This window comes from Aeribacillus sp. FSL K6-1305, from assembly GCF_038050115.1.
Classification (GTDB): domain Bacteria; phylum Bacillota; class Bacilli; order Bacillales; family Aeribacillaceae; genus Aeribacillus; species Aeribacillus composti.
This window is the reverse complement of the sequence record NZ_JBBOQV010000001.1, coordinates 57672-288357: the sequence shown is the minus strand read 5'-3', so window position 1 is coordinate 288357 and position 230686 is coordinate 57672. Positions and strand designations below refer to the sequence as shown.

204 protein-coding genes, 12 pseudogenes and 4 riboswitches (2 of these 220 only partly in view) are annotated in these 230686 nt (G+C 39.6%); of the genes and pseudogenes, 61 read left to right on the top strand and 155 right to left on the bottom strand.

All coding sequences use genetic code 11. The annotated features are described in order from the left end of the window. The 10 genes from urtA to NST97_RS01250 all read right to left on the bottom strand — a co-directional run. Window positions 1-768: the 5' portion of an urea ABC transporter substrate-binding protein gene (gene urtA / locus NST97_RS01295; RefSeq protein WP_063386856.1), read on the bottom strand. Its footprint begins 480 nt before the window's first position; only the first 768 of its 1248 coding nucleotides appear in the window; its start codon is at window positions 766-768; its stop codon lies beyond the left edge, outside the window. 336 nt (window positions 769-1104) lie between these two features. Continuing rightward, window positions 1105-1902: an energy-coupling factor transporter transmembrane component T family protein gene (locus tag NST97_RS01290; protein ID WP_063386855.1), complete on the bottom strand. Its 798-nt coding sequence runs from the start codon at window positions 1900-1902 to the stop codon at window positions 1105-1107. Between the two features lie 11 nt (window positions 1903-1913). Beyond that, a complete protein-coding gene (locus tag NST97_RS01285) occupies window positions 1914-3371 on the bottom strand; it encodes an ABC transporter ATP-binding protein (RefSeq protein ID WP_341342815.1) in 1458 nt (485 codons plus the stop codon). Between the two features lie 11 nt (window positions 3372-3382). Further along, window positions 3383-3958 (bottom strand): ECF transporter S component, encoded by a 576-nt coding sequence (locus tag NST97_RS01280; RefSeq protein WP_063386853.1) that lies wholly within the window; start codon window positions 3956-3958, stop codon window positions 3383-3385. Between the two features lie 15 nt (window positions 3959-3973). Beyond that, window positions 3974-4654 (bottom strand): thiaminase II, encoded by a 681-nt coding sequence (gene tenA / locus NST97_RS01275; RefSeq protein WP_339199642.1) that lies wholly within the window; start codon window positions 4652-4654, stop codon window positions 3974-3976. 17 nt (window positions 4655-4671) lie between these two features. Then, window positions 4672-5349 carry a thiaminase II gene (tenA, locus tag NST97_RS01270; RefSeq protein WP_063386916.1) on the bottom strand — a complete coding sequence of 226 codons (678 nt, stop codon included), beginning with the start codon at window positions 5347-5349 and terminating at the stop codon, window positions 4672-4674. Between the two features lie 32 nt (window positions 5350-5381). Then, complete coding sequence (locus tag NST97_RS01265) at window positions 5382-6647, bottom strand: acetylornithine deacetylase (RefSeq protein WP_341342814.1); 1266 nt, start codon at window positions 6645-6647, stop codon at window positions 5382-5384. A 124-nt stretch (window positions 6648-6771) separates the two neighbouring features. After that, a riboswitch (TPP riboswitch) is annotated at window positions 6772-6872 on the bottom strand. A gap of 65 nt (window positions 6873-6937) precedes the next feature. After that, window positions 6938-7606, bottom strand: coding sequence for a hypothetical protein (locus NST97_RS01260; protein WP_063386850.1), 669 nt, complete (start codon window positions 7604-7606; stop codon window positions 6938-6940). 229 nt (window positions 7607-7835) lie between these two features. Continuing rightward, window positions 7836-8291, bottom strand: coding sequence for a TlpA family protein disulfide reductase (locus NST97_RS01255; protein WP_063386849.1), 456 nt, complete (start codon window positions 8289-8291; stop codon window positions 7836-7838). Window positions 8292-8383: 92 nt separating this feature from the next. Then, window positions 8384-8932 carry a peroxiredoxin gene (locus NST97_RS01250; RefSeq protein ID WP_340881259.1) on the bottom strand — a complete coding sequence of 183 codons (549 nt, stop codon included), beginning with the start codon at window positions 8930-8932 and terminating at the stop codon, window positions 8384-8386. Window positions 8933-9282: 350 nt separating this feature from the next. On the opposite strand from NST97_RS01250, the gene NST97_RS01245 reads away from it, so the two are divergent. Both NST97_RS01245 and NST97_RS01240 read left to right on the top strand, forming a co-directional pair. Beyond that, the gene (locus NST97_RS01245; RefSeq protein ID WP_341342813.1) at window positions 9283-10155 is read left to right on the top strand and encodes a mechanosensitive ion channel family protein; all 873 of its coding nucleotides are present in this window, start codon (window positions 9283-9285) and stop codon (window positions 10153-10155) included. Between the two features lie 108 nt (window positions 10156-10263). Continuing rightward, window positions 10264-12057, top strand: a complete 1794-nt coding sequence (locus NST97_RS01240; RefSeq protein ID WP_341342812.1) for an IS1182 family transposase — start codon at window positions 10264-10266, stop codon at window positions 12055-12057. A 51-nt stretch (window positions 12058-12108) separates the two neighbouring features. On the opposite strand, the gene NST97_RS01235 is transcribed toward NST97_RS01240, so the two are convergent. The 12 genes from NST97_RS01235 to NST97_RS01180 all read right to left on the bottom strand — a co-directional run bounded on the left by NST97_RS01235 (window position 12109) and on the right by NST97_RS01180 (window position 24884). After that, window positions 12109-13236, bottom strand: a complete 1128-nt coding sequence (locus NST97_RS01235; protein WP_341342811.1) for an N-acetyldiaminopimelate deacetylase — start codon at window positions 13234-13236, stop codon at window positions 12109-12111. 49 nt (window positions 13237-13285) lie between these two features. Further along, window positions 13286-13996, bottom strand: coding sequence for a 2,3,4,5-tetrahydropyridine-2,6-dicarboxylate N-acetyltransferase (gene dapD, locus NST97_RS01230; RefSeq protein WP_063386845.1), 711 nt, complete (start codon window positions 13994-13996; stop codon window positions 13286-13288). A gap of 74 nt (window positions 13997-14070) precedes the next feature. After that, window positions 14071-14943, bottom strand: coding sequence for a LysR family transcriptional regulator (locus NST97_RS01225; RefSeq protein ID WP_063386844.1), 873 nt, complete (start codon window positions 14941-14943; stop codon window positions 14071-14073). 90 nt (window positions 14944-15033) lie between these two features. Beyond that, window positions 15034-16539, bottom strand: a complete 1506-nt coding sequence (locus NST97_RS01220) for an MDR family MFS transporter (RefSeq protein WP_339199633.1) — start codon at window positions 16537-16539, stop codon at window positions 15034-15036. 182 nt (window positions 16540-16721) lie between these two features. Further along, the gene (cbpB, locus tag NST97_RS01215) at window positions 16722-17177 is read right to left on the bottom strand and encodes a cyclic-di-AMP-binding protein CbpB (protein WP_063386842.1); all 456 of its coding nucleotides are present in this window, start codon (window positions 17175-17177) and stop codon (window positions 16722-16724) included. 218 nt (window positions 17178-17395) lie between these two features. Then, a complete protein-coding gene (gene abbA, locus NST97_RS01210; protein ID WP_066247994.1) occupies window positions 17396-17587 on the bottom strand; it encodes an antirepressor AbbA in 192 nt (63 codons plus the stop codon). A 1011-nt stretch (window positions 17588-18598) separates the two neighbouring features. Then, window positions 18599-19615, bottom strand: coding sequence for a FecCD family ABC transporter permease (locus NST97_RS01205; RefSeq protein ID WP_445206623.1), 1017 nt, complete (start codon window positions 19613-19615; stop codon window positions 18599-18601). Continuing rightward, entirely contained in the window at window positions 19612-20616 is a 1005-nt protein-coding gene (locus tag NST97_RS01200) for a FecCD family ABC transporter permease (RefSeq protein ID WP_063389317.1), read from the bottom strand. Before NST97_RS01200 ends, NST97_RS01205 begins: the two co-directional genes overlap by 4 nt. Before the next feature lie 83 nt (window positions 20617-20699). Further along, a complete protein-coding gene (locus NST97_RS01195; RefSeq protein ID WP_066247990.1) occupies window positions 20700-21617 on the bottom strand; it encodes an iron-hydroxamate ABC transporter substrate-binding protein in 918 nt (305 codons plus the stop codon). Beyond that, entirely contained in the window at window positions 21568-22413 is an 846-nt protein-coding gene (locus tag NST97_RS01190) for an ABC transporter ATP-binding protein (RefSeq protein WP_066247988.1), read from the bottom strand. The genes NST97_RS01195 and NST97_RS01190 overlap by 50 nt, the downstream gene beginning before the upstream one ends. A 966-nt stretch (window positions 22414-23379) precedes the next feature. Continuing rightward, window positions 23380-23619, bottom strand: coding sequence for a hypothetical protein (locus NST97_RS01185; protein ID WP_094245557.1), 240 nt, complete (start codon window positions 23617-23619; stop codon window positions 23380-23382). Window positions 23620-23666: 47 nt separating this feature from the next. Next, window positions 23667-24884: an EAL domain-containing protein gene (locus NST97_RS01180; protein WP_094245556.1), complete on the bottom strand. Its 1218-nt coding sequence runs from the start codon at window positions 24882-24884 to the stop codon at window positions 23667-23669. A gap of 1261 nt (window positions 24885-26145) precedes the next feature. Between NST97_RS01180 and NST97_RS01175 the strand changes: the two genes are divergently transcribed. Both NST97_RS01175 and NST97_RS01170 read left to right on the top strand, forming a co-directional pair. Further along, window positions 26146-27003 carry a metallophosphoesterase gene (locus NST97_RS01175; protein WP_094245553.1) on the top strand — a complete coding sequence of 286 codons (858 nt, stop codon included), beginning with the start codon at window positions 26146-26148 and terminating at the stop codon, window positions 27001-27003. Between the two features lie 128 nt (window positions 27004-27131). After that, entirely contained in the window at window positions 27132-28403 is a 1272-nt protein-coding gene (locus tag NST97_RS01170) for an MFS transporter (protein WP_311067157.1), read from the top strand. Window positions 28404-28906: 503 nt separating this feature from the next. Here the strand turns inward: NST97_RS01170 and NST97_RS01165 are convergent. Further along, complete coding sequence (locus tag NST97_RS01165; protein ID WP_063389325.1) at window positions 28907-29221, bottom strand: ArsR/SmtB family transcription factor; 315 nt, start codon at window positions 29219-29221, stop codon at window positions 28907-28909. Window positions 29222-29361: 140 nt separating this feature from the next. Between NST97_RS01165 and NST97_RS01160 the strand changes: the two genes are divergently transcribed. Continuing rightward, a complete protein-coding gene (locus NST97_RS01160; RefSeq protein WP_341342810.1) occupies window positions 29362-29838 on the top strand; it encodes a YkyB family protein in 477 nt (158 codons plus the stop codon). 14 nt (window positions 29839-29852) lie between these two features. On the opposite strand, the gene NST97_RS01155 is transcribed toward NST97_RS01160, so the two are convergent. Next, a complete protein-coding gene (locus tag NST97_RS01155; protein WP_341342809.1) occupies window positions 29853-30794 on the bottom strand; it encodes a chemotaxis protein in 942 nt (313 codons plus the stop codon). Window positions 30795-31136: 342 nt separating this feature from the next. Here NST97_RS01155 and NST97_RS01150 point away from each other — a divergent pair, with 342 nt between their 5' ends. Then, the gene (locus NST97_RS01150) at window positions 31137-31508 is read left to right on the top strand and encodes a hypothetical protein (protein ID WP_063389454.1); all 372 of its coding nucleotides are present in this window, start codon (window positions 31137-31139) and stop codon (window positions 31506-31508) included. Window positions 31509-31626: 118 nt separating this feature from the next. Here NST97_RS01150 and NST97_RS01145 read toward each other — a convergent pair whose 3' ends face one another. After that, window positions 31627-32181: a TIGR00725 family protein gene (locus NST97_RS01145; protein WP_144598128.1), complete on the bottom strand. Its 555-nt coding sequence runs from the start codon at window positions 32179-32181 to the stop codon at window positions 31627-31629. A gap of 350 nt (window positions 32182-32531) precedes the next feature. Next, window positions 32532-33500: a magnesium/cobalt transporter CorA gene (gene corA / locus NST97_RS01140; RefSeq protein WP_198318521.1), complete on the bottom strand. Its 969-nt coding sequence runs from the start codon at window positions 33498-33500 to the stop codon at window positions 32532-32534. A 109-nt stretch (window positions 33501-33609) separates the two neighbouring features. On the opposite strand from corA, the gene NST97_RS01135 reads away from it, so the two are divergent. Continuing rightward, window positions 33610-34764 (top strand): aminotransferase A, encoded by a 1155-nt coding sequence (locus tag NST97_RS01135; RefSeq protein WP_341342808.1) that lies wholly within the window; start codon window positions 33610-33612, stop codon window positions 34762-34764. Window positions 34765-34779: 15 nt separating this feature from the next. On the opposite strand, the gene NST97_RS01130 is transcribed toward NST97_RS01135, so the two are convergent. After that, entirely contained in the window at window positions 34780-36564 is a 1785-nt protein-coding gene (locus NST97_RS01130; RefSeq protein WP_340733514.1) for a PAS domain S-box protein, read from the bottom strand. A gap of 566 nt (window positions 36565-37130) precedes the next feature. Next, the gene (locus NST97_RS01125; RefSeq protein ID WP_063389332.1) at window positions 37131-39206 is read right to left on the bottom strand and encodes a peptidoglycan D,D-transpeptidase FtsI family protein; all 2076 of its coding nucleotides are present in this window, start codon (window positions 39204-39206) and stop codon (window positions 37131-37133) included. Window positions 39207-39569: 363 nt separating this feature from the next. On the opposite strand from NST97_RS01125, the gene NST97_RS01120 reads away from it, so the two are divergent. Next, a complete protein-coding gene (locus NST97_RS01120) occupies window positions 39570-40355 on the top strand; it encodes a CAP domain-containing protein (protein ID WP_066247968.1) in 786 nt (261 codons plus the stop codon). A gap of 135 nt (window positions 40356-40490) precedes the next feature. Here the strand turns inward: NST97_RS01120 and NST97_RS01115 are convergent, their stop codons facing one another. The 13 genes from NST97_RS01115 to NST97_RS01055 all read right to left on the bottom strand — a co-directional run bounded on the left by NST97_RS01115 (window position 40491) and on the right by NST97_RS01055 (window position 54608). Next, a complete protein-coding gene (locus NST97_RS01115; protein ID WP_063389334.1) occupies window positions 40491-41360 on the bottom strand; it encodes an NAD(P)-dependent oxidoreductase in 870 nt (289 codons plus the stop codon). A gap of 96 nt (window positions 41361-41456) precedes the next feature. Next, window positions 41457-42242, bottom strand: a complete 786-nt coding sequence (locus tag NST97_RS01110; RefSeq protein ID WP_063389335.1) for an SDR family oxidoreductase — start codon at window positions 42240-42242, stop codon at window positions 41457-41459. 429 nt (window positions 42243-42671) lie between these two features. Continuing rightward, a complete protein-coding gene (locus tag NST97_RS01105; protein ID WP_339199615.1) occupies window positions 42672-44654 on the bottom strand; it encodes a methyl-accepting chemotaxis protein in 1983 nt (660 codons plus the stop codon). A gap of 639 nt (window positions 44655-45293) precedes the next feature. Beyond that, window positions 45294-47009 carry a phosphoenolpyruvate--protein phosphotransferase gene (ptsP, locus tag NST97_RS01100; protein ID WP_066247962.1) on the bottom strand — a complete coding sequence of 572 codons (1716 nt, stop codon included), beginning with the start codon at window positions 47007-47009 and terminating at the stop codon, window positions 45294-45296. Then, window positions 47009-47275, bottom strand: a complete 267-nt coding sequence (locus tag NST97_RS01095; protein WP_063389338.1) for a phosphocarrier protein HPr — start codon at window positions 47273-47275, stop codon at window positions 47009-47011. The genes ptsP and NST97_RS01095 overlap by 1 nt, the downstream gene beginning before the upstream one ends. Window positions 47276-47402: 127 nt before the next feature. Continuing rightward, window positions 47403-49472, bottom strand: coding sequence for a glucose-specific PTS transporter subunit IIBC (gene ptsG / locus NST97_RS01090; protein WP_339199612.1), 2070 nt, complete (start codon window positions 49470-49472; stop codon window positions 47403-47405). Between the two features lie 171 nt (window positions 49473-49643). Beyond that, the gene (gene glcT, locus NST97_RS01085) at window positions 49644-50483 is read right to left on the bottom strand and encodes a glucose PTS transporter transcription antiterminator GlcT (protein ID WP_063389340.1); all 840 of its coding nucleotides are present in this window, start codon (window positions 50481-50483) and stop codon (window positions 49644-49646) included. A gap of 216 nt (window positions 50484-50699) precedes the next feature. Then, the gene (locus tag NST97_RS01080; RefSeq protein ID WP_063389341.1) at window positions 50700-51575 is read right to left on the bottom strand and encodes a cation diffusion facilitator family transporter; all 876 of its coding nucleotides are present in this window, start codon (window positions 51573-51575) and stop codon (window positions 50700-50702) included. Window positions 51576-51826: 251 nt separating this feature from the next. Further along, window positions 51827-51973 (bottom strand): YvrJ family protein, encoded by a 147-nt coding sequence (locus NST97_RS01075; RefSeq protein WP_063389342.1) that lies wholly within the window; start codon window positions 51971-51973, stop codon window positions 51827-51829. Window positions 51974-52039: 66 nt separating this feature from the next. Continuing rightward, window positions 52040-52258, bottom strand: coding sequence for a DUF2922 domain-containing protein (locus NST97_RS01070; RefSeq protein WP_063389343.1), 219 nt, complete (start codon window positions 52256-52258; stop codon window positions 52040-52042). Between the two features lie 19 nt (window positions 52259-52277). Further along, window positions 52278-52496, bottom strand: a complete 219-nt coding sequence (locus NST97_RS01065) for a DUF1659 domain-containing protein (RefSeq protein WP_341342807.1) — start codon at window positions 52494-52496, stop codon at window positions 52278-52280. Between the two features lie 360 nt (window positions 52497-52856). After that, entirely contained in the window at window positions 52857-53816 is a 960-nt protein-coding gene (gene pfkA / locus NST97_RS01060; protein ID WP_327863580.1) for a 6-phosphofructokinase, read from the bottom strand. Between the two features lie 96 nt (window positions 53817-53912). Then, window positions 53913-54608 carry a thermonuclease family protein gene (locus NST97_RS01055; RefSeq protein ID WP_063389346.1) on the bottom strand — a complete coding sequence of 232 codons (696 nt, stop codon included), beginning with the start codon at window positions 54606-54608 and terminating at the stop codon, window positions 53913-53915. A 208-nt stretch (window positions 54609-54816) separates the two neighbouring features. Between NST97_RS01055 and NST97_RS01050 the strand changes: the two genes are divergently transcribed. Continuing rightward, window positions 54817-55038 (top strand): hypothetical protein, encoded by a 222-nt coding sequence (locus NST97_RS01050; RefSeq protein WP_082829436.1) that lies wholly within the window; start codon window positions 54817-54819, stop codon window positions 55036-55038. A 27-nt stretch (window positions 55039-55065) separates the two neighbouring features. On the opposite strand, the gene NST97_RS01045 is transcribed toward NST97_RS01050, so the two are convergent. The 6 genes from NST97_RS01045 to NST97_RS01020 all read right to left on the bottom strand — a co-directional run bounded on the left by NST97_RS01045 (window position 55066) and on the right by NST97_RS01020 (window position 63090). After that, window positions 55066-56964 carry a heavy metal translocating P-type ATPase gene (locus NST97_RS01045; RefSeq protein ID WP_340882488.1) on the bottom strand — a complete coding sequence of 633 codons (1899 nt, stop codon included), beginning with the start codon at window positions 56962-56964 and terminating at the stop codon, window positions 55066-55068. 313 nt (window positions 56965-57277) lie between these two features. Further along, entirely contained in the window at window positions 57278-57826 is a 549-nt protein-coding gene (locus NST97_RS01040; protein WP_339195041.1) for a TlpA disulfide reductase family protein, read from the bottom strand. A gap of 119 nt (window positions 57827-57945) precedes the next feature. Next, the gene (locus tag NST97_RS01035; RefSeq protein WP_340881240.1) at window positions 57946-59271 is read right to left on the bottom strand and encodes an oligosaccharide flippase family protein; all 1326 of its coding nucleotides are present in this window, start codon (window positions 59269-59271) and stop codon (window positions 57946-57948) included. 146 nt (window positions 59272-59417) lie between these two features. Beyond that, entirely contained in the window at window positions 59418-60485 is a 1068-nt protein-coding gene (locus NST97_RS01030; RefSeq protein ID WP_066247951.1) for a Ger(x)C family spore germination protein, read from the bottom strand. A 2-nt stretch (window positions 60486-60487) separates the two neighbouring features. After that, on the bottom strand, window positions 60488-61582 hold the full coding sequence (locus NST97_RS01025) for a GerAB/ArcD/ProY family transporter (protein WP_066247950.1): 1095 nt from the start codon (window positions 61580-61582) through the stop codon (window positions 60488-60490). A 23-nt stretch (window positions 61583-61605) separates the two neighbouring features. Continuing rightward, a complete protein-coding gene (locus tag NST97_RS01020) occupies window positions 61606-63090 on the bottom strand; it encodes a spore germination protein (RefSeq protein WP_445684572.1) in 1485 nt (494 codons plus the stop codon). Window positions 63091-63353: 263 nt separating this feature from the next. On the opposite strand from NST97_RS01020, the gene NST97_RS01015 reads away from it, so the two are divergent. After that, entirely contained in the window at window positions 63354-63863 is a 510-nt protein-coding gene (locus NST97_RS01015) for a sigma-70 family RNA polymerase sigma factor (protein ID WP_066247948.1), read from the top strand. A gap of 693 nt (window positions 63864-64556) precedes the next feature. On the opposite strand, the gene NST97_RS01010 is transcribed toward NST97_RS01015, so the two are convergent. Then, on the bottom strand, window positions 64557-66335 hold the full coding sequence (locus NST97_RS01010) for an IS1182 family transposase (protein ID WP_341342806.1): 1779 nt from the start codon (window positions 66333-66335) through the stop codon (window positions 64557-64559). A 107-nt stretch (window positions 66336-66442) separates the two neighbouring features. Continuing rightward, a complete protein-coding gene (locus NST97_RS01005; RefSeq protein ID WP_445684571.1) occupies window positions 66443-66658 on the bottom strand; it encodes a hypothetical protein in 216 nt (71 codons plus the stop codon). Window positions 66659-66802: 144 nt separating this feature from the next. Here NST97_RS01005 and NST97_RS01000 point away from each other — a divergent pair, with 144 nt between their 5' ends. Beyond that, window positions 66803-66982 (top strand): YkvS family protein, encoded by a 180-nt coding sequence (locus NST97_RS01000; protein WP_063389354.1) that lies wholly within the window; start codon window positions 66803-66805, stop codon window positions 66980-66982. Window positions 66983-67112: 130 nt separating this feature from the next. Here NST97_RS01000 and queF read toward each other — a convergent pair. From queF to NST97_RS00965, 7 genes and pseudogenes are all read right to left on the bottom strand, one after another. Further along, window positions 67113-67442: pseudogene (gene queF / locus NST97_RS00995) on the bottom strand (preQ(1) synthase); the annotation flags it as partial. 371 nt (window positions 67443-67813) lie between these two features. After that, window positions 67814-67987: a hypothetical protein gene (locus tag NST97_RS00990; RefSeq protein ID WP_375338788.1), complete on the bottom strand. Its 174-nt coding sequence runs from the start codon at window positions 67985-67987 to the stop codon at window positions 67814-67816. Between the two features lie 24 nt (window positions 67988-68011). After that, complete coding sequence (queE, locus tag NST97_RS00985; RefSeq protein WP_341342805.1) at window positions 68012-68740, bottom strand: 7-carboxy-7-deazaguanine synthase QueE; 729 nt, start codon at window positions 68738-68740, stop codon at window positions 68012-68014. Beyond that, complete coding sequence (gene queD / locus NST97_RS00980) at window positions 68740-69177, bottom strand: 6-carboxytetrahydropterin synthase QueD (protein ID WP_063389356.1); 438 nt, start codon at window positions 69175-69177, stop codon at window positions 68740-68742. The genes queE and queD overlap by 1 nt, the downstream gene beginning before the upstream one ends. Then, window positions 69177-69875 (bottom strand): annotated as a pseudogene (gene queC / locus NST97_RS00975) (7-cyano-7-deazaguanine synthase QueC); the annotation flags it as partial. The pseudogene queC and the gene queD, both read right to left, overlap by 1 nt. 146 nt (window positions 69876-70021) lie before the next feature. Next, a riboswitch (PreQ1 riboswitch) is annotated at window positions 70022-70065 on the bottom strand. A gap of 373 nt (window positions 70066-70438) precedes the next feature. After that, entirely contained in the window at window positions 70439-71176 is a 738-nt protein-coding gene (locus NST97_RS00970; RefSeq protein ID WP_063389358.1) for a metallophosphoesterase family protein, read from the bottom strand. Window positions 71177-71208: 32 nt separating this feature from the next. Continuing rightward, window positions 71209-72243 carry a YkvI family membrane protein gene (locus NST97_RS00965; protein ID WP_066247941.1) on the bottom strand — a complete coding sequence of 345 codons (1035 nt, stop codon included), beginning with the start codon at window positions 72241-72243 and terminating at the stop codon, window positions 71209-71211. 243 nt (window positions 72244-72486) lie between these two features. On the opposite strand from NST97_RS00965, the gene NST97_RS00960 reads away from it, so the two are divergent. The 3 genes from NST97_RS00960 (at window position 72487) to motB (ending at window position 76337) form a co-directional block, all read left to right on the top strand. Then, complete coding sequence (locus NST97_RS00960; RefSeq protein ID WP_341342804.1) at window positions 72487-74607, top strand: ATP-dependent Clp protease ATP-binding subunit; 2121 nt, start codon at window positions 72487-72489, stop codon at window positions 74605-74607. 163 nt (window positions 74608-74770) lie between these two features. Further along, a complete protein-coding gene (gene motA, locus NST97_RS00955; RefSeq protein ID WP_063389457.1) occupies window positions 74771-75565 on the top strand; it encodes a flagellar motor stator protein MotA in 795 nt (264 codons plus the stop codon). Further along, complete coding sequence (motB, locus tag NST97_RS00950) at window positions 75558-76337, top strand: flagellar motor protein MotB (protein WP_063389361.1); 780 nt, start codon at window positions 75558-75560, stop codon at window positions 76335-76337. Before motA ends, motB begins: the two co-directional genes overlap by 8 nt. A 13-nt stretch (window positions 76338-76350) precedes the next feature. Here motB and NST97_RS00945 read toward each other — a convergent pair whose 3' ends face one another. After that, window positions 76351-76797, bottom strand: coding sequence for a MarR family winged helix-turn-helix transcriptional regulator (locus tag NST97_RS00945; protein WP_063389362.1), 447 nt, complete (start codon window positions 76795-76797; stop codon window positions 76351-76353). 174 nt (window positions 76798-76971) lie between these two features. On the opposite strand from NST97_RS00945, the gene NST97_RS00940 reads away from it, so the two are divergent. After that, window positions 76972-78459 (top strand): ATP-binding protein, encoded by a 1488-nt coding sequence (locus tag NST97_RS00940; RefSeq protein WP_339211288.1) that lies wholly within the window; start codon window positions 76972-76974, stop codon window positions 78457-78459. Between the two features lie 205 nt (window positions 78460-78664). On the opposite strand, the gene NST97_RS00935 is transcribed toward NST97_RS00940, so the two are convergent. Continuing rightward, window positions 78665-79117, bottom strand: a complete 453-nt coding sequence (locus NST97_RS00935; protein ID WP_339199589.1) for a hypothetical protein — start codon at window positions 79115-79117, stop codon at window positions 78665-78667. Window positions 79118-79205: 88 nt separating this feature from the next. Here NST97_RS00935 and NST97_RS00930 point away from each other — a divergent pair, with 88 nt between their 5' ends. Beyond that, complete coding sequence (locus NST97_RS00930; protein WP_063389365.1) at window positions 79206-79937, top strand: ZIP family metal transporter; 732 nt, start codon at window positions 79206-79208, stop codon at window positions 79935-79937. Between the two features lie 22 nt (window positions 79938-79959). Here NST97_RS00930 and NST97_RS00925 read toward each other — a convergent pair whose 3' ends face one another. Further along, window positions 79960-80208, bottom strand: coding sequence for an aspartyl-phosphate phosphatase Spo0E family protein (locus NST97_RS00925; protein ID WP_063389366.1), 249 nt, complete (start codon window positions 80206-80208; stop codon window positions 79960-79962). A 418-nt stretch (window positions 80209-80626) separates the two neighbouring features. Beyond that, window positions 80627-80941 carry a YbjQ family protein gene (locus tag NST97_RS00920; protein ID WP_094245531.1) on the bottom strand — a complete coding sequence of 105 codons (315 nt, stop codon included), beginning with the start codon at window positions 80939-80941 and terminating at the stop codon, window positions 80627-80629. Window positions 80942-81120: 179 nt separating this feature from the next. Here NST97_RS00920 and NST97_RS00915 point away from each other — a divergent pair, with 179 nt between their 5' ends. Beyond that, complete coding sequence (locus tag NST97_RS00915) at window positions 81121-81747, top strand: 5-bromo-4-chloroindolyl phosphate hydrolysis family protein (RefSeq protein WP_063389368.1); 627 nt, start codon at window positions 81121-81123, stop codon at window positions 81745-81747. 5 nt (window positions 81748-81752) lie between these two features. Then, window positions 81753-82913 carry a toxic anion resistance protein gene (locus tag NST97_RS00910; protein WP_242009330.1) on the top strand — a complete coding sequence of 387 codons (1161 nt, stop codon included), beginning with the start codon at window positions 81753-81755 and terminating at the stop codon, window positions 82911-82913. 181 nt (window positions 82914-83094) lie between these two features. Here the strand turns inward: NST97_RS00910 and NST97_RS00905 are convergent, their stop codons facing one another. Both NST97_RS00905 and NST97_RS00900 read right to left on the bottom strand, forming a co-directional pair. Beyond that, on the bottom strand, window positions 83095-83589 hold the full coding sequence (locus NST97_RS00905; RefSeq protein WP_063389369.1) for a methylated-DNA--[protein]-cysteine S-methyltransferase: 495 nt from the start codon (window positions 83587-83589) through the stop codon (window positions 83095-83097). 1 nt (window position 83590) lies between these two features. Further along, window positions 83591-85747: a PAS domain S-box protein gene (locus tag NST97_RS00900; RefSeq protein WP_339199578.1), complete on the bottom strand. Its 2157-nt coding sequence runs from the start codon at window positions 85745-85747 to the stop codon at window positions 83591-83593. A gap of 174 nt (window positions 85748-85921) precedes the next feature. Between NST97_RS00900 and NST97_RS00895 the strand changes: the two genes are divergently transcribed. Then, window positions 85922-86923: an acyltransferase family protein gene (locus tag NST97_RS00895; RefSeq protein WP_066247926.1), complete on the top strand. Its 1002-nt coding sequence runs from the start codon at window positions 85922-85924 to the stop codon at window positions 86921-86923. A gap of 284 nt (window positions 86924-87207) precedes the next feature. Here NST97_RS00895 and NST97_RS00890 read toward each other — a convergent pair whose 3' ends face one another. From NST97_RS00890 to NST97_RS00875, 5 genes and pseudogenes are all read right to left on the bottom strand, one after another. Then, the gene (locus NST97_RS00890) at window positions 87208-87927 is read right to left on the bottom strand and encodes a LutC/YkgG family protein (RefSeq protein WP_341342803.1); all 720 of its coding nucleotides are present in this window, start codon (window positions 87925-87927) and stop codon (window positions 87208-87210) included. Continuing rightward, on the bottom strand, window positions 87924-89357 hold the full coding sequence (locus tag NST97_RS00885) for a LutB/LldF family L-lactate oxidation iron-sulfur protein (protein ID WP_063389373.1): 1434 nt from the start codon (window positions 89355-89357) through the stop codon (window positions 87924-87926). Before NST97_RS00885 ends, NST97_RS00890 begins: the two co-directional genes overlap by 4 nt. A gap of 18 nt (window positions 89358-89375) precedes the next feature. After that, window positions 89376-90095 carry a (Fe-S)-binding protein gene (locus NST97_RS00880; RefSeq protein WP_063389374.1) on the bottom strand — a complete coding sequence of 240 codons (720 nt, stop codon included), beginning with the start codon at window positions 90093-90095 and terminating at the stop codon, window positions 89376-89378. A gap of 141 nt (window positions 90096-90236) precedes the next feature. Then, window positions 90237-90673, bottom strand: a pseudogene (locus NST97_RS19155) (IS1634 family transposase); the annotation flags it as partial. Window positions 90674-91027: 354 nt separating this feature from the next. Next, entirely contained in the window at window positions 91028-92257 is a 1230-nt protein-coding gene (locus NST97_RS00875; RefSeq protein WP_341342802.1) for an IS110 family transposase, read from the bottom strand. 432 nt (window positions 92258-92689) lie between these two features. Between NST97_RS00875 and NST97_RS00870 the strand changes: the two genes are divergently transcribed. Continuing rightward, entirely contained in the window at window positions 92690-92926 is a 237-nt protein-coding gene (locus NST97_RS00870; protein WP_144598530.1) for a hypothetical protein, read from the top strand. 414 nt (window positions 92927-93340) lie between these two features. Here NST97_RS00870 and NST97_RS00865 read toward each other — a convergent pair. Both NST97_RS00865 and NST97_RS00860 read right to left on the bottom strand, forming a co-directional pair. After that, window positions 93341-93673: pseudogene (locus tag NST97_RS00865) on the bottom strand (IS701 family transposase); the annotation flags it as partial. Between the two features lie 109 nt (window positions 93674-93782). After that, window positions 93783-94529 carry a FadR/GntR family transcriptional regulator gene (locus tag NST97_RS00860; protein ID WP_063389375.1) on the bottom strand — a complete coding sequence of 249 codons (747 nt, stop codon included), beginning with the start codon at window positions 94527-94529 and terminating at the stop codon, window positions 93783-93785. 491 nt (window positions 94530-95020) lie between these two features. Between NST97_RS00860 and NST97_RS00855 the strand changes: the two genes are divergently transcribed. Beyond that, window positions 95021-96790 (top strand): B12-binding domain-containing radical SAM protein, encoded by a 1770-nt coding sequence (locus NST97_RS00855; RefSeq protein WP_311067137.1) that lies wholly within the window; start codon window positions 95021-95023, stop codon window positions 96788-96790. Here NST97_RS00855 and NST97_RS00850 read toward each other — a convergent pair. The 4 genes from NST97_RS00850 to NST97_RS00835 all read right to left on the bottom strand — a co-directional run bounded on the left by NST97_RS00850 (window position 96787) and on the right by NST97_RS00835 (window position 100861). After that, on the bottom strand, window positions 96787-96930 hold the full coding sequence (locus tag NST97_RS00850; protein WP_339199568.1) for a hypothetical protein: 144 nt from the start codon (window positions 96928-96930) through the stop codon (window positions 96787-96789). The two genes, NST97_RS00855 and NST97_RS00850, sit on opposite strands and share 4 nt — an antisense overlap. Beyond that, window positions 96920-97075, bottom strand: a complete 156-nt coding sequence (locus NST97_RS00845; RefSeq protein WP_094245525.1) for a hypothetical protein — start codon at window positions 97073-97075, stop codon at window positions 96920-96922. The genes NST97_RS00850 and NST97_RS00845 overlap by 11 nt, the downstream gene beginning before the upstream one ends. Window positions 97076-97471: 396 nt before the next feature. Further along, entirely contained in the window at window positions 97472-99463 is a 1992-nt protein-coding gene (locus NST97_RS00840; protein WP_445206700.1) for a penicillin-binding transpeptidase domain-containing protein, read from the bottom strand. Window positions 99464-99505: 42 nt separating this feature from the next. Next, window positions 99506-100861 carry a TrkH family potassium uptake protein gene (locus NST97_RS00835; RefSeq protein WP_063389377.1) on the bottom strand — a complete coding sequence of 452 codons (1356 nt, stop codon included), beginning with the start codon at window positions 100859-100861 and terminating at the stop codon, window positions 99506-99508. 234 nt (window positions 100862-101095) lie between these two features. Here NST97_RS00835 and NST97_RS00830 point away from each other — a divergent pair, with 234 nt between their 5' ends. Beyond that, a complete protein-coding gene (locus NST97_RS00830; RefSeq protein WP_339195010.1) occupies window positions 101096-101794 on the top strand; it encodes a DUF1836 domain-containing protein in 699 nt (232 codons plus the stop codon). Window positions 101795-101839: 45 nt separating this feature from the next. Here the strand turns inward: NST97_RS00830 and NST97_RS00825 are convergent, their stop codons facing one another. After that, window positions 101840-102064 carry a hypothetical protein gene (locus NST97_RS00825; protein WP_063389379.1) on the bottom strand — a complete coding sequence of 75 codons (225 nt, stop codon included), beginning with the start codon at window positions 102062-102064 and terminating at the stop codon, window positions 101840-101842. Between the two features lie 88 nt (window positions 102065-102152). Between NST97_RS00825 and NST97_RS00820 the strand changes: the two are divergent. Next, window positions 102153-102653 (top strand): annotated as a pseudogene (locus NST97_RS00820) (IS1595 family transposase); the annotation flags it as partial. Here the strand turns inward: NST97_RS00820 and NST97_RS00815 are convergent. From NST97_RS00815 to NST97_RS00800, 4 genes are all read right to left on the bottom strand, one after another. After that, window positions 102645-102860: a DUF6366 family protein gene (locus NST97_RS00815; protein ID WP_339211279.1), complete on the bottom strand. Its 216-nt coding sequence runs from the start codon at window positions 102858-102860 to the stop codon at window positions 102645-102647. The pseudogene NST97_RS00820 and the gene NST97_RS00815 overlap by 9 nt on opposite strands. Before the next feature lie 337 nt (window positions 102861-103197). Further along, entirely contained in the window at window positions 103198-104088 is an 891-nt protein-coding gene (locus tag NST97_RS00810; RefSeq protein WP_339211277.1) for a glycine betaine ABC transporter substrate-binding protein, read from the bottom strand. A 50-nt stretch (window positions 104089-104138) separates the two neighbouring features. Continuing rightward, window positions 104139-104999, bottom strand: coding sequence for an ABC transporter permease (locus tag NST97_RS00805; RefSeq protein WP_339211276.1), 861 nt, complete (start codon window positions 104997-104999; stop codon window positions 104139-104141). After that, window positions 104989-106191, bottom strand: a complete 1203-nt coding sequence (locus NST97_RS00800) for a quaternary amine ABC transporter ATP-binding protein (protein WP_339211275.1) — start codon at window positions 106189-106191, stop codon at window positions 104989-104991. The genes NST97_RS00805 and NST97_RS00800 overlap by 11 nt, the downstream gene beginning before the upstream one ends. 373 nt (window positions 106192-106564) lie before the next feature. Here NST97_RS00800 and NST97_RS00795 point away from each other — a divergent pair, with 373 nt between their 5' ends. From NST97_RS00795 to ku, 3 genes are all read left to right on the top strand, one after another. Then, the gene (locus tag NST97_RS00795) at window positions 106565-106759 is read left to right on the top strand and encodes an alpha/beta-type small acid-soluble spore protein (protein ID WP_063389383.1); all 195 of its coding nucleotides are present in this window, start codon (window positions 106565-106567) and stop codon (window positions 106757-106759) included. 175 nt (window positions 106760-106934) lie between these two features. Further along, window positions 106935-107102 (top strand): twin-arginine translocase TatA/TatE family subunit, encoded by a 168-nt coding sequence (locus NST97_RS00790; protein ID WP_063389384.1) that lies wholly within the window; start codon window positions 106935-106937, stop codon window positions 107100-107102. A gap of 165 nt (window positions 107103-107267) precedes the next feature. Continuing rightward, on the top strand, window positions 107268-108110 hold the full coding sequence (gene ku / locus NST97_RS00785; RefSeq protein ID WP_063389385.1) for a non-homologous end joining protein Ku: 843 nt from the start codon (window positions 107268-107270) through the stop codon (window positions 108108-108110). On the opposite strand, the gene NST97_RS00780 is transcribed toward ku, so the two are convergent. Further along, complete coding sequence (locus NST97_RS00780; RefSeq protein ID WP_063389386.1) at window positions 108107-108634, bottom strand: D-glycero-alpha-D-manno-heptose-1,7-bisphosphate 7-phosphatase; 528 nt, start codon at window positions 108632-108634, stop codon at window positions 108107-108109. The genes ku and NST97_RS00780 overlap by 4 nt on opposite strands. 33 nt (window positions 108635-108667) lie before the next feature. On the opposite strand from NST97_RS00780, the gene NST97_RS00775 reads away from it, so the two are divergent. Together NST97_RS00775 and NST97_RS00770 are read left to right on the top strand one after the other, a co-directional pair. After that, window positions 108668-110467: a DNA ligase D gene (locus NST97_RS00775; RefSeq protein WP_339199550.1), complete on the top strand. Its 1800-nt coding sequence runs from the start codon at window positions 108668-108670 to the stop codon at window positions 110465-110467. A gap of 75 nt (window positions 110468-110542) precedes the next feature. After that, window positions 110543-110641 (top strand): YjcZ family sporulation protein, encoded by a 99-nt coding sequence (locus NST97_RS00770; protein WP_063389388.1) that lies wholly within the window; start codon window positions 110543-110545, stop codon window positions 110639-110641. Between the two features lie 133 nt (window positions 110642-110774). Here NST97_RS00770 and NST97_RS00765 read toward each other — a convergent pair whose 3' ends face one another. The 4 genes from NST97_RS00765 to NST97_RS00750 all read right to left on the bottom strand — a co-directional run bounded on the left by NST97_RS00765 (window position 110775) and on the right by NST97_RS00750 (window position 116696). Continuing rightward, complete coding sequence (locus tag NST97_RS00765) at window positions 110775-112427, bottom strand: EAL domain-containing protein (RefSeq protein ID WP_341342801.1); 1653 nt, start codon at window positions 112425-112427, stop codon at window positions 110775-110777. A gap of 94 nt (window positions 112428-112521) precedes the next feature. Next, entirely contained in the window at window positions 112522-112983 is a 462-nt protein-coding gene (locus tag NST97_RS00760; RefSeq protein ID WP_063389390.1) for a MarR family winged helix-turn-helix transcriptional regulator, read from the bottom strand. Between the two features lie 210 nt (window positions 112984-113193). Continuing rightward, window positions 113194-114921, bottom strand: coding sequence for a methyl-accepting chemotaxis protein (locus NST97_RS00755; RefSeq protein WP_339199546.1), 1728 nt, complete (start codon window positions 114919-114921; stop codon window positions 113194-113196). A 419-nt stretch (window positions 114922-115340) separates the two neighbouring features. Further along, a complete protein-coding gene (locus tag NST97_RS00750) occupies window positions 115341-116696 on the bottom strand; it encodes an aspartate kinase (RefSeq protein ID WP_339199543.1) in 1356 nt (451 codons plus the stop codon). A 771-nt stretch (window positions 116697-117467) separates the two neighbouring features. Here NST97_RS00750 and NST97_RS00745 point away from each other — a divergent pair. The 3 genes from NST97_RS00745 to NST97_RS00735 all read left to right on the top strand — a co-directional run bounded on the left by NST97_RS00745 (window position 117468) and on the right by NST97_RS00735 (window position 122323). Next, the gene (locus NST97_RS00745; protein WP_311067132.1) at window positions 117468-117836 is read left to right on the top strand and encodes a DUF2294 domain-containing protein; all 369 of its coding nucleotides are present in this window, start codon (window positions 117468-117470) and stop codon (window positions 117834-117836) included. A gap of 349 nt (window positions 117837-118185) precedes the next feature. After that, window positions 118186-119685 carry an NADH dehydrogenase subunit 5 gene (locus NST97_RS00740; RefSeq protein ID WP_339199980.1) on the top strand — a complete coding sequence of 500 codons (1500 nt, stop codon included), beginning with the start codon at window positions 118186-118188 and terminating at the stop codon, window positions 119683-119685. Continuing rightward, a complete protein-coding gene (locus NST97_RS00735) occupies window positions 119678-122323 on the top strand; it encodes a DUF2309 domain-containing protein (protein WP_341342800.1) in 2646 nt (881 codons plus the stop codon). The genes NST97_RS00740 and NST97_RS00735 overlap by 8 nt, the downstream gene beginning before the upstream one ends. 594 nt (window positions 122324-122917) lie before the next feature. Here the strand turns inward: NST97_RS00735 and NST97_RS00730 are convergent. The 14 genes from NST97_RS00730 to NST97_RS00665 form a co-directional block, all read right to left on the bottom strand. Further along, entirely contained in the window at window positions 122918-124213 is a 1296-nt protein-coding gene (locus NST97_RS00730; RefSeq protein WP_311067126.1) for a hemolysin family protein, read from the bottom strand. Window positions 124214-124299: 86 nt separating this feature from the next. After that, window positions 124300-124701, bottom strand: a complete 402-nt coding sequence (locus tag NST97_RS00725) for a MerR family transcriptional regulator (RefSeq protein ID WP_340734413.1) — start codon at window positions 124699-124701, stop codon at window positions 124300-124302. A gap of 287 nt (window positions 124702-124988) precedes the next feature. After that, complete coding sequence (locus NST97_RS00720) at window positions 124989-125708, bottom strand: AIR synthase related protein (RefSeq protein ID WP_063389397.1); 720 nt, start codon at window positions 125706-125708, stop codon at window positions 124989-124991. Beyond that, entirely contained in the window at window positions 125674-126183 is a 510-nt protein-coding gene (locus NST97_RS00715; protein WP_311067124.1) for an ECF transporter S component, read from the bottom strand. The genes NST97_RS00720 and NST97_RS00715 overlap by 35 nt, the downstream gene beginning before the upstream one ends. A gap of 73 nt (window positions 126184-126256) precedes the next feature. Continuing rightward, a complete protein-coding gene (locus NST97_RS00710) occupies window positions 126257-126691 on the bottom strand; it encodes a bifunctional adenosylcobinamide kinase/adenosylcobinamide-phosphate guanylyltransferase (RefSeq protein ID WP_311067123.1) in 435 nt (144 codons plus the stop codon). Continuing rightward, the gene (locus NST97_RS00705; RefSeq protein ID WP_339194974.1) at window positions 126643-127266 is read right to left on the bottom strand and encodes a histidine phosphatase family protein; all 624 of its coding nucleotides are present in this window, start codon (window positions 127264-127266) and stop codon (window positions 126643-126645) included. Before NST97_RS00705 ends, NST97_RS00710 begins: the two co-directional genes overlap by 49 nt. Then, on the bottom strand, window positions 127224-128021 hold the full coding sequence (cobS, locus tag NST97_RS00700; RefSeq protein ID WP_341342799.1) for an adenosylcobinamide-GDP ribazoletransferase: 798 nt from the start codon (window positions 128019-128021) through the stop codon (window positions 127224-127226). Before cobS ends, NST97_RS00705 begins: the two co-directional genes overlap by 43 nt. 1 nt (window position 128022) lies before the next feature. Next, the gene (locus NST97_RS00695) at window positions 128023-129525 is read right to left on the bottom strand and encodes a cobyric acid synthase (RefSeq protein ID WP_341342798.1); all 1503 of its coding nucleotides are present in this window, start codon (window positions 129523-129525) and stop codon (window positions 128023-128025) included. Beyond that, a complete protein-coding gene (locus NST97_RS00690) occupies window positions 129522-130091 on the bottom strand; it encodes a bifunctional adenosylcobinamide kinase/adenosylcobinamide-phosphate guanylyltransferase (protein ID WP_339199528.1) in 570 nt (189 codons plus the stop codon). Before NST97_RS00690 ends, NST97_RS00695 begins: the two co-directional genes overlap by 4 nt. Continuing rightward, entirely contained in the window at window positions 130085-131164 is a 1080-nt protein-coding gene (gene cobD, locus NST97_RS00685; RefSeq protein ID WP_339199526.1) for a threonine-phosphate decarboxylase CobD, read from the bottom strand. The genes NST97_RS00690 and cobD overlap by 7 nt, the downstream gene beginning before the upstream one ends. Next, window positions 131124-132107, bottom strand: a complete 984-nt coding sequence (gene cbiB, locus NST97_RS00680) for an adenosylcobinamide-phosphate synthase CbiB (protein WP_339199523.1) — start codon at window positions 132105-132107, stop codon at window positions 131124-131126. The genes cobD and cbiB overlap by 41 nt, the downstream gene beginning before the upstream one ends. Then, window positions 132104-133567 carry an adenosylcobinamide amidohydrolase gene (locus NST97_RS00675; protein WP_063389405.1) on the bottom strand — a complete coding sequence of 488 codons (1464 nt, stop codon included), beginning with the start codon at window positions 133565-133567 and terminating at the stop codon, window positions 132104-132106. Before NST97_RS00675 ends, cbiB begins: the two co-directional genes overlap by 4 nt. A gap of 1 nt (window position 133568) precedes the next feature. Next, window positions 133569-134630: a FecCD family ABC transporter permease gene (locus tag NST97_RS00670; protein WP_339194959.1), complete on the bottom strand. Its 1062-nt coding sequence runs from the start codon at window positions 134628-134630 to the stop codon at window positions 133569-133571. Next, window positions 134593-135567 (bottom strand): ABC transporter substrate-binding protein, encoded by a 975-nt coding sequence (locus tag NST97_RS00665; protein WP_339195713.1) that lies wholly within the window; start codon window positions 135565-135567, stop codon window positions 134593-134595. The genes NST97_RS00670 and NST97_RS00665 overlap by 38 nt, the downstream gene beginning before the upstream one ends. 104 nt (window positions 135568-135671) lie before the next feature. Then, a riboswitch (cobalamin riboswitch) is annotated at window positions 135672-135852 on the bottom strand. A gap of 205 nt (window positions 135853-136057) precedes the next feature. On the opposite strand from NST97_RS00665, the gene NST97_RS00660 reads away from it, so the two are divergent. After that, window positions 136058-137503 (top strand): N-acetylmuramoyl-L-alanine amidase, encoded by a 1446-nt coding sequence (locus NST97_RS00660; RefSeq protein WP_339199520.1) that lies wholly within the window; start codon window positions 136058-136060, stop codon window positions 137501-137503. Between the two features lie 82 nt (window positions 137504-137585). Here NST97_RS00660 and NST97_RS00655 read toward each other — a convergent pair whose 3' ends face one another. Continuing rightward, the gene (locus tag NST97_RS00655; protein ID WP_339199517.1) at window positions 137586-137744 is read right to left on the bottom strand and encodes a DUF1540 domain-containing protein; all 159 of its coding nucleotides are present in this window, start codon (window positions 137742-137744) and stop codon (window positions 137586-137588) included. 344 nt (window positions 137745-138088) lie between these two features. Continuing rightward, window positions 138089-138469, bottom strand: a pseudogene (locus NST97_RS00650) (cell wall hydrolase); the annotation flags it as partial. Between the two features lie 166 nt (window positions 138470-138635). Between NST97_RS00650 and NST97_RS00645 the strand changes: the two are divergent. Continuing rightward, a complete protein-coding gene (locus tag NST97_RS00645; protein ID WP_339199515.1) occupies window positions 138636-139265 on the top strand; it encodes a transposase family protein in 630 nt (209 codons plus the stop codon). Window positions 139266-139357: 92 nt separating this feature from the next. On the opposite strand, the pseudogene NST97_RS00640 reads toward NST97_RS00645, so the two are convergent. Then, window positions 139358-139920: pseudogene (locus NST97_RS00640) on the bottom strand (FAD-dependent oxidoreductase). Window positions 139921-140152: 232 nt separating this feature from the next. Between NST97_RS00640 and splB the strand changes: the two are divergent. Both splB and NST97_RS00630 read left to right on the top strand, forming a co-directional pair. Beyond that, a complete protein-coding gene (gene splB / locus NST97_RS00635; protein ID WP_339199512.1) occupies window positions 140153-141169 on the top strand; it encodes a spore photoproduct lyase in 1017 nt (338 codons plus the stop codon). 135 nt (window positions 141170-141304) lie between these two features. Then, window positions 141305-141667 carry a DUF4183 domain-containing protein gene (locus tag NST97_RS00630; protein ID WP_339199510.1) on the top strand — a complete coding sequence of 121 codons (363 nt, stop codon included), beginning with the start codon at window positions 141305-141307 and terminating at the stop codon, window positions 141665-141667. A 75-nt stretch (window positions 141668-141742) separates the two neighbouring features. Here the strand turns inward: NST97_RS00630 and NST97_RS00625 are convergent, their stop codons facing one another. Next, window positions 141743-142126 carry a DUF4183 domain-containing protein gene (locus NST97_RS00625; RefSeq protein WP_311067116.1) on the bottom strand — a complete coding sequence of 128 codons (384 nt, stop codon included), beginning with the start codon at window positions 142124-142126 and terminating at the stop codon, window positions 141743-141745. 367 nt (window positions 142127-142493) lie between these two features. On the opposite strand from NST97_RS00625, the gene NST97_RS00620 reads away from it, so the two are divergent. Then, window positions 142494-143675: an IS701 family transposase gene (locus NST97_RS00620; RefSeq protein WP_339192808.1), complete on the top strand. Its 1182-nt coding sequence runs from the start codon at window positions 142494-142496 to the stop codon at window positions 143673-143675. 703 nt (window positions 143676-144378) lie between these two features. On the opposite strand, the gene NST97_RS00615 is transcribed toward NST97_RS00620, so the two are convergent. Together NST97_RS00615 and NST97_RS00610 are read right to left on the bottom strand one after the other, a co-directional pair. After that, window positions 144379-144960, bottom strand: coding sequence for a cell wall hydrolase (locus NST97_RS00615; RefSeq protein ID WP_063389409.1), 582 nt, complete (start codon window positions 144958-144960; stop codon window positions 144379-144381). Between the two features lie 304 nt (window positions 144961-145264). Then, window positions 145265-145828 (bottom strand): FAD-dependent oxidoreductase, encoded by a 564-nt coding sequence (locus NST97_RS00610; RefSeq protein WP_341342797.1) that lies wholly within the window; start codon window positions 145826-145828, stop codon window positions 145265-145267. Window positions 145829-146814: 986 nt separating this feature from the next. Here NST97_RS00610 and NST97_RS00605 point away from each other — a divergent pair. Further along, window positions 146815-148206 carry a polysaccharide deacetylase family protein gene (locus NST97_RS00605; protein WP_094245495.1) on the top strand — a complete coding sequence of 464 codons (1392 nt, stop codon included), beginning with the start codon at window positions 146815-146817 and terminating at the stop codon, window positions 148204-148206. 704 nt (window positions 148207-148910) lie between these two features. Here the strand turns inward: NST97_RS00605 and NST97_RS00600 are convergent. Then, a complete protein-coding gene (locus NST97_RS00600) occupies window positions 148911-149327 on the bottom strand; it encodes a universal stress protein (protein WP_341342796.1) in 417 nt (138 codons plus the stop codon). A gap of 277 nt (window positions 149328-149604) precedes the next feature. Here NST97_RS00600 and NST97_RS00595 point away from each other — a divergent pair, with 277 nt between their 5' ends. Next, on the top strand, window positions 149605-150882 hold the full coding sequence (locus NST97_RS00595) for an IS110 family transposase (protein WP_341342795.1): 1278 nt from the start codon (window positions 149605-149607) through the stop codon (window positions 150880-150882). 383 nt (window positions 150883-151265) lie between these two features. Next, window positions 151266-151823, top strand: coding sequence for a DUF420 domain-containing protein (locus NST97_RS00590; protein WP_341342794.1), 558 nt, complete (start codon window positions 151266-151268; stop codon window positions 151821-151823). A gap of 700 nt (window positions 151824-152523) precedes the next feature. Here the strand turns inward: NST97_RS00590 and NST97_RS00585 are convergent. From NST97_RS00585 to dat, 3 genes are all read right to left on the bottom strand, one after another. Next, the gene (locus NST97_RS00585) at window positions 152524-153348 is read right to left on the bottom strand and encodes an alpha/beta hydrolase (RefSeq protein WP_341342793.1); all 825 of its coding nucleotides are present in this window, start codon (window positions 153346-153348) and stop codon (window positions 152524-152526) included. 110 nt (window positions 153349-153458) lie between these two features. Continuing rightward, window positions 153459-154385, bottom strand: coding sequence for a dipeptidase (locus NST97_RS00580; RefSeq protein ID WP_066251054.1), 927 nt, complete (start codon window positions 154383-154385; stop codon window positions 153459-153461). Window positions 154386-154463: 78 nt separating this feature from the next. Then, the gene (gene dat / locus NST97_RS00575) at window positions 154464-155303 is read right to left on the bottom strand and encodes a D-amino-acid transaminase (protein ID WP_341342792.1); all 840 of its coding nucleotides are present in this window, start codon (window positions 155301-155303) and stop codon (window positions 154464-154466) included. Window positions 155304-155450: 147 nt separating this feature from the next. On the opposite strand from dat, the gene NST97_RS00570 reads away from it, so the two are divergent. Next, window positions 155451-155771, top strand: coding sequence for a DUF4395 domain-containing protein (locus NST97_RS00570; RefSeq protein ID WP_341342791.1), 321 nt, complete (start codon window positions 155451-155453; stop codon window positions 155769-155771). Window positions 155772-155827: 56 nt separating this feature from the next. On the opposite strand, the gene NST97_RS00565 is transcribed toward NST97_RS00570, so the two are convergent. The 5 genes from NST97_RS00565 to NST97_RS00545 all read right to left on the bottom strand — a co-directional run bounded on the left by NST97_RS00565 (window position 155828) and on the right by NST97_RS00545 (window position 161045). Beyond that, window positions 155828-157009, bottom strand: a complete 1182-nt coding sequence (locus NST97_RS00565) for an IS701 family transposase (protein WP_341342790.1) — start codon at window positions 157007-157009, stop codon at window positions 155828-155830. Between the two features lie 291 nt (window positions 157010-157300). Continuing rightward, window positions 157301-157807, bottom strand: a complete 507-nt coding sequence (locus tag NST97_RS00560) for an RNA polymerase sigma factor (RefSeq protein WP_339199485.1) — start codon at window positions 157805-157807, stop codon at window positions 157301-157303. A gap of 17 nt (window positions 157808-157824) precedes the next feature. Continuing rightward, window positions 157825-159789: a DUF6449 domain-containing protein gene (locus NST97_RS00555; protein ID WP_341342789.1), complete on the bottom strand. Its 1965-nt coding sequence runs from the start codon at window positions 159787-159789 to the stop codon at window positions 157825-157827. Continuing rightward, window positions 159764-160663 carry an ABC transporter ATP-binding protein gene (locus NST97_RS00550; RefSeq protein ID WP_341342788.1) on the bottom strand — a complete coding sequence of 300 codons (900 nt, stop codon included), beginning with the start codon at window positions 160661-160663 and terminating at the stop codon, window positions 159764-159766. Before NST97_RS00550 ends, NST97_RS00555 begins: the two co-directional genes overlap by 26 nt. Beyond that, window positions 160656-161045, bottom strand: a complete 390-nt coding sequence (locus NST97_RS00545; protein ID WP_063389422.1) for a GntR family transcriptional regulator — start codon at window positions 161043-161045, stop codon at window positions 160656-160658. Before NST97_RS00545 ends, NST97_RS00550 begins: the two co-directional genes overlap by 8 nt. Before the next feature lie 803 nt (window positions 161046-161848). Here NST97_RS00545 and NST97_RS00540 point away from each other — a divergent pair. Beyond that, window positions 161849-162064: pseudogene (locus tag NST97_RS00540) on the top strand (hypothetical protein); the annotation flags it as partial. Window positions 162065-162514: 450 nt separating this feature from the next. On the opposite strand, the gene NST97_RS00535 reads toward NST97_RS00540, so the two are convergent. The 19 genes from NST97_RS00535 to NST97_RS00450 all read right to left on the bottom strand — a co-directional run bounded on the left by NST97_RS00535 (window position 162515) and on the right by NST97_RS00450 (window position 182880). After that, window positions 162515-164293 carry an adenine deaminase C-terminal domain-containing protein gene (locus NST97_RS00535; RefSeq protein ID WP_341342787.1) on the bottom strand — a complete coding sequence of 593 codons (1779 nt, stop codon included), beginning with the start codon at window positions 164291-164293 and terminating at the stop codon, window positions 162515-162517. Between the two features lie 143 nt (window positions 164294-164436). After that, entirely contained in the window at window positions 164437-166005 is a 1569-nt protein-coding gene (locus NST97_RS00530) for a long-chain-fatty-acid--CoA ligase (RefSeq protein ID WP_339211263.1), read from the bottom strand. A gap of 35 nt (window positions 166006-166040) precedes the next feature. After that, window positions 166041-166490, bottom strand: a complete 450-nt coding sequence (locus NST97_RS00525; RefSeq protein ID WP_063389426.1) for an acyl-CoA thioesterase — start codon at window positions 166488-166490, stop codon at window positions 166041-166043. A gap of 33 nt (window positions 166491-166523) precedes the next feature. Continuing rightward, window positions 166524-168107 carry a benzoate-CoA ligase family protein gene (locus tag NST97_RS00520; RefSeq protein ID WP_341342786.1) on the bottom strand — a complete coding sequence of 528 codons (1584 nt, stop codon included), beginning with the start codon at window positions 168105-168107 and terminating at the stop codon, window positions 166524-166526. Between the two features lie 109 nt (window positions 168108-168216). Beyond that, window positions 168217-169017 carry an enoyl-CoA hydratase/isomerase family protein gene (locus NST97_RS00515; protein ID WP_340881201.1) on the bottom strand — a complete coding sequence of 267 codons (801 nt, stop codon included), beginning with the start codon at window positions 169015-169017 and terminating at the stop codon, window positions 168217-168219. Between the two features lie 17 nt (window positions 169018-169034). Continuing rightward, window positions 169035-169820, bottom strand: coding sequence for an enoyl-CoA hydratase-related protein (locus NST97_RS00510; protein WP_066251031.1), 786 nt, complete (start codon window positions 169818-169820; stop codon window positions 169035-169037). Window positions 169821-169829: 9 nt separating this feature from the next. Next, window positions 169830-170474, bottom strand: coding sequence for a Phenylacetic acid catabolic protein (locus tag NST97_RS00505; protein ID WP_375338787.1), 645 nt, complete (start codon window positions 170472-170474; stop codon window positions 169830-169832). After that, window positions 170471-170701 carry a hypothetical protein gene (locus tag NST97_RS00500; RefSeq protein WP_063388948.1) on the bottom strand — a complete coding sequence of 77 codons (231 nt, stop codon included), beginning with the start codon at window positions 170699-170701 and terminating at the stop codon, window positions 170471-170473. Before NST97_RS00500 ends, NST97_RS00505 begins: the two co-directional genes overlap by 4 nt. Beyond that, a complete protein-coding gene (locus tag NST97_RS00495) occupies window positions 170698-171024 on the bottom strand; it encodes a metal-sulfur cluster assembly factor (protein WP_066251029.1) in 327 nt (108 codons plus the stop codon). Before NST97_RS00495 ends, NST97_RS00500 begins: the two co-directional genes overlap by 4 nt. Beyond that, window positions 171024-171959 (bottom strand): Phenylacetic acid catabolic protein, encoded by a 936-nt coding sequence (locus tag NST97_RS00490; RefSeq protein WP_066251026.1) that lies wholly within the window; start codon window positions 171957-171959, stop codon window positions 171024-171026. The genes NST97_RS00495 and NST97_RS00490 overlap by 1 nt, the downstream gene beginning before the upstream one ends. A 209-nt stretch (window positions 171960-172168) precedes the next feature. After that, window positions 172169-173143: an MBL fold metallo-hydrolase gene (locus NST97_RS00485; protein WP_341342785.1), complete on the bottom strand. Its 975-nt coding sequence runs from the start codon at window positions 173141-173143 to the stop codon at window positions 172169-172171. Window positions 173144-173165: 22 nt separating this feature from the next. Next, window positions 173166-174041: a PaaX family transcriptional regulator gene (locus tag NST97_RS00480; protein ID WP_066251023.1), complete on the bottom strand. Its 876-nt coding sequence runs from the start codon at window positions 174039-174041 to the stop codon at window positions 173166-173168. Window positions 174042-174305: 264 nt separating this feature from the next. Next, window positions 174306-175106, bottom strand: a complete 801-nt coding sequence (locus NST97_RS00475) for an enoyl-CoA hydratase/isomerase family protein (protein ID WP_341342784.1) — start codon at window positions 175104-175106, stop codon at window positions 174306-174308. Window positions 175107-175228: 122 nt separating this feature from the next. Beyond that, the gene (locus tag NST97_RS00470; RefSeq protein WP_117017466.1) at window positions 175229-176704 is read right to left on the bottom strand and encodes an aldehyde dehydrogenase family protein; all 1476 of its coding nucleotides are present in this window, start codon (window positions 176702-176704) and stop codon (window positions 175229-175231) included. A gap of 15 nt (window positions 176705-176719) precedes the next feature. Next, window positions 176720-177919: a thiolase family protein gene (locus NST97_RS00465; protein ID WP_063389429.1), complete on the bottom strand. Its 1200-nt coding sequence runs from the start codon at window positions 177917-177919 to the stop codon at window positions 176720-176722. 85 nt (window positions 177920-178004) lie between these two features. After that, a complete protein-coding gene (locus NST97_RS00460; RefSeq protein WP_066251107.1) occupies window positions 178005-178730 on the bottom strand; it encodes a 3-hydroxyacyl-CoA dehydrogenase family protein in 726 nt (241 codons plus the stop codon). Beyond that, entirely contained in the window at window positions 178720-179577 is an 858-nt protein-coding gene (locus tag NST97_RS00455) for a 3-hydroxyacyl-CoA dehydrogenase NAD-binding domain-containing protein (protein ID WP_130156789.1), read from the bottom strand. Before NST97_RS00455 ends, NST97_RS00460 begins: the two co-directional genes overlap by 11 nt. Window positions 179578-179582: 5 nt before the next feature. Then, window positions 179583-179747: a PaaD-like zinc ribbon domain-containing protein gene (locus NST97_RS19150; protein ID WP_420534690.1), complete on the bottom strand. Its 165-nt coding sequence runs from the start codon at window positions 179745-179747 to the stop codon at window positions 179583-179585. A gap of 1840 nt (window positions 179748-181587) precedes the next feature. Further along, window positions 181588-182880, bottom strand: a complete 1293-nt coding sequence (locus tag NST97_RS00450; protein ID WP_063389432.1) for a homocysteine synthase — start codon at window positions 182878-182880, stop codon at window positions 181588-181590. Between the two features lie 601 nt (window positions 182881-183481). Here NST97_RS00450 and NST97_RS00445 point away from each other — a divergent pair. After that, window positions 183482-184246 carry an IclR family transcriptional regulator gene (locus NST97_RS00445; protein WP_340881198.1) on the top strand — a complete coding sequence of 255 codons (765 nt, stop codon included), beginning with the start codon at window positions 183482-183484 and terminating at the stop codon, window positions 184244-184246. Window positions 184247-185463: 1217 nt separating this feature from the next. On the opposite strand, the gene NST97_RS00440 is transcribed toward NST97_RS00445, so the two are convergent. Together NST97_RS00440 and NST97_RS00435 are read right to left on the bottom strand one after the other, a co-directional pair. Then, window positions 185464-186162, bottom strand: coding sequence for a helix-turn-helix domain-containing protein (locus NST97_RS00440; RefSeq protein WP_311067105.1), 699 nt, complete (start codon window positions 186160-186162; stop codon window positions 185464-185466). A 269-nt stretch (window positions 186163-186431) separates the two neighbouring features. Continuing rightward, entirely contained in the window at window positions 186432-186593 is a 162-nt protein-coding gene (locus NST97_RS00435; RefSeq protein ID WP_161939838.1) for a hypothetical protein, read from the bottom strand. A 630-nt stretch (window positions 186594-187223) separates the two neighbouring features. On the opposite strand from NST97_RS00435, the gene NST97_RS00430 reads away from it, so the two are divergent. The 7 genes and pseudogenes from NST97_RS00430 to NST97_RS00400 all read left to right on the top strand — a co-directional run bounded on the left by NST97_RS00430 (window position 187224) and on the right by NST97_RS00400 (window position 193467). Continuing rightward, on the top strand, window positions 187224-187685 hold the full coding sequence (locus NST97_RS00430; RefSeq protein WP_340882485.1) for an ABC transporter ATP-binding protein: 462 nt from the start codon (window positions 187224-187226) through the stop codon (window positions 187683-187685). Next, window positions 187675-187917 (top strand): hypothetical protein, encoded by a 243-nt coding sequence (locus NST97_RS00425; protein ID WP_311067102.1) that lies wholly within the window; start codon window positions 187675-187677, stop codon window positions 187915-187917. Before NST97_RS00430 ends, NST97_RS00425 begins: the two co-directional genes overlap by 11 nt. Beyond that, window positions 187895-188787: pseudogene (locus NST97_RS00420) on the top strand (IS256 family transposase); the annotation flags it as partial. The gene NST97_RS00425 and the pseudogene NST97_RS00420, both read left to right, overlap by 23 nt. A gap of 444 nt (window positions 188788-189231) precedes the next feature. Beyond that, the gene (locus NST97_RS00415; RefSeq protein WP_341342783.1) at window positions 189232-190188 is read left to right on the top strand and encodes a S8 family peptidase; all 957 of its coding nucleotides are present in this window, start codon (window positions 189232-189234) and stop codon (window positions 190186-190188) included. Further along, window positions 190169-191074 carry an SAR2788 family putative toxin gene (locus tag NST97_RS00410; RefSeq protein WP_340881193.1) on the top strand — a complete coding sequence of 302 codons (906 nt, stop codon included), beginning with the start codon at window positions 190169-190171 and terminating at the stop codon, window positions 191072-191074. Before NST97_RS00415 ends, NST97_RS00410 begins: the two co-directional genes overlap by 20 nt. Beyond that, a complete protein-coding gene (locus tag NST97_RS00405) occupies window positions 191050-191541 on the top strand; it encodes a DUF7878 domain-containing protein (protein ID WP_094245458.1) in 492 nt (163 codons plus the stop codon). Before NST97_RS00410 ends, NST97_RS00405 begins: the two co-directional genes overlap by 25 nt. A gap of 141 nt (window positions 191542-191682) precedes the next feature. Beyond that, window positions 191683-193467: an IS1182 family transposase gene (locus NST97_RS00400; RefSeq protein ID WP_340881191.1), complete on the top strand. Its 1785-nt coding sequence runs from the start codon at window positions 191683-191685 to the stop codon at window positions 193465-193467. Window positions 193468-193475: 8 nt separating this feature from the next. Here NST97_RS00400 and NST97_RS00395 read toward each other — a convergent pair whose 3' ends face one another. Then, window positions 193476-193622 carry a hypothetical protein gene (locus tag NST97_RS00395; protein WP_157727926.1) on the bottom strand — a complete coding sequence of 49 codons (147 nt, stop codon included), beginning with the start codon at window positions 193620-193622 and terminating at the stop codon, window positions 193476-193478. Between the two features lie 102 nt (window positions 193623-193724). Here NST97_RS00395 and NST97_RS00390 point away from each other — a divergent pair. Further along, window positions 193725-194084, top strand: a pseudogene (locus tag NST97_RS00390) (ATP-binding cassette domain-containing protein); the annotation flags it as partial. Window positions 194085-194181: 97 nt separating this feature from the next. Next, window positions 194182-195291, top strand: a complete 1110-nt coding sequence (locus NST97_RS00385; RefSeq protein ID WP_144596560.1) for an IS4 family transposase — start codon at window positions 194182-194184, stop codon at window positions 195289-195291. Between the two features lie 808 nt (window positions 195292-196099). Here NST97_RS00385 and NST97_RS00380 read toward each other — a convergent pair. From NST97_RS00380 to NST97_RS00365, 4 genes are all read right to left on the bottom strand, one after another. After that, the gene (locus tag NST97_RS00380) at window positions 196100-197689 is read right to left on the bottom strand and encodes a class I adenylate-forming enzyme family protein (RefSeq protein ID WP_339199407.1); all 1590 of its coding nucleotides are present in this window, start codon (window positions 197687-197689) and stop codon (window positions 196100-196102) included. Window positions 197690-197791: 102 nt separating this feature from the next. Next, window positions 197792-198193 (bottom strand): acyl-CoA thioesterase, encoded by a 402-nt coding sequence (locus tag NST97_RS00375; RefSeq protein WP_063386378.1) that lies wholly within the window; start codon window positions 198191-198193, stop codon window positions 197792-197794. A gap of 11 nt (window positions 198194-198204) precedes the next feature. Further along, entirely contained in the window at window positions 198205-199053 is an 849-nt protein-coding gene (locus NST97_RS00370) for a fumarylacetoacetate hydrolase family protein (protein ID WP_063386379.1), read from the bottom strand. A gap of 46 nt (window positions 199054-199099) precedes the next feature. Further along, a complete protein-coding gene (locus NST97_RS00365) occupies window positions 199100-200215 on the bottom strand; it encodes a cupin domain-containing protein (protein WP_066251654.1) in 1116 nt (371 codons plus the stop codon). 1100 nt (window positions 200216-201315) lie between these two features. Between NST97_RS00365 and NST97_RS00360 the strand changes: the two genes are divergently transcribed. Continuing rightward, a complete protein-coding gene (locus tag NST97_RS00360; RefSeq protein ID WP_341342782.1) occupies window positions 201316-202536 on the top strand; it encodes an MFS transporter in 1221 nt (406 codons plus the stop codon). A 130-nt stretch (window positions 202537-202666) separates the two neighbouring features. On the opposite strand, the gene NST97_RS00355 is transcribed toward NST97_RS00360, so the two are convergent. The 10 genes from NST97_RS00355 to NST97_RS00310 form a co-directional block, all read right to left on the bottom strand. Continuing rightward, window positions 202667-203161 (bottom strand): hypothetical protein, encoded by a 495-nt coding sequence (locus NST97_RS00355; RefSeq protein ID WP_327848182.1) that lies wholly within the window; start codon window positions 203159-203161, stop codon window positions 202667-202669. Window positions 203162-203924: 763 nt separating this feature from the next. Further along, window positions 203925-204740: a metallophosphoesterase gene (locus NST97_RS00350; RefSeq protein ID WP_339211241.1), complete on the bottom strand. Its 816-nt coding sequence runs from the start codon at window positions 204738-204740 to the stop codon at window positions 203925-203927. A 400-nt stretch (window positions 204741-205140) separates the two neighbouring features. Continuing rightward, window positions 205141-207015 (bottom strand): molecular chaperone HtpG, encoded by a 1875-nt coding sequence (htpG, locus tag NST97_RS00345; protein ID WP_327848181.1) that lies wholly within the window; start codon window positions 207013-207015, stop codon window positions 205141-205143. A gap of 304 nt (window positions 207016-207319) precedes the next feature. Next, window positions 207320-207790: a DUF1641 domain-containing protein gene (locus NST97_RS00340; RefSeq protein ID WP_144597503.1), complete on the bottom strand. Its 471-nt coding sequence runs from the start codon at window positions 207788-207790 to the stop codon at window positions 207320-207322. Further along, window positions 207783-210728 (bottom strand): formate dehydrogenase subunit alpha, encoded by a 2946-nt coding sequence (gene fdhF / locus NST97_RS00335; protein WP_144597505.1) that lies wholly within the window; start codon window positions 210726-210728, stop codon window positions 207783-207785. Before fdhF ends, NST97_RS00340 begins: the two co-directional genes overlap by 8 nt. 12 nt (window positions 210729-210740) lie before the next feature. After that, the gene (gene fdhD, locus NST97_RS00330) at window positions 210741-211529 is read right to left on the bottom strand and encodes a formate dehydrogenase accessory sulfurtransferase FdhD (protein WP_341342781.1); all 789 of its coding nucleotides are present in this window, start codon (window positions 211527-211529) and stop codon (window positions 210741-210743) included. A 402-nt stretch (window positions 211530-211931) separates the two neighbouring features. Beyond that, the gene (locus NST97_RS00325) at window positions 211932-212720 is read right to left on the bottom strand and encodes an ABC transporter permease (RefSeq protein ID WP_339212379.1); all 789 of its coding nucleotides are present in this window, start codon (window positions 212718-212720) and stop codon (window positions 211932-211934) included. Between the two features lies 1 nt (window position 212721). Further along, a complete protein-coding gene (locus NST97_RS00320; protein WP_094245449.1) occupies window positions 212722-213498 on the bottom strand; it encodes an ABC transporter permease in 777 nt (258 codons plus the stop codon). Then, on the bottom strand, window positions 213488-214468 hold the full coding sequence (locus NST97_RS00315) for an ABC transporter ATP-binding protein (protein ID WP_341342780.1): 981 nt from the start codon (window positions 214466-214468) through the stop codon (window positions 213488-213490). The genes NST97_RS00320 and NST97_RS00315 overlap by 11 nt, the downstream gene beginning before the upstream one ends. 51 nt (window positions 214469-214519) lie before the next feature. Beyond that, window positions 214520-214822 (bottom strand): DUF3219 family protein, encoded by a 303-nt coding sequence (locus tag NST97_RS00310; protein WP_063386396.1) that lies wholly within the window; start codon window positions 214820-214822, stop codon window positions 214520-214522. A gap of 152 nt (window positions 214823-214974) precedes the next feature. On the opposite strand from NST97_RS00310, the gene NST97_RS00305 reads away from it, so the two are divergent. From NST97_RS00305 to cydS, 4 genes are all read left to right on the top strand, one after another. Beyond that, entirely contained in the window at window positions 214975-215169 is a 195-nt protein-coding gene (locus NST97_RS00305) for a hypothetical protein (protein WP_063386397.1), read from the top strand. 370 nt (window positions 215170-215539) lie between these two features. Then, on the top strand, window positions 215540-216880 hold the full coding sequence (locus NST97_RS00300) for a cytochrome ubiquinol oxidase subunit I (RefSeq protein ID WP_341342779.1): 1341 nt from the start codon (window positions 215540-215542) through the stop codon (window positions 216878-216880). Continuing rightward, window positions 216877-217896, top strand: coding sequence for a cytochrome d ubiquinol oxidase subunit II (locus NST97_RS00295; protein WP_063386398.1), 1020 nt, complete (start codon window positions 216877-216879; stop codon window positions 217894-217896). Before NST97_RS00300 ends, NST97_RS00295 begins: the two co-directional genes overlap by 4 nt. 13 nt (window positions 217897-217909) lie before the next feature. Continuing rightward, window positions 217910-218017: a cytochrome bd oxidase small subunit CydS gene (gene cydS, locus NST97_RS19145; RefSeq protein WP_375338786.1), complete on the top strand. Its 108-nt coding sequence runs from the start codon at window positions 217910-217912 to the stop codon at window positions 218015-218017. A 64-nt stretch (window positions 218018-218081) separates the two neighbouring features. Here cydS and cydC read toward each other — a convergent pair whose 3' ends face one another. Both cydC and cydD read right to left on the bottom strand, forming a co-directional pair. Then, entirely contained in the window at window positions 218082-219803 is a 1722-nt protein-coding gene (gene cydC, locus NST97_RS00290; protein WP_341342778.1) for a thiol reductant ABC exporter subunit CydC, read from the bottom strand. Beyond that, window positions 219800-221533, bottom strand: coding sequence for a thiol reductant ABC exporter subunit CydD (cydD, locus tag NST97_RS00285; RefSeq protein WP_063386400.1), 1734 nt, complete (start codon window positions 221531-221533; stop codon window positions 219800-219802). Before cydD ends, cydC begins: the two co-directional genes overlap by 4 nt. Before the next feature lie 349 nt (window positions 221534-221882). On the opposite strand from cydD, the gene NST97_RS00280 reads away from it, so the two are divergent. Both NST97_RS00280 and NST97_RS00275 read left to right on the top strand, forming a co-directional pair. Further along, complete coding sequence (locus NST97_RS00280) at window positions 221883-222317, top strand: hypothetical protein (protein ID WP_063386401.1); 435 nt, start codon at window positions 221883-221885, stop codon at window positions 222315-222317. Beyond that, window positions 222305-222598 carry a YxcD family protein gene (locus NST97_RS00275; protein ID WP_063386402.1) on the top strand — a complete coding sequence of 98 codons (294 nt, stop codon included), beginning with the start codon at window positions 222305-222307 and terminating at the stop codon, window positions 222596-222598. The genes NST97_RS00280 and NST97_RS00275 overlap by 13 nt, the downstream gene beginning before the upstream one ends. Before the next feature lie 132 nt (window positions 222599-222730). On the opposite strand, the gene NST97_RS00270 is transcribed toward NST97_RS00275, so the two are convergent. The 4 genes from NST97_RS00270 to NST97_RS00255 all read right to left on the bottom strand — a co-directional run bounded on the left by NST97_RS00270 (window position 222731) and on the right by NST97_RS00255 (window position 226598). Beyond that, the gene (locus NST97_RS00270) at window positions 222731-223495 is read right to left on the bottom strand and encodes a hypothetical protein (protein ID WP_341342777.1); all 765 of its coding nucleotides are present in this window, start codon (window positions 223493-223495) and stop codon (window positions 222731-222733) included. Between the two features lie 244 nt (window positions 223496-223739). Then, complete coding sequence (locus NST97_RS00265; RefSeq protein WP_130156735.1) at window positions 223740-225317, bottom strand: type I restriction-modification system subunit M; 1578 nt, start codon at window positions 225315-225317, stop codon at window positions 223740-223742. Between the two features lie 616 nt (window positions 225318-225933). After that, window positions 225934-226242 carry a hypothetical protein gene (locus NST97_RS00260; RefSeq protein WP_063386406.1) on the bottom strand — a complete coding sequence of 103 codons (309 nt, stop codon included), beginning with the start codon at window positions 226240-226242 and terminating at the stop codon, window positions 225934-225936. A 218-nt stretch (window positions 226243-226460) separates the two neighbouring features. Further along, entirely contained in the window at window positions 226461-226598 is a 138-nt protein-coding gene (locus NST97_RS00255; protein ID WP_311067083.1) for a hypothetical protein, read from the bottom strand. A 177-nt stretch (window positions 226599-226775) separates the two neighbouring features. Between NST97_RS00255 and NST97_RS00250 the strand changes: the two are divergent. Continuing rightward, window positions 226776-227900: pseudogene (locus tag NST97_RS00250) on the top strand (IS4 family transposase). 559 nt (window positions 227901-228459) lie between these two features. After that, window positions 228460-228548, bottom strand: a riboswitch (cyclic di-GMP riboswitch). Window positions 228549-229397: 849 nt separating this feature from the next. Further along, window positions 229398-229514 (top strand): annotated as a pseudogene (locus NST97_RS00245) (ATP-binding cassette domain-containing protein); the annotation flags it as partial. 85 nt (window positions 229515-229599) lie between these two features. On the opposite strand, the gene NST97_RS00240 reads toward NST97_RS00245, so the two are convergent. Continuing rightward, window positions 229600-229794, bottom strand: a complete 195-nt coding sequence (locus tag NST97_RS00240) for a hypothetical protein (protein WP_063386410.1) — start codon at window positions 229792-229794, stop codon at window positions 229600-229602. A 547-nt stretch (window positions 229795-230341) separates the two neighbouring features. Here NST97_RS00240 and NST97_RS00235 point away from each other — a divergent pair. Further along, on the top strand, window positions 230342-230686 hold the beginning of the coding sequence (locus NST97_RS00235; RefSeq protein ID WP_063386411.1) for an LLM class flavin-dependent oxidoreductase. 699 nt of this gene lie beyond the right edge of the window; the window shows 345 of its 1044 coding nt (coding positions 1-345); its start codon is at window positions 230342-230344; its stop codon lies beyond the right edge, outside the window.

The window sequence follows — 230686 nt, the reverse complement described above, 5'->3', positions numbered from 1 at the left end:
GATTCCGGCATCCTTCAATTGTTTGAAAAAGGCGACATTGCTGTCTCCATTTAATGTATTAAAGACTACGTCAGGTTTCACTTTTTTCATTTTATTGATGACCGTGCTGTAATCAGTATGTCCTAAAGGTGTATATTCTTCGACAACTACCTCTCCGCCTTCAGCTTTTAATTGTGCTTTAATAATACTGTTTGCCGTGCGCGGAAACACATAATCCGAGCCAATTAAAAAAAACTTCTTCCCTTTATTGTTTAACAGCCAGCTGACAGCAGGCACAATTTGTTGATTGGTGGTCGCCCCCGTATAAAAAATGTTCGGAGAAGATTCCATTCCTTCATATTGAACGGGGTACCAAAGCAAGCCTTTATTTTGTTCGACTACCGGCAGCATGGCCTTTCTGCTTGCGGAAGTCCAGCCGCCAAAAATCGTCGCTACCTTATCCTGTTGCAGTAATTTCTTTGCTTTCTCAGCAAAAGTCGGCCAGTCAGATGCGCCGTCTTCAATAACCGGTTCAATTTTCTTCCCTAAAAGCCCGCCTGAGTTGTTAATTTCTTCAATCGCCATTAATTCTGCGTCCTTTAAAGAAACTTCACTGATCGCCATCGTGCCGCTTAATGAATGGAGAATACCGACTTTCACAACATCCGTTTCATTTTGTTCGCTATTCTGTCCATCGCTTGATTCCTTTTCCTCTAAAGCAGAAGACATGGCACATCCACTTGCGAAAATTACAGAGAAAATCGTTAGAAATAAAAAAATTTTTTTCATTATTGTCCCCCTTTTTAACACTTTATGTAATTTTATATAACAAAAATACCGATTCTCTTTCCTTCATACAACAAGTACGGAAAAAATGTTAACATGATTTTTCAAAAAAAATACCTCTAGGTGTTTCCCCTAGAGGCTCTTTTTCATCAAACAAACTCATTCACTTTTTACTTCAAAATGGTTTACTTCTTGTTCCTTTTCAGAAAAAATTGTTTGACACTGTCCATCGTTTCGTAAGTTGGGACAATCACTTTACTTGGATGCTTTCGGGACTATTCAATCATTTAAATCTACCATGCACCGATTATGAAAAAGCATTTTGCAGCCGGCTGCCATTTATTCAATATACCTTACATCTGTAACCGGGAAAAACGGAAGCATCTTAGCTGCATAGTAGCTTAACAAAATAGCGATTATAAAATAAAGGACAAAGCAAAGATCGTATTTGGAAAACCCGATTTCGTAGTAAAACGTTCTTTTTGTGTCATTCGAAAATCTTTTCGCCTCCATCGCTACAGCAATTCTGTGCGCTCTGCGAATGCTTTGCGATAGCAGCGGAATCGAGTATGCTTTCAATTTATGAAAAAAATTCGCTAAGCCTTTTCTTTGCTCGACACCTCTTACAATCATCGCTTGCCGTATTGTTTGAAACTCTTCGATCATAATAGGGATTAAACGAATGCCTGCCATAAAGCTGTAAGCATATTTAGGCTTCAACTTTAATTGCTGCATTAACGAATAAAATAAAAAAACCGGTCTTGTCGTTAACGAAAACATTAACCCAAGCAGAGCGAAGATAAGGGCACGAAATCCTAAATGAAGACCGCGATAAAAGCTTTCTTCTGTAATATGGATCAGCCCCCATTCCCACCATGTTGTCTCACCTTTTCCAAAAAAAATCATGGAGGTAGCAGTCGACACAAAAATAAGCACGAATGGAATCAGCAATAAAAGTATGCGCTTCATCGGATGACCGGTAAAAAAAGCAAATAAAAGAAAGGCGGAAACTGTGTAGTTGATTAAAAAATTAATGTTGTGAATAAACAGAACACTAATAAATAAAACGATCAGAAACAATAGCTTTAAGCTCGGGTTGATTTTATGCAGCCATGTTTCTTTTATGTCAAAATCCATTGTAGATCCCCCTATATCTGAACATACATCTGCTCATCCTCACAAGAATGAATTTCATCCTCTACGAGCTTCCCGTCTTCGATCCGCCAAACTCTTGTCGCCATATGCTTTGCTATTTGTTCATCATGTGTCACCATCAAAATGGTAGACCCTTGTTTGCGATAATGTTCTAAAAGCTCCAAGAGCTGAAATGTATTGGATGAGTCTTGCCCAAAAGTCGGTTCATCTAAAAGCATGATCGGCTGTTTTTTAATGATTGAAGCGGCAACACTCAATCTTCTTTTTTGTCCCATTGAAAGCTGATAAGGGTGTTGATGGCGGTGCTTCTGTAAATGAAATAATTCGAGCATTTCTTCTACTTTTGTTCGAATTTCTTCTTCTTTCATCCGTTCAATCCTCAACGAATAAGCAATTTCATCGTAAACTGAATTGGTGACAAATTGAAATTCCGGATTTTGAAAAACGAACGACAGCATGTTGGAAAGCTTTTTTATTTTCTTTGCTTCTTTTTCTAACAGCAAATAAGTGCCGGTCGTTTGTATAAACTGCATCAATGAATGTAACAAAGTGCTCTTTCCGGCGCCGTTTTTCCCCACTATCGCAATCCATTCACCTGCATGAACCTTTCCATATGGTACATCGATTTTGACTTCCTTCTTTCGATATCCTTTAAATTGCTCAAGCTCAATCACGACCTGTTCTTTTAAAGGGGTTTTTTTGTAATACCCCTGCTTATCACGAAGATAATCCTCCCATACACCGGGATACCAAATGCCGTCTTCGCGAATTTCTTTCCGATACCGAGAAAAAATTTGTTCTTTCGGACCGTCTGCGACGATTTGTCCTTTTTGATTAAATAAAAGTATGCGGTCGACAAAGTCAAGAACATGATCAATTTTATGTTCAACGATGATAACTGTTTTATCTTGAGCTGCTTGTTTCATCGTGTCCCATACCGCTTTTGTCCCTTCCGGATCCAGCATTGCAGTCGGCTCGTCCAAAAATAACACGTCTGGATGCAATGCTAAAACAGTGGCGATCGCCAGCCGTTGCTTCATGCCGCCTGATAATGATTGAATGCTGATATGAAGATCATCAAAATGAAGGCCGACCATTTCCAGGTAAACTCGCATTTTTTCATGCATTTGTTCTCTTTTCACTTGCAAATTTTCCAAAACAAAAGCCATTTCTTCATCTACATACGGCATGCAAAATTGCGTGTCAGGATCTTGAAACACATATCCCCAAGATGACGGAGTCAAGATTTTTTCTGCTTTCATCGGAACTTCAATAGATTTTGGAATTAAACCGCTTAGCACTTGCAAAAACGTCGATTTCCCACAGCCGGAAGGACCAAGAAGCAAGACTTTTTCTCCCTTATAGAAAGAAGAGGATACATCCTTAAAAAGCAAGGATTCCTCTCCAGGATATTTTAATCGTAAATTTTTCACTTCGCATACTAGATCCATGTTTGCCACCTCTAGTTCAGTGCGTCATAATCTTCATGCGACGCAGGTCTTACTAAATTAGTCACTCCTGTTGCTTCCAAAGATTTCACTAGATAATAGGCAAACGCGCCGGCAATAATGATTGAGCCAATCAATCGAGCTCCAATGAATAATAGCAAGTTCCAAAATACTAAGTCATCTATATAGCCTTTATAAAGATCCATAATTAGCGAACCAGCTGCTGAAGCGGCTGCAGCCAGCATGACAACACCGATATTAAACTTTTTATATCGAAAAATCGCAAAAATGATCTCTGCAAATAGTCCTTGGACGATTCCGTAAAGAAGAACCTCTATGCCGAATTCAGAGCCGGTTATAAATTCTGCAGATGCCGCTGCTGTTTCCGCTATCAGCGCTACTCCAGGCTTGCGAATAATAAGAAAGGCGACCGTCGCAGCAATAAACCACATACCGTATATGAGCTGGTCGACATGCAGCCCGATCGGCTTGACCGCATAGTAAAGCGGTCCCCATAGTTTATAAACAATTCCAAAAACGATCGAAATAACAATTGTTACTAGAATGTCTGTCAGTTTTAATCCTTTCATTATGATCAAACTCCTTTATTGACTGATTTTGGGTTCCACTTCCCATTTTTCTAAACGGTAAGCCATTTCCCAAAACGCTAATTCATATTGACTGCTGATGATAAAATGCTCTTCCATTCTTTTTAGATCGGCTTCTATCGTTTGTTGTGCGATTTCATCCAGCCTGTCAATTTGTTCTTCGACAAGCTGCTTAAACCAATCGCCCCCATAAGCCGCAATCCATTGGTGATAAATCGGTTCTTTTGGCTTCGCATCTTTTAATTTTTCGCCAATTTCGTAATATAGCCAATAGCACGGAAGTATTGCAGCAATAATATCGCCTAAGTGACCGTTGATCGCCGCTCGATATAAATGGGAAGTATAGGCGTACGCCGTTGGGGCCGGCTTAAAATTCGCCTTCTCCTCCTCTGTGATTCCCAGCTGTTTGGCAAATGTTTCATGAAGAGATAATTCCGCTTCAAATGTTCCTTGTGCATGCTGAGCCATTCGCGATGTCGTATATAAATCGTTTGCTTTTGCCGCTCCATACGATTGCACTTTTGCAAAATGGCTTAAATAATACGAATCTTGTAAAACGTAATAACGAAAACATTCAAGTGGCAAACTCCCTTCGGCAATACCTTTTACAAATGGATGATCGAAGCTGGCCTGCCATATCGGATCTGCTTTTGTTCGAATTTTTTCAGTAAATTTCATGTTCATTCTCTCCTATATTAAGAATTGATTTCGATTGGCCACATTTCTTTTCGTTCAGACATTTCCCAAAACATATATTCGTATTTGCTCGTTGTGACAAAAATATCTTCCAGCCATTTCAATTCTTCTTCCCGTTTTCCTTCTGCAAGCTCATTCATTAAATCTTTCAGCCATTTTGCCAATTCACCGAATTCTGTTGATGCGTACATTTTTACCCACTCGCCGTAAAACTCATGTTCACTGGCACCAGGAATCTCATGTAAGCGTGTGCCGATTTCATAATAGCTCCATGTACATGGAAGGACTGCGGCAACCAGTTCTGCCAATGATCCTCGCTGCGACACATTTAACATATAGCTCGTATATGCAACGGTTGTAGCAGCAGGCTGAACTTGTTCTAATTTTTCCTTCTCTATTCCTATTCTTTCAGCGTATTGACGATGCAAATCCATTTCCACTTTTAACGTCGAATGTAGAAGATCAGCAAAAACTGTCATTGTTTGAAGATTGTGAGCCTTTAAGCTTCCAAGGGCAAACAGGCGGCAGTATTCGATTAAATAAAGATAATCCTGCTCCATAAAAAAGCGAAATTTGTCGATATCCAGCGTCCCATTGCCGATTCCTTGAACAAACGGATGATGGTAACTCGCTTCCCAAATCGGTTTTGCAGTTTTATACAATCGGTCTGTAAACATTTGAATTACCCCTTTCGCAGCTTTTGTAATTGTCATCGTTTTTTCTGATACCAATCAAATAAAAACACGATCAGCGATTTTGTAAATGTTTTTAATTGGGGGATGGACAGCTTTTCATTCACCGAGTGTGCATCTTCAAGCGTGCCCGGTCCATATAAAACGACGGGAATTCCCGCTTCACTCAGCCAGCCGCCGTCTGTCACAGTAGGGGACATCGTCAGCTTTGCTTCCTCATTAAATGCCAGTTTATGTGCTTTTTGTAATGTTTTCACTCCGAGTGAATGTTCGTCATATGAAAAAGCTGGGAAAATTTCTCCTCGATCTTCAATCATCGATGTGCCGCCCCATTTAAATTTCGGAGGATATTTCCGAAGCCATGGATCAGCCATTGCAACATGATGGATATGTTCTTCAATTTCCCGGATCACCTCTACATAATGCTCTTCCGGGTAATAGTGAACGGTAATCCAAAGGGAACATTTATCGGCCACAAAAGCGGCGTGCCTTCCACCTTCAATCACTGCAGGATTAATTGTGGCAGAACCAGGCGGAAAGCCTTTGCTCGTTTTCATCACTGCCCAATGCTGTTCAAGCTCTCGCAGTCCTTCAATAATTTTCATCATTTTTTCAATCGCGCTTGCCCCAAAAAGCTTCCCGCCGGCATGAATCATTTGTCTTCTCGTGCCATCGTGAAATGTCTCGGGGCTTTCAATCGTAATCCAGCCCGTGATCACCCCGCCTTGCCCTTGTATTTCACAGTTGCTTGAATCGACAACGATGGCAAAATCAGCTCGATATCCCCGGTCGCAGCACGATTTTGTTCCTGCTTCGCCTACTTCTTCTCCGACGACGGACTGAAAAATGATATCCCCTCCCGGCTCAATGCCGTTTTCTTGCAGCAGCTTTAATGCAAACAGACTGGCAGCCATTCCCCCTTTCATATCCGCTACACCGCGTCCGTATATGTAATCCCCTTTAACCGTTGCCTCAAAAGGAGGCGTTAGCCATTCTTCTCCCTCTTCGATTGAAGCGACATCAATATGCCCGTTAATAATTAAACTGTGGTAATTTTCTGGATCTTTTCCTTTTTTCGTTCCTACTACGACTGGATCTTGTTCATATAAATCCCATTGATCAATGGAAAAGCCGATGTCTTCCAAATATGAGGCGACATACTTTTGAGCCTCTTTTGCATTTCTTGCCGGAGGGCTCGGCGTTTCAAACGATACGAGTGTTTTTAGAAGATTCAGAAGTTCTTCTTCCCTTTCATCAATTTGCTGAAATAGCGTTTGTAACACGTTGTCTACCCTTTCTTAACATTTTGTTTTGAAAAATGGTTTGCCAATCAGCCTTGTAATGCAAAAAGCCCGTTCCCAATATAAGGGAACGGGCAAGTATATACAAAACCCATAGACAGGTTTCGATATTACTGCACCACTTCCCTACGCTAGTATGATCTAGATCAGGTTCAAAGGGTCAAGGCACACGCCTTTCTCAGCCGTCCGGCTCCCCTAGTGGTATGTTAATATTATGAAATTTTCATTTAATTTCATTAAATCATAAAATATAGAAAAATACAAGCTAACGGTTAATTGATCCTTTTTGCTGTCTTTAATAATTCACGATAACCAATTCGAGTAAATTGCAAATGTTGATCAATATAATTAGCCTTTTTCAAATGCTCGATGGATTGTTCGGAAAAACTGCCGCTAATTTCCTGAAACCTTTGATTAATTTCCACTAACGAATGATTTAATATAAAATCCGCATCAAGCAGCAGGACAATCCGCTCGATCTCAGGATCTCTTTTTAAAATCAAGTTGGCAATCCGGCCTTTCATGAATGCCAGCTCTTGTTGAAGCTTTGAAGCTTCATCCTCTTTTTCTCTAATTTTGGCTCGGTACTTTTGTTTTTCTTCCTCTTCGATACCGGCTTTTGTTAATAGCTCCTCCAACAATTGCGTTTTATCAAGCTCCAGTTTATTTAATTGCTGTTCTTTTCGCGCCATTTCTGTTTCATCAGGCAGCTTTTCGGTTTGAATAGGCTCTTTTCGTTCTTCTTTCATCTTTATCATATAGTCTATTTTCCGATAGACAAGGAAGGCGAGAACAACTAAACATCCATTTAATAGCAGAGATATAAAACGCACGACGACGTCGTTAAACGCAAGCAAATAAAATAGGAAAAGGATAACGATGACAGCCAAAAGCACCTTTAATAGATTCATAATGGAAAAAGTTTGTGATTGTTTTGCCATCCACCTATGCTCCTTTTTGTTCAAACTAGCATCATTTATTATAGCATGTTGTGATTTGGAATGTGAATCATTTCTTTAGGATTGAGAGCTGGAAAAAGGATGTCAGATGAATGGAAAATGGAGATGCTTATCTTTTGAAAGCTTCGAAGCAATAAAAACAAGTCCTTTCAAAGCCGGAAAGGTATTTCTAAAATGAAAAACCACCTGCAATGTTTTGCAGATGGTTGAATCATTCAGCGTTTTCTGTTTCCGCTAACACCCGATTAACACGTTTTTCCAGCATTTTCATTCCGCTTCCTCCTGCTTGGAAGTGGCGAAGAATGCCGTTTTTGTCAAAAACATAATATGCAGGTACATATTGATTTTCAAAAGCATCGGTTAATTTATGTTCGTTGTCAACAAAGATCGGTTGCGTAATCCCGTGTTCTTCCGCTACTTTTTTAATATCATCAATATCTAAATCCTTTTCGGAGCGAGGCATATGAACAGCTACTACGTTCAGTTTATCTTTATATTGATCGCGGAACTCATTTACTTTCGGCATTGCTTCTTTACACAAATGGCAGCTGATTGACCAAAAATGGATTAATGTTGGTTTTTCACCGATTAATTGCTCTTTCGTTACTTCGCCATTCAGCCAAGTTGTTGCTCCGACTAATTCAGGCATTGGCTCACGTAATTTCATTTCCGCTTCCTCCTTGAAGAATGAATATCAAAAAAATAATCGTTTGAAAAAAGGCCTAACGTACTGCTAGGCCCTTTGAATGAAAAGCTTCATTATACTTTAAGCGTTTCTTGACCAGGCTTCCAGTTTGCTGGGCAAAGTCCGCCAGTTTGAAGCGCTTGAAGTACACGCAATGTTTCATCAACATCGCGGCCAATGTTGTTATGGAATACTGTTTGATATTGAAGTTCGCCTTCTGGATTGATGATGAACAATCCGCGAAGAGCAACTCCTTCTTCTTCGATTAAAACGCCGTAGTCTCTTGATACTTGATGATTTGTATCTGCTGCAAGCGGATATTTAATATCGCCTAAACCGTTCTCTTCGCGAGGAGTTTTAATCCAAGCTAAGTGTGTGTGAATTGTGTCAGTTGATACGCCAATCACTTCTGCATCAAGATCTTCAAATTCTTCATAACGGTCAGAAATAGCTGTGATTTCAGTTGGACAAACGAAAGTGAAGTCCATTGGATAAAAGAAAAGAACTGTCCATTTTCCTTGTTTCATGATTCCTTCCAAGCTTACTTTACCAAACTCTTTGTTTGGCAAAACGGCATCCATTTCAAAACGTGGAGCTTGTTTACCAACCAAACGCTCTGCCATTATGTAACCCTCCATTTTAAAATTTTATTTTAAAGGAAACTTTTTGATCGTTTCCTTCAAAAACAAATGAGAATGAATTGAGTATTTTCTCAATATCCTTCCTCCGATTACTATTATATATAACAACAAAATTTTAGTCAATTTTAAATAATAATTAATTTAAATAATCTGTTTTACATTTTCATTGCGACGAAGAGAACAATAATACTATTTCCAATTTTCGCCGCTATCATTAAAAAAATGTAACAATCATTGAAAATTCCTTTTTCTATGTTAAACTTTCAACTGTACATTCAGTTTAACATGATCCCGTCAAATAACCAAATGATTGGCTCGAAAAGAAAGGGGAAATGGTTTTGAACTTTTTTGAATCTATTGATTGGGCTGATCTGGCTTTAAAATCAGGAGAAGTTTTGGCCAAGCTTATTGGAATTTACATTGCATATATTATCGTCAAATCAATCGGCAATAAAATTATTCACAAAATGTTTGAGGGGCTTGAGAATCGGAAGGAAATTTCCACCACGCGGGCTAAAACGCTGCAAACATTAGTTTTGAATTTCTTTCATTATGCCCTGTTTTTCATTTTTATTGTTACCGTTTTTCAAGTGTTTGGCTACAATGTCACAGCGCTTTTAGCCGGGGCTGGGGTTGTTGGTCTTGCGATCGGCTTTGGAGCTCAAGGGCTCGTCAGCGATGTTGTGACAGGATTTTTCCTTCTCCTAGAAAAACAACTTGATGTTGGAGATTATGTCACTACAGGCAATTATTCAGGCATTGTGGAAGCTGTCGGTTTACGAACGACGCAAATCCGAGGCTTTGACGGCACATTGCATTATGTTCCAAACAGGCAGATTGTCGGCCTTTCCAATCATTCTAGAGGAAATATGCAAGCCCTCGTTGATATCAGCATATCGTATAATGAAGACTTAAATCGGGTCATGTCCATTCTTCAAGAAGCTTGCGACCAATTTGCAAAAGAAACTGAAGAGGTTGTGGAGGGTCCGGACGTTTTAGGCGTGCAAAATTTCGGCACGTCTGATGTGATCATCCGCATCATCGCCAAAACGAAAAACATGGAGCAGTGGGCTGTTGAAAGAAAGCTCCGGAAACGGCTGAAAGAAGTGCTTGATGAAAACGGCATCGAAATTCCGTTCCCTCATCAAGTGATGATTCATAAGAACGAGCAGCAAAAGGAAGGGGCTGTCCGAAAAGTCGATTGAATCGACCTTGGGCTCAGCCCTTTTTTCTGTTTTTAGGGTACAAAAAAATCGTCCTTTTTTATAGAATGAAATTGACCAAAAAACATTCTACAGAAAGGACGATTTCTTATGAATAATCAAATGACTATTCAAGAAAATTATAACACGCAATTAGAAATGACTCTAGAGGGTATTCAAAAAATAGAGGTTCAAAAGAATAAGAAACGCAAAAAACTAGTTTTCCAACCTTATTGCAATCGTCAAGTCATGAGCATTTTAGATATCGAAATGTATATTCCTGAAAATCATGTCGCCCGTTTAGTGGATGAAATGGTGGAATCGATTCCGGATGAAGTGTTGTATACTCATTATGTTGGTGGGGGTCGTGCACCCTATCACCCTAAAATGTTATTGAAAGTGATTTTATATGCGTACACTCAAAATGTTTATTCAAGTCGGAAAATAGCGCAAATGGTGAAAGAAAATCTTCCGATGATGTGGTTGGCGGGATTGCAAACCCCTGACCATCGCACAATAAATGATTTTCGTAGTGTTCGTATGTCAAACATGATGGATTCTGTATTTGAACAATTTGTCCTTCAACTAGTAGAACAAGGACTTATCGACCTCGACCATATTTTTGTGGATGGTACGAAAATAGAAGCGAATGCCAACAAATATACGTTTGTATGGCGAAAATCCGTAGAAAAATATGATCAGAAACTACGAGCCAAAATTCAATCGTTTCTACAAGAAGCGCACCAAATCGCCTTGGAGGAATTAAAAGAAGAACAATTAGAAGAAGAATTAGAAAAATCATCGGCACAACTTTCTGAGAGAATAGAAGCTTTGGAAAAAGATTATAAACAGGAAGAAGACAAAGAAAGAAAAAAAGAACTTCGCTCTAAAAAATCCCAACTCACCAAACAACTGAAAACGATTCAAACGGATTATCTTCCACGATTACGAAAATACAAAGTACAAAAACAGATTCTAGGTGAACGAAATAGCTACTCGAAAACCGACCATGAGGCCACTTTTATGCGAATGAAAGAGGACCATATGAAAAACGGCCAACTCAAGGCGGGTTATAATGTTCAACTCGCCACACAACATCAATTTATCGTGGGATTTGAAATTTATCAAAATCCAGGAGATACTCGCTGTTTCCAACCATTTATGGAAAAGTTATTGGAATCGATGCCGAAGGAAAAGAAACTCAAGTATGTCATTGCCGATGCAGGATATGCGAGTGAAGAAAACTATTTATATGCGATTGGCGAAGAAAAAGAACCTCGTTTTGAATTATTAGCCCCATACCAAACCTATTTGAAGGAACAAAGTAAAAAGTTTAAAAAGGATTTATCAAAAGTACAAAACTGGAAATACATCGAAGAAGACGATTGCTTTATCTGTCCGAACAATCGGAAAGTCGTATTCAAGTATTATCAAAAAAGAAAAAATGCATCTGGATACATACAAGATTTGAAAGTGTACGAGTGTGAAGATTGTACGGATTGCCCGTTGAAGAATGGGTGTACGAAAGCCAAAGGAAATCGTCGAGTATATTGGAACACGATTTATGAAGAAATGAAAGCGAAAGCCAAAGCAGCTCTTGGTGACGAACAAAAGGCAGCTCTTTATGCGAAGCGTAAAGTGGATGTCGAAAGTGTGTTCGGTAACATCAAGGGCAATTTGCGTTTCACTCGATTTCTGTTACGGGGGCTTCATAAAGTCCGAACAGAATTCGGGATTGTGGCAATGGCCCACAACATACTGAAATGGGCCGCAAATTCCCAAACCAATTTCAAAAATAAGGAAACAGAGCGAATGGAAAAACTCATTGTTTTCTCCATTCGCTCTGTTTTTATGGACTTTTTAGACAAGCCCTTCCTTTTTAATTATGACTTCGTGTTTGTATAGAACGTATTTCTAATTTTTTTCTCTTGCTTTATGCAGGAGGCTATGAATCTTCTATTTATTGCCTTTCCATTCAAAATATTGACAAATAAGATCGACCGCTTTAAAGATTGCTTGTTCATTTGGTGAAAGCTTCGCATGATGAAGGCCGTAAGGAGAATCAACTCCAAGCCAAAACATAAATCCCGGAATTTTCGCCAGCATATAGCCGAAATCTTCCCCAGTCATCGCTTCTTTGCATACGTGGAGTTGAATTTCTGTTTCATTCTGGACAAACTCCATAAATTCTTTTGATAACGCTTCATCATTCCACACTTGATAATACATCGAACCCCAGTCAATTTCTGCTTTGCATTGGTAGCCGATTTCTATACCTTTGACCATGTCTTCAATCCGCTTTTTCACTTTTTCCATCGATTCGACAGAAAATGTGCGAATCGTTCCTTCCAATCTGGCATAATCCGCAATTATATTTTGTATCGTGCCGCTTGCAATTTTTCCAATGGTAATTACAGCACTATCCAAAGGATCTATATTGCGGCTAACGATGGATTGCAGCTGGGTGACAAGTGCGCAAGCAGCGACGACCATATCATGTGTCGTGTGCGGAAAAGCGGCATGGCCTCCCTTCCCGGTTAAATCGATAAACAACTCGGACGTATTGGCAAAAAGTAGTCCAGGCTTCATTCCGATAGTTCCAACCGGAAGCTCCGGAGCAATGTGAAGCGCAGTGATCATATCCGGCATCCATTGTTGCATAATCTCGCTGTTTAGCATCGGCTCTGCACCGCCAGGCCCTTCTTCTGCCGGCTGAAAGATGAATAGCAGATCATCTTGAATCGGATGATAGGCGAAATGAGTTAAAACCCCCAAAGCGATCGTCATATGAAAGTCGTGACCGCAAGCATGCATCAAGCCTGGATGTTCTGATTGAAATGAAAGCCCCGTTTTTTCTTCAATCGGCAATCCGTCAATATCTGTCCGGTAGGCTATCATTTTTCGAGGATTTGTTCCATGGACCTTCACGAAAATACCTGTTCTCCATGTTTTCACTTCAAGCCTTTCGTTCGACAGCGAATGAATATAATCTAATAAATATTTTTGTGTTTTATGTTCTTGAAATCCGAGTTCAGGTATTTTATGCAAATCACGGCGAATGGCAATAAGCGCATCCTTATTCATATGAGTCCCCTCCTAAAGGATAAGCGTGGACGCTGTCCACGCTTCGAATTTAGAGCTGCCGCAATTCTTGCTTAATTTCAATTTTCGCTTTCGTTTTTTCGTCAATATCTTTAATTTTTTTCGCAGGAACACCTGCAACAACTGTGTACGGTTCAACATCTTCCACTACAACAGCACCAGCTGCAACAACCGCGCCTTTTCCTACCCTTACACCTTCTAAAATGACGGCGTTTGCTCCGATCAAAACATCATCTTCGATTACGACAGGTTTTGCAGAAGGCGGCTCAATTACACCAGCTAAAACCGCTCCGGCACCAATGTGGCAGTTTTTACCAACCGTTGCACGACCGCCCAATGTTGCATTCATGTCAATCATCGTTCCTTCACCAATGACGGCGCCGATATTGATCACTGCCCCCATCATGATGACCGCATTATCTCCGATTTCCACTTGATCACGGATGATTGCACCTGGTTCAATTCTCGCTTTTACGCCTTTTAAATCAAGAAGCGGGATCGCTGAGTTCCGGCGGTCATTTTCAACAACATAGTCTTCAATTTTATCTTTGTTTTCTGCTAGTGCTTGTTCAATTTCAGACCATTCTCCAAAGATGATGCCTGTGTTTCCAGTAATAAATGTTTTGGACTGTTCTCCAAAGTTGATTCCTTCTAATTGACCTTTTACATAAACTTTTACAGGAGTCGTTTTTTTACTGTTTTGTATAAATGAAATAATTTCGTTTGCATCCATCATTTTCATCGTAATACTCCTCTCTGTTTTTCTGTACCCCCATTACTGTATCAAAGAAAAGAATCAATTGACAAGCAAATTTATCATTCATTAATAAATTGATGGACGATTTCCATAAACGCCTGCACTTGTTTAAGCTTTAACGATGATTCATGCCCGATCAACCAAGTATCCCTTTTAATCGGCTTTCCTTCATGATCAATGAGCGGCAGTCGAAAGATCGAACCATCCTTTTCATCAATGCTGACAGAAGGCAAAATCGCAAAGCCGATACCATGATACGCCATTTGCTTGCACGTCTCGATCTGATCAACGACAATTGTCCTTTTTGGCGGGTTTTTAAATTGCCTGTGCCACCATTCTTGTATTTCTTGATAGTATGTAGAATCACTTTTAAATTGAATAAAAGGCCGCTCTGTGTGTACTAAATCATCGATGCTTTGAATTTCTGTGTCAACTAAATACAAAGTATCTTCCAGCAAATGCTGTTTAAACCCTTTCCAATCAGGGTTTCCGCGTATGATTCCGATATGAATATCATCTTCATATAAACATTTTAATATTTCGCTTGACCACCCGGTTATAAGTGAAATTTCCGCCTGAGGGTATTTTTGTACATATTTTTTCAAAACTTTTGGAAGCCAGTGCTGGCCGATTATGGATGCCACTGCAAGCTTTAACGTCCCGTACACTTCTCCTTCCAAAACAGAGATTTCCTCTCTTACCTTCTCTTCCTTTTCAATCATTTCTTTTGCAAACTGGACAACTTTTTCTCCTGCCGGTGTAAGAGTCAATCCCTTTTGTGAGCGCAAAAAAATTTTAAATCCCCATGCTTTTTCGATCGACTGAAGACGCTGCGACAAAGCAGGCTGGGAAACAAAAAGTCGGTCAGCCGCTTTTCTCATATTTTTTTCTTCAGACAAAGTCACAAGGATTTGCAATTCCGAAATTTGCATCGCTAAACCCTTTCCTTAGTGGATTCAATAGTTCAAAAACATTATAAAATATTTTTGCTTTTCCGTCATAACAAGTTTAGCAAAAAACATTCATTTTAATTCTCTCTTCGGAAGAAAGAAAATAAAAAGAACGCTCAAAATTGCTAATAAAAAGACGACGAAATAAACATGGTGAAGAGCAATGCTCAAACCAGACTCAAGAACCTCTTTTATAGGACCGGAAAGATCTGATTCTGGATTCAATAGGTTGTTGGCCGAATCAATGTTTAAGTTTTTTCCAGCACTATGCTCCTCCAAATATGTTTGCAGCTTGCTGTTTAAAATCCCGCCGAGCAAAGCGGCGCCGACGGTGTTGCCGAGATTTCGCATAAACATATTGGTGGCGGTGGCAATTCCGCGTTCTTTCCAATCAACTGCCGATTGAATCGATACAATGAACGAGGTCGATGTCAGCCCCATTCCGACGCCGAGTAAAAAAGAGCCGATCATAGCATGAACAGGTCCGTCATCTGCTGAAAGCATAACAAAGACAAGACTGCCGGCCAATAAAAAAATGCCTCCTAAAATTGATGTGGCACGAAAGCCGGCTTTTAAATAAATCCTCCCCGCTACTGTTGAAGCAATCGGCCATCCGATTGACATCGTTGTCAGCGTGAATCCAGCCACCATTGCCGATTTTCCCATAACACCTTGCACAAATGTCGGCAAAAAGGTGGAAATGCCCATAAGCATCATCCCGGTCGTCAAGGACGTTACATTCGCAAGCAAAATGGAGCGATTTTTCCAAAGCGAAAGCGGCATCATCGGATCATCGGCCCGATTTTCCTGAAAAATAAACAATATAAAGAAGCAGCATGCAACAGCTAATAACGCCGCAACCTCCCAGGAAGTCCAAGACCAGCGGACTCCTCCTTCGACAAGGACGACCATCAACAAGCTGATCGCAATAAGCATGAACATGGCGCCTGCATAATCAATGCTCGACTTTTTCTTATCAATGCGTTCATTCAAAAACAGACCGATTCCTGCCATTGATAAAATGCCTAAAGGAACATTCACCCAAAATACAAACTTCCAGCTTATGTACTCAACGAACAAGCCACCTAAAACGGGACCGATTATTGCAGAAATTCCCCATACACTGGACAAATATCCTTGTATTTTGGCTCTTTCTTCTACTGTATAAATATCGCCGACAATTGTTGTGGCGACTGGCATCACAGCTCCGGCTCCAATCCCTTGTATAAAACGGTATATAATTAAAGTTTCCATCGAATCGGCGAGACCGCAAAGCACAGAGCCAATTAAAAAAATAATGATGCCAAAAGCAAAAATCGGTTTTCTTCCAAACAAATCCGCCAATTTACCATATATTAAAATCGTTACGGAATTCATTAATAAATAGGAAGAAAAAATCCAGCTATATTTTGAAAAACCGCCAATTTCTGCGACAATGGCAGGCATTGCTGTGGAAACGATCGTTGCCTCAACTGCAGCCATAAACATCGCCAGCATGACGGCAGCTAAAACGAACGGACGCTTTGTTTCTTTATGGTCTAGTTTCCCCCTATCTTTTTCAATAAGCGCCTCTTTCATCACGATCACCTCATTTGAAAATCACTTTCAATCGTTTGTAAGCATGAATTCATTTTGCCATAGCATTCGCATTCGTTCAATTGCTTTCCAAAAAAACAATATCTATATTTTCATTATTTGAAGGTTGGATGGATTCGAAACTATTGAGCCAATATGAAATAAAAACGCCGGCAAGGGCGTTTTTATTTGGGAAACCTGGAATTTAATATCATTAGTTGTTTATGGAGCTTTTTTAAGATGACCCTTCTTGTAAAAATCCCCTCTAAAACACCGTCCTCATTCGTTATACATACAAACGTATGATTAATAACGAGCTTCAGCGCCTTCATCCAATCATCCGATACATTCAATCTGGAAACATCTTTGTTCATTACTTCTTCTACTTTCATATTTTGCAAACGCTCAAATTCGATTCGTTCCAATCCTAAAATTGAATCCATGATCAAATTCGTCGTAATCAGCCCGTGCAAGCGATATTGAGCATCCAAAACCGGAACAGCTGTATAGCCTGTTTTCGTCAACACTAATAATGCATGCTCTAAGTTATTTCCCATTTGGACATGAGCCACTTTGTCTGCAGGTATCATCAAATCTTTAATCGAAATATTTGTAAATTCTTCAGAAAAAACTTTTGTCATTCGTTTCTTCCTCTCACTTTGACATTTCATTTTAATCATAACATATGATCTGGAAAATGTGTTCCATTTACCAAAAAGAAACTTCCTATTTTATGATATCATTATGTAAGCGTTTTATCACGCGATAAACTTACATTTCTGCGAAAAGCGATGCTCTTGCAAAGAGCATCGTTCAGATGCCTCTCATACTCAAAAACTGGTCCTCACAAGGATACAGGTTACGTATGCGAACGGATTTTGTCATAAAGCTCCACTAATTTTTTGTATGTACATAAATCAAACTCTTTTTTTCCGCATTCAATATCATTGATTTCGCTCACAACCAATTCAATCGCAAAATGGTTGCGAAACAAAATTGCGACAAGCAATTGCTTTTCTTCTAGAGACAATACCGGTTGAACAGCTCGCATCGTTATTCATCCTCCAGTGCCTTCATTTTAAAAAACATCCTAACCATAACATATAATGAGCAGCTTTAAAATTATGTCGAAATTTGCTTACATCATGAAAAATAATATTCCTTTTTTCGCAGCTTTCAATTACAAGAAGCTGGAAATCGAATCAGAAGCCCGAAGCTGGAGCATGTGCAGATTGTTTTTTGTTTAATTAACCAAGTCGATTAAATGACATCACCGTTCGAACCGCTGCATTCAGTTCCTCTGGCTCCGGCAATTGTGTTTATTTACACTGATTCTAAATGATAGATACGTTTCTTCGCCAATAAAGGTTGGAACTGATGCGAGGGCTTCTCCCCTTTGAAACCGTATGCTCTCTCTGTTATATGAAAAGATTTGATTGAAATGAAATAGGAAACATGGACCCATTGCTCAATAAATCGCATGAACTTAAGAGTATCTTTGAGGCGGAAGCGAACAATGAAGCCAGCCAAACTTTCTCAAAAATAGTTGAGCTAGAGCAAAAGATCATGTAGAGCTGTATTTCCGTTCATTCTCTACGTCAGACAGCTCGAATTAGGACAAAGAGTTGAAAGATGCTAATCAATGCGTCATTAGGTGGGAAAAATGTTCAATTTCCAATCATCACAGTTGAAGCTCTTGGAGACAAAAATACTCATTATGAAAGGCTGCACATAAAACGAAGAAGAAAAAGAAGCTGTCATTACCTTCAGTAAAATGTTCGATCAACTGCCAAACTTCTTGAATTCTGCTAAAAAATGAGCATTTAAAGAGAGTCTATGAGGCAAACTTTTTCACACTGACAAAGGCAGGAACGGCGGAGGGAGATTTCAGCCCTCCTGCCGCCCAATTTTTATTAAATAAGGCATCAATTTGTCTTACTTCCAGCCAGATGTATTACGAGTATCATGTAAGCAAATAGATGCCCTCTAGCTAAAAAAGGATGAACAGCCAGCCGACACATAGGAGTAATGGAAGATTTCTAAATTACTATCAGTGCCTCGATCATGATGATTTTTTCAATAAAATATAGATAAAGTAGGGCGCCCCGATTAAAGCTGTCATAATGCCCGCTGGGATGCCGTCCGGAAGTGCGATGTTTCGCCCGATTGTATCGGCTAGTAGTAGAAGCCATCCTCCCAACAAAATCGCAATCGGAAGATAAAGTTGATTGCGGGGACCAATCAGTGACCGTGCTAAATGGGGTGCCAAAAGACCGATAAACGCTACACCTCCCGTAACAGAAACCGCAGCTGCGGCAAGCCCGACAGCAGCCAATAGAAGCGTAATTCGCTCCCTTTCAATCTTCAAGCCAACCCCGACAGCAGAAGGATCGTTTAAACTTAATAAATTTAATTGTTGAGCTCTGGAAGCAATAAACGAAATCAAAATGACAATCCAAGGTAAAATTGCCAAAATAAACGGCCAATCTGCCCCCCAAACGTTCCCTGCCAGCCATTTGGCGATAAAATCAACTTTTTGCCGTTCTGCAGAAGAAATAATGACGATCATGGTTCCTGATAAAGCCATGGCGAAGCCGACACCGATAAGGACTAATCGAACGGGGTTTAAACCGGCATTTCGATCATAAGAAAAAACGTAAATAGCACCTGCCGTTAAAAGAGCGCCGATAAAGGCTGCGACTGGCAGTAAATACACAAATGAGCCGACATCAATTGGAAAAAATAAAAAGAACACTGCAATAGCTACTCCTGCTCCGGCATTAATCCCAATGATCCCCGGCTCAGCCAAATCGTTTCTTGTAATATCTTGAAAGATCGCCCCGGAAACCGCCAAAGCCATTCCTGCCAATAAGGTCACAATGATCCGCGGCAAGCGGACGGAAAATAAAACGAACTCCTCTTTAAACGTCCCGTGGCCGAGAATAGTTGGAAGCAAGCGATTCATCGAGACGGAGGAGGTGCCTAATCCCATTCCGATGATGGCCGTTGCAGCAATTAAAAGAATCAGAACAAGTATGATCAGCCGCTGCTTTTTTACAATTGCCGGATGTATGATCATGTGATAGCTTTCCCCCTTTTTTGCACAATGAACAGGAAGAAAGGCAAACCTAAAAAGGAAACAATGGCCGCCACTGGTGTTTCGTAAGGAGCATTAATCGTTCTGGCAAGCGTATCAGCGATTAATAAAAAGCAGGCGCCGAATATCGCAGACATTGGGAGAATATAACGATAATCGGCCCCTACGACCGAACGGACGATATGCGGAACCATTAAACCGATAAATGCCATATTCCCAACAAGGGCTACAGATGCACCAGTAAGCAATATAATGATGATAAACAGCACCATTTTTATTTGTGCCGTTTTTTGTCCTAACCCGACTGCCACTTCTTCATTTAAACTTACAATGGTCAGCTGCCTTGAGAAAAAAAGAGAAATGGTGATCCCAACGAGAGCAATCGGTATGAGGATCTTGAGCTGTTTCCATGTTGCACCGACAAGTCCTCCAGCTGTCCACATCGAAACATTTTTGTAAATATTAAAATATAAGCTGATTCCTTCCGCGACGGCAAAAAGAAAAGCAGACACAGCAGCCCCCGCTAAAACGATTTGAAAAGGAGAAATCCTTCCTTTTTTTACCGCACCGATTCCAAAAACTAAAAAGGCGCCAGCTGCTGCTCCAATAAAGCACGCAATGGTCATACTAAAGTAATTTGCGTTTGGAAAAAGGGCAATTGTCAAAGCGAGTGCAGCATTTGCTCCGGCTGTCAGCCCTAATAATCCTGGATCTGCTAATGGATTGCGAGTCAATCCTTGCATGATTGCTCCTGCTACTGATAAAGAAGCGCCGACAAAAATAGCACCGACTTCGCGCGGAAGACGAATTTCCCGAATCATATCAATCGTCTTACCAGCCGCATTTGTCGTTAGCGCCAGCCAAACATCTTTTACACTAGTGTCTGCCGCTCCAAACACCATCGCTAAAAAAAACGAACCAATCAGCAAAATGACTGCGAATATGAATTTAAAGAAAAATGAAGCGGAATCGTTTTTTAGCATACATCTCATCTCTTCTATTTTTCTATTTTATAGATGGAAAGAAGAGAAATTCATGCCTGCTGAATTTCTCTTCTTCTAATTACTTATTTTTTTCCAAGAAATTTTTCTCGAAAGAATTCAAGCTGATATTCCAATGTCAGTCGATCATTGAAATAAAATTCATTAGCATTTACTTCAAACACGCGATTGTTTTTGACAGCCGGTATGTTTTTATAAGTATCTGTTTCTTGGAAAGAGTTATCAGCATCCGAATACTTACTGACGATCAAATAATCCCCTGCAAAATCCGGAAGCACTTCAGTCGATAAAGCATAATAACCTTGTTTTAAAGCTTTCTCTTCCACTTTTTTAGGCATTTTTAGCTTCATGGCTTGGTATAAAATTTCTGTTCCTCTTCCCCAGTTGTTCCCAAACACATATAATTGCTTATCAAAACTTTCAATGACTGAAACAGTTGCATCTTCCCCAATTTTCGCGCGAATTTCTTCTCCTGTTTCTTCAGCTCTTTTTTTGAAATCCTCGACCCACTCTCTTGCTTCTTTTTCCTTATTTAAAAGCTTGCCGATTTCTATATGCTGTGTTAAATAATCGACTTTTCCATAAGTAAACGTAACAGTAGGCGCTATCTTTTTCAGTTTATCTACATTTTTAATCGTCGATAATCCGATGATTAAATCCGGATTTAGTTCAATGATTTTTTCTAAATCTTCATCAGATACTTCTGCAACATCTTTCAATTTGTCTTTCCAGCGCGGATTCATTTTTGACCATGAATCAACACCAACGAGATTTACTCCTAAAGACATCACATCTCCGGCAAATGACGAGAGAACAACGACTCTTTTAGGATTAGCCGGGACTTCAACAGGACCGTTTTCCGATTGATATGTAATCGTTTCAGGTTTTTCTTCTTTCTTTTCAGCACTGTCTTCCTTTTTATTACCACAAGCGCTAACTATGAGAACCAACAAGAACAGAATTGGAATAAGACGTTTTTTCATGTTTTTCTTCTCCTTTTATTAGATTGTACGTGATGCATATTGGTTTATCTGTTCGGGGATCCCGTCCTATTACAGCATCAATTTGAAATACTTCTTTCAGCACGTTGCAGTCGATTACTTCGTCACTCGTCCCGGCTTTGATAATTTGTCCGTCTTTCAACGCTATAATATAATCGGCAAAACGAGCTGCTTGATTGATATCATGAAGCACCATGACGATTGTCCGCCCCTGCTCTTTGTTTAACTGCTGTAGAAGCTCTAGTACTTCAAGCTGATGCGCCATATCTAAATAAGTGGTCGGTTCATCCAAAAAGATGATGTCCGTTTCTTGAGCAAGCGCCATCGCTATCCAGACACGCTGTCTTTGACCGCCTGACAGCGCATTGACTGGCTGGTGTTTAAAATCGGCCGTTTTCGTAACTTCTAAAGCCCAGTTTATGACCTCAAGATCTTTTTTTGTTAATCTGCCGAAGCCTTTTTGATATGGGTAGCGGCCGTAAGATACAAGCTCTCCAACGGTAAGGCCGGCTGGACTTTCTGGTGATTGAGGAAGTATGGCCATTTTTTTCGCCAGTTCTTTCGTATCCTGCTTTAAAATACTCTCGCCATCAAGAATAATTCGACCGGATTGGTGCGGAATAATCCGAGTTATCGCTTTCAACAAAGTGGATTTTCCACAGCCGTTGGAACCGATTATCGTTGTAATTTTTTTATCTGGAATTTCAATTTTCATATCTTTCACAATCAGTCGATTGCCATAGGAAATTTGTAAACGATCTGTGTATAGGCGGATCATGGAAAACCTCCAATTTATTCCAAATTGATAATGATTATCATTTTCTTATACAAATATAATATAATACCACCCTTTCTCCTTGTCAATTATCATTTTTTTAAGAGAATCGAGTAGGAGGGAGCGATTAACTCCCGTCCTCTCACACCACCGTACGTACGGTTCCGTATACGGCGGTTCAATTAAGATAATTGACGCAAGTCTTTATAACTTCCGTGAATAGCTGTTCTCTTTATGCCAGTGGTCACTCCACCCTCCAAGAGATCTCCCACGGGATTCACCGCTTCCTCCCTCAAGTGAGGTACTACGTTTTCTGTGTTCATCATGACTCACTGAATGCCAAGGGCTATTCTCTCTTAATTGTTCGGTCCTTCTTAGTTGTTCTAGACCAACTAATACTATGACCTCTGCTGACTTCTGACGGTTCAGCTATCTATCACTAGATAGGTTACCAAGGTTACTTGGCGTGCCAGCCAGACCTCCCCGGGTAAGAGTGTAATCTTTCCTTCCATCCATCTGCTTCATTTACTCTGTATCACCTTCGGCAGAAAGGGCTTTGTTTTGTCTTGCAAACTCACCCAGTGATACCTAGCCTCATATGAAGTTCGTGTTCCTCAGACCGGAAGTTTGCCGCTCGCTTCCTTCAGATTCCGCGTCACCACGGACACCCTTGCGTTAAGCTAACTGCTACTTCTGCCTTCGCAGCTCGGGACTTTCACCCTATAGATTACACCCATGCCGGGCGCACAAGAAGAAACCCGGCCTCCAAAGCCGGGTTTCTCGTCCGAATGTGTAACAAAGGGGGAGCGGGGGTTTAGCCGCGATGTTTCACTTCAAGACGTCTGTGAACTACTTCGTCTTACATTTATAATGATAATGATTATCAATATCGATGTCAACACTTTTTATAAAAAAATTTTTCAAAACAAAATTTCCTTTAATAGAAAAAACCATAACGCGAAGTTATGGCTACCAAGTAGTTGAAAAGCTAATATAAAAAATATAAAAAAGCGCGAATGCAATCAGCACGATATAAGCAATAAAAATCGGATTTCGAATATACGGGCGCTTTTCAACTTTTTCGCTTACTTCTGTATCATACTCACTTTGCCTTTTTTCCATCTGGCTGCCCACTTGTAACGTATAAAACAGGCCAACAAGCAAAACTAACAAAAAAACACCGCCGAAGATCAAATTCGTAAATTGCATAAAAACCCCCCTTTTTCTCTATTATTTGAGAAAAAAGGGGGGTTTATTCAAAGGAGACCGTCTTGTTCATATAAATAAGAATATGGAATATCGATAAACAAATAATGATCGTCATCAAGCGGATAGGAAAACGTGCGGATCGTCTCCCCTGTTTCGATATCACTATACAAATCACTTAAAAACCCTTTTTTGTTGACGCGCATGCGAATAATATTTTCTAAAAAGTACGGGCGCCAGCTCCAATTTTTCATATAATATTCTTTTTGAAAAATCCATCGGTCTTCTTTTCGGAAAATATTTCCTGACTTTTGAAACCCGTTTTCATCACAAATATAAATACGAAAGCTCATGTCGCCAAGCTCTTCTGCTAAATGGGTAATTAATTCGTCAAATTGGCTGACAGCTTTTTTATATTTGTTCACTAGTTGTGACACCCGCTGATGAAACTGGTCGGAATATGAATAAAGTGTTTCAAGCTTTTTCTTTTCAAATTGAATGAAATGGTTGAATTCCTGCTGCAGTCTTTCTTTTAGAACACATCGATCAATAAATTCTCTTTCCGGATAATGAAGATAATATCCTTGATAATATCTTCCGCCATTTTTCCACGCATATTGCAATTGAAAGTTTGCCTCGATGTCTTCATATAAAAGCGTCGCACCGATTTTGCGCGCAAGTAGTGAAATCGAAAATAAAACATCGAAATACGATTGGCTGGGTGAAGCTAATTTTAATGGCTGCAAATCGATTTTCAAAATATCAGGAGATAATAACCCAATGCGGTCCAAATTGCTCGATTCTTTCCCAATATTGTCAATCGCAATTTTGATTCCGTAAGTCCGGTAATAAGTGAGCAAATGATGGAGCTGTTCGATATCTCCTAAATAATTGTGTTCCGTAATTTCCAGAACAATCCGGTTTAAATCAAGTCCTTTCTCTTTTTCTTCCAGCAGCAAATTTAAAAAGCTTTCGCCGTGATCGATCATAAGCAGATTTGGATCCCTGTTTATAAAAATGAGAAGATCATCATCCAGTTCTTTCATTTCCTCCAATGCTTTTTTGACGACTGTATCATCTACTTCCATTCGGTATTCTTCAGGGATCGAATCATCATGGAAAAAAAAGCCTAAGCTTTTGTATTCCCCTTCCATATGAATTCTGCCTAAAATTTCGTAGCCAATCACCTTTTGTTCATCTGCGCTAAAAATCGCCTGATAATAAGGCACAATTTTTTCGGTATTGGTTATGACATCTAGTGGATCCATGGGCATCTCCCCGCTTCTTGTACTCTCATATGATACATGATTATAGCATTATTTGGTACATTAGAAAATGATGAAGAACCGTTTTTGCGCATTTGCTACATTCCCATTTTTACATAATTGGAATGAGGCCCATCCTGGATGCAACGGTTGGCCTCTCAATTGATTTTATGTTTTGCGCCCGCTTCCACAATCAACAAAGTAGTTTGTTTTTTCAATGACCATACAAGCAGAAAACCGAGCAATAAAAGAACAGAGAGCAGAAACATTCCGTTTGCAAATGAAAAATAGCCGAAAATCATCGGACCGAAGGAAAACAAAGTAATTTGAGTGTTCTGGCTAAAATACCGATAGAGATATACAGGAATGAACGAAAAACAATTAACGGCATTAATCTCAACAATTTACAATCTGTTTGAACGAGTTTCATCAAGGCTTCAGCACTGCTGCTCCGATCTACGACTTTGCAAATGAAGTGATTGCTTCCATAAGTATGACGGGTCCAGATAAAAATATTCATCAAAATGACTTTTTTCTACACGGAGAAAATCGTCTAAGCAGAAAATATATTCAAAAGGATGGAGTTTTTCTCTTGCTGATTCGAATAGGGGATTTTGAGGTGTCCTCTAAAATTATTTGAATTAGTTATTCAACATAAACGAATTTACTTTTTCTTTTTATCAATTTCAAAACTAGACTGTTGATTTTTATTGGTTTTAAATAAATCAGTATCATTCATTTCATTAAAAATCATTGACGCATTATTATTTTCCATATCTTTTCATTCAATAGGTTTTATGAAGATATTTGTCATTACTAATACCTTCTCTTTGCAAATTTTTCATTCTATTTTTTGCTCTATCTTTCAAATTTCTGTTATTAATTTTTGCTTTATTAATAAATCTTCTTGCATCATTTCCTCTTACAATAGGTTTTTCCCTTAAAGTGACACCATTTTAATCCTCCTTCCTTAATAGCAATTTTACTAGAAATTTAAATCATTACATAGCTGCCCTTTATGTTTTATGAAAATTACACCATTCATTTCTCAATTCCTAAAGACTTTCTCGCTCCTGCAGAAGAGTTAAACCTTTTTCATCATATTTTCCAAATGATTGTTTTAATGTCGTCCATAGATGATAACAAAAAAGTTAATCAGAAAAAACGTGCATGTGAAGATTTGTCAAAAAACATTAAACAAGATGTTGAAAGTTTTATGTTATAATTTTTTCGATCGCTATAAAAACTGAAATGGTTGGTAAGAATGAATAAGTTGACAAGAAGACAATTTTTAAAGCATTTTTTCTGGACGGCTGCGTGCAGTTTATTCGCGAGCAGCGGTTTATACATCTACTCAAGATATATTGAACCGGGAAGACTAGAAATAAAAAAAATAAATGTTTCTCATCCAAAAATACCAAAAGGTTTTGATGGTTTGAAAATTGTTCAATTCAGCGACACACATCTAAATAACGACTTTACAATTGCAAATCTGGAACGGATCGTCAATCAAATCAATCGTCTAAACCCGGATATAATTGTTTTTACTGGTGATTTAATCGATGAGCCGAACAGTTATCCCGCTGTGCATCAGATTGCCCCGATTTTAAAACGCCTCCGTGCCGACTTCGGAAAATTTGCAATTTATGGAAATCATGATCACGGCGGATACGGCACTGATGTTTATCGCAATATATTACAAAATGCAGAGTTTCATTTACTGCAAAATGAAAAAAAAGAGATACAGCTGATTGACGGAAGCAAATTGATTGTCGCCGGCCTTGATGATGTCATGCTTGGAAGACCTGATTTTCATCAAACAATGGGCAATATTGACAAAAACTATTTTACTATTCTTTTAGCCCATGAACCTGATACAGTGCTTCAAGCAAAAAATTACAATGTTGATCTCCAATTATCTGGACACAGCCATGGAGGACAAGTAAAAATCCCTTTTATAGGTCCGCTTTACACGCCTCCTTATGCAAAATCCTTTTCGGAGGGCTTTTATACTGTTGATCATACGAAGCTTTATGTCAATCGCGGGTTGGGCACAACTAGACTGCCCTTTCGTTTTTTGGCAGTTCCAGAAATCACCTTGTTTACATTATATTCCAAATAATCCTCTCTTTTAACCGGCTTAAAAGTACTTGGCTTTCATTTCTCTAACCAAAATATGAAAAAAAGATGTTCATATTGAATTAGGTAAATTATAATAGCTACTGTAAGTGTCAGTTAAGGGGAATCGCAATGGATATTTTTAAAAACCGCAATTTTGTCAAATTGTTTTTTGCAGCGCTTGCTTCACAAATGGGTTCAACAGTTGGCAATATGGCGTTTGCTTTTTATTTGTTGGAGCATTTTAGCAGCAAACCTTATTACGCAACTATTGCTGAGCTGATGTATTCTTTGCCGACTGTATTTGTTTTTGTCATTGTCGGTGTAGTAGCAGACCGCTTCGATCGAAAAAAGGTGGCAGAGAACTGCGACTGGATTCGTGCAATTATGACTGCATGTTTGTTTTTCGCCTTATTTACAAATTCGATTCCGCTCATTTTTTTCATCTTGTTTTTGCGGAGTGCTGTCACGAAATTTTTTTATCCAGCCGAATCTAGTTTAGTACAAGCTATTTTGCGAAAAGATCAATATGCGCAAGCTTCAGGTTTGAATCAAGTACTTTTCAGCATTTTTTTAGTGTTTGGTGTCGGATTAGGGGCATTGGCTTATCGAACAGTTGGAATTCATGGGGCCGTATTAGTTGATTTAATAAGCTTCGTTCTTTCTGCCTTGCTCATTCGCTCGTGTAAAATCCCTAAATCAGCAAGGCTACCAAACGGTCGAGTGTCATGGAAAGGTTTACATATATCATCCGCTGTTTCCGACTTTTTGGAAGGTATTCGGTACATTTTACATAATCGGCTTTTATCGCTCATTATTTTTGGTTTTTTCATTTTCGGCTTTGTTCAAGGAAGTTTTGCCGTTCTTCCGTTATTTACAATGAAATATGAGCTGGCACCGAATTCTTATGAAATGTATTCATCCTTATTTGCCATTTTTCTCGGTGCGGGTCTTTTAGTCGGCAGCACAGTTTCAACATTTTTTGCTAAAAAAATAAAACCGTTTCCAATGTTTGTTACACCGATATTTTTGACAAGCATTTTTGTTTTTCTCCTTGGTTTTGTGGATGAAGTAGAATTTTACTTGTCGATTATTTTTTTGATCGGCATGTGCATCGGTCCTGTGAACGTAGCAATTGGCGGTTGGATTCCGAATATCGTTCATCCAAAGCTAATGGGACGTGTCAGCGGATGGATCGACCCGTTAATGATGTTTGCGCAGTCTGCTACGCTTTTATGTATTGCACTATTGTTTCCAAACATCATTCGAAACATCGATTTACTTTATTACGGTATGGCTCTTATCATTCTTTTCGTCTTTTTCTTTTATATGATCTTGATGCCGAAATATTTAAACGAAAAACGGCATCGGCTAGGTAAAAACACAATCAAATCGGTTTTATAACAAAAATGTGTTTGACAGTCAGACTTATACTCCCAATCATGTGGATCATAGTGGATGAGAATTCACCCTACAACCGCATTGATTGGGAGTTTTTTTGTGATATTCGTTTGAAGGAAAGGGATAATAATAAACTTTACCGAAAAAATTCATCATTAGTTTTGCTTCTACCCTCAAGAAAACTTCTACTAAACGTATAACAAGCAAAAAAGGGAGTGTCTAATAAGTCGTTTTTACGGCTTATTGACGCCCCCATGAATGTTTTAGAAACGTTGATATATCGGTGTTTATGATTTTTTGTTTTCAATGGCGATTTGACTTTCTGGACACCCCCTCCCTATCATGCTCCGAAAGAAATTCGAATCTTTTACAGAATGTGAAATAAATAAATAAATGAATGAAATCAGCCCCGCTGCCAATAAATTATAAAAGATGGCCCCGGCTCCATACCGAGATCATCTCTTAACCGTTTGTCCCCTGATCAAACTGTCCACTCGATGCCCATTTTAATTATGCCGAGCATGGTCAATGGTTTGCTCTAATATTTTTTTTACATGCTCATCATCATGTGAATAGTAAACGGTCGTTCCTTCCCTTCTAAATTTGACTAAACGCAAATTTTTGAGAAACCTCAATTGATGGGACACGGTTGATTGCAAAAGCTCAAGCTCGGCAGCTATTTCATTCACAGAACATTCTTGTTTTTCCGCAAGTAAATGTAAAATCCGAATTCTAGTCGGATCCGATAACGCTTTAAACGTTTGCGACACGATAAAAAGCGTTTCTTCGTCTATATCTAGAAATTCCTCTTTTCCGCTCATGACCCACCCTGCTTTCTAAAATATTTCATAATAACTATTATAGGCATAATTAATAGACTGTAAAAACTGGTTGCATTTTCTATTCATGAAAGTATAATGTAAATAAAGATTACGGAAAATAATGAAAAAGGAGAGACATCATGGACGATATCAGTCATTATAAGCTACGGGATGAGACGCCGGAAAATATAGCACGAGCCATCTATGTTGTCAATCGGCATGCAAAAACAGCACCAAATCCTAAATATTTATATTATTTAAAAAAGAAGGCGCTGCAAAAACTGATCGATGAAGGAAAAGCAACAAAGAAAGGACTGCATTATTCAAAAAATCCAAAATTAAGCAAACAGCAGTCAGATGTTCTGGTGTCGGCAGGAAATTATTATTTTCATATGCCTCCTACAAAAGAAGACTTCCAAAACCTTCCTCACTTAGGTTCCTTAAATAATTCATACCGAAATCCGAAAACAAATCTATCATTGTCAAAGGCAAAAAATTTATTGGAGTATTATATCGGTATGGATAAAGCGAATCGACCGCTTTCTTCTCCCAAACGGTTCCATCGTCATACATATCAAAAACCGGTGTTTAAACGATTAGGCGAACGATATGATTGAGTAAAAAGAGAGGCTTATTCAGCCTCGTCTTTTAATTCATCATCTTCTTCATTTTTAAATAACAATTCATCGATTCGCTCAATCAAGTGATGAACCTCAGGTTTGCTAATTTGGGCATTTGCACCTACCTGTTGTCCTTTATGTTTTAAATCATTCGTAATCAATGAGGAAAAAATCACAACCGGAATATGATCCAGCTCTGGATTTTCCTTAATTCGCTTCGTCAAATGCAATCCGTCAAGCTGCGGCATTTCGATGTCCGTAATGACTAAATCAACACGCTCCTTAACCGGTTCGCCTTCATTTACAATATTCTCTAAATAGTCCAGTGCATCCTTGCCGTTTTCAAAAAACTCAATCTGTTGAAATCCCGCCTCCGTCAATGTGTCGTTCAACAATCTGCGCAACAGCGGGGAATCCTCGGCAACGACAATTTTTTTATCAGATCTGTCCCTCTTTTCCAGTTTTTTCGCTTTTTCCTGCTGGATTCCGGACTCAGGATTAATTTCAACAACGATTTTTTCAAAATCAAGCATTAAAATCATTTCGTCTCCCATTTTGACAACGCCGGTAATTTGAGTTTCCAATCCTTGATACATTTCAGAAGGCTTTTCAATTTGCGACCAAGACACACGATGAATTTGGGTTACTTGATGGACGCGAAACACAACTTTTTGTTTGTTAAATTCCGTTACAATCAGCTTATCTTTTTCGCTGGGCTCACAATTCGGATCGCCGATCGCCTTCGGTACGTTAACTACCGGGAGCACTTCTCCTCTTAATTCAATAATTCCTTCAACGTATGGATGGACGTGAGGCACGCTCGTTACAGGAAGAGGCTGAATGATTTCTTTTACTTTCATCACATTTATACCGAATTTATTCGAGCCGACGAGAAACTCTACAAATTCCAACTCGTTCGTACCGCTTTCAAGCAAAATTCCCTTTTCGTTCATATCTTTCTTCCTTCCGTCTAATATTTGCGAACGTTTCTTTTTCACTTTTTTATATCGGTTTTATTCTTTGTTCATTTAATACTTCTTTCGCTACAAATCGGTGGGAAATAAGTCTGAACAGCGTTACTCACAAAAATGTAAATGATACATTTCATTTCGACAAAGACGACTTGATTTCCTTTTTTTATAAAAAACTTTTATGTAGGTCAAACACCTTAAAAGTGAAATTGCATATGTTATGGTGAACAAACGAAAAGTGAAAGGAGCATTTACGTGTATCCATTCTATCGACAAATCCTCCCGGGAGTTCAACAGCCAGAATTTTTTCCGGGATTTCCAGGGATGGGTGGAGGATTTCCTTCGTTTCCTCCTACGGGGACTGGTCCCGGTTTCCCTCCATTCGGCCCTCCTGGAATCGGCGGGAGTCCGAGTGACGGTTTTGGACAGCAGCAAGGACCGCCTTCAGGACCGCCTCCAAGTTTTATTCCTCAAGAATCACCCGGAGTCGGAACATTTGCAGTTGATCCCGGAGGCATTAGAAGATGTTTACATCGCTTTACATTTATCCGATTAACAAACGGCAGAAGCTTCTGGTATTTCCCTGTGTTTGTAGGACAAAGGTCCATTGCCGGGTGGCGCTGGAGACCTCGTCAAAATCGATGGGAATATTTCGGCATTGATTTAAACAGAATCTCTTCCTTCTCTTGTTTTTAAGGAATTGACACTCGGGGCTGTCTAATAAGTCGTTTTTGGCTTATGGGACTCCCCTTTACTATTTTAGAAACGTTGATATATTGTTTTCAACCGATTGGACTTTTTAAACATCCGCATGCTAGTCACCTATTAAACCGGTATTTTTATCGGGATCAACAGGGTTGTAAATGGATTGAAAAGCAAGATCTACAGCTGATTTAGCCGTTTTAGCGAACTGAATTTCGACTGTTCTCCGCTCATCTAAATAACAGCCTTCAAAGGCGATTTGCTTCACGGTGTTCGACCATCCTCCTGAATTTTCAACGATGATGACACGTTTTTTGTTCATATATGCGGCAGACAATTCTCCAAGCGTTCCATTTCCTCCTCCAATCATAATGATGGCATCTGCGGAATGAACAAGCAAAACGCTTCTGTAATCAAAACCTAATCCAGTATTAATCGGAATATCAATAAATTCGTTTGCTGCCAGTTTGTCGTCTCCAGCCAAAATACCTACGACAAGGCCGTTTGCTTGTTTGGCCCCTCGTGAAACTGCCTCCATCACTCCGCTTCCGCCGCCTGTCAAAAGAACAGCTCCTCTTTTAGCAATTTCTGAACCGATTTCTTCAGCCAGGAGGCGGACATGTTCCGGAATCAAGCCGGATTGACCAATTACTGCAATTCTCTCCATCATAAGCCTCCATTTCAAATTTTTTGCTGTTTTATATTATAGAACGAAGCTTGTGAACAGCTTGTATTGCTGTCACTGTTTAGCCTTTTATAAAAAGAGTTCCTTTTGATTGTTTACCTTACAAAAGAATTTGAGGGGGCGCATACTGAATTTTTCTTACTCTCGCCTTTGTTTTCCTTTTTAGCTTCTATGTATGCTTGTCAAGTCTTTCAAAGACGCTGTATCGATAAATTGAAAGAGCAATTTTCCGCCTTTCATTGTTAAATTTTGCACTCTTCAAGTTTCTTTTTTATAATGTGCAAAAACTTACCCATCCTATTTTTTACGAAGCAGTCCGCATTTTTTGACCGCTACAATTTTGGACCTTTATGAAACCGGAACCAACCCATTTTATAAAAAATATAAAGCATTCCTGTTCCGATGAGAGCCATGACTCCTAATACAATATAATAGCCATACTTCATTTTCAGCTCGGGCATATATTCAAAATTCATTCCATAAATTCCTGCGATAAACGTAAGAGGCATAAAAATAGACGAAATAACCGTCAATGTCATCATAATCGTATTCATCCGATTTGAGTTGTAAGATAAATAGCTGTCCCTTATATCAGCCGCAAGCTCCCGATTTGCCTCCGTCATCTCGACAAGCTTGAGTAAATGGTCATAAACATCATAAAAATACAAATCTTCCTCCTTCATTTCGTTCAGCCTGTTGGACGAGATGATCCGGTACATCAAATCCCGCATCGGAATGATTGTTCTTCTTATTTTTGATAATTGAGACCTGATGGAAAAAAGCTCTTTCATTAACTCATTGATCGATTTGTTTTTATTGTTTTCCTCAATTTGATTTAATAAATCTTCCAAATGGTACACGGGCGGAAAAAAATCATCAACGAGCTTATCAGTCAATTGATGCATGATTTTCATAGGCCCTTTTTTTAAAGAATCGTCTTTTTTGATTCTCAGCCAAATGTTGTTTAGATCTCGAATGGCATTTTTGTGAAATGTGACGATTCCTTTTTCGTTTACAAATAAGTCAAGCTCTTCCGGTTCAAGCGTCTGTTGATGAATTCCGTGCAACACAACAAACATATAAGAGTCATAAAAATCTATTTTCGGCCGTTCAACATTTTCGACACAATCCTCAATGGACAAAGGATGAAAATGAAAAAATTTCCCTAGCAATCTAATTTCATCTTCCGTCGCCTTGTAAAAATCGACCCAGTACCAAAGAACTTCCTTTTTTCGAATCTCTTTTAATGCCACATCATATTTAGCTTCCAAATCAGTTGTAATGACTAATGTTCGTATCATAGACATCACACTTTCTAAATTTTTTTGGACATAAATTTAGTTTACCAATAAAAGCTTGGGACAAACATGATAAAATATAAGACGACACTTATTAAAGCAGGTGATTTGTATGGAACATTTGATTAACCAAAATGTAAAAAACATTGCGATTTCCGGCATTCGAGCTTTTTTTAACATCGTTTCCAACTATGACGATGTCGTTTCGCTAACGATTGGCCAGCCTGACTTCCCAACGCCTTCTCATATAAAAGAAGCGGCAAAACAGGCAATTGATGACAACTATACAACGTATACGCATAATGCAGGATTGATCGATGTAAGAGAAGCAGCATGCCAATTTGTACATAAAAAATATCATCTCTCCTATGATCCTGGTTCGGAAGTGATTGTTACAATCGGGGCCAGCCAGGCGATTGATATAGCGCTTCGAACGATTTTGGAGCCCGGGACGGAGGTAATGCTGCCAGGTCCTGTTTATCCGGGGTATGAGCCAATTATTCAATTGTGCGGAGCAATACCCGTTTATGTTGATACGACAAAAAACAAATTTAAATTAACTGCGGATTTGATTAAACAAAATGTAACAGAAAAAACCCGATGCATAATTTTGCCTTACCCGTCCAATCCGACAGGCGTTACATTCACTGCAGAGGAGCTGATAGAGATTGCCGATGCCGTTCGCGGGAAGGATATTTTTATTTTAGCGGATGAAATTTACAGTGAATTAACGTATGACGCACTTCATACCTCGATCGCTTCTTTTTTGCGGGAGCAAACGATCGTCGTCAATGGACTGTCCAAATCGCATAGCATGACTGGATGGCGGATCGGATTTCTTTTTGCGCCGAAAGATATCACAAAACATATGTTAAAAGTGCATCAATATAATGTTTCATGCGCTTCGTCGATCTCTCAAAAAGCTGCTTACAACGCTTTAACGGAAGGGTTTCATGATGGTCAAATAATGAAAAAAGAATATGAAAAACGATTGGAGTACGTATACGGTCGTCTCGTTGCAATGGGATTTGAGGTTGTTAAACCAAGCGGAGCCTTTTATTTGTTTCCTTCGATTCAATCATTTGGACAAAGCTCTTTTGATTTTGCTTTGGAGCTGGTTGAGAAGGCTGGTGTAGCGGTCGTCCCGGGGAGCGCTTTTTCCAAATTTGGAGAAGGGTTTATCCGCATCTCTTACGCTTACTCGACAAAAGAGCTGGAAAAAGCTTTGGACAGGCTTGAGCATTTTGTGCAACTGAAAAGAAAATAGAAAAACAGTGCGCTTTTAAAGCACTGTTTTTTGTTTTGGCAACTTAATTGTGAAAACGGTGCCTTTTTCGCTGCTCGACACATCGATCGTGCCTTTATGATTTTCAACAATTTTATATGTGATCATTAATCCTAGACCTGTTCCTTTTTCTTTTGTCGTTAAAAAAGGCTCCCCTAATCTTTCTAGCAGCTCTTTCGGTATCCCCTCTCCTTCATCTTTTATTTCAATCACAATGGAAAAATTTTCCGATTTAGTAGAAATTGTCACTGTTCCTCCATTTGGCATTGCTTCAATTGCATTCTTAATGAGATTAATAAAAACTTGCTTCAATTGGTTTTTATCGCAAACAACTTCTTGATTCTCATCAGAAAATTTTTTCTCAATCACAATATTTCTTAATATTGCTTCCGTTTCCAGCAGTGTAACAACTTCGAGTAAAATCGTTTTGACATTTGCTTTTTCAAAAACCGTTTCTTGCGGTTTCGCAAGCATCAGCAATTCACTCAAAATCATTTCAATTCGATTCAGCTCTGAAAAAATGATTTCAAAATATTGATTATCTTTTTCGATTTCACCATGCATCAGCTGTAAAAAACCTTTTATTGCTGTTAACGGATTGCGTATTTCGTGGGCGATACCTGCTGCCAGCTGCCCTGCAACAGAAAGCTTTTCAGAGCGAATCATCAATTCTTCCGCATGTTTATGTTCAGACAAATCTCGTAAAATGATTTGAACCGCCGGTTCGCCAAAATATGTTGTCGGAATGCAAACCATTTCGGTATGGACAATTTTTTTCGAATATGTATACCAGCTTTGCTTGGTCACGATTGTTTCCGTTCTTCCGTTCGTTATGTCATCTAATTGATCTTTGACATGCTGATGATATTCCGGGTGTAAAAAATGATAGATGCTTTTGCCCAATACGTCCGGATAATCTTGCGCACCGAAAAGCTTGATCCCCGACTCATTCATAAAAACCCATTTATCATTATGAATCACTGCAATTGTATCGATGGAATTTTGAATCAGCCTTTGATACTTTTCACTGCTTTGCTGCAAAATGCTTTGGTATATTTTTTTGGATGAAATATCGGTAATGACAAGCAGTTCTGCTTGTTCGCCTTTATATGATATAAGCACGCTCTTCAACTCAACATAGATCTTGTTCCCGTCCAAAGATGTCCAAATTTGTTCTAAAATTCCGCTATCAATTCCTTTGTGAAGATTTTCAATCGTTTCATGGACAGATTCGTGAAACATTTTGTCAATAAATTGGAAAACCATTTTTCCAACAATATCTTCACTGCTAGTCGCCACAAGCAGCTTAACAGCAGCCGTATTAGCATATTGAACTTTCCCTTTTTTTGAAATTATGAGCGGGCACGGAAGCTCGTGCACAAAATCAAGAGCACCGTCAGCACGTATCGGATTTACTTCTTTGGGAACTTCATCTATCTTGTCATCCGCCGAAGTGACAGCAAACTTTAAGACAAATTCTCTTTGATCCTTGTTCAAATGATTGTATATAACATCAACTGACGTTTTCATCCAAATATAGGATCCATTTTTCTGCAAAAAACGGAAGGAACAAGCATCTCCATGATATAAAAAGCTTTCAAATATATTTATATCTTCTACATGCAAGTATTCTGAAAGATTGGAACCGATTAGTTCTTTTTGTTTATATCCGAGCACTTTCAAACAATTTGAGGAGATGTATTCAAAATAGCCTTCATTAGAAATAACCGAATAAATGATTTCTGTTTGATTGTGCACACCCTTTTGTATTTGTTGACTCATCCCTGGCCCCCCTATTACTACCCTTTCCAGAAAGAAAAAGTCTATCTTGTTCATTGACCTGCTACTTTTTGTCCACCTAAAATTTTAATATAGTTTTACAAATTAAACATCTAAAAATGTGTCAATCTTACTATTTAAAATGTTTTTTCGACTTTTTCCACTGCATTTCCTTCCCTATAAAAAATATGTATGTATCAACATTTTAAAAAATACTGGCCAAAAAAGGGCTAGTTTTTTTTGTCTTATGCGGATTTTTCGGTTATTTTGCGGACTTTGCGCTTTCTTTGGATTTAACAACGCACCGGAGGTATGCAAGAGGTGGTATGAGCTTTACCGATTTTGCGGCCATGCGCGGTTTTTGCGCTTCCTTCTGGTTTCACACCATTCGGAGATATGCAGATAGGACAAAAGTTTGCGGTTTTTGCGGCATGTGCGAATTTCGAACAATTTATCGAAAAATCTTTATGCGAATGCGGCATCGTTCAATTTATATGAATGGTTTTCGATAACTAATAGAAAAGCCATCGCTCGTTAAAAAGCGACGGCCCTTCTATATAATTTATTTTTTATTGCTCGTCATCATTTGATTTTGCATTGGAATTTCCGGCGTATTCTTTCTGTAAATCGATGTATGCTTTTACAATATCTCTCGCTATACGTTTATTCACATCTTCGCTTCCGGTTCTTTTTGTCCAAGGGACGACAACACTGAAAGCAACCTGCGGATCTTTGGCAGGATAATAGCCGATAAATGTTAAATTATAAACGTCTGTCCCCCAGTATTGGCGCTTCGTACCATAATAAGTCGTTTCCGCTGTTCCGGTTTTGCCCGCAACATTTAATCCATGTAACTGAGCGTAAGCTGTTCCGCGTCGAGTATTCGTCACTAGATAAAAGCCTTGTTGGACGCGTTGAATATCCTCTTCCGTATTGTTTATTCGGTTTAACACTTTTACCGGCATTTCTTGAGCAATCGGTCCGAGTCCATCGTCAGTCGGTTCAAGAATTTCTGTTACAAGCCGCGGCTTAACACGGTATCCGCCATTTGCAATCGTTGAAACATATTGGGCCATTTGCAGCGGTGTGTACGTATCAAACTGACCAATGGCAAGGTCAAGCAATTTCCCTCTGTCAATTCCAGGATCAGATTGCTGCCCTGCAGACTCCTGCGGGAGATCAATCCCTGTCGGAACCCCTAAACCAAATTGGGCATAGTAATTCCGCATCTTTTGAAAATCTTCATCTTTAGCTGGAAAACTTCTTCCCGGATAATATTGTATACCAGCAATTTTCATAGCGATATGGAACATATAAACGTTTGAACTTCTTTGCAACGCTGTTAGGTCAGATACAGCCCCCATATTTTGATAAGAAGATTTTTCCGGAGTCCCTTTTAAACGAATTGGTGCGTCATAAAAGACGGTTCCGTGTCTCAGACCAAATTGATATCCTGCTAAAACTGTCGCACCTTTAACGGTAGAACCCATTTCATATTGCGTCCCAAATGCACCGTAATCAAAGTTCAACATCTCTCCTGAATCGTACATTCGTCCGACCATCGCCAAAACGTCTCCTTTATACGGATCCATCATGACAACGAAAGCGCGGTCAACTAAATAATTTCCACGTCCTCTTGCTGCTTTGATCTGCTGATCAACAATTTTTTCAATTCTTTTTTGCAGTTCGATATCGATGGAAAGTTTTAAATCGAATCCTCTTCTGCCGTCATCAATTTCCTTTTGGGAAATCGTATTTCCATCTTTATCAGATATATATTGAACTTTTGCTTTTCTTGGGTTTAGATAATCCTCATATTGCTGCTCCAAATAGCTTTTTCCAACTCGTTCATTTCGGGCATAGCCTCGAGCTACAAAAAATGATTTATTGTCTTCTGGTATCCCTTCTTTTGGAGATGAGATTTTCCCTAAAATCGTTTTAAATACGTCATCATAAGGGTACACCCTTTCCCAATCTGTGATGACATCGACACCCGGAAGATTTTCCAGCTGTTCCGCAACCCTTGAAACTTCTTCTTGGCTTAAGTTCGTTGCGACAATCTGCGGCTCATACGCATATCCGGATGAAAATTTCGTATATAGAGCGGCAAGCTCCAATTCTTTTGGATCCTTCTCGATTTTTTTAATTTCTTCTTCCGGAACCCGTTCAACCTGAAGTGGATATGTTTCCTTAGGTTCTAATTTTTTCTCTTTTTCCGTCAATAAGTTTTCTGCCTTTTTTGGATTTTTGGCTATCCAATAATCCCGCAAATCTCTTTCTCTTAGAAAAGATGTGTCGAGATCAATCAGCTGTGCTAATTTTTTTGCTGTTTCCAGCTTGTCTTTCGTTTTGGTCGTCTTCTCCACCGTATAGGTCACAGCAGGAACATTTTTGTTGTCTACAACGATTCTCCCGTTTCGGTCAAACATTTTTCCTCTTGGTGCAGGATATTGCGCAACATTCACTTCTGTCCGGCTGACTTCTTTCGCATATTCTTCACCCTGAACAATTTGAACGATGCCAAGGCGGACGACAAGTGCGGCAAATAAAAGAAAAACGATAAAAAAGAAAAAATTGATACGAAAAATTCTCGCTTTCCTTTGCCGTTTTGTCTCAGAAGGAGTTGTTTCCGCTTCTTTTTTCACGAAGGAATCTTCCTTTCTTTTCTAATATAAATCATGTTTCAGTTATAAATCATGTTTCAGTCGACTCATGAACTTGTAAATATATTGTAACATACATTACAAAGTTTTGTTTTCTATACAGATTGTCAACCCCTAATTCTTATCAATTTATAGACATTTTGCTTAATTTTGTCACTTCTTGAAGGAAGTATATCATATATTCCCTCGGTTGGAACCCTATAATTTCAACAATTACATGATAATGTTTATAAACTTAAAATCTATTATTTGTCAATGGAAGGAATAGACAAAAATATGACAAAAAACGCATGTTATGATAGTTTCGTAAATTACATGAACAAATTTCAAGGAGGTAGAAAACGCATGAAGAAATCTATTATTGCTTCTATTGCAGCAGCTGCCGCCATTTTCACTGCAGGCGCCGGCACAAATGCCAATGCAGCTGAAATTCAAAACCAACCAGTTCAAATCAAAAGCTACGTACAAACTTTCGGACCTTATCATATAAACGAAGATCAATTGAAACAGCTCATTCAATCAGCTGATTCAAAAGAATTGCAAAATCTATTAAACAACTGTTTACAAAATCCAAGCATAGAAGCAAATAATGCTATAAAAGAAGCAATTAAAAGAAACACAAACCAGCCTGCGAACAAGCAAGCTGTGAAAAAACCAGCCCAAACTACTCAAAAAACAACTCAGCCAGCACCATCTGCCAATGACAAAGCAACCAACAACCAAACACCAAAACAATCACAAACCGCTTCATCCGTAAATGCATTTGAGAAAAAAGTAGTTGAACTAACAAATGCTGAGCGGCAAAAACAAGGTTTAAAGCCTCTTGTTTTAGATGAAGCTTTAAGCAAGGTAGCTCGTGAAAAATCTTTAGATATGCAAAGAAACAAATATTTTTCCCACACAAGCCCGACTTACGGTTCTCCGTTTGACATGATGAAAAAGTTCGGCATTTCCTTCAGAACAGCAGGGGAAAATATTGCAATGGGGCAACGTACTCCTGAAGAAGTTGTTAATGCTTGGATGAACAGCTCTGGCCACAGACAAAACATTTTAAATCCTAACTTTACTCATATCGGCGTTGGTTACGTAGAAAATGGAAATTACTGGACACAAATGTTTATTGGAAAATAATAGATCGGACAGTTCACTCATTTCAACTGTTCAAAAAGTGTGGGGGATATGCCCCACACTTTTTTTGAAAATTAATTGCTGAGAAAAAGAAGAAGCTGACTAAAATTGTGTGACTTAAAAGAATGATGTGCGTTTTTATTTTTTCCACAGCTTATATAATGCATGTATTCCGCTATTTTCTTCTCCCATTTCAGCCAGTTTTTCATACAAGCTTCTCGCAAGCTCAAGCCCTGGTACGTCTAATTCCATTCTTCTTGCTTCCTCTAAAGCAATGTCCATATCTTTTATAAAGTGCTTGACATAAAATCCAGGCTCAAATTGATTCGAAAGCATTCTCGGTGCATAGTTCGACAAAGACCAGCTTCCAGCAGCTCCGGAGGAAATGCTTTTCAACACCTTATCTGGATCCAGCCCCGCCCGAACAGCGTAGGCAAGCGATTCACAAACACTAATGATGCCGGCAGCAATCGCAATTTGGTTGCACATTTTTGTATGCTGCCCCGCACCGGCTTTTCCTTGATAAACAATATTTTTTCCCATTTTCTCAAAAATTTCAAAACATTCATCGAACGTCTCTTGATCTCCTCCGACCATAATCGATAGCGTTCCATTTTTTGCGCCGACATCTCCTCCTGAAACAGGCGCATCTAAAAAGGAAATGCCTTTTTCCTTTGATTTTTCGTATATTTTTTCGGCAAGCGATGGTTTTGTCGTTGTCATGTCAATACATATAGCTCCTGGATAGGCATTGGCTAAAATTCCATTTTCACTAAAATAAACTTCTTCAACATCTTTCGGGAAACCAACCATCGTGATAATAACATTCGCATCTTTTGCGAGATCTTTGATCGATTCTTTCCAAACAGCACCTTGATTGATCAAATCTTCGGCCTTTTCTTTCGTCCGGGTATAAACCGTAAGCGGATAACCCGCTTCAAGCAAATGACGTGCCATGCTTTTTCCCATTACTCCAAGCCCAATAAAACCGATTGTTTTTTTTGACATATTGTTCACCCTTTCCCCATTTCAGTGTATACGGCTTAGTAATGAAACTGTTCTGCTATGAAACGCTTGCATTTTCAGCTTTCAGTGCACACCCGATTAAATGGACTTTACTAAACCGCCGTCAATCAAAAAGGTTTGTCCAGTCATATATGTATTCAAGTCAGACAGAAGAAACAGCACATAGTTCGCAAATTCATTCGGTTCTCCGTAGCGGTTGAGAGGAATCGCTTCCAAATATTTGTTCTTGATCTCTTCTTTCGGAATACCGAGCTTCGCTGCATTCCATTCTTCCAATTGATCAATCCGTTCTGTTGCAATTCTGCCGGGTGACGCCGTGTTAATTAAAATATCGTACTTTGCAAATTCTGTTGCTAACGTTTTCGTCAGCCCCACAATTCCTAAGCGAAACGTGTTGGATAAAATTAAACCCGGGATCGGCTCCTTCACGGAAGAAGAAGCAATATTTACGATTTTCCCTCCTCTTTGTTTCATATGCGGAAGAATCTCGCGAATGGTACGGATATAGCTGAGCAAGTTTAATTCAAAAGCATTTTGCCAATCTTCATCAGTCATTTGCTCAAATCCTCCTGCAGGGGGACCGCCAGCGTTGTTAACGAGTAAATCAATTTTGCCAAACTCTTTTATTGTCTGATTAACTAGCCTGCTAATTTCCTCTTTTGAAGTAATGTCTGTTTTAATAAAGGCTGCTTTTCCTTTTCCAAGCGCATTTAATTGATTTGCCACGTCTATTAGCTTTTCTTCATTTCGGCTTGTGATCATCACGTCGGCTCCTTCTTCCACAAGCCTTGTTGCAATCGCTTTACCTAATCCTTGACTTGATGCCAAAACAAGTGCTGTTTTACCTTTGAAACCGAAATCCATTGACATTCCATCCTTTCACCTTTTCTTTCATCTTATCATGATCTTATCAAAATGTGGGAAACTTTCGTTTTACTCCCATTCTGAATTTATTAACGACATAGAGCTTCTTTTGTTTGCTCAACACTGTCAAAGGCGGCCTGCGAAGGTGCGTTTAAGCTTGTCCTCTTTCACGCAGTAGTATGTCCAAAATTCAAATTTCAAAGGGAGCTTTAAACCCATGCTTTTTCTTGACATCAACTGTTATGGTTTTCTTACCTGCCTGCTCATCTAGGTGAATTGCATTCAAATCAAAAATAAAGAAAGGGCTGTCCAGAGAAATCCCTTTGAAAACAAAAAATCATAAACACCGATATATCAACGTTTCTAAAACATTAATGGGGGCGTCAATAAGCCGTAAAAACGACTTATTAGACACCCCCTGCATATTTTTTATAACTTAAAGCGTTCTACTAAGCCTTTTAAGCGGTTGCTTTCTTCGCTTAACGATTCCGCTTTTTCCGCAACCATTGAGAATGCTTTGACCTGCTCGTTCGTTGTTGCACTGACTTCTTCCGCAGAGGCAGCTAGCTGCTGGGTTACTGCAGAAATATTTTCAATCGATTCGACGACTGTTTCTTTTTGCTCATTCATCCGATCGATCGCATTTAATGTTGATTTAATGGCATTAAGCAAATCTTCCATTTTAATTGCAATTTCATGAAACGCATTGCCTGTCACTTGAACAGCTTTGTTTTGTTCTTCATGAATTTTTTTCGAACGACTCATTGCATCGTAGGCATTTTTCGTTTCAATTTGGATTCCTTCAATCATATTTTTAATGTTTTCTGTCGCTTTTGCCGATTGTTCAGCAAGGTTTCTTACTTCCTCAGCGACAACGGCAAATCCTTTACCTGATTCACCTGCTCTTGCTGCTTCAATACTTGCATTTAAAGCGAGCAAGTTCGTCTGATCTGAAATTTTGGAAATGGTCGACACGATATCAGAAATTTTTTCAACTCGATCTACAAGATTTTGTAGTACGGATTGGACCATCTCAGATTCTTTGTCAGCCTCATTTGATTTTATTTGAAGCTCATTTAGCTTTTCTAAACCATTATAGCTGGCATTTTGTGATTCGTAAGATAAATTTTCGACATTTTTTACATCATTGTTTACTTGTTGAATACAATCTTCTAATTGTTTGATTTGTCCGTTTATAATTTCCGTACTGTTTGCCTGCTCACCTGAGCCTTTTGCAATTTCCTCAATTGCAACGGAAATTTCCTCACTTGACGCAGTAGCTTCTTCCGAAACCACGTTTAATGTTTGAGCAGATTGCTGCAGCTCCTTCACGGATCCGTCCAGATCGAGGAGAATTTGTCGGATGTTATCGGTCATCTTCGTAAAGCTATTAGCCAATTTCCCGATTTCATCTTTATTTTTCACTGTTAATGTTCCGGATAAATCCCCTTCAGCCATTTTGTCGGCGTTTTTAGCCAAAAGCAAAATCGGCTTTGAAATGCTTCTCGAAACAAAACTAGTGATGAAAAATGCCACAATCAATGCAGCAATAATAATGGAAACGTTAATGCTCCGGATTGTGCGGGCTGTTTGCTCCAGATTTGCATCCGAATAGACTACACCGATTTTCCAATTTAGTTCCGTGATCGTTTCAAAAATAATGGTTGAATCTTTTCCATTTTCTTTTATAGAAGCTATACCACGTTTTTGGTTTTTAATCGCTGCCATAAGACCGTTGTTTTTATATAAATTTTTTCCGGTCATTTTCGGATGAGCGATGGCATCTCCATTTCTATCAAGCAGGAATGTATACCCTCCAAAGCCAGCTTCCACTTGCTTAACAAATTCATTAAACGTTGTTAAATTAATATCAATTCCAATAACGCCAAGCAACACCCCATCCTTTGTAATGGCCTTTGAGGCGGTAACAACATATTCTCCTTTTTCCCCATCACGATAAGGCTCTGACCACGAAACAAAGTTTGGACTTGTTACAGCGCTTTTATACCAAGGTCGTGAATTGATTATCAAATCTTCCTTTAAGTTTAACTCAGGTTCTGCAGCAACAAGAGTCTTAGTGTTGGCTACATAGACAGACCGGACCAATTGATTAGCGCTTAAAAATGATTGAAACGTTTCCTTTACGGACTGTAAAGATTGATCGTCATTTTTTTCAAGCAACTGTGCGATTTCCGGTTCATTGCTGAAAAGCAGCAAAATTCTTTCATATTCCTGCATCTGTAAAAGCAGGTTCTTTTTCGCTTGCTTAACAATCGATTGCCCCGTATGAAACGCATCTGATTTAATGTTCTTTTGAACAAAATAATCAGACGTGAAAAAAACAACCAAAAGTGAAAAAATTAACAATATGGTGATGAGCGCTGTCAATTTCCACTGAAGCTTTTTAAACATTTGTTCCATCTCCTACATAAATCTTTATTTAATAAAAATAATTAAGAAAACTTATACGTTTTCTAATGTATATATCGGCAATCTGATTTATCTTTTTACAAAATGAAACTAATTATCTTTTTCATATTTCCAATTGGCTTTGTTTTTGGGAGCGATCTTGCATAAAAAAAAGCATAGGCTGCATGTGTTTCTTCTAAAAAAAGATACCGCCGTAGCGGTGCCGGCTGTGAAAAAGAAAAAAAGTTTTAGCAAATTGGAGGAAAGTAACAAGAAGAGATTCGGATATCGAGGGCTTCAAATTTTTGCATTTGCAAACTTATCCTAATTTATATCGTGATACCCCGTCGTTTTAGTTGCTCAAACTGCAAAAAGCTTTTTATGAACTGCAGCTGCTGTGTTTTGCTTTCTATCGTTTGCATCAAATTAGCTATACGCTCGCTGCAAATCATTTTTATATTTTGATGGACTTTATCGGGATAATAAAGCGGATGTAAAATCAAAAAATGCTGATGCTCTGCGTTTTTCATACTCCATTTTACTTAGAGCCGAAATTCTTTTATATTCACCTTCCGTAAATAAATCGGCTCTTGCATCAAAAAAAGGAGCCGATTCAGATTAAACTGATCGGCTCCGTACCTTTTATATTTGGAACGTTTTTTTAACAAAAGAAACGACTTCTTCCGTTGTTTGCATAGAAAGAACTTTTTCTTTAAAGCTTTCTGCTTCCTGTTTTGAAAGCTTTTTAATTTGTGAACGCGCAGGCAAAATAGATGTTGCGCTCATGGAAAATTCATCTAATCCAAGTCCAAGCAGAAGCGGTATAGCAATCGGGTCTCCTGCCATTTCTCCGCACATTCCAACCCATTTTCCTTCTTTATGAGCTGCATCGATCACAATGGAAATTAATCGAAGGATGGCCGGATTATACGGTTGATACAAATATGAAACCCGTTCATTCATCCGGTCTGCTGCCATTGTATATTGAATTAAATCATTTGTTCCAATGCTGAAGAAATCAACCACTTTGGCAAATTGATCCGCCATAACAGCAGTTGATGGAATTTCAACCATTATTCCAACTTCGATATCATCAGCTACTTCAATACCTGCTTGAACAAGTTTTTCTTTTTCTTCGAGCAGAATAGCTTTCGCTTGATGGAATTCATCGATTGTCGCAATCATTGGAAACATGATTTTTAAGTTTCCATATTTGCTTGCGCGAAGCAGCGCTTTAAGCTGTGTCCGAAAAATATCTTGCTTTTCTAAACAAAGGCGGATGGCGCGGAATCCAAGAAAAGGATTCAGCTCCTTTGGAAGATTCAAGTAAGGAAGCTCTTTGTCCCCGCCGATATCCAATGTACGGACAACAACAGGTTTTCCTTCCATTCTCTCAAGAACTGTTTTATATGCTTCAAATTGTTCTTCTTCTGTAGGCATTTGGTCTCGTCCCATGTATAAAAATTCCGTACGGTAGAGACCTATTCCTTCACCGCCGTTGTCAAGAACACCTTGTACGTCATTAGGCGTGCCAATATTAGCGGCAAGCTCGACACGATGTCCATCCTTCGACAACGTCGGCTCGTCTTTTAATTTAGCCCATTCCGCTTTTTGCTCTTCATATTTTTCTCTTTTCTTTTCATATTCGGCAATACAATCTTCACTTGGATTTATGATTACTTGTCCTTCAATCCCATCAACAATGACTAAAGCACCGTTTTCAATTTTGGCGGTAGCTTCCTTTGTTCCGACAACAGCAGGGATTTCCATAGAACGAGCCATGATCGCAGAATGGGATGTTCTTCCTCCAATATCAGTTGTAAATGCTTTAACAAAATTTTTGTTTAATTGCGCAGTATCAGAGGGTGTTAAATCTTCTGCAACAATAATGACTTCTTCATTAATTAAACTTGGATTTGGGATTTGAACGCCTAATAAATGGGCTATAACCCTTTTCGTGACATCCCGAATATCCGCTGCTCGCTCGCGCATATACTCATTTTCCATCGCTTCGAACATCGCAATAAATTGATCAGCTGTTTCCCTCATCGCAAATTCAGCGTTTACAGCTTCGTTTTCGATTTTCTCTTTGACTGGATTTAACAGCTCAGGATCGTTCAAAACGAGCAAATGCGCTTCAAAAATCGCTGCTTTATCCGCACCAAGCCTTTCTTCTGTGCTGTTTTTAATTACCTCGAGCTCTGCTTTGGCGCTTTCGACAGATTGTTCAAAACGCTCAATTTCTGCTCGAATATTTTGTATTTCTTTTTTTGATACGGTTAAATCCGGCTCTTCTAGACGGTATGCCTTCGCAATAGCAATACCGTTTGATGCTGCAATCCCAGATAGCTGTATCATTATTCGCCTAACCCTTCTTTTTTGATTGTCTCTTCAATCGCTTGAAGTGCATCATTTTCATCAGCACCTGATGCTGTAACTTTAATGGTTGCTCCTTTTGGAATACCTAATGACATAACTCCCATAATAGATTTTAAGTTTACTGTTTTTCCATTGTATTCCAAATTAATGTCGGCTTCAAATTTGCTTGCCGTTTGCACTAATATAGTCGCAGGTCTTGCGTGAATTCCTGTGTCAGCGGTAATGTTGAATGTTTTTTCAGCCATTTGCATCAAATCCTTTCTGCTATTTTCTTTAAAAATTTTATCAGTGCATGTCGAGTTGTGCAAGCTGATAATCAATTATTTGTGAAACCAGCCTTGTCCGATTTAAACAAGGCCGGTTTACTAACTGCTACCGAATGGCAATAATGTTTTCTTCGCCCTTGTTTACTTTGCCTACTTTTTTCAATTCAATTGCTTCACCTTCTTTTAAATTAGTGAAGACAATCGGCGTCATAATAGAAGGAGAATGATTTTTAACATATTCAAGATCCACTTCAAGAAGTTTGTCACCTAATTTTACAGTATCGCCTTCTGAAACGAAAATGTCAAATCCTTTTCCTTTCAATTTTACTGTATCAATACCAAAATGGATCAATATTTCATGGCCAGAATCAGACTGCAAGCTAATAGCATGTTTCGTTGGAAATACATTTAACACTTTACCGTTAACAGGAGAGACGACGATACCTTCTTCAGGTACAATAGCAATCCCATCTCCCATCATTTTTCCAGAGAATACTTGATCCGGTACTTCTGTAATCGGATGAAGAGTACCTGTCATAGGCGATGAAAATGTTAAGCTTTCGCTTTGTAATTCTTCCGGCATAACATTTTCCACTTGTTCTTTAACTTCCTGCTCTGGAGAATGAACTTTTTCTGCTCTTGGAGTTCTTCCATTCATGATGTCTTGTATTTGAGTTTTTAAATTGTCCGATTTAGGGCCAAAAATTGCCTGGATGTTGTTGCCCACTTCTAAAACACCTGAAGCGCCGAGCTTTTTCAAGCGTTCTTTATCAACTTTCTTTTGATCATGAACAGATACGCGCAGCCTTGTGATACATGCATCAAGGTGCTGAATATTTTCATTTCCGCCAAGCGCCTCTAAAATGTTATATGGAAGATCTCCGGCTTTTTCGCTCTCCTGCTCATCATCAGACGTTTCAACACTTGCATCTTCCCGTCCAGGAGTTTTCAGGTTGAATTTTCGGATGGCAAATCGGAAACCGAAATAGTAAAGGACCGCAAATACAAGCCCAACTGGGATAACGAGCCACCAAGCCGTTCGATTCGGAAGGACGCCAAATAATATAAAGTCGATCACTCCGCCTGAAAAAGTCATTCCAATTTTAACATGTAAAATATGCATGACCATAAAGGATAGTCCTGCAAATATCGCATGAATCGCAAACAAAAGCGGTGCTACAAACAAAAAGCTGAATTCAATCGGTTCTGTAATTCCTGTTAAAAACGATGTCAACGCGGCAGAACCCATAATCCCTGCGACCACTTTTTTATTCTCGGGTTTGGCTTCGTGATAAATAGCGAGTGCTGCGGCAGGGAGACCGAACATCATAAACGGAAATTTACCTGTCATAAACGTTCCAGCTGTCAATTCCACACCGTCCTTGATTTGGGCAAAGAAAATGGCCTGATCGCCGCGAACAACGTGCCCTGCTTCGTTTACATAAGAACCAAATTCATACCAAAAAGGAGCATAGAAAATATGATGTAATCCAAACGGAATCAATGAACGTTCAATCACACCGAAAATAAAAGCGGCGAGCGTTTTGTTCGTCTCAAGTATTCCTTGAGAAAACTGGTTTAATGCCCCTTGGATCGGCGGCCAAATAAAGTACATCGCAATCCCTAATAGAACAGCGGACGCAGCTGTCACAATTGGAACAAACCGCTTTCCGGCAAAAAATCCTAAATATTGCGGAAGCTCAATTTTATAATATTTGTTGTACATATAAGCAGCTATGATACCTACTATGATCCCGCCAAACACACCTGTTTGCAAAGTCTCAATTCCGAGAACGTTTGCAAATGCTGGATCAGAACTAATATCTTTAGGCATTTGACCCAAACCTGTTAAAATACCGTTCATTGTAACATTCATAATTAAGTAGCCGATGACTGCTGCAATCCCTGCAACTCCATCGCCGTTTGCAAGACCGATTGCAACGCCGACTGCAAATAACAACGGCAGGTTGGTGAATACTATTTGCCCAGCTTGCTCCATGACGCTTGCGATAAGCACGATCCAGTCGTTCGTTAAAGCAGGAATTCTATCTGTTAAATCCGGATTTTGCATAGCATTACCAAATGCAAGCAAAATACCTGCTGCAGGAAGAAGCGCTACCGGCAGCATAAGCGCGCGTCCTATTTTTTGTAAAACACCGAAAATTGATTTAAACATAACATGACCTCCTTATAATTATCATTTGACAAATGCAGCAAGAATAATCGATGTATTAGAAAAAACAAAAAAGGCATGGTGAAACAAGGCGTCAACTGTACGAAAACAAATCCCTATACAGTACACCTTGCTCACTCATGCCTGATCGAATCAGTAACACGTGCGCAAAATTTATTCTTTTTTTGCTATTCGATATAAATGCATCGTTAAATAAACAGCTTCTGCTTCATCAATTTGTTTTTTCAATACTTGCTGCATCATTTTAATCATTTTCCATGCAACATTATAGCATAGAGGATATTTTTTTTTCAACAATAAAGCTAATTCTTCTGGTTCTTCCGTTTTTTCCTCTTTGAGAACCCTTTCAATTGTTGCCTGAAGATGCCTTACAAGCCGCAAATAATTAAAGCTTTCTTTATCAAGCTGGATGTTTAAGGAATCTTCTGCAACTTCGATTAACTGAGCAATAAGCTGAGAATGGCGGTTCACTTCAGAAATTGATTTATGCGTTATGGCGCTGTGAATGTGGAGAGCGATGAAACCGATCTCACCTTTGGGCAGCTTGATTTTCAGCTTATCTTCAATAATGGACACCACTTCACTAGCAATATTATATTCTTTCGGATAAAGCACTTCAGTCTCTGATAAAAAAGGGTTTTTGATGTCCATCCCCTGCTCGATCCTCTTAATTGCGAACGTAATATGGTCTGTTAAAGCTATATGAATATGTTCATTCAGAGGAAGTCCGACTTTCTTTGAAATGTGGGCAATACAGTCTGAAACAACTTCTATCATCTTCTCGTTTGTATAAGGAAGAAGTTTTTTATATTGTTCCTGTTCTTGTTCGTTTTTCAGCACAAATATCTTTTCAACTGTTTCGTTGGAAATCAGCTCCCCCCTTTTTTTTCCGAAACCGATTCCTTTTCCAATCAAGACGACTTCCTGAAAGGTGTCGTGGCCAGCTATTAATACATTATTATTCAACACCTTTTTTACTTTAAAGGACCCCATGTTTAAAAAGACGCTCCTTTACCAGAAATCTATATAATCGTACAAAAAAAGAACGGGGAGGTCAATGCATTTTGCACTCAGCAAAAGCAAGAAAAAATTTACAATCGAACACCTAAGACTGGTGGTGAGGCATCTAAAATGGAAATAGAAAATTTAGTTTTTTCATCTTTCTCGGCAGTTCATACTTTCCTTTCCAAAAATGAAGAGTCCGTTTTTTCAACTGTCGCCTTTTAAAGGTTCTATATGTACATGTACGTTCGTAATATTAAATTCTTCCGTCAGCCTTCTTTCCACTTCATCACAAATCGCATGGCTTTCAACGACATTTAAATTAGAATGAACTTTAATGACAACATCAACATATACGGTGCTTCCGACATATCTGGCTTTAATATCTTCAAGCGATTGAACCCCGGGTATATTGTTAATTGTTTCTTTATATTTGTCTAACTCCTTCTCTGAAAATCCGTCCGTTAAGGAATGAACCGCTTCTTTGAAGATATCCCAAGCAGTTTTGCAAATAAGCACTCCGATGATCATCGCAACAACTGTGTCCATCCATGCGATATGAAATTGCGCCGCCAAAATCCCTAGGAATGTTCCGACACTGACATATGCATCGGATCGATTGTCCATAGCTGCTGCCATGAGCGCTTGACTTTTTATTTTTTTCGCAAGTCTTACATTAAATAAATAAACGGAAAACATGACGATTGCTGAGCCGATAGCCGTCCATGCCGCGATCAAATCAGGTGATTCTGTTTTCGGGTTTATGATTGATTTTGCTCCTTCAGTAAGAACTTCAAAACCAACCATGACCATAATCAATGATGCAATTAAAGACGCAATGGTTTCTGCCCGAAAATGTCCATAGTGATGATCTTGGTCAGGAGGACGCTGCGATATTTTTAATCCGACTAAAACCGCGATCGAAGCAATTACATCAGTCCCGTTGTTCAGTCCGTCAGCCATTAAAGCTTCCGAATGAAAAAAATATCCGACCGCTATCTTTACAACGGTCAACAAAATATAGGCTGCAATGCTAATCCATGCTCCCCGTTCACCCTTTTTTAAATTTTGATAAACTTCCACCTTCCACTAACTCCATTCGTTTAGTCTGCCATTTATACTATCAAAAAAACATGTAAAGGTCTATACATACAGATTATTTCCTTGTTACAAAAGGTTTAATATCAAAAGGTTTTTCTGAAATCAAAGCGATCATTCCAATATGGAGATTAGTAAAACAAGGAAAAATATAAATTATTTCATTTTTTTACATTACATTAAAAAAATATAGCAACCAAACTTTTTACAGTTTGATTGCTATCAATCGAGAGAGATTAATTTTCTTTTTGTGTCAAATAAACCGGGATCATTTGAATCGAATGGTTTAGGTCATCAAGCTTGCCTTCAATCCGGTGAAGCAAATAGAGCGTCACAACAATAGGAAAACCGACATCGCTGATAAACGACAGCCAATCGTGCAAACCAATCCCTCCCTTTATGGCATCTGAAATCCGGCCTGTTCCCGAACCGGAAACAGGCCGCTTCCGTCAGCTCATCGTATATTCTGTCACCGTTTGCTCAATAATTCTGGCTCCTTTTTTTGAAACGAGCGAACCCCCAGAAGAAGTAAAAACATTTGATTGAATGATTGTTTCCATAGCTTGACCAATTTGCTCTGCTGTTAATGAATCCTTAGGTTCATCAACATTGATTCTGACTGTCTTTCCTTCCGTATTGGCAAAAAGAAGATCGAGCGATTTAGACATTTTTTCACCCCCAGATTACTTATGCATTAATTTGATGCGTATCGTTTCGTTCCACTTTGGCAAGCGGCATTTTTTGAAGACTGGCAATTGCTTGGGCTGCTCTAAGCAAAGCATCTGCACTAGCTGACGTTTTAATATTGCTGTAATTTTTATAGCGATACAGCGGCTTGCCGGAATGATCAAAACCTTCTTCAAAAACAAGACGCAATTGTGATTTGACCGGTTGAACCTCAGCCATTTGCTCGCACCTCCTTTCACCTTCTTTATATAAAGAAATGAAAAAAAAGGGGCAGCAAATATGTAAAAAGGTGAAAAAAGAAATGAAAACGGAGCCCTGTCGCTGCAGACAACGGCTGTTGATGCCGTTTTGACCATTTCCAATAAACGGAATCTCTTTGGTTTCGTCAATATTTTATTTGGATAAAACTAAATTTTAGAGTAATGAATTTCATCAAAATTAAAAAAGCATTTACGAAGTGCTCTCTTTTATTATGAAAGTGGTCAAACCCCATTAAAAAAGGAGACTTCGTAAATGCAAAACTATTGTGTATCACAAAACGGAACGGATGAAAAAATAAAAGAGCGGTGTCCGCTCTTTTTAAATAGAAAGCTGTTTTGACAACGTATATAATTCTCCGATTGGTTCGCTCTTTTCTTTCAATATCTCTTCAATATCATGATCAACGATTTGGTTTTTCTGTATTCCGACTGCTCTTCCGCCTTTTCCTTCTAACAGAAGCTCAACTGCTCTCGCTCCCATTCTGGAAGCAAGAACTCTATCAAATCCAGTTGGAGAGCCGCCGCGCTGAATATGTCCTAATACCGATACTCGCGTCTCAATGCCGTATTTTTCCTTTAAAATATCGGCAAGTTTTGATGCGCTCATAACTCCTTCAGCTAACGCAATAATGGAATGTTTTTTCCCGCGTTCAACACCATGCTCCAACCGCTTGACAATATCATCTAAGTCAAACGATCTTTCAGGGATTAAGATCGTTTCAGCGCCTCCAGCTACTCCTGCCCAAAGCGCTATATCACCAGCATGCCGCCCCATCACTTCGATTATAAAAATCCGCTCATGGGATTGCGCTGTGTCCCTAATTTGGTCCATTGCCCTTACAACCGTATTCAGAGCTGTATCAAATCCGATCGTGAAATCTGTTCCTGGAATATCGTTATCGATCGTTCCAGGCAATCCAATGCAAGGGAAGCCTTTTTCCGTCAGCTTCAAAGCCCCTCGGTATGACCCGTCTCCGCCAATTACAACAAGACCTTCAATTTCAAATGATTTTAATTGTTGAATCGCAAGAAGCTGTCCTTCTTCTGTTTTAAATTGTTCAGAGCGCGACGATTGGAGAATCGTGCCGCCGCGGTGAATAATGTCCCCTACAGAGCCAAGCTCTAATTTTTTTATGTCACCGTTAATTAATCCTTGATATCCATGGTATACTCCATAAACTTCCAACCCATGAAATATCCCTTTTCTTACAACTGCACGTATTGCAGCATTCATCCCCGGAGAATCTCCGCCAGACGTTAATACAGCTATTCGTTTCATTCCATCACCTCATTATGCAGTTCAATAATTGCTGCCATCTCATGTTTTATAAAATGTATTATATCAAAAAATTTTCCCGCTTAAATGATTTTCTCGTTATTCAGCTTTTCGAAATCCGGCTTCTTTTGCTTCCTCCTCTGTACAAAACATCATTTCTGGTTTTGTTATATAATAGTGCCTGCTGCCAGGCATATGGTATATTTTTTCACCTTTTGAATTAATGTTTCCTTTTATGTCGCAGCCCTCTTTTTTGTCGTCTTGTCCAATCTTATCATTAAATCCATCGTTTGTAACATAGTTTTCTATACTCCAGATTCCGATTTCTTTGTGCTGGGCTTTTTTTTGAACATCTAAAAAACGGTCTACATATTTTGTATTTGGCTGATGAACGTATGCGACGCGGGCTAGCCCGTTTTCAAGCAGCATTTCATTAAACATTTGTCCGTTTATATATAAATAAACAAGTAATCTTCCATACTTGTCACGTTCTCTAACGCCAAGCTCTAATTCAACTTTTTTGTCTGACAGCATTTCTTTTGCAAAATTGCTTGCTTCGATTGCAAATGGCTGCACAGGCTTCGTTGGGTGTACAGATTCAGGAGTATCGACAAGAAGAAGTCGGATTGTTTCTTTTTTATTGTTGACGATGACTTTCATCGTATCACCATCGACGACATCAATTACTTTGGCTTCCAACCGATTGTTTACGGCTGAATCATCTTTTTGCCAAAGCTCCCATCCGAAAAATAATGCAAGCAAACCAAAAAATAAAACAATCCATTTTCTCCACATGATGTTCTTCCTCTCTATTGTGTCCATTCAATGAAATATCATTTTAAGCGAAAAGAACATTCATATCAATAAGAAATGTGGAGGATTTTTCACCTTCAAAGTTATTTTAAATGTTGTTTACATTTTTCTCGGAATATTTTATAAATAAAACCATTCTAGTATAATAATAATGGTAAAGCAATCGGGGGAGTTAAGGAGTGTATTTTTTGTGACATTTATCAAAAGAAATATCGTCCCGATCCTCTGCTTGGCGGCATTTTCGTCACCCATAATCGGCATGATGTTAATTGATGTGTATTATTACAGTTCGGTAATCGGGTGGGTGGTTGGATTCATTTTTATTGTAGCTGCATACATAATTGTAACGAAACGACCCGATGACTCTGAACCAAATGACTTTTTAAAAGAAAATAAAAGGCGGATCATATAGCTTAATCCGCCTTGTTATTCTTCTTATTTATGATCTTAATAGCCGCAATCCATTTAAAATGACAAGTATGGTGCTTCCTTCATGGCCAATGACTCCGAACGGCAAGTCAATGACTTGAAGGAAATTAGCACATATGAGAAGGGCGATGACCGATAGAGAAAAGGCAATATTTTGTTTCACAATTTTGTTCATTTTTTGCGACAATTCGATCGCTTTGATCAATTTCGTTAAATCGTTTTTCATTAATACAACATCTGCTGTTTCCAAAGCAACATCCGTTCCCTCCCCCATTGCTATACCGACAGATGCTGTTTTTAAAGCTGGTGCGTCATTGATACCGTCGCCGATCATCGCCGTTACGCCGAATTGTTTATTCAACTGCTTTATTCGGTCAACTTTGCTTTCAGGCAGACATTCACCGTGAAATTCATCAACGGATGCCTCTTTAGCAATGGCTTCAGCTGACGCTTTCGTATCGCCCGTCAGCATCACCGTATAGATGCCTTTGCTTTTCAATTCATCCATCAAATTTTTCATATCAGGTCTAAGTACATCTTTTAAAGCGATGCTTGCGGCAATTCCTTTTTCGTCTTTAACATAAACAACCGTTTTCCCTTGTTTGTATAATTTCTTGGAAACAGAGTTTTGAAATTGTTCAGCCTCTTCTTTTCCGACAAACGCAGCTTTCCCAACGAATATTTTCTGCCCGTTCCAAGAAGCAGAAACTCCAAACCCTGAATGTTCATCCACTGATACCCATTCATCTTTCAGTCCTTTTACATTTTCCTGAATATAAGCTGTAATAGCTTTGGCAAGAGGATGGGAGGATTGCCGCTCAATATTATAAACTGCTTGTAACAGCTCTGTTTTTTCGATGTCTGGGCGTACGATTACGTCCGTGACGATCGGCTCGCCTTTTGTCAAAGTTCCCGTTTTATCAAACGCGACCGCCCGAATTTTATTAAGACGCTCTAAATGTACGCCCCCTTTAAACAAAATGCCGTTTCTTGCCCCGTTAGAAATAGCGGATAACGTCGCCGGCATGATCGAGGCGACGAGCGCGCACGGGGAAGCCACTACCATAAACACCATCGATCTGTAAAAAGCTTCCTGAAAGCTCCAGCCTAATAAAAATGGAGGAGCAAACATCAAAACAGCCACTGCAATAAGCACACCTTTTACATACGTTCCTTCAAATTTTTCAATAAATTGCTGGGACGGAGATTTTTCAGATTGGGCGTTTTGCACCAGTTCAATAATTTTTTGAAAAAGCGTTTCCGATGCTTTTTTCGTTACGCGAACGGTGATCGATCCATTTACGTTTACAGTCCCTGCATACACTTCACTTCCAGGCTCTTTCTCAACCGGGAGGGATTCGCCCGTTATAGCTGATTCATCCACTGTCGTATGACCATTTATGAGCTGGCCATCCACCGGAATGCGGTCCCCGGGCTTCACAATGATCAAATCTCCAATCGATAAAGTGGAAACATGCACTTTTTCTTCCCGTCCATCTACTAAAAGCAGCGCTTCTTCAGGCTGCAATTCCATCAATGAAGAGATCTCCTTGTTTGTTTTGTTCATTGTATACGTTTCTAATGCGCCGCTTAGGGCAAAAATAAAAATTAAAATCGCTCCTTCAAGCCAATGGCCGATGATTGCCGAACCGATAGCAGCAAAAACCATCAGCAGCTCTACATTCAACTTGCCTTCGCGGATCGTTTCTTCAATTCCCTCTTTAGCTTTGGCAAATCCCCCAATAACGAATGCGAAAATAAATAAAATCGTTGATATGATGTTGAAATCATCTATGCTAAGCAGCCAAGCGAAAAAAATGAGAACACCTGACACAATGGCCGCAATCATTTCAACATGCTGTTTCAACCCTTGAAATAATTCCGTATTATGAAACATCTTTGCTTCCATTCTCACTTACAACCTCCTAACTGAGAATAAAATTCAGCTTCACTTCTATTGAATTCCATATGCTATTCTTGGCGACTAGTAAAAAAACTATTAAAATATCAACATCTATATGTATATTATATATCAACAATTATTTTTTTCAAGTAATAATTATATTAATTTTAAATTAATAATTAATATTAATAATTATTATCATTCTCAATCACGGTTTTTTACAGATCAAAAACGTTGGTTGGAAAATCGGTCGATTCATATGTTAAGCATTAAAATTCTATTTTTTAAAAAAGAAAAAGCACAGAAGCTTCGCTGTGCTTTACAAATCGGTTAAACGTTTTAATTGTTCGGTTGTTACGGGACCAATGATTTTTTTAAACACCTGTCCTTGTTCATCGATTATAAAAGTAGTGGGAATGACCATAACCTTGTATAATTTCATGACTTCGCCTTTTTCATCAAAAAGCACAGGAAAATCAAATCCGCTCTTTGATAAAAAAGACTTTACTTCTTCTTTCCCCCCTTCTTCTGAAGTAATGTTAATTCCTAAAAACGCGACGTGCTCAGAATCCGCTTGTTCATAAAAACGTTGAAGCTCAGGCAATTCTTCCTTACATGGAGGGCACCACGTCGTCCAAAAATTGATCACGACCTTTTTCCCTTTAAAATCCGAAAGTTTTACCATCTTGCCGTCAGTTGTTGGCAAAACAAAATTGTTAGCGGGCACTTTCGAATCTTCTTTCGTTATTATTTCTTTCATAGTTGTTTTGCTCGGTGCATTTTCTTGTTTCAAATCGCTCTCTTGACATCCAAAAAACACACATGATATAAGCAGAAAATGAAAAAGCAAGGCAGCTGTTTTTTTCAAAACGCTTCCCCCTTCATGAGAGCACTAATTTTTTCCATTCAATGATGGAAAAATGATGACTTTCGCTATTTCATACTTTATTGCTGCGATAGATCACAGTAGAGACAACCCGGAAAATCTTAATGAACACGTTTTTCCTTCAGCGACCAATAGCCAATGCCGATTTTTTGGCATATTGTCATATAATGCATTAAAAATTGCAGCAATCCTCCTGCATTGAGCCCGATAATAACTCCTGACATTTGCCATTCTGGCTGCGATCCAAGCAAAAAGATGACGACAAACGAGATAAAATGCGCCCAAACCGTATGAAACAAAGCATCCTTTATTAAGTTCAGACCGATCAAATACGCTTGCAGCGGAATGATCAAAAAGTGGGTAAAAAAGTACGGCCATAAAAGCTTTAAAAAAAGTGTTGCAGTAGTTCCGTTGACAAACAAACTTGTAAGCGGCTCAGCAAAAGCAAACATAATCACAATCGCAGGTATTCCGTAAAGCATTGTCATTCCGAGCGATTGCTGCAAAAGCTTCTTTAAAAGTTCCTGGTTTCCTTTAGCAAACGCTTCTGATACAGTTGGGATCAAAATCGTTAACAGTGCATGAGCGATAAACGCGGGAAAAAAGCCGATCGTCATCGCAACTCCGGAAAGCAGACCGAACTGCTCCGTCGCTCCAACCTCCGAAACACCTGCTGCCATTAATGCATATTTGATTAAAAACGGCTGAATCGCATGTGTCATAGAATGAAAAATGCGCAAAATTGTTGTCGGAACAGAGACACGAAATAAACTCCGCCGGATCAAAGCTGTTTTGGATGAAGCGAGCGTGCTTTTTTTTAGTTCTTGCGCCTGATAGACATAAACGGTAAGCAAATAAAGAACAATAACGGCTTCGCTTGCAATAAATGAGCTTAACCCTGCAATGACAGACATTTCAGGAGAAAATTCAAACAGGTTGAACAGCAAAATGAGCAGAATAAGCTGAACAAGCTTGCGAAATCCATTTGCAAATGCAATTTTTCCCATTTGCTGCGTGCCCATTAAATAGCCTCTAGCAATAGAGGAAAAAGAAATCATCGGAACAAGCAGAACAAATAAAACCGTAACGGAAGGATGATAGCTTTTTAGAGGCGGAAGAGCAGGAAACAGCAAAAAAACAATTAAGCTGAAGCAAATGCTGATCCACAAAGTTAGACGAAAAGCATATTTTAACATTGGCCAATGGTACGGCTTTTCAGTTTCCGCCACATATTTTGAAATAGATATCGGCAATTCAAAGCTTGCTAACACGATAATGAAAAACATAATAGGCATGATCGACATATAGTGGCCGATGCCTTCTTCACCAAGTTCCCGCGTCAATACCATGTTAATCATAAAATCAAAGCATTCCCCTAGAAACGAAGCAACGATTAAAAGCAGAGCTCCCTTAAAAAAAGTTTTCATTTTTCCTCCCTCTTTTCTTATTTCATGCATATGAGACAAGTTCAAAAACATGACAGAGGATCGGAAGAGGGAGGAAAATTTTTAGTCAGCCTTTGTTATTTCGGTTTCTCGTTTCATTGGCAAACGAAGCAATCAAATATTTAGAATTATTGCACCACACCAGTTTCAGTAATTTTTACATCCGCATGCACATCGACTTCCATCTTTGAATAAATATCCCTCCAATTTTTCACTTTTCTTAAACCTCTCGAATGGCTTAAAATTTCTTCCCCTAATCCAACCGGATCAATGTTTTTCTCTTTAAACATATCGATCATCTCCATACTGTTCTTCACAATTTCCTTTTCAAACGCTTTTTCAGCTTTTTTTAAGATTTCCGGACGAACAGTCCCTTCCGAATATTCGCGTAGATACCCTTCAATTTCCAGCTCTATCGTTAAATGGAACGGATTTTTTTCATCGATGTTCGCTCTTCTTTTCGAACGGATGCTTTCTATAGATGCTTTATTTCCATCATCCATTGTGATCGTATGAATTCCTTTAACATATCGATCGGAAAGAAGCTTAAAATAAAAAAGCTGATCATTTTCGATTTCGCCAACCATTTTGTCCTTTTGAAACAAGGCAAGTCCAGTTATTTTGACATGGTCGTTTTTCTTTTCTAATAAAGGTAAAGAAGGGTCTTTTCCTTTCATGCGAAAGTTGCGCAAATATGTGTGTAAATTGATAATCGGCAAATTTTCCCGGTGCATATTATGCTCCACTAAATTACGAAAGTACGTGGCAGTCCCCTGTTGTCCATATTTTCCTTCCAGCAAATTTTTCGCTTCACCTTTGCAGACCGCTAAAATAACCTTTGAACCGACGCTTGCATCTCGTTCAAGCGAGTCGACATATTTTTCAATTCCCTGTTTTGCTACGTCTTCACTGTAAAGAGCAAATTGCAATTTTCCATAAACTAGAGGGGCTGGCGACTCCTTTTGCAAATCGGAAATCAGATCCCTGCTTAAATCTGATTCGACCGTCATCACCTTGCTGTCGACCGGCTGCTCCTTTTTATATTCAGGAGCAACAATGGTTCCTTTAATTTTATTGCCTTCGCCGACATCGTATCCAATAACCATCACTAAATTGACATCATCAATAATTTCTTTATCCAGACATCCATAAAGCATCAGCATGAACAACATAATGAAGGAGAGAATTTTCCACATGTTTATGTTCTCCTTTTCCATAAATCCCGTACAAACGTAATGAGGTATAAAACCGGAATATAGCAAAATACAACACCAAGAGCATACGTATTGATGATCTTATTTAATAATTGAATATCTTCTTTATCAACAATGACATTGACTATAAAAAACATGACGACCAGAACAGAAATGATTGCCTTCTTTTCTGTTATTCCAAAAATTTCTGTTATACCTCTTTTGGCGCTCCACAACATGACGCAAATATTCGGCAAGATGACGAGAGACCAAGAAGCAATGCCGATATATTCGAATCTTTCAACAAAAGGAAGTTCAACAATTTTCCACATCGCTAGCGTCGCCCATTTATTGCGCAATATTTCTTCTTCCGCAGAATAATAAACGATCGAAACAATCATGATGATGATATAGGAACAGGTTGTAAATAAATTTCCAATATGAGCCCATTTTTGGGATTTGTCAATATTTTTGACAAAGGGGTAATACAAAAAAAGAGTTTCAAAACCAATAACAGTTATGACCATCTGCATCGTTCCCATGAAAATTTCCTGAGGTGAATGATCCATAATTGGCAAGAGGTGCTGAAGATCTGCAAAACGAGTCGGGAAAATTAAAAATGTAAGAAAAATCCAAAGCGGCAGAACCACTCCAAAAAAAGCAAATCCGGTTACTACCCGAAATCCACCGTTAAAAATGTAATAAAGCAATCCCATAAAAATTGCGGTATAAATCCAAATATTTAAATCTTCAAACATCCACACCTTCAAAATTTCAATATATCCTATTAATATGGCGCAGCTTCCAAGAAAAAAATAGATGATCCAAACAATGTTCAATCCATTGCCGACCCATTTTCCAAACAAATCGTGCTGCAGTGTCATTAAGCTTCCGCTTGAACGTTTCAAAATTTGATAGATCATCCAAATGTACAGATGAACAATAAGACCGATCAAAATAACTGAAATCCATGAATCATGTCCCGCATACTTGACGACATTTTTTTGAAAACCTAATACACCGATGCCGAATTGAGTGCTGTGCACTAAATAAAAAACGAGCGGTGCGGAAACTTTATGACGTTCTGCTATTTGCGCCAAGTTGGATTCCTCCTCTTCCGCTGTTATTCATCAATATCTTTATTTTCCCTCGATTTCTCTTCATCCATTCGCTTCGGCTGCTCCGTCCGCAGCTGTTTCGGACGTTCATTCATCATTGAAAACGGCATACGCAGGAATGCATCCTTTAAATCGGAAATTCTCGGAGGATAGATTGGCTCCAAAAAAGGACGTCCGAGAGAAGTTAATCGTAAAAGATGGGTCGCTAAAAAACAAAAGCATAAAACGATTCCTAAAAGACCGTACATTTCGGCAAACATGAGAAAAGGAAAACGCAAAAGCCTGATCGTATTGCCCATTTTATAGACAGGTGTTGTAAATGATGCTAATGCAGCAAGCGCTACAATGATGAGCAAAATATTGCTTGTTAAACCTGCTTCCACACTAGCTGTTCCGATTACAATCCCCCCGACGATGCCGATCGTTTGTCCAACCTTTGTCGGCAGCCGGGCGCCCGCTTCACGCAGCAATTCGATCGTTCCTTCCAAAAACAGCGCCTCTAAAAAAGGCGGAACTGGGACCTCCCTTCTGGATGTGACAAAATTGTTTAGTAAATCAGTTGGAATTAACTCATAATGATAATTTAAAACAGCTACATAAATCGGTGTTGCCAATATGGAAAAGGAGACAGCAAACAGGCGGATAATACGGAAAAAGGAAGACAAAATCCAATTTAAAAAATAATCTTCAAACGATGCGAAAAATTCGACAAGAGTTGTCGGACCGATTAATACATGGGGAGAGCCGTCCACAATGACCGCTATTTTCCCTTCCGCCAAAATGGAAACTACACGGTCCGGTCTTTCCGTATCCAACAGCTGAGGAAAGGGAGAATTATGATTGTCAGAGATCATTTCCGTAATGTACGAACTATCATTCACTTGATCAATTTGGATATTAGAAATTCTTTGCCAAACCGTAAATACATTTTCCTCATCCGCTATGCCTTCTATATAGATGATCGCTAATCTTGTTTGCGTCAGCCTGCCAATTTTTAAAGTCCGAATGCGCAGCTCTTCAATCGGCAATCGTTTTCGAATTAAATTAATATTGGATTCAATGGACTCAATAAACGCCTCTTTCGGACCGATGACCGTAAATTCCACTTCCGGGAGTGTAACTTCTCTAGCTTTGTTTAATTTTGCATTAACGAGCAAGCACGGAGATCCATATTCGCTTAGCGAAATCATAACAAAGCCTTCCAAAAGCTTTTCCTTCATTAAATCCGTATCAATGGTTAAAAAAATATCTTTGACCGGTAAAATGTTTTTTAGTTCTTCTAATGACTGCCAATATTTTGAGTGAATCGGCTTTAAAATGTTTTCATTTAATATATTTACATCCACTAACGTTTCAAAATATGAAATCCAATATTTGATATGGCTTGTATTGACGTCATATTGAATAAAATCAGTAGAACTGCGGAAGACAGCAAACAATTTTTCAATTGAATCTTTTCTTTTCCAATTTTGCTTATACATTCGGCTCATTCATCCCACCTCTTTCCATTATTTTTTCAAGCCATCTTTTTATTTATTCAATTAAATTTCTTCTATAGAAATAATGAGGAAAATGGTGAAAACGGAGGAGGCTGAAACGAAATAATTGCATTTTCCTATATAGAAAATTGAATTTCCCAGACAATTGGACGCGTATCATCTTAATCATGATGATTCGCTCAAATGATTTACACCGTTTACGATTGTATTACCGCGGAAAAAAAAGAGCGCGCTCTTTGAAAGGATGCGCACACGTGGAAAAGAATCAATCATTTGAGGAGATGCTAACTGCTTTTCGCCCTTTAATTTTTCACATTATGAAAACTTTAAATATTTATACAGACCAAGACGAGTTTTTTCAAATAGCAGCGATCGCCCTCTGGAAAGCAAGCATCAATTATGACGAACAGAAAGGACGGTTTGCCACTTATGCTTATGCAACGATAAAAGGCTCGCTCATGACAGAATTAAGGAAAAAACAAACATATAAAGAAAGGCATGTTCTTCATGCGAATGACATAATAGCTGCTAAATTGGAATTTTTTCCATATACAGACATTGAAGCAAGAGATTTATATGAACGGATTGCCCCCGCTTTATCAGATGCTCAACGAATTTGGTTTACCATGTATTTTTTTGAAGGAAAAACTCAGAAGGAAATTGCAGAGGAGCTAAATGTCACAGTCAACAAAGTAAAAAATTGGAGAAAAGGAGCATTAAAAAAATTGAAGAAATATGCCGTAAAGGTACGGGAAGAACAGTGAACAGTCTTTAATAGCAGTTTTTATGAGGAAGATGTGCCAAAAATTAAGGGGCTGTCCGATAAGTCCCTAAAATGATCGAGTAGGAGGGAGCGATTAACTCCCGTCCTCTCACACCACCGTACGTACGGTTCCGTATACGGCGGTTCAATTAAGATAATTGACGCAAGTCTTTATAACTTCCGTGAATAGCTGTTCTCTTTATGCCAGTGGTCACTCCACCCTCCAAGAGATCTCCCACGGGATTCACCGCTTCCTCCCTCAAGTGAGGTACTACGTTTTCTGTGTTCATCATGACTCACTGAATGCCAAGGGCTATTCTCTCTTAATTGTTCGGTCCTTCTTAGTTGTTCTAGACCAACTAATACTATGACCTCTGCTGACTTCTGACGGTTCAGCTATCTATCACTAGATAGGTTACCAAGGTTACTTGGCGTGCCAGCCAGACCTCCCCGGGTAAGAGTGTAATCTTTCCTTCCATCCATCTGCTTCATTTACTCTGTATCACCTTCGGCAGAAAGGGCTTTGTTTTGTCTTGCAAACTCACCCAGTGATACCTAGCCTCATATGAAGTTCGTGTTCCTCAGACCGGAAGTTTGCCGCTCGCTTCCTTCAGATTCCGCGTCACCACGGACACCCTTGCGTTAAGCTAACTGCTACTTCTGCCTTCGCAGCTCGGGACTTTCACCCTATAGATTACACCCATGCCGGGCGCACAAGCAAGTGGAGAAAAACAATTCGTTTCTCTCCACTTGCTTTTATATTTTTTCGATTTTTATCTGAAAGTAGCTGGCGGATGCCGGCTACTTTCAGTATGTTGTGGGCTAATGCCACAATCCCAAACTCAACATGTACCTTGTCGAGGCCCCGCAAAGAAAATCTGCGGAACGACCGATTGCCCTTGATGTGACCGAACACACTTTCTGCCTCGACTTTGCGTCGAGCGTAGATGGCGGCTTTCTCTTCACATTCAAGGGCTGTTTTGGCCTTTGCTTTCATTTCTTCGAAGATGGGATTCCAGTGAACTTGACGATTTCCCTTCGCTTTTGTGCATTTCGCTTTCAATGGGCAATCGGTACAATCTTCACATTCGTATATTTTGAAGCTTTGTTCATAGCCAGATGGATTCTTTTTGTTTTGGTATTTTTTAAACGTTACTCTCCTTCCATTCGGGCAAATAAAACAATCATCCTCTTCACAATAGGTCCAGTTTTTGGCATTTTTAATGTCTTTTTTGTATGTACGTGTTTGTTCTTTTACATAGCTCCCATAAGGAATTAGAAACTCAAAACGGGGCTCTTTCTCATCACCAACTGCATATACATAGTTTTCTTCACTACCATAGCCTGCATCCGCAATGACCGTTTTGGGCATCGGTAATGAACTGGAGGCTAGCTTCTCCATATGTGGGATAAAGCAACGTGTATCGGTCGGTCGTTGATGAATGGTATAAAACAAGATAAACTGATTCTCTGTCCCCATTTGCACGTTGTATCCGGGCTTGAGCTGACCGTTTTTCATATGGTCTTCTTTCATGCGCATGAAGGTTGCGTCTTTGTCTGTTTTCGAGTAGCTGTTACGGTCACCGAACATTTCCTTTTGTTCTTTGTATCTTGCCATTCGGGGCAGGAAATCTTCCCGAATTTGTTTCACCGATTTCTTTAATTGACTGCGTTTTTTTCGCTTCTCTTTCCGAATGGATGTATCGGTCTCCTTTTCGATTTCTTCCGTTAGCGTTTCAACTTTTTCTTCTATTTCTTTTGCGATTTCCTCCAGGTTTTGTTCGGTGATCTCTGTATGTTGATCGCTTTCCTTTTGCCCTGTTCCGGCTTCTAATTGGGTTAATTCATGAATGTGCTTTAGTGTTTCTTGGATTTTTTCTTTTAATTTCTCTTCGAATTTCAAAGTGGATTTTTTCCACACAAAAGAATACTTATTGGCATTGGCTTCGATCTTAGTGCCATCCAAAAAGTAGTTTTCCATCGTGATGTAATGTTCTTTTATCAATTTGAGAATCATGACTTCAAAGAGCTCATCCATGAAAGCTTTCATCCGTTCCCCTCGGAACTCATTAATGGTGCGAAAATCTGGTTGTTGCATCGCTGAAAGCCACATGGCAGGAATATTTTCTTTAACGAGTTTTTCGATTCCTCGGCAGGAATAAACCTTTTGAGAATAAGCATACAGAATGATTTTCAGCATCATTTTGGGATGATAGGAACTTCTGCCGCCGCCTTTATAATGAGAAAACAATTGTTTATCTGGTATCGCCTCCACCATTTCGTCCACGACACGTGCCACGTGATGTTCGGGTATGAGCGATTCAATATCATAAATCATTTGAACTTGACGGTTGTCATATGGTTTGAAAGTAGGGGCTAAATTTCTTTTGGCAGGAGTTTTTTCTTCTTTTCCATCTAGAGGAAGTGTCATTTGTGTGTTATAATTTTCAGGAGTAATCATTTGATTGCTCATAAAAAATCGTCCTTTCTGTAATGTTGTATGGTAACTTCATTTTACTAGAAAGGACGATTTTTTTGTGCATTTTTTTAAAAAGTGAAAAAATGAGGGGCTCCAAAAAGTCAGTTACCCTGACTTTTTGGACAGCCCCTTGGATCTTTTGTATATCGGTAAACAATGCTGCCACCGCGTTTTGCTGTTCCATGAAAATGTTTAAAATCTTCCCTTTCGATCAGTACTTTGCGAAACGTCATAAAATCTTCCTTTGATACACAATATTCTTCCAGTTCTCCATCACGAAGCTTGTTTAAAATGTCTTGTATCTCTTGATTTGTCAACTCGACCATCTCCTTTTCTATGAAAAACAGTCTACCGAGCAATGGAAACTTTTTACCTATTTTTTTGCGATTGTCCAAAAAAACTTTACAATTCTAAAGAAATCATGCAAAATATTTGAAAATCCATAAAAAAGGAGAGAACAAATGAAAATTGCTGAAGTTGGAGATGTTATTGAATTTAAAGACGGTCTCAAAGGAATTGTCGAAAAAGTAAATGAAAATTCCGTCATCGTCGATCTTACGTACATGGAAAACTTTCGGGAAATGGATCTGGAACAAAAAACAGTAGTTAATCATAAAAACTATAAAATTGTCGGAAAGTAAAACGGAGAATTGAATGCTCCGTTTTACTTTTTCTTATATCAAAGAGTTTAGTGCCATTTCAAGAATTTTTTACAATTAACGCAAGTTTCGGTAGGTTCTTTTATCAAAAAAACGCCTCAAGCGACTTGCTTTATCGGTTGTCCACTTTTTCCGGGTACAAATCATGGTTCATCATACGATACTCCGCCATTTTCTCGTATTTTGTTCCAGGACGTCCCCAATTGACATAAGGATCAATAGAAATACCGCCGCGCGGCGTAAATTTTCCCCATACTTCGATGTAGCGGGGCTCCATGATCTTGATTAAATCATTCATGATAATATTAACACAGTCCTCATGGAAATCGCCGTGGTTGCGGAAGCTGAACAAATAAAGCTTCAGCGACTTGCTTTCCACACATTTTTTGTCTGGAATATAGCTGATATAAATGGTCGCGAAGTCCGGTTGTCCGGTGATTGGCCTCTGTTTTTCACAAACAGGTGGACTATATCATATTCTTATTCAACTGCGATATTGAATAAGAACCCTTGCGCTTCCACCAAGATAATATATGCTGTCATCTTGGTGTACTCTACTCTCTTCCTCCAACACTACTCTTACTCGCTTCATGCTGGAGTGATTTCGATAGTCTCTGCACCTTCCTCAAATTTAAGAAGAAGATTCCCTTAAATTTGAGGCTTGGCTCAGGGTTGGAAAGATAATGGGAATAAGAGACAAGAACATGTTTTTCTTTTATTTGATTACAATTGCCATTTCCGCTTTTTACTCCATTATCCTCTTCCCCTGAATTCACAAGGTTTATCCGACAGTGTCGCCACTGAAGTGTGCCCTTATTGACACAAGCTGGTAAACTCCGGACAATTGAACTTCACGAAATAATCGCGGTCTGGATGTTTATTATCGAATACTTCCAACACTTCTGGGCTGTATTCAAATAAATATTTTGTATTTTTGTTGCCTAACAGCGTCAGATCTTTCAATTCATCATCTTTTCTTCCAGCCATCTTTTTTCATCCTTTCCTATTAATTTACACTCCGCGCTTGTTTCCCCAAACAAGTGCATGAAGCTGCGGCAAAACTCGAGCATCGTTCATTTCTTTTGATAGAACAGTCAATTCGATCAGCCATTCTAATTTTTCTAAAAGCTGATTTCTCAGGAGGTGATCATTTTGTTCGTTTACTTGATCATTTCCAGGCTGCAAATAAAATGAAATATTTGGATAGCGAAGGTGGACGTTTTTCGCGTAATCAAAATCTTCCTCATTAAAAACAACAACTTTTAGACTAACATTGTCTTTCCGTCCGCCATCGATCAGCCGCTTCATAATGTCATCAAGCACAGTAAAGTTCGTTTTCATCCCTGAACTAGGAGGCTTGGGAGAAAGAGTTAAATCATCGATTAGTAAAAACCAATCTTGATAACGGCTTCCCTGTGTCTCCAGTGCAGTGCGAAATCCTTGCTCCCTTAAAAGGATAATCAATTCATCCAATCCTCTAATCAATGCCGGATTTCCGCCCGAAATGGTGACGTGATTGAAGCGATCGCCGCCAAGCTCAATAAGATCGTCCAAAATTTCCGCTGCTGTCATTTGTTTAATTTCATCGTTTGCTGAACCGTTCCACGTAAAAGCTGAATCACACCAGCTGCATGAATAGTCGCAACCGGCCGTTCGGACAAACATTGTTTTTTGTCCGATCACCATTCCTTCCCCTTGAATGGTCGGTCCAAAAATCTCGATGACCGGTATTTTTTTCATTATTTCATCTCCCTTTTCGGACGGTACACAACATAGCTTGTCGGCGTTTCTCTGACAAACACCTGCAAGCATTTCGGTTTATTCGGGAGTACATTTAAATGATCCTGGACAATTTCCCAAATTTTCCGCGCAACCACTTCTGTCGTTGGAAAGTCTTCGCTGTTTTGACCATTGAATACATCCGTATGGTCATTGAGCAGCGTATGGTCAAATCGATCATGAACCCATTTTTTTAAATGCTGAAAATTCACAAGGAATCCTGAATCATCAAGCTGATCACCGCAAATAGTGAGATTGACGAAATACGTGTGGCCATGTACACGGGCGCATTTCCCCGCTTTTTCATGCGGGATGTAGTGTGCAGCAGATATTTGCATATCTTTATTCAGCTCATAACTATAACTATGAAAAACTTGCGGATAAAATTGATGAAGCATCACGTATTAGCTCCTTTTTCAGCCAAATATTGTTCCAATCCCCTTTTTCTCAATAAGCAAGCAGGGCATTCGCCGCATCCGTCGCCAATAATGCCGTTATAGCACGTCAACGTTTTTTCGCGAATGATATCGAACACCCCTAACTCATCGGCAAACTTCCACGTTTCCGCTTTATTGATCCACATAAGCGGCGTGTGAATCACAAAATCCTCTTCCATCGCTAAATTAATCGTTACATTGCAGGATTTTACGAACACGTCCCGGCAGTCAGGATAGCCGCTGAAATCCGTTTCACATACACCTGTCACAATATGTTTCGCTCCCAGTTGTTTCGCCAAAATGGCGGCAAATGTCAAAAAAACTAAATTCCTCCCCGGAACAAAAGTGTTGGGAAGCTCTCCTTCCTTTTGTTCAATTTCCATATTTGAACGCGTTAATGCATTCGGCGCCATTTGATTTAATAAGGACATGTCCAGCACATAATGAGGTATGCCGGCTTCGTTCGCAATGTTTTTCGCTGCTTCAATTTCCTGTGCATGCCGCTGATTATAATGAAACGTGACAGCGGTCACCTCATCAAATTGTTTCTTCGCCCAAAACAAACAAGTTGTACTGTCTTGTCCTCCGCTAAACACAACGACCGCTTTCTTATTATCCATTTGAAAACGCTCCTTTCTGAAAAAAGAAAGCCATTCACACTGCCTAGCTTAAACAGAAACTGATGCTTCTTTTTCTGCTACAGTGGCGGAAGCAAGCTGTTCAGAAGCCTTTCGAGCTCATCATAAATCTATTCAACTTCTAAACCTTTCGCAAACATTGAAAAAACTATATCCCAAGGATATAGTTTTCCTTAGTTTTTTATAGAGGGTGTGCTAAAACCTCTCCCGTTCTTTCGAAACGGATTTTTATTCAAGTTGTATCTTATTATATCATACAGAATTGTTTATGCAAACGGCATGTTCCGACTGGAGTCACTCAAGACTTTGTGGGCAACTTTTTTAATCGCTATTTTTTGATAGCGAAATCACTTTTTTCAGGGTACTCTCTTGGTAAAAAAATCTTCCTTTTTTAAAAAACAGGATTGAGCCGAGCGTTTGTGGGCAATTTTTTATCTAAATGTAGTCCATGATCATTCTACCAGGAGCAGCCGCACTTTCTCATATTACTGCCACACTTTCCCTTTCATTTAATGAGCAATCAGAGTTCTCATTAAATGAAGGCGCTAATTTTTGCCTACAATAATTTTACTTATACCTCTGCATCATGCCTTTTCCAAGCCTCTATAGCGCGAGGTCGTTAATTCCTGAATATACTCTTTTAGTTCCGGCATTTCTTTTTTTCTAGCTAATTGAATGGCAAGGTCAATATCATATGGAACACGTATGTGCTGAATCGAAAAAGGAGCCCTTTTCTCCGAGTTGAACATGCCTTCCAAAATGCAGTAGGATGCTTCGGGCAGGTCCAGCGGATTACCGACACTGCCTGCATTGAAAAGCGTTTTGCCGGATAAATGCTGTATAAAGGCATTATGAACATCACCGTATCCGACAACATCCGGCTCCTTCGTTCCCAAACCGGTTTCAACGCTGTTTTCAAACATGGACAATCTTTTTTCAATCGAATCCCAAGGCTGTACCCTTATCCAGACGCTGAAAGGGGATGCATGAAAAAGCCGCAGCCGGCGGCCGCTCATATAAAAATCAATGGAAAACGGGAGGCTACGCAAATATTCTATGTCTTCTTGCGACAACTGATTTTGATGCCAGCGAACGACATCGTTTACATCTTCCCTTGTAATCAGCTCGTCCCAGTTTCCTTTTAAAACAAAATCGCAGGAGCTGCGGACGATATCGATCGCTTCTTTTGATTCAGGTCCTTTTCCGACAAGATCTCCTAAACAAAAAATTCGATCTACATTTCGCAAGCTTATATCTTTCAATACAGACGACAACGCTGGAATATTCCCATGTATATCAGAAATGACCGCGATTTTATCCAAATAAACTCCTCCTTCATTTCCCTACTATTTTATCATGATTTGTTATCGTCTGGAATTTTTTTGAACATTAATAATATGAAAAAGGCAATGCTCATATACCCGAACAGCGGATAAAGCGTGGAAATGAGCTTTCCGTATCCTATCAGGCTGACTAAATAACATAATAATAGGATGAAAATGACACCAGCGATTTTTGCCAAAGGCTTTTCCGATGATAATTGACGTTCCAAACCATACAGATTGCCGATCAACGATGAAAATATTTCTCCAAAAATAACAAGGATGTATATGTAATAAAAGCCTGAAAACAGCTGCTTGACAATTTCAGCCATTGGGATTTCAAAAAGCCCGGCGTCCGGCAAATGCAGAAGGGAGAAATAGCTGGAAAATAAAATGAAGCTTAATCCGAGACCGCCTACAACTCCGCCCAATTTAATGGCGCTTTCATCCTTTATTGCGTTTGCGAGCGGAACAAGTACAGCCTGAGCAAGAGAGAGATTAAAAGAAACATATAAAAAGCTTGATTTGACTGGTTGAAACACTCCATCCAACGATAAATCGATAAAATCACCCCTTATGATGGCTTCAATGGAGATGATCAGGCTAAACAAAATAAAAAGCGGAACAACCAATAGATTGACGGAAGACAGCCCTTTGACTCCAAACGAAATCACAGCAATGGAAAGCACAATCGTTAAAAAAATTCCAAATTGCTTTGAAAGCGACAGTTGCTCTTCAAAAATCGCCCCCGCCCCCGACAGCATGACCGATGTGATGCCAATCAGCATCATAAACATCAAGCCGTTGACTACATAAGCTGACAACGTCCCAAACAAAAATTGGTTCAACTGCAAATACGAAGATGCATTAATCCGTCTTCCGATCAACATCATTTTCGTTCCCAGCCAAACAAATAAAACGGCAGAACAAATAATTCCAACAATTCCTCCGGCGCCGTATTTTGAAAAAAACTCAACGATCTCTTTTCCCGTTGCAAACCCTGCACCGATGACAGTGCCGATATAGACAGAAGCTATTTGAAGTGCCAATACCCATTTATTGCTCATGTTTCACCCACCTTACTTTATCAACAATATATGGACAAGAAGGGAAAAAAAGACGAAAAAAATTTATAAAAAAGACTTGAAAGTCAAAAAAGGTCAAAGTATAATAAAGTCAGAAAAGGTCAAACAGTGAATCTAACTATTGAATGATTGAGATTGTCTCTTTGATTCCAAAAGGTCAAAGAAAGTCAAAGAAGTTTCTTCTTTTAGTCAAAGTTAATCAAAGTCAAAAAGGAGGAATGTTATATGTTGTGTGAAAATTGCCAAGCAAGAAAAGCCAATGTTTTATTAAATGTACAAATCAATCACAACAAACAAGAAATGCGTCTCTGTCAAGAATGCTATCAACAATATAAACAAAAAATCCCAAGTGGTTTTTACGGATTCAGCGGTTTCGATGAATTATTTCAATCATTTATGCCAAACTCTTTTGAGAGCTTTGACCAAGCTGTTCAAGCACAACCGAAATCAGGGGGCGGAAAACAGAACGGCTTCCTCGATCAATTCGGCCGAAATTTAACGGATGCTGCAAAAGCTGGGTTGATTGATCCTGTCATCGGCCGCGATGATGAGGTAAGACGAGTGATTGAAATTTTAAATCGACGCAACAAAAATAACCCGGTTTTAATCGGAGAACCAGGCGTAGGGAAAACAGCTATTGTGGAAGGACTAGCCTTAAAAATTTCTCAAGGAGACGTTCCGCAAAAATTAAAAAATAAAGAAGTTTATTTGCTGGATGTTTCATCACTTGTCGCCAACACGGGAATTCGCGGACAATTTGAACAGCGGATGAAGCAGCTAATTCAAGAATTGCAAGCCCGAAAAAACATCATCCTGTTTATCGATGAAATTCATCTTTTAGTCGGCGCCGGTTCTGCGGAAGGTTCTATGGATGCCGGCAACATATTAAAGCCAGCGCTCGCCCGCGGTGAGCTTCAAGTTGTCGGAGCAACAACTCTAAAAGAATACCGGCAAATCGAAAAAGATGCAGCCCTTGAACGACGCTTCCAGCCGGTTATTGTGAAAGAACCTTCCATTGAAGAAGCGATCAGCATTTTAAAAGGAATTCAAGAAAAATATGAACAATACCATCAAGTCAAATATTCAGAAGATGCGATTAAAGCTTGCGTCACACTATCTCATCGATATATTCAAGACCGCTTTTTGCCTGACAAAGCCATCGATTTAATGGATGAAGCTGGTTCAAGATTAAACTTAAAAGCCGAGCCGGCTAATGAAGCAGACATCCACGAGCGGCTTAAACAAATTGCCCATGAAAAAGAAAAAGCGCTAAAGGAAGAACGATACGAACTTGCAGCTAAGCTTCGCGACGAAGAAGCTGCCCTTGAAAAGCAGCTTGAACAAGGAAAGGACAAACAGCAAGCAATCGTTCAAGTAGAAGACATTCAAAAAATCATCGAAGAAAAAACCGGCATACCAGTCGGCAAGCTGCAAGAGGATGAGCAAGCAAAAATGAAACATTTAGAAGAAAACTTGGCGAAAAAAATTATCGGCCAAGAGGATGCTGTCCGGAAAGTGGCAAAAGCCATTCGCCGCAGCCGCGCTGGATTGAAAGCAAAAAACCGACCGATCGGATCCTTCCTGTTCGTCGGCCCGACTGGCGTTGGAAAAACGGAATTGTCGAAAACATTAGCTTTGGAGCTGTTCGGTTCAAAAGATGCCATGATTCGCTTGGATATGAGTGAATATATGGAAAAACATTCTGTTTCAAAATTAATCGGCTCGCCTCCAGGCTATGTCGGACATGAAGAAGCAGGACAATTAACGGAAAAGGTTCGTCGCAACCCTTACTGCATTATCCTGCTGGATGAAATTGAAAAAGCTCATTCAGATGTACAGCACATTTTCTTGCAAATATTAGAAGACGGACGCTTGACAGACAGCCAAGGCCGCACCGTCAGCTTCAAAGATACGGTCATTATTATGACCTCTAACGCTGGAGCAGGTGCAAAACAAGTTCACGTCGGTTTTAACAGCACGGTGGAAAAAGAATCAAGCATCCTTGAATCTCTCGGTTCATTCTTTAAGCCTGAATTTTTAAACCGTTTCGATGCCATTATCGAATTTAAACCGCTTGATAAAGAAGATTATTTGAAAATAGTTGATTTGATGCTTGAAGAAGTTCGGAACACGTTGAAAGAACAAAACATTTCATTGGACGTAACAGAAAAAGCAAAAGAAAAATTGGTAGAAATCGGCTATCATCCATCGTTCGGCGCTCGTCCGCTTCGCCGCGTCATTCAAGAACATATTGAAGACAAAATTGCAGACATCCTGTTAGACGGTGAAGTGCACAATCATTTAATCGCCGATATGGAAAATGAAGAAATTGTTATTCGTTCATAACAGCTGCCCTAACAGTCCATTAGGGCAGTTTTTTTATTCTTGAGCAGCACCGCTAAAATCGAAACAATGAATGTGTCGTTTATTTTTTTGATCAAATATAAAATTTTCGTCTTTCTTTGTCGATATAATAATTGAATATAGAAAGAAGAAGGATTTGATGAACATGGACAAAACATCAATTATCGGCATTTTTTTAGGAATTATGGCAATTATTGTCGGCATGGTTTTAAAAGGTGTCAGTCTTTCCGTCTTAATCAATCCGGCAGCTATCGTCATTATTATCATCGGAACGATTGCTGCGGTCGTTATTGCCTTTCCGACAAATGAAATTAAAAGAGTACCGAAATTATTCCGCGTCTTATTTAAAGACACACAAACTTATACGATTCAAGAGTTGATTGTCCTTTTCTCTGAATGGGCGCAAATCGCAAGGAAAGAAGGATTGTTGGCACTGGAAGCTAAGCTTCAGGAAATAGATGACCCATTTTTAAAGACCGGTTTAAGCATGGCTGTGGACGGTCAGTCTGCCGAGTTCATCCGAGATGTTATGACAGAAGAAATCAATGCAATGGAAGAGCGGCATGAAGCAGGCGCCGCTATTTTTTCTCAGGCCGGCACGTATGCTCCGACTCTTGGCGTATTAGGAGCTGTATTAGGTTTGATTGCCGCACTAGCCAATTTGGAAAATATTGAGGAGCTCGGACATTCGATCAGCGCCGCGTTCGTTGCTACTTTGCTCGGAATTTTTACAGGATATGTTTTATGGCACCCGTTTGCGAACAAGCTGAAAAGGAAATCCCAGCAGGAGGTGCTCGTCCGCCAGGTGATGATCGAAGGCATTCTTTCCATTTTAGAAGGACAGGCACCGCGGACGATCCAGCAAAAATTGGCATTTTATCTTCCTGAAAAAGAACGGGCAAAGATTTCTGATGAAGGAAGTGTTGCGTCCGATGCGTAGTAGAAAAAAAAACCGCAATGACCATCATACAGATGAAAGCTGGCTTATTCCCTATGCCGATATTTTAACCCTTTTGCTTGCGCTCTTTATCGTCCTATTTGCTCTCAGTTCGATAGATGCCCAAAAATTTGAACGTTTGGCTAGAGCTTTCAATTCCAATTTTGACGGAGGCATAAGCGTTTTAGAATATCCGAGCCCTCTACCACAACAAGAAATGGAAAACATCGAAGAAAACAAACAAAATGGAAAAGTGCAAAATGAGCCTCATGACAATGATGAATCGGGAAACAGCGATCAAGAGGAATTAGCGGAAGTTCAAAATCGGTTTAATCAATACATTGAAGAAAACAACTTGAAAAACAATATTAAAACATCACTAAACGAAGAGGGTTTGTTAATCACGATTCGGGACGATATATTGTTTGATTCAGGCAGCGCCAAAGTGAGAAAAAAAGATGAAATTTTGGCTACTGACATTGCCAAAATGCTCGCCATGGGCAGTGCCCGCAACGTGGTTATCAGCGGACATACAGACAATGTACCGATTCATAATTCAAACTTTGATTCAAACTGGCATTTAAGTGTTATGAGAGCCGTAAATGTAATGAAAATTATTTTAGAAAACAAAAATCTCGACCCAAGCAAGTTCAGTGCAAAAGGATACGGCGAATACAAACCCGTTGCTTCCAATGATACAGCAGAAGGAAGACAAAAAAACAGACGGGTGGAAATTCTAATTCTTCCAAACAATAAAAAAGCGGAGCCGAATTAAGCCGGTTCCGCTTTCATTTTTCTTTCGCATGGTACCCTACTTTTTTTAATAGATTAATCGCTGTTTCCTTCTCATCTTCTGTCAAAATATTCACGATCGAATCAATCATCTCTTGATGAGAAGGAAAGATTTCTTCAATCCATTTTCTCCCCTTTTCCGTTATTGCTGCATATGTGACACGGCGGTCTTTAGGGCATGCTTTTCGAACTAACAGCCCTTTTTGCTCTAATTTATCAATAACATACGTAATGCTGCCGCTAGCTAAAAGAATTTTTCCGCCGATTTGTTGAAGTGGCTGATCTCCTTTATGATACAAAAGCTCTAAAACGGCAAATTCCGTTAAGTTTAATCCATATGATTGAATGTGCTTGCTAACTTGATCATTCATTGCGCGATAAGCACGTGAAAGAACGATAAAAAATTTTAGAGATTTTTCAATACTGCTGTTTTCCTTAGCCAACTTTCATCATTCCTTTAGTATTTCAATGTCTTGAATTATAATAGTGAAACTTCTCATTATTGTCAATCACTGCATAGAAAATTTCAGAATAAAAAAACTTTTTTTAACCCCGATCTTCTTTCAAAAGATCATGCTATAATAAAAAGGTTGATGAAAAAGAAGGAGTTTAAAGAAATGCTGGACTTAACACATCGCCATAAGGTTTTGCTTTACATTTTGATCGTGATCCTGCCCACTTTTCTGATTTCGTTTATCATATGGGAAAAACAAAAAAATATCCTCTTTTCGAAACATGAAAAAGAAGCCGTATATATGCTAGACATTCATCAAAGTCAAATTGACCGCTTAATCTCGGAAACAAAAACGAGAATGGAAACAATGGCGTTATTCATAGATCAAGAAAATAATCCAAACCAAATTCAAAGAGCTCTAAAAGAAACCCTACAACAAGAACCCCGCTTTACCGGCCTTTATATCGCAAATGCAGACGGGACAATAAAAATCGGCACTCAACCCGTTCCATTACATCATGACATCTCTTCGGAAAAATGTTTTCAATCTGCGCTCGCAACAAAAAAGACTGCTATTTCAGAAGTTCACGATAAAAAGCTTATCACGATCTGCACCCCGATTGTAAATCAGCAAAAGGATGTAAATGGCGTTTTATACGCCACATTAAGCATAAACTATATACAAAATATTATGAACGTACTGAGCCCAGATTTATATATCGTGGTGAGTGACACGAAGAACAACTTTCTTTTCAGTGCAGGCGAAAAAGAAAAGGACGCTTCCGAAAAATCTGTTCAAACTGATATTACCCAGCTTCCATGGGTGCTGAAAGCGTCGGTCGCTCCGGTCAAGCCGTTGGAAATCTCTCAAGTTGTTTTAACTTATGCCGCCATTGTATACATTTTTTTTAATATTATTTTTTTGTTGATCCAATATTATTTGCTGAAACGTAAAGCAAGATTGGAAGAAGAAAAAATTAAAGCGCAAAAGCTTGAACTGGTCGGTACTCTCGCTGCCAGCACAGCGCATGAAATCCGAAATCCTTTAACTGGAATTAGCGGTTTTATTCAACTGTTAAAGAAAAAATATCAGTCAGAAGAAGATCAGCATTATTTTTCCGTCATAGAAAAAGAGATCGACCGAATCAATGAAATTGTGAGCGAATTTCTCGTTCTCGGAAAACCAACCGCTCATAAACACAAACTGTACGACTTAAATCAGATTATCGACGAAGTCATGCCGATCATTAAATCGGAAATCAATCTCCATCGAACAAATTTTCAAGTTCATATGGATCGGCATAATCCTATTCGGATTTATTGTACAAAAAATCATATTAAACAAGTTTTGTTAAATTTAACGAAAAATGCTTTAGAAGCAATGGACATGAACGGATCATTAGAATTGATTGTCAAAAAAGAAGCAAATCTTGCAGTTATCAAAGTGATCGATACAGGGAAGGGGATTCCTGAAAAAATGATGGAAAAAATTTTTGACCCATTTTTTACGATGAAAGACAGCGGCACCGGACTTGGACTGGCAATATGCAAACGCATTGTCGATATGTATGACGGCACCATTGAGATTGAAAGCAAATTGAATGTCGGCACAACCGTGACGATAAAGCTGCCGCTATCAAATAAAAGCTGAAGCTCGATGTGATTCTGAACTAGGCGAAAAATAGCCTTCTTGTTCTAATGTAAGCCGCATCTAAAAATGCCTGATGATGCATTTGATGCAGGATTGGTAGAAACCGATGAAAGCGACGGTTTCTACCTTCTTTTATCTATTTTTGAATCAAAAACCGATTAGAGGATCGGGGCTAAAAAATGCTGAGTCGTAGCCAATCATTTTCTTATGATGAATGATATCTTGACATGCGGCTTCCGCTTTTTCCTTTTCTTCCTTTTTGAGAACGTGTTTTTCCCATTATTTTTACTGCACCTTTATAAACGATATAAATGCTCAAAAAAGCGAAGAACAGAGCGAGAAATCCCCATAGTCCTTGCACAATATCTTCAAATTCCATATTTCCTCTATTCGTTATTTTTTGTTGAATCTCAATGGCAAACACTATGACAACTAGTACGGTCATTGTATAAATAAACGATATACATAAAATGCCGAATTTTGCTATATATTTAAATACCACATGTGTAATGAAAAAGATAACCATGCCGAAAATGCCGATGATCCAAAAATGCAGCTGTTTATCTGTTAATTGAAAACCAGCCATTTCTACCAAATGGATAATATTGTCATGAAAATCATTAATCAGTTCTACAATGAACAAGAGCGTTTCTTTCATATAAAATCTCCTTCTATTGATAAAATAACAAATCTATTATAAAACATTATTATCAAAATTTATTTTTTCTGAAAAGGGGTACGATTTTATGTACGACGTATATATTGGGAGTTTTTTATCAGCAATGTCTACAGGTTTAGGGGCTGTCCCGATTCTTTTTTTGCAAAAAACGATTAAACATAGAGGAAGAGATTTATTATTAGCATTCAGCGCTGGGATTATGATGGCTGCTTCCATGAGGGGGTTGATACCTGAAGCATTAGCAAACGGAAATATAATGAAAATGTGCATCGGATTAATACTTGGAGTGCTTATATTAACAATTTTAGAGAAAAATATTCCTCACATTGAACTGGAGCATACGAAAGAAGGAATACAATTTGACGAAAAAGCATTGCTCATTATCTCGGCGATCACCTTACATAATCTCCCCGAGGGTCTATCTGTCGGAGTAAGTTATGCCTCAGAGAAACAAGATTTAGGTCATCTAATTGCTCTTGCAATCGGGCTGCAAAATGCACCAGAAGGCTTATTAGTTGCGCTTTTTTTAATCAATCAGAACATTTCCCGCATCAAAGCCTTTTTCATTGCAACGTTGACAGGAGCGATCGAGATTGTCACATCTCTAATAGGGTTTTATTTAACAACATTTGTTGAATCTTTAGTTTCTTACGGTCTTGCTTTTGCTGCAGGAGCAATGCTTTTTATCATTTATAAAGAATTGATTCCGGAAAGCCACGGCGATGGTCATGAATTGACTTCGACATATTCTTTTATTTTCGGAATTTTATTTATGATTGTGCTGACTGAACTTTTTTAAGCTTGTCAAATATGTGTTTTCTTTATTTTTCAACCGTTGCAACAAAAGGATTTGTTAATGTCCATTTCATAGGGTGGAAAATCGATTGATTTTTCTCATCGCTGCTTACCATTTGCTGGTATTTGTTTAAAAGCTTGTCCAGTTCTTGGCTCAGCTCAATCGTCTCTTTGCTGTTCATCCCGTTTACTTGAGCCATCTCAATCATTTTTTGCCTTTTTATTATGATTTCTATGAACAGCTTTTCTTTGCGCAGCTCTTCTTCCGTTGCCATTTCTCATATCCTCCTTCCAAATCTCGCGGTCTAAAGACACGCACTCGGTTATTATTACAGATTCTACTATTTTTGTAAATAGATTCGCAAATTTAGACAATATTTTTACACAAGTATTTGACAATCCTCTTTAATATTTACGTAAGGAGGATTGTCAAAACATTCATACAGTCATAAAAAGCTTATCCAAAAGCCTTTTTAAAAGAAAAAATTCGACTTCTTTTTTACTCGCTGACAACAGACCAAAGCTTATTGCCTCAATAACCGCTGCCGTTTTATAGGTCGAAGGACAATATTTGAGCAATGATAAGATGCTTGTTTTCTATTTAAAATATTGTCGGAAATTTCTTTCCTTTCATTAAGAAAAGCTGCGCTTATTTCTATCATCACAATGACAAGCCTAAAAAACAGCGCAATTTTATCGGATTTTTACAGCTGTTCCAGTTGCTACAACCATCATCATCCCATCTCGTAATGTTTCAAAGTCAAGATCCACTCCAATCACAGCATTGGCGCCCAGATTTTTAGCTTTCGCTGTCATTTCTTCAATAGCTACTTCCCTTCCTTCTGAAAGCTTGCTTTCATATGCGCCGCTCCTGCCGCCGACAATATCCGTAATGCCTGCCAAAAAATCGCGGACAATGTTTGCCCCAAGAATGGTTGTACCGCTGACAATCCCCAAGTATTCTTCAATTTCCTTTCCTTGCAAAGAATTGGTTGTTGTAATAATCATGGATTTCCCTCCATTATTTATTTTTTTACTTTATTACGTTTGAAAAAACGTTTCGTTCCATTCCGATTCACAAATCATTCTACTTTTTCTCTAAATTGTAGTAAAATTGTAGTAAAAAGCGAAACCTTGCTTTCCGTTTGTTCGTAAATTTATTAAACAATGCTGACAGGGGTAGGATCATGAAATCGATATTCTTGTTTTTCATAAGAAGTTTTATTGCTGTTTGTTCGATGTCTGTTCTTTGGTTTGCCTTGTTTTTAGGATTTGACCAAGCTTTCATTCAATCGTCTTTGTATGCTGTTGCAGGCGGTATTATCGTCTATTATATCACCAAATGGCTGCAAAAAAGAAATTGGCTGAAGCAAAACGGATTGACAGCCAGTGAATACAAATATGTACAGGAAAATTTAAAAGAAGCAAGACAAAAAATTGCCCGACTGCAGCGCACCTTATTTAGAGCCCGATCGCTCGGAACGATTCAGCAGCTTGTCGAAGCAATCAGGCTTTCCAAACGTATATATCATGTCGTTGAAAAGGAGCCGAAACGCTTCTATCAAGGCGAATCATTCTTTTTCTATCATTTAGATTCTTGCGTGGAGCTTGCAGAAAAGTATACGTTTCTTTCCGCCCAGCCGATCCGCGATCAGAACGTTAAATCATCATTGGAAGAAACGAAACAGATGTTGAATCAAATTTGCGAATCATTGGAGAAAGATTTAATCACCGTTTTATCGAATGATATCGAACATCTTCAATTTGAATTAAATGTTGCGAAAAAACAAACAACGAAATGGAAAGATAGGTGATTACGTTGGAAGAAAAGAAAGAGTTGGATCTATTAGATGATCTATTAAAGGACCCATTTGGAGAAAAAGAAGATAAGCCCGCATCACCTTTAGCAGTCAGCGAAGAAGAACAGCCGAAAAAATTTATCGACATGCTCTCACAGGAGCATAAAGCAAAGGCTGCACAGCTGGCAGCTCAAATTGATTACAAAAACCGGCATTCGATCGTCCAATTTGGGGCTTCCGCTCAGCAAAAGCTATCCAGTTTTTCCCACGAAATGCTGGACTATGTTCAAAAAAAGGATATCGGGCCTATAGGCGATATTTTAAAAGAGCTGATGAGCAAACTCGAACAAGTAAACCCGGAAGAATTAAAACCGGAAAAACGAAACTTCTTCTCTCGTCTTTTCAAGAAAATATCTAGTTCGATCAATGAAATTTTATCCAAATACCAAAAAATCGGGGCACAAATCGAACGCATTACAGTCCGGCTGGAAAATTCAAAAAAAGCGCTGATGTCCGATATTCAATTGCTCGATCGTTTATATGAGCATAATAAGGAATACTTTCACGCGCTAAACATTTACATCGCTGCTGGTGAATTAAAATTGGAGGAGCTCCATACAAAAGTAATACCGGAATTGCAAAAAAAAGCGGAAACAACTGGAGATCAAATGGCGGTTCAAGAAGTAAACGACATGCTTCAATTTGCTGATCGGTTGGAAAAACGGATCCATGATTTAAAGCTATCTAGGCAAATTACAATCCAAACGGCTCCGCAAATCCGGATGATTCAAAATATGAATCAAACATTAGCGGAAAAAATCCAATCCTCCATTTTGACGTCTATTCCTTTATGGAAAAACCAAATTGCGATCGCTCTCACCTTATATCGGCAAAAAGGAGCACTGGAGGCCCAAAAGCAAGTGACGAAAACGACGAACGAGCTGCTTTTGAAAAATGCAGAAATGCTGAAAGCAAACACAATTGAAACAGCCAGGGAAAATGAACGAGGCATCGTCGATATTGAAACGTTGAAAAAAACACAGGACGACCTAATTTCAACAATCGAAGAAACGCTCAGGATCCAACAGGAAGGACGTCTAAAAAGGCAGCAGGCTGAGCAAGAACTAATGCAGCTCGAGAAAGACTTAAAAACAAGACTATTGCAATTTAAACAAGAATAAAAAAGACAAACCGGGATGATTTTTATAGAGGAAAGATTTTACACATATACAGCTGTTGAGTGATTTCGTCCAAGCTTTTTTAAATGCTCATGCAGAACCTGCACGGCATTTACATCATATAAACAGCAAATTTTTTAAAAACTCTGCGCAGGCATCGCAGAGTTTTTCATTTTGAAAGTTTCTATGATGCCCAATTTTTGCATTGCTCTAATTGCAGCAAAAAAGCTTTTTTATCCGTTTGATTGCCTGCATAGCCTACAAGCGCTCCGTTTTTGCCAATCACCCGATGGCAAGGAATTATGATCGGGATAGGATTCGCTTTATTGGCTTGTCCAACTGCCCGAACAGCTTTCGGATTTCCGATCCCATCTGCAACATATTGATAGCTTCTAGCTTCACCGTATGGAATGTTCATCAACTCTTTCCATACTTTTTGCTGAAATGAAGTGCCTTTTGGAAAAATGGGAAGGGAAAATATTTTTCGTTTCCTTTGAAAATATTCCTTAAGCTGTTTCGCTGCCTCTTCCAATAGATCCGTTTTATGTTCCACAACTTTTGAAGATGCCAGAAGCTCTGTAAGCTCCTGCTCGTCCATCAACAAAGAGACAATTCGATTCTTTTCCTCTATAATCCCGATCGTTCCAATAGGGCTGTTCATTGTATGCAAAAAGTACATCCTACACACCTTCTTGACCATTGATAGGGAGCGAAATATAAAATGTCGTTCCATACCCTACTTTGCTTTTGACATCAATTTTCCCATTGTGCTCTTTAATAATTTTGTAGCTTACCATAAGACCTAGGCCTGTTCCCCGCTCTTTCGTTGTATAAAACGGCTCCCCAAGCCGCTTCAGTTTATTTTTTGGAATTCCTGGCCCTTCATCTTGAATGGAAATTTGAACCCGGTGATCATCTTCTTTTGTGATCGAAACATAAATATTGCCTCCATTTGGCATCACTTCGATTGCATTTTTTAATATGTTAATAAAAACTTGTTTTAATTGATTGGGTTCGCAAAATATATCCGGCACTTCCCCGTAGTCTAAATGAATTTGCACATTTACTAGAATAGCCTGTGCATTTAATAATTCTATCGTATCTTTCATGATTTTCACAATATTTTTTTGTTCAAATCGAACAGCTTGAGGCTTCGCCAAAATAAGAAATTCATCAATGATTGATTCAATTCGCTTCAGCTCAGAAGTAATGACATTGAAATACATGGAATAATCTTCTTTTATGCTTCCTTGCAGCAGCTGGATAAATCCTTTTAACGCTGTCATTGGATTGCGGATTTCATGGGCTATTCCGGCTGCCAATTCCCCAACAATATTGAGAGTGTCCGATTTTCTCAGCCGCTCTTCGATTTCTTTTCTTTCAGTGATATCGCGAAATATAACTAAATTCATATTTTCAATAATGTGGCGTTTAAATGAACATTCGAGAATTCTTTCCTGCTTATTTTTCACCGTAATCGCAAATTCTTTCGTCAACCCATCCATTTTCCAATCACTTTTAAAATGAATGGGAAAAAATCGGAATATGCAATCACGTCCAATTTGGTCTTGTGTTAATCCTAAAATTTGCATTGCAGCAGGATTGGCATCAACAATCACCCAATCATCATTAAACAGAAGGATGCCGTCCATCGCTCCGTTAAACACATTCCGAAATTTTTGTTCACTTTCACGCAATTCTTTTTCCATTCGTTTCCGGTCGCTGATATTTCGCAATATGGTCATATGGGTTTTTTCCTTCGGGTTGTATTTTGATGTGAATTCGAGCTGCTTCTTTTGTCCGTTCGGCATGTAAAACATTAATTCTTCCCGGATGGCACCGGATTTTAAATATTCATCTTTCACCTGCAAAAACTTTGGATCATTTGCATTGATAAATCGCATTAAATTGCTTTTCAACAGTTCATCAAAGGGGAGTTCAAATATGCGGCAAGCCCATTGATTCGCGCGTATAATATTTCCAAAATGATCCCAAATAAGGATGGCATCAAGAGCATTTTCAAAAATTTCTCTAAACCTTTCTTCACTCTTCAAAATTTGCTGTTCCATAAGCCTCTTCTCTGTAATATCGCGCAATATCGACATGTAAAATCCGTGTAAAATGTTTGACGTGGTCGTAAATTCAAAAATTTTTCGCGTTCCGTCTTTTAATCGGACAGGCATTTCTCCTTTCATTTTTCCTTTTTCAAACAATACTTCATAAAAATATTTTTTCATTTTCTCATCTTCGATAAAATCTGAAAATTTATAGTTTTTGAGTTCATCACTCGGAATGCAAAAGCTTGTACAAAATGATTGATTGGCATCTATAATAAATCCTTCGTAATCAAAAATGACAATGCCGTCAACAGCACGGTCAAATAAATCCGGAAACAGCTGTTCATTGATCGATCGTTCCTGTTCAAGAATTTTTTTCGAAGAAACATCCCGAAAAATAGCAAGATTGTATGTGCCGTAAATGTTCTCAATGATGCTGTATTCAACATATTTGATTCGGCCGTTTTCCAGTTTTAACATGAGTTCCGCATATTGCTGTTTTTCATGATCAGAAAAATTTTTTATAAATTCGTTTCCTGGCAGAGCTGCTACAAAATCATCTATCGACTTCTCTAGTATGACTTCTTTTTCCATTTCAAAAAGGCGGCATGCTGACTGATTTACTTGAAAAAACTTGCCGTGATGATCTAAAAGCACCATAGCATCTACTGATCGATCGAAAATTTCGTAATATTTTTTTAATTTTTCATTTTCTTGTTGCGCTTTTTTTAAACGCTTTGCCAACAAATCTTCTTCAATGGCTGCAATGTTTTGCTTCAAACTTCCCACCTCTCATTTTAACACTCTCAATATATTTACATTTTCTACAAATTACGTTAGAATCCTTCATGCACTGTCAATTTAGTCAATTCGATGTACCTTTCAGTACGACTGTTTACAAAATGTTGAATTTGTCTTATATTTTAAATCGAAACTTTTTTTGAAGGTGATAACATGAATGAGAGGAACAGCTACTTTGATAACGCCAAGTTTATATTAATTCTTCTTGTCGTGTTCGGCCATTTTATTCGATCGATGATTGAAGACAATTACATTATGATGAACATATACAAATTTATTTACACGTTTCATATGCCTGCGTTCATTTTAATTTCCGGCTTTTTTGCCAAAGGGTTTAACAAACAGGGATACGTTAAAAAAATAGCCAAAAAACTCATTTTGCCATATTTCATTTTTCATGGCATCTATACAGTTTATTATGTTTTGATTAAAGGCGACAATCTGCTCCATTCAATTGATCCTTTGAATCCGCACTGGTCCCTCTGGTTTTTAATAAGTTTGTTTTTCTGGAACGTCATGCTGATCCCGTTTTCTAAATTGAATAAATTGGTCGCTTTAGGACTTTCGTTCTTTATCGGTATTGCAGCTGGATATTTTGATTTCATCAGCAACTATTTGAGCTTGTCACGTACACTAGTCTTTTTTCCTATTTTTTTAATAGGTTTTTATTTAAAGAAAGAACATTTTGCCATGATGACGAAGCTGCCTGCAAGATCTTTAGGGGCAAGTGCTCTGTTGCTTACATTTGTGACGTATTTCTATTTGCCTTTTGAGTATGAGTGGCTGTTCGGTTCCATGCCTTATTCAGCTTTTGGCGAAACGGATATCTTTTCAGGGCTGGTGCGGCTCGGATTTTATTTTCTTACTTTGATTACGACGTTCGGATTTTTCTCGTTAATACCGAAAAAGCGTCAATTTTTCACTGAATGGGGCACAAGAACTTTTTACGTTTATTTATTGCACGGATTTATCATTCAATCGTTCAGAGACAGCGAACTTGAAAGCTGGCTTACAGAAATAGAAAGCATCACGGTATTCGCCATTGTTTCAATTGTCGTTACATTCTTGCTGTCGAGCCGCTTTGTCAAAACGATCGCACAGCCAATCATTGAACTTCGAGCGACAATGCTAAAAAAAATAGTAAAAGGCTTATAAGACCGGGGCTGACGCACACAGACAGTCACATCACATAAATAGAACGGCTTCTAATAGCTTTTCAGAAATAGGTCTTTTCTACAGTCCGAGATGCTGAAACAACAATCTAGAGTAGTTAGAGAAATAACTTCAAAGGCGTCGCAGTTCCTAAACTTTCTAACTTTAAAAACAAGTCATAAGTCAGAGGTCCTAGCGGGGTATGGAAAATTCGAACATTTGCCAAAAAAATCTGGCGAGGCCCCTCGATGGACTTCGCCAGATGTTCAATTTTTTAGTCAATCCATTCAGCAATCTTCAATAATGAGATAGGCTGTTTTAATTGGCCCATGTACGCCAACCACTAAGTTCATTTCAATATCCGCTGAATTGCTCGGTCCTGTAATAAAATTAATGCAGGAAGAAATCATTTCGCCTTTTTCCACCATTTGATGAAATTTTCTGGCGGCCTGTGTCATTCTAGGGAGGATCGTGCTTTTCGGAATAATGGAAATATACGTTGTCGGCAAAAGGCTGACCGCCCTTCCTTTCCCTCCCCCATTCAACAAGACAACCGTTCCGGATTCAGCCAGTGTATAATCGCTGAACGTAATTCCGATATTTGCTCTTTCCGCAATTTGAATATTTTCTTTTCCAAGCTCAGGATCCCATATATGCACGTCTGTTCCTTCGTTTGGCAATTCCTCCAATAAAAAAGGCATCAGCCCGAATGCTTCAAACCGATGATCGTCCCACGTCACAATCGGACCGCCTCCATAAAAAGCAATCACCTCTTTCAGCGTATTTTTCAATGATTTGGAAGTCGTTCTGTATACATCGACATGAACATTTTTACATTGTTTTATAAATGCATCAACCAGTTCGTCGGAAGAATAACCAGCAAGTGTTTTTTCTTGAGGGTGAAATGACCAGCTGGGCCGTTCCACCCCTTCCTTCCGGGGATTTCGTCCTAACCTTTGAGCTATCATCTGCAAAAACGAATCTCGATTTTGAATCGTTCCGTTCATGAACGATCACCACTTTCTTTTTTACGATTGTGAAACCATTCGCGAAAGCTGTTTTTTTCCGGTGCCGGGAAATCACGTATGGACGTCCAATTTTTCAAAGGACCTGGTCCATTGGAAATTTTCCCGTCTTTCGAAAACGGTTTGAGGGCTGCTGGCGCCAGTTTTGTTCCCCACTGATACAGTTTTTGATTCGATGCTCCTATTCCAAATGCCTTCATCGCCAGCTTCTCGCTTATTGGCGCTCGTCCTTCCCGCTCGACAATTACTTGCCGATGCTTATGGAGAAGTTCATGAAGCGGAATTTTTACGGGGCATGCTTCCGTACAAGCGGCACATAGTGTGGAAGCATAAGGCAATTCCTTAAAATCATCATAACCACCAAAAAGCGGCGTCAATACAGCGCCAATCGGACCTGGGTAAATCGATCCGTACGAGTGGCCGCCTATATGCCGATATACAGGACAGACGTTAATGCACGCTGCACAACGAATGCATTGAAGAACAGGCTGGAATTCAGTTCCTAAAATTTTGCTTCGTCCGTTATCAACAATCACCAAATGGAATTCTTCCGGTCCGTCAACATCCTCTTTTTGTTTCGGACCAGTTAAAACCGTTATATAGCTCGTTAATTTTTGACCGACTGCACTCCTTGTCAAAAGACTGACAAGCACATCAAGTTCTTCGAATGTTGGAACTATTCTTTCCATCCCCATGACAGTTATTTGTGTTTTCGGAATGGTCGTCACCATGCGGGCATTTCCCTCATTTGTCACTAAACAAAACGATCCGGACTCGGCAATGGCAAAATTGCATCCTGTGATGCCGACATCCGCTGTTAAAAATTCCTCCCTAAGCATTTTTCTCGCATGGAGTGCAAGCTCCTCAGGCTTTTCTGTTTTCTCATACCCAAGTTTTCGCTGAAACACATCTCGAATTTGTTCCTTATTTTTATGCAGGGCTGGGGCTACAATGTGCGAAGGCGGATCATGATCATCAATCTGCAATATATATTCGCCTAGATCCGTTTCAATAACTTCACAGCCCGCTTCCTCCAAACATTGATTCATATGAATTTCTTCCGTCACCATCGATTTCGATTTGACAATTTTGCGAGCCTTTTTTTTCTTGATAACGCTTTGGATGTAATCGTTCGCTTCCTCCGCTGTTTGAGCAAAAAAAACATGTCCGCCCCTTTTTGCAACATTTTCGCTTAACTGGTGTAAATAATAGTCCAAATTTTCCAATGTATGCTTTCTGATTTGTTCACCGAGCGATCTCCATTCTTCCCAATTGCCAAGCTCTTCAGCAGCTTCCAGACGTCTTTTTCTCAGCCTTTCTTGAGCATCTTGGACTGCATTTCTCATAAAATCGTTTTCAATATTTTTTTGCACCCTTTGATCAAACGGCTGATCCGAAATTTTCATTGCCATCCTGCTTTCCCCCCTCCATTATTCGATACTGTTTAACACCTCAGCAATGTGCATGACCTTCACTTGTTTATTTTTCCTGCTTATTCTCCCCCCAATATTCATTAAGCAGCCGCAGTCTGCCCCGATTAAATAGTCGGCATCGGTTTCCTCAATATGCCGAACTTTTTCATCAACCATTTGTTCAGATATTTGTTCCATTTTGACGGAAAACGTTCCGCCAAAGCCGCAGCAATCATATGCATTTGGAAGCGGAACCAATTCAAGCCCCTTCACGTTTGCCAGCAATTTAAATGGTGCCTCCTGAACTCCAAGAAGACGGGTCATATGACATGATGTATGATAGGTTGCTTTTCCTTTTAATGTTGCGCCCACATCTTCCAAATTTAAAACATCTACAATAAACTGTGTTAATTCATACGTCTTATTTGCAAGCTTTTGCGCCTTTTCTTTCCAAACCGGATCTTCATCAAAAATGTGCGGATATTCCTTAAACATCGTGGCACATGATCCGGAAGGTGTGACAACATAATCGGCATGTTCAAAGGTGAGAATCATATTTTTCATCGCTTCTTTTGCCGCTTGAACATATCCGCTGTTATAGGCAGGCTGTCCGCAGCAAATTTGGCTTTCCGGAAATTCTACTTCGCATCCAAGTCTTTCTAAAAGCTCAACTGTTGCTTTGCCTACTGAACCGTTAAATACATCCACTAAACATGTGACAAATAATGAAACTTTCAATTTGCTCCCCCCGCCTTGTGAAACAGTTTCAACTAAGATGTAACCCTTTTCTTTTCACTTTATCGCTTTTTTTATCTTTAGTCAACAGGTCATCTGATGACTAGAAAGGAATATGCTTGCTTTATTCATAAAAAAAGCCGCCGTGTCGATCCATTGTTTGAAGATATCATACTTACTATTGGGATCCATGAGACGGTTTAACACCATGGCAAAAACGGCTTCGTCATACTGAGAAGCAGCCTCGGAATCATCCATGATTTTACGTAATAGCCGACCAAGCCCTAACTTTTCCCATACCTTTCGGAACAGATAAACCGGCCCAAACTCTTTTGTCCAAAGCACGGAGACAGAAGAGGAAGAGCCTTGCCCGTGAATTCGGTCAAAGTAACGCTCTGAAAATTTGGCTAATCCCTCGATTATGTTATCGACAGAGCCATTCTCTAATAAATGTTCTAACCTCCCTAGATTACAAAGCGTTTGTTGCCGAACTTTATTGTCTACACGAAATGTACGACATATTTGTAGATATTGACGAACAGAACCATTTTTATTTTTTGCTTATTAATTCGAATATACATATGTGGGTTTATTTGGCATGTATTTTTTTGAAAATGGCATTGAAAACTCCAAAGTATCCTCTTGTCAAATTCCGCTTCCCCCCCAAAAGACCCGAAATTAGTAATTAAATTTCCTAGTCTCTATTTTTATATAACAAATTATACCATTTTCCCATATTATATATTGTGTTATTTTCGATAGAATATAAGTGTAATGATTAAAGTCCTGCGGTAATATGTCAAGGTGAAAAATCATAGAAATTGGAAATTCCCTTGTCCGATGATCCGAAAAAAGGCAATACTGAAGAAACCCAGTATTAGTACATGTAATAAACTGGGTCTAAAGGTTGATATTGGTATACCAGATCGATCCTCTTATCGATCTTCCCCCTTTCTTGGCGTGTAGATTTGACCGTTGCGTAGCAGCGCATCGATCACACGCACGAGTTTTCTAGCGGTGAGGACGAGGGCTCGTTTATGTTGGTGTTTGGGCACTTCCTCATACTTCTTCCGGTAGTACGCACGAAACGTCGCATCATGCCGTTGTACCGAGTTGGCAGCCTCCACTAGGTAGTAACGGAGATAGCGATTGCCGGAACGAATGAGGGAGGTGTCCTCGGCTTGAAAACGGCCCGATTGGTGCTTGGACCATGTCAAGCCGGCATATTTTGCCAAGGCGGCCTGATTGTGAAACCGCTCGATTTGCCCGATTTCGGCCAGGATGCCTGCGGTATAAACCGGTCCGATGCCTGGGATGGTTTGCAGTGTGTTCGGAATGCCTTCAAGATGGCGGGTAATGGCTTTATCGAGCTCTTTGAGCTGCGATTGCAGGCTGCGGATTGATTGAATCGACAGCCCTAACAGCAAGTCGATGGAATCCTCGACACACTTGGACAACCGATACGACGAACGGGCCGCCTTTTGAATCGACTTGGCGATGCATTCCGGATCGGAAAAGCGATTGCGCCCTTTTTGGCGCAGGAAGTCGGCCAACTGCTTGACATCCATTTGGCAGATGTCATCGAGGCTCCACGACTCAAGCAGCAGTTCGAGAATGGCATGTCCGAAGATCGAACTGTCCACCTCTTGGGTAAAGGAACTGCATTTGTAAAACAAGTGCTGGAGAAAATACTGTTTCTCACGGGTTAACTGGTGGACGAGATGATATCGCATGCGTGTCAGTCGCTGAAGCGCGAGAAACTGCTCCTTGAGGACAGCCGTCATCTTCAGACGGCCGAAGCGAAGCCGATCCGCAATGATCCAAGCATCGATGTCATCCGTTTTCTCCAAGTCGACATAGGCTTCTTTAAACTTGCGAATGAGCTTTGGATTGATCGTAAACACCTTGACGTTCCAAGCCTGCAAGGCCTCCTGCTGGTGGAAAAACATAGCTGGATGCCAACTGTAGACCGAGGTGGCTTCCATCCCGATCAGAATTTCGGTTGGCTTTCGCTTGTTAGCCCACAGGAGGATTTGATCCCGAAGGAAGGTGGCGCCCAGAAGATGATTATCCACTTTGAAGCGTGCGCACGTATTTCCTTCATGATCCATAATGCAGGTGGCTAAGTCGCGTGAGCTCACGTCGATCCCGACGTAGAGTTTCATGAGATCACCTCCTATTGTTGTAGGATCGAGGGGTTGGACTCTTCGGGATGCCCCCGGATCGCGCCTGTTGACCAGTCACCCTCGCATATGAGAACTCACGTTGGACCATGGGCTGCCCTGGAAGCTGCTCCTTCCAGCATGGGGAAAACCAACGGGAACAGCCTGCGGGTTAGACGTCCAAACAGGGGTCGAGGAGACAGACTTTACAAGTAGTCAAAGCTACAGGAGTGAGAAGAGTATCCCCGATGATCCTAAGACCATTATCCAGGAACATTGCGAAAAGTCCAACCCCGGTACGCTCAACCCTTTGTGGGAGGGGCGCGCCCCTCCCACAAAGGCAACCACCCAAGATATGCGATTGTCAAGGAGCGTATCGGACTGGAAATTCGATAAAAAAACTTTCTGAAACTTAGTATACGAGGAGGTAATGTTATGGAGAACCCTAATGAAAGATTGGATTTAGATGATATTTTAGCTATAATTGAAAAACTTTCTGAAGAAGATGCAAAATCATTTCTAAAAATAATTTATGGGAAGCTTGGAAATTTTAAATATTCTACAGAAGACATTACAAAAGAAAATATAATCAATGACATTGAAACAATTTTTAGTGAGAAAATACCTAAACTTTTGCAAATAAGAGAAGAACAAAAAAATAAATCTACATAATCTTTATGTAGATTTTTTCTTTTAAACTTAAACTGTAGATGAGTAAATCCCATTACATTTATTACCATCTTTAAAAAGAAAACAAAAATACCCTAATGCCACTCGTAACTGGTGTTTAATGGAATCTAGTGGCACTCCTCGTTGGGCTTCGTAATAAATAAACTCAGTGAGATTGTGGATTTTTCTCGATCTTACACTCGCAAGACCGGTTGAAAAATCACTTGAATGTTCTGTCATGCAATAGATATACGTAAATTGTACGATGACCCAATATCGTTTAATGGCTCGCTCATGTCGGGGGGCTGTCTAATAATCGATTTTCCGGCTTATAGACGCCCTTTAATGTTTTAGAAATGTTGATATATCAATGCTTATGATGTTCCGTTTTCAATGGATTTTGACTTTCTGGACAGCCCCTAATGTTTCTTTCGTTTGCCGAAAGTAGCTTTCGATCGACCAGCGTTTCGCATAGTATTCAAGAATAGCCTGATCACTCAGTTTTTGTGTCTGTACTCAAAAAACAACGCAAATGCTCGCTCGTCATCGGTTGATCGGTTTTCAAACAAAACAATACCACCGCATTTGGAATGTCGTTCAATGCCCCTTCGTAGCGATACACTCGATACGTTTCCCCTCCCACGGTCACGAGGTGGGTATCGGAAACATCGATGTAACGGGCAAATTCTTTGCGGATGGACGAATTCCTTGTGGATACAGGATGCGGTTGGTTTTCAGTGCTGCCCAAACGGGTTTCTCCCGAAAAATTTTTTATTGCCGCAAAAAACAATAGTTCTTTTGTCAGTTCAAGTCAGAGATGGCATGTGTAAAAACGCTTGCATCATATGTCAATTCCTAGTTAAAAAGACTCTGTTTTAGCCCCTGTTTTTATATGGGCTTTATGATGTTTTTTCAAAACCTTTTCAACATTTGTCAGGTGTGCGAGCATTAAATGCTGTGCTTCTTCCGCGTTTTGTTGTTCAATTGCTGTAAAGATGGCTTTATGCTCTTGAAAAATTCGTTCTGCGGTTACTTGCTCTGAATAAAGCCAAATTTTTCGTGTTTCCCGCATCGTTTCAACAATCATGTCGGCTACATTGTTCATTAAGCTTAATAAAATGGGGTTTTGCGTAGCGGCTGCGATCGCTTTATGAAACTTCCAATCCGCTTTTTCTCCTAATTCTTCATCGTTTATATGGATAAGCATTTCGTCAAGCGCAGCTTTCATATCATGGAGATTTTGCTCCGTCCGCTTTGCTGCAGCAGTAAATGCAGCACCGACTTCTAATATTTTTCTAACCTCTAATAAATGTTCAATATCTTTCATATTCATTAACGCCGCTGTCGAAAGAGAAAACGTGAATGACATGGGATCAAACTCTTTTACAAACGTTCCTTCCCCTTGTTTCATTTCAACAATCCCCATTGCTCTTAATGCGCTTAATGCTTCACGAATCGCTGCACGGCCGACTTGAAAATTTTCAGCAAGCTGATGAACGGATTCCAATTTTTCTCCTGGTTTTATTTCTCCTTTTTTAATCATATCTAAAAGGGCTTCCGCCACTTCTTCATAAAGCTTTCTCGGTTTGATTTGTTTATATTCCATTTGCTTCACCCCAAAGTTCAACTAAACAAAATGAAGTCCAAAATATCGGTACATTTATTTTACTGGAAAAGACTTATAAAAATCAAAGTGTTGGCGAAAAAATAACAACGTCTAACCATAAACTTTTTCTTTTTTGACAACTTTTTTGGAAGGAATCATAGACCTGTGTCTCCGAAATCGCGCAAATGACTGAATGAAACTTCATCATAAAAAAAGAGAAATTTGTCTAAACTCTTAAACAATGCTTCATCCGTTACGAACGTCTAATATGTAACTCACTTTTACTGTACCAGTTAAAATGACAAAAACACTCGACGAATATGCTTTATAGCTGTAGACTTGTTAAGGTGATTGATAGAAACGGAAAAGAACGCGTACGAAAAACTTATCAAAAGGGTGAATCCCTGCTTCTTCTTATTTGAAAAGAATATGTTACAATAATGTAGAAAATCGCTACTTCTCAATATCCATTATGAAAAAGGTGTGGAAATATGAACATCATTGTCAGTTCATTAAATGCCAAATACATTCATATGAACTTGGCTATACGTTATTTAAAAGCATATGCCGAGCCAGAATTTCAAGTTCAAATGGCAGAATATACGATAAAAGATCCCGCGATGAACATTGTAACAGATTTGTTTCGAAAAAAACCGGACATAATCGGTTTTAGCTGTTACATATGGAACATTGCAGAAACAATCAAAGTGGCGAAAATACTGAAAAAAATAAAGCCGGAAACCATCATTGTCTTTGGTGGGCCTGAAGTATCCTATGATACGAAAGAATGGCTTGAAAAAATCCCAGAGATTGATTTTATTATCGTAGGAGAAGGGGAAGAAACGTTTAAGCAGTTTTTGCGGGAAGCACATGGAAACCAAGAATGGGAAAACGTGAGCGGTTTAGCTTTTCGAAAAGACGGAGCAGTCATTGTAAATCCGCAGAGGAACAAAATTGATCTGCGAATGATGCCGTCGCCTTTTCGATTTGAAGAAGATGTGCCACATCTTAGCAAACGGATTGTTTATATTGAAACGAGCCGCGGCTGCCCCTTCAACTGCCAATTTTGCTTATCTTCCATTGAGGTTGGGGTTCGTTATTTTGATCGGGAGAAAATCAAGGAAGATATTCGCTATTTAATGAAAAACGGTGCGAAAACAATTAAATTTGTCGACCGAACGTTTAACATCAGCCGGAAATATGCGATGGACATGTTTCAATTTTTAATTGATGAACATGTTCCAGGCGTCGTGTTCCAGTTCGAAATAACTGGCGACATTATGCGCCCGGAAGTGATTCAATTTTTAAATGACAACGCACCGAAAGGACTTTTCCGATTCGAGATCGGCGTTCAATCAACAAACGATTTCACAAACGAATTAGTGAAACGTAAGCAAAACTTCGCAAAACTGTCCAGAACGGTGACGATGATCAAACAAGGCGGAAAAATAGATCAGCACCTTGATTTAATTGCCGGACTTCCTGAAGAAGACTACAACTCTTTTCGCAAAACTTTTAACGATGTGTTTGCATTAAGACCTGAAGAACTGCAGCTTGGTTTTTTAAAAATGCTCAGAGGGACTGGTCTTCGAATTGGAGCTAAACATTTTGGCTACGTGTATATGGATGAACCGCCATACGAAATTTTAAGCAACAACGTTCTCTCTTTTGAAGATATTCTCAAAATTAAACAGGTGGAAGATGTTCTTGAGAAATTTTGGAACGACCATCGAATGGACGCGACAGTAGAATATTTAGTAGAAGAAGTGTTTGAGACGCCTTTTGATTTCTTTCAAGAATTTGGCGCCTACTGGGATGAACGCGGATGGGCAAGAATTGGTCATCAGCTCGAAGATTTGTTTCGAAGATTATTTTCGTTTATTCAAGAACGCAAACGAGAACATTTGCCAATTGTTGAAGGGTTTCTGAAATACGATTATTTGCGCAATCAGAAGCAAAAGCCGCGAAAGCCATGGTGGGATGAAAAGCTTAAAAAACAGGAGCAATCAGCAATCTATCAATTTATCCTGTCCAACCCTGAAATGCTTGGAAAAACCTTTTTAAATCTGTCTCTTTCGGAAAAAGATTTATATAAGCATACGGTTTTAGAAATTCTTCCATTTAATCCTGAGCTGTATTTGCAAAAAAAGATATTAGTAAAAGAGCCGGCAATTTTGTTAGTTTATTACAACTATAGCGATCACCAGCCGCATATGTTTTCTTTTCCGTATACTGCGCTGAAAAAGGTGAGGGAAGCTTAACATCCCTCACCTTTTGTTTTTCTTTTGTTTTCTTCTAAAATATCGTAAATTTTCGCAGCATTAAAATCTCCCAGTTCATTGCCAAATTCCAAATCTTGTTTCACATCTTTTTTGTTCTTTACGTTTTTATTATGATCCATGTGCTTTCCCCTTTTTTGAATTTCGGTTAGCCCCTTTCATCGGGTCTTCATCTGTATAGGATGCTGAAAATTCTTTTTCAGGAAGGCTTTCTGTCGGTGTTTTGCTCGTTTTTTCTGCTTGATTATATGCTTGTTTCCTCTTCAATCTGCATCCTCCTTTCTTTTTTATCTTTTTCAGAAACAAACCATTTATTCAGCTGTTTCTATAAAAGATGGAAAAAGGGATGTGCTTCCATATGGATGCCCAATCGTCAATGTTTTAGAAGTTTTTTCGATTACTCCGCAAGGGTATTTTGTGCTTCTTTTATAACGGGTTATGCGGCAATTTTGATGTTTTATACTTCAAGCTATTCGGCAATTTTGGACCGTTTTCTGTTTTGCAGCTAAAAAAAGTGATGATTTAGCACTTTGTTTGCATAAAAAAAGAACCGCTCTTATTTGGCGTAATTTCGTAAAACTGCCAAACAATGAAAGAAGCGATTCATGACAACACTGAAATTCGTTTATTCTATTCATCTTCGCAATGGATGGTTGACCTTTTTTACTTTCTAGCTTTGAAAATATTTTTTACTTTTGAAACCACGTAATGGCTTCCTCCGCGATCTTCAACACGTTCAATCATCATCGTTATTAAAAGATCTTTTTTATCCGCATCAACAGCAACAAACCAACCGTTTTCCTGACCTTTTTCTCCTTTTGCCGCTTTCAGCTCTGCCGTTCCTGTTTTTCCAGCCAGCTTCAATCCTGGAGTTCGAGGTTTATATGCCGTTCCGTTCGGATCCTCCACCACTTGAATCAAATCTTGAAAAATCAAATTCGCATGTTCCTTTGAAACAACATGGCTTTTCCAATTGGATGGTGTCTTCTCTTCTTCTTTTATTAATACGGGCTTAATCATGTTTCCGCCATTGATAAATACTGTAAAGGTGTATGCTAAATGCAGAGGAGTGATTTGAATTTGTCCCTGTCCATATCCAGAATCGGCTAAAAGCACTTCATTATCCATACCGTTATTTGCAACTTTCGATGTTTCAACAGGAAACGGAAAATCAATTTTTTCATTAAATGCAAAGGACTCTAGTCCTTTTATAAATTTTTCGGCTCCAATATTTAAAGCAGCCTGAGCGAAGTAAATATTATCTGAATAGGCAAGAGCAGCGCGCAAATCAACTTGTGTTGCAGGGGATGGAACCCGCTTAATATAATAATTGCCCCAGCTCCCGTCTTTTTGCCAAGTATCTTTTGGAATGGAAATCTTTTTATTCGGATCAATCGTTCCGGTATTGAGCCCAATCGCTGCTGTGAGCGGCTTTAAAACAGAACCAGGTGTATACAAATTTTTGAACTTAGCCATAAACGGTTTATTCGGATCATCTTTTTTCTTCTTGTATTCCGTCAGAAAATCGTTCGGATCATAGGACGGCGCACTGACCATAGCCAGAGTTTCTCCGGTTTTTGGATTGATTGCGACACTTGCACCGGAATCAGTTGATAATTCTTTGTAAATATTTTGCTGAAGATCAGCATCAATTGTAAGGTAAATATCGTTTCCGTTCTCAGCTTCTTTTTTGGCGATCACTTCATCTGTTCCTTTTACTTTGATGATCCAGCCTGTCGTTCCGTGCAGCTCATCTTCAAAAACTTGCTCCAATCCAGCTGCGCCAATTTGCTCAGAAGAGCTGTACCCTTTTTCCTCATATTTCTCAAGCTCTTCTTTATACATTGACCGCAAATAGCCAGTCAAGTGGGCAGCGCTCTCGCCAAAAGGATACATTCTTCCCGTTACATTTTTTTTCTTAACGGAAGGAATGGCTAAAAGTTTGTTGACAAGCTCTGTGTCAGCCGGATTTACGATTTTCAGCGGGACGAATGAGTCCTCCTTCACCCAGCCTTGGGATAATTTTTTCTCAATTTCCTCCTTGGAAACTTCAAGAAGCTTCGCTGTTTGTTCCAAAATGGTTTCTTTTTGCTCCTTCATTTCTCCCGGTACTACACCGATTTCAAACAACAGGCCATTGATGGCAAGTCCTTTTCCATTTCGGTCAAAAATCTCCCCTCTTTCCGGCGCGATCGGCTGGATGGAAATTTCTTCTCCTTCATCAAGCTGAGGAAAAATAAAGGAAGGATTCCATTCAATTCGCCAATCGTTTCCATTATCGGTTTCTTCTTTTTTTAAAACGGCTTTGTTTTCAAAGCTTATTTTCCCCGCTAATGTTTCCATTGAAACAGCAAATGGGAATGTAATATTTCCGTTTTTATCAGGCTTTATTTCTTCTTTCGGTTTCTTAAAGTCGATTTTCAGCTGTTTCACACCTGAATCTTGATAAATTTTTTCATAGCGGGAAACAAATTCGTCTTTTTTGATATTTTTTTTCACATTGGCAGTCAATTGGTCATACATTTCCGAAAAATTTTGGTCTCTCCAATTGGCAACAAAGTCTGCAAAACGATCCTCCGGCTTTGGATCTTTAGAACATCCCGAAAAAAGCACCAGCACGACAAAAACACTAAAAAAAAGCTTTCGAATCCGCACAAAAATTCCCCCTCTCCCCTATGATTTTATCACAATTCTTTTTTATCCAATAATTACCCGTTCTTTCGGATAATGATAATTGGCTTCCTTCCTCTGTTTTCCAATTAAAAAGATAAACGATAAAATGCCGATCCGACCAATAAACATCATGATCATGATTATGATTTTTCCGATCGGACTAAGTTCAGGTGTAATGCCAAGCGAAAGCCCTGTTGTTCCAAAGGCTGAACAAACTTCAAAGATAATTTCCATTAACGTAAACCGTTCTGTTGCAGATAATATGACAATCGAAGTTAAGCACAAAATAACAGAAACTGTCATAACGGCAATTGATTTTTTTATATCATCTGGGTGTATTTCCCGTTTAAATACTTTCACCGTGCTGGAGCCTTTCGCAAAATGAAAGGCAACTAGCAAAATGACTGCAACGGTAGTCGTTCGAACACCGCCACCCACAGAGCTTGGCGAAGCACCTATAAACATAAATATGGACATAATCAGCAAAGTCGTCTCGCTGAACATGCTGACATCCATTGTATAAAGCCCTGTGCTCCTTGTGGTAGCTGATTGAAACAGAGCATAGAAGAAAGATTCGAGAAAACTTTTATCAGATAAATAATTGCCTGATTCTATTAGATAGATCAGGATTGTTCCAATAACGACCAATGCGAAAAATGTCACAGTTGTCAATTTTGTGTACAAAGAAAACCGGTATGTCCTTTTTGTTCCAATTGTCAAAATAAAGTTTTTTGTCTCAATCAAAACTGGAAATCCGATAGCTCCCAGCGTCATTAAAATAATATGAACCATTTGGACAAAATAATCATGTGCAAAAGGTACGAGCGACGAACCGCTTATATCAAAGCCGGCATTCGTTGTGGCGCTGATGGCAGAAAACATGCCATGCAAATAAGCTTCCTTCCATTCCGGAAAATATTTTAAATAATATGTGCCTAATATGATGGTGCCGATCAGTTCAATAATCAAAATCATCAACATAATTTGCCTCATTAAATTTACAATGCCGGACAAATTCAATTGATTTTGATCAACCATGATCAACTGACGTTCCCTTAAGCCTATTTTTTTGCCTAAAACGAGCCAAAACAATGTGCCCAACGTCATGATGCCGATGCCGCCAATTTGGAGAACAATCATTAAAATAAAAATCCCCGGAACGGTAAACGTATCAATAATTGAAACAGTTGTCAGCCCTGTTACACTTACTGCACTAACAGCAGTAAACAATGCATCCAAAAACGTCCATTCGGCATCCGGTTTGTGAACAAACGGCAAACTGAGTAAAATGACCGCAACTGTGATAGCTAAAAAATAAAAAATAGCAAGCATCTGAGCTGGTGATAGTGAAACTAATCGATTACGAATATTTACTAGCATCCTTGTTCAATCCTTTTTTTTACTGCTCATACTATCATAAAGAAAGTACAAGTTTTTTTAAAGAGGTTTTTCCAATTTTGATCATCGAAACTGAAAAATTTGTTATTGTGTCAATTTCTACAAATTCATACTCAAGAAAAATTTATCTGAACTTATTAATTCCATATAAAATGCTTGTTTTTTTATATCTTTTTATTAAAAATAAGGGTAGGCTGTTTAATAAAGGGGGATGTTATGGGAAAAATTCAATTGCGCCGTTCCGTTATGGTTCAATTATTACTATCTTTAAAAGGAATACACGAATTATCCCCTGAAGAAGTGATGAAACAACAATTGCCCTCTGATCAAACAAACCAAATACCTGGCTTCATCAAAAAATTGAGCAAACAAAGAGACAAAGGAGAGCTTGGACTGTCAACGAATGAAATCGTCATCTTAGGAAATTTTTGCGAACTAACTTCCTTGAAATCAACTTCCGTTCAAAATTGGGTCAAGCGTGATATAAAAGAAATCATCGGTCCTCCTGAACTTGGAAAAAAATATTCGGTCGAACAAGCTGCTTTATTGTTAATTGTAAAAGATTTAAAAACCATATTCGACTTTGAAACTGTCCGTTCCTTATTGATGAAAGTTTTTAATACGATTTCCGACCGGAATGATGATTTAATCAGTCCGTTAATGTTTTATAAATTATATACAGATGTGTTGGAACAAGTAAAAAATGTCGAGATCGACAACAACCGGCAGTTTGAAAAAAAACTTTTCGTACAAACAAAAAGGCTTCTTCAAAAGCAAACTTCTTTATCGGATGCTCAAATCGACAGCATTTGCCATGTGACGGTTGCTGCGGTATTGGCTGTTTTAACGTATCATTTTCAAACAAGGGCAAAAGCGTTCATTGATAAAGAAAGCGAATCGACAAAAAATAGATAATAACTAACTTTTAGATCGGGAATTGCGGTTGTGCAATTCCCGAAGTTATTTTCGGGCTTGACTACTTTTAGCCGAACCTTTTATGTAAAATTCGAGAGCCCTCATGTCTTCAAGCAATTCCTTTTTCATTCGTTCAAAAGCTGTATAACGTTCGTATGTAAAATCCATTTTTTCTTCCATCATCTTGACCATTTCATGAAAATGGTTTGAAATTCTTTGTAAGCTATTTTCCATCATGTTAAGATAAACATCATTTTTTTGATGATTCAAATAAGTCCCCTCCTTATAGCAGCCAATACCTATATAATAACAAAGAAACGGCAAAGGGCAACATTTTTAAGGGAGCGTGAAATCACATAGAAAAGTTAAGAAATGTGGCGAGAAAGACAAGAAAAGAGGGATTTCTAATTTTACAATTGCAGTTGTCGCAGCACAAGATAGAAATGGCAATATGATTGCTCGAAAAACAGGAACAGGGCGTGTGAAAGCCGAAGAAATTGAACTGTGATAGGTGAGTTTATTCATCCTTCCGCTTTGCTATGCACTGATACAGCAACGAATTATAAGAAGCTTGCCAAATTGAAGGGGGTGTTGGTCAATGAACGCCAAAAGCAACGTGTTAAGGAAGGAATTTATCTTATTCAACACGTTAACAATTTCCACAATCGCTTGAAAGGTTGGGTGGAAAGGTTCTAAAGGGTTGGAACTCGTTATTTGGATCACTGCCTTTATTAGTTCCGTTGATTCATAAAGAAAGGATTTAACATTTGATAAACGTGTTATTTCAGCTTGTCAAAAATCAAATTATACAACTAAGAAGTGCATAATAAAAGACCTCAAAGCACTCTCCTTACTTTAAGAATATTGATGCGGCTATAAAACCTATTATGATCGCAAGAATAAGTATTCCAGTACCCTTCCAACCTAAACTACCTACTAAATCAGCAAGGTTTCCAGTTTCAGCTCTATTAAACGCATCGCTTATATTTCCAGTTGGGTTTCGTATTAATTCTTCTCGTCTTAGTCTTTCTCTTCTTCTTCCAGGTGTTTCTTTGTCTTCGCTCATTATCACACCCCCATTTTTGTAATACTAACATATGTTCTTCATACTCTTTACATAAATCTTACCTTAAGGTTTATAACATAATTTTAACACATTATGGTAATTTAACAAATTTTCATATAAAAAAATCTTTTAGAGAACAGCCTTTACTAAAAATAAACAATTGAAATGATCAAAACTAAAGACGCTCCGGACCATGTAAAAATGATAAAAGGGGGTGTCTAATAAGTCGTTTTTACGGCTTATTGACGCCCCCATTAATGTGTTAGATATATCGGTGTTTATGATTTTTTGTTTTCAATGGCGATTTGACTTTCTGTACAGCCCCTCTTAAAATAGATCATTCCACACCTTTTGTCCATTCTGCCACTTTACCTTGATTTGCTTCGACCCAATCTTCTGCTGCTTTAGCAGGATCACTGCCTTCTGAAATTTCCAACATGACTTGTTCAATATCTTCAGCAGTCCATGAGAATTGATCCAAAATTTTATATGCTTTCGGCATATCTTCTTTTAATCCCTTTCGAACGATTGTGGATATATGTTCTTCTTTCCCAAAGGAGCCTTTCGGATCTTCCAAAAATTTTAAGTCATATGCAGCAAATTTCCAATGCGGGGACCAGCCTGTAACGACAATTGGTTCTTTATTTTTATAAGCTTCCCCTAAAGCCGTTGCCATAGCTCCGCTTGAAGATGTTTGGACTTGCCAGCCTTTTAGGCTTTCATATGTTTTAACAGCGTTTTCCGCTGATTTTACAACGCCCGCTCCAGGTTCAATGCCTGTAATCGTTTTGTTTAATTTGCCAGCATATTGATCGAGCTCTTCAATTGATTGAATGTCCATATATTTCGGAACGACGAGCCCGATTTTCGCACCCTCCAAGTTTGGACCTAAATCCTCCAGCTGATCTTTATATTCTTCATATAAATCTCCGTGAGTAGCCGGCAGCCAGGCGGCAACCATGCCGTCTGCCTCACCTTTTGCAACAGATTCCCACATAACAGCATTATCAACAGGTGTAATGTCCACATCGAATCCTTGATCTTCTAAAACTTTTTTGATGACATGGGCGGAGGCGACTTCCGTATCCCATTCCACGTAAACCAATTTTATTTTTCCTTCATCTGCCGCCCCGCCTTGAGATCCCCCGTTTGATCCGCAGCCAGCCACTAAAAGCGACAAGGAAATTCCGGCAACAAGTCCTAGGCGTTTCCAAATTCGTTTAAACATAAATATCAAAACTCCTTTTTAATTTTTCAATTCGAAAAAAGACCAACTTGCTATACATGATCATGCTTCTTGTTCATGCTTTGAGTGAAGCGGTCGATAATGATGGCTAATATGACAATACCGATACCTGCAACAAATCCGGGACCAATTTGAGCGCGCTGCAAAGCGGATAACACGTTTCTTCCAAGACCCGGCGCTCCAATCATCGAGGCAATGACAACCATTGATAATGCCAGCATGACGGTTTGATTGATTCCGGCCATAATTGTGGCTCTCGCCATCGGCAGTTCTACTTTAAATAGTTTTTGAACTGCTGTGCTACCGAATGCATCAGAAGCTTCAATCAATTCTTTCGGCACCTGGCGAATTCCTAAATTCGTAAAACGAACGGTAGGAGGTGTCGCGAAAATTAATGATGCAAACACTCCCGGCACCATGCCGATGCCAAAAAAAGCAACGGCAGGTATTAAGTAGACAAATGCAGGCATCGTTTGCATAAAATCCAAGATAGGAGTAATCATTGCTTCCGCTGTTCTGCTTTTAGACATTAAAATACCTATTGGAATACCGATGATGACGGATAATAAACTTGCCATCAAAACTAAAGTAAATGTACTTATTAAATGATCCCAAAGCTCTTGGTTGTAAATAAACCAAAGGCCGACGATGGAAAATGCCGGCAGGCCAAACTTTTTTCCGCTTATAAAAAAGGCAATAATGGCAACGATCAATATGACTAAAACAGGCGGCACAGCCCCCAACAAATCCGCCACATATTCCATTAAATCCTCAAAATATTTTTTTAACGGATCAAACAAAAACGAAAAAGAATTTGTCACCCAGTCCGTAAATTGTTTGATCTTTTCCGCAACTGGAATTTTCGGAACAAAATCCAACACATTATTCAGCACTGTTTGTGCTCACCTCGCTTTCACCTGCAAGAGCCGCGATGACTGACCCGCGAACGATGATCCCTATTAATTTTTCCTTTTCGACTACTGCTACTGGTATCGGCGAGTCGTGGATGACCGTAAAAATATCATGCATTGGAGTGTCCTTTTCAACCTTCGGAACATTTGTCCGCAATATTTCTTCAATATCACGAACATCTTTTTTTCTTGCTTCTGATGCATCATCAGCTGTTACATAACCTTTTAGATTCCGTTTGCTGTCAACAACGAAAATGGTGGATATCCCTTCTTCTCTCATTCTTTCCAATGCAACACGCGGTCCATGCTTTTCAATATTGATCGTTTCGGGCCGTTTCATAATATGTTGCGCCGTCAATATTTTCGATCTGTCTACATCTTCAACGAATTTTTCAACATAGTCGTTTGCCGGATTCATTAAAATCTCTTCGGGCGTACCGATTTGCACAATCGATCCGTCTTTCATTAAGGCAATCCGGTCTCCAAGCCGCAAAGCTTCATCTAAATCATGTGTAATAAATATAATGGTTTTCTTCATCGTCCCTTGAAGATCGAGCAATTCATCCTGCATTTCTTTTCGGATAAGCGGATCCAAGGCTGAAAAGGCCTCATCCATCAACAGCACTTCAGGATCATTTGCCAATGCTCTCGCAAGTCCTACGCGCTGCTGCATTCCGCCTGACAGCTGATTAGGCTTTTGCTCCAAATATTGTCCTAATCCGACCATTTCAAGCGCTTTGATTGCCTTCTCCCTTCGTTCTTCTTTTGGGACCTTTTGAATTTCAAGTCCGAATTCTGCATTTTCTAAAACCGTTCGGTGCGGAAATAGGGCAAATCGTTGAAAAACCATGCTGATTTTTTTTCTCCGCACCTCTCGCAATGATTTTTTATCCATTTTTGATAAATTGTCCCCATCGATAAAAATGCTTCCTTTAGTCGGTTCAATCAACCGGTTGAGCAATCTTATCAATGTGGATTTGCCGCTTCCAGACAACCCCATAATGACGAAAATTTCTCCAGCCTCAACGGAAAAGGAAGCGCGATTCACTCCCACTGTATGTCCGGTTTTTTGTAAAATTTCATGCTTTGAAAATCCTTCATCTAATAGCTTCAATGCTTGAGCGGGGTTTTTACCAAAAATTTTTGTTAAATTTTTTACCTCAATGATCGGCATTTTTCCACCCCTTTTTATAAAATTCAATATTTTCAAAATAATACGCCGATAAAATTGTCATACTAAGCTTTAATAGCTCATAATAAAAATATGTAAACCCGAACGATTCGTTGCTTTATAAGTATAACTAATTTTTCTTGATGGACACAAACGCGGTATATAGCGGATATCTCTTATATTTAATGGTCAGTTTGTACTGAATAGTTTTTTTATATAGTTTTCTTACATTTCCTTTTATATGCTGGTAAATTCATACCAATATCAACATTTTACGGTCAACTACATTGTTTATTTTTAACCAACAAGTTCCACACATCAGATCACTTCTTTTTTGCAAACTATGCGTAAACAGGCAAAAAGGAGTTGAATTCGAATGGCAAGGCGAAATCAATTAATTGTTCCAGGAGTTGAACAAGCTCTTGAACAATTTAAAATGGAAATCGCGCAAGAGTTTGGTGTCCACCTTGGTTCAAATACTACCTCACGCGCAAACGGATCTGTTGGAGGAGAAATGACAAAGCGTTTAATTGCACAAGCTCAGGCTGATTTTAGCGGAAAACAGCCTTAAAATAGACTTTTGTAAATAATACAAACATTTTATCCTTTCCCATGTTCGTCCAAATGCTTCATTTTTCATATTGTTTAGGGTAAAATGATGTTGGATGATGTTTCATAAGTTTTATTTGTTCATGTTCCGATTGCATAACGGCATGAAATGGAACATTTTTTAGGAGGAATAGAACATGGGAATTGGTTGGACAGAATTTATTTTAATCATTTTCGTTGCACTTTTGCTTTTTGGACCGAGCAAGCTTCCGGAGCTTGGAAAAGCAGCAGGAAAAACGCTGCGGGAATTCAAGCTGGCTACAAAAGGAATTCTTGACGAAGAAGAAAAAAATGAAAAAAAATAATTGGTTCAACCGTAAAATCGGCAAATTGCCGATTTTTTCTTTTTTCGGAATTTGTATGAACCGTTTTTCGAGTATGTAACTTACATTTTTTAACACAAATCATTCTGATCCTTTCGCTAAAAATAAAGAGAAAGAAAAGGTAACTTACGGAAAGGCGGAATGAATATGCATACGATGTGGAAAGGTTCCATATCCTTCGGGCTCGTCAACATCCCGGTCAAACTGTTTTCTGCTACAGAAGACAAGGATATGAAATTTCGTCAGCTTCACAAAAAATGCCATACCCCAATTCAATACGCAAAACGTTGTCCAAACTGCGACGAAGAAGTTGGCAACGATGACATTGTGAAAGGGTTCGAATATGTACAAGGCAAATTCATTATTTTAACAGATGAGGAATTAGCAGCTCTGAAGGAAGAAAATGAAGACAAAACGGTTGAAATCGTCGATTTCGTGAATTTGCCGGAAATTGATCCGATTTATTTTAACCGGTCATATTATATCGGTCCAGGCGAAAACGGACAAAAAGTGTATGCATTGCTTCGTGAAGCATTGAAACAATCAGGGAAGATTGGAATTGGAAAGATTTCAATGCGCTCTAAACAACAATTGGCTGTCATCCGGACATATGAGGACGTCATTTTAATGGAAACAATTCATTATCCAGATGAAGTGCGAAACGCCCGTGACGTTCCCGGGGTTCCTCAAAATACCAATATTGAAAAAAAAGAGCTGGACGCTGCCATGCTGCTTATCGATCAGCTGACAACAACGTTCCAACCGGAGAAATATCAAGATGAATACCGTTTGCGGATTCAAGAAAAAATTGAACAAAAAGTACAGCAAAACGAAACAAAAACGGCTGAACCGTCTCCAAAAAAGAACGTAGTCGATTTAATGAGTGCGCTTGAGGCAAGCATCGAACGCTCAAAATCATTAAATAAAAAGGGAGAAGAAAAAAGCGGTGCAGCAGGCAAAAAAACGAAAACGACCCGCAAAAAAGCTTAGCTTTGCCGGACAATAAAGCGGGCGGCCGACAGCAAATCCGGAAAATGAAAATCAGCTATTTTTTCTTGATGGCGGCTGCCTACTAATATCGTTTTAGCTCCTGCAGCCTTTCCGGCAGCGATATCCACTTCACGATCGCCAATCATATAACTGTTCTCTATATTGATGTTATATTTCTTTGCCAAATCAACAATCATCTTCGGCTCCGGCTTACGGCAGGCGCAGCCTTCTTTAGGTGCGTGGGGACAATAGGCAACCTCTTTAATCGTTCCGCCTTTTTTTTCAATTTCACGAACCATTTTTTCATGGATTTTGTGGAGCATTTTTTCTGACATGTATCCTAATCCGATTCCGCCCTGATTTGTGACAACGAAAACGTCAAAATTGGATCTGTTCAAAAGCGCAACAGCTTCAGCTGCTCCTTTTAGCAAATAAAAATCTTCAGGCTTATTTACGAAACGGACACGATTGGTCATCACTTCATTTACAACGCCGTCTCTGTCTAAAAAAACTGCATTTTTCACAAATCTATCCTCCAATCTTTAAGGGTGAACACTATGCAACCGATGATGCCGACATTATCTTTCCATATTCCGGAAGGGGAGCAATGGCTATATGAGCCAAAATATGATGGTTTTCGCGCGATATTGCAAGCTGACGAAGACCGTATTTCTCTCATGAGCCGAAATGGAAACGATTTATCCCCATCGTTCCCGGAAATTAAACATTTTATCGAAAAACAAATAGAAAAATGGCGTCCTTTTTTTCCGCTTGTTTTGGACGGAGAGCTTGTTATGCTCAAAACAGCTTTTTCCGCTGATATTGCCTCTTTAAAAAGAAAATGGAAAAGAAAAAGCGATGAAACGACCGAAGCATATCAGCTTCTCGTTTTCGATATACTTTTGCTGCAAGGAGAGGATATAACAAAAAAACCCCTTTCCAGCCGAAAAGAACTACTATCCTCCTTATTTCAACAACTCGGTTTACCGCTGCATGTTAGTCCAGAGAATCCGGTCCCGATCCAAATGATTCAAGCATATCATCAGTTTTCCCAATTATGGGAAAAAATTGTCCAGCATGATGGAGAAGGCGTTGTTTGCAAACATATGTTAAGCACATATGAGAACAAGAAAAGAACATCACAATGGCTGAAAATCAAAAACTTTAAAGAAGCGCTCTTTTTTGTCACTGGATTTGATTCAAACAACGGCTACATGCATATTTCTGTTCATCATAAAGGAACAATTGTGCAAGCCGGCGTTTTTTCTCACGGTATGCCTGACAACCAAAAACAAGCGTTGTTGGAGATTATAAAAAAGAAAGGAAAAAAGGAAAACCATCTATATACTATAGAGCCGGCCATTTGCATGAAAGTACGGTTTCTTTCCATTGACGGCGGCAGTTTAAGAGAACCTTCTTTCCATTCCTTTGCATTGGAACATGATTGGACAGACTGCACTTTTTTGCAGCTGAAAATGGCTGAAGCCAATGTCAAAGATGTTGCTGTCACACATATTGAAAAACCTCTTTGGCCGAAACATGATATACAAAAACAAGATTTTTTGCTTTATTTATTGGAAATTTCCGATTATATGCTTCCATTTTTAAAAGACCGCCCCTTAACGGTGATCCGCTATCCGCACGGTTTGTTGGGAGAAGCATTTTTTCAAAAAAATTGTCCTGATTATGCCCCGGAATTTATTCAGACAAAAGCAATCGACGGGATTCATTATATCATTTGCAATGACAAAAAAACGCTTATGTGGCTTGGCAACCAGCTCGCAATTGAATTTCATATCCCCTTTAATACGTGGAAGGAAAAACAGCCGGCGGAAATTGTATTTGATTTAGATCCGCCGTCGAAAAACGAATTTCATTTGGCTGTTTATGCTGCAAACAAGCTGAAGGAATGTTTAGATCGGTTTGAGATTGCCTCCTTTCCAAAGCTTTCCGGAAACAAAGGAATTCAAGTTCATATTCCGATCGGCACCAACATTTTCTCATATGAGGATACGAGGCGGTTTACGTCTTTTTTCGCTAATTATTTAGCCGAACAGCATCCGAACGAATTTACGATTGAACGCTTGAAGAAAAACCGGGGCAGCCGCCTTTATATTGACTTTTTACAGCATGCAGAGGGAAAAACGATCATTTCACCTTATTCCGTCAGAGGAGTCGAAAATGGAACGGTTGCCGCTCCGCTTCATTGGAATGAAGTCAATGAACAGCTTGACGCTGAATCTTTTACAATGGACTACTGCATCAACAGGGTAAAATCAGGTATTTGTCCAATGAAACATTATTTTTCCATCGATCAGCATGAAAAAATTAAGGCCATTGTCGAGCATTTATTATGAAAACCGCCTATACAACTTGAGCTTCTTCAGCATAGTTTATAACTGTAATAAAACATTTCACAGGGAGGTTTTCATATGTCTGGAGTATCTGGAGGATACGGCGGAGGCTTTGCGTTAATCGTCGTTCTGTTCATCCTTCTCATTATTGTTGGTGCATCTTGGTGGGGATGGTAAATATTGCATTTTGACTTTTTCAAAAATGCCAGAGCTTATTCTCTCGTTGAAACCGGCAAAATTGCCGGTTTCACCTGTTAAAAGCAGAATATTTTTTTAAGAGTAATCAATCTAAATCCGACGATCAAGATTTTCAAATGAACAATTGATTTTTCTTTTCAGGCCAATTTTGCAAAAGTTGGAATGCTTCATCAGATGAAACAGGCTTGCTGAAATAAAAACCTTGCATTTGAAAACAATGGTGGCGATTCAGAAAAAATACTTGTTCTTTTTTTTCGACGCCTTCCGCTACGATGGAAAGCTTCAAATTTTGTGCTAGAGCAATGATCGTTTTTACAACGACATTGTGGTCGTGCTCTAAATAAATGTTTTGAATAAAAGAACGGTCAATTTTAATTTTATCCAGCTTCAGCTTCGTTAAATAGCTGAGCGAACTATAGCCTGTTCCGAAATCATCGATGCTCAGACCTATATTTAGTTTCTTTAACTTACGGATGATTTCCAAAAACCATTCAAAATTGTACATTGGGACGGTTTCGGTAAATTCAAGCTCAAAGCATTCAGGCGGAATTTCATACATCGTCAAGTAATCCGTAATCATTTTCACAACATCATGCTGGTAAAATTGTTTAATAGATAAATTGACACTGATTTTCAAGTCACGGAAGCCCTTATCTCTCCATTCCTTTAATTGCTGGCAAGCTTTTTCCATGCTCCATTTGCCGATTTCTACGATAAGCCCTGTATCTTCCGCAATCGGTATAAATTCTGAAGGGGGAATCATCCCAAGCTCTTTATGTTTCCATCTGAGCAGCATTTCAAAGCCGGTAATTTTTTTTTCTTTTGTATCGACGATCGGTTGATAATATAAACATAATTCTCTTTTTTTCACAGCTTTGTAAAGCTCATTTTCTATAAAAATTCTTCGTTCGATCGATTTGCTGTTATGATTATTAAATTGGGCAATGCGCTCGTTTTTTTCTTTCCCCATTTTGATAGCAATTTCACTATTTTTAATTAAAGTTTTCGGCGTTCTTCCATGAACCGGGTAAAACACGATGCCAATGCTGTAGTCGTAATAAATTTCCAAATCGTTGATGACAAGTATATCTTCCAGCTTATTGATACGATGCACAATATCACGAATCATCTCATCTTTATTTACAACATTGTAAACAATAACTAAAAACTCGTCATTTGACAATCGACCTATAAAGTATGTATCGGGAAAAATATTTCTCAACTGCCTTGCAAATGACTTAATCACTTCATTACTAATATCTTTCCCAAAAATTTCGTTTATGTATTTATAGCGGTTAATTTGAAACTTCACAACTGCAGCAGGATTTTTTTCTGTTTGGCATAAATACTCTAAACGGTTGAAAGTAGCTTGTTCATTTGGCAGCTTTGTCAAATCGTCAAATTGCGTTAAATATTGAATCTTTTCATCCGCTTCCTTTACTTTTGAAATATCTCTTATAATCAGCGCATAACCATAAAAAAAATTATTGCTATATAAAGGAAGGCATAAGATGGACGAAGGCGTTTCCTCAACAACTGCCTCAAAAGTTGCAGGTTCGCCGGTTATCCTCACCTGTTCAAAAAGATGCTGAATCTCTTTTCTGGATGAAGAATGAAAAAAATGATAAATCGAACCTTTCTTTTGCAAAAAATGCGCAGCCATTCTGTTGCCTTCCTTGACCAATCCGCTTGGATCACAAAAAACGATCACATCAGGGTGAAATTGAAAAATGAGGTCATAAAATTGTTGAAAAAGGCGATCCATTATTTTAACACTTCCTCAACTATGGGTTCTCATTTTTTATATCGGTATAAACATAGCTTTATTCAATAATTACATAGAATTTCATTCATAAAAATTATCGAAACAGCACACTATTGCTGGAGTCTGCAGCTTTTTTTAACAGTTCGATCAATTGCACTTGTTCTTCTTCGGATAGGCCGGAAAAAACTCTCGCCATCCTTAAGGCGCGGATCGGATATATTTCATCAAAATATTGGCGCCCCTTCTCCGATAAATTTGCATAAACTGACCGTTTATCTTTCGGATTTTTTTCCCGATAAATCCACCCGTTTTTTTCAAGCTTGTCAATAACATAAGTTACATTACCGCTGACAAGCAATAGTTTTGACCCGATTTGCTGAAGTTTTTGCGGACCCTTTATGTACAGAAGCTCCAATACAGCATATTCGGTTGGATTCAAACCATGCTCCTTGCTGTCTCGATTGGCGTGATCCGAAACGTTTTTATACGCTTTTGCAAGCGTATGAAACAAGTTTAAAGCCCTCTCCATTTCTTCTTGAGTATAGGAAAAAAACATTTCCAATCCCCTTTTCCTTTTTTTATTTTATAATGCTCATTTTAATGGAAAAAACAGTTTATGTAAACGCTGTCATTTTAAAAGTGCGCTCTACCAAACAGTCAGTCAAAATCTTTTCTTATCGAAAAAAATAAAAGCGTGCAGCAAGATGCTTGCACGCTTTACAGTCCATTCATCCTTTTATTTTGTCATACGGTTCGTAAAAATTGATTATTGAACTTGAAACCTTTTCACTAAAGATTGCAAATCTTCAGCCAGATTTGACATGGATTCGGCATGTGAAGCAATAGTTGCCGCTGACTCATTTGCCGTTGCTGCTGAAGCTGATGTTTGTTCAATACCTGCAGCCGCCTCTTCCGAAATCGATGCGATGTTGGAAATCGAATCATTAATCGATTCGCTCGTTGATAACATGTCAGTTAAATCATTTTGAGCATTGTTGATTCTTTCGGAAATTTCTTTAATCGTTTCTTTAATTTGTTGAAATGCGGCACTCGTTTCGTTCATTGAATCCATTCCCGATTCTACTTGTTGAAATCCTAATTCAAAGCTTTTCGTCACTTTATTCGTCTCGCTATGGACTTCTTCCACGATTTTTTGAATATCCACAACGGAACTGGAAACTTGTTCAGCCAATTTTCTGACCTCGTCTGCAACTACTGCAAATCCTTTTCCATGTTCCCCCGCTCGAGCCGCTTCAATCGCTGCATTTAGCGCGAGCAAATTTGTTTGATCAGCTATAGATTGAATAACTTCAACGAGTTTGGAAATTTGTTTTGAGCGTTCATCAAGTTTTTTAATTTTTTTCATATTGCTTTGCATGCCTGTAAACATATAATCAAAAAGTTTTTTCGATTGATTCATCAGCTTGCTGCCATTGTCCGTCAACTCCAGCACTTCTCTCGATTTATCAAACATTTCTTTTCCATTCCTATGTATTTGATAAATCTTATCCATGTACATACCCATTGCTTCAGAAAGCTCTGAGGCAGAATTAGCTTGCGATTCTGCTCCAGCCGACAGCTCTTGCATTGTCGCAGCGATTTGGTTGCTTCCTTCTTTTAGCTCTTTAGAGGAAGAAAGCAAATCGCTGCTTTGTTTTGACATAGTATCTGAAGCATGATGAATGTCTTGCACGATCTTTCGAAGCTGATTCCCCATTTCGTTGACAGCTTCCATCAATTCGCCGATTTCATCCTTCGACTTTATTGATAACGGTTCCAACATTAGATTTCCCTTAGATATTTGCTCCATTTGGCCGGCGATTTTGATCAAAGGATTCGTAATGGAACGAGCCATTTTAAAGGACATGATGAAACCGATTAAAAGTATGGAGGCCAAAACAGCTAATATGATGATGATAGATAGATTGCTAAGTTGAATCATATTATTTCCGCTTTTGATTACATCGTTTTGTCGATCCGACGTCACTTTTTCAAATTCTTGAATAATCGTTTCCCCAAGCGGTTGTACACTTTCTTTCATTTGCTTTAAAGCATCATTCTTTTTCCCCATATCATAGTCAAATAAAACCTCGTGTCGGACAAGCAATTCCCATTGGTGGCATTTCGCAACTAAATCCTTCATTTGCTGTGAAGAATTCAATTTCAATAACTGCTTTTGAATCTCGCTGCTCTGTTTTGCCAATTCTTCGTATTTTTGACGAATGTCTCGGTCCCCATATAGAAGAAACTGGTTTATTAATGAAATGCGTTCTGCAATATTGTATCGCATTTTCTCGTTTTGGATCAGTCCTTCTACATCTTCCTTCATGATGCTTTCCGTATGATTTGTTAAATTTTTTATTACCCCAAAATTAATAACGGCCATTAAACATGTTAGCAGCATTAATATTCCAAAGCTTCTGAGCAGCCTTCTTCTCAATCCGCCTTGCTTTTTGGAAGTAGTGATCCTTGTCACTGTTTTATTCTTTTTCATATGATCTACGATCCCCTTCCCAAACCCCTTTTTTATTTATATCGGTGCAAAATTCATCATTTTTAAAGAATAGTAAAATCGACCCAGTTTCATCATCAATGCTTCAGACGACTAGCTTTTTAAGAGGCATACGACCGTTTACCATAACTTTTTCTGCAAAATCTTTTTTAATCCGCTTGAAATCGCATATGTAAAGTCGCCATATGTTTTTCAATAAATAGACTGCCCTTTTAGAAAGCAAAAAGTAAAATCGCTCGTTTTTGAAATGGAGAATGAACTTGCTATTTTCAAAGAAAAAGCCACTCATTCATCAGAAAAAAAGTACCGGATCTCCATAAATATCTTATCTGTTCCAACAAAAAAACAGCCTGCAGACAGAAAATACATTTTGTCTGCAGGCGTGGACAATTTTGATTAAGTTATTTAGTCCCAAAAAACTCTTCATATAACGCTTTTACGGCTTTCTTTTCATCCGTTCCTTTTACGCCAAACATCATGCTCACTTCTGATGACCCTTGATTGATCATTTCAAGGTTCACACCGCTGTTTGCAAGCGCTGTTGCAGCTCTGGCCATCGTTCCGACATTTTTCCGCATTCCTTCGCCAACAATCATGATTACCGCTAAATCATAAGCAACTTCTATATTATCGACTTCCAGTTCCTTTTTGATCCGCTCTACAACTTTCCGTTCTGTTTCCGAATCAAACTGGTCCTGGCGCAAAATGACAGAAATGTCATCAATTCCAGAAGGTGTATGTTCATATGACAGCCCAAAATCTTCTAAAATTTGCAACAATCTTCGGCCAAAACCGATTTCTCTGTTCATTAAATATTTATTGACATAAATGCTGCAAAAACCGGTATCACTGGCGATGCCCACGACAGGGCCGTTAGAATCTGTTCGTTCATGTACAATTTTTGTACCAGGAGCCGATGGATTATTGGTGTTTTTAATATTTACCGGGATTCCTGCACGGAATGCCGGAATAAGTGCTTCGTCATGAAATACTGCAAAGCCAGCGTAAGATAACTCACGCATTTCTTTATATGTAAGCTCCCGAATTTCTTTTGGATTTTCAACAAAATTTGGATTTACGGAATAGACCGCATCTACGTCCGTAAAGTTTTCATATATTTCCGCTCCGACCCCGTTGGCCAAAATAGAACCGGTTATATCGGAACCGCCACGTGAAAAGGTGACGAGCTTTCCGTCTTTTGAATAGCCGAAAAATCCAGGAAAAATCAGAATTCCTGAGCGATCACGAAGCTTTTTTAAATTTTCATAGGCTTCCGGCAGCACTTGTGCATTGCCTGGTTCATCGCTCACAATAAGCCCTGCTTCTTTAGGATTCACATAATGGGCTTCAACTCCGCGCGATTGAAAATACGCAGTGATCAGTTTTGCATTATTATCTTCACCGCTGGCCTTCACCGCATCCATAAAACGGGCAGGATTTGATTTGTCCCCATGTAAAATTTCTTGCAAATCAGCAGAAATTCGATCAATAATATCATTAGATAATCCTAATTCTTTAGCAATTTCAACATATCTGTTCACAACAGCTTCATATGTTTCCTTTACGCTGCCATTGTTCAAATATTCTTCCCCGCACTTTATTAATAAGTCGGTCACTTTCACATCTTCTTTAAATCTTTTGCCAGGAGCCGAAACAACGACAATTTTTCTTTTCGGATCAGATGTGACGATATCGAACACTTTTTGAATTTGTTGCCCAGATGCAACGGACGTTCCACCAAACTTTACAACTTTCATATTTACTACATCCCCTACCAATAATTTTAGCAATATTTTATAAAATTCCATATAAATCTTATTATCTCTTTTCATGCTGATTGTTGCAATAGTTTTTTCAGTGCCTAAATGATCATTACAGCTAAACTCTCGGTTTTTAATTAGTTGCGTTCACGGTGCGTTTTCCTCATCAACAACCTTCTTCTATGACTTGAAGAAGAATCAAGTCTTTCATATCTTCTAGTATATCACCCAAGAAGAAAAATTAGATCATGTTTCAATCGTTTCACCAGATCCTTTATGGTTGAAATACGCTGTTTTAGCGCTCAAAGAATACATCTCGCCGTACAGCTTTGTTTGGTTGGAACATTTTCCGATATTTTTTGCAGCGAAAACCTGTATCTTTGTCAATGATAAAACGCTGAACAGGTTACATCTCGGATGTTGAAAATTGTTATCGTTCGATGGTTAATGGCTACTGCTTTTTTCGACAACTGGGGACGCGCTCCCTTTTACGCTCTAGAAACCTTAAAAGATGAGTGACGACTGGGCCTCGGGTAAACGGTGTTCTTATCCATGCTTTACAATCTCTTTTGGATTCCTAAATTGATGATGGAATTGCCATTTCAAAATGATTGATTCAAACAAAGAATGATTTTTTTCTAGCAGCCAAAGCCGATAATGATTATAATAATGATTATTGATCAAAAAAGGGAATACGAATGTATCAGTCGTTTTATCATTTTCGAACTTTAATTCCTTGTCATGTACCTGTTAGAGAGGTGAAACATCATGAATCAATCGAAAGGCAGTATCGAGGCTGAAATCAGCAAAGCATTAACAAAATGGGAAAAAGATTTTCTTGGACGCGGATCTGTGTCCGTCAAAACGGATATTTTGCGGGATATGATTATTGTATCGCTGCAAGGTATTCTAACCCCAGCGGAATATGCCCTCTGTGAGTCTAAAGAAGGGATGTTGTCTGTGAAACAAATCCGCTCCAGTTTAGTCGAATCCGGGGTTGATGAGCTGAAAGAGATGATTTTTCAAATTACAGAAGAGCAAGTAAAAAGTTTCCATACGGACCTTAGTACTCAAACCGGGGAGCGAATTATGGTGTTTAAATTGTTTCAAAATTTGGAAAAGAAACTCCTTAAATAAACGTAAACGCTTTTTCTATAAATCTCTAAAAAAATACGTGCAATCTTGAAAACGATGATGTATAATGAAAACAACTTTTTTTGAAAAAATACGAGAGAATTGCCAAAGTCGGCAGACCTTCAAAAAACCTACGGAATCTATTAGTAGGTTCGTTGAAGGTAAACCGACAATGGGAAAACTGAAACGGGAGATCTAAGCCAATCGAAATTGGTTTAAGGTAAACCGGCTATCGTCATTTTTAGGCAAAAGACAGTCATTTTCTTAAAAAAGGCTGTTTTGCTTAGAATGACATAGCCGGTTTTTTTCTTTCAAAAAGGTCACACCAGAGGAGGAACGAAATTTGCAAGAAATGTTGGTTTTCGGATGGCTGGCAGCATTGATGATTGTGCTCATAAGCGCATTGATTTATCTGCATCCTCGTGTGCCCGACTGGTATGTACATGTTCACGTCGGCCTGCTTCTTTTGCCGATTGCTTCGGCATTCTTCGGGTGGATTTATTCTGGCGCGGAAATAAAAGCCGGACCATGGCGGCTCGACACGATTAGCTGGATGATGGCGGTCTATATTTCAACACTCGGCTTTATCATCCAGCGGTTTTCCATTCGATATTTGCATGGGGATCGAGTCTACCGGCTATATTTTCTATTCTTGACATGGACAACCGGCTCTTCCGCCAGCACTTGGATGACTGATGATCTACGCCTGTTTAGCATTTGCTGGGCGATGCCTCTTTTCGGTCTTGTCTTTTTGACGGCTTTAAAAAAAGAATGGCGGCCGGCAAAAGCTGAAGCGGTGCAAATGGGAACAATGTTTTTTGTTTCTTCCCTTGCGGTATGTGCAGTGTCTGTCTGGCTGTTTCATGCGACTGGGGAGTGGAAGTTATCGGGCGCTTTATCAACGGATAAGTTGTCTCATCTTAAATGGTGGGAGACAGCCGGAATAAGCTTGCTGCTTATTTTGGCGGCCATCATTCCTGCCGGGCAATGGCCTTTCCACCGTTGGCTGCTTGAATCTGCGGTAACGCCGACGCCGGTTTCGGCTGTGATGCACGCCGGTCTTGTCAATGCCGGAGGACTTTTGCTTTGGCATTTCTCACCGTTGTTTACGGACACAGTCACACACGCTCTCCTTCTTCTAATCGCGTTTATTTCCGTCATGATCGGTACCGGCGTCAGTTTCGTTCAAGTAGATTATAAACGGCAACTAGTCGCCTCAACGATGGCACAAATGGGTATGATGCTTATTCAATGTGCATTAGGCGCTTACGAGGCGGCAGTCATTCATCTTATTTTGCACGGCTTATTTAAAGCGACTTTATTTTTACAGTCCGGATCGGCTGTTCCCCGTCCGGGACATTCGGCACGAACATTGGTGCACAAAAAAGGACATAGGTTTGTCGGCACGATGCTTGGCTTGGCACTTGGATTCGGCTTCTGGGCCGTTTCGCCGGAAGAGCCGGCGCGCCTATTGAGCGCTTTGCTCCTTGGTTCGTCCATGACGATTGCATGGAGCAGATTTGCGCTTTTCCGAGAAGGTCGATGGCTTGGGTTGGCACTAGCAGCGATACTGGCATTTATTTCAGAAGAAGTGCGCAGCGGACTAATGGCCATGCTGCATAAAGCAGAGGCTTCTCACTTTGCACCTCCGCTTGTCCTTGAATGGCTTACTTTCATTTTGTTTATTGTTTCCGCATTGGCGTTGGCACAGCTCTTTAAACAACGTTCTTCCGGTATTGCTGCCCGATTTTATATGCGGCTTGTTCATTTTGGCGAGCCCAGTCTGTCTGCGGTTGAACGGCATCCCCTTTATTTGCATGCATATATGAAGGAGGAGATGACCCATGAGTAAAACAGTGATTTCACTTGAACGTCCTGAAGAGCAAAGTAAACGAAATAAGAAAGATGTGTCCCGCTCTATTCTTCAGCTCGTGGAACAGGCATGCGATGCAATTGCTCCCCTTTGGCCGATTTCAACGTTCATTGCACGGCATCCGTGGATGGAACTTGAACATATGCCGTTTACCGAAGTAGCCGAGCATTTTCAACAAACCCAGCATGTTCACCTGTATCCGACAATGGCGGTTGTACGCAAAGCTCTCGCTAGAGGCGAGATCAATCCCTCCTTCGTTGAAAAACAGCTGGAGAACTGGCTTTCCGAGCAGTCTCTACCCGTTCATCGCCACAAAGCGGAACAGTTGTGCCATGCACTTTTGTGGAACGAAACCGTACCACATGAATGGTTAGATTCATCAGAACTGAACGAGCTGGCGGAGGAAATAGCCGAGTGGATCGGTTCCACAAACGCAGCGGTGGTGAAGCCGATTTGTACCCGCATTTACAAGCTAGACGAACGGCTTGATCAACAAATGATCAAATGGTGCAAACTATATTTGGATGATAATCAAGCTGCATGGGCAATGCCCTTCCGGGAACAGGGATTTTATCCTGCTTGGCAAAAACTTATCCAAAACGATCCGGCTCTTTCAAAAAATGAGAGAAAACGCCTAGCTGACTGGCCGGAAGATGCGGAAACAGCACTGTTGTTTTCGCTGTCGCTGCTTGATATAGACGATGAAAAGGCGAAAGACTATTTAGAATCGCATCTTCTTGCATTGCCGGGATGGGCCGGCATGTTAAAGTGGCGTTCGCAGCAAAGTGGAGAAGGCCTCCAACTGTTAGTTGATTATTTGGCCATTCGTCTTTCGTTAGAATGGGCATTTGTCTCCCCTTACTTGCCGCTGGAACAGGAGAAAAAGGCTGACGTTTCAAGTTTACTTCCCCTTTTGGCCGCATGGATCCATTGGGGAGGAATATCTGTGGATGAGTGGAGGCAATTGTCGAAGGATGAAATGACATCCTGTTTATTGTTTGCCGACCGGTTTTGGTGGATCAATCGTTATCACCTTTGGCTCGAGGCGTGGGAAGAGACGTACGAATCCCGGCTGCAAGAAAAAATTGCATCCCGTCCATACATTGGACAAAAAGAGCAGGCCGCCGTCCAGTTTCTTTTCTGCATTGATGTCCGTTCCGAGCCTTTTCGCCGTCATTTAGAGGAATCCGGTCCATTTGAAACGTACGGTTGCGCAGGATTTTTCGGTTTGCCGATCCGAACGCGTGAACTTGACAGCGACCATACCCATCCTTCTTGTCCTGCGATCATTGAGCCGAAGCATGAAATTTACGAATCTGCACAAGATGATGCTGCAAAATACCGTCGCCGGCTCAATGTATTTCAGTTCATCGGGGGCACCTTTAAAAAAATGAAAAAAGATGCATTAGCGAGTTTATTGCTTCCAGAAATGAGCGGCCCATGGCTTGGTTTGCATACAATCGCCAGAAGCATTGCCCCTAGATGGGCGGGCCATTTTCTCCAGCAAGCTGAAAAAACAGCTGAACGGAAGCCGCCGACAAACTTGTCATTGCATCATGAAGTGTCTTGTTCATCATCCGGTTTGCCCATCGGGTTTACAACAGAAGAACAAGTTCAGTACGTAAAACAATTGTTAACAAATATCGGGTTAACATCGTCTTTTGCCCCCCTTGTCGTTGTCTGCGGTCACGAAAGTATGACAACGAATAACCCGTATGCCTCCTCCCTTGATTGCGGGGCGTGCGGCGGAACAGCCGGAGCTTTTAATGCCCGCGTGTTTGCAAGCCTATGTAACTTGCAGGAAGTAAGAGAAGGACTGGTGAAGGAAGGGATCTTCATTCCAGATGAAACCGTATTTGTGGCAGCGGAACATATCACAACGGTCGACGAACTCTACTTACTCGATTTGCCAACCTTATCGAAAAAGGCAGAGCAGTCACTCCGTTTACTAAAAGGAAAGCTAGAAGAAGTGAAACGGAAAGCAAACGCCGAACGGCTGGCGAATCTCCCTTGCACCGGCAAGTCGAAAAATCCGGTGACTGAGGCGAGCCGCCGTTCCGTCGATTGGAGCGAAATCCGTCCTGAATGGGGATTGGCTGGAAACGCAGCCTTTATTATCGGCCGCAGGACGCTTACAAAACATTGCCATTTAGACGGGAAAGTGTTTTTACACAGCTATGACTGGCGAAAAGACCAATCCGGCGAAGCACTTGAAAATATCATCTCCGGTCCTGCTACGGTCGGGCAATGGATCAATTTGCAATATTACGCATCAACCGTTGCACCGCATTATTACGGAAGCGGCAGCAAAACGACGCAGACGGTTACAGGTGGATTCGGGGTGATGCAAGGGAATGGGAGCGACTTGCTTTCCGGTCTTCCGTGGCAGTCGGTTGCTTCTTCCGACGGGGAGCTGTTCCATTCCCCCCTTCGTTTACTCTTGATCATTGAAGCACCGAGTTTTTATATCGAGCGGCTGCTCCGGGACAATCCCTTTTTCCGTCAAAAAGTGAAAAACGGATGGCTCCGTCTTTCTTCCATTGAACCTGAAACAGGGGCTTGGCTGAAATGGAGGTTTGATAGGATTCATGGCGAGTTTTATACCGAGCCAATTTGAAGTGACCCTTGTGAAGTAGCAAGACTAAAAAGCGATTGAAGCGGTATTAAACCGTTGATGGTTGTCAAGTTGACATATTTGTCGTACAGGAACCCTGATCGAAAAAAGTACAGATTGAAACACTTTTCCTTAAATTCTCCGGAGGAGTTTTCCATATTTTTCTAAAATAATCTTGGGTTCATTTTGCAGTTATATTGACTTGATGAACCCGTAATCACTATGTAAGAGAAAGCCGTCTACTCTCCATTCTTTTTTGTAAATGTCAAAGCAAAACATGACGTTTTCAAAAAGTTGGTGAAGTGAAAATCAGGCTGTCGGAGTGTTTCCCGACAGCCTTTACCGTTAGTTAGAATCTTTATTTATTCATCGCTTAAGTTGAAGTTGATAACCATGTTAATGACGAATAAAGAACAAATGGCTTGTATGGAAGAGCTTGTTTCTGAAAATCTCTTCTGCAAAAACAAGATTTTCTTTTATATATAAAAGAAAAGTAAAGAATCTCTGCCGCAATGATAGCGGTGGATCTTAAATTGATCTTATTGTTTTTTTATTGTCCTTCAAAAAAGAAAATCTTTAGTAACATCTTCGTTAATTTCATGATTCTCTTTCAGCAATTTCAACCGTTTTGACATGAAACCCGTCCATGTCTAAAATTTTAAACGAATATTGGTCAAAATCAATTTCATCTCCGACTTTCGCATCCATCTTTTGGGTTAAAATCCATCCGCCGATAGTATCAACATCGGACTCTTTAATCTGGAGGCCAAAAATATCATTGACTTCTTCTATCAAAACTTTTCCATCGACAACCGTTTTCGAATCAGTAATTTTCTTAATTTGCGGAGTTTCATCCGCATCGAATTCATCGCGAATTTCCCCGACAATTTCTTCCAAAATATCTTCGACTGTCACTAGACCTGCCGTCCCGCCGTATTCGTCAATTAAAATGGCCATATGAATGCGTTCCATTTGCATCTTAACCAACAGGTCATGGATCGGAATCGTTTCAATGACATGAATGACTGGCCGCACATATTCGCCCACCGTTTTTTCTCCTTGGATTCCTTTGACATAGTCGGTGAGCACCTCCTTCATGTTTACGATTCCGATCATATTATCTTTATCGCCGTTAAATACGGGATAGCGCGTATAATGCTCCTCCATGACAATCTCAATGCAGTCTTTTAATTTCATGTCTTTATCAAAAGCAACAATTTCTGTTCTTGGAACCATGATTTCTTTTGCAATACGGTTGTCAAACTCAAAAATGTTGTTGACATATTTATATTCCGACTGGTTGATTTCCCCGCTTTTATAGCTTTCAGACAAAATAATGCGCAATTCTTCTTCCGAATGGGCAATTTCATGCTCTTGTGCCGGCTTGAGGCCAAACAAACCCGTCAAAAGCCTCGCAGCGCCGTTTAAAATCTTAATAAACGGTTTCATGACTTTGTCGAACAAAATGAGCGGACGGGCAAAAAGTAGCGTGATATGTTCCGCTTTTTGTATGGCGAATGTTTTCGGCGCCAATTCGCCGACAACAACATGCAAAAACGTCACAACGGAAAAGGCGATTACAAAAGATAAAATGGTTGTAACCGAGGCTGGAAGCTGAAAATAAACAAACACAGGGTGCAATAAATGCTCAATCGTAGATTCACCAATCCAGCCCAATCCTAGAGATGTAATCGTAATTCCCAGCTGACAAGCTGATAAATATTCGTCTAAATTGGATATAACCTTCTTGGCTGCAATCGCTTGTTTATTTCCTTCCGAAATAAGCTGATCGATTCTTGAAGTTCGGACTTTGACAATAGCGAATTCCGATGCCACAAAAAAACCTGAGAGGGCGATTAAAAAAGCCACTATAAGCAAATTGAAAATTTCCAAATATCTCCCTTACCGCTTCTAAACAGTAAGGAATACACCTCCTGTAATCTTACTTTTATTTAGTATTTTCTTAAAAGGGAATATGATTAATAATAAGTTGCCAGCAGCGCCTTCACCAAATTGGCACTTTGCTTAGACAATTTTTCCATTATGATGGTGCGCTGTTCCCTGTTCATATGATCCATCAATTGCTGCATGTCTTTTATTTCTTTTTCAAGATTTTGCATAAGTTGGGCAATATGGTCGACATGCATTTCCAAGCTTTGATTTGATAGTGTTTTTGATTGCAACATATCAATGATATCTTTAATTTCATAAAGCGGACAGTTCATTTTTTTATACCGCTTCACCAATTCAATCGCTTCAACCGCTTCTTCATCATACAGGCGATAATTGGAATCAGAGCGCCTTGGGTGCAATAAGCCGATCTTCGTATAATAATCGATCGTTCGTTTTGAAACGTTCGTTCTCTCGGCTAACTCTCCAATTCTATAATACTTCCCAATACATTCACCCCTGCTTATAGAATTATTTTTAATTTACAAAAAATTAACCGTACAGTCAACGTTTTAGTTTTGGAAAACAAGCAAAAAACTTTTCATTTATGTCTAACTTACTTTCACAGTTTGATTTTTAGTTCAAGGCCTATTTAGGAACTGTTTCAAAAATAAATTTCATTTTGTAAAAAAATTGGTTAGCAAAATGAAAGTCACTTTCTCCTTTTGGCAAAATACAGGAAACAAGTTAATAGTTTGGGCTCATGATTTTCGAACCCTCATTTTGTATTAAGTTGGAAAAAATGCCCGCCTGCCGCTTTGGCAATGTCTTCGGTTCGGTCTGGATGAAACGAGATTAAAAAACATGTGGCAGGTCCGGCCGATTTTGTTATATCAATTTCTGTTGAAGTGATTTGGCAATAATCTAACTTGTTTTCTTCACAAAGCTTTTTCCATTCATATTGAACTCCTTTTGAGCCGATCGGAACGATTTCAAATACATACGGCAATTCCAATAGTTTTTTTATGATTGGCAGAGGCCCGATTTCATGTTTTTTTTCGATTACTTCGCCTCCGCACAGCGGTTTTCCGATGCAGGCAAATTTCGCATGGCTTGGCGTTTTCCGAACCTTGATGTCTGCTCTTCTCACCTTCCCGATGACCATGATCGCAAAAGCGGACTGAACCATCTTGAAATTGCTTTCTGTGCTTCCGGTTATGGGAATCGGTTCGCACTTAAGTTCCGAGAAAAGGGTTTGACAGCCTTTTTGCAAATGAGACCATTCTTCTTCACCGATGAGGTTTTGCATGACGATAGCAAGCGGCTTTGCCCCCACTGTTAAACATTCGGATAAAGCTACTCTTAAACCATAATAAGCGACCGTTTCATAATCAACTTTGACGTAATCGAACAATTTTTGTCCCACACCGCCGGAATTGTCAGCGGCAATCACAAGATCTTCATCATTTGATATCGGAATCATGATAACGTCTCTCATGGCGGTGAACCCCTTTTTGTTTTTCTAAAATAGGAACAAGTTTTATGGTTACGATATGACCAATCATTAAATTGATGGCTGTACCGATGACCAATCCCGGCAGCAACCCGAAATAAAAGCCTTTCCCGATCAGAAAGGAAAAAGGAACGGCAGCTAAAAAACCATTGGCGATAAAAAAGAAAACGGCTGCTGCGTATTTGTTTTTTCTGTAAATCACCCCAAATGCCCAAACGAGCAAAAACATTTCGACTGCAATCATTGCATGAAACGCTCCTAACGGAGAACCAGCGAGATAGCTTGACATGATATGACCAAAGAAAGCCGCAACTGCTCCCGCAACCGGCCCTAATACGACAGCGGCCACAAGGGCTGGAAATGAATCAAGGGCAACACTCGAAATATACGCGGGGATTTTAATAAATGCTCCGACAACGGAAAGTGCAATAAACATTATCAAATACGCATATTGTTTCATTCTGTTCCCTCTTTCTTTTTAATTGCGCAATCTTCCCATTAATATAACGAATGAAAGAAGTTTAACCGTACTTTTATTTTAATCTTTCACTGATTCCATACCAAATGATATCAACGCGTCCTGCTTTCGCAATCAATTGTTGGAGGCAGCTCCCGCATGCATCCCGCCACTTGCGTTCCAATGGGTCAATTGGAACAACGCCTTTTGTAATATCATTGGCAATAATAATGACTGTTCCTCTCTTTTTTACTTCCCACTCATGCCAGTTGAAAATCATCTTTTCCCACTTTTTTTGCCAGTCCGACGATTGATCGATCAGATGAAAAATATATTGTTCAATTCCTTCAATGACCGTTATTTTTTGAAAATGCTCCGTCTCATAAATTTCAGACACTTTGGTTTTCTTTACGTAGCCGCAAAACCATTTGCAAGCGCCGGATTGCAGCCGGTAATGCTCTTTCACCCATTTTCTTTTTCCGTTGAACGCTCCGCCGACAACAACATGCACCGCTTTCCCCTCCTTACATCTGTTCGCTTTCCTGTCAATGAACAATACGCTCCATGATCCAAGCGCCATTGCCAATATGATGATCCTTCGGGTCCATACCGATAAAGGATCTCGCGAATGACGCCGCCATGAGTGATCATTGCAATGTGGGAAATGGTTTCATCAAAAAAATAGGTGACCGTCTTTTCCCAGCCTCTTTTGACCCTTTCTGAAAAGGTTGGATACGATTCTCCGTTTGGCACTTCAAGATGCAGCATATCGCGAAGCCAGCTTTGATAGCGGGCATCTCCTTTCAGTTCGGAATAGGTTTTCTGTTCCCAATCGCCGAAATTCATTTCCCTGAGTTCTTTTAAGGCAACGAATTTTTGTTTTGGGTAAATGATGCCGGCCGTTTCTGCGGCGCGTTGCAAATCGCTTGCTATTACCAGATCAGGAGCTTTTGGATAATGGCTTTTTTCCAAAGCTTTTTTTCCTTCTTCACACAGTGCTTCATCCGTCCAGCCGATATAGCGTTTTTGTCTATTTGCTTCTGTCAACCCATGACGTATAAGAGTAACAACCACGTTACCATCCATAAAACTGTCTCACTCCCTTCAATCACTGCTCCAAAGGAATCTCCTGTTAAGCCGCCGAACGATTGAAGGAAAAACCGGCGGGCGTACAAATAAAGGAAAATAGACGATAAGGCCATCAAAAGATAAACGGCTGGTAAACCCGGGATCATGGGGACGGCGATGAAAAAACATAACAAATAACCGATCAGAACGGCGAAATCTTTTTTGGCAAGCGTTTTAGCAAACAAGTACCCAAGCCCTTCCCGTTTCGCCATTCCCGGACCATCAATCATTAGGGCGCAAACGATGAGACGGGAAAAAAACGGAATGAACACAGCAAACCAAAAATTGTCGATTGCGCCGATGATTTCCGCCATAAACAAAAAGCGAAAAGCTGACAAAAACAGCAGCGCCAACACCCCAAATGTTCCCACTCTGGGATCTTCCATAATCTTCAGCCTTTTTTCCTTGTCGCGATAAGAAAAATAGGCATCCGCTGTATCTGTAAAACCGTCAAGATGAATACCGCCCGTTATCGCCACAAAATAGAATAAAAGAAAAAGAGCGCAAGCCCAATTGGACAATGGTGTCCAAAATTTTGCCATATAGATGATCAAACTGCCTGTCAAACCGATGAAAAACCCGATCATCGGCAAACTTAACACCGCGAATTTGATCCGTTTCTCATCTATTGCAAACTCCTTTTGAACCGGAATGATTGTGAAAAACTGGAGCGCAAGAAAAAAACCCTCCATTATTTGTCTGGCCGTTCTCATTTCATTCCCCCCACGATTGAATGATGTTGAGCAAATCATCCATATGAATATGGTTTTGGACATGTCGGGCAATCTGTTCATACTTTTTTGTTTTTTCCTTTTTCAACCATTTTACTTGCTTTTTTTCAAGTCCTTTCCGTTCTCGAATCCTGTTGAGCCATTCCGTGCGGAATTCGTCATTGAAAAAAATATGGTGGAAATATGTGCCAATAACCCTTCCAGAGTCGATCACCGCACCATCCGTCCCGTCCGAAAGCTTGATAAAAGGCCGCACTGCTTGCGGAACAATCGGTTCGGTTACGCCTAAATGAATTTCATACCCTTCCACGAAAAACTGGGGAAAACCTGATTGCGGATGAATAATTCCTTTGTTCCGCACCGTTTTTTTCTCATGATAAAAGGTTGTGCCCACTGGGAGGATGTTGAATCCTTCTTCATAACGTCCTTTCACCCCTGTATCCGATCCGGCTTTATCATACAAGTATCTTGAAAGCATTTGATAACCGCCGCAAATGCCGATGATCGTTCCGCCCGTTTCGTTGTATGCTTTAATCTTTTGAGCCAAGCCGCTATTTTTCAATTGTTGCAGATCGTGAATCGTGCTTCTCGTTCCCGGAATCAAGAGGGCATCCGGTTCGCCGAATTCATCCGGGCCGTACACAAGTCGAATGGAAACATCTTCTTCAAATAAAAACGGCTCAACGTCCGTATAATTGGATATATAGGGGAGCTTTACCACCGCAATGTCAATTTCTCTCCTGTTTTGGTTGGCAAATCGTTTGGCAAGCGACAAAGAATCTTCGCCTTCGATCATATGTCCTGAAACATAAGGGACCACCCCTAATACTTTGATGCCCGTCCGTTCCTCCAGCCATTGCACACCGGGTTGAAACAAGCTGAGATCTCCTCGGAATTTGTTGATGATAATCCCCTTTACCCGGCTACGTTCTTCTTCGGAAAAAAGTTCAAGCGTCCCGATAATGCTGGCAAACACGCCGCCCCGATCGATATCTGCCACCAGTATCACCGGAACGTCGGCCAGTTCGGCCACTTTCATGTTGACAAGTTCCCTGTCTTTCAAGTTGATTTCAACAGGACTTCCTGCCCCTTCCATCACGAGAAAATCATATTGTTCCGACAGCTTTTCCAGTGAAAGCTGAATCGCTTCCAGCCCTTTTAGATAAAATTTTTCGCGGTAAGCTTGACCGCCTAATGTTTCATAGCTTTTGCCAAGCAAGACGATTTCCGAAGTGCAATCGCTTTTCGGTTTCAATAAAATCGGGTTCATATAGACGGAGGCCGCCGTGCCGGCGGCTTCTGCCTGAATTCCTTGAGCCCTGCCGATCTCCCTTCCATCCAATGTGACATATGAGTTGTTTGACATATTTTGTGATTTAAACGGAGCAACCTTGTAGCCAAGTTTGTGAAAAATAGCACAAAATGCCGTTGCAATGAAACTTTTGCCAACATCAGAAGCCGTTCCCTGAATCATGATCCCTTTCATTGTAGTTCTCCCTTCATAGCAACTGGAATGCCGAATTCCATTCTGACCACCAAATCCGCACGTTCAACGATTTGTTGATGGAGATGGCCGAGAAGGCGAACATATTGGAACACTGCATTTGACCGCGCTGGAAATTCCCAGTTGACCTCATTGGAGACGATGCAAAATAGCTCGCAGCTTTTTTGCAGCTCAGATAGATCACGGATGATTTTTTCCAACACATATTGGCGAAAAGAAGCGGCCTGCCATCGTTCACCATGTTGTTCATGAAAAAAAAGTTCGTTCGTCAACAACGTTGTTAAACAGTCTAGCAGCACAAAATCATTTTTTTGCAGTTTTTTCGATAACTTGCCGACATCATTTGTCTGTTCAATTGCCAGCCATTTTTCTTTGCCTTGGGCTCTTTTTAGCTGGTGTTGCAATATTCGTTTTGTCATTTCTTCGTCTGATGGAAAAGAGGTTGCAATATAAACAAGGCGGTTGGCCTGATTCTTTTTAGCCGTCAAATAATGTTCTGCCCACGAACTTTTCCCGCTTCTCACCCCGCCGGTCACAAAGATTAACACTTGTCCTTCCACTCCTTAAGCGCTGAAAGAAGCCGGTCGTTTTCTTCTTTTCTCTTAACCGCCAAACGAATGTATTTGCCGGACAGCCCGTTGAAATTGTATGTATGTCTAGGTACTATACCTCTTTCCAATAAAAAGCGGATCAAAGGCAGCATATCTTTTTTTGGCTGCTCTCTTAACAAATAAAAATTGACAGAGCTGTCCGCCACCACAAAACCAAGTTCATGGAGATGTTCAAACATTCGCTTCCGTTCTTGAGAGATCATTCTTTTTGTTTTTTTAACATAGTCTTCGTCCTTTAATGCTTCTATTCCCGCCCTCTGTCCAATGGCGTTGACGCTCCAATGCACCTGAAATTTTTTTAGTCTCTGGATGACCGTCTCATCGGCAAACAAAAAGCCGAGTCTTAAACCTGCAATGGCATACATTTTGGTCAAAGAACGCAAAATGATCACATTGGAAAAAGATGATAAACAATTCAGAATTGATACGTTTTCCAAGGCGAAATCATAGAATGCTTCGTCCAGAACCACAAACGCATGCTTCTTTTTGGCATCTTGAATGATTTCCAATAATGCTTCCCGGTTAAATACTTTGCCTGTCGGATTGTTGGGGTGGCAGAGGAAAACCGCTTTTTTCCCGGAAAGAGCCGTTTTTAGCTCCTCAACGTTCAACTCCCAATTCTCTTCCTCTTTTAAAACATAGGATGAAATCCTCTTTGAGAACGGTTCGCATGCTTTTCGGTATTCTGAAAATGCCGGTTCCACGATCAAAACGTCTTCATTTTGCAGCAAGGCGGCTGCAATGATAAAAATAAGTTCTGCGGCACCGTTTCCAATTAATATATTTTCAGGCGAAACATTTTCCTTTCCGGCAATTACCGCTCGCAATTCCCTTATATCAGGGTCTGGATAATCGGAAACAAATGAAAAAAAGCGATGCCAATTTTTGCGGATGCATTCAGGCGGGCCGAAAGGATTGATGTTGACGCTGAAATCGATGATGTTTTCCGGCATCCGGATGTTCAATGATTTATAAAGATAAGATGGATTGGCTCCATGTGATGGCAGCATCGAAGCATACACCTCCGATCATGAAAAATAGCAAGAAAAACCTGTCTGTTTTCTTCATAATATCAATGGCCTCCGGAATATGTTTTGCTTCTAGCGAATAAACCCCGTCTCCCAATTTAGGGCGATTAGAAATTTTCCCTTGATAACGGTTGATTCCCCCTAATGATACACCCAGCAAAGCAGCCATGGCGCTTTCAAGAAATCCGCTGTTGGGGCTGGGGTGTTTGCGCGCATCCCTTTTCAGAATGGAAAAGCATTCCCGCTTTTGAATCCCTTTTGCCGGATGATTGACAAGTACCATGATGAAAGCTGTCAGACGGCTCGGAAGGTAATTCAACAAATCGTCCAGCTTGGCGGAAGCAAACCCGAATTCAGCGAACTTCTCGTTTTGATAGCCTACCATCGAATCCGCAGTATTGACGACCCTGTACAAAACCGCAAAAGGAGCTCCGCCGAACAGCGCCCAAAAAAGCGGTGCGGTAATGCCATCGCTCGTATTTTCCGCTACCGTTTCCACCGTTCCCCGAACGATTTCCGATTCTGGCAAATCTGCCGTATCGCGGCCGACAATCCATGACAGCTTTTCTCTTGCCGAAACGAGATTTTTTTGGCAAAGCGGTTCATAAACTGCCAAAGCTGCTTCCCGCAAACTTTTTTCCGCTATCATAAAAGAAATGATCACCGCTTCCGCAAAAATGCCCGCTGCTGGGTGAAGCCTAGAGAAAAATGACACAATTGAAAAAGCGGCCAGCATAAAAAATAAACCGACCAGCATGATCATCGCCATACCTTTTTCTTTCTTAAAGCGCCCTTTGTTGAGGCGCCGTTCGCAAAACGCAATAGACCAGCCAAACAAGCGGACGGGATGGGGGGCATTTTTCGGATCCCCGATGACTTGATCGATTACAAACGCCAGCATGATCGCAATTACATGTTCTGTCATGTCCTTCCCCTTCTTTTTTTATTTAGCTGAATCGCTTGAATTGTACTCTCATATACCCCCCTGCCGACCAATCTTCCAAGTGTTGTGATCGTGCCAGCGTGCTGATGAAAAATGCCCTTTTGCGTGGCAGCCACCAATATGCTGTCTGTGGAAGTACCTGTTGCAATCGTATTGGAGACAGGATCCAACACTTTTTCATCAGCCAGCGCCTTCGTTTTGGCTTCTGTTGCCGTCATCACACTTTCAATAAATGCTTGATCAGATAACCGTCCGTTTATCAAAATCCATGTATTGATCGTCCCTGAAGCTATGCCATTCCGTTTTATACTATTTGCTGCATCCACTGCATTGGAAAGTCCTGCTGTCACAACAATGACAACGGAGACTCCTTCTGCTTCAAGCTCGCTGACTACCCCATCTTCCAAACAAGCCGCGGTCATCATGGCGACTGTTGCATGTTGATCAAACCCGTTTTTCTGCAGAAAATCGGCCATTTCCGAACGGCTGTCTTGACAATTGTAGCTTTTATCGACATGACGGTTGACAAAAGTGCTGTGCCAGCCAAATCCTCCGCCAATAATGGCAGATGAAAGGGTTTTGAGCGGCGATGCCGCTTTTAAATAGATGAGTTCCTTCGTCTGAACAATGTCCCTTTTTGTCACTTTATATGTTTCTTCCTGTTTCTGTTCGGGTATAAGCAGCATTTGCGGGCGGGCAAGCTCCGGATGTGATTGTTTGACAATCGAAACACCATACACCTGTTCAATCGTTTTTTCGTTCATCACGACAGATGGATTATCAACGGCAACCGCTTTTCCATCTTTTAATAACAGCAGTTTGTCACAATAAAGGCTTGCTAAATTCAAATCATGAAAAATTGAGACAACCGTTAATCCATTTGATTGTGTCCAATTTTTCAACTGATCAAGCATGATTTTTTGATGGGAAATATCAAGATGGTTCGTGGGTTCATCTAATAAAAGCAAAACGGGGTTTTGTGCAAGAGCCTGCGCTAAAAAAACCCTCTGTTTTTCCCCGCCGCTTAATTCATTGATCGCTTTATTTTTTAAGTGGGAAATATTCGTCTGCTCCATGGTCTTTTGGATGATTTGTTCATCTTCTCCCGTCAACCGCTTGAAGAAACCCGTTTGAAAAGGATAACGGCCGAGCGCCACTGTCTCCCAAACGGTATAATCAAACATTTGCGTTGGGATTTGCGGCAATGAAGCGATGTTTTGCGCCAATTTTTTCGGAGAATAAGCAGAAAGAGGTTTGCCGGCAAGCTCGATCGTGCCGCTTTTAACCGGAAGAATCCCGCTGATCATTTTTAATAGTGTCGTCTTTCCACTCCCGTTTGGCCCCAAAATGCCAAATATTTCCCCTTTTTTTACTGAGAAGGAAAGGTTTTCGATAATCTTTCGCTCTTGATAGCCTCCCGAAATGTTCTTGACTTGCAGCATGTTACCCTCTTCTTTCCATTCTTTGTTTCATTAAAATAAAGGCAAAGCTGGGAGCGCCGATTAAAGCCGTGATCACACCGATCGGAAGTTCTGTCGGCGACACGATCGTTCTTGAAACGAGATCCGCCAAAATTAAAAAAGCGGCGCCAAAAATGGCGGACAGAGGGAGAAGATGGCGATAATCACTTCCCCAAAGCAGCCTGTTTACATGCGGGATGACAAGACCGACAAACCCAATCGTTCCGCTGATGGCAACGGCCGCACCGGCTAAACAAGAGGATGATGCTAAAATAAACAGCTTTCTCCTTTTTACATGGACCCCAAGCTGCTTCGCCTTTTCTTCGCCAAAGGACAGAGCGTTTAATTCTGTTCCGTTTACAAAAATCAAAATGGACCCGATTAAAAAAAACGGCAAAAGCATCAATACGTATCCCCAGCCGCGCATCGCAACGCTTCCTAACAACCAGTTGACAATTTGTCGCAATTCTTCGCCTGTCAGGGCAATCATTAATGAAATGAAAGCACTTAAAAAGGAACTTAAAATAATTCCGGTCAGCACAATCGTTTCAATCCTCATCGTTTTTTCAATGAAATTGGCGAACAAAATCACAGCCAAAATCGTTAAAAAACCCGTAAAAATGCTGACAACCGGCAAAGTGAATGAGCCGAAAAAAGGAATTTGAATGCCGAAAAAAAGAACAAGTACAGCACCTAAAGAAGAACCTGATGAAACACCGAGCGTATAAGGATCTGCCAAAGGGTTTTGCAAAAGCCCTTGATAACAAGCCCCCGCCATTGCAAGCGAGGCTCCGACAAGTCCGGCTAAAACGACACGAGGAAGTCGAATATCAAGCACAATGCTTTTCATGCTTTCATCAATGTCCGGCGCCAAACCGGTATAGAACAGTTGATTGAAAATTATTTGGAAAATATCCTTAAACGTGATGTGAAACGTTCCGATAGAAATTCCTAAAAAGACGGAAAAAATAAGAAAACAAGCGGTCGCCGTATAGGCGACCACATGTTTATTTTTTGTAGACATCCGGATAAATTGCTTTCGCAAGTTCTTCTACTCCTTCAACCAATCTTGGGCCTGGGCGGCTCACCAAGTCGGAATGTACATCGTAAACCCGTTTATTTTTCACCGCTGATACATTTTCCCATCCTTTGCGTGCCAACACCTGGTCAACAGCTTTATCGACGTAATAGCCGTATGTCGTCACAATGACGTCTGGGTTCAGTTTTACAACGGCTTCTTCCGTCATTTGCGGCCAGCCTTCTTGATCGCCCGCTGCATTTTTTGCTCCAATGATCGTTAGCATTTCATCCATAAACGTTCCTTTTCCCGTCGTATAGATTTGTGGTGCGGGATTCACTTCGACAAAAACAGACACTTTTTGATCATCCGGAATCGTTTTTCCTTTTTCTTGAATATCCGCCAGTTTCGTTTTCATCTCAGCCACAATATCTTCGGCTTTGTCACTTGTCCCTGTAATTTTGCCGATTGTTTGGATGGAGTCATACACTTTATCAAATGATTGGGCATCTTCGACTACAAAAACATTTATTCCCGCATCTTTCAGCTGCTTCAGCCCTTCCTGCGAGTTATGGGCGCTGGAAGCATGCGCTAAAACAAGATCCGGTTTTAAAGAAATAATTTTTTCAACATTAAATTCCATCCCGCCAACCTTTTCTTTGTTTTGAACATCTTCCGGATAGTTGTCATTATCACTTACACCGACAATTTGTTCACCCAACCCTAAAGCATAGGCAATTTCAGTATTGCTTGGAATTAGCGAAACAATCCGCTCCGGTTTTTCGCTTACCGTCACCTCATTTCCTAAACCGTCCTTGACCTTCACCGGAAATTGTGAAGCCGTCTCTTCCGTCTTTTGATTGCTTTTGTTTTCAGACGGCTCTGATGTATTTTGTTGGCCGCATCCAGCCGCAATTCCAAATAGAAGTAATAAGGCTAAAAATAGTGCAGATAATTTTTTCATCATTTTCCTCCTCCAATAAAAAACATCTTCTTGAATTCGATAAGAAGATGTCTGAAAACGTACATATGTATTGTTTTCAAACACCTCCCTATCCGCGTAGGGTTTTAGGTGTGCTCAAACAGGCAGGTCTCCTGGCTCATGGTCATCGCTTCCTGGACCTTCCCGTTGAAACAGTGGTTTTCCCAGGTTGCTCCCATTCACAGTGGCGGGACCGCGTTGGATTTTCACCAAACTTCCCTTTTAAGCTGGCAGCTATGTGCCGGCACCTGTTTGCTTTTCGGTATAATGTTATGACGAAATGTATTATACATGATTTGATTGAATTCTGGTAGGAAGAAAATGAAAAAAATCGACAAATTGACCTAAATGTTTTGGATTTCGATACAGTTTTCGCTAAAAATAAAATTTTTTTGAACTTCCTTTCCATTACTTGAATAAAATATTTGTAGACAAGCGAATTGGATGTTTGAAAACGAAGGAGGATATTGCAGTGACAACCGTTCTTTTAGACCCTGGCCACGGAGGAAGCGATCCCGGCGCAACCTATAGAAATTATGAGGAAGAAGATTTTACGTTGACTATTGCCCTCTTGGCAAGACAACATTTACTTGAACATTACCAAGTCAACGTTCTCATGACGCGCACAGACGATCGAACAGTCGGTTTGTCAGAAAGATCATCCATGGCTAACCGAGAGAATGTTGATTTTTTCTGTTCCATTCATATTAATGCCGGCGGAGGAACAGGTTTTGAAAGCTATGTTTATAACGGAGGGGCCTCTCCAAGAACGATCCAATACCGGTCCGTCATCCATGATCAAATTATGAGCGTTATCGGTCCGAAATATAGCGTAAAGGATCGGGGCAAAAAAAGCGCCAATTTTCACGTGTTAAGAGAAACAAAAATGCCTGCGGTTCTTTTGGAAACATTGTTTATTGACCATTCGAATGACATCAAACTTTTAACATCGTCTGACTTTATGAGCGACTATGCAGCAAGCTTAGCCGATGGAATCGGAAAAGCGCTTAATTTGCCCAAAAAGTCGACACGCACCACCCCAACTCCGCAGCCATCGCCAGCTGCAGGTAGCAGGATGTACAAAGTCATTGCCGGTTCCTTTAAAAACCGAGAAAATGCAGAAAAGCTGATAAATGAACTGAAAGGAAAAAATGTTGATAGTTTCCTTTCCGCTGCGATGGTGGACGGAACAAGTTATTTCCGCGTTCAAACAGGGGCATTTAAAAATTTGCAAAATGCAAAAGACCAGTTGGCAAGGCTTGTTCAATTAGGATACAAGGATGCATTTATATTAACTCCTGCAGAACAAGGAACGGCACAATCAGGCCAAAAGACAGATTCATCTCGTTCATCAACACTTCAACCGAAAACCCCTTCTCCCGATTCAAGGGATATCCCTATTTTAGGAGAAACGCTCGTATCGGGAACAATCTTGGATTTATATGTAGGAAAAACAAATCCTAGCGCACCTCAGCTGGGCGATTTGTATGAACAATTAAGCAAATCCTACGGAATTCGCGGCGACATCGCATTTGCACAAGCAATTCATGAAACGAACTATTTCCGTTTTACGGGAGTAGTCAATCGCAATCAAAACAATTTTGCCGGAATCGGAGCTACCGGTCCAAATGTTACAGGAGCAAGCTTTTCCACTCCGAGAGAAGGGGTTCTGGCCCATCTTCAACATTTATATGCATACGCCACAACGAAGCCTCTTCCAGCCGGGTTCCCCCTTGTCGATCCCAGATTTATTTATGTGGAACGAGGTTCTGCCCCGACCTGGAAAGATTTAAATGGGAAGTGGGCCGTTCCCGGCAGCCGTTACGGAGAAATGATTTTATCCATTTACCTATCCATTTTGCAGTTTGCAATTCAACAATTGAACGCTGCTCAATCAGCCATAAGCAAACAAATATAATCTGAATTCCAAAAAGATGTTGTATAAAAATGAAAAGATTATCAAAAATACAAAGAGAGCCAACTTCCGGCTCTCTATTTTATTAAAATGTTTCTGGTTCAAACGTCTTGCAATCAGTTTCCTTTTGATTTTTTGCCGTTTTTCCTGAATGACTTACGACATAAATGGCATCAGCTGCACATTTATTCCCTTCCGCCCAATATTTGCAGTTATTTACCTCACACAAAACGTCCTGCGCCATGTTTGTCACCTCCCAGTTATATATTTTCCTTTGGAAAGTGATTTGATACTTGTTGGTTGTGAAATGTCCATGGCAATATTTCGAACCGCAAAGACAATCGTTTTTGCATGTTTTGTTGGCTGTTTAATGAATTCATGATTATCATGTCATTTTAAGCCAAAATTCGATTTATTTTGTCGATGGACAAGCAAGGTGATCTGCTCCATACCAAAAGGTGCCTCAGAAAAAGAAAATGCAAACATTTGTAACGCCTCAGTCCTCCATTCGCCATGCAATTTCATTCATCCGCAACATTCATTTAGTGATTTGGAATGACAAAAGCCGCCATTTGCGGCGGCTTTCTTTTATTTGGCAAAAATGTGATTACCGATCACAGTCGTTATTGACTTGGAGCGCACCCATTGATCATCAGTTTTTTCAGGGTTGTAAAAATAAAGGGATCCTCTTCCCAACCCTTGGAAAGCCAAGGCCTCATGAACGGCCTTTTTAGATTCTTTACTGGCCGGCTTGTAAATTTCCCCGTTTTGCACAGTTGTAAATTGTCCGGGTTGATAAATAACCTCTGTAATTGTGTCCGGATAGAGGCTGCTTTCCACTCTGTTCAACACAACCGTAGCAACAGCAACTTTTCCTTTATAAGGCTCCCCTTTCGCTTCCGCTTCTACTAATCTTGCCAGAAAATCTTTTTCCTGTTCAGTGATGGTCTCTGGAATAATTAATTTTTCAGATTCATCACCACATTTTGTGATTTAACCCAAAAAATAAGGAAAACACTCACGAATTCCTGGCAATAATGTTAGCGTCACTTAACATAACAGGAGGTTCTAAAGTGTTTTCCGTATCACTAGATTTGCCAGAATTTGAAGTTGTTAAACAAGTGTTTCTTGAAGATTGCAATTTGTTACATGTCGAGAAAATACTACAGAAGAACGCTGTTCTTACTGCGGTTTTTTTTCTAGTCATGTCCATGACTGGCGGACAAGAAAGGTTCGTGACTTGTCCGTATTAGGTAAGCCCCTTTTCTTATTTGTCAGAGTGTATAGATACCGTTGTCACAACTGTAATGAGGTATTTTCACAAACATTTGAATCTATCAGTCCTAATAAGCATCAGACCAATCGGTACAGAGAATATCTGTACGAAATGTGCATTGGCTCTACTATCCAAGAAGTGAGTCGAAAGGAAAAAATACCTTATACAACCGTTGAAAGAATATTTTATTCCGTTGCTAAAGAAAAAGAGAAGGAGCATTTAGAAACTCTTGAAAGTGTTTTAGAAAACAATGAATTAATCCTTAGCCTTGATGAGATCGCTGTCCGAAAGGGTCACCGATATGAAACAGTTCTTATGGATACCCAAACCGGGAGTGTGCTTGGTATGGAACATCAACGGAATGGCAGTTGTGTCGCCTCCGCTTTTGCTGCAAGCATTCGGGCTCCCTTTCCAGTACACAATTGCCTTATTTTTGCTGCTTTCCTTCGCTGGTTGGCTGTTGTATCCATTTGTTTGTTCTTTTGTTGAGAAAGAAGAATCGCTTTGGTAGGTAAGTTCGCTTTTGCAATGAAATAAAAAAGGACAAAGTCGCTTGATGCCTTGTCCTCATTCCTTTTTATTCATTTTTCCAAAACATCATGGTCGACGTAACGCTCGCCGTTCAGCTCACTAATAACATTGATCGCAACTTTGAAGCCGTCGCCGTCAGTGATGATCGTATGAACGCTGACACCTGCAGCTGTACCCGCAGCCCAAATTCCGTCAACGTTTGTCTTCCCTAGTGCATCGACATCAAATATTGTTTTAATGCGGGGTTCAGTCCCGTCTTTTGTCTTTAGCCCGACTTTGTCAGCTAAATCAGTCAGTACTCCTGTAGCTAATATGACGTGTTTCGTTTCATAGGATCCTTTTTCCGTCTTGAATACAAGCTCTTCCGCTTGTTTTTCAATTGTCTCCACATTTTCTGCCACAATCTCCGCACCGAATTTTTCCGCTTGTTTTTTCCCTGTTTCAATTAAATCAGGTCCAGAAATTTCCATAACCCATAATGGTTTTCAATCCAAGCTCGTTTCGTCACGGATTTATCGTTGTCCAACACAAGCGTTTTTTTACCGGCTTTTGCCGTGAACAAAGCGGCGCTTGCACCCGCAGGACCAGCCCCGACAATGACTACATCATACATGTTGCAATTCCCCCTTTTAGGATAACTATTGTATTTCCATCGTAAGCGTAATTAAAACGAATTGTAAAGATCTTCATCTGCCTTTTCCTTGCAGGGGAACCGCTTTTGTATGAATCGCCCTCTCAACATTTTATTATTTCCGCAAGCAGTTTGAAAAGAGGACGGGATAAAATCTCGTGAAAATCAGTAAAACGGAAGGAATATCGGCATAATAACATAGAGGTGATTGATCATGAAGCCGTTTATTCCACAACTCGTATACATTGAACCAAGAGCCCTTGAATACCCGCTTGGAGTGGAATGGAAAGAAAAATTCGAAAAAATGGGAATCGACATTCGCTATACAACTTCCCACAATCAAGTGCGTAATATCCCCGGAGAAACACCTCTCCAGAAATACCGCAATGCGAAGTCGACTTTAGTCATCGGGGTTCGAAAAACATTGAAATTTGATACGAGCAAGCCTTCTGCCGAATACGCCATTCCACTGGCAACCGGGTGCATGGGGCATTGCCATTACTGCTATTTGCAAACAACGTTAGGAAGCAAACCCTACATTCGCGTTTATGTAAATTTAGAGGAAATTTTTCAGCAAGCTAAACAGTATATAGAAGAGAGAGTTCCAGAAATAACCAGATTTGAAGCTTCGTGTACGTCTGATATCGTCGGGATAGATCATTTAACACATTCACTCAAAAAAGCGATCGAATTTATTGGAGAAACAAAGCTGGGGAGATTGCGGTTTACAACGAAATATCATTACGTAGACCATTTATTGGATGCCAAACATAACGGCAACACCCGCTTCCGATTCAGCATCAACAGCGATTGGGTCATTCGTCATCTGGAGCCGGGAACATCAAGATTGGATGAAAGAATCAGCGCCGCTTTGAAAGTCGCAAAAGCAGGATATCCTATCGGTTTTGTTGTTGCTCCGCTATATCGGCATGATGGATGGAAAGAAGGATATAGAAAATTATTCAAAAAACTGGGTGACGTAATCGAAGACGATAACTTAACATTTGAATTGATTCAACACCGATTCACGAAACCTGCCAAAAAAGTTATCGAAGCAAGGTATCCAAAAACGAAACTGGAAATGGATGAGAAAAAAAGAAAATACAAGTGGGGGCGGTATGGAATTGGCAAATATGTTTATCAAACAGAAGAGGAAAGGGAGCTGAAAGAGATGATGGAACAATATATTCACTATTATTTTCCTAACGCCATCATCGAATACTTTACGTAAAACTGTAAGGAATACAAACCTTTTTTAAATCGACGGTCAGAAATGGTTAATTCAACAAAAACATTTTCTTTTGCTAGCTCACCTTTTCTTGAACGAACATATGATAAAACAAACAGTTTACGAGGTGATACAAATATGAAGGAAAATCACACAATCGATGTTCCCGTTTTATATGATTGGGTCCGTTCCGCCTCCCGCCTCCACATGAACGTTCGGCTTCATATGAAACAAAAGCCTTTAAAAGCTGAAACATTTTACTATTATGCTTTAGCTGATGGAAAAAAGACCGTTTATACGGACGCCGATCAAATCAAAGAATTTACGAATAAAGGGATCTTGGATCCAAAAGATGTATCCTATATCCGGCTTTTCATTAACGGTGTTTTACAACCGCCGAACATTTATGAAGTGAAAAAAGGAATGTTAAGATTAAAATCAAGCGATGTCCCGCAAAAAGGTGTTCCTATTATTTTGGAATTTATTTCCATATATTTATAATTGAGGAAATAGGTGATGCCTGCACGGGATAAAAAAATCAGGATCCAAAAGAAGGACTTTCGGATCCTGATTTTGTTAAGCTGACACAACAGTTGTCGATTGAGGTGAATAATTGACCACTTCCAGTACAATTGGCGTGTCAGCTAAAATTGGATCTCCACCTGCAGGCACATTGATCGCAAGCGAACCGACCGTCGTTGCTCCCGGCGTATACGTACTTAGTCCGCCCATTTGAAGCACTCCGTTGACATAAACATTATAATAACTGTTGTTAGCTGCCAGTGCAGGCAATTCTGTAACAGCTGAACCATCATCTTGAAAAAAGCTGGCTGCATCAATGGTGAGCGTACTTCCCGGAGCAGTCTCTGCAGTCGTGACGTAGAAAAATCTTTGATCTTGAGGAACGACATTCGTTGTTGTGGACGCAGTGACAACCAATTTCATTAATTGCAGAGCCAATCAAACCCCTCCCTTCATACGATCTATTTCATCGTATGTAAAAATGCGGCGGAAGCTATAGACAAATACATAAATTCTATGTATAGCCGATTCCCTATTTTTAAGGGCTCCAATGGAAAATTCAAGGGCTTTTTTATTAATTGCTCTTGCTTCAGCGAATGGCAATAGTGATTATAAAGCAGCAAAATATTTCAGTTTTAGATTCGTCAAAACATTGTCACTTTTTCCGAACTTTTCTTCATATAACAGTAGATGAGCAAAATCACTAACATAAATTTACATCGAAACAAAAAAGGAGACATGAACCCGATTCCTTGGTTAGAATAGATGTGCCAACAAACCATTCACACAAGGAGGTTCATGTCTCATGAATAGATTAGCACATCATCAAGGAATCCACAAGTTTTTCACGATGTTGGGGTTGGCACTTTATTTTTCAAAACCTGTCATGAAGCATCTCGTTCATATCGTGGATGCGATGATCACGAAAGGCTTTTCTGGAACGTTGACCGATCTTCATCATTGGAGCTTTCACCCCAATCATCGAACGACACTCAGCCATTTTTTCACGAAAAGCCCTTGGGATGAAGAGACGCTGCTTGGCAAACTCCAGCAATGGATGCTTCATCGTGTCGAACGGATCGCCAAACAGAAAAATCAACCCCTTTTTGTTTCGATCGATGATACGATTTGCCAAAAAATCAAGCCTTCGTCACGGGCAACGCACGCCATTCAAGGGTGTGATTGGCACTATTCTCACACAGAGAAAAAGTCGATCTGGGGACATTCTCTTGTTTGGCTCATGGTTCATACGATGACCCAGGCTTTTCCCTTTGCGTTCCGCCTCTACGACAAGGCGGCTGGGAAAAGCAAGGGGGAACTCGCGATCGAGATGCTTTCTTCTTTGGATGTACGCCGTCCCGTTTATGTGCTGATGGATTCGTGGTATCCATCGCAAGCGCTCGTGGAAGCCTGTCTGAAAAAAGGATTTCACGTCATCGCGATGCTCAAAACGAACCGGATTCTCTATCCGAAAGGCATCGCCATCCAAGCCAAACAGTTTGCCCGCTATATCGAACCGAACGACACCCATCTCGTCACGGTGGGAGAAGAGCGTTATCGCGTGTATCGCTACGAGGGATCGCTGAAAGGTCTCGATGATGCCGTTGTGTTGTTGGCTTGGAAAGCCGATCAGCCGATGACACCCGAACATCTTCACTGCGTCTTGAGCACCGACCGGGAGCTAAGCGATGAAGAGATCTTGCGCTACTATGCCCAGCGTTGGTCGATCGAATGCTTTTTTCGACAAGCGAAAGACCAGCTGAAGCTCGATGGGTACCGCGTTCGTCAACGTCGGGCGGTGAAACGGTATTGGATCTTGGTGCAACTCGCTTATGTGTACAGTATGGTCGAGTCCAACCGGGATTTCTCTACTGGGCTTGATCTTCTCCGAACGAAGAAAGGGCATAGTCTCGTCGAGTTCATTTACCATGCAGCGAAGCAAGATATTCCCATTGATGTTGTCAAAAAACAGCTCCATGTGGCATAAGGGGTACCCTGTTTGTCTCTTTTGGTATGGTAATTATTATTATGAAAATTGCTCATCTACAGCATATAAAATAAAACGCCAGGAGATTCTCCCGTGACAAAATCATGTCCATCAACATAGATATCCTCTCCACGTGAACGAATTCTTCTATTTGTGCCATTTTCTGCTCCCCCCTCTTGAAGTCCCCCGTGGGACTCACCACTTCCTCCTTCAAGTAAGTCCTGTCGGATTGTCTGCTTCCACACAGAAGATGAACGCCTAGTGTTTCGTTCTCCCTAATTGTTCAGTCCTTCCTCTTTCGTCTCGAGTTCGAAAGAGTACTATGACCTCTGCTGACTTCTGACTGTTCAGCTATCGATTACTCGATAGGTTACCAAGGTTACTTGGCGTGCCAGCCAGACCTCCCCGGGTAAGAGTGTAATCTTTCCTTCCATCCATCTGCTTCATTTACTCTGTATCACCTTCGGCAGAAAGGGCTTTGTTTTGTTGTGCAAACTCACCCAGTGATACCTAGCCTCATATGAAGTTCGTGTTCCGAGAGACCCAAAGTTTGCCGCTCGCTTCCTTCAGATTCCGCGTCACCACGGACACCCTTGCGTTAAGCTAACTGCTACTTCTGCCTTCGCAGCTCGGGACTTTCACCCTAGATTACACATATGCCGGGCGCACCAAAAAAGAAAGCTGCCTATCTGCGGCAGCTTCCTTATTTCGCAAAGACGTGATCGCCTATCACAATTGTTGTGTTTTTAGTTCGAACCCATTGGTCGTCCGTCTTTTTCGGATTATAAAAATATAGGGAGCCTTGACCTAAACCGTGGAATGCCAAAGCTTCATTTACTGCTCTTTTGGATTCCTCACTTGCAGGCTTGTTAATCTCTCCATTTGCTACAGGAGTAAATTGGCGATCTTGATAAATAACCTCTGTAATTGTATCAGGATATAAAGGGCTGTCTACGCGATTTAGTACAACAGTGGCAACCGCAACTTTTCCTTCGTATGGTTCTCCTTTTGCTTCTGCTTCTACTAATCTAGCCAATAAATCTTTTTCACTTGCTGAGATAGTTGGCGGAATAGTCAACTCTTCTCCAACATATAGTTCATCAGTTGTTTTATTGTTAACGGATTTTAGTTTTTGAACTGAAACCCCGTATTTTAGACCAATTTTCCAGAGTGTATCTCCTTCTTTCACCGAATAGGCAGCGCTTGCCTCACTTCCTTGTCCGGTGAAAACAATGGCAGCAAGAGCAATAAATGAGGAGAAGATGAATTTTTTTATTTTCTTCATAAATCCTACCTCCTTTTTTTCGCTCTCTATTACCCTAACATCTTCTAATCTAGAATTCATTAAAAAATCTTTTCATATTATTCATAAATATTCCAGCAAAGGTTCGGCGTTTACATATGTCTTTTGGAAACATTTTGCTGAATACACTGTACTTTGTTCTTTTAGAAACTCCCTGCACAAGAGATATTTTTCCATAACAATTTCCCATTGGTATAAAGTTTTACATATTTTGGACTTACACCTATATTCGAGTTTTAAATCATAAAAAAAGACAAGACAAATGAATGTCCTGTCTTTTTTGAAATTAATTTTTCAATATATCATGATCGACGTACCGTTCGCCATTCAGCTCGCTGATGACATTGATTGCCACTTTTGCACCGTCACCGGCGGTAATGATTGTATGTACGCTTACGCCAGCAGCTGTACCTGCTGCCCAAATTCCGTCAATATTTGTTTTTCCATTTGGATCCACATCGAATATTTTTTTGATGCGCGGCTCTGTTCCGTCTTTTGTTTTTAATCCGATTTTCTCGGCTAAATCCGTCAATACTCCTGTCGCTAAAATGACATGCTTCGCTTCATACGAACCGCCATCGGTTTTGACGATAAGTCCATCCTGTTTTGTTTCAACTGTTTCCACTTGCTCGTTTTTTATTTCTGCCCCAAACTTTTCCGCTTGCTTTTTCCCAATATCAATTAAATCAGGACCTGTAATTTCCAAAACACCATAGTGGTTTTCGATCCATGCCCTTTTCGTCATTGACTTATCGTGATCTAAAACTAATGTTTTCTTTCCAGCCTTCGCCGTAAACAACGCAGCACTTGCCCCCGCAGGACCGGCACCAACAATAATCACATCGTACATCTTAACTCCTCCTTTGCCAAAAATGTTTATAATTTCATTGTAAGCGCAATCGAAAAAAAATGTAAAGAAACTTGCTTACCAATTCTGAAAATTAAAAAATCCATATATGATCTCCCTTCTCCAGCTGAATATAAAACCTTTGTAGGCTGGAGATCCCGAAGTAAAACCGCTTATCCCCAACTGATCTATTTTCAGAATACAGTAAAAAACGCTATTAAAATTCGCTATGCGTCTTCCGACACCCCAATGTGCAATGTTCCACAAAACTGCTACATAAGTCCGCCGGAGGAAGAAAAACATGAAAGTCAGTATATGACACTCCTTTGGCGATTGACATTACAAACGATATTATGCAAATTCAGGTGAATTTTTTCAGCAGACTGAACCATATATTAAAGAAAGAGCGTCTAAATATATTAGTTGGAAACTTCTAGAATGGAATAAATCATCATTTACTTGAAAAAAATAGGGAAGCTTTCGTTTAGCAACAAATAATTTATTTATGAAATGAACATTACAACGGCTCTGATAGCAGCAACTCGACCATTCAACATCTTGAATATTTGATAAATATTTTACGCATTCTCTCGGCTTCTTTATTCACCGCTAGATCGTCACGAAACAGGTTGAGATAAAGGTTTCGAACGACAACTAACATTTACACTAGATCCATACCTCTTTACGAAGCTTTCAAAAAAGATTGGTGAAGCGCATATCCAAACCGAAGCAAGAATGAAATGACAAGAAGATAAAGAATCATCAAGTATATGAATCAAGCTCAAGAAAACGGACTGACACAATATATTTATGGCGATGTTTCGAATTTCTCAAGGAATACTATGCGAAAAATGGATGGAGATAAAAGCTAATTTTAAAAAAATTTATTAAAAATGGAAAACGGCTTTGACATCTTTTCATCCTGATAGTACTCTATATTCGTTGACATTTTACATACGGCATTTATTTAAAGAAGGCAGTGAACATTAGTGAAATCGTTTGTATGGAAAATAAGCGGCATCGTTTTCATTTCGATCATTTTCATTTTTTTAATGTCTTTTTATTACAAAACATTAAGGGTACAGTCTGTCCCAGCAAATGGAAGCAAACAAATAGAAAAATCGCAATATGATGGAGTTGACTTAATTTCAGATATTGAGGATAAAAAAGAATTCCATTCCGCCATACACTATCCGAGATTTCAAAGCAGCAAACTGAATGCATCCATCCAGTCTTACGTCAAAGAAGAGAAAAGACGGTTTCACGAACAAATTCAATCCCAAAAATGGCGCTTGTTTAAAGATCCGTCGAATTTTTCTCTGACTTTTCGCCTCTATCCGGTCACAGACAGCGTCTATTCTTTTGTTTTTACTTCGGAAAGCCATTCAGATGGGGAAAAAGAAAGTAAAGACTTTAAAATCTTCATAGTCGATTTGGCAGCAGAACGTTTTATAAACAGCCAAGACATTCTTGAAATCGATGAAAAAACAAAAGAAAAGCTGCATGTTCAATTGACTGACCAGTTTCTTCAATCAAAAAAATATAAAAAAAGCTTTAGCAAAAAGAAGCTTAACAAGTGGCTCAATCACCCATATAACGATTTTTCCAATATTTATTTGACAAACAAATTCATTGTTTTCAAGTTTCATAGCAATGAAGTAACAGAAGGTGCTGAAAGTCCTGAAATTTCCATTCCTTTAACGAAAGGAAAAGAGTTATTGACAGAGGAGTGGCGGAAGCGATTATGGATGGAAGAAAACAAACCAAAAAAAGCAGAACCATTGCCGAAAAAACCTCCCATCCAAAAAGACGAGCCGATCAAAAGCAAAAAAATAGTTGCTCTAACATTTGATGACGGCCCTCACCCAAAATATACAACAGAAATTTTGGATTTATTAAAATCGTATCATGCAAAAGCCACTTTTTTTGTGATTGGTCAAAGAGTTAATTTTTATCCTAATATTGTAAAAAGAATAGGTTCGGAAGGACATGAAATTTGCAACCACAGCTTTAGCCATAAAGATTTTACAACTTTAAAAAAAGAGAAAATACTTGAAGAAATAAATATGACCGATCAAGAAATTTTCAAGGCATCGGGCTTAAAAGCGAATTGCGTCCGCCCTCCATATGGGGCTGTTAATCAAAAGGTCAGATCAGCTATTGAAAAGCCTATCATTCTATGGACTGTAGATACATTAGATTGGAAAACGGATGACCCAAAAAAAGTACTTAAAATCGTTCAAGCCAAGACAAAAAACGGTTCCATCATTTTAATGCACGATATTCATTCATCCACAGTAGAGGCATTGAAGCTAATCTTGCCATATTTAAAACAACAAGGTTATGAGTTTGTAACTGTATCAGAGATATCAAAAAAATGAAATCCTCGTCACATGCAGTTGGCGACCGAAATATTAAATGCATACAATGCCTATTCTTATAGTGTTGAATGCGATCCGCTTCCCAAATCTATGGAAACGTTCAACAGAAATTTTGAAAGCTGAAACGTTTGATGCCTATTTTAATGAAAAAAATGATCTGTCCTGCTAAAGAAGCTTTGCAGTGGAAATGTGTGAAAAGGAAAAGGGATTTTAAAGCGATTCCCATAAAAAGATGTTCCAGTATTTTAACGTTTGCACTCATTTTTGGCCATAAAAGCAGGGATCCAAAAAGGTCAGCATTTTGGGTCCCTTTCTTTTGTCAAGTCGTAACAGCTGGTGCCGATTGATGTACACAATAGAGCAATTGATTTGCTTTTCCTTGTAGAAAGTTGATTGCTTATAAACCAGACGTCGCTGCTCTACGTTTTTCATTTAATGCACAAATACGTTTATATTGCTGTTATTCATGGGCAGTGCATGCCGCAAACCGCCTTTCTTGCCACAGCAATTGTAAAGTATTCCCAAAACAGCTTCTGCTGTAATTTAAGGCATATTGTTATTCTCTGCAGTGCCTATCCCCTCTTCATTTCATCCTATCCAGTAATGATCAAAAGCTTTGAACAATTTCTCCCTTTCACTTTATAGCAAACAAAAAAAGCCCATTTTAGCTCGTATGTAAACTAAAATGGACAAATTTCTTATTTTTATTTAATGATTAAGACTGGACAGTGAGCCTCTTGAGCTACTTTTCGGCTGACGCTTCCCAACAACGTTGCTTTAAGCGCGCCTTTTCCTGCACTTCCCATTACAATGATGGAATACTCATGTTCTTTTGCATAATCCGTAATAATTGTTGCTGGCTCTCCTTGGAAAATATGTGTTTCATGCGGGACGTTGCTTTCAGTAAGGAATTCAATCGCTGGTTTTAAAATCGCTTCGTTCTCTTCATCAATTAATTTGGAAATATCAACAAAATAATACTGCTCTGTAAATCTTAAATTATTGACATGCAAAATCGTGATTTTTTCAGACCCAACTGTTTTGGCAAGTTTTACAGCATGCTCAAGCGCGCGTGTAGAATGGGCAGATCCATCCATAGGAACTAATATTTTTTTGTACATCCTCATCCCCTCCAAAAGAACTATTTTTTCTTTATTTCCATTTTATCAAAATTTTTCTAGAATTTAAGTAGAGATTTGTCAAAATTTCGATTTTCACCACTTTGTCACTTTTAAATCCATTTTAAAATGATAAAATATACAATGAGAAAATTTATGTTAGGAGCATTCCTGTTAGAAGTTTTTTCGGGGACTTGAATAAAAAAAGCCCTCTTGGTATGATTCGGGGGTGTCAATCGCACGAATTGACCCCTAATTTGGATACCAAGGAGGACTATACATGAATTCTATCTCAAACAAGAAGATTAATCAAGTCACCGATCAAACGCTCGTCGTTGGCATGGATATCGCGAAAAAGAAGCATTATGCCTGCTTTGTGGATGAGCGAGGGAGGGTGCTAAAAAAATCGTTTCCCGTTCCGCAATCCAGAGAAGGGTTGGAATGGTTGTACCAGTGCATCGTGGAAGCCATGGAGGAATTTGAAAAAACGGAAGTGATCGTTGGCATCGAGCCAACGGGACATTATTGGCTGAATCTCGCCTATTTTCTTGATGAGAAAGGCATCCCTCTCGTCATGACAAACCCGATGCACGTGAAGCGATCCAAAGAGCTGGACGATAACCTTCCAACCAAGCATGATGCGAAAGACGCGCTCGTCATTGCCCGGTTAGTGAAAGACGGCCGATTCAGCTATCCGCGTATTCTGAAAGGGATGGAGGCGGAGCTGCGCGTGGGAGCGACATTTCGCTCCAAATTGGTGGAAGAACAGGGAGCGATTCGAAATCAAATGATTCGCTGGCTTGATCGATATTTTCCGGAGTTTTCCCAAGTCTTCCCGTCATTTGGGAAAATGGCGCTCGCGGTGCTGGAATATACGCCATTTCCGAGTGATCTGGCAGGAAAAGAACTAGAAGAGGTGCTGGCCCTTTACCGGCAAAGTGAGGGATTACAATCGCCACAAAAGCCGAAAGCGAAGAAGTTGATGGAATTGGCCCAACACTCCATTGGCGTAACGGAAGGACAACAGATGGCCCGTATCGAAATCGCCACGCTTGTCCGCCGATATCGCCAGCTGGAAAAAGAGATCGAGGCATTGACAGAACAGCTGATTGAACTCGTACAGACATCGGTCGAGTACGAATGGTTGAAGACCGTTCCGGGCTTAGGCGATGCGACCATCGTAGAATTGTTATCAGAGATCGGGAGTTTCTCCCATTATCAGGATCCGCGGCAGCTTATCAAATTAGCGGGCCTGACGCTGCGGGAACATTCCTCCGGCCAACACAAAGGGCAAAAACGGATCTCCAAGCGTGGAAGAAGGCGGTTGCGCGCCCTCCTCTTCCGCGTGATGATGCCGATGATCCGCCACAACGAAGCGTTTCGGCAGCTGCACGACTATTACACGACACGTCCTGATAATCCGTTGCGGAAGAAGCAATCGATTGTGGTGTTATGCGGAAAATTATTGAAGGTATTGCACGCTGTATGTACGAAGCACCAAGCGTTCGATGCGAAGCGAATGATGCAGGACATCTTTGGCCTCGAAACGGCTGCTTGATGCCTATAGTCTCGATTCTCTAGACAACAAGGATGACACGGAGAAGCTGGCGCGATATCATCCATTCGACCTTGAGTCCCTAAAGGAGCTTAGCCGGCCTCTGCCTGATGACTAGACCGAACGAAGGAATGTAGGCACAAGGATGCCAAGAGACATGGGAGGGTTCGTCATCATCAGCGATGCAGAGATCCACGGTGCATCCCATACGCTTCCCCCACTACAACCAAATTTAACCAGTAGTGGCCGCGAAGCGTACCCAGTCAATGTAAGATATACACATATTTAAGAAATAATGTTAGAAACTTTGTCGAAAAATATTTTTTTGACACCCCTGAAACGGCTACATCCGTTGATATATCAACATTTATAGAGGGAGGAAAAAAATGGACTCCATTCAAAACTATGAACAGCCTTACAACAAAAAAAATTACACCGGCATTGTTGTGACACTCTCAGTTATTATAAATGCCGTTATTTTACTGTTATTTTTCTCTCCAATCGGATATCGAGGCGAAGTCCATTTTGATTTGACGATTTTCCCAAGACTTAATGCGATTTTTAACAGCTTTACGTTCGTCTTTCTGCTCGCTGCTCTTTATGCAATTAAAAAGAAAAATATCAAAGTACACAGGAACTTTATCATCGCAGCGTTTACAACGACCACCTTATTTTGTATTTCTTATTTAACCTATCATTTTTTGCAATCTGAACCGACCCGTTATGGCGGCGAAGGATTTATGAAAACATTTTATTTATTTATTCTTACTTCCCATAGTATATTAGCAGCCGTCATTGTTCCGCTTGCATTGTTTGCCTTTTTCTGGGGAATGTCAAGACAGGTAGAAAAACACCGGAAAATTGTTCGCTGGGCGATGCCGATTTGGCTATACGTCTCATTTACTGGTGTTCTTGTATACATCTTGATTTCTCCTTATTATTAAAATCGAGTAGGAGGGAGCGATTAACTCCCGTCCTCTCACACCGCCGTACGTACGGTTCCGTATACGGCAGTTCAATTAAGATAATTGACGCAAGTTTTCATAACTTCCGTGAATAGCTGTTCTCTTTATGCCAGTGGTCACTCCACCCTCCAAGAGGTCTCCCACGGGATTCACCGCTTCCTCCCTCAAGTGAGGTACTACGTTTTCTGTGTTCATCATGACTCACTGAATGCCAAGGGCTATTCTCTCTTAATTGTTCGGTCCTTCTTAGTTGTTCTAGACCAACTAATACTATGACCTCTGCTGACTTCTGACGGTTCAGCTACTTATCACTAAGTAGGTTATGAAGCGTACTTCACATATCCACCAGACCTCCCCGGGTAAGTACATGCACTTTCACACCATCTATCCGCCTCATTTACTCGATATGACCTTCGACAGAAAGAGCTTTGTTTTGTTTTGCAAACTCACTCAATCATACCTAGCCTTATATGAGGTTCGTGTTCCTCGGACCGGTGTTTTGCCTCCAGCTTCCTTCAGATTCCGCGTCACCACGGACACCCTTTCGTTGAGCTAACCTCTACTTCTGTCTTCGGGGTTCGGGACTTACACCCTATAGTTCATATACATGCCGGGCGCACAAAAAGAAGGTTGACCGAGCTGTCCGGTCAACCTTATTTTTCGTTTAGAAACTCTTTCATTAAATAATCTTTTTTTTTCGATCATCGTTTAACTTTCTTTGCCGTTCAAGCCATTCTCCTGTTTGTTGAAACAATTCGGTTGAATGACGAATAGACGAAAATGTATGGTTTCCGCCGATAATGAGTGATTTTTCAACGCTGTTAGCCCTTTTTTTGAAGCTTTTTTCATACAGGCAAGCATAAGAAGGAGAAATGACTTCATCTTCTGTTCCGTGGGCAACGAATACGTCACCTGTAAACGATTTTGCCTCTTGTAAAGGTGTGTACTGTTCAAGCGAGCGGAAAAATGTTTTCGTTAAGGAATAGCCTTCATAATCAACATATTGGCTTGATTCTGCTTCTTCTAAACCTTCCTTTCCAACTATGGCCGCTATATCTTCAAATGGCCGACCGACCGCTCCCCAAATCGCCAAATTTTTCACGCGGTCATCCCGTACAGCTGTGAGTGTCGCCACTGCTCCTCCTAAACTATGGCCAAGCAAATATAATTCATGTTTGTCAATGAAAGGAAGCTTTTCAACAAAATCGATAACATGAATCGTTTGTTCAATAAAGCGGTCGAGGCCATAAGTTCCGTAAATACCGCTGCTTTCGCCGCAGCCTTCGTAATCAAACCGCAAAACGGCAAAGCCGAGCGAAGCAAAATGGTTGGCTGCTTTGACGAACAATCGGTTGACACCTATTCGGCTTCCTACAAAACCGTGACAAATAACAACAACCGGAAATTTTTCGTTTTTAGATGGAGCGTTCGGTATATGCAATGTGGCAGCTAACGATGCCTGTTGGCTCGGAATATAGTACATTTTTTCCATAAAATTAACCACCTTTAATCGTTCGTTTTTTTTATTATAATGTTTATAATTCCGATAAGTCAAGTATGTTTTTGGGGATTTAAACTCAAAAAAAAAGCAATCTTAACAGTTTGCTTTTGCACCTATTTCGGTAAATGATTGAGAAAATTTTGATACGCAAATCCTTTCACTTCGTCCTCATTATAATATTTCAGCAGTTCATTGATCAAGTTTTGTGTTTTTGCCGCATCTTCCAATCCTATTACTTTTTGCTCAATTCCGTCAAAATCAGAGCCAAGTCCGATTTGTTTCACTCCACCTAGCATGCAAAAATGGTCGATATGTTTGATTACATCTTTGATTGCTGCCTGATCATTAGTTGTTAAAAATTGGGGGGCGTACACGATGTGAATGGTACCGCCTTTTTGAAACATTGCCCTTGCCTGTTCATCGGTTAAATTGCGCTGATGATCACATAAGGCGCGGGCGTTTGAATGGGTCGCAATCGGATAATCCGCAAGCTCGATTACATCCCAAAACGCACGCTCGCATAAATGGGAGACATCAGTGAAAACTCGATGCTCATTGTTTGCTTTTATGATTTCCTTGCCAAATGCTGTTACACCAGCGCCTCGTTCTTCAAGTGCTCCATCAGCTGCCAGATTGGCATAATTCCATGTCAATCCAACCGATCGAACTCCCAGCTGATAAAGAAGTCGAAGTTTGTAGAGATCTCCTCCAATCGCATCAACACCTTCGAGAGTCAGCATCGCCCCAATTTCATGTTCCTCAAGCTTATAAAAATCAGACCAATCCTTTATTTGCTTCATTTCCGGATTGTTTCCAAGCACTTCTGTAAAAAACAGATCGATTTGTTCAAGCGCCGCTTGGAATTTGTATTCAGTTTTTATTTTTTGATCGATAAAGACGGCAAAGCATTGAACCTTAATTTTACCTTTGATCAATCTTTGTTTATTCGTATCCAAATACGAGGCGTTAGCAAACTTCAGCTTTCCTTTAGCATTCGCCAGCTTCATCAGCGCATCACAATGAAGATCAATAATATTCATGTTTTCCCCCTGTTTTTTATGATAAAAAAAAGCCTGGCAGGAAAGATTTCTTGCAGGCTTATACGATCAATAGGCTCGTTATTCGTTTGCGATTTTTTCTTGGAATTTTTGATAAAGTGTTGTCGCGATCTCACCCGGTTTTCCCGTGCCAATTTTTTGCCCGTCTACGGTCACGATTGGTAAAATTTCAGAAGTTGTGCTCGTAATGAAGACTTCATCGCTTTCAAGTACATCCTCTTTCGTAAACTTTTCTTCTACTAATGTTAAACCTTCTGTTTCAATGATCGATTTTACCGCCATTCTTGTAATTCCTGACAATATATGCTTTGATAGCGGCGTCGTATAAATTGTTCCGTTTTTGACGATGAATACGTTGGAGCTCGATCCTTCCGTCACATATTCATCACGGACTAAAATCGCTTCATAGCTTCCTTTTTCATGGGCGGTTTGTTTAGCTAAAATATTCGGCAATAAGTTAAGCGATTTAATATAGCAATTGGCCCACCGCTCATCGTCATGGAATATAGCAGAAACGCCGTTCTCCCGCAAATGACGGGGCAATTGCTTTGCAGGTCTTACGGTCATCGTTGTTGAAACAGAAACATCTGGAAACAAATGATTTCGAACGGCCACTCCGCGCGTAATTTGCAAATAGACGTCGCAATCTGTTAATGCTGATTTTTCAATTGCTTCTTTTATCAGCTGTTCATATTGCTCCAATGTTTGATCGAGTTTTAATTTAATCGCTTCAGCACTTGTCTGTAACCGCTCTAAATGCTCGCGCAGCATAAACGGCTTTTTGTTATAAACGCGGATCACCTCATACACTCCGTCTCCAAACTGGTGTCCTCTTTCATCAATCGGGATCACCGGTTCATTGAGGTCAACAAAGCGACCATTTACATAACCGATTGACATTTTCATATCCCCCTAATTTCCATAATATCTACCAACCATTGTAACATAATTATATGAATGGAGGCTTGATCAAAATCAAAAAAGATGCAATGCCTGCACATTTATGATATAAATATCATAAAACATATATGGAAAGGTGGGATTTCCATGGACGGCATCCCTCGTCCTCTAGTTAGAACGAATCAATGGACAATTGTTTTGTCTGTTTTGATCACTTGGATCACAAACGAGCCGCTTTTTCTTCTTATTCCGCTTATTGCTGGTTTGATTGGACTTATTTTTGGCGTCAATCCGATTATGGCGGCCGCTAAAACGTTTTTGCGAAAACCGCATTCGTCCTATCATTTAGAAGATAGATCTGATCAGCAATTCAATCAAATCATTGCCTGCACTTGCTTGCTGCTAGCATTTATCGGATTTTCTTTTCATATTGATGTTTTAGGATATATTTTTTCGATTTTACTGTAGTTGAGCAATTTTCATTACAATAATTACCATGTAAAAAGAGACAAACGGAGTACCCCTTATGCCACATGAAGCTGTTTTTTAACGACATCAATGGGAATATCTTGTTTCGCTGCATCGTAAATAAACTCCACGAGGCTATGTCCTTTCTTCTTTCGAAGGAAGTCAAGCCCGGTAGAGAAATCGCTGTTGGATTCGACCATACTGTACACATAAGCGAGTTGCACCAAGATCCAATACCGTTTCACCGCCCGACGTTGACGAACGCGGTACCCATCGAGCTTCAGCTGGTCTTTCGCTTGTCGAAAAAAGCATTCGATCGACCAACGCTGGGCATAGTAGCGCAAGATCTCTTCATCGCTTAGCTCCCGGTCGGTGCTCAAGACGCAGTGAAGATGTTCAGGTGTCATCGGCTGATCGGCTTTCCAAGCCAACAACACAACGGCATCATCGAGACCTTTCAGCGATCCCTCGTAGCGATACACGCGATAACGCTCTTCTCCCACCGTGACGAGATGGGTGTCGTTCGGTTCGATATAGCGGGCAAACTGTTTGGCTTGGATGGCGATGCCTTTTGGATAAAGAACCCGATTCGTCTTGAGCATCGCAATGACGTGGAATCCTTTTTTCAGGCAGGCTTCCACGAGTGTTTTCGATGGGTACCAAGAATCCATCAGCACATAAACAGAACCGTGCACATCCAAAGAAGAAAGCATCTCGATGGCCCATTGACCCTTGCTTTTCCCATCCGCCTTGTCGTAGAGGCGAAACGCAAAGGGAAAGGCTTGCGTCATCGTATGAACCATGAGCCAGACGAGAGAGTGTCCCCAAATCGACTTTTTGTCCGCGTGAGAATAATGCCAATTACACCCTTCAATAGCGTGTTTCGCCTGTGACGAAGGCTTCGTTTTTCGGCAGATCGTATCATCGATCGAAACAAAAATGGGGTGATTCTTTCGCTTGGCCGTTCGTTCCACATGACGAAGCATCCACTGCTGGAGTTTGCGAAGCAAGATTTCTTCATCCCAAGGGCTTTTCGTGAAAAAATGGCTCAGTGTCGTTCGATGGTTGGGATGAAAGCTCTCATGATGCAGATCGGTCAAGGTTCCCACAAATCCTTTCGTTGTCAGCGCATCGATAATATGAACGAGATGCTTCATGACCGGCTTAGAGAAATAAAGGGCCAGCCCCAACATTGCGAAAAACTTGTCGATTCCTTGGTGATGTGGTAGTCTATTCATGAGACATGAACCTCCTTGAGAATGGTTTGGTGACACATCTATTCTAATCAAGGAATCGGGTTCATGTCTCCTTTTTTGTTCGGATGTAAATTTATGTTAGTGAATTTGCTCATCTACAGGATTTTAGTTTTTTCAGCGGCTTTCATTGCGATTTTAGGATTTTGCATCGGCTGCTTTATCCGGTTCCAATGGAAACAGTATCAATATCGAAAAGCGAAAAATTCATAAGCTTCTCCCCTGATTTTAAAAATCTGGGAAAAGACGTAAAAAAGGGGCAAGAGCACCCGAACTTTACATCGCATCTTTCAGCGACACTTTCAGCGTGCGTCTTGCCCTGTGAAGCCTAGTTTTAACTGTTCCTTTCGAAAGCTTTAGCTGTTGAGCTAGTTCCTGTTCTTTTAAATCATAATACAATTTCAATTCTAAAATTTCACGGTATTTCGGTTTTAGTTTCCGAATTTCTTGAGAAATGGTCTCTTTCAGCCATTCATATTCTGCTGTTTGTTCCACATTGCCCCCTTGACTGATCAATAATTCGTCTAGGGGGCACGGCGTTTTCTGTTCCTTCCGAAGAAAATCAATCGCAGTTCTCGCTGCTACTGTACTGAGCCAACCAGAGATTTTTTCCATATCCTCAATTTGTTCAGCCTTTTGATAAAATTTCAAAAATGTTTCCTGCAATACGTCTTCTGCCAAATGTACATCTTTCGTTATGGAAAAAGCAATCCGGTACACTTTTTTATAAAACATACAATAGATGTCTTGAAAGCTCTCTTGAGCGGATATTATATCATTCATAATTCTCCAATCCTTTTTTATTTTTTTGCCTGTTTCTTGATCGATTCAGCTATTTCTGGATGGGCAAAGCTGCCAACCTCATAATCTCCATTTTTATAAACAATGAACATATTATTTTTTCCTGAAGTCGATTCTGTTTCGTCTTGCAAGCATTGCTCAATCAACTGTTTATCTACAATTTTGACCGTTTGCGGATCTTGTTCAATTTCTTTCAGCATATTTTTATAATCCAAATCGTGATTGATGTTATTCTCCGTTATGAGTACATATTGGACATCATCGGCTGTCACTCTTGCGTTTTTAACCATTCCGTTATTCTTCATCCACTCATCAAACTCTTTAAAGCTTTTTTTCCATGGAATGAATATTTGCTTATTCTTATTATTTTTTAAAATGATTTCAATTTCTCCCCAGTCTTTTCTTTCATCGATCATGTCTTCATACGTAAGATTTTCGATGTCATTTTTTAATGCTTTTAATGCTTTTGCAAGTTGATCAGAATTAGTGGCAATATCCACTTTTTCAACATAGTAGCTTGAGTAGTTTGAATGAAATACTATTTGTTCAACATCTTGATCGTTTACGTCTAGAACTTCATAGTTTGCTTTTTTATATTCCTTCGATTCATAAATCTCCTTCAAATATCGTTCGAACGATTTCCGATCAACTTCATATTGGCGGATCGATTTGCTTCCATTTTTTAAATAATAGACGATAAACAACGATTCAGGTTCGGAAACATCTTTGGATCTATTTTCGGCAACGATTTCTGTATGCAGCTTTTGAATTGCTTCGATTATTTCCGGTTCCTGGTAGATAAACTTTTTAATCATCTTGTCCTCGTAATACCAATAATTGCTGAAAAATACCGATTGTATTTCTGCAACTCTCGGAACCTTTTTCTCATATCCTCCCGCACCAGAACTGGTCAAAATGAATACAAGTATCACTGTAATAGAATAAATAAACAATCCTTTGAAATTAGGCTTGATTCGCCACGTCTGCTGCAAGATCATTTCAGCTATAAAATAACCGATGAGTGTACCAACTACATATCCGGTACAAATCCATAATAAGCTTCCGCTATAGTCAATAATGCCAAAATACATCCCACCGAGCAGCATCGTACAAAAAGTGGCGCCATATTTAAAAACTGGTTTAAGCTTCCAGTAAATAACGGCTTGTGACACATATTCGACTGGCCGCCGTGTGTACAGAAGCAAGGAAATACAGCAAAACAAGGCTGCTAGCAATAAATAAACGGCGATTTCCCACCAAGAGAAAGGCTGGAATTCGAGAGAAATCAGCCTCGTAAGCGGTGAAAAAAATTCGATCCAAAGATTATTATTCAAATAATAGCCGCTCGGAAATCCAAACAAAATGTATTGCAAATTGTACACTATAAGTTGATAAACCCCGAAAGGAAACAATAAAATAATCAATGTCAATACAGCTTGAATCGTGCTAATTCCTGTCAGCATGGCAGAGAAGGTGCCGATAGCAAACAATAATAACGTATATGCTAAATAAGTACAAAACCATCTAACAAGGTTCAAATCACGAAAATAACTCGACAAATCAAACACCTGTATTAAAACGGCCAATATTAGAGAAGTAATCATGACAGGTACGATTAAAAACACAACACCCGTCAGCCAATGATGCCAAAAAAGCATTTTCCGATTTATCGGAAGACTATGAAGAAAATCGCTGGATTGCTTTACATGCAGGAACCGAAACAAAAAAATGGACATAAGCACAGGTATCACGATTAACATGAGTAATTGAAGTTCTTGTGCAATGGAAAACAAACTTTCATATATGTTCTCTTCATTATAATTCTCTCTCCCGGAAAACAACACCGCAATTTCCATCGGTACTGATAGAATTAGACCGATCAAAAACGTAAGTCCTACCCAACCGACAGAACGGAAATTTTGAATTAACAGCTCTTTTTTAAATAAGGATGTTTTCGATTGCATATCCTTTTTCCCCCATTTCATAAATAAAAATTTCCTCCAATGTAAGCGGGAGCAAATCGAATAAAAGAGGCTTAAAGCTTTTTATATAGCTGGAAAATTCATCAGCATTTCCTTTTACAATGAATAAATGCACGCTGCCTCTTTGTTCCTGATAGACAATTTGAAGCTGCTGCAGCATTTCCGAAGGAACGCTTCCTTGAAAGGCAATTTGCACTTTGTGTATATTCGACTTTAGGTCATCCAAATTCCGTTTTATTAGCAGTTCACCTTTATGCAAAATGCCGATATGGTCGCTTATATCCTCTACTTCCTGCAAGTTGTGGGAAGAGACGATCACAGTCATTTCTCTCGCTGCCACATCTTGGATGATTATATTTTTCATTTTTTTCCTCATGACCGGATCTAAACCGTCAAACGGCTCGTCTAAAATGAGCAGTTCAGGCATTGCGGAAAAAGCGAGCCAAAATGCCACTTGACGCTGAACTCCTTTTGACAGGCGATAAATTTTTTGCTTAAGATCTAGATCAAATACATCCTGCAATGTTTGAAATCGTTCTCTGCTGAAGGATGGATATATGTTTTCATAAAAATTCGCCATCTGTTTGATCGTATAATGAGGGAAAAAATAAGGAATATCTGTAAGGAATATGAATCTTTGCTTAATGTCTTCATTTTCAAATACAGGTTGTTTATCAATTAAAATGTCTCCCCTATCTTGTTTATACAAACCTGCGATCAGCTTCAACAGCGTCGTTTTTCCAGCGCCGTTTGAACCTAGAAGCCCGAAGATGGATCCTTTTTCAATTTGTAAATCGATGTTAGATAACACAGTCGCATTTTGAAATGTTTTATATACCTTTTTGACTTCAATCATCTCTTTTTCCCCCTTGATGATCTTTGATAATTTCCTCCATGATCTGCAGGAGCTCATCAGATTGCATCCCTAAAAATAATGCTTGTTGTGCTAATTTTTGCAAATTTTCTTTAACCATTTTCAGCTCTTCCTGATTAGATGCCTCAATCTTCTCCGAAACAAAATTTCCTTTTCCCTGAATCGAGTAAATATATCCGATCCTCTCCAGCTCACGGTAAGCTTTTTGAATTGTATTTGGATTCACCGTCAATTGCTGCGCAAGCACTCTGACGGAGGGAAGTTGTTCTCCCCCTTTCAGCACTCCGCTTACAATCATCTCTTTTATTTGATCGACAAGCTGTTCATAGATCGGTTTTCGGCTTCGAAAATCTATATCAAGCATTTTCCCGCAGCCCCCACATCTGTATTAACTGTATTATAATTCTTAATACAGATAAATCATACTTTATTATGAAAAAAATGACAATACTTTCTGGAAAAATTTTTTTGCGTCAAAAAGGCACAGCTTTTTACGCTGTGAAAGACTGTTGTCCTTTTTCAAAGTTTGATTTATATGATTGTGCTATTTAAAACAGTGAGTACATCTCTTCTAAACTATTTTCTGTCTGTTTGTAACTGGCAGATGTTCAAAACTTTTATTTGTTCGCCAACCAATGGACAGACGATGAGAAGCACCGCCTTCAACCGAAAAATTGGATTATAGTTTTCAAGATTTTCCCAGGAAATTTTTTCTTTTGAAACGAACCGTAAGATAATGATGAACTGAGTTTTCCGCATCTGCTATTTTTTAAACGATTCTTCCTGCCGATTTTCAAATGTTGGAACAAACGATAAGTACATCTTTTCCAAACTGTACCGACATTCCCAGAATGTTTCTTGTCCATTTTCGTCCATCCAGCCTGCTTCCCGATTGATTAAAGTGCACCAGAAAAGGAGTTTACTATATAAAAAAACAAATAGTAGGAGATTCAGCATGTATTTATCCTTGTTGCTCTCAAATGAGGCTTCAACAATGTGAAACCCGAAAAAAACATATTAAGATTTGTAGAAGTGGAGAAAAGGTCGTGACAGCCTAAAGAACGATAGGTTCGCATTGAAATAACTGGCCTACTTCACGGACCTTATAAGAATCAGGTTTAATATGTTGAATCCATGAGATCGTGGATAAGAAAAAGGAATCGTTAACGCCAACGACGCATTGGAAACAATCATTTTGTAGAATATTACGACAAATTAAAAACGCAACCTTATAACAAATGTCATAAAGTTGCGTCCATCGCTTGTGTGAATAAGTTATTGAAGTGTCTCTTCCATCTTAATACACACATTTTAACGTACAATTACGAAATCGCATCAGCAACTTCGCAATTGTTCAGGAAAAATATAACATATTTGATCTAGTGAAAAAAACAAAAATCGTTAGATCTATTAGGCATGCGTAAATTTATTTAGGAGGAAGGGGTACCACTGCCTCCTAAATAAATCCACTGAAACAAATAGTTACGAAAAACTCTTGACTAATTGTAAGAAGGGGCTCTCCGTTGAGTTCCTAAAATGAAGGATTTTGGAGAAATACTGCTGTGAAGGACAAAAATAATCGAATAAAATTTGTAAATGGCCTTCATAGAGGCAATGAGGTCCAACAAGAAGCAATTGTATATGCTGAAAAACTTTTGAAGATCCGAATTCAGAAAGTGAGCATAAGAAAAGTCCTTCATAAGACTTCTGAAGGATAGATTGGAAAAATGGCCTGTCCGATAAGTTCCTAAAAAAGGGGCTCCAAAAAGTCAGTTAACCCTGACTTTTTGGACTGCCCCCTGAAGGAAACGGCTCAGCTCTCTTTTTCTAGTTTTACTTCGCGATTTGATCTTTTATTGGTTCCGCTTTAAGCAGCATTTCATTTTTCTTAACATCATACAAACCAAATGGAATAAGACGAAGACCGGGCAAGAAATCACAAGTTAAAAACAATAGCGTATATAAAATGTCATGGAATGGGAATCCTCTTTGCTGCACGGCTGCTAACAGCTCATCATGATATCGAACAGCTTGATCAAATGATGAATCGTCCGTCATCATGCCGGTAAATGGAAGAGGTATTTCAACCACAATGTCCTCGCCATCAACAATGACGATTCCTCCTCCTAGTTCATGCACTCTTTTAGCCGCCTGGGCCATCGCTTTTGGATTTCTTCCGATCACAAGCAATTCTGTTGTAGTATTGTAAGTTGACGCCATCCCATCTAGATGAACGGCAAATCGTTCTAATATCGCTTTCGACACCCACTTTCCGTTCCGGTCAATTAACGACGCATACAATAAGCCTTCTTCACCGGAAATATCTGCGAATCCCCCTGCTTCTGGAAGCTTAACATCTTTTCGCTGCGTAATGACATTGCTTTTAAAATAAGCGACCGGAACAGTTTGTTCAGTACTTGAATATGGGTAACGGTACAAGTTTAAATCGTCCAAAAGTTGCTTCGAAAACGCAAATGGCTCCCGGACAACATATTGATTCCAATTTAGTTTCGGTGTTGACACAAGCAAATTTCCTTGCTCGGCTACGACTTCACCTCTTGAAATGACGACATCCGGCCGAAAATATTTCAAATCTGGAAGAAGTAAAATGTCTGCCAATTTTCCTGGAGCAATCCCGCCGATATAATCATCTAAGCGCAAATAAACGGCTGCATTGATCGTAGCCATTTGCAACGCGTTTATGACCGGCACTCCTAATTCTACAGCTCTTCTGATCAATCCATCGACAAAGCCTTCTTTTTCGATAAACCCAGGGTGCGGACCGTCGGTTGTCATCGTAATTCGATGTGTACTGACTTTCCCTTCTGTAATCATTTTTATAACTTCAGGGAAATCAGGGCGAAGCGAGCTGTTGCGTAAAGTCGTCCACATTCCCAACCGCAGCCTGTCCAGCGCCTCTTTTGCCGTTATTGCTTCATGACAAGCGCTGACTCCGCTCGCAGCAATGGAAATCAATTTTTCATATGAACAGCCTGCTGTATGACCGTCCACGACTTTCCCTTTCTGTTTTGCCACTTCAATTGTATCAAGCAAAAAGGAATCAGCCTGATATAAAAGCGGCCATCTTGTGACCTCCGCTGTTCCGACAACTTCTTCTAATTCTAAAAGCTCTTGCACATCCTTTTGATTAAACCATTCCCTTTCTCCTTTGAAATCCGCTTGCGAGACAAGCCGGACAAGCCAAAGAAAATTGCCCGGAAGGTCTTTCAAGTCTTTGACCATTTTTTTAAATCCAGCAGCTCCCATATGCAAATAAAAAAACAAATTGTCATTTACCGTTGTCGTTGTTCCAAGGGGAAGAACTTTCCTAGTCATACTAACAGGATTGTAGATGACCCACGGATGTGCATGCGGTTCAATAAAACCTGGTGAAACATACATCTCTTCTGCATCAATAATTTTTGTATGTTCATCGGAAAGGACATCCCGTTCGCCGACATATGCAATGGAGTCTTGATAAACAGCGACATTTTGCTTCAACAATTCTCCTGAATAGACGTTGATCACCGTACCATTTTTGATAATTAAATCTGCGGGCCTCCGTCCTTGAGCCACTTCAATTAATTCCGATCTTGACGCTTTTTGTCTCAACAGTTTCACTCCTACTCTTTTAAAAAATGTTATGAAGAAGCCGTAGGTCATCAATCGGATGTCAAATTTTCCAGAAGGTTGATTAACTTTATGATGAAGGAAGATCAAACATATGTCTACCGTTTGATCTTCCTTGCATGAAATTATCGCAATTCTGTTTGCAAATCTTCTTTTAATTTTTGCTGAAGTTCTACTTTTTTAATTTTTCCGCTCGGCGTCATCGGCAGCTCATCGACAAAAACAACTTTATCCGGTATTTTGTAGTCAGCAATTTTTCCTTTTAAATAATTTTTCATCGATTCTTCCGTTTCCAAAGCTCCGTCTTTTAATTTTACCGCCGCACATGAAATCTCTCCTAAAACAGTGTCAGGCAGCCCGATAATGGCTACTTCTACTACATTCGGATGCTTATAAAGAATTTCTTCAATTTCTCGAGGATAAATGTTGTAGCCGCCGCGGATGATCATTTCCTTCTTCCGTCCAACGATGCGGACATAACCTTGTTCATCAAGCGTCACTAAGTCACCTGTATAAAGCCAGCCATCTTGATCAATGGCTTCTTTCGTTTTTTCAGGCATGTTAAAGTAGCCTTTCATGACATTTAACCCGCGCACAGCAAGTTCGCCAATTTCTCCAGTCGGTAAAGTTTGGCGATTCACATCAACAACTTTAATTTCAACTCCTGGAATCGTTCTGCCGACCGTTTCTGAACGAATGATGTCACTGTCTGTAAAGCTTGTAATTGTCACAACTGGAGATGTTTCCGTTTGACCATAGGAAATAGTTATATTGCATCCCATCTCATTTCTAATTTTTTTCACGACTTCGACAGGGCATGGTGCTGCCGCAATAATACCTGTTCTTAACGAAGATAAGTCATAGGATTTGAATTGAGGGTGATTTAATTCCAATATAAACATTGTCGGAACTCCATGGTGTATCGTAATCTTTTCTTGTTCAATCATTTTTAATACAGCTTCCGCTTTAAATTGCTCCATAAACACCATTTTGGCACAGGCAGTCACAGCTGCCAGTATGCTTGGAACCATGCCAAACACGTGAAAGACAGGAACGACCACTAAAAATACGTCATTTTCGTCGCATTGAAGCGCCTCCACTGTACATGCGGCATTATGGACAAAATTTAAATGCGTGAGCATGGCACCTTTCGGAAGTCCTGTTGTTCCTGAAGTATATAAAATGGAAAACACATCTTCTTTCGGATCGATGGACACTTCCGGCGGCAGCTTCGACTGTCCTATTTTCAGCAAATCTTCAAAGGAATGGTGACCATCTTCTTGAAACCGCACCGTAAACACCATTTCCAAAGCGCTTTCATTACTTTCCATTAAAGATTTTACCGTATGGAAATGGCCATGCTCTTCTACCACAAAAATTGCTTTTGCACCAGAATTGGCCACTATATAAGACAATTCTTCAACACGATATCGCGTATTGCATGGAACTAATATGGCGCCTATTTTTGCAATTGCAAAATATATGGCAAGAAACTCATGCCAGTTCGGCAGGCATGCAATGATGCGGTCTCCTTTCCCTATACCGAGCTGGTGGAAAGCGGAGGCGATGGAATCGGACATTTGTTTGATATCTTTGTAAGTTAAACGTTTATAGCCATCGTAAATGAATTCTTTATCAGGATAGCGCTTATATGCTTTTTCAAACACATCATGAATGGATACGTTAAGATCCACGCTACTCTCCTCCATTACATTTTTTCAATGTTCATTTATGCGCTGAGCCATGGATTGATCTGAGCCTGTTCACCAAACCCGTCTTCTTGAAGCAATTTTTTCACCTCTTCAGGTATGGGCACTGCAAATTTTTTTCCGTTTTCTTCTTTCACCCACCCCCTGAGCTCATATCCGTGCCCGGTTCTTGTATCTTCACGATATACTTCATGCTTCAGTTTTATTGTTTTCCGGTTCACTTCCATTACTTCTGTTTTAATAGTGATAATGTCGTCATAATATAACGGCTGCTCAAACGTACAGCGGACATCAAGCAGCGGAAGAATGATGCTGTATTCTTTGATGAGTTTAGCCGGAGCAAGGCCGATACTTCTAAAAAATTGATGCCCTGCAATATCAAACCATTTAAAATAATTCGGATAGTATACAATGCCGGCTGCATCCGTATCTCCAAAGTTCACCCTGAGCTGAAATTCGTTTCTTTTCAAATGTACGTACTCCTTTCAATGCTATGTCTTAAACTATTGAGCTGAATTCGATTTTAATAATTCCCGAAGTTTAAAACGCTGAATTTTTCCTGTTGCTGTTTTCGGAAGTTCGTCAATAAATTCTATAATTCGCGGGTATTTGTAGTGGGCCAGCTGCTGCTTCACGAAGTTTTTTAATTCATCTTCCATTTCTTTGGAGGGCGTTCTATCTTTCAAAACAACATATGCTTTTGGAATGACAAGATTATTTTCATTTTGCACGCTGACAACTGCAGCTTCCAGTACATTTTCATGTTGAAGAAGGCAATTTTCGACTTCTACAGGCGATACCCAAATCCCGCCAACCTTCAGCATATCGTCGGAGCGCCCGCAATACCAAAAATATCCTTCTTCGTCTTTATAATATTTGTCACCTGTATGAAGCCAATCTCCGACGAATTTTTTCTTGTTTTGCTCATGAAGGTTCCAATATCCATGTGCGATGCTGTCTCCGCGAATCAACAAATCTCCCATTTCATTTGGAGGCAATTCTCTGCCCATTTCGTCGACAATTTTTGCTTCATAACCAGGAACGACTTTTCCAGAGCTTCCTGCCTTTACATCTCCAATCCGATTGGATAAAAATATGTGGAGAGCCTCTGTTGAACCAATTCCGTCTAAAATATCGACATTGTACATTTCTTTCCATTTGCGGTAAAATGCTTTCGGAAGCGCTTCTCCAGCTGATACACAAACTCTGAGCGAGCTCAAATCGAATTGTTTTCCCGTTCGCGACACATAATCAATCATCGCTCCATATAAAGTCGGAACCCCAAAGAAAATGGTCGGTTTGTACGTTTCAATCGCCTGAAACATTGCTTCCGGAGTTGCGCGTTCTTTCACTAATACAGTTGAAGCTCCTGCTCCTAAAGGAAAGTACATTCCTCCGCCAAGGCCATAGGCGAAAAACAGTTTAGATGCGGACAAGCATCGGTCTTCTTCACTTATATGCAATATTTTTTTCGCATATGTGCTGAAAGCATATTCCATATCATGCTGCAAATGGATGACGCCCTTTGGATTACCGGTGCTTCCGGAGCTGAACAGCCAAAAGGCCTGATCATCCTTGTTCGTCATGGCTGCATCAAGCTTTTTGCTTGCCCTATTCATCAGTTGGAGGAAATTTAAATGTGTGCCTGATTGTTCGCTTTCACTGTCCGGAATGATAATGATATCCTTCAAAAAGCAAAACCGTTCTTTGTAAACTTCAATCTTTTCCCAAATATCTTCATGGATGATTAAGCCCTTTGCCCGGCTGTTGTTTAAAAAATATTCATAATCGGATGGCTTCATCATGGTGTTGACCGGAATGGGGACAGCACCAATTTTTATGGCGCCAAAAAATGAATAAATAAATTCGGGTGTATCGTGGCAAACCATTAAAAGGCGGTCTTCCAATTTATAACCGAGCTCACGGAGCATGTTGCCTGTCTGATTGACTTTCTCCTGCAATTCATTATAGTGTATGCGCTCATCGCGATAACAAATGGCTATTTTATCGCCCAAACCTTTCTCTACACTTTCATCAATGAACCGCACTGCCGCATTGTAAAGCAAACCTAATCCGCGGAGATCCATTTTTTCACCATCCTATATATCAATTTTTTGAATAGATGAAGCGGCATTGAAGCCGCCTGAAGAAGATATATATTCAGGAGGCTTCACAATATATATGAAAAGCTAACGTTTATATCCCTTTCCAATTTGGTTTTCTCTTTTCTAAAAATGCGCTTAATCCTTCTTTTGCATCCTCGGAGCGGAACAACAAGTTTTGTAGCTCGCCTTCGTAGCGGATGGCTACGTTCAATGGCATTTCCTTTCCGTTCATGATCGACAGCTTGATGTTGGAAACCGCATAGCTCGCGCTTTCAGCTATCTTTCTCGCATACTCAAGCGTCCGCTCTCTCGTTTCCGCCTGCGGGAACACTTTGTTGACGAGACCAATGTCCAGCGCTTCCTGCGGTGTCAGCGTTTCCCCAGTTATGTTCATATCCAGCGCTCTCGAATACCCGATCAACCGCGCGAGCCGCTGCGTTCCTCCCGTTCCAGCCAGCACCCCAAGCGATACTTCCGGCAAGCCGATTTTTCCTGCTTCATCTCCCATAAAACGCAGATCGCAGCCTAGCGCCATTTCCAATCCTCCGCCGACTGTATGCCCTTCCAAACAGGCGATATATACTTGCGGCGAACGGGCGATTTTATCCAGCGTTTCATTACAGAACAGGCAAAACTGTGTTTTATAGCGCGGATCCGCTGCTTGTAAGAAATTGATATCCGCTCCTGCCGAGAAAAATTTCGGCACATCGCTCATCAGCACGACCACTTTTATGTTTGGATCGAAGCGAAGCTCATCGATCGCTGCGTTGAATTCTTGGTAAAACTCCAGCCCATAGGCATTCGTTTTATTGATGTGAAGATGGATTTCCGCCACTCCGTTGTTTTTGACCACCGTTAAATTTTTGTTAGCAGTTGTTTCAACTGTCATCATTATTCTCCTTCCATTGTTCATTTATTATTTGAAAAATCAGGTTTGCGTTTTTCTTGAAAAGCCGCCAATCCTTCTAAACGATCCGGATGATAAATCGTTTTTTGATAACAATCCCATTCCGCTATCAGACCCTTTTCCATTAGTTCTCGAGCAAAACTGTCGACAGCCTGCTTCGCTAAACGGACAGAATGAATTGAATTTTCCGAGATTTTTTCCGCTATGTTAAGCGCTTTCAATTCTGCCTCGCCAGCTTCACAAATATATTCGACAAGTCCTATTTCATAAGCTTTTTCGCCATTTATTTTTTCAGCTGTAAAAATAAGCTGCTTGGCCCTGCCGATTCCTACTAATTGCGCCAGCCGTTGAGTGCCGCCGGCTCCCGGGATTATTCCCCAAGAAACTTCCGTCAACCCGATGAGCGCCCCTTTTTCCATGACACGAATGTCACAGGCAAGAGCAAGTTCACATCCCCCTCCAAGAGCCAATCCTTTTACAGCCGCAATCGTCGGCATTGGCAAAGATGAGATATTTGTAAATGTTTTCCTGAGCAATGCGACATATTCTTCCACTTCTCGTTCGCTCATGGACTGCCTTTCTTTTAAATCCGCCCCTGCACAAAACGCTTTGCTTTCACCTCCCGTAAAAATAACTGCGCTTACATTCGAATGATCTTTTATCGTGTTTATCGCATAAGAAAGATCTTTTACTAAAAATTTGCTTAATGCGTTGGCACGTTTTGCGTTATTTAATTGAATGATAGCCACTTTGTTTTGAATTTCTAAAAGAACGCCTGATTCTGACATGAGCATCACTCACTTTGCTTGAACAAGCTGTTCCGCATTTAATTGCTGCAGCCGTTTTTCAAATTTTTCCGGGAACGAAGGAGTTTCCGGGAAATAACCTTCCTTTTTCAATTCTTCACTTTTTTCAACTTTTGCAAGCCAAGCCTTTGCTTCCTCCGCAGCCTCCCTTAATGCTTCTTGAAATCTGTAGGGAACAGCTCCTTGATCAAGAAGAAGTTGTTTTGCCCAATTTTCTGCATAGATGATATGATCGTGTTGTTCGCGGACAAGCTTTTGAATCCGTGAAGCAACCTTGGAATGACTTGTTTTTAACACCGTTTGAAAGACGATATCGATTGCGGCATTGATTGCATATAGCGAAGCAATGAGAGAAATCCAGTTTTGAACGTTTACAGCTGTTTGAAAAGCTTTTCCTGTTTGTGCTTGAATGTCAGGCTTCTTGCCTTTTACCCCTTTTAAATCAAAACACCAATTGTACAAAAGTCTTGCATGCCCCAGTTCTCCTTGAGCCATAGCTATAGCAGACAAGGTCGCTTCCAAATTCGGACCGCTTACACCAACTTCCACTAAACGGTCGCCAAGCACATATTTGTTATCCGCTATTGTCTCCAGCAATTCAATCAAAGAATGCGTTCCTTGTTCCATTACGCTCACAATGCTTCAGCTCCTTTCTCTGAAAATAGCCAATCAGGTTTTTTCACCCAATTCAGCTTGTTTCGTTCCACGACAACCATTTCGGTCCAATCCTCTTCGTCGTACGTAAACGTTGCATACACTTTTGCCAGCTCGCTGTTTTCTGCTTCTACCGTGCCTATATGCATTAAGTTGTCTCCCCGATTAATGCGGGCAAAAATATCATAGGTTATTTTTTCTGCGATCATTTTGCACTTACACCCCAATACTTTAATTTTTCCCTTCCCTCTGGGCTAAGACGGTCGACCGTCCATGGAGGATCCCATACGACATTTATGTGTACTTCCTTTACTTCTTCTTCTGCAAGAAGCCGATTTTTTATATCGCTTTCAATCCATTCCATGCAGGCGCAGGAAACGGCTGTGTATGTCATCGTCACATGCACTTCCCCGTCATTCATTTGAATGTCGTAAATGAGCCCCATATCGACAACGCTTATTGGGAATTCAGGATCCATCACCTCTTTCAGCGCCTCCCAATATTTTTTCGTATCCACAGCTTGTTTTTGCATCATACCACCTCTTTTCTCAGCTGTTCTAATTCTTTTGCCCCTTTTTGAATTCTTCCTACAAACCTTTCATTTTGCGGCCCTCTTTGTTTAAATCGTTTAATGACGTTTTCCCATGTGTCCGGCTGGTCGAACAGCCATTTTTTATTGACTGGATCAAATTTACAAGGGAATGGGACATCGAGCACATATTTTCCTTGTTCTTCATCATAATGAGCTGGAACTTTTACTCCAATTGATTCACAGAATGGAACTGCTGTCGACAGCCATTTTTGACGGAGCTCATCGTTTGTTCTTCCTTTTAAGCGGTATTCAAGCTGTGCGGATCTGGATTTTAAACGGTCTTCTACACCAAAAAATTCAAGCGCCATTAAAAACATCCAATCAACCGCTTTTTGAACTTCCTCTTGCAATTTCGGATCATTCATGGCTGTTCTCATAATGATTTCACCATTTCTAAGATGGAACAATTCTTCTTTATCAACTTTCACTAATGCGCGTTTCCATGGCCCGTAAGATGTATGCTCAAACGCATCCCCAAGCAGTGTGTAGCCGGCGCGGTCAAAGAACGCATTAAACACTCCAAGCTCAATCCAATTTGACAGTTCAAAGTCAAAGGCATAAGGGTTTTTCCATTTATTTGGGGCTCGATTGTACAATAATTCGTCTGTATCTTCGCCCAAATCTTTCAGTAGCCTGAAAGCAATATGTGCATGACCGATTTCATCCTGCATAATGGCGAGTGCTGTAATTTTGTTATTTAAAGTGGGCGCTTGATCATAAACAGTAAGGAGCGGCGGCACACTTAACAATTCTGTATCTCCGACAATAATCAACGTCTGTTTTAATGCCTTTAAATATTCCTCATTCATGTCACCGACGCCTTCAACAATAAAACCGTTTTGAATTTTTTCTTTTAAAAGGGCTGCCTGATCCATTTTTTCACCTCTTTTATATTACGTTTTTATTTATTTCGTCTGTTTAACATAATATTATTCCATAACCGCCTCTTTTGTCAAGAAAAAATAGAAAAATCAAATTTTTTTGTTTATTTAAAAAAATAAAAGGATTTTTCACCTTTCTTTTGTTTTTGTCTTTTTTTACGACCGCAAAAAAAGCGCATAGCTTTTTGCCATGCACTTATCCATTATTTATTTTGTTTATAAATGACAATATCGTTACGATTCTCTTTTTTAATTTGCCCTGTGAAAACTAAATACTCCAAGTGCGCCAAAGTTTCTGCGATCGCAAACCGCCATTGATGGGAAGTCAAGCTTTTGTGCTGGAATAAATCTTGGGCAATGTCATAGGCGGTACGGCCATCCTTCGCAAGTCGAAATATTTGATCCAATCGCTTTTGATGGTGCTGGATGATTTCTGATATTCTGTCGTCAACTCGTTCGATCAATGCCCCATGGGCAGGAAGCGCCAAGTCTACCTTCAATTGCTGTATTTTTTCAAGCGAAGATATGTAGCTTCCAAGCGGATTTTTGCTTGAACCGGGCCATATGCTAATGTTCGGAGTGATCTTATCCAAAATATGATCAGCTGCAAGCAGCAGTCTTTCTTCTCTTTGATAAAAGCAAATGTGTCCATCGCTGTGACCAGGTGTCGGTATAACTTCCCATTTCCTTTCGCCTAGAATGACCTCGTCATCCTCTAGAATCGTCAATTCCGGAAACGTTACATGCTTTGCCAAACTTCTTATACTTTCTTCAATTTCATCCGCAAGATCTTCCGGTGTACCATTTTTTTTGCACATTTCACCAATTTGCTCCGCCTGGCTGCTGTTTTTTCCCCAAACACGCTGCGCCATGGCAAAATCTTCTTTGCTTATATAAGCTCTTGCTCCTGTTCTTTCCTGCATCCACCCTGCCAACCCGAAGTGATCAGGATGAAAATGAGTGAAATAAATCGAATGAATCTGTTCATAACGAACATTCATTTGTTTCAATACTTGCTTCCAAGCTTCAATCGCTTCGGTATTATGAAATCCTGCATCAACAAGGCTCCAACCGTCTGCATCGCGCACCATATAACAATAGATGTATTTCATCGGAAAAGGGATTGGAACCGGAATGCGATATATATTTTTCCCGATCTGTTCAATATTGACCACCATTATGCACCTACTTGCTTTTATTTTAAACAATGTCCATAAAAGGGTTGATCGCTCTGTCCCGATTCGCTTCCAATTCACAATCGGGAGCTTTTTCAAATAAAGTTTCAAAATATCGAATAGCAGGTACAGACAAAAGCTGATGCACATTGAAAAACAGCTCTCTAGCTTTTAAGCCGCTCCAGTCAGCAGGCAGCAGGTCGTTCGGAAACCCCGGGTCGATAAAGAAAAAGCTGCGATATTCATGAACAAGCTTCGTTCTCTCAATAAAACATTCTTGATCTGATAATTCATTATTCCAAATGCGTTCCTTAAAATCATCATACTTTTGCCGGTATTGATCAATGAATGATTCATACTCTTTGGCAATTTCGTCAAAATTCCATCCTCTATGAATCAACTCATGATTATCGTGGGATACTACTGAACTGGAAGTAAATAAAATCACATACGGCTCGAGATGGTAATCTTTTATAAACTCCATCACCCGATCTTCAATAGGGTTTGGACTTGCCCACGTACCGTGCGAAATCAAGCCGAATCCCATGAGGCTCAGCTCTTTTCGAATTTGATTGCGAAGCTCCCTTTTTTCTTCCGGGACCGAATAGGTCAAAATTCTCCAATTCCCATCCCATTTGTAATTTCTCATTGAATAAACGCGGGCAAACCCGTCCATCATCGTTCTCTTCCCTTTATTTGTAAGAGAATAATAGCTTTTATTGCCAATTTTGCGAACTTTAAAAAAGCCTTGCTGAACCATTCTTAACGTGGCTCCCCGTATCGAAGATTCAGAAATGCCGAAATGGGACATCATTTGAATTAAGCTGCCAATCCAAACTTCTGTGCTGTAATGCTGAATGTACTCACCGAATAGTGTGAACATTAATGATCTTGGCTTCATTTTCTTACACCCGTCTTTTTCCTGAATTTTGCTTTTATTTTTATTATGCTGGATGGAATTCCATTTTTACAAGTTTTTTCTTCAAGATAGGGAGCCTTTTGATCTATTTTTTTATAAGTCTGAAGCTGTTTAAATCGACTCTGCCGATCAGAAAAAAACTGCCTCCTCCTTGAGGAAGGCATATGACTTGTCTTTAAATTTCCGCATGATTTTCTGGATGAAAAAATACCGGCCGTTATGGCCGATATGTTGCGTCCTTCTTTTTTATATCCCTTTCCAATTTGGTTTTCTCTTTTCTAAAAATGCACTTAATCCTTCTTTTGCATCCTCAGAGCGGAACAACAAGTTTTGTAGCTCGCCTTCGTAGCGGATGGCTACGTTCAATGGCATTTCCTTTCCGTTCATGATCGACAGCTTGATGTTGGAAACCGCATAGCTCGCGCTTTCAGCTATCTTTCTCGCATACTCGAGCGTCCGCTCTCTCGTTTCCGCCTGTGGGAACACTTTGTTGACGAGACCAATGTCCAGCGCTTCCTGCGGTGTCAGCGTTTCCCCAGTTATGTTCATATCCAGCGCTCTCGAATACCCGATCAACCGAGCCAACCGCTGCGTTCCTCCCGTTCCGGCCAGCACCCCAAGCGATACTTCCGGCAAGCCGATTTTTCCTGCTTCATCTCCCATGAATCGCAGATCGCAGCCTAGCGCCATTTCTAATCCTCCGCCGACTGTATGCCCTTCCAAGCAGGCGATATATACTTGCGGCGAACGGGCAATTTTATCCAGCGTTTCATTACAGAACAGGCAAAACTGCGTTTTGTAGCGCGGATCCGCTGCTTTTAAGAAATTGATGTCCGCTCCTGCCGAGAAAAATTTCGGCACATCGCTCATCAGCACGACCACTTTTATGTTTGGATCGAAGCGAAGGTCATCGATCGCTGCGTTAAATTCTTGGTAAAACTCCAGTCCATAGGCATTCGTTTTATTGATGTGAAGATGGATTTCCGCCACTCCGTTATTTTTAACCACCGTTAAATTTTTCTTTTCTATTGCTACTGCATCTGACATTGCAATTCCTCCTTTATTTATACGTTTAATATTTTATCGTTTCATAAACATAATATACTAAATATTCTAATAATTCAATAGGAATTATATTTTTTTAAAACGATCTTTTTTTATACATATAATTAGAGTCCAAAAAGATTTAATGGCTTGCTGCCGATATAAGAAACGACGCTTTTCGTTTCCGTGTACAAATTCAATGTTTCCAATGCCAGCTCCCGGCCAAATCCCGATTGCTTATAGCCTCCAAAAGGTGTTCCAGGAAATGCAGAAATTGGGGAATTCACCATAACAATGCCTGCCTTTATTTGTGCCGCAACACGGTGTGCCTTTCCATGATCGTTCGTCCATATAGCCGAACCTAATCCAAAAATGGAATCATTTGCTTGGCGGATCACATCTTGTTCATCGCTGAATTTCATGACAACTACGACAGGCCCAAAAATTTCCTCTTGTGCAACTCTCATATCATTTGTGACATCCCCGATAACCGTCGGCAAATACCAATACCCTTTTTCATACTCTCCGCCTTCCGGTATTTTGCCGCCGTATAAAATTTTTCCGCCCTCTTCCACCGCTAATTTCACGTAATGATCAATTGTTTGCTGATGACTTTTGGAAATGACGGCCCCCATATGCACGCCTTCATCAAACGGATTTCCTACTCGTATACGGGAAGCTTTTTCGAGAAATTTTTCCATAAATTCATCATAAATGTTTTCATGAACAAACAAGCGGGATCTTGCTTCACAAGATTGTCCTGTGTTGTAAAAAATTCCATAAAGCGAACCGTTTACGGCTCCTTCCAGATCACAATCGTCAAAGACGATGTTCGGCGATTTTCCTCCTAATTCCAAAGTTACCCGTTTTAACGTTTCAGAAGCGCGCTTCATAATGTCCTTTCCGGTTTCCGTTTCGCCTGTAAACGCAACTTTGTCGATTCCAGGATGCTCCGTCATATATGGTCCGATTTCAGACCCGCTGCCTGTAATAACGTTCAGGACTCCTGCCGGAACACCTGCTTCATGGCATATTTCCGCAAGCATATAGGCTGTAATTGGAGTGTAGCTAGCAGGCTTCAAGACAACAGTGCAGCCGGCAGCCAATGCAGGCGCCACTTTCCAAGCGGCCATCATGAGCGGATAATTCCAAGGAATAATTTGACCGCATACCCCGACCGGCTCTTTAAGAGTATAGTTAAAAAAGCCGTTTGGAACTTGATTGACATCACCTTGGAGAGTTAAGCATGCAGCGGCATAAAATTCAAAATCTTCAATCGCCTGCATAATTTGACCCTTGGCAGCAGCAACGGTCTTTCCGCTGTTTAATACTTCAACGCGAACCAATTCTTCAAATCGCTCTCTCATCATTTCCGCTATACGGTTTAACAGGCGAGCTCTTTTCGCTGCCGTCATTCTCGGCCATTTGCCCGACTCAAATGCAGCACGGGCTGCCTCCACCGCTTTGTCAACGTCTTTCTTTGTTGCTTTGGCTACCGTTGCTATGACTTCGCCGGTTGCAGGATTATGCGTTTCGAATACTTCTCCGTTTGAGCTGTCTACATATTGTCCATTAATAAAAAGCTGATAGTGTTTTTTCATATTTTTCATTCCTTTCTATATTTTTTCGACAATCGTGGCGATTCCTTGCCCGACGCCTATGCACATCGTCGCGAGTCCATATCTAACGTCTCTCCTTTTCATTTCATGAACGAGAGTGGTAACAATTCTCGCCCCGCTGCAGCCGAGAGGATGACCTAAAGCAATTGCTCCACCGTTGACATTCACCTTTTCCATATCAAATCCCAGCTCTTTAATGCAGGCAATGGATTGGGAGGCGAATGCTTCATTAATCTCGATTAAATCCAGTTGGCTGATAGATAAACCAGTTCTTTGCAGCACTTTTTTCGTTGCTGGAATCGGGCCAATCCCCATATAAGATGGATTCACCCCAGCGACAGCGGAGCCGACAATCCGTGCCAGCGGCTTAAAGCCAAGTCTTTCTGCTATCGATCTCTCCATGATTAAAAGTGCGGAAGCGCCGTCATTGATTCCAGAGGAATTTCCAGCGGTCACTGTTCCGTCTTGAACAAAAGCAGGCTTTAATTTATTCAGCTTTTCCAAAGTCGTATCAGGCCTCGGATGCTCATCTGCATCTACTATCGTTTCTTCCCCTTTTTTCCCTGTTATTGTCACCGGAACAATTTCATCTTGAAAACGCCCTTCTTGTATCGCTTTTCCGGCTTTTTTATGGCTTTCCAACGCAAATTCATCTTGCTCCTGCCTCGAAATTTGATAGCGCGCAGCTACATTTTCAGCCGTCTCGCCAAGACTGATCGGCGGATACATTTCCGCTAATTTATCATTGACAAGCCGCCAGCCGAGAGTTGTATCATAAAATGTTGGCGTGTCCCTCATTCCAGAAAGCTGCGGCTTCATCATGACATATGGAGCTCTTGTCATGCTTTCGGTTCCGCCTGCAATATAGACGTCTCCCAATCCGCCTTGAATCGCCAGCGCTGCTTGATTAATTGCTTCCAGACCCGATCCGCATAAACGGTTGACGGTCACGCCTGGAACCGTTTCAGGCAAACCCGCAAGAAGCACGGCCATTCTTGCCACATTGCGATTATCTTCTCCGGCTTGATTAGCGCAGCCAAAAATTACATCCTCCACATCGGAAGGATCAATCGGATTTCGCTTGAGCAGCTCTCTTACGACGTGAGCTGCCAAATCGTCCGGGCGGACCTCTCTTAATGCCCCGTTGAACCTGCCGATCGGGGTTCGGACAGCATCAACAATCACAGCTTCTTTCATTTTCTTACCCCCATTTTGACCGTTTTTTCAGGCATTTTCATTCATTTTGAACTTTTCCCGAAGTTACCATCATCAACCGGAATTTTTAATCATATTGATAAAAGCCTCTTCCCGTTTTCTTTCCGAACCATTTGGCATACACCATCTTTTTGATAAATGGAGCAGGCCGGTAGCGGTCCTCCCCTGTTTCTTTAAACAGTCCGGCTAAAACAGCATAAACATCATCAATACCGATATGATCCGCCCAGCGAAGGGGGCCCATCGGGTAATTCGTTCCTTTCATCATTGCTTTGTCTATGTCCTCTGCACTTGCAACACCTTCTGTTAAAGCAAAAGCAGCTTCATTAATAATTAATGATAAAATTCTAGGAAATACTAATCCTACGCCGTCTTCCACTACTTCGACCTCTTTTCCAACTTCTTCAAAAAACTGCTTAGCTTTCTCAACATTTTCTTTTTCGGTTTGCAAAGCCGGTGCAAGTTCGACAAGTTCACAATCTTCCCAAGGGAAAAATGCGGCAAATCCGACTAATCGTTCAGGATGTTGGAGCCAAGAAGCGGTTTCTGTTGCTGTTACACCAAGACATGTAGACAAAATGACCGTTTCCTTTGGCAATGTTTTTTCGATTTCGACCAACAGTTTTTTCTTTTGGTCGATGTCGAGATTTGTCGTTTCGATCACAATATCAAAATTTGAATGAACAGCCGATTGATCTTCGAGCTGATGGCCTGTTTCGCGCAATTGCGCTATGATCGAATCGGCTAAAGAGCCTTCTCCAGCTACTTTTACAGTGAATGATTTAGTTTTCATAGCGATAATATCCTTCACCGGCCTTTCTGCCAAGCTTACCTGACTGAACCATGCGCTGCTGCAAATAATGCGGACGAAATCTTTCCTCTCCGAAAAAACTATTGTAGACGGTTTCCGTTGTGGAAAAATTCACATCAATACCAATTAAATCTTGCAGTTCAAAAGGACCCATTTTAAAACGTCCAGCCTTTTTCATGATCCTGTCAATCTGTTCGGGCTTCGCCAAACGTTCACCTGCAATTTTCAATGCTTCATTGTAAAAAGGACGGGCAATTCTGTTTACAATAAATCCCGGTGTGTCTTCGCAAACAACCGGATCTTTATGAAGAGAAGAGACAAATTGTGCAAGCTTTTTCAACGTGTCCTCAGATGTTTTCACCCCTCTTACGACTTCTACTAAAGGCATTAGCGGAACCGGATTAAAAAAATGAAGACCTGCCACTCTTTCCCCTGTTTTGGTAACGCTTGCAATTTCAGTGACAGAAAACGATGATGTGTTGGTGGTTAAAATGGTTTGTTCTGGACAATGTTCATCCAGCGCTTGGAAAATGTCTTTTTTAATATTGATTTTTTCCGGAACTGCTTCAATCACAAGATCACACGCTTTCATCAGTGATAAATCGGTGCAAGTCTCAATTCGTGATATTGAATCTTGAAACGTTTGTTCCTCCATTTTTCCCTTTTCTACTAATCTGTTAAGGCGTTTTTTAATTTGAGTAAATGCTTTCTGAACGATCGCATCATTTAAATCATAAAGCAATACACGAAATCCATGCTGCACACACGTTTGGGCAATGCCAGAGCCCATCGTTCCGCTTCCTACAACTCCAACCGTTTGGATCGTCAAACAGACTACACCCCTTTGTTCAAATCATTTTGCCATCTTATAAATTCAAAAACGCTTTTACATTGGTTGCAGTAATATTGAGAAACGAGCTGAGCAGTGCCGAAAACAGCTATTTTCTTAACATTTGTAGAATCGCAAAAGGAACAATGCACCACATATTTGTCGGACACCGGTGTCACCTCTCTGTTATATTACGTTTTTTTTACTATCGTTTATTTAACAAAATATTAATAAAAACAACAGGTTCTGTCAACGAAAAAAATTAAAATGTTATTTATTTTCTGGAAATTAAAATTAAAACGGTGGTGTCCAGAAAATCAAATCCCCATTAAAAACAAAAAATCATAAACATCGATATATCAACGTTTCTAAAACATTAAAGGGGGCGTCTATAAGGCCGGAAAATCGACTTATTAGACAGCCCCCTAAAATCAACATATGTATCATTTTTACCTATAAATGAAACGAGAGAATTTTACAGCGAGGGTGGTTTTGACGACAGCTAAACCGCGGCAGTTTTCTTCCTAGTTTCATACTGCTATGAGCGCTGGTTTTGGGAAACGGTAATATGCAGAGGATGTCCATAAGTCCATAATCGAGTAGGAGGGAGCGATTAACTCCCGTCCTCTCACACCACCGTACGTACGGTTCCGTATACGGCGGTTCAATTAAGATAATTGACGCAAGTTTTCATAACTTCCGTGAATAGCTGTTCTCTTTATGCCAGTGGTCACTCCACCCTCCAAGAGGTCTCCCACGGGATTCACCGCTTCCTCCCTCAAGTGAGGTACTACGTTTTCTGTGTTCATCATGACTCACTGAATGCCAAGGGCTATTCTCTCTTAATTGTTCGGTCCTTCTTAGTTGTTCTAGACCAACTAATACTATGACCTCTGCTGACTTCTGACGGTTCAGCTACTTATCACTAAGTAGGTTATGAAGCGTACTTCACATATCCACCAGACCTCCCCGGGTAAGTACATGCACTTTCACACCATCTATCCGCCTCATTTACTCGATATGACCTTCGACAGAAAGAGCTTTGTTTTGTTTTGCAAACTCACTCAATCATACCTAGCCTTATATGAGGTTCGTGTTCCTCGGACCGGTGTTTTGCCTCCAGCTTCCTTCAGATTCCGCGTCACCACGGACACCCTTGCTCTTGGCTAACCTCTACTTCTGTCTTCGGGGTTCGGGACTTACACCCTATAGTTCATATACATGCCGGGCGCACAATCGAGTAGGAGGGAGCGATTAACTCCCGTCCTCTCACACCACCGTACGTACGGTTCCGTATACGGCGGTTCAATTAAGATAATTGACGCAAGTCTTTATAACTTCCGTGAATAGCTGTTCTCTTTATGCCAGTGGTCACTCCACCCTCCAAGAGATCTCCCACGGGATTCACCGCTTCCTCCCTCAAGTGAGGTACTACGTTTTCTGTGTTCATCATGACTCACTGAATGCCAAGGGCTATTCTCTCTTAATTGTTCGGTCCTTCTTAGTTGTTCTAGACCAACTAATACTATGACCTCTGCTGACTTCTGACGGTTCAGCTATCTATCACTAGATAGGTTACCAAGGTTACTTGGCGTGCCAGCCAGACCTCCCCGGGTAAGAGTGTAATCTTTCCTTCCATCCATCTGCTTCATTTACTCTGTATCACCTTCGGCAGAAAGGGCTTTGTTTTGTCTTGCAAACTCACCCAGTGATACCTAGCCTCATATGAAGTTCGTGTTCCTCAGACCGGAAGTTTGCCGCTCGCTTCCTTCAGATTCCGCGTCACCACGGACACCCTTGCGTTAAGCTAACTGCTACTTCTGCCTTCGCAGCTCGGGACTTTCACCCTATAGATTACACCCATGCCGGGCGCACAATAAAAGTAGAGAAAAACAGTCGTTTTCCTCTACTTCTTTCTATATGAAAGCAGCTGAAGGCTGCCTGCTGCTTTTCAGTGTGAAGTGGGCTTATGCCGCAATCCCTGCAAAATTTTTATCTGGCGATACGATCTTAAGCTTGGCTTGCTCGAATCGCTTGTTCCAGATCGTAAATAATGTCATCAACCGATTCCGTACCGACTGATAACCGGACAAGACCAGGTGTAACACCTGTTGCCAGCTGCTCTTCGCTCGTTAATTGCTGATGAGTCGTGCTGGCAGGATGAATAATCAACGATTTCGAATCGCCGATGTTGGCAAGGTTTGAAAATAATTGAACCGAATCGATCAGTTTTCTTCCTGCATCAACGCCGCCTTTAATTTCGAATGTCAGAATGGCTCCCTGACCTTTCGGCAAATATTTTTGTGCAAGTTCGAATGAAGGGTGATTTTTCAAGCCTGGATAGCTGACAGATTCGACCGCTTCATGCTCAAGTAAATAATTCGCAACTGCAAGCGCATTTTCACTGTGGCGCTGCATTCGCAAATGAAGCGTTTCAAGCCCTTGCAAGAATAAAAATGAATTGAATGGAGAAAGTGAAGCTCCAAGGTCTCTCAACAGCTGAATGCGCGCTTTCGTAATATAAGCAGCTTCACCAATGTCATCAGCATAAACGAGACCATGATAGCTTGGGTCCGGCTCGGTGAACTCAGGGAATTTGCCGCTTCCTTTCCAATCAAACTTGCCGCTGTCGACAATGACGCCTCCGATTGAATTTCCGTGTCCTCCAATAAATTTCGTAGCCGAATGAACAACTATATCTGCGCCGAATTCAATCGGACGGAGCAAGTAAGGGCTTGGAATTGTATTGTCAACGATAAGCGGAATTGAATGTTTATGAGCGATTGCTGCCACCGCTTCAATATCAAGCACATCCCCTCTTGGGTTTCCGATCGTCTCGGCAAATATTGCTTTTGTTTTTTCAGTAATCGCTGCTTCAAGATTTTGCGGATCCGTCGTATCGGCAAATTTTACCGTGATGCCAAACTTCGGCAAAGTATGTGTGAACAAATTATAGGTTCCGCCATATAAGCTAAATGAAGAAACAATTTCATCGCCGCTTCCAGCAATATTCAAAATCGAATAAAAAACAGCGGCTTGTCCAGATGAAAGCGCCAGCGCCCCAATTCCGCCTTCAAGCGCAGCTACACGCTTTTCAAATACATCAGTCGTTGGATTCATGATCCTTGTGTAAATATTTCCTTCTTTCTTTAAACTGAATAAATCTGCCCCATGCTGACTGTCTTCAAATACATACGAAGTCGTTTGGTAGATCGGAACAGCTCTCGACAAAGTCGTCGGATCAGGCACCTGTCCTGCATGCACAGCTAGCGTTTCGGGCTGAAGTTTTCTTTCGTTTGACATAGTTTATTTCTCCCTTCAATTCTAAACTTATATATTCGCAAAATTAAACCTACTAAAATAATAGGTTTAATTATATATAAATAAAATGTACTGCTTGTTCAGCCGGATGTCAATTACTTATCAAAACTTTCAAAAATTTTTTAGACTTCTTCAGTATAGCATAAAATCTCAATTGGAAGATAAACTTTTTGGATATCATTTCATGTAATGGAATGCTTTATAAGTAACCTTTCCTCGTATTTTCATTTGATAATAATTTTCCAATCTACTTATTCTTTTTTAAAGGGAATGCAGGATGAGTAAAAGGAATAAAGAATATACTGAGAGCAGTCCGAAAATGAAATTTCTTAAATTGATGCAATAAAAAAACAGTTTGCCATCATTAAGCAAATGGCGAGGAACTTCATTTTTCTCTTCAGACTTTTTTGAGAGGATTTTTCTCGCATCCCGGACAAATTTTTTATCCTTTCACACTTCATCTATTGCTAGTTTATATTTTCATTGACAAAGTCTTAGTAGTTTTTTGAAAATATAGAAAAAATTTTGTTGAAGTGGTAAAATAAGATGAAGTATGCCTATCAGTCGAAGGATGGTTTTAGCAATGACAGAAAATAAAAAACATGCACAAATTCAGTCTTTGCTTGTAGGATTCTCAATTATTGACCTGATTGCCAAAAACGGCAGTCCGATGAAATTTAACGACATTCATCATTATACTAATATAGCAAAAAGCAATTTATATAAATATTTAAATACCCTTACGAATCTCGGTGTCCTTCATCGGGATAAAGGAAGCGGCTTATACTCTTTAGGGAGCACACTCATTCAATATGGAATGGCAGCTGTCAATCAAGAGGACCTCATTGGCAAAATCACGCCATTTTTGCATGAAATTAATGCCAAATCGAAAGAAACGACTCTCCTTGCCGTATGGACAACAAACGGCCCAATGATCGTCAAAATGATCCATAGTCATTTAGGGCTTAACTTAGGCGGACAGGTCGGAACAATCCTTCCGATCTCCTCGGCAGCCGGAAAACTTTTTGCGGCATTTAAAAACGATCCAAGAGTAAACGCTTGGAAGGAATCGGAGTTGTCAAAGCTAAGCAAACAGGCGAAAGACGAGCTAATGACAGAGTTTCAGCTTATTGCCGATCAAAAAATATCGTTTGCGCAGGAAGCTTTAGCGCCAAGCATCGCTTCTGCCGCCATTCCGATTTTTAATTTTGAGCGGGAAATTTTAGGGTCTATTATTGTTGTCGGCTTTGAAAAATCGATTCCAGACACTATCGAACATGAGCTAAGCGAATATTTGCTTATAAAAGGAAAAGAAATTTCCGCCGTTTTCGGATGGAAAGAAGAATAAAAAAGAGCTTTTTGCACCCTTTTAAAGTAGAAGTGAGATGGAATTTAAAAAATAGGAATTGATTTTTACTATTTCATATGTTTCAGTAAAAAAGACGGTGTTCGCCTTCTTGTCATTTATAAGGTCAGATGTTATTTTTATCCTTATATGAAAAACCGAGCGTTAAAAAATCAACGCCCGGTTCTTTTGTGTACATACAAAACCCTCTTTTATTGATAACAGAAAATTCTGCTATCATCTTGTCGGTACTATTCTCCCAATAATAATTGAGATTCTTTACCACATTTTGTGATTTAACCCAAAAATAAGGAAAATACTCACGAATTCCTGGCAGTAATGTTAGCGTAACTTAACATAACAGGAGGTTCTTTTCCGTATCACTAGATTTGCCAGAATTTGAAGTTGTTAAACAAGTGTTTCTTGAAGATTGCAATTTGTTACATGTTGAGAAAATACTACAGAAGAACGCTGTTCTTACTGCGGTTTTTTTTCTAGTCATGTCCATGACTGAGGCGAACTGGGGATGTATATCGGATCATGTAACAATTTGCGAATTTATTATCCAAGCAATATACGACAAAATAATCCGTCATTTGGATGCACTTGTTGAAAAAGCGCAAATTGCAGCTAGTTCTGAAGGTCTCATAAAATGGGGGTGTCTAATAAGTCGTTTTTACGGCTTATTGACGCCCCTTTAATGTTTTAGAAACGTTGATATATCGATGTTTATGATTTTTGTTTTTAATGGGATTTGATTTTCTGGACAGCCCCATGTCTCATGTCTCTCTCGTGTCGTAATGAAAATACCAGCCAAAACGAATAGTACACTAGCCAGGATGCCCTTAATAGTTCTTCTTTAGTTGAATGGTTTTAGTGTACTCGATTACACTTTCGTGAAAAGTTCGTATTGACAACAAATTCCGCTTAGGATAAGGTCAATCCGTTTCGAAATTCACTTACATATTTAAATTGTCGGTTTTGTATAATATTGTCTTTCAGTTACAAAATGCCTAAATAAATCCAAACCTTCATTATAAAATAAATGCTTTGATAAAAATTGAAACGTTTATCCTTTCTTTGCTTTAAAAAAATCCCCTCCCATGTAGACGGTTAGGAGCATAAAATCATTACATTTAACTGTCTACCTGTTAGGGGAAAATACGAGACCTGCTCAATTTTTAAAAATGGTAACATACTTACCATTTTGGAATATAAAATTAAGCAAACTTATCATAACGTTTTTCAGATGCGGCAGCCCCTTCGGAAATCGATGTAGATGACATCCCCTTTTTTCGTTTGCCATACCTTTTAGTGATGTCTCTTTTCATTCTGGCAATAGTCATAATTTCAAATTTGTCGCCGTCATCCAATTGACGGAGGATTTCGATTAGTTCCTGCTCTTCTGGTGAAAGTTCGTTTTTGTCATTTTGTTGATCGATCATTTCGTTTTCACTAACTTTTATAGATGGATCGGCAAAAAGAGCAGCTGAGGCTTTAAATAGATTCATTAGTGCTTCAGGATCTAAGCTGACCGAACTGTTTTCGCCTATCAAACATTTTATGGTCAAATCCTGAAATCTTTTAAACAATGGAGATTTTTTAATTTTATCGTCTTCAACTGAAGCACGGTCAGTCATTTCTTGTAAACAAGAATCTGACGTAAATTTATCATTAGTTTCAGAAATCGGAACACTAGTCAAATAAGCCTCGCCGTATAGCAAGTAATCATTACTCACTCCTAAAACTCTGCTTATTAATGATAGATTCTCAGCAGAAACTGAAACTGCTCCTCTTTCAATTTTGCTTAGTGCGCTATTCGTAATACCAGTAGCTTTTGCCATTTCCTCAAGTGTCAAACCTTTTTCTTTACGAATTCGTCTTACCCGACTGCCCAATTCCTTTTTGAAATCGCTCATTTTCTGTCAACCTCTCTATAATCTTCCTAAAAGAAACATTTTTAGTCCTAAAGGAAAATTTTGTTGATTTTCGTCTTATAGGAATATATAATGTAATCAAAAGTGGTAACCGATTACCTTGTCAAACAAAAATAAAGTGTAAATAGATGTGAAAGTTCGACAATCTGCGTAAGTTTCCTAGTCCATTGGTCCAAAAGAACCGTCATAGGTCATTTCATGAAGGTTACCGATGGACTATATATCCGTTTGAATAATCAGCGCGCTCTATATTAATCATCACAACCGCTTTTGCAGCCTTGAAACTGAACTAGCAGTTGAATCATTGCAGCAACAATATCATGCAATCCAATGATTGGAATGAGCAAGCTGTTGTTCCGGTGCAGATGCTTTGGATGAAACAGGTACAGCGTGCTGACTGAAAAATGCAGCATATCAAATGTTCTATATGCCCGGAAAGCCTTCTGATTATTGATCTTAACAATGAAAGAAATAGACGAGCTCAATCAAAGGCTATACCCATTCGAAGCATCAAGCAGAGTTTTGCTATCTAAAATAGTTCTTTGAGCTTTCAAATTCATACATAAACTGTTGAATCATCTGTCCTTTAAAAATTGCCAATTTGAAGCATCGAGAAAACAACTTGTTCCCAACTACATCAATCAGTTGAAGATATACAAATGGAAATGCTTCACTGTTTTTTAATACCATCTGCATTAAATTCTCCGAAATATAGATAGTCTCTAAATAGAGCTAGTACTGGCATGAATTGAAGAACTTGGTTCTTTTATTTATCCACAGTTTGGTTTTACAACATGATGAGCAGGCTTAATCTCCTGAACAATCTGGTCGATGTGAAGCTTTAAGGATGATAAAAGCTCCTGCTGCGTTTCTCCGTCCTCGTTATACATGAAAATCTTTCGGAGATAGCACCAGGACATAGTTAATCAGCAATAGATTTTTGAATCAACATCTCATAACGAATTCTAATCCTCAATATAGTTATGACTCCCTTTCATTCTACCAAAATTCGGCATAGGGAAACAGAATGATTATAGAAAGGAATTGAAAAGGTAGATGCAGGGAAAGTATTTATCGACGGCCTAGATCTTTCGAAAAACGATGATATTCTTAAGGCATATAGAGAGAAGCTCGGATTTCTTTTTCAAAACTTTGCATTAGTAGAAAATAAGACTGTTGAAGAAAACATTCTGATGATCGACAAGAAATATAGAAACAATACCACTGTTTCAGCAGCATTAGAAAAAGTTGGATTGAATGGTTACGAAAAAAGAAAAATATATACTTTGTCCGGTGGAGAACAGCAAAGAGTAGCCATTGCGCGTCTGTTTATGAAAAAATGCAGTATTATATTGGCAGATGAACCGACAGGAAGCTTGGATAAATATAACGCCAATCTAGTGATGGAACATGTAAAAGAACTTAATAGATTAGGAAAGACCATTATATTGGTTACACATGATGAGGAATTAAAAAAGATGGGAGATGTTATCATTGAATTATAAAAAAGTTTTTTTAAAAATAATGATTGGAATTGTTGGCATATTTGCTTTATATTTTGGCATCCACACTTATGCCAATGGCCAATTGGTGAAAACATATGCGAAAGGATTCGAACAAAACCCATTAGGTGATTATGCGAAAAACGAATCAGATATGGTTCTTACAGTATATGAAGCTCCCCTTTTCCAGACATATACCAATTTATCAGTGCTGGCTCGAGGAAGCGATCATTAACATGTATCAAAGTGGCATGAGTACGCGTGAAATTAGCAAGTTTATTGAACGAATTCTAGGAAATGCCTACTCCCCAACAACGATTAGTCATATCACGGATGTGGTAAAGGAAGACATTGTAAAATGGCATACACGTCCCCTACCCAAGCGATATTCGGTCTTATATTTGGATGGCTTGTACGTGAAACTTCGTCTACCGTGGAGAAAGAGGTTATTTATGTGGTGTTAGGTGCAAACGAAGAAGGGTATCGTGAAATTCTCGATTTCTTCGTAGGTGGACAAGAAAGTGCCTACGGATGGCAAGAGATTCTTCAACAGCTCTACAAAAGAGGGGTACAAGAAGTGCTTCTGGGCGTATTCGATGGCCTTTCGGGCCTGGAGGAGGCCTTTAAAGCTGTTTATCCGAAAGCCGATGTACAGCGCTGTGTCGTTCACAAAGTCCGTAATACCTTAAATCGTGTTCGGAAAAAAGATCAATTTGAAGTGGCAGAGGATCTCAAACTGATTTATCGCGCACCGAATAAGGAAATTGCGTTACAGATGTTTCAAAAGTTTGAGTCGAAATGGTCCAGCAAGTATCCGAGAGAAGTTCAAGCGTGGGCCAATGAGTTGGATGTCCTCCTTACATTTATGGATTATCCAAGCAGTATTCGAAGTGTGATTTACACGACCAATGCCATCGAACGAACGATCAAGGAGATTCGGAAACGCCTAAAACCGATGAACAGTTTGAATAGTTTAGAAGCCGCTGAAAAAGTCGTGTATTTGACCATCCAAGGCTTTAATGAGAAATGGGCAGGACGAAAGTTAAGAGGATTTGCCGAAGCACAGGAAGCCCTCCAGCGAATGTTTGAAGAACGTTACAATTAACCATATATTGTAAATAAACAAAAATAAGGGGATTCACCCTTTCCACACAGGAGACTGAATATTCAGTCTCCTGTGTGGAGGAAACAGCCCCACTCTATTCTAAATCCATTTCAGAGATACCCTATCTATCTTACATTACACAAAATTCTTGACGGTACCCTTACTATAGTCAATGTAAAAAACAAGAATATAACAGATAGTTTATTTTTTAATCTCACAATATTTTATTTAACTGTTTCGTCCAAAAATGAACATTTTTCCATATATACACGAAATATTCATATTTAATATTTATTGCCAAAATTTCTAATATTTTGTATTATATAAATTGATGATATTGTCCCTGTTTTTTTCATTAAAAATTAAGGGGGGATAGATTTTCTAAATATTTTTCAGTAACTCTTACAAGATTATTAAGTCGAATATTAGAAGGTATTGAAAGAAATGATTAAAAACATTAAGAACCTATTACTCCTCTTTCTAGTACTTTTTATTATCATACTGACTATTATCTTAGTTAGAAATAACAGCATTGACATTGTTGGCAATGAAGTAACAACTATAAAAAAACAGAAGATTGACAATTGGGCTATTAATCTTGTTGGATCGAATTCAACGATGGATGCTGATCCTATAAAAATTGCAATCTTAGATAGTGGTATTAATAAGACGCACAAAGAATTTGAAGGCTTGTCTTTCAAAGAATATAACGCAATTACTCCTGGTGATAACATTAAAGATGAATTTGGGCATGGCACTGCAGTAGCTGGAATTATTGCTGCGAAAGGAATTGAAGTTACTGGCATTTTAGATAACGTTATACTTTACGACGTAAAGGTACTTGATGAAAAAGGACGAGGAAAAGTTGAAGATGTGGTTAAAGGTATTGAATGGAGTATAGAACAAGAAGTTGACATTATTAATATTAGTTTTGGTTTTTCAAGCGACAAAGTGGAACTTAAATCTGTCATAAATAAAGCTATTGAACAGGGAATTATCATCACTGCGGCTGCAGGAAATACTCTTGGTTTAACAATTGATTATCCAGCTCAATATAATGATGTTCTATCCATTTCTTCATTTGATGAAAATTTTAAACTCGATCCTTTATCCGGAGTAGGCAAAGTAGATTATTCCGCCCCAGGTGTTGAAATTATTTCTACAGATAACAAAGGATCCTACTCAACATTTTCTGGTACATCATTCGCTACAGCTTACGCTACTGGTGTTATTGCTGCAATTTTAAATGAAAGTGATTCAAATTATAATGCTAATACCATTAAAGAAAAACTCTCTAATTATGTTGTGAAACTAGGAGAAAAAGAACATTTTGGAGAAGGTTTTCTAACGTTACGAAAAGAAAAGGTAGAGGAGATTTTAAATGAAAAAGAATTTGATTAAACTATTAGTTGTTACACTTTTGTTCAGTAGTATTGCTGGATTTGCTCCATCTGCATTTGCAGAAGAAACAGAAGTTCCCTCAAATCTAGAGGAAATTTTAGAAAATGCACAACAAATTGATGTGAATTTTAATGAAAAAGTTGAGGAAGTTTCAAGTACTGATGATACAACAGTATATGAAGTAACCGCAGATGAATTGGGAGTTAACAATGATTCCTTTAAAATGGTAGTTGAAGAATTCTCTGAAAAAGAGATGACTGTAAACTCTGAGTTAGAAACAGGAGATTTGTCATTTGAATCCGAACTTTATATTAATATTGATACTGGTGAAATGTATGCTACCGAAGAACAAATATCCGAAACTGGAGAAAAGACAAAAACAACATACGATATGTTTTTTACAGAAATCGAAGGTGAAGATTTCATAGCATACTTAATTGATAGAAACTCTGGTGAGCTTTATGAAATTAACACCATTGATGCACAGGCTTCAGTTATTCCAGTTCTTAGTCTAATATTAAAAAATGGGGCAAAATGGGCAATTAAGAAATATGGAAAGAAAGCATTAATTAGTGCTTTCGGAAAATACGCATTGAGTAACGCAATTAAAAATGTTGCTAAATTAACAGTGAAGAGTAAACACTTAAAGAGTGATAAAAGAGGTTATCAAAAATTTAACACAGATAGCCAATCCACCGCTAGAGGATGGATTAAAGAAGCATTACAAAAAGCCAAAGTTTCTGATTTTAAAATAAATGATAGTGAAAAGTTATCATTTAGATTCGAAGTCAACTTAGGGAAAAAGATTGGAACTAAAGGTGAAACAAAAATAAGAATAGTGATAGGATATGATGGTAAGATATGGACAGCATTTCCAGTAAAATAACTTTTGAATACAATTTTGTAGTTGATAATGGAATTATTTCAAATAAAGATAAACGTGATGTTCCTACCATATTAGCGGTAGAAGCTACACTTACAATAAAAATCAATAATGAGTTATACTTTGAAACAGAACTTGCTATTTTAGAATTCTATAAAGCATTATACGAATGGAAAAACAGAGTCACAGATGAACATATTCCAGAATTCCATTATTATACGATTGAATATGACGATTATGAAGATGGTGCTATTCTGTCTTTAATTCCATTTTCAAATAAAGCAAGAGTGAAATCTATTTGGGCAGAGCAAAATTTGTACAATGTTTTTGATTTAGACTATATCGTAAGGGAATTTATTCAATTAGAGCAAAATCTAAAACGAGATATAGAAAATTACTTTGGAATCGAATTGAAAAAATTCATAAAACATATCCCTTTGATGAAAGGTCCTTATTCGGATGATTATTAGCAAATAAAAGGGGCTGTCCGAAAAGTCGATTGAATCGACCTTGGGCTCAGCCCTTTTTTCTGTTTTTAGGGTACAAAAAAATCGTCCTTTTTTATAGAATGAAATTGACCAAAAAACATTCTACAGAAAGGACGATTTCTTATGAATAATCAAATGACTATTCAAGAAAATTATAACACGCAATTAGAAATGACTCTAGAGGGTATTCAAAAAATAGAGGTTCAAAAGAATAAGAAACGCAAAAAACTAGTTTTCCAACCTTATTGCAATCGTCAAGTCATGAGCATTTTAGATATCGAAATGTATATTCCTGAAAATCATGTCGCCCGTTTAGTGGATGAAATGGTGGAATCGATTCCGGATGAAGTGTTGTATACTCATTATGTTGGTGGGGGTCGTGCACCCTATCACCCTAAAATGTTATTGAAAGTGATTTTATATGCGTACACTCAAAATGTTTATTCAAGTCGGAAAATAGCGCAAATGGTGAAAGAAAATCTTCCGATGATGTGGTTGGCGGGATTGCAAACCCCTGACCATCGCACAATAAATGATTTTCGTAGTGTTCGTATGTCAAACATGATGGATTCTGTATTTGAACAATTTGTCCTTCAACTAGTAGAACAAGGACTTATCGACCTCGACCATATTTTTGTGGATGGTACGAAAATAGAAGCGAATGCCAACAAATATACGTTTGTATGGCGAAAATCCGTAGAAAAATATGATCAGAAACTACGAGCCAAAATTCAATCGTTTCTACAAGAAGCGCACCAAATCGCCTTGGAGGAATTAAAAGAAGAACAATTAGAAGAAGAATTAGAAAAATCATCGGCACAACTTTCTGAGAGAATAGAAGCTTTGGAAAAAGATTATAAACAGGAAGAAGACAAAGAAAGAAAAAAAGAACTTCGCTCTAAAAAATCCCAACTCACCAAACAACTGAAAACGATTCAAACGGATTATCTTCCACGATTACGAAAATACAAAGTACAAAAACAGATTCTAGGTGAACGAAATAGCTACTCGAAAACCGACCATGAGGCCACTTTTATGCGAATGAAAGAGGACCATATGAAAAACGGCCAACTCAAGGCGGGTTATAATGTTCAACTCGCCACACAACATCAATTTATCGTGGGATTTGAAATTTATCAAAATCCAGGAGATACTCGCTGTTTCCAACCATTTATGGAAAAGTTATTGGAATCGATGCCGAAGGAAAAGAAACTCAAGTATGTCATTGCCGATGCAGGATATGCGAGTGAAGAAAACTATTTATATGCGATTGGCGAAGAAAAAGAACCTCGTTTTGAATTATTAGCCCCATACCAAACCTATTTGAAGGAACAAAGTAAAAAGTTTAAAAAGGATTTATCAAAAGTACAAAACTGGAAATACATCGAAGAAGACGATTGCTTTATCTGTCCGAACAATCGGAAAGTCGTATTCAAGTATTATCAAAAAAGAAAAAATGCATCTGGATACATACAAGATTTGAAAGTGTACGAGTGTGAAGATTGTACGGATTGCCCGTTGAAGAATGGGTGTACGAAAGCCAAAGGAAATCGTCGAGTATATTGGAACACGATTTATGAAGAAATGAAAGCGAAAGCCAAAGCAGCTCTTGGTGACGAACAAAAGGCAGCTCTTTATGCGAAGCGTAAAGTGGATGTCGAAAGTGTGTTCGGTAACATCAAGGGCAATTTGCGTTTCACTCGATTTCTGTTACGGGGGCTTCATAAAGTCCGAACAGAATTCGGGATTGTGGCAATGGCCCACAACATACTGAAATGGGCCGCAAATTCCCAAACCAATTTCAAAAATAAGGAAACAGAGCGAATGGAAAAACTCATTGTTTTCTCCATTCGCTCTGTTTTTATGGACTTTTTAGACAAGCCCTTGCTCTTTTCAAGAAAATATTAATATTAAAATTAATGAATTTTTCGGTTTGGTTTTTTAACTTCATTTCTTTTGCTAATTAATCCTGCCCCGCAACAGAACCAGCAAGTTTCTAATTGAAATCCTAATATTCCTGTTCCATCACAAGCTTTACATCTTTCTTTATTATCTTCTGTCATATGTTTTCCTCTCCTTCTACCGAAAAATGTTTCAATGCAAACCGTTTAATATACCGCCCGTCTTTTTCTTTGTAACCAAAGAAGTCATCCACTTCCCTCGCCCAAACTTTATCTGTTGAAGAAAACATTCTGATGATCGACAAGAAATATAGAAACAATACCACTGTCTCAGCAGTATTAGAGAAAGTTGGATTGAATGGTTACGAAAAAAGAAAAATATATACTTTGTCCGGTGGAGAACAGCAAAGAGTAGCCATTGCGCGTCTGTTTATGAAAAAATGCAGTATTATATTGGCAGATGAACCGACAGGAAGCTTGGATAAATATAACGCCAATCTAGTGATGGAACATGTAAAAGAACTTAATAGATTAGGAAAGACCATTATATTGGTTACACATGATGAGGAATTAAAAAAGATGGGAGATGTTATCATTGAATTCACTAGCGTTGCATTAATTTAATTCGAAAATTCCGAATTGAAAGAAGTCCATAAAAAAATCCTTTATAATGGATGGTACAGGTGGTCCCTGTCCAAATCCAATATAAAGGATGAAGCCTATGGACAAGGATACACTATTTTCTTCATTTGGTAAATGGGTCACTCCTCTCAATTCTGTTAAATTTACACAAAGAATTGAAGAGATGAAACAAGATAAATATACGAAAAAATTAACCACAAAAGCGTATTTACTTTTGTTTTTGCATGCTCAACTTCAACAACGAGAAGGACTGCGCGCCATCGCCGATGATGCGTTACTGGATGATTTTCAGCGAGAATTAGGATTGACATCTATTAGTGCTTCACAACTTTCTCGAAAACATCGCCAAGTAAAACCCGAATTACTCGCAGAAATCTTTCTGGATTTAGTGAATCAAATCCGCCAGATGTCCACGAATTCCTCCAGTCAGGTGAGTGGCTTAAAAATCGTGGATTCTACGACCATTTCACTGAATCTGAAAAAATATCAATGGGCTACGTTTCGCAAAACGAAGTCGGGAATTAAGGTTCATTTACGACTGGTGTTTGTCAATGAAGATACGGTTTATCCGGAAAAAATGGTCATGACCCCAGCAGGGAACAATGATCGAACACAAATGGAACAACTGATCGACGAAACAGATGCCATGTACGTGTTTGATCGTGGTTATGTAGACTACGAAAAGTTCGATTATTACTGTGATAAAGGCCTCTTTTTCGCCTCCCGTCTGAAAAAGAATGCCTATGTTCGATTTCTTGAATCGTTCTCTGTCCCATCCAATTCCTCTATTTTATCTGATTCGATGGTGGTCATTGGGACACCACAAAAACGAACGGAAAATGTCTTTCGATTAATCGAAACATTCGATTCGGACGGGAATCGAATTCGAATCATTACGAACCGATTCGACCTAGATCCAGAAGAACTTGGTGATATCTATCGTTCTCGATGGGCCATTGAACTATTTTTTAAGTGGATTAAGCAACGTTTAACACTCAAACATCTTTATGGAACGAGTCCAGAAGCTGTAGAAAATCAGGTTTACTTAGCTCTGATTTCTTACTGTTTACTCATTCTTATTCAACTTGAAATGAAATCGAAACATTCTCTCACCCAGATTTATCGTTGGCTGCGCGTTTTTCTTTGGAAACCAAGTACCGTGTGGGTGGAACGAATTCAACGGGAATGAGTTGAAAAAAGTCGGCGAAGCGCAGTAGCCATGTAACAATAAAACAAATACATTTATTACCAAATGGATAGTGATCACCTTTAGTTGGTTACTGCCTTGTTTTTCGTTTATCATAAAATATTTTATTCAGAAAATTCTGCATAAAATGTTTTTATTTTTTATGCAACGCTACTGCATTGAATTATAAAAAAAATTGTTGTCAAATTTTCTTTATATATCGGCATCCACACTTATGCCAATGGCCAATTGGTGAAAACATATGCGAAAGGATTCGAACAAAACCCATTAGGTGATTATTCGAAAAACGAATCAGATATGGTTCTTACAGTATATAAAGCTCCCCTTTTCCAGACATATACCAATTTATCAGTAAGTAATAGCAAAGATAAAGTGGATTTAATTGTTTTGACCCCTCTTTATATGGTCTTATTGTAAAAGATGATGAAAATATCGCAACTTAATCAAATTGAAGTAAATGACAGATGATGAAAAATATAAACATATTCTTCAAAAAAAGCAAAATGCTATTAACGAAATAAAATCCGTGGCAAAAAAAGAATGGGGTTTAAACTTTTAAAATGAAAAAGAGAACTAGCACACAAAACATGAACTAGCACCTATTAAAAGTAGCCCTTATGCGTTTTTGTTCAGAAAATAAGATCTGCTGGTGCAAACATTGGGGCAGCTTTTTAAAAAAGGTTTCTCAGACTTTTTTATTGATCTTTTGTGAGTTCTGGTCACGTTTGACCAAAGCATGTCGTTTAAAACAGGCAGACAACCTTTGTTCGTTGTCTGCCTTGATACATGCTTAATTTTCAGATAAGGATGCTGCTTCTGCTCTGACAAGCCCTTTTGAAATTTTGCCGGACGGAGTGGTCGGCAGTTCATCTTTAATCACTAAATATTCTGGAAACTTATACTTTGCAAATCCTTTTTCCTGCAAATATTCTTTAATTTCCTCCAGATCAATCGTTTCATTTTCTCGCAAAGAGACGAAGGCGCAGCCCCGTTCGCCTAGACGAGGATCTGGAACACTGACGATTGCCACTTGTTTGATTTTCGGATGCATTTGCAATGCTTCTTCAATTTCTGAAGCATGATATTTTAATCCGCCGCGGTTAATCGTATCTTTCGTCCGTCCGACGAAATGGAGGTATCCTTTTTCATCAAGCCAGCCTTGATCCCCTGTTAAAAAATAGCCGTCTTCCGTAAACGACTGGGCGGTTACTTGCGGATTTTTATAATATTCAATAAATAAGCTTTCTCCTTTAAAAGCGATTTCTCCTATCTCGCCCGTCGGAAGCGGTTTGTGCCGCTCATCTACAATGATGACTTCCCCGACCGGTGCCGGTCTGCCAACTGTTTCCCATGTTAATGAAGCTTCATCGCCCGGACGAGTAAAGGTTCCTGCACAAATTTCACTCATGCCCCACTGAGCAGCAACATCGCAGTTTAATGTAGCCCTAAGATCTTGAACCATTTTCGCCGGTATTTTTGTTCCCCCAGTTAAAATAAGCCGAGGATTTAAACCGCTTACATTTTGCTGTTCGCACTGTCTTAATAAGTCAATTAAATGTGCGGGTGCAGCAGTCAAAAAAGATACTTGTTCTTTTTTCAATAAGTCGATAATTTCATTTGATTTATATTCTCGATAAAGTAAATGCTTCGCTCCATATCGAAGGCTAATGATAATCATCGGCAGTGAAAACATGTGGCATAATGGAGTTAAACATAAAATGGTATCATTGTCCGTTATTTGATACTCCTTGCCATTTAGCAGATGGCACGGAACAAATGTCCGGAATGTATGAAGAACTCCTTTAGGATTGGACTCTGTACCTGATGTAAATAATATGATGCACGGATCATCAAAAGCCGGTAAGTTTTCATGTATGTCTTGATCAGAAACGGAATCAGGTTCTGATTCAAGCAAAGCTGTGATACTTATGCTGCGGTCATTCTTCTTTTCCCCTGCCACCAAAACATGCTGTAAATGAGGAAGCTGAGCCTTCAATTCATGAGCAAGTTGTTCATGATTGAATCCCTTCCAATTGTCAATTGTTACAAACGCTTTCGCTTCACAATGTGAAAGCATATATTGCAGCTCTTTTTTCCGGTAGTTTGGACTGAGCGGATTAAACACTAACCCAATTCTCGATGCAGCAAGATGTACGACAACAAATTCCCAGCAATTGGGCAGCTGTGCAGAGATGGCATCGCCTTTCTTCAAACCTAGCTGTATAAAATGCCTCGCCAATCTTAATGACAATTGATTCAAATCTTCAAAAGTATAGAAATTGTCCCCTTCTGCAAAAGCAACACGGTCTTTAAATTTTTTTGCCGATTCCTCAATCAATTCATGAATCAGCACATTTTCAGTCATCCGGTTTGCTGCCATTCAAATCCCTCCCATCAAAAGTAGACGGAAAACCGCCTTCTTACATAAATGGCGGTTTTCCGATTGAGTTTGTCAAAAACAACCTTTGCCTTCAGCTTAAAATTAAGACAAAAGGATGTTTTTGACATGTTCAGGAACAGGCACTGCTTTTGGCCGATCTTCTGCGACAGATGTCCATGCTCTCACTTCATGGCCTTCTGCTACAACTTGATCCCCTTTTTTAAACGTATGCTTGATTTTGAAAACTTTGTTGTTAACTTCTACTACTTCAGAATGGACAGCTACCTCATCATCATAAAGAAGAGGTGATTTAAACTGGCAAAATGCTTCCAAAAGCGGTGTAATGATCTTTTCATCCGATTGCAGCTTCGCCACAGGAAAGCCTGCGGAGCGCAGCAATTCATGCGAGGCTTGATCCATCCATCGGTAAAAATTCGGGTAAAACACGATGCCAGCAGCGTCTGTATCTCCCCACACTACTCTAAACGTATAAATATTTTTCATGTTTCCACCTTCTAATTCTCATCTGCAAATTTCACGTTTACGGAAAATTCCCCCACACTTCCAACTTGAATGCGGACGACATCTCCATCACGGATCGGTCCGACACCTTCAGGAGTTCCGGTTGCGATAATATCCCCAGGGTTTAATGTCGAATAAGTCGATGCGACTTCCAAACATTTGTAGCAATCATAAATTAAATGCTTCGTGCTTCCGTCCTGGCGCAATTCTTCATTGACCCAGAGCTTCAATGAAAGATCATTGGGATTTTCAATCTCATCAGCCGTCACGATCCATGGACCGATCGGTGTGAATGTATCAAAAGATTTTCTCCATGTTCTCTCTTCATTTCCCCGGATGGAAATGTCCAATAAGGCGAAATAGCCGAAAATATAATCTTTTGCATCTTCATATTTAACATTTTTCGCTTTTTTGCCGATGACATATCCGAGTTCTGCTTCATGATCTGTTCTTCTGTCTTTAAATGGAAGCAAAATCGGATCGGACGGACCTGAAACAGATGACGGAGCTTTTAAGAACAGCGCAAGTTCTTCAATCGTTCTCGGAGCGTTGTTAAATTGTTTGTTCATCTCCTCTTGGTGCTTTTTATAGTTGACAGGAGCAGCCCATATTTTGCTTGGTGAAGGGACAGGCGCTCTAAAAACTACTTCTTCAAGATCGTACTGTTTTCCTTCTTGAGCTGCCTTTTCCAGTGTATCTTTTAATGAATCAAAATTTTCCATCAGCCTTACTAATGATTCATGCGGCTTTGTTTGATCCCAGTCAGCGGTAGTTGTTACATCTGAAACTTTTTGGCCTGCTACGATTCCTAATCGATTATCATTAAAAATGGCAATTTTCATAGGCACACTCCTCACTTAAATCGCTTCTGCACAATTTTTAATCTATTTACGGGCCTGGAGTAAATACTTTTTCAATTTTTTGATGTCCTTCCGGATGGGCCTCTTCATATTCTAATCCAAGAATGTCCATAACCGGCTTATCATTGAATGAGAACAAATAGGCGTCCTCCGATCCTTCATTGACATGCTCATGCCAGCTCCACGGCGGCAGAATGAAGAAGTCTCCTCTTTCCCATTCAAATTTTTGTCCGTTAATGACTGTATATCCTTTTCCTTCAAGAACATGGTAAATGGCGCTGTGCACATGGCGATGCGCTTTCGTATGCTGGTTCGGCAGCAATCTTTGCATCATCGAACCGATTCTTTCATCTGCCGATCCTCCTGTTGTCGGATTGATGTATTCAATCGCATAGCCATCATACGGATCTTCGTTTTCCTTTGGCGATTTACTCATTTGCTCTAAAACATATTTAGCGCGCTCCCATTTGTAGCCAATAATAGGAGACGGATACCCAGGCTTTTCTTTTTTGCCTTTCGGGACAAACGCACCTTTTGCAAATTTTTCAGTTGAATAATTTTCAGGCGGCTGTTCAGGATAAAATCCATTTTCATAAGGCTCGAAGAAAGAAGCAGCCAAATTTTTCACAAGTCCTACATCCAAACCGTCCAGCCAAATCATCGGTTCAGTTCCTTCATGTTTATGTTCATGCCATGTCCATGCAGGAGTAAGAATCATATCTCCCCGTTCCATGTACACTTTTTCCCCATTCACAGCTGTATAAGCTCCAGAACCTTCAATAATAAAACGGATCGCTCCTTGAGAATGGTGGTGCGAAGGAGCAAATTCTCCCGGCAGCAATAGCTGGATTCCGGCGTACAACGTATGTGTTCCATATCCGACTAATCCATGTTTTAATAGATTAGGATTTTGCAAATAAACAACGCGCCGCTCAGCATCTTTTCCAGGTTCTAAAATTTCTCCCGCCTTCATAACATAATCGCGGATCGTTTTCCACTTCCATAAATATGGCTCCACATCATGAACAGGCTCTTTTGTCACCATGTGTCCTAAATCATACCATAGCGGACCTAAATAACTATTTTTCATCCCATCGTAATATTCTTTTAATTCTGTGTCCGTGATGACTTCTTTTTTGCTCATAGGAAACCCTCCCGAAAAATAAAATTGATCCAAAACTAATGATCATGTATGCGTTTCCATCAATCCTAAAAAAATAAAATTTTTTATTTGTTCCTGATATAGGGAACTTAATTACTTAATTCGATATTAAAAAATAAAATTAATATTGTCAATAGTCAGAATTTATTTTCTAAAAACTGGGCGGATACCTCACTCAGCAGTGCCCGTGCATTCTTTCCTCATTTCAATTCATCTGCTTAATATTTGTCATCACGCTAAAAAAAGGCTTACAGAAAGTTTCGTTCTATTAAACTTTCATGCAAGCCTCATTTGTTTTGATTATAATCCTCGATAAAATTCTGATAATTCTGTTTTTTCTTCTCCATTGAATGGTTACACCGAACTTTCCGTCTACAGCGTAGGGTCAACTGGCATAACAGCAGCATCATAGTTTCATAACTGTTGAATTTTTCTCAATGCTTCGTGGAAAAATATTTTGGATCATTGTATATAACCTGAATTACCAATTGATCGACCTCGTGAAATATGAACCAATAAAAGGAGGACGCAATACTTAACTGCCGGACAATGTATTTTTTATTAACTTTTTTAAACTATTCACGTACTTTCCACTAATGAAGATAAATTGTAACAATTCCACGGTTTTTCTCTATGTTAGGTCAACTTCCGTAATCGGATAACGCCTCTTCTGCCGTTTTTTTTAAACTTATATGTTTTTCCTCTCTTTTCCGCTCACAAACATCCGCTGATTTCGAAAACTTATTTTCCTAGCTCCTGTTTCATTGAAAGATTTCCAATGGCATGGAAATCGATTCCTTCATTCTTGGAAATATTAAATCCCAAAATATCGAATATTTTGTTTTGAAATAGAATATGTTCCATTTTGAATACTAGAATCAAAATGAACACATGTTAATGAAATTTATTATTTAAATAGTGAATATTTTAATAGAAAGCGGTGAAAAACAATGGATAGCCTTCGTTTCACCGCTTCTTCATACCATTTGCACGATTCTTTTATTTTTTTAAAAAAAGGTGTACAATTAGTTTGTTATTTAAAAAGTCTGAAAAAATGATTCTTTTTTAAAGAAGGGACAAATATGGAAGAAGCAAAATTATGGACGAAAAATTTTTTTAGTATTTCAATTTGTAATTTTTTTCTTTTTATAAACTATTATTATTTGCTGGTCACCTTGCCGATCTTTGTCATTCAAGATTTAAAAAGCAGCGAAGCTGAGGCTGGCTTAATAGCAATGGTTTATTTATTTGCTGCAATCGTGACTCGCCCGTTCGTCGACCAATTTATGGAGAAACTTGGAAAACAAAAAATGTTGATTATTTCCTTGGTCATTTTCTTGATCGCCTCTATTTCTTATTTATTTGTCAGTTCAATTGTCTTATTATTGATCATTCGTTTTCTTCATGGAATTGGTTTTGGGATTGCGACAACCGCAACAGGTGCGATTGTGGCAGATATCGTTCCGGAATCGAAAAAAGGAGAAGGAATGGGATATTTTATTTTATCTTCCAATGTCGCCATGGTGATTGGACCGTTTTTAGGGCTTACCTCGTTAGATCATTGGGGTTCTTTTGTCATGCTCGTCATTGCCCTTATTTGTTCCGTTGGGGCGCTTTTGACCGGGGGAATAGTTAACCTGCATGAAATGAAGCCGAAACTAAATAAAAGAGAACTTTTCAAAGTGAATTTCAGCTTTGAAAAACTTGTAGAGGTATCAACATTCCGCATTGCGTTGATTGCTGCCTTTTTAGCTTTTGCTTATTCGACTGTATTATCGTTCGTCTCCGTTTTTGCGGAAAAAATGAATCTTGGCGCCGGTTCGAATTTATTCTTCGTCGTGTATGCAATCGTTTTGCTCATTTCCCGGCCGTTTACCGGAAGGTGGTTTGACCGATACGGCGCAAATGTCATTGTTATCCCATGCATCGTTTCATTTGCCTTCGGATTATTTATATTGAGCATGGCAAATACATCCTTCATCTATTTGTTAAGTGCAGTATTTATCGGTCTTGGATGGGGAACCTTGTTTCCAAGCTTCCAAACAATGGCTATACAAATTGTCCCTCCACAGAGAAGAGCGGCTTCTCTCAGCACCTTTTTATCGATCTTCGACATCGGCATCGGTCTCGGATCGTTTTTAACTGGAGCAGTTGTTGTCTTTACTGGATTTACATCTTTATATTTTTACACTTCGCTTTATGTGTTGGTAGGTTTAGTTTTATATTGCCTCTTTGTACAGCATCGTTTTGCCAGAAAGCCGAAAAGTTTGGAGCACGATCGAAAATCTTCTCTTCAACAATAGCCCCCTTTAAGCAATGGGGGCTTTATCATTGCTTTAATCCTATTTACTCTGAGGTTTTATCTAGTTGAATTAATCATCATCAGTGCTTTTTGGGGGTTATTGTTAGAAATATTGCAGCTAACCAGACTCACTATTTTGCAGCAAAATTTTCTGATGACGCCTCCTGTTCGATATATTGTTTAACTAATTTATAGCAATCATCAATATGTTTATTTCCTAAATATTTCATCGTCGCAAAGCTAATCCCGGCCGAAACCCCTATTCCAATGAGAGGAATAAGTTTGCTCGTCTGTTTTGCCGCCATCCGGGTTGCAGCTTTTTTCACCAAGCTCAGCACCAATTTTTTGCCAATTGTTCTTCCGATGAGTTCATTTCCTAATGAAGTTGCCAGTACGATAATGAGCTCTTTTGTTTTCGCATCCAATTGATCAACTTGCTCTTTTGATAAACCAAACTTTTGATTAATTTCATTTAGCAGATCTTTCACAAGTGCAGCATCCACCGTCACATCAATACCCGGAATTGGAACAGCTGCAGCAATAGCAGAAACAGATGAACGTCTATTCACTAATTTACGGCATTCTTCCCGAATTTGATCCAATTGTTCGATCGTTTTTGGCAGCATAAAAAACCTCCGTTTCTAAATCACTTCTTCTGTCATCGCTTCAATGACTGCGTCGCTATGTAAAAAGAAGGCGACAAATTTAATCACCAGCCAATTCAAAGGGAAACGGCAATAAGAACGTTGCAGCCGCAAATATTTTTGAAATCTTTACTTTCTCCCTTTAAAGCTCCTGCTAAAGCTTGCGATTAGAAATAGTTTTTTGCTTTTTCTCCATTAAATACCCCAATCGTGAAAAAAAATCTTTTCTCCGCCTCCTTATAGGAAGAGTATACCATGTTTATAGGCGTTCAGAAATAAAGACATCTACAAAAAAAACCGGAGAAACGAGTGAAAGGATGAAGTTAAAAAACTAATAAGCGCTCACAAAAATTTTTTGTGAACTCAAGATCGTTGAAAATTCCGATTGATCAACACGCTGAACAATGGAAAAGCAGCAAGTATTGTTTATTCAATTTTACAATGGGAGCAAAAGGTGTGATTGCTTTATATTTTTTCATCGATTCATGCATTTCTATTAGAGGAAAAGCGTAAATTTAACTTTAGTTATTAGCAAATGTGGATCTTAGTAGATTCTGTGATTAACCTTTTATAAATAACAAATAAACGGAAAGCTGACTTTATTAAAGATCCAAGAAAATAAACTCTTTTTTTGCAAAAAGAAAAAAGCAGGAGTTCATCCTGCTTTAGCTATTGAATCATCTTCAACATAGTAGGGAAAATTTTACAATCTTAACATTACAATTTTAGAGATATGTTAAAAATACTATGAAAATTGATGAAACGTAATTTCAGGGCGGCTGCCAATTCGGATGTTCACTCCTGTTTGTCCTAGGCCTTCGCTAATATAAAACGGCCGCTCGTTATGGTAATGGAGTCCTTTAATAATGTTCATTCTTGGAAGCTTGCCTTTGTAAAAAAGATGGTACGGCTTTGGCAAATTGATTTGTCCGCCGTGGAAATGACCGGACAGCAAGTAATCAAACGGAATGTTTTCCATTTCAAGAATAACGCTTGGATCATGGGTCAGCACTAATCGCATTCCTTCTTCTACTCCGTGAAAAGCTTTTTGAACATAACTGCGGTTTGTCGTGTAATCATCAATGCCAATAATATTCAAGCATTCTTCTTCAAGCTGAATGGTCACGTGCTCATTTTGTAGTGTTTTTATCCCGTAATGCTGCAGCATTTTTTTCAAAGTTTCAAAGTCTTCTTCCTTTAAAACATAATCGTGATTGCCGAACACAGCATACGTGCCGTACGTTGGATTTGTTTTTCTCAATACTTCCAAGTATGCGGAAAGTTTTGGGATGCTTCTCTTCCGGTCGAGAAAATCACCTGTCAGTGCAATAAGATCAATTGGTTCTGCTGAAATCAGCTCATCTAATTCTTTTGGGCTGATCGATAAGTTTTCAAGGTGTAAATCAGATAGATGGAGTATTTTTATATTCTTTGCAGAAGCTTTCCTATCGGGGCATCGAACTGTGATTTTCTTAACAGCTACATCCTTTGTATTTTTATTTCCTTTTATTAAAAAGAATATGAAAAGTCCAAGAAAAAATAATATAACAAAAAATAGCATAACCAAACTCCTCTCTCCCCCAAGTATAACGAACTTTCTCAAACGATCCTAGTGGGAGTTAAAGGAATTTGAAAAAAAACTCTTAGCTGCAAAAGAGCTCAAACTATTAACAAACCTGCCTTCCGCCTCTGCCGGAAAGACAGGTTTGCCTTTCTTAATTATTTTGCGCATGTCCATACGTTAAAAGCTAAAACAAGCATTCATTTACATGATAACTTTTTCATATCTGGGAAATCCATCCGCTGCATGCCTTGCTTCTCTTTTGCATCAGTCAATCGGTTCTTTGTGCTTCTTTATCTATAAATCGTGCACCTTTCAGCCAGCTAAGTTTTTCCGTTTGTGGCGCTGAACTCTGCAAATAGTTCAAGCTTTGACAAATCGCTAGATGTGCCCTGGATTTTTAAGAAACCATAATTTTACAAATGTCATTTGTAAACTCAACAGGATCTTGGACTGGCAGGCCTTCAATAAGCAAAGCCTGATTATATAAAATGTTTGTGAACAGCTTCAGCTTCTCTTGATCGTTTTCATACGCTGCTTTTAGCGTTTGAAAGACTTCGTGATCTGTATTAATTTCAAGCACTTTCTCCGCTTTAATGTTTTGGCTGTTCGGCATAGCATTTAACACTTTTTCCATTTCAATCGTGATTTCGCCGTCTGTTGATAAACAAACAGGATGTGTTTTTAACCGTTTTGATGCTCGCACATCCTTTACTTTATCACCCAAAATGCTTTTCATTTGTTCGAACAGCTCTTTATGTTCTTTTTCAGTTTCTTTTTTGTTTTCTTCTTCGCTAATTCCTAAGTCGCCGCTGGAGACTGATTTAAATTCTTTCTCTTTATATGTCATTAACATTTTGATCGCAAATTCATCGATATCCTCTGTCAAATACAAAATTTCATAGCCTTTATCTGCAACCAGCTCGGTTTGCGGAAGCTTTTCAATTCGTTCATACGAATCGCCCGTTGCATAATAAATATATTTTTGCTCCTCAGGCATTCTTGATACATATTCTTGCAGGGTGACAAGTTTTTTCTCCTTTGAAGAGTAGAACATAAGCAAGTCTTGCAATGTTTCTTTATTTGCGCCGAAATCGCTGTAAACGCCATACTTTAATTGTCTGCCAAATGCTTCATAAAACTTTTCATATTTTTCTCTTTCATTTTTTAATAGGTTTTCTAGTTCGCGTTTAATTTTGTTTTGAATGTTTTTCGCAATGATTTTCAATTGCTTGTCATGCTGGAGCATCTCTCTTGAAATATTTAACGATAGGTCCTCAGAATCAACCATTCCTTTAACGAAGCTGAAGTAGTCAGGCAGTAAATCCGGGCACTTGTTCATAATTAACACGCCGTTGGAATACAGTTCAAGCCCTTTTTCATATTCTGCTGTATAGTAATTAAATGGCGTTTTTTCCGGAATATATAAAATCGCTTGATAGCGAACCGTTCCATCTACGCTAATATGAATATGTTTTAACGGTTTGTCAAAGCCATAATGCTTTTCGGCATAAAAGTTTTCATAATCTTCATCTGTCAGTTCACTTTTATTTTTCCGCCAAATCGGAACCATGCTGTTGATTGTTTGTTCTTCAACAACCTCTTCAAATTCGTTCTCGTTCTCATTTTTCGGTTTTTGTACTTTGACATCCATTTTGATCGGATAGCGGATGAAGTCGGAATATTTTTTAATGATTTGTTTTAACCGATATTCGTCAAGAAATTCGTCATAGTTGTCATCTTCAGTATTTTCTTTGATTTTTAGTATGATCTCCGTTCCGACCTCTTCCTTCTCATATGGTTCGATTGTAAAACCATCAGCGCCTTTTGATTCCCATTTATATGCTTGATCGCTGCCCAGCGCTTTACTGATGACAGTGACAACATCCGCAACCATAAAGGCGGCATAAAAGCCAACGCCGAACTGTCCAATAATGTCATAGCCGTCTTTTAATTCGTTTTCTTTTTTAAAGGCGAGCGACCCGCTCTTAGCAATCGTACCAAGATTTTCTTCCAATTCCTCTTTTGTCATGCCTATGCCTGTATCAACGATTGTGAGCGTCCGCTTTTCTTTATTTGGAATAACTTTTATGTAGTATTGATCCTTTTGAAAAGTTAACGAATCATCAGTCAGTGCTTTGTAATAAATTTTATCGATCGCATCGCTTGCATTTGAAATTAACTCCCTCAAAAAAACTTCCTTTTTTGTATAAATGGAGTTGATCATCATTTCTAATAACCTTTTCGACTCGGCTTGAAACTCTTTTTTTTCCATGACCGCCTCTCCTTTCTAAAAAGCGTATGTGCAAAATGAAGATAAAAATTAGCACTCTAATCAATCGAGTGCTAATCATCAATTTTTTAATAACAAATATTTAATTTTATGTCAACTCCGAATGATTGACCGCTTTGCACTTTTCTTGAGTTTTTCTTTACGAACGATAGGCAACAGTCGTTTTCGAATGAGAAGGGCTTTGCCTTTCCACATAATGGTTGCAAATTTCTTTACCAATCAGGATGTTTTTCGGCACAAAAGCATTCCCTCACAATTTTCAAGCTTCACTTTTATTGCCAATCCTTTAAGATTTCCCCATTCCTCTTAAAAAATGAAGAAGCATAGTAATCGATCGGTTGATGTCAGGATCTTTTAAAGCCGATAGCAATTGGAAAATAGAAGTTGTTTCTTCTTTATTGACGCTTGCCGCAGCTTCTTGTATTCCAGCATTCATTCTTGTCGACATTACCTGCAGCTTTTCGAGATCGATTGTTCCCAGCAGCATCAACAGATTGACGATATTTTTTAAAACATCAATGTTCGGTTTTCTGCTGACTTCCTTAACCACGTTTTCTAGTACTTGATCTTTCCGCGCTAAAAGGGCATTGGCGATTTCCAGAACACCTGCATCGTGAAGCTTCCGTAAACATGCTATGCCTTCTAAAACTGCCTCTTTATTGTCTGCTAACGCTTGCTCGATTTCTAATAAATTTTGCTTTCTTTTTTCTTCTTGTGACACTTCGATTTTTTTGATGGTTGTAATTGGTTTAGCCATGTATTTTCACCTTGCTTCCGGGAAACGTGTAATCGCTGCGCTCCCATTTCTTCTCTACTTTGACCCCAATTTGCGGATTTCTTTTTCCGTTTCGATGGTTGTTTGGCCGAATTGGGGAGTCTCCTTTTTCCTTCAATACGACCATTTTTACGGCAATTTCTTTATATGCCGGTGTGTTCGTATCGCGGTCAGCATGATTGCCTGTTAAACGATTAATAGCCAATTCGCCCGTATCATTCAATGGGATAAAGATTTCATGCTTTTGCACGCGATCCGTTATGTGAACAGGGCCTTTTACAGAGCCGTATTTGGAAATAAGCTTGACAATGGCTCCTTCTTGAATACGGCGTTCTTCAGCCAATTCTTTCGAAATTTCTATAAAAGCGTTCGGGGTTTTCCGGCTGATTCCTTGTGATTTATACGTCATGTTCCCTTCATGGAAATGCTCTAGCAAGCGCCCGTTGTTCACGTGAAGATCATACTCTTCATCTACATCATATAAATAATCGACTTGAAGCGGATAAAGCTGTGCCTTTCCATCGGCAAACGGGAATCGATCTTCATAAAGAAGCGGCGAGTCGGTTCCATCTTTCTCAACAGGCCATTGCAAGCTTGAAAATCCTTCTAAACGGTCATAGGAAACACCGGCAAAAAGCGGTGCGAGCGACGCCGCTTCTTCCATAATTTCTCCAGGGTGCTGATAATCCCAATTGAAGCCCAGCGCTTTCGCCAGCATACAATAAATTTGCCAATCAGGCTTCGAATCTCCAAGAGGCGGCAATGCTTCATACAATCGCTGAATCCGGCGTTCTGTATTGGTAAAAGTTCCTTCTTTTTCTAAGCTTGGGCTGGCCGGCAGCACAACATCTGCATATTGGGCCGTTTTTGTTAAAAATAAGTCCTGCACAACGAAAAATTCCAGCTTTTCAAAAGCGGCGCCGACTTGATTGATATTGGCATCGACAATCCCCATATCTTCGCCAGTCACATATAATGCCTTCAGAGCGCCTTCATGAATCGCTTTAACCATTTGATGATTGTCTTTTCCCGGATTTTTAGGCAATGTCACGCCCCAAGCTTTTTCATAACGGCTGCGGACTTTTTCATCCGCTACCTTTTCATATCCCGGGAAAAAGTTCGGCATGCTTCCAAAGTCGCTGCACCCTTGAACATTGTTATGGCCGCGCAGCGGATAGGCTCCAGTGCCCGGTTTGCCGTAATTGCCTGTCACTAATAACAAATTGGAAATGGCAGTACTCGTATCACTTCCGCGCTGCTGTTGAGTGACTCCCATCGCCCAGCAAATGACCATTGTTTTAGATTGATGAATCGTTTCAGCAACCTTGATCAGCGTGTCCTTGGAAATTCCCGTCACTTCTTCCGCATATTCCAACGTAAACGGCTCTAAGCTACTTTTATATTGTTCAAAGCCGTTCACTCGTTCTTTGATAAACTCTTCATCATGCCAATTTTGGTCAATGATGTATTTCGTTACAGCTGACAGCCAAACAAGATCCGTTCCTGGCTTTGGCCTGATAAACATATCGGCCCGCTCCGCCATTTCATGCTTTCTTAAGTCAAACACGAGCAGCTTTTGTCCATAAAGTTTTTGCGCTCGTTTGATTTTTGATGCCAAAACCGGATGCGATTCCCCTGTATTGGCGCCAATAATGATGACAAGATCAGAGGAAGCTATGTCAGAAAAAGATCCTGAATCACCGCCATAGCCGACAGTGCGAAATAGTCCGACCGTTGCTGGAGATTGACAATATCTTGAGCAATTATCAACATTATTCGTTCCTATCACTTGACGGGCAAATTTTTGCAGTAAATACGATTCTTCATTCGTTGCTTTGGAAGAAGCTATAAATCCTAAAGCATCAGGGCCATGTGCATCTTTTATTTCTTTAAACCGTTTTGCAACATATCGAATCGCCTCATCCCATTCAACTTCTTTAAAATGGTCGCCTTCCCGGATCAACGGTTTTGTCAGCCGTTCTTCACTATTGACATAATCCCAGCCGAACTTTCCTTTTACACAAGTGGAAATTCCGTTTGCCGGCGATTCCGGTGTTGGTTCAACTTTTAAAACTTTTCTGTCTTTTGTCCATATATAAAATGAACAGCCAACTCCGCAGTATGTGCAAACTGTTTTCGTTTTCTTGATCCTTTCCTTGCGCAGCTCAGCTTCTGTATCTGAGATGGCCATTAGCGAACCGTATCCTGTTTCCACTTCCTTCGTCAAATTAATCATCGATCGTAATGTACCAGGTTCTACATTTGTTAAAAAGCCGGCTTCCCCTAACATTGATTTTTCCATTAAGGCATTGCACGGACATACAGTTACACATTGGCCGCAATTTACGCAGCTGGACTGATCAATCGGCACATCGTTGTCCCAGATCACACGAGGCTGCTCTCTGCTCCAATCAATCGTCAATGTTTCATTTACTTGAACATCTTGGCACACCTCTACACAGCGTCCGCATAATATGCATTGATTTGGGTCATATCGATAAAATGATCCTGAATAATCCACTTCATACGGTTTTGGTTGGAACGGAATGCTTTGATGTTCAATGCCTAAAGCTTTAACCGTATTATGAATTGTACAATCTCCATTGTTTTTATCGCAAACTGTGCAATATAATTCATGATTTTTTAAAATTTGATCCATCGCTAATTTTTGAGATTCTTTTACTTTAGAAGTCTCTGTTTCAACAACGAGTCCTTCTTGGACTTTGTAGCTGCAGGCTCGTACAAGCTCCCCGTTCACTTCCACCATACAAGTATCACATGTTTGAATTGCGCCCAAGCTTTCATGATAACAAACGTGCGGTACATCCATTTCATGTTCGAGCAAAGCCTGCAGAAGATATTGATTTTCCCTTGCGGTTATTTCTCCTCCGTTGACCGTAATCGTTACATTTCCCACGATACGTTCCCCCTGTTATTTTGTTATTCTGTTGCTATGTGTATAAATGTTCATTTTATTTTCCCGTATAAACCCAACAGTCGTAATGTTTAAATCTTCTGCCAATTGAAGTGCCAAATTTGTTGGAGCCGATTTTGATAGAAGTATACCGCATCCAATTTTCGAAACCTTCAGCACTACCTCTGAGGAAATCCGCCCGCTGAAAGCGATTATTTTATCATTTAAAGAAATGTTTTCGTTTAGACAGAAGCCATATAATTTATCTAAAGCATTATGTCGCCCAATGTCAGAAAATGTCTTAATCAATCCCTCTTTTGAACATAATGCCGCATGATGAATGCCTCCAGTACGCTTAAAAGCCGATGAAGCTTCATTTAACATTTCCATTAACTGAAAGCATTGTGCGGCAGAAATCGTCATGCTGTTCATAATCGTTTTCGCTGTTTTCACATCATTATAAAAATAAAACTGTCGGCTTTTTCCGCAGCAGGAGCCGATAAAGCGTTTGGAAACAAACTCTTTCTTATCCCCTATCGGCTGATGCAAATGAACATAGGCAAACCCCTTATCCTCATCAATTTGAAGCGCTTTCACATCTGCTTTTATGCGGATCATCCCTTCTGAAGCTAAAAAGCCTAAAACAAGCTCCTCTACATGGGACGGCGAGCATACTAATGTGGCGAATTCCTCATTGTTCACAAAAATTGTTAACGGATACTCTATCGCAATTTCATCTATCACCACTTTCTTGTTTTGATGATCAATTTTGATTATTTCTCTTTTACAAATAATTTCTTTTTCCATAATGGGAACCTTCCTTTTTAATCACACCTCTAAAATAAAATATTCGACAGAAGCAGAAAAAATCCTTTTCTTCTTTTTTTCTCTATTTGTCCATACAAGGAAACTGTTTCACTGGAAAACCTAAGCGAGGTCAGGCTGGGAAAAATGAGGGGAGAAATATATATCTTTCAAGCGACATCGACTGATTTTGGCAGACTGCTTGTTCGAAAAAATCATCCATTGATCATTGTCTTTTATCGTGCCAAACAGCTGGGGAAAAGCAACTGAAAAACTGTAACCCCTCTGCTTTTTCATCTATCCATCTAATAAGCTATTCGGTCATTCCTTAACCAAAATCTACCGTTTGAAATTATTAGCAAATTTTTCACATTCTCTGCTGCCATTTTTCAATGCACGGAATATTTAACTGCTTGCACTTGTGTACGATCGGAGCGCATACCGCCAGAACCGGCGCGATATCCATAAGAACAGCCCGGCAAGTACAACGGATAGGATTGTTGTCATCCCGTTCCATTTTCCAAGCAAAGACAACGCCGGCGTGCTTGTAATAAAGGCAGCTGGCAAAATGTATGTGAGCACGATGCGAAGCCAGCCTCTATACATTCCGATTGGGAACCGTGTTGTTTCAAAAAATGAATTAAAAACAAACGATAGATCATCGATACGAATAACCCAAAAGGAGGTGGTCATCAGCATCATCCACAGCGCGTAAATCAGGACAAGCGAAGATCCGATACTAATGAAAAACATCACTGCATCCATTATTGTCGGCATATAATGTTTTTGTATTAACGCATAGATTATCAAGCCGATGCCAAGAAACACATCAATTAAGCGCCAAAACACTAAATGGCGGAAGCTGACATAAAACATGCTGTCGACCGGCTTTGTCAATACATAATCAAACGTCCCCATGCGAATATGCTGCAGCAGACGGGACATGTTGGGCCTCAGGGCAAAATCAATCAATCCTTGCAGCGTATTGAATATACCAAGAAGCAGCAGAACATCCGCATATTTCCAACCGCCGAGGTTATCTGTTTGATAAAAAAATACTTGAATTGTCAAAATAGCCATCCCAATGCCAAACAAACTCGACAGGAAATTTCCTAAAAATTCGCTGCGATATTCGAGCTCCTCCACTAAACAAGTCCGAAAAAATTCACAAAAAATGCGCCAATGTCTTTTCACATTATCCCCCCACAGCTTGGTTTTTCCTTAGACCAGCCTTCCAAAGCAACAATACTGCAAGCATAAAAAACATGCACCAAACTGCAGCCCATCCAAATCCGTACACAATATCCATCCCTTGGACGCTTCCGGTCAAAATTTCGATTGGAAACCCGACCATATATCGAAAAGGCAAATAAAAGCTGATCGTTTTCAAAAACGGAGGCAGGAGCGACATCGGTGCAATGCGGCCCGACAAAAAGAGAGACACCGCTTCAAACATGCCATACAAAGCCGTCACTTTTGTCACCCAAAAACCTAACAGACCAAATGTGTAGCTGAATAAAAAACGAATGACCGCTGCCAATAAAAGCGCACAAAAGAATAACAGCCACTGCGCCGCACTTATTTGATCCAGCCGCAGCGCCGGAATAAAGACCGCCAAGAGGCCCCATGCCGGAATTAAAATGACTAAAAATAACGCTTTATACACGATATTTTCAGCAATGGCCCAATGAATCGGGTGAAACGGACGGACAATTTGATAAGAAAAGGTTCCCTCCCTTATTTCACGCTCCAATTCCCAAACGTCCCAAGCGCTTGTCATGCGTTCAACAAAAATCAATGCCGCAAAGTAAAAAATAAACGCATTCTCCTGATCAGGATCAATATTCATCCAGACCATCATCGTGATCAGCGGCTGAACCATGGCTCCTGTCATCCACACGATCGTCGCCAGCCGGTAGGCAAACATCTCCACATATTTCATGCGAAGGAGAACAGAGTATTTACGAAACATGTGCATCCTCCTGAAACGCGAGCGTTATCACTTCTTCCATCGGCGGGTCTTCTATATTTAAATCGCGAACATCAAACTGCTGCAAAAATCGGGAGGATACCTCGTGAATGCGTTCCCTCGGCACACGAAGCGTTACTTTACCCTCTTTTGCATCGACTAATTCGCCGTATGCATCCCATGAAATATCGGGAATGGACGAAAGCTGAACCTCTAGCAATTTATACGGCGTCAATTTTTCCGTCAACATGTCCAATTCACCATCATACAACAGCTTCCCATGATTAATAATGAGCACCCGATCGCACAGCGCTGTCACATCGCCCATGTAATGCGATGTCAACAATACTGTCGTTCGGTGCTCGCGGTTATATTGTCCTATAAAGCGGCGGACTTTTTCCTGCGTATGGACATCCAAGCCGATCGTCGGTTCATCCAAAAATAAAACCTTCGGCCGATGCAAAAGCGCGGCTGCTAATTCGCATTTCATCCGCTGTCCGAGAGACAAACTCCGCGTTGGTTTCGTCAAGAGCTCTTCTAACTCGAGCAGCTCGACAAGCTCATCCAACGTTTGCCGAAACGCACGGTCTTCTATTTCGTATATCGCTTTACTGACGAGAAACGTTTCCATTGGCGGAATATCCCATATGAGCTGGCTTTTCTGTCCCATGACTAAACTCATGATCTTCTTAAATTCCGCTTTTTGTTCAAACGGTACATATCCGGCAACTTGAATGCTCCCGGAGCTTGGATAAAGCAAACCGGCCAGCATTTTAATTGTCGTTGTTTTCCCCGCTCCGTTCGGCCCTAAAAATGCGACAATTTCTCCCGAAGGAATAGTAAATGAAATGTCTCGCACCGCTTCCACAGTACGAATTTCCCTCTTAAACAAACTGCGTACAGCCCCCGTCCACCCTGCTTGCCGAACGTGAACTCGAAATTGCTTGTACAAATGCTCTACTTGAATTGACATAGTGCCTCCCTCTGTTTCTTCGAACACCATGGGATTACGCCATTGAAACAATCATTGTGAAATCGTCTCAATTAATTCTAATCGAAAATCACCAACCTGATTTTTTTTGTACAAATTCGTCACAGAAGTGGAATAATTTTGTATCGTCCCCCTAAAGTTCAGGTCTCTTTCAGGAACTGACACATCAAACGTTTGCTGATACAGCAGCGTCGTAATATCATGATATTCATCGCTTCTCACCTTAAAAGCAAAACGAATTTTATGTAATGGCTCACCGTTTGGTTGATGAACCACTTCCTCTTCATACTCCTCTACTTGTATCTCTACACCATTCAATATTACTTTCTTCACCATACGATCCATCCCTCCTTGGCAGCTGTTTACAAAAAATCATAGCACGAATGCTTCCTGCCCACAAACTAGCATGCTTATGAATATACAACACAAATTCGAAGCTGTCATTTTTTTGATTCTATTTAGCCTGGATGAACTGGAGCTAAAAACCCGTGCGATTTAGAACGGACTATGTAACATTTTTAATTTTATATAGTCAAGATGAACTGCAGCCGTATTTTTGTTTGCCAAAAAAAAATACATTTAGAGGCGGCAGCAACAATCCGTTCGATTACGGATTCAAACGTTCTGCCAATTTCGCAGCCAAACATAAACAGAATCTTATTGGCTGCTTTCAGGCTTTTTAAGCCAGGGAAAACATGTATTTTTTTTCACAGGACTTAACCCAATATTTTCTTAACCCGGCAGATAATCCGATATGATTTGAAAATCATGTATATTCTTTAAATATTTGTACAAACATATGTTGAGCAATGCTGATTTTTTCAGATTTTGCAAATGGTACAGGCTTCCTGAAATGCTATAATATGGCATAAACTAAGCGAAAAGAGCCAATGTTCACATATTTTTCATTCTCTATATATACATTTGTCAAAGAGAATTGACAAAAAGCACATTTTTATAAAGTAAAATGAAATCATATTGTATTGGTTCATCCTGATCATATACTCATGACCGGTTTCAAAGATTTATCCCGTTCAAAAGGAGGAAATAAAATTGTTATTTGAAGACCCCGTATTCAGCAGTCGAATACTGACTATCCTTACACTTTCTTTTCACGCTATTTACGCAACCATTGGGGTAGGCGTTCCGTTGATGATCATGATTGCCCAGTGGGTTGGGATCAAAAAAAATGACGAACATTATCTTTTAATGGCTAGACGTTGGGCGCGGGGGTATGTCATCACCGTAGCTGTCGGTGTTGTAACAGGAACTGCGATTGGACTCCAGCTGTCATTGCTCTGGCCGAATTTTATGGAACTTGCCGGAAATGTGATCGCATTGCCGCTTTTTATGGAAGTATTTGCTTTTTTCTTTGAAGCAATCTTTCTCGGAATTTATATGTACACTTGGGAACGATTTAAAAATCAGCGGAAGCACCTGCTCTTTCTGATTCCTGTCTCCCTTGGCGCCGCCTTTTCTGCCTTTTTTATTACCATCGTCAACTCTTTTATGAATGCGCCGCAAGGGTTTGACATTGTAAATGGTGAACTCATCAATGTCAATCCGCTGGGTGCGATTTTTAACCCGGCCATGCCGACAAAAGTCGCACACGTAGTCGCAACCGCCTTTATGACAGCCGCCTTTACGCTGGCATCTATTGCAGCATGCCAATTATTAAAAGGCTCCAACCATGTTTATCATAAAAAAGCCTTGTTTTTAACTATGAAAATAGGACTGATTTTCTCCATTGCAACAGCTGTTATCGGAGATTTTTCCGGCAAATATTTAGCTGAGTACCAGCCAGAGAAATTGGCGGCTGCGGAATGGCATTTTGAAACAGAAGGAAATGCTCCTCTAGTCATGTTTGGTATTTTAGATGACGAACAAAACATTAAATATGCACTTAAATTCCCATATTTGCTCAGTATTTTGGCGCATGGAGATCCAAATGCAGAAGTTATCGGACTAGACCAATTTTCAAATTTTGAATCTCCTCCGCTTTATATTCATTATTTTTTTGATATTATGGTAGCCATTGGCGTTTTCATGATTTTATTAGCACTTATCTATTGGATTGGAGTGAAGCGCGGATGGGCTTTCATCAACCAAAAATGGTTCCGCATGCTCATTGTGCTCGGAGGGCCTCTATCTTTTATCGCGATTGAGGCTGGCTGGTGGTTGACTGAATTTGGCCGTCAGCCTTGGATCCTTCGCGGAATTATGACAACGGGTGAAGCAGCAACTTCAAGCGGCCATGTAGGTCTTATGCTCATTCTTTTTGCCATTTTGTATTTGATTTTAGGAATCGGCACGATTGTGATTCTTCGCCGGTTGTTTAAAAATAATCCGGTGGAAAGAGAGCTTGAAAATCGATTAGGCGGTGAGCAGTCATGAGCTTGGAGATTATTGGGATATCCGTCCTTTGGATCTTTTTGTTCGGCTATGTGATCGTTGGATCCATTGATTACGGCGCTGGATTCTTTAATGCTTACAGCATTTTGAGTGGCAAGCAGCATATATTGTCCAAAATTATTCAACGCTACCTGTCTCCAGTTTGGGAGGTAACCAATGTATTTTTCGTTTTCTTCTTTGTTGGGATTGTCGGTTTTTTCCCAAAAACCGCATTTTATTATGGGACAACTCTCCTTGTTCCGGGAAGCATTGCGATTATTTTGCTTGCCATTCGCGGGTCTTATTACGCATTTGAAACGTATTCATCAAAAGGGCATAAAGGGTATGCCTTTATGTATGGATTGTCTGGATTATTGATCCCTGCATCATTATCTGTCGTCTTAGCCATTTCTGAAGGCGGATTTGTCTCGATGGTGGATGAGCATCCAGTTTTAAACTACGTAGCATTATTTAAAAGCCCATTATCTTGGAGCATCGTCGTTTTAAGTATTACGGCCGTCCTTTATATTTCAGCTGTTTTTCTTACATGGTACGCGAATCAAACTGGTGATACAGACGCAACGAATTTAATGAGAAAATATGCTCTTTTCTGGGCATTTCCTTTAATCATAACAGCTTGCGGCATCATTTATGAACTGAGCTATCACAACCAAGAGCATTTTGAACGCATCCTTAATTTATGGTGGATGTTCGCTTTATCGTTTCTTTTATATGTCGGGACTGTCTGGCTCATTTGGAAAAGAAAAAATTATGGATTGGCATTCGGATTGTTAGTAGGTCAATTTCTGTTAGCTTTCTTTGGATATGGAATCTCCCATTATCCGTACTTGCTTTATCCATATTTGTCCATTTATGACAGTTTTACAAACGAAGCTATGGCCATTTCCCTGATCATCGTTTTTATTTTAGGATTAGCCCTTTTGCTCCCTTCCCTTTATTTACTAATAAAACTGTTTCTGTTCGATAAAGATTATGTGAAAGGGCAAAACGCAAAATAAGGAGTGTGGAACGATGAAGACTTTTTTAATTACGTTTGCCCCCTTTCTCGTGCTATTCGCTGCTGCAGCTTTATCATTTTGGACAGCAGTGAAAGATGAGCTCATATCCAAAAGAGGATAAAAATTGAAGCAAGCTTAGAAATCAATCGAAAAAAAGCCGACAGTTTGCTCCATGTCGGCTTTCTTTAATTTGCTGTAAAGACACTTTGTTCAATTTGCTTCATTTGATAAAAGTATCCTTTTTTGTTCATCAATTCTTTGTAGGTTCCCGCTTCTACAATAGCTCCTTCATCCATAACGATAATTTGATCCATGTTTTCCAGACCGGCCAGACGATGACTGACAAGGATGACGGTATCATTTTTAGCAGCTTCAAACAGATGATGATAAATAGACTGTTCCGTTAAAGCATCCAAAAATGATGTCGGTTCATCAAGTATCCATAGCGGAGCTTTTTTCAACAATACCCTGGCGATCGCCAGTCTTTGCTTTTCCCCGCCTGATAAATTTCCTCCTCTTTCTAACAACGGATCGGCCAAAGAAAGATAGTCAAGCTTCACCTTTTTCAGCACATCTTCCAAATCTTCGTCAAGCACTGCATCTTTAGCAATCATTAGGTTATCGCGAACGGTACCGTAGAAAAAGTGGTTGTCCTGCAAAATAACGTTCGCATTTTTCCAAAGGCTATCGTCATCTAATTGATCGATCGGGATGCCGTTGATCCGAATCACCCCTTGATAGTTTTTATAAATTTTTAATAAAAGGGCCAGCAAGGTCGATTTGCCCGAACCACTAGGTCCGACAATGGCTGTTTTCGATCCTGCCGGAAATGTAATTGAAACATTTTTTAAAATTTCACCAAATAAATGAAAGGTGACATTCTCCATGACAATTGATGGAGCTTGTTGACCGGGAAGCTCCTTCATTTCTTTCTCATCAGACTTTTTTACAGAAGAGTCTTGATGCGTGGCGTCTGATAGTCTTGCAGCAGCTTGGCGGCTGTCCTCTAAATAACTTGGAAAAGCAGCCATCGGTGCCGCATGTTCAAAAACAGTTAATGAAATCATTACAAGCATGGCAAGAAAAATACCATCTAATTGACCGCCTGCAACGAAATAGACGCCAAGCAAAAGAATAACCCAAGAGATAATTAAAGATACAAACGTATTGACAGATTGACTGAAGAGGTTATGGATTGCTTCACGTTCCTGTTCTTTCAAATAAGCATCGGAGCGTTGGATAAGCTTCTCTTGTTTATGCTCAAGCTGTTGATAAATTTTTAAATCTCGAAACCCATAAAAAAACTCCGTCACTTCTGTCGATAAATTCCCGCGGCTTTGCCGAACATGACGCTCTACTTTTTTTAGTCTGAAAGCAAAGTAAGCCGGAATTAGGACAGTGGTGAAAATCAAACCGATACATAACACCAAGGCAATATAAAAGGAAAAGAACGAAGTGAAAAAAATGGTCCATAAAAATATGAGAGTGGATACGATCGGCGGATAAAAAACACGCAAAAAGAAGTTTTGCAGCGTTTCCACATCGCCGACAATTCTGGAGAGGAGATCTCCGCTCCGATATTTAAGAAAAATCGCGGGCACCAATGGCTCCAGCTTTTCAAAAAAAGAAACTCGCAACCGGCTTAATATATTGAATGTGGTGCGATGAGAAAAATAACGCTCCCCGTAACGGCTGCCTGCACTGATAAACCCTAGCAGTTTTATACAAGCTATGAAAACAGTCAGCGTGTAAATTGGCGGTGTAAGAGCTGCTTTAGAAATCAAATAGCCGCTTGAAGCAAACAAACTCACTGTCGCGATTCCTGTTATAAATCCGAAGAGAATGGACAAAAAAAGATCTTTCTTTTCTGTTAATGTCAGCTTTGTAATAAAAAGCAAATCTTTCATTTTGCCATGCCTCCCTGTTGGAGCGTTGTCATTTTCCTGTACGCTTCAACTGATTCCAGCAATTCTTTATGTGTTCCGGATGCGATGAGTTCTCCATTTTCCAAAAAAAGAATTTTATCCGCATTTATAATAGTATGAAGCCGATGAGCGACGGTAATGACGGTGGAAGATTGAGCTAATTCCTTTATGGAATCCTGCAAAATTTGTTCTGTTTGAAGATCCAGTCCAGTCGTCGGCTCATCAAACAATATAATGGATGTTTTTTTCAAAAACGCTCGTGCCAGTGCAATTCGTTGTTTTTCTCCTCCGGAAATTCCCCTTCCTCCTTCTCCAATAGGTGTATCAAAACCATTTTCAAGCGATTGGACAAGCTTTAAAATTCCTGCCTTTTCGGCTGCTTGTTCGATTTCCTCTTTCGTTGCATCGAGTTTTCCTCCCAAAGCGATATTTTCCGCAATCGTTCCAGAAAAAAGATACGGATTTTGCGAAATATAGCTGATTTCATTGAACCAGCTCTTTTCGTTCAAATCAGACCGCCGAATTCCGTTCACATAAATTTCCCCTTCAGTAAGCGGAACAAGACCTGCAATCACATGTAATAAAGTCGATTTCCCAGCGCCGCTCTTTCCGACAATTGCCACTTGCTCAAACGGGCGGATTTCAGCATTTATATTTTTTAAGGCAAACCTATCTCCCTCGTAACGAAATCCCGCTCCTTCTATACGAATGGTCGGCGGTCCTTCACCTTTTGGCAAAACTGCCTTCCCCCATTTTACTGGCTTTCCGATTATGTTTAGCTCCTCTTCAATCTTTCTTGCCGCCCCCATACTTCCCCTGCCTGCATGAAAGGCGCTTCCTAAATCTTTCAGTGCATTATAAAACTCAGGAGCTAGAATCAGCATAAAAAACGCGGTAAAAAAAGAAATGTTTTGAAAAATAATTAAGCGAATCGCCACATCAAGGGCAATCAATCCCATACTAAGCATGGAAATGAACTCCAGCATAAAAGAAGAGGTAAAAGCAATTTTCAATACTTCCATCGTCGCATCACGAAAGCCATGGCTGCTTTTTCTGATCGCTTCTTTCTGCTGTTTCGCACGGTTGAACAGCTTAAGGGTTGTCAGCCCTTGCAAAGTGTCAAGAAAATGTCCCGATAAAGCGGTCATTTTCTCCATTTGCTCCTCCGATTTCTTTTTCGTTTTGTAGCCAATGATGATCATGAATATCGGTATAAATGGCGCTGTGATCACCATGATTAATCCAGTAAATGGATGGCTAGCAAACACAACGAAAAGAATGAGAAGAGGTATGATCGACGTTTGAACTGCCTTTGGAATATAAATGCTAAAGTAGCTGTCGATTTCATCTACCGCATCCAGCAATACACTTGCTTTTTGTCCTGTTTTCCCTTGCAGCGATACTTGCAGCGGGTTGCTTGAAAATTTATTTAATAAAGATTGGCGAAGATCTTTTTTCACTTTGGACGCTATTTTAATTCCTGTTAAACCGCTGAAATAATGGGATGCAGTTCTGGCCAACAGAACAATGAACAAACCTAAAAGCAACTGGAAAACATCAGCAAAAGACTGTTTCTGTAAAAAAATGCGATCGACAATCGCCGCAAAAAAATAAGCTTGTCCAATAATGGCAGCACCAGAGATTAAAGCAAGCACGATTAGCAACATCAATTTTGTTTTCTGCTTAAAAGCCAATTTTTTTAGCTGAACCATCCTTTCATGCCTCCAAAAAAACACGTCCATAGATAAGTTTGATGAAACTTGAAAAAACTCTTTTAACATGGCAGTCCAAACGTTTTACAGTTCGCAAATACTTTCAAACAAGTATACATGATAAAATATATTCAAGTAAAACAACGGCCTCACCATTTTTTAAAAGTCTTCTATTCCTTGTTTACAACTTTGTAATTGTTGAATAACATGCTTAGATGAAAGAAAAATTTTTATTCGTTTATTATAGAAAGATATCAAATCGTGAAACTAATTTGATTTTCTATCGTATATAACATTGAAGCTAAGTTCAAAAAAAATACGAATACTTTCATACAGGGGGAAGTCGAAATTGAAAAAATTATTAGCAGCTTTGTTTACTTTCGCGCTTATTTTTTCACCTGTTGGAAATGTTGTTTTTCAAGATCATCCAACGATAGTAGAGGCGAAGTCATACAAATCAGGGAAAAAAAGCTTCAATTTGAATAAAAATACTACAACGAACAGTTCGAATTTCCAAGATAAAAAGGCAAACACTCCAAAAAATCAATCTGCCGGCTCCAAAGGCACACTCTCATCAGGAGGATTTTTCAAAGGCCTAATGTTAGGAGGGCTTGCCGGATTATTATTTGGCGGACTGCTAGCAAACATGGGTATATTCGGTTCAATTTTAGGTTTATTCATTAATTTGCTCGCAATCGTTATTCTCATCTCGATCATTCGCAAAATTTTCGTCCTGATCAAACATAAAAAAGAAAAAGAGGCTGCAAATCCATGGAAAAGCTGATTATTCCGGAGCAAGATATTATTAACGCCATCTGCGTGTACATTTCCCGAAAAAAACAAATAAAGCCGGAAGAAGTTGTAGTGGAGCTGATGTATGACGACGATTACGGCTTTTCTGCCGAAGCGTATGTAAACGACCGAAAGCAAGTACTTATTACCGCAAACATCATCGAAGCTCTGCGTCTTTGGCTCGATGAATTTTTAAATGAAGACCCGTACGCTGGGATTGAACTTGTGTTGGATGATGAAGAAGGAATTATTGCCATCGTCAAAGGAAGATAAACGAACAATCCTTAAAAAATAATCAGCACAAATTCGGCTGACTATGGATTGCGCTGGAACATTATGAAAAATGTTTCGGCGCTTTTTCATATTTCCAATTAAAATCCACTCTGAATCTAAAAAAACTCTATTTTATTGATTTTTTAAAATGCGATGAATCTCTTTAATCTCTACCCCGTATTCAACTGAACGTGCTGACAATTCCTCAATCACACGCTGCTGACGTGCTACAAATTGTTCTAAATTCTCATAAGTTTTAGGGATTCCTGTAATTTTTCGTTCGATATTTTCCATTTTTACTTCTAATCGGGATTGTCCTTCTTTTAGTTCTTTCATCCCTACTTTTAGCTCTTTCAACTCTTCTTTTACACCTTGTTGTTCGGCTGCCAAACGGTGTTGTCCTTCTTTTAGTTCTTTCAGCTCTTCCTTCATATCTTTTTGCTCAACTGCTAAACGAGACTGACCTTCCTTTAGCTCTTTCAGCTCTTCCTTCATACCTTTTTGCTCAACTGCTAAACGAGACTGACCTTCCTTTAGCTCTTTCAGCTCCTTCTTCATATCTTTTTGCTCAACTGCTAAACGAGACTGACCTTCTTTTAGCTCTTTCAGCTCCTTCTTCATATCTTTTTGCTCAACTGCTAAACGAGACTGACCTTCCTTTAGCTCTTTCAGCTCTTCCTTCATACCTTTTTGCTCAACTGCTAAACGAGACTGACCTTCTTTTAGCTCTTTCAGCTCCTCCTTCATACCTTTTTGCTCAACTGCTAAACGAGACTGACCTTCTTTTAGCTCTTTCAGCTGTTCCTTTACACCTTGTTGTTCGACTGCTAAACGGGATTGTCCTTCTTTCATTTCTTTTAGCTCTGATAATATTAATTTTAACGCTTCTTCCATCATATTAAACCTCCATCATGATTCATTTTATAATAACAAATATCTATCCTCTAAACGTTTCTACATAAAATAATAGAACAAATGTTTGGTTTTGTGAAGAAAAAGTTTCATATTAACTTCTGCTTTTATAATGATTATAATACACTTTTCTCTGACAGAAAGGTCTTAATACCACCTTTTTTCCTCGATTAATCTTTATTAGGAAATTTTCGAAAGCACCGATAAAAAAATTTCACATTTTCTCAGATCATTCATTTTTTTCCCTTTTGAATACTAAGTTTGACTTTTCCCCATTCCGATACATCAGCTCCTCCAGGTTTTGTTTGATTTTTTCTTGTAGTTTGTTCGATTCTTCAAATTGTTCGAGCAACCGTTTCGTTAGTTCGGCTATTTTTTGCTCAAAAGGAATGTCTTCTTCTTCTTCTTCTGCCTCTGTTCCGACGTACATGCTTGGTGTCAGTTTGTAGTCGTTTTGTTGTACTTCTTCAAGTTTTGCAATTTTACAGAAACCTTCAATATTTTCGCAGCTTTTTGCATGTTCATATTTAAATGCTCGATAAACTGATGCGATTTTATCAATTTCTTCTTTAGACAATGCTTTTTGCTTGCGGCTGACGGGCTTTCCCATTTTTCGGGCATCGATAAACAAAATTTTGTTTCTTCGAGCACGGTAACCGTTTTTTCCATCGCGATTTTTGCTTAAAAAGAACAAACAGCACGGTATGCCTGTTGTGAAAAACAGTTTTTCCGGCAATTGGACAACGCAATCGATGTACCCTTCATCCACCAATATTTTCCGCACTTCCTTTTCTTCCTTAACATTAGTTGTCATTGCGCCATTTGCCATCACAAACCCTGCTGATCCTGCATCATTTAAATGGTATAAGAAATGCTGCATCCACATATAGTTTGCATTGCTGTTTGTAACAGGCCCGATCAAGCGCGGATCGCTTTTCGATATTCTGTCCGCCCCCCAATCTTTTTGATTAAACGGCGGGTTGGCAATCACATAATCAGCCTTTAATTCAGGAAATTGATCGTTCAACAGCGAATCTCCCAGCCGTATTTCCGCATTGATGCCATGAAGCAATACGTTCATTTTTCCAAGACGTACTGTCGTGACGACATTTTCCTGTCCGTAAAATAAAAGAGACTTTTTATTCGGCGCATACCTCCCGCTTTGAATAAACATTCCACCGCTTCCACACGCTGGATCAAACACGATACCTCTTTTTGGTTCAAGCATCTCCACCAGCAATTCCACAATACAGGATGGGGTAAAAAACTCGCCGCCTCTGTTCCCTTCTGACGAAGCAAATGAACTAATAAAATACTCATAAGTACGACCGAGTATATCTATGCTGTCTTCCGAGCTGCCACTAAACACATCACGTGAAAAAATTTCAATTAATCCAGCAACATTTTCTACCGGTAAGTTCAAGCCTTGATAAATTTGCGGCAGCACCCCTGTCAATTCTGGGTTTTCTTCCTCGATTCGCTTCATCGCATTATCGAGAATTTCTTTAATATTCGGCTGTTTAGCATTTTTCATTATATAGTGCCAGCTTGCTTCCTTCGGGACGACAAACACATTTTTATCTCTATATTGATGAGAATCTGAAACGAAACCTTGCTGCATTTCTTCATTTTCCGCAAAAATTTGCTCCAACTCATTGCAGCTCTGTTCATATTTATTCGAAAGATAGCGCAAAAAAATAAGCGGCAGTACATAATGTTTATAGTCAGCTGGAGCCACGCTTCCGCGCATTTTATTAGCTGCTTCAAATAATTCTTTTTGGAAATCAATCTCTGCTTTAACCGCCATGGTTTTCCCCCTCTAAATCTTGCTGTCGATTCATTGTATTTTAAAAATATTTTAGCATAATCTGTCTTCCTCTTTTTCAAAACAAAAGAGCGGCCCATGCTTTGGCCGCAATAAGAAACAAAATAAATTTTCGAATTTTCACAATATGAACTGTCGATTGATATCCTCTTCCTGCAAACTTTTGGGCATTTATGTTCTTCATCAATTCTGAATTTGGTTGAAAAAATAATACCCTTTCTACATATGCTGCTTTAATCAAGAAAAACGTGCCAGTGCTTTTTGCTGAAGGGATAAAAAAATTTAATTTACAAAATCTTTAAACTTTCACTGCATCCATACAGCAGCTTTCTTTTCCAATCTTCTCGATCATTTACGTGCTCACCATTTTATAACTAGATCGTAACCCGGGCTGAATTCAAATAAAGGAAGATGCTTTACAGTCTTACAATTTTTTGCATTTTCACATTTTTTTAAAACGTACCGTCCCTATCATCATAACAGTTTCAGAAATGATCAAATGCTAAAATAAATCCCAAACGATAAAACTTAAAAAACTAGGTTACCTGTCATGTTTCCCTTTAAAAAAATGAAGGAAAGTAAAATCTCCTTTATTATTTTACCTTCCCCATACATTAGGATGTAACAAATTGACTCTTGAAGAACCGTCACGGTTCAGCTTTTTATACTTGTTTGTTGTCTCCAATAATTTACGTAAAGCAAACTCAAACTCTTCGTGCGATAATTGCTTAGTAGCCAATAAATAGTAAAGAACGGCAAATGCAATGGGTATCGTATCAACTTGAATATTTACATCAACATTTACATCTGAATTACCGCTCGAATCAATGGAAGATTTATTTGATTGAGGGCTTTGAGTAGAAGCATTCCGTAACCAAGAGAACTCTCCTTTATCTAAATGTTCCATAACATTCTCACCCTATATTATAGGTGGGACAAAAAAGACATCTCACCCACATTTAATTATGCTCAATTAATCTCTTTGCTCTTGGTTTTGATCTTGATCAGATTCTGCTTTCGACCGAACTTTTGCATCTGAATCGGAATCAACATGAATATCAATTTCCACTTTTGAGTTGCCGCTATTATTTACTTTTGCAATATTTGTGTTACGATCAATATTTTTTAATTATTCTCTAATTCGTTGTCCGTATCCACATCAACGTCACTTTTAAAATCTACATCAGCTTTTGCCTTTGCGTTCGCACGTTTTTCTGAATCGGAGCGTCTATTCTCTTCTTTGTCTGGATACCATACACTCATTCGTTTCACCACCTTTCTTGCTTTTGTCAATATAGTATTCATCACTAGCGTCGCATTAAAATTATACAATTCGATTAATATTACAGAATATTCTGTTAGTAAACTTCTCCATAAAAAAATCCTTTATAATGGTTTGGTGGTAGTAACCTATCCAAATCCAATATAAAGGAGCATAGCATGAATAAGTTTACACGAAAAACATCTTATGAACAATGGTTTTCACCGATTAATTCTTCATTATTTACAGAATTAGTGGAAAGCCATCAATTAACTCGCTATACCAAGAAGCTTTATATGGCTTCTTTTGTGAAACTCCTTTTATATGCAGGGCTTCATGAAACAGAGAGTTTGCGTGCATTAAGCGATGCGGTCTTCTCCGAAAAATTACAGCGAGCAACAGGATTACAATCGATTAGCTTTTCACAGTTAGGAAGACGAATCAATGTGATTCCAACCGTTTTCTTTCAAACGATTTTTCTCGATTTAGTGGAACGAATTCATCAGAAAACTCATTTTCAAACGCGAAGAAAAATGACAAGGCCACTCAAAATCATTGATTAGAGCACGTTACCTCTGAATTTGACCAACCATAAGTGGGCCGAGTTTCGAAAAACAAAGTCAAGTGTCAAGTTACACTTGCGCCTGGTTTTCATGGGAAAAGGGTACTCATAGCCGGACAAAGCAGTTTTGACGAACGCCATTGAACACGATTGAGGTCAACTAGAGGTATTTATTGATGACAAAGAATGCCTGTACGTGTTTGACCGTGGTTACTTAGATTATGAACGTTTTGATCGTATGACAGATGATGGCTATTTCTTTGTTTCACGATTACGGAAAAACGCTGTAGTTCGTGTATTGGAGACCTTTTCTCTGCCAGAAAATTCATCTGTTTTGTCTGATGAAATGGTGGTCATTGGCACCACACAAAATCGTTCTGAGAATGCGTTCCGTTTACTGAAATTGGTTGATACAAAAGGAAACACACTGCATTTACTCACAAATCGTTTCGACATAAGTGCAGATGAAATAGCAGAAATCTATAAATCGCGCTGGGCAATTGAATTGTTTTTCAAATGGATGAAACAACATTTAAACATTAAAAAGTTCTATGGACACAGTGAACAAGCAGTACACAACCAAATGTACATGGCGATGATTGTGTATTGCTTAAATGTATTAGCACAGTTGAATACGAATAGCCATCGTAGCTATTTACAAATAAGTCGCTATTTAAAAGCAGCTTTATGGAAATCTGCACACAATTGGTTACGAAAAATAAAAGGGAAGAGTGTCCCGTAAGGTTGAGTTGTCGTTGTCTCATTCATCTTAGGTTATAGGTAAAAAATAGATGTTTACTACCTTTATTATAGTGTTTTCACTTTTTACCAATTTCATAAAAAAAATATAGACTGAAAATTCAAAATTTATTTAAGCGACACTAGTGAGTTTTGGGGAATAGTAGGTGTAGGGTTGGAGTTGCTCTTCGTTGATGTCGATTACTTCTTTTAATGCATGAAATATTTCCTACATCTACTTCCTTAACTATTACTACCACTAATTTGTTTGATCAGTAGATGAAATTCCGGGAAGACGTTGAAGTAAATCAATTTCAGGAATATTCCCTGGGAAATTCATACTCCCTTTTGACACAGAGGGTTTAGAACGACTGAGATGTTTTTGCAATGGGCCATTAGAATGAACTTTGCCAAATATGTATTTTTATTTTACTCCATCACCAAGCCTCCTTTCCTATGTCAAAATAAAAAAACTGCCCTTAAAAATTCTAAAGAGGGCAGTTGAATAGACAATACATCCGCTAATAACCTTCTTAAAAAGAATCAAAACCATTCTTTATAGGAAGGGCAGCTGGCTGGCATGTCTATCAAAATAGATTTAGCTCCTTTAGCTTTGCGTCCTACCCTTTCGAGTAGTTTGCCGAAACAAAATTATATTTTTGTAGAAATTTGTAGGAATTTATCAAATAATATCTCTTACTTAATTGTATAACAAATTTTATAGTGAAAATGGTATAGTTAAAATGAACTATTTTTAAAATCGATAGGTAAAAAGTTTTAATTGAATACATGACAATCGACCTGTTAATCACAAGAAATTTAGGATCAATTGATTAGTAACAAGCCAACGTGTAATAGTCAGCTTCTTGATTTCTTTATTGGTGAAGACAAAAGACCTATGGAAGGCAGTAAATTTTTCAATTTATTCTCTACATGACAGAAGCTATGACACAAAGCCAACCACTTTTAATAAAAAACAATACAAAAAGCGGACGAAGAAAACTTGTTCTTTTTCTTCCGTCCGCTTTATTTTTGTGGCTTATCGGGGAAAGCTTTTCCAGAATATTGATGATTTACATACAGACGGGGAATGACCTCTGATTATGGACTTATTTTTGTACCACTTAAAATAGAAAAATATACTCTGTTTAAGAAAAGAATGGCAGAGAAAAATGGAACATAAATTTTTGCCTTAACCTTAAGCTTGGTACAGTTATGAATTTTAATCTATACAGGGCATATCCCAATAGAATAAGATGTCTTTCTACATCAGGAACAGTTAAAATAGTTGGACATTATTTTTTTAATGAAAAGCATGTAGCTGCTCTTTGAAAAGAAATAAGAATGGCTCTTCGATGCTTTAACTTATTTCCAATGGTGACGGCACTGGAAAATGAAATGGCTGGTACAGATAAAGCCCTCAACAATTCCTAGGAAGCCGCTCGTAAAACTGCGGAGAATTATTTAAAAAAAGTTGATTTTAGCTGAAAAAATGAACTATTACCCAAGTCAACTTTCCGGAGGACAACAACAGCGCGTGGCAATTGCACAAGAGCTTGCTATGGAACCAAAAGCGATGTTATATGATGAATCGACATCTGCCTTTGATCCCGAATTACATCTTGCAATCGGCGGATAAAAAAAGCCGCCTTAAAGTCATTCTGAAATGACCGTTTAAGACAGCTCGTCGAAAAAATTTTCGTTTACCAATAGTACGGATAACCGCCATAAAATCCTCCGTAATACGGCGGATAAAACGGATATGGCCGCGGTCCTACCAGTGCACTACCTAAAAAGCCGCCGAGCAAGCCGCCAAAAAACGGCGCACCGAAGAAAAAGGGGTTCCGCCCTCCGAAGAAAAAGGGTCTCCTTCCGAAAAATTGACGTTCCGGGTACATTTTCCATACCTCCCGTTGTAACAATTTACATCTCAATATTTTTTATGCATTCGTCACGGCTTTTGTATGGGCATATGTTGGATATCCGGCAAACGTCAAGATTTATTTTAAATAGATGGATGAAAGAATCCCTCCGCTCTCAGCATTCTAAAGAAGCCTCTATGAAGATACGTCATGATTTTGGGGTTCCGCAAAAATGCCCGTTTCCGGGAGAAAAATGCTTTTGGATAATAGACAGGCGTTATTCCCACCGTGCGGTTTTCCCGTTCCGCTAATGAATCAAAAACGTTGGGGCAGCGACAAACACACCAGCATTCCCTCTCCATAAGCGAATTAGGGAAAAATCTTGGGGCATCTCGTCTTCCCTGTCAGCTAAATTTTTTTTACGATAAAATCGCCCGAAACGAACTTCCCATCCATAGCAAAACACCCTTGAGGAAAGGCGATTGCTGCCTTAAGCCCTTTTTATTGCCTGGCTTCGAATAAATAAGGTAAGATAAATCTAACATCGGTATGAACGAACAGTAATCAAAGGAGGGGCCAACGGATGGAAATCGGCATTTACACATTTGGAGAACGGACGGTTGATCCGGAAACCGGTCAATTGATCAGCCCGGGGGAACGGCTGCAAAACTTGATGGAGGAAATTGAACTGGCCGATCAAGTCGGACTGGATGTGTTCGGCATTGGTGAACATCATCGTCCCGACTACACCGTATCGGCTCCAGCGGTAGTGCTTGCCGCTGCCGGGACCCGCACCAAACGCATTCGGTTGACCAGTGCAGTAAACGTCTTAAGCTCTGACGATCCGGTGAGGGTGTTTCAACAATTTGCCACCTTGGACCTGCTCACTCAAGGCCGCGCTGAAATCATGGTCGGCCGCGGTTCGTTT

Coding starts and splice junctions, on each gene's coding strand:
- NST97_RS01185 (WP_094245557.1), bottom strand. CDS start 23,619: ATGCAATTTACGAATTTGATCTTCGGCGGTGTTTTTTTGTTAGTTTTG.
- NST97_RS00965 (WP_066247941.1), bottom strand. CDS start 72,243: ATGAGCAATAAATGGGTATTGGCACTTCAAATAGCTTCTGTCTATATC.
- NST97_RS01195 (WP_066247990.1), bottom strand. CDS start 21,617: ATGAAAAAACGTCTTATTCCAATTCTGTTCTTGTTGGTTCTCATAGTT.
- NST97_RS01120 (WP_066247968.1), top strand. CDS start 39,570: ATGAAGAAATCTATTATTGCTTCTATTGCAGCAGCTGCCGCCATTTTC.
- NST97_RS00360 (WP_341342782.1), top strand. CDS start 201,316: ATGGAAGAAGCAAAATTATGGACGAAAAATTTTTTTAGTATTTCAATT.
- NST97_RS00580 (WP_066251054.1), bottom strand. CDS start 154,385: ATGAATATTATTGATCTTCATTGTGATGCGCTGATGAAGCTGGCGAAT.
- NST97_RS00930 (WP_063389365.1), top strand. CDS start 79,206: ATGTACGACGTATATATTGGGAGTTTTTTATCAGCAATGTCTACAGGT.
- NST97_RS00920 (WP_094245531.1), bottom strand. CDS start 80,941: ATGATTATTACAACAACCAATTCTTTGCAAGGAAAGGAAATTGAAGAA.
- ptsP (WP_066247962.1), bottom strand. CDS start 47,009: ATGATACAGCTATCTGGGATTGCAGCATCAAACGGTATTGCTATTGCG.
- NST97_RS00610 (WP_341342797.1), bottom strand. CDS start 145,828: ATGTACGATGTGATTATTGTTGGTGCCGGTCCTGCGGGGGCAAGTGCT.
- NST97_RS00355 (WP_327848182.1), bottom strand. CDS start 203,161: ATGCTGCCAAAAACGATCGAACAATTGGATCAAATTCGGGAAGAATGC.
- NST97_RS01180 (WP_094245556.1), bottom strand. CDS start 24,884: ATGGATCCACTAGATGTCATAACCAATACCGAAAAAATTGTGCCTTAT.
- cobD (WP_339199526.1), bottom strand. CDS start 131,164: ATGCTGCCATCACATGGAGCCAATCCATCTTATCTTTATAAATCATTG.
- NST97_RS00860 (WP_063389375.1), bottom strand. CDS start 94,529: ATGGAATATAAACAAATCAAACCGAGAAAGCTTTATGAAGAAGTGGCG.
- NST97_RS00715 (WP_311067124.1), bottom strand. CDS start 126,183: ATGAAACAATATGCGTATTTGATAATGTTTATTGCACTTTCCGTTGTC.
- NST97_RS00815 (WP_339211279.1), bottom strand. CDS start 102,860: ATGAGCGAAGACAAAGAAACACCTGGAAGAAGAAGAGAAAGACTAAGA.
- dapD (WP_063386845.1), bottom strand. CDS start 13,996: ATGAAAATGATGGATGCAAACGAAATTATTTCATTTATACAAAACAGT.
- NST97_RS00755 (WP_339199546.1), bottom strand. CDS start 114,921: ATGAAAAAGAATAAAACAGTGACAAGGATCACTACTTCCAAAAAGCAA.
- NST97_RS00890 (WP_341342803.1), bottom strand. CDS start 87,927: ATGAACGGAACGATTCAAAATCGAGATTCGTTTTTGCAGATGATAGCT.
- NST97_RS00365 (WP_066251654.1), bottom strand. CDS start 200,215: ATGAGCAAAAAAGAAGTCATCACGGACACAGAATTAAAAGAATATTAC.
- NST97_RS00590 (WP_341342794.1), top strand. CDS start 151,266: ATGGACTCCATTCAAAACTATGAACAGCCTTACAACAAAAAAAATTAC.
- NST97_RS00315 (WP_341342780.1), bottom strand. CDS start 214,468: ATGTCAATTCAAGTAGAGCATTTGTACAAGCAATTTCGAGTTCACGTT.
- NST97_RS01170 (WP_311067157.1), top strand. CDS start 27,132: ATGGATATTTTTAAAAACCGCAATTTTGTCAAATTGTTTTTTGCAGCG.
- NST97_RS00545 (WP_063389422.1), bottom strand. CDS start 161,045: ATGCTTGATATAGATTTTCGAAGCCGAAAACCGATCTATGAACAGCTT.
- NST97_RS00940 (WP_339211288.1), top strand. CDS start 76,972: ATGCTGGACTTAACACATCGCCATAAGGTTTTGCTTTACATTTTGATC.
- NST97_RS00705 (WP_339194974.1), bottom strand. CDS start 127,266: ATGGATGGTAACGTGGTTGTTACTCTTATACGTCATGGGTTGACAGAA.
- NST97_RS00460 (WP_066251107.1), bottom strand. CDS start 178,730: ATGAAAACTAAATCATTCACTGTAAAAGTAGCTGGAGAAGGCTCTTTA.
- NST97_RS00555 (WP_341342789.1), bottom strand. CDS start 159,789: ATGCAATCGAAAACATCCTTATTTAAAAAAGAGCTGTTAATTCAAAAT.
- NST97_RS01165 (WP_063389325.1), bottom strand. CDS start 29,221: ATGAGCGGAAAAGAGGAATTTCTAGATATAGACGAAGAAACGCTTTTT.
- NST97_RS00320 (WP_094245449.1), bottom strand. CDS start 213,498: ATGTTTCGTAAATACTCTGTTCTCCTTCGCATGAAATATGTGGAGATG.
- cydD (WP_063386400.1), bottom strand. CDS start 221,533: ATGGTTCAGCTAAAAAAATTGGCTTTTAAGCAGAAAACAAAATTGATG.
- NST97_RS00850 (WP_339199568.1), bottom strand. CDS start 96,930: ATGGATCATAATAAAAACGTAAAGAACAAAAAAGATGTGAAACAAGAT.
- NST97_RS01190 (WP_066247988.1), bottom strand. CDS start 22,413: ATGATCCGCCTATACACAGATCGTTTACAAATTTCCTATGGCAATCGA.
- NST97_RS00770 (WP_063389388.1), top strand. CDS start 110,543: ATGTCTGGAGTATCTGGAGGATACGGCGGAGGCTTTGCGTTAATCGTC.
- NST97_RS00270 (WP_341342777.1), bottom strand. CDS start 223,495: ATGATGGAAGAAGCGTTAAAATTAATATTATCAGAGCTAAAAGAAATG.
- NST97_RS00875 (WP_341342802.1), bottom strand. CDS start 92,257: ATGAAACTCTACGTCGGGATCGACGTGAGCTCACGCGACTTAGCCACC.
- NST97_RS00720 (WP_063389397.1), bottom strand. CDS start 125,708: ATGAGAGACGTTATCATGATTCCGATATCAAATGATGAAGATCTTGTG.
- NST97_RS00375 (WP_063386378.1), bottom strand. CDS start 198,193: ATGAAAAATATTTATACGTTTAGAGTAGTGTGGGGAGATACAGACGCT.
- NST97_RS00775 (WP_339199550.1), top strand. CDS start 108,668: ATGCAACCGATGATGCCGACATTATCTTTCCATATTCCGGAAGGGGAG.
- NST97_RS00480 (WP_066251023.1), bottom strand. CDS start 174,041: ATGAAGCCAAGATCATTAATGTTCACACTATTCGGTGAGTACATTCAG.
- NST97_RS00735 (WP_341342800.1), top strand. CDS start 119,678: ATGAGTAAAACAGTGATTTCACTTGAACGTCCTGAAGAGCAAAGTAAA.
- NST97_RS00450 (WP_063389432.1), bottom strand. CDS start 182,880: ATGTCAAACGAAAGAAAACTTCAGCCCGAAACGCTAGCTGTGCATGCA.
- NST97_RS00510 (WP_066251031.1), bottom strand. CDS start 169,820: ATGTCAGAATCAGGCGTTCTTTTAGAAATTCAAAACAAAGTGGCTATC.
- NST97_RS00475 (WP_341342784.1), bottom strand. CDS start 175,106: ATGTCAGATGCAGTAGCAATAGAAAAGAAAAATTTAACGGTGGTTAAA.
- NST97_RS00620 (WP_339192808.1), top strand. CDS start 142,494: ATGAATAGATTAGCACATCATCAAGGAATCCACAAGTTTTTCACGATG.
- NST97_RS01145 (WP_144598128.1), bottom strand. CDS start 32,181: ATGGAGAGAATTGCAGTAATTGGTCAATCCGGCTTGATTCCGGAACAT.
- NST97_RS00570 (WP_341342791.1), top strand. CDS start 155,451: ATGGACGGCATCCCTCGTCCTCTAGTTAGAACGAATCAATGGACAATT.
- NST97_RS01035 (WP_340881240.1), bottom strand. CDS start 59,271: ATGAAAACTTTTTTTAAGGGAGCTCTGCTTTTAATCGTTGCTTCGTTT.
- NST97_RS01250 (WP_340881259.1), bottom strand. CDS start 8,932: ATGGCAGAGCGTTTGGTTGGTAAACAAGCTCCACGTTTTGAAATGGAT.
- NST97_RS00675 (WP_063389405.1), bottom strand. CDS start 133,567: ATGCTGCAAGTCAAGAACATTTCGGGAGGCTATCAAGAGCGAAAGATT.
- dat (WP_341342792.1), bottom strand. CDS start 155,303: ATGTCAATCGGTTATGTAAATGGTCGCTTTGTTGACCTCAATGAACCG.
- NST97_RS01130 (WP_340733514.1), bottom strand. CDS start 36,564: ATGAGTCAACAAATACAAAAGGGTGTGCACAATCAAACAGAAATCATT.
- NST97_RS00435 (WP_161939838.1), bottom strand. CDS start 186,593: ATGCTGCATTTTTCAGTCAGCACGCTGTACCTGTTTCATCCAAAGCAT.
- NST97_RS00350 (WP_339211241.1), bottom strand. CDS start 204,740: ATGCTATTTTTTGTTATATTATTTTTTCTTGGACTTTTCATATTCTTT.
- NST97_RS00385 (WP_144596560.1), top strand. CDS start 194,182: ATGGACAAGGATACACTATTTTCTTCATTTGGTAAATGGGTCACTCCT.
- glcT (WP_063389340.1), bottom strand. CDS start 50,483: ATGGGGTCCTTTAAAGTAAAAAAGGTGTTGAATAATAATGTATTAATA.
- NST97_RS01205 (WP_445206623.1), bottom strand. CDS start 19,615: ATGATCATACATCCGGCAATTGTAAAAAAGCAGCGGCTGATCATACTT.
- NST97_RS00695 (WP_341342798.1), bottom strand. CDS start 129,525: ATGAAAGGGATCATGATTCAGGGAACGGCTTCTGATGTTGGCAAAAGT.
- NST97_RS01155 (WP_341342809.1), bottom strand. CDS start 30,794: ATGAACGAAAAGGGAATTTTGCTTGAAAGCGGTACGAACGAGTTGGAA.
- NST97_RS01030 (WP_066247951.1), bottom strand. CDS start 60,485: ATGTGGAAAATTCTCTCCTTCATTATGTTGTTCATGCTGATGCTTTAT.
- NST97_RS00560 (WP_339199485.1), bottom strand. CDS start 157,807: ATGAATGATATAATATCCGCTCAAGAGAGCTTTCAAGACATCTATTGT.
- NST97_RS00885 (WP_063389373.1), bottom strand. CDS start 89,357: ATGGCAATGAAAATTTCGGATCAGCCGTTTGATCAAAGGGTGCAAAAA.
- NST97_RS00255 (WP_311067083.1), bottom strand. CDS start 226,598: ATGAGTGTATGGTATCCAGACAAAGAAGAGAATAGACGCTCCGATTCA.
- cydC (WP_341342778.1), bottom strand. CDS start 219,803: ATGAAAGATTTGCTTTTTATTACAAAGCTGACATTAACAGAAAAGAAA.
- queD (WP_063389356.1), bottom strand. CDS start 69,177: ATGCTTCATCAATTTTATCCGCAAGTTTTTCATAGTTATAGTTATGAG.
- NST97_RS00340 (WP_144597503.1), bottom strand. CDS start 207,790: ATGGCTAAACCAATTACAACCATCAAAAAAATCGAAGTGTCACAAGAA.
- htpG (WP_327848181.1), bottom strand. CDS start 207,015: ATGGAAAAAAAAGAGTTTCAAGCCGAGTCGAAAAGGTTATTAGAAATG.
- NST97_RS00395 (WP_157727926.1), bottom strand. CDS start 193,622: ATGACAGAAGATAATAAAGAAAGATGTAAAGCTTGTGATGGAACAGGA.
- NST97_RS00600 (WP_341342796.1), bottom strand. CDS start 149,327: ATGTACAAAAAAATATTAGTTCCTATGGATGGATCTGCCCATTCTACA.
- cobS (WP_341342799.1), bottom strand. CDS start 128,021: ATGAGAACGGCCAGACAAATAATGGAGGGTTTTTTTCTTGCGCTCCAG.
- NST97_RS00295 (WP_063386398.1), top strand. CDS start 216,877: ATGAGCTTGGAGATTATTGGGATATCCGTCCTTTGGATCTTTTTGTTC.
- NST97_RS01240 (WP_341342812.1), top strand. CDS start 10,264: ATGAATAATCAAATGACTATTCAAGAAAATTATAACACGCAATTAGAA.
- NST97_RS01105 (WP_339199615.1), bottom strand. CDS start 44,654: ATGTTTAAAAAGCTTCAGTGGAAATTGACAGCGCTCATCACCATATTG.
- tenA (WP_063386916.1), bottom strand. CDS start 5,349: ATGTTTACAGACCGATTGTATAAAACTGCAAAACCGATTTGGGAAGCG.
- NST97_RS00830 (WP_339195010.1), top strand. CDS start 101,096: ATGGGAAAAATTCAATTGCGCCGTTCCGTTATGGTTCAATTATTACTA.
- NST97_RS00265 (WP_130156735.1), bottom strand. CDS start 225,317: ATGGCGGTTAAAGCAGAGATTGATTTCCAAAAAGAATTATTTGAAGCA.
- NST97_RS00855 (WP_311067137.1), top strand. CDS start 95,021: ATGAACATCATTGTCAGTTCATTAAATGCCAAATACATTCATATGAAC.
- NST97_RS01150 (WP_063389454.1), top strand. CDS start 31,137: ATGGGTGGAGGATTTCCTTCGTTTCCTCCTACGGGGACTGGTCCCGGT.
- NST97_RS00915 (WP_063389368.1), top strand. CDS start 81,121: ATGAAATCGATATTCTTGTTTTTCATAAGAAGTTTTATTGCTGTTTGT.
- tenA (WP_339199642.1), bottom strand. CDS start 4,654: ATGAAATTTACTGAAAAAATTCGAACAAAAGCAGATCCGATATGGCAG.
- NST97_RS01200 (WP_063389317.1), bottom strand. CDS start 20,616: ATGCTAAAAAACGATTCCGCTTCATTTTTCTTTAAATTCATATTCGCA.
- NST97_RS00485 (WP_341342785.1), bottom strand. CDS start 173,143: ATGGTGGTCAATATTGAACAGATCGGGAAAAATATATATCGCATTCCG.
- cydS (WP_375338786.1), top strand. CDS start 217,910: ATGAAGACTTTTTTAATTACGTTTGCCCCCTTTCTCGTGCTATTCGCT.
- NST97_RS00760 (WP_063389390.1), bottom strand. CDS start 112,983: ATGTTTTTTTCCTATACTCAAGAAGAAATGGAGAGGGCTTTAAACTTG.
- NST97_RS01245 (WP_341342813.1), top strand. CDS start 9,283: ATGGTTTTGAACTTTTTTGAATCTATTGATTGGGCTGATCTGGCTTTA.
- NST97_RS01135 (WP_341342808.1), top strand. CDS start 33,610: ATGGAACATTTGATTAACCAAAATGTAAAAAACATTGCGATTTCCGGC.
- NST97_RS00895 (WP_066247926.1), top strand. CDS start 85,922: ATGAATGAGAGGAACAGCTACTTTGATAACGCCAAGTTTATATTAATT.
- NST97_RS01290 (WP_063386855.1), bottom strand. CDS start 1,902: ATGGATTTTGACATAAAAGAAACATGGCTGCATAAAATCAACCCGAGC.
- NST97_RS00415 (WP_341342783.1), top strand. CDS start 189,232: ATGATTAAAAACATTAAGAACCTATTACTCCTCTTTCTAGTACTTTTT.
- NST97_RS00405 (WP_094245458.1), top strand. CDS start 191,050: ATGGACAGCATTTCCAGTAAAATAACTTTTGAATACAATTTTGTAGTT.
- NST97_RS00750 (WP_339199543.1), bottom strand. CDS start 116,696: ATGAAAGTTGTAAAGTTTGGTGGAACGTCCGTTGCATCTGGGCAACAA.
- NST97_RS00870 (WP_144598530.1), top strand. CDS start 92,690: ATGGAGAACCCTAATGAAAGATTGGATTTAGATGATATTTTAGCTATA.
- NST97_RS01065 (WP_341342807.1), bottom strand. CDS start 52,496: ATGGCTGAGGTTCAACCGGTCAAATCACAATTGCGTCTTGTTTTTGAA.
- NST97_RS01110 (WP_063389335.1), bottom strand. CDS start 42,242: ATGGATTTCGGTTTCAAAGGTAAAACAGCACTTGTTTTGGCATCAAGT.
- NST97_RS00655 (WP_339199517.1), bottom strand. CDS start 137,744: ATGGCGCAGGACGTTTTGTGTGAGGTAAATAACTGCAAATATTGGGCG.
- NST97_RS01225 (WP_063386844.1), bottom strand. CDS start 14,943: ATGCAAATTTCGGAATTGCAAATCCTTGTGACTTTGTCTGAAGAAAAA.
- NST97_RS00495 (WP_066251029.1), bottom strand. CDS start 171,024: ATGCAAAAACAAGCTGTGGATACGAAAAAATATTGGGAGGCGCTGAAA.
- NST97_RS00990 (WP_375338788.1), bottom strand. CDS start 67,987: ATGGCTGGAAGAAAAGATGATGAATTGAAAGATCTGACGCTGTTAGGC.
- NST97_RS00400 (WP_340881191.1), top strand. CDS start 191,683: ATGAATAATCAAATGACTATTCAAGAAAATTATAACACGCAATTAGAA.
- NST97_RS00240 (WP_063386410.1), bottom strand. CDS start 229,794: ATGTACCCGGAACGTCAATTTTTCGGAAGGAGACCCTTTTTCTTCGGA.
- NST97_RS00905 (WP_063389369.1), bottom strand. CDS start 83,589: ATGTACTTTTTGCATACAATGAACAGCCCTATTGGAACGATCGGGATT.
- NST97_RS00960 (WP_341342804.1), top strand. CDS start 72,487: ATGTTGTGTGAAAATTGCCAAGCAAGAAAAGCCAATGTTTTATTAAAT.
- NST97_RS00515 (WP_340881201.1), bottom strand. CDS start 169,017: ATGATGACAGTTGAAACAACTGCTAACAAAAATTTAACGGTGGTCAAA.
- NST97_RS00615 (WP_063389409.1), bottom strand. CDS start 144,960: ATGAAGAAAATAAAAAAATTCATCTTCTCCTCATTTATTGCTCTTGCT.
- NST97_RS00465 (WP_063389429.1), bottom strand. CDS start 177,919: ATGAAAGAAGCTGTGATTGTTGATGCTGTCCGAACCCCGATCGGCAGG.
- NST97_RS01160 (WP_341342810.1), top strand. CDS start 29,362: ATGGACGATATCAGTCATTATAAGCTACGGGATGAGACGCCGGAAAAT.
- motB (WP_063389361.1), top strand. CDS start 75,558: ATGCGTAGTAGAAAAAAAAACCGCAATGACCATCATACAGATGAAAGC.
- NST97_RS00550 (WP_341342788.1), bottom strand. CDS start 160,663: ATGATTGAAGTCAAAAAGGTATATAAAACATTTCAAAATGCGACTGTG.
- fdhD (WP_341342781.1), bottom strand. CDS start 211,529: ATGGAAAAAGAAATTATTTGTAAAAGAGAAATAATCAAAATTGATCAT.
- NST97_RS00665 (WP_339195713.1), bottom strand. CDS start 135,567: ATGAAAAAATTATCTGCACTATTTTTAGCCTTATTACTTCTATTTGGA.
- abbA (WP_066247994.1), bottom strand. CDS start 17,587: ATGCGAGCTGTTCAACCGGTATTGTCTCTAGAAGAAAAGCAATTGCTT.
- NST97_RS00500 (WP_063388948.1), bottom strand. CDS start 170,701: ATGATCGCAGAAAAAATAACCTATGATATTTTTGCCCGCATTAATCGG.
- queE (WP_341342805.1), bottom strand. CDS start 68,740: ATGAAAAAAATACCGGTCATCGAGATTTTTGGACCGACCATTCAAGGG.
- NST97_RS01220 (WP_339199633.1), bottom strand. CDS start 16,539: ATGAAAGAGGCGCTTATTGAAAAAGATAGGGGGAAACTAGACCATAAA.
- NST97_RS00595 (WP_341342795.1), top strand. CDS start 149,605: ATGAATTCTATCTCAAACAAGAAGATTAATCAAGTCACCGATCAAACG.
- NST97_RS01115 (WP_063389334.1), bottom strand. CDS start 41,360: ATGTCAAAAAAAACAATCGGTTTTATTGGGCTTGGAGTAATGGGAAAA.
- NST97_RS00740 (WP_339199980.1), top strand. CDS start 118,186: ATGTTGGTTTTCGGATGGCTGGCAGCATTGATGATTGTGCTCATAAGC.
- NST97_RS01000 (WP_063389354.1), top strand. CDS start 66,803: ATGAAAATTGCTGAAGTTGGAGATGTTATTGAATTTAAAGACGGTCTC.
- NST97_RS01255 (WP_063386849.1), bottom strand. CDS start 8,291: ATGAAATTACGTGAGCCAATGCCTGAATTAGTCGGAGCAACAACTTGG.
- NST97_RS00380 (WP_339199407.1), bottom strand. CDS start 197,689: ATGGCAGCAAACCGGATGACTGAAAATGTGCTGATTCATGAATTGATT.
- NST97_RS00440 (WP_311067105.1), bottom strand. CDS start 186,162: ATGAGCGATTTCAAAAAGGAATTGGGCAGTCGGGTAAGACGAATTCGT.
- NST97_RS00790 (WP_063389384.1), top strand. CDS start 106,935: ATGGGAATTGGTTGGACAGAATTTATTTTAATCATTTTCGTTGCACTT.
- NST97_RS00565 (WP_341342790.1), bottom strand. CDS start 157,009: ATGAATAGACTACCACATCACCAAGGAATCGACAAGTTTTTCGCAATG.
- NST97_RS01235 (WP_341342811.1), bottom strand. CDS start 13,236: ATGAATAAGGATGCGCTTATTGCCATTCGCCGTGATTTGCATAAAATA.
- NST97_RS01095 (WP_063389338.1), bottom strand. CDS start 47,275: ATGGCTGAAAAAACATTCAACATTACCGCTGACACAGGAATTCACGCA.
- NST97_RS00745 (WP_311067132.1), top strand. CDS start 117,468: ATGAATCAATCGAAAGGCAGTATCGAGGCTGAAATCAGCAAAGCATTA.
- NST97_RS00765 (WP_341342801.1), bottom strand. CDS start 112,427: ATGGATCGCCTTTTTCAACAATTTTATGACCTCATTTTTCAATTTCAC.
- NST97_RS00925 (WP_063389366.1), bottom strand. CDS start 80,208: ATGGCAACGGAAGAAGAGCTGCGCAAAGAAAAGCTGTTCATAGAAATC.
- NST97_RS00310 (WP_063386396.1), bottom strand. CDS start 214,822: ATGGTGAAGAAAGTAATATTGAATGGTGTAGAGATACAAGTAGAGGAG.
- NST97_RS00520 (WP_341342786.1), bottom strand. CDS start 168,107: ATGGATCTCCGCGGATTAGGTTTGCTTTACAATGCGGCAGTGCGGTTC.
- pfkA (WP_327863580.1), bottom strand. CDS start 53,816: ATGAAACGAATAGCTGTATTAACGTCTGGCGGAGATTCTCCGGGGATG.
- NST97_RS00370 (WP_063386379.1), bottom strand. CDS start 199,053: ATGAAAATTGCCATTTTTAATGATAATCGATTAGGAATCGTAGCAGGC.
- NST97_RS01070 (WP_063389343.1), bottom strand. CDS start 52,258: ATGTCTAAATCGCTCGATCTTCTTTTTGCCAATACGGAAGGAAAGACA.
- corA (WP_198318521.1), bottom strand. CDS start 33,500: ATGATACGAACATTAGTCATTACAACTGATTTGGAAGCTAAATATGAT.
- NST97_RS00630 (WP_339199510.1), top strand. CDS start 141,305: ATGAAGGAAAATCACACAATCGATGTTCCCGTTTTATATGATTGGGTC.
- NST97_RS00445 (WP_340881198.1), top strand. CDS start 183,482: ATGACAGAAAATAAAAAACATGCACAAATTCAGTCTTTGCTTGTAGGA.
- NST97_RS00800 (WP_339211275.1), bottom strand. CDS start 106,191: ATGCCGATCATTGAGGTAAAAAATTTAACAAAAATTTTTGGTAAAAAC.
- NST97_RS00935 (WP_339199589.1), bottom strand. CDS start 79,117: ATGAAAGAAACGCTCTTGTTCATTGTAGAACTGATTAATGATTTTCAT.
- NST97_RS00275 (WP_063386402.1), top strand. CDS start 222,305: ATGGAAAAGCTGATTATTCCGGAGCAAGATATTATTAACGCCATCTGC.
- NST97_RS01020 (WP_445684572.1), bottom strand. CDS start 63,090: ATGAGCCGAATGTATAAGCAAAATTGGAAAAGAAAAGATTCAATTGAA.
- NST97_RS00835 (WP_063389377.1), bottom strand. CDS start 100,861: ATGCTAGTAAATATTCGTAATCGATTAGTTTCACTATCACCAGCTCAG.
- splB (WP_339199512.1), top strand. CDS start 140,153: ATGAAGCCGTTTATTCCACAACTCGTATACATTGAACCAAGAGCCCTT.
- NST97_RS00810 (WP_339211277.1), bottom strand. CDS start 104,088: ATGTTTAAACGAATTTGGAAACGCCTAGGACTTGTTGCCGGAATTTCC.
- cbpB (WP_063386842.1), bottom strand. CDS start 17,177: ATGACAAAAGTTTTTTCTGAAGAATTTACAAATATTTCGATTAAAGAT.
- NST97_RS01260 (WP_063386850.1), bottom strand. CDS start 7,606: ATGGCAAAACAATCACAAACTTTTTCCATTATGAATCTATTAAAGGTG.
- motA (WP_063389457.1), top strand. CDS start 74,771: ATGGACAAAACATCAATTATCGGCATTTTTTTAGGAATTATGGCAATT.
- NST97_RS00470 (WP_117017466.1), bottom strand. CDS start 176,704: ATGAAAAAACACTATCAGCTTTTTATTAATGGACAATATGTAGACAGC.
- cbiB (WP_339199523.1), bottom strand. CDS start 132,107: ATGACAGAACATGTAATTGCGATCATGCTGGCGTTTGTAATCGATCAA.
- NST97_RS00795 (WP_063389383.1), top strand. CDS start 106,565: ATGGCAAGGCGAAATCAATTAATTGTTCCAGGAGTTGAACAAGCTCTT.
- NST97_RS01285 (WP_341342815.1), bottom strand. CDS start 3,371: ATGGATCTAGTATGCGAAGTGAAAAATTTACGATTAAAATATCCTGGA.
- ptsG (WP_339199612.1), bottom strand. CDS start 49,472: ATGTTTAAATCAATTTTCGGTGTTTTACAAAAAATAGGACGCGCGCTT.
- NST97_RS00260 (WP_063386406.1), bottom strand. CDS start 226,242: ATGGAACATTTAGATAAAGGAGAGTTCTCTTGGTTACGGAATGCTTCT.
- NST97_RS01010 (WP_341342806.1), bottom strand. CDS start 66,335: ATGAGCAATCAAATGATTACTCCTGAAAATTATAACACACAAATGACA.
- NST97_RS00490 (WP_066251026.1), bottom strand. CDS start 171,959: ATGGATCAGGCAGCCCTTTTAAAAGAAAAAATTCAAAACGGTTTTATT.
- ku (WP_063389385.1), top strand. CDS start 107,268: ATGCATACGATGTGGAAAGGTTCCATATCCTTCGGGCTCGTCAACATC.
- NST97_RS00410 (WP_340881193.1), top strand. CDS start 190,169: ATGAAAAAGAATTTGATTAAACTATTAGTTGTTACACTTTTGTTCAGT.
- NST97_RS01280 (WP_063386853.1), bottom strand. CDS start 3,958: ATGAAAGGATTAAAACTGACAGACATTCTAGTAACAATTGTTATTTCG.
- NST97_RS01055 (WP_063389346.1), bottom strand. CDS start 54,608: ATGTGGAGAAAATGGATTGTTTTATTTTTTGGTTTGCTTGCATTATTT.
- NST97_RS01175 (WP_094245553.1), top strand. CDS start 26,146: ATGAATAAGTTGACAAGAAGACAATTTTTAAAGCATTTTTTCTGGACG.
- NST97_RS01045 (WP_340882488.1), bottom strand. CDS start 56,964: ATGGAAGCAAAGATGTTTCATAATACGGAATTATTTCAAGGGTTGAAA.